We start from the raw sequence: 230686 nt of genomic DNA, 5'->3' as shown, positions 1-230686 counted from the left end.
GCTGATGATGACCTTGGCATTCGACTTGGCTATCCCCGTTACTTCTGGCGCATAACCTCGCAGATTCGGAGGTAACATGTTGTCATCGGACCGTAAACTGAGCCCGGTAAATCTGAAACTGTCAAAAAGGCTGGACTCCAAATACTCCTCACCCAGCGTCAATTTTGCACGCCATGCCGGAATAGCCCGGTAGATGTAGTAGCGGCTCCACTCCAGCGAACGCTGCATCCGTTGTTTCGAACCGGATTGGCTGGCCAGTCGCCCTTGCCAGTCAGCGCGCAACCGCCAAGCACCTGCGTTCCCTCCCAAAGTCCCATTGCCGCTGATGTCATACCCATTGCCAGCTTGCCGCTGATTCCACTGCGTTTGAGCATTGACGCTATAGTCCAGCAGGATCCCTGGAATCCCCTCATCCCAGCGCGACGGTGGATCCCAATAATCGGAAGTAAACTCCAAATAGGCTTGAGGAACGCTCAGATACAACGCCGATGATGCCAAATCACCACGTGCTTCCATCCCTTCCAGACTGTGCAAGTTAAGGCAACGTCCATCGCGTGACCAAGAAAGCTGAGGCAGAATGCTCTCCTTTAACCCCAGTTGCTGAACCAGCATAGGCGACAAGCAGGCCTTGCTGTCTTTGGGATCATTTTCCGGCGCGATAAACAACACAGATTGCTCAGCAAGTTCGTTCTTGTTCACATGCACCGTCATGGCATAGGTGCCTGGCATAATATAACCGCTACGAGAGAACTGACTTAAGTCGATATTTTCTCTATCGTTTAAATCCAGTACATCCGTATTAAACTGGATCTCTTCTACGGCATAAACCACCCCATTCGGCTGCCAGAAATATAAAAAAAAACACAACCTGGGCATGTAAAAATTCAATAACGTCCTTGTAGGCTTTCGCATAATTAAAAACCTTATCTATTACTTAACTTTCAGACGCGTTCTAAGATTCGTCATAAATAATCTAATCTGAACCGAATGGTGAAAAAATACCCACCCACCTTGAGCGGATGATGAACCGCAACAAGTGTCATAAAGTAATTGAGCATTTTATTTCCTGGAGCAAGAGTTTCCAGCGGCATCGCAACACCGGGGATAGCGACATTTCCATTATGATCCGTAATTCTTATCGCTACCCCCTTCCCTCTGCCTTCCCCCTGAAAGAGTCCGTTATCGTTATTACCATCAAACGTAAGTTGCACGTATTTCCTGGCGGAATCATGCGCACTCTGTGTTTCCAGAGTGCAATTAATTAACTCAATAGAAAAGGCTTTGGCATTCCCCTGCCCACGCCGATAAATATCTGAGACAGAGATATTTCCCATATCAATGGTTTGCTCGCGGCTTTTGGTAGAAATGGCGCATGCCGTTGCTACAATCTCACCTTTTATATTGACCTGCCCTCGTCCTTGCGATGATAGGGCCTCTGCATTTGCAGAAACAATCAATGCAAACACAAAAATTAAAGGGGTTATTATCTTTACTCTCCCCTTAGATAACATGGCCTTACCCTCATTGAGCGCTAAATCAGGCATGCGGTTTCCGCATGCCTATCTAGCACCAGCTACTTAATAATGTTTACTGGTAAGCCAAGGTAAAGTCAGTCACGGCGCTGAAATCACCAGGTGTAGCTGAAGAAGCACCATCGCCTTGTAAATAGGCGGAGAAACTCAAAGTATTTTTCCCCGATTGCAAGGTCTGAGCATTCGTTGCAGTTCCCAGCTTAATGACTTCACCAGTCCCATCAGTAATAGCAATACTTGCCCCCTTAGCCGTACCGGTAATGCTCAGACGACCATCCTGGTCTTTACCGCTTGCCCCTGTGAAAGTCAGGTTCACTGCGTTATTCTTCCCTGGACCAGAAGTGGTTAACTCGCAGTTCTCTAGGTTAATATAAAAAGGTTTCACCGTAGATTTACCACCATCCTTCAGCGAAACCTGAGAAACCTGCCCCAATTCAATGGTTTGGTCTGCTGAATCAGCAGCAATAGAGCATGGCGCATCAATAATAGATCCGGTGAAAGTAACCTTACCGGAACCCTGGTTCACAACAGCGGCATTAGCGATAAAAGAAGCACCCATAGCACCCATGATCATCGCCATCTTAAGCTTATTAATATTCATTATTTAATCTTCCATCACAATAAATTACCTCTTACCTTGAGAGGAAACTTCCCTATATAGAAGCATCCCTCTTCCCAAGACGAAAATTAATCAAAACCTTCGACGAGATAAAATATAACACCGTCAAAACACCACTACTCAATGAATAAATCTAAAGTTAATGAAATTAAAATAAATCCATTAAAAACAATGACATAAACTTAACAATTAAAGTTGGCAGATAATTTAAGATGTCTTAAAAAAACTAAACAAGATGAAACAGAGCATTCTAATCATTTTTACACTAATAAATAATGTAACAATCACGAATTACATCCGTTTTTTATTTGCCCCCCCACAGATAAAAGATGTCAACTCCAGATTATTTTTTAACTTTAGCTTTTTCATCGCAGAGTACTTCTGCGTATAGACTGTTTTAGCATTTCTACTCAAGATATAAGCTATGCTATTAAATGAGAACCCAGCAGAAAGAAGCTCGATAACATCAATCTCGCACTGAGTCAAAAGCTGCTTACCACAGGATTGACAAGTTGATGACAACGCATTGCTGTAGCCGCCCTCTTTATTCATTGACAGCTGGCTGAAGTATTTTTTTATTTTACCTACAGTTTCTGATGTAGAGTCCCGCTTTGAGAATTTCAATCCAGAATTGAAAACAGAACATGTTAACGACCCACGACCTCTCTTGACGTCTCTTACATCTCTAAATACCGGAAAAACCACACCACAGAATCCCTTACTGATTAATGGCAATGACATGGCACAGTCGCCATCCCCCTCCACTTCCTTAAACACAACATCAGCATAGTTCAGTTTGCTCTTATCAAAACTCACATTTCCAATGAAGCCGCCCTCAATAAATATTTTATCAATTAACAACTTTAACCCCTGTGCATAATACTTATCACTGCCAACAATAATAACATTGTAACTAAGCATATATTCCCTTATCAATCTAACAACTATAGATTAATCACACTACAGATTGATGATTAAGATAAATAATTAACTTAGCTAAAAAAAACTTATAAAAAAACCTGACATTAACGTCAGGTTTTTTTAGATTTTATACAATTGTAGCATCCACTTGGATGCTCAGCGTTCCTTACAAACAAAGTGAGGAATTGAGTTAGTGTAAAAAGTATATTTATTATGGTAATCCTTGACCACTCTAAAGCTAACCCAACCGTCAACCCTATCGAGGTAATCATAAAAATATTTTTTCGACAGCACATCAGGCACATTATCCGAAACATCGGGATGCACGGATTTAGTTTTTATAAAATAAGAGGTGCCATCATGCACAACATACTCTACTTCAGCATAGCGCTTAACGTTATAATTAACACCTGCGGAATTAATCTTACCGCTGTATGAAATAATCCCAACATTTTTATCCAAAAGAAATAACATGCCAAGCTCCAGGCGGTGACTCCCACTTGATGATGGATAAATAAAGCTCGCATGCGCATAGCAACCCAAGCCATTCTCACGCTTAGTCAGTTTTTTATAAAAAAAACATCCAGCAAGAGAACCAAGCAGCAATAAAAATATCACAGCTAAAAAAAACCTATTTTTCATAACGATGCCCCCCTTCACGATAAATATAGTAGGAAGAGCAATCCGTGTTTTCGCTCAAAATATCACCATTACAGCTAATCAGGGAAACTCTCGGCAACGTATTGAAATAACTGATGTATACCCTTTCACTCTGTGAACAGGTTTTACCTGCTTCGGCTAATGCGTCTGAAATCTTATCTCTCGACCACGCAATCTCTTTTTTATAGAGATAAATATCGCAGCCGTTAACTTTCATGGCGTGATGATAATCGTGGAACCGGCCGTTTTTGGTCGAGAAAAAATACGCCATTAAAACCGTTGCGATCAGCGCCACACTCAATGTCAGCAGTGCAATGAGCAACCAATTGATAATGCTGGGCCCTCTGGCATCTGCCGGAGCTTTTTCTGGATATTGCTGATTATCAACTTCAGCCGCTGGCTGTAAAATTATATCAGGCGCTTTTTCGATTACCCTACCAGGCTGGCCTAACCTTTCAATACAGGGAACCTGTTTACCTCCCGCTAATGCTGCAACATGCAGCCCCGCCGCCAAGCACATGCCACGACGAGGGATCGTCACTATCACGTCATCGTTCATACCAAGCTGTCTGAATGCACGGCGAATCATAGAAATATGCTGATACAGCGTATTCACATTAACCGGGATCCCATGCTGCTCCCATACTTGCTCAAACAACACTTGTTGAGATGTTGTATTAGGAGAGTTTAATGTAATGATAGCCAAGCAATCACGTGAAGGCGTAGTTAATGAAACTCGGTTACCTTCATTATTAGCCTCATACAAACAACAGGCGTTAAAGTCAAAAACGACTTTATTATTAAATATCTTGTTTTCTTCCATAAAACGCCTTTAAATACAGTAAAATCAAGAAAAAAGTATGTCAAATTAACCATTTTGGTCAAGCAATACATAGGAAAAATCCCAATGAATAATTCAACTCATTGATTTTGAAATATAAATTTAAACATTAAACATTCTTATGGTTTTGTTTTTGCCGTTTTTTTACCCAACTAAATTGCATTAAAAATAATGCTATAACTACAAAGGTGAGAAATGGAATTAAAATACCCCCATTAAGATAAAGATATTTTTATAAATTAATGACAGAGAGATTTTCAGCTGTTTTTTTATAAGTGTACAATACGTAAATTACGCAAAAATAGAACATCGTAGATATCTACTGATTGGCTAATTAAGTGGTTTGCACATTTCGCTCAACACTGCCGGTTTTTGGTTAACACCTCAGCGACAGTGCAGACGAAACAGGCGCGCCAGGTGTGCGCCCATCGGCGTCAGCGTGGTGTCCTTACGCTGAATCAGATAAAACGTCGCCTTTGGCAAGCTTTCTTCCAGCGCCAGCGGCACCAGATGCTTACCCAGTATTGGGTCAGAGATCACATCTACCGATAAAATACTGACGAAATCACTTTGCGCCACCAGGCTGGTGCAGGCCATAAATGTCTCACAGGTCACGCTGATTGACGGCGCCATTCCCAAATCCCCGAACAGATCGTGCAGCAGGCGATAGTAGCTGCCTTTGGGCGTCGGCATGGTCCAGTCGCAGTGCTGCAGCTGTTTCAGGGACGTCGCTCCTTCCATCGGATGCCCCTTGCGCACCACCACCTTGTACTCTTTTTCCATCAGCCGTTCGTACTGTAATTCATTGTCCAGGCTGCTGGGGTAATAAGTATTGACGGTAAAATCCAGCTCGCCCTGGCGCAGCTCCGGGATCATCGATACCAGCTGTCCTTCGACAATCCGTACTTTGACCTTCGGGTATTCACGATGAAACTGGGTGATAACCTGCGGCATGACGGTGCGCGCAATGCTGCCGCCTACGCCGATATTCACTGAACCACCCGCCAGCCCCAGCCGTTGCTGAATATCCTCCTGCGCCACCCGCAGCTCTTCGAGGATCAGGCTGGCATGCTGGAAAAAGTTATCGCCGCAGTCGGTCAGCACCACACCCTGGCTGCGGCGAATAAACAGCTTAGCCCCCAGCACCTGCTCCAACTCCTGAATCGACTTGGTTAACGCAGGCTGGGAAAGGCGTGAAGTGCGGCTGGCGGCGCGGATGCTGCCCTGGCGACTGACTTCTACAAACGCACGTAATTGGTGCAATTTTATTGAGGCTGGCATAGGCAAATGGCGATAACCGTTATTTATCAATAGCAAGATATTGGCATCTTATTTAGCCTGATTCCATTGTGTACATTCGAAAAAAACAGAATATATAACCAAATTCTTATTTCGCTTAATTAAGCGCATTTTCTGCGCCGATAAGCGCTATTCGCGGCAGTTAGTCACTAAATACGTCTTTTTTTCATTAAATAGCTTCACCGTCTGATTTGGTTCAGCGCACCACTGCTGCCCGGCATTTACCTGGGCGCGATAACTTATGAGATATCAAAATGAATAATCCGCTTTCGATGTTGGTGACCGATCTGTACCCGCAGCTGCAGGCCTGGCGGCGTGACTTTCACCGCTACGCCGAGTCCGGCTGGTTTGAGTTCCGCACCGCTACCCTGGTGGCGGAAGAGCTGGATCGACTGGGCTACCGCCTGCAACTGGGTCGTGAAGTGATTAACGCCGACGCCCGCATGGGGTTACCGTCGGCCGAGGCTCTGCAGGCTCAGGAGCAGCGCGCCCGCGAACAGGGTGCGCTGGAAAAATGGCTGCCACATTTTTCCGGCGGCTTCGCCGGTATTGTCGCCACGCTGGATACCGGCCGTCCCGGGCCGGTGATCGCCTATCGCGTTGACATGGACGCGCTAGATCTCAACGAAAAGCTGCAGCCGGATCACCTGCCGTTTCGCGAAGGTTTTGCCTCCTGCAACAGCGGCATGATGCATGCATGCGGTCACGATGGCCACACCACCATCGGCCTGGGACTGGCACACGTTTTCAAAAGCCTGGAACCTCAGCTCAACGGCACCATCAAACTGATTTTCCAACCGGCGGAGGAAGGCACCCGAGGCGCAAAATCCATGGTGGAAGCCGGCGTAGTGGACGACGTTGATTTCTTCACTGCGGTGCATATCGGCACCGGCGTGCCGGCCGGCGAACTGGTGTGCGGCAGCGACAGCTTTATGGCGACCAGCAAACTCGACGTCACCTACCGTGGCGTGGCCGCCCATGCGGGGGCCAAACCGGAAGATGGCCGCAATGCGCTGCTGGCGGCGGCACAGGCCACGCTGGGGCTGTACGCCATTCCACGCCACAGCGAAGGCAGCTCGCGCATCAACGTCGGTGTGCTGCAGGCAGGGACCGGTCGGAATGTGATCGCCGACCACGCATTCATGAAAGTAGAAACCCGCGGCGCCACCAATGCCATCAACGAATTTGTCTACCAGCAGGCGCTGAACGTGATTGAAGGCGCGGCAAAAATGCACGGCGTTGAGTGCGATATCGCGCTGATGGGCGCGGCACAGAGCAGCAAACCGACCCAACCGTGGGTGGACTACATTCACCGACAGGCGCAGGGCATTGCCGAACTGAGTTCGGTGGTCGACCGCCGCGAGCAGGCCGCCGGTTCAGAAGACGCAACCTACATGATGGAACGGGTGAAATCGCACGGCGGGCAGGCCTCGTACGTGATCTTCGGCACCGAGCTGAGCGCCGGGCACCACAATGAGAAGTTTGATTTTAACGAACAGGTCATGGCGGTGGCAGTGAAAACGCTGGCGTCGCTGGCGCTTAACCTGCCTACTTTTGGGAGCCAAGCATGAGCCATCCACAGCTGCTGAAGTTTATCCATCACTACATTGACCAACACCAGCCGCGTTTTAGCGCACTGAGCGACAGTATCTGGGATCACCCGGAAACACGCTTTACCGAAACCTATTCTGCCAATTTGCTGGCCGATGCGCTGGAGCAAGAAGGTTTTACGCTTGAACGCGGCGTCGGCGGCATTGAAACCGCATTTATCGCCAGCTATGGCAGCGGCCACCCGGTGATCGCCCTGCTGGGCGAGTACGACGCCCTTGCCGGATTAAGCCAACGGTCAGGCTGCGCCACGCCGCAACCGCTGGTCGAAAACGGGAACGGTCACGGCTGTGGTCACAACCTGTTGGGCACCGCCGCATTGGCGGGAGCCTTCGCGGTCAAAGCCTGGATGCAGCAACAGCACCTGACCGGCACCGTGCGTTTCTACGGCTGCCCTGGCGAAGAGGGCGGTTCCGGCAAAACCTTTATGGTACGCGAAGGGCTGTTCGATGACGTCGACGCCGCACTCACCTGGCACCCCGAAGGCTTCAGCGGCATGTTCAATACCAGCACCCTGGCCAATATTCAGGCGGCGTTTCAGTTCAAGGGGGTCGCCGCGCACGCCGCCAACTCACCCCACCTTGGCCGCAGCGCGCTGGATGCCGTGACACTGATGAACACCGGTGCCAACTTCCTGCGTGAGCACATCGTGCAGGAAGCGCGATTGCACTATGCGGTTACCAATACCGGCGGCAGCTCGCCCAATGTGGTGCAAGCCGACGCCGAAGTGCTGTATCTGATCCGCGCGCCGCAGCTCGATCAAGCGCAGGATATTTACCAGCGAGTGATCAACATTGCCAAGGGTGCGGCGCTAATGACCGATACCCAAATGACGGTACGTTTCGACAAGGCCTGTTCCAACTACGTGCCAAACCGCAGCATGGAGCAGGTGATGTATCGCCACGTCTGTGGCTTCGGTCTGCCGGAGTACAGCGAGGAGGAGCGCAGCTTCGCCACCGAGATCCGCCAAACGCTGAACAAGGACGACCTGCGTAATGCCAAGCTGAATATCGCCCGGACTGGCGGGGCGGCCGGGCGTGAATGGGTGCAAAACCTGGGCGACAAGGTGCTGATGGATGAAGTCGCGCCTTATGTGGCCTCGGAAGATCTGCTGTACGGTTCCACCGACGTCGGCGACGTCAGTTGGGTGACGCCGACCGCTCAGTGCTTCAGCCCGTGCTTTGCGCTCGGCACCCCGCTGCACACCTGGCAACTGGTGGCACAGGGCCGCACCTCTATTGCGCACAAGGGCATGTGCCTGGCGGGCAAGGTGATGGCGGCCACCGCCATCGATCTGTTGAGCGACAGCGCTCTGCTGGCGGAGTGCCGCCGCGAGTTCGAACGCCAACGAACAGAACAGCCGTACAGTTGCCCAATCCCGTCGGGGGTTAAACCTTCGCCGTTAAAATAAAGACAGAACGACACAGGCCCACCCACGGGCCTGTGAAAATAATTATAAATAAATCAAATAATAAAAAATAAACACAACAGGACAAACACAGAGGGTAAGACAATGAGTGAGGCCACAACGTCAGTCAATAAAAGCCCCGGTCGCATTTTTTACTGGGTAGAACGCATCGGGAATAAAATTCCCAATCCTTTTTTACTGTTCGTCTATTTAATCGTTGTTTTAATGCTGTCCACGGCGCTGTTCTCCTGGCTGGACCTAGCGGTGAAGAACCCGGCCACCGGCGAGCTGATCAAGGTGAATAACCTGATGAGCGTAGCGGGCATGCAGTGGATTTTCCCGAACATCATTCATAACTTCAGCAGCTTTGCGCCGCTGGGAGCCATTCTGGCACTGGTCATCGGCGCTGGGCTGGCAGAGAAAGTCGGGCTGTTGCAGGCGCTGATGTATAAAATGGCCTCACGCGTTAGCGCACGCTATGCCAGTTACATGGTGCTGTTTATCGCCTTCTTCAGCCACATTTCATCGGACGCCGCGCTGGTGGTGATGCCGCCGCTCGGCGCACTGATGTTCCTTGCCGTGGGCCGCCATCCCATTGCCGGGCTATTGGCCGCTATCGCCGGGGTCGCTTCCGGCTTTACCGCCAACCTGCTGATCGTCACCACCGACGTGCTGCTGTCCGGTATCAGTACCGAGGCCACCAAAGCGGTAGACGCCGCCGTTCACGTCAGCGTGATCGACAACTGGTACTTTATGGCCACCTCGGTGATCGTGCTGACCATCGCCGGCGCACTGCTGACCGATAAGTTTATTGAACCCAGGTTGCCGGAATGGCGCGGCAGCGCGGAAGATAAAATTGAAGCGCTAACCCCGTTGCAAAACCATGGGCTGATGATGAGCGGCATCGCCGCACTGGTGTTTATCGCGATTATCGCCGCGCTGGTGGTACCGGAAGCCGCCCCGCTGCGCGATCCCAAAACCGGTTCGGTGATCCCCTCGCCGTTCATCAAAGGCATTGTACCGATCATTATCCTGTTCTTTTTCACCGTCGGCATTACCTATGGCGTGGTGACCAAACAGATCCGACGCCCAGACGATATTCCCCACCACCTGATAGAGCCGATGAAGAGCATGGCCGGCTTTATCGTGATGGTGTTTCCGCTGTCGCAGTTCGTGGCGTTCTTTAACTGGAGCAACATGGGCAAGTTTATGGCCATCGGCCTGACCGACATGCTGGAAGCCGCCGGCATGAGCGGCGCACCGGCGTTCCTCGGCCTGATGTTCCTCTCTGCCTTCCTGTGCATGTTTATCGCCAGCGGTTCGGCCATCTGGTCGATTCTGGCACCGATTTTTGTGCCGATGTTTATGCTGCTCGGCTTCCACCCGGCGTTCGCGCAGATGATCTTCCGCATTGCCGACTCCTCGGTGCTGCCGCTGGCACCAATGTCGCCGTTCCTGCCGTTGTTCCTCGGTTTCCTGCAGCGTTACCGCAAAGACGCCCAGCTCGGCACCTATTACGTGCTGATCCTGCCGTATCCGCTGGTGTTCTTTGCCGTGTGGATTTTACTGTTGCTGGCGTGGTACGCACTCGGCCTGCCGATCGGGCCGGGGGTCTATCCGAAGATGGGGTAAAGATTACCGGCCTCTTGATATCGGGAGGCCGGAAGCATGCAACTATCAGAAACGATAGCCAATGCCGATATTGAAACCGTTGATAGAGCGATTTTTACCACCGGCATCCAGTTTGGAGCCTTCATAACCGATATCTACCGCCAAATTTTCCATTGGGTTAACCTGGAAACCAACGCCGTACATAAAGGAGGTTTTCTTCTGGTTACCGCTCTCTTCACCCATATATTCGTAAGTGTTGTATGCGTAATTGCTCCAGGATGACTTGTAATCCACCTTGTTATAATTCAAACCCAGCAGCCCGTAAACGCTGACAAATTGATTAAAACGGTATGCCGGACCAACGGACAGTGAGTAATATTTAACTTCGGCATGATTATTAACTTTGTCGCGATAGACATTGTAAGACTCGTCCTTGTCACCGCTCATATAGGTAAATGAGCTGATAACGCTGATTGGCGAATCCCACTCGTAACGGTACTTAACGTTCACGCCATTGATATTCTTGAAGTCCTGTACCTTGCTCTGCGCATAACCGGCAGTGATGGTACTTTGCCCAGCATGGGCAGCCATGCCGAAGCCCAGAGTGGAAAGAACCAAAGTGGAGATGATTAACTTTTTCATGCAATCTTCCTTAATCGTAAGTGGAACAACATTGGTAAAAAAATAACTATCCATGTCGTATTGGCGGCATAAATCATTAATTTTTCATTATCAAGAAAAATTGGTTGATAAAATTAGATTATAGCAAACCCTGTTTTATTATTAATTAGTTGAACGTGCAATTTGCTAACCACCTTTTAGAAAGAACAATCACGCTATCTTTAGTCGCTGGGAACTGTCTATTCGCTTTCAAACTACTCCCTACTCTACTTTATGGCAATAAAGGGGGGATTCACCCGGAACCCTGACCACATAAGACGGGAAATCGGTGATTTCTGTCGTCTGATAGGGCTGGACTTCTTGCGTTGCTGGAAGCCGATCCCGAAATCCTTTGGCTACAATCGCCTCACTCGAAGGGCTGACCGGCATTGAGACTTTCAGGCTTTCCGGATCGATATAAACCCGCTGACCATTCTCTTCCATAATCACTTTCTGCCGATAGCTCAGAGTAATTGTTGCCGTTGATGAGCCATGAGGAATGAACATCACGCGGACATCGGCGTGGCTTAGATTTTCCGCTCTACTTATGATATGCCCACGAATTTTTGTGGTCATAGGCAATAGATTTTTACCATTCCCGGCAAGTTCGGCCTCGCAGTTAACAATACTGCCAGGCGGATAGGCGGCATCGAGTGTCCGCATTTCTTCGCGTGTGACAGCACCAGCACTCAGGGGGCTAAGCACTGCAATACCGATGTTCATCGGTAGCAAAACAGTCTTGCAAAGTCGTTTCATTTTTTCTTTTTAATCTCTTCTATCTTAGCAAACACCCAAACCCCAATGCCTAATGGGACGCCAGCACCTGCTCCAGCTTTGCAAGCAAAAATAAACGTATCTAACCGATACTCAAAAACTCCATTACGAACGAAGAAAATTATTGGCGCGATAAAACTAGCTAAAATAGCTATTCCTATTATCAATAATGCACACGAAAAAAATAAATATAAAAACATTGAAAAACCTACATGTTTATTTTTCATTTTTTTTATCCTCAGCTTTCATCCCAGCTTCAATTCCTGCCCCTACAACTGTCCCAGCCACACCGCCACCCACAACCCCAGATGCTTCAGCAGTAATGGGGGATATACCTTTAGATATAATTTTTCGGTTATTTTTTCACCACTTTTACTTTGTCGAAGATCGGGCTTAACGTCTGATTGGCGTGCTCCACGTCGCGGCTCAGGTCGTTGACGTCCTGCGTTTGTTTGTCCTGATCGCGGATGATGATGGTGCCGTCGCTTACCGCCGCTGGTCTGACAGAATTTCATTTCAGCAGATCATGCATCTACCTGCTTACTGCTCAGATAGTTATTCTCGACAACCGCAAGAAGGTGGCCCTGTGGCTGAAGGATTTTCCGGGCCCGCTGAACGATATCGGCGATGCGCCGGTGTTCAAGCGCCGTGACGGATGGTGCTGGTAACGGCTGATAAAAGGATCCCGGCTCGGTAGTCGGGATTATTTCAAGTCCATAGCTCTCCACCATCAGGTGTTAGCCAAACGACCCCAACAGGTGCCTTAACTAAAAACCACATTCCATATTCATCTAAATCATCATCTTCATATGGGTAAGCAGGCCAGGCCTCTTCCAACATTTTTATTTGTTGCTCAACAGGAGCAGTCAAAAACACGCCATTCGTAGCTAGTTTAATTTTTTTATTATTCAATAAGTTACCTAAAACAACAAAAAATATTTTTTTCCTGAAAGAGTAGTTATCAGGCAACTCAGAACATTCAACACTGATATGTTGCCATATAGCCCCCAAAGACAATCCATAAGAACTTTCGGCAACAGATTTATATATCTCATTGATATTTTTAATCATTTAAATTTAATCTCCACCCTTCTTCCACCATTTATAGATGGAGTCATTAAATCTATGGTCCATTTAGCACCAGTTTGTTGTGCTGACGTTGAAAAGTCTCTCAATGTCAAAGTGCTACCAGCAGAAGGTCCTTCTGTGACTTTTAACGAATATACCGTACCTTTACCAGGAACCACCTTAGCTGATTGCATATTCTCTGACCTCGAAAGTTGCTTAAAGTAAGTCATAACATCAGCGTCAGTAGCTCCTTTAAATACAGGAGCACCTAAACTTAACGGTGGAGCTGCAACCATTGTTTTCCCATTAATATTTAACTGGAAGTCCTTCGGATGTACTGCCGGATTATTAAACTGAGTGGCAAGGCCATCAAATTTTTTTTCACTGCTTGCTGCTGTAATATCGCCCCAGATGGTTTTCCACTTAAATCAGAACTATTTTTCGCATTTTGCCCGATTCTTTCTAATGCTTCTTTTTCAGCTGATAATTTTCCAGCATTCATAGCTGTCGACTCAGCCTTACCCGCAACCTTAGCTGCAAACTTCTCCGTCAGTACCACTCCGCCCTTGGCCAGCCCAGCACCACCGGCAGCCAAAGATGCAATATCAGTCAGTAGTTTACCACCCTCGCCCCCTGCATTGAATGAGCCGCTGGCTCCCGCCTTTTGATACTCAGTAGTCAGCTTATCTATTCTGTCGATATAAGATTGTTTTACTGCGCCGCTAACATTACTTAATACACCATCACCGTCGAATAAGGCAGAGATTGAGTTCCATGTGTCCACTGGGCTTAAGCCCATTTTCACAATGCCTTCTACCGTTTCGTACAGTGAAGCAGGCACGCCCGCGACAATTCCCGCAGCAAAGCTGCCATCCTGGCCCGCATCTATTGCAGTCCATTTCGCCTGAGTACCCGCTTCGCATACCGCGAAAGGGTTTCAGGCTTAAAAATACTAACCCCGGCTAAAGCCGGGGGAATTAGATCAACTTATACTTTGCATTTGTTTATAAAAAAACTCGCCAAAATCATTTGCTAATGGCTTAAATGCGAGCTGATGATCATTCACTCCAGGAGACCATAGCTTAACAGGAGCTTCTGAGCCTGATTGAGCACAATCCAAGACCACATAATCCCCATCTCCCGTAGCACTGACAATTATATAATTATCTGGTAAATTAGAGTTATTTCGTTCTTGGATCGTTATCCAAACAGCATCAGGAACACTTGAGTTAAAAAAATCAGATTTAATTAGCCCATAAAACTCTTGACCCGCGATATCCCCACATCCTAAATTCTCTAAAAAGAATCGATATGTTATAGGAAAGCTTAAGCCAAGTACCTTCTCAGCAGATTTAATGAGCGCATCATCTTTAGGCCCATCAAAGTCTGCCTCGTCAATCTTACCATTAATAATATCAATGGCATTTTTCATATCGTTCAAGCTCATATCATCTACCTTTTAAAAGCCTGAGCACGTTCTTTCCAGTAATTAGAACGCCATTTGTCAAACTCAGTCCGATTAATGCCAGAAGGAATACTGTTATCATTGATATGGATAACCCCATGATTCTCTTTATGGAAAGCTTGAGTTACCTCCGCTATAGGGCCATCTTGACGTTGCAACATATGATGTAAATTCACAGAGTTTCCATTTGCATCAAGTGGTGCCAACCCTTTTTCCATCCTTTGAATATTGCTTCGCCCCCTGGCATCTACAGCATTAGGATCAAACAAATCATTCCGCTGATAGACCTTGTTACCATTAAATTGTATTGGTTCAGCAGACCAATACTTCCTTTCTTGGCCGAAGTACTTGGCGCTGCTTACTTCATCACTGGCCTTATTGAGTAACTTCGATGCGTCAGCAACATCACCTTTTGCCAGCGCTTTCTCTGCCGCCTTGATGAACTTACCGGCACCATCGCCCAGTACAGGAACCAACCCTACTGTCGCGGCCAGGTAATCCAGTGCGCTCTGCGCTTCCGCAAAGCTCTTGATATCCCCCACCACAGGTACAAAGTCTATACCAAAACCGGCGGCGCCTTTCAGCATTTCATCTCTGTTAGCGTGCAACTTGGCCGAACAAGCATCTGGACTCAACCCAGCACAGGTTTTCTGCTGGTAGGCCTCTACTGCCGCTTTAAGCTCATCCTGCGCTCTTTGGTATTTTTCTTCCTGCGTTATTCCAGAGAATTTATTCTCTACGATATCGCTAATCGCATTGTTCTCCACCACCGTCTTACCGGTCTGCGCACCCGCGATTGCATCAGCACTGCTATCACCAATCAAGCCACCAGCCAGGCCCGCTGCCAATGTCGCCAATGCCGAAACCGTCTGCTTCTCTGTTTCATTCAGTTCACTTACCGGCTTGCCGTAGGAATCGCTCGCTATCATGCCGATAAGTTCCCCCGTCGCAGCGCCACCCGCGCCAACCAAGGCATTGTTGCCCTGCGCTGCTGCCAACGCACCATTGACCGCTGCGTGCGCCAGGACTCGTGCTGCCGGATCTTCGATACTGTCGGCTATGACTTTAGTAATATAAGGTGCGGCACCATTAGCCAGTGCGCCCGTCAAATCACCACCAGACAATCCTTGAACGGCTGCCGTGGCCGCCTGCATCGCACGTTGAACCTTACCGCCCGTACCATAGCCCGACTCGCTGAACGCCTGGTTATACGCCGTCTGGTAAATCTGTTCGTTGATATCCTTATCGGTGATGACCTTGCCAGGTTTTTCTTTCGCCAGCTTAGCCGCAGCGGCCTGGCGATCGGCATCGGTAACGTTATTCATTTTCTCGTTGGCGGCTTTGGTTGCGGCGATCGCCCCCTCGGTCCGCGCAATATCCATCGCCTGATTGCCGATCTCGCCGATCAGCTGCGCCTGCTGTAGCCGTTTTTGCTCTTTCTCTTTGTCGAAGATCGGGCTCAACGTCTGGTTGGCGTGCTCCACGTCGCGGCTCAGGTCGTTGACGTCCTGCGTTTGTTTGTCCTGATCGCGGATGATGATGGTGCCGTCGCTTACCGCAGCAAAGGTGGTTGAGCTGTCGTGTCCGCTGTTGTTGGCCCCCACCAGCACGCCATTGGCCATGTTGCCGGCGAACTGGCTGCCAATGCTGCCGCCGGAGCTGATGCCTACGCTCTGGTGCTCCACGTCGAAATCGGCCTGATTGTGAATGTCCTTAAAGCCCAGCGTGCCGGTATCGAGCGTGTTTTTGTCGGCAGTGGCGGTGCTGCCGATCACCGCGCCGTTAAGCTGGGTATGTTCGCCCACCGTCAGGTCAAATCCGCCCTTGCCGGCGAAAATGCCCGTCTGCTCCTGCACGCTGTCGTAATTGCTGTGCATCTTGTCTTTGCTCAGGCTGATGCTGCCCGAACCGGTCATCGAACCGAAGGTGAAGCTGCCGCCAGCGCTGGCATTCTGCTGTTTGGAATCGTAACGATCGCTGTCCTGCTGGCTTTCCAGCAGCAGATTGCGGCCAACGTCGGCCTTGACCGATTCGCCGGTGACCTGTGCGCCGATCAGGTTGGTATCGCGCCCGCTGGTAATGTTGACCTGATTACCGGCGTTAACCGTGGTTTCGGTGTGGCTGGTGCCGTTGCCCTTCTCGTTACCCTTGCCCTTGTTGACGCTGGCGGAAACGCTCAGCCCAATACCGCCGGAGCCAACACCGATACCCACGCCCAGCGTGCCGCCCTGGCTCTCGTTTTTACCGTCCAGATACTGGGTGTTTTTGGCGGAAAGCAGGTTCACGTCACGGTTGGCGTTCAGGGTGACGTCCTTGCCCGCCTGCAACTGACTGCCCTGCACCAGGATGTCGCCGTCCTGGCCCTTCACGCCGTTGCCGCTGGCGGTAATGCTCAGGTTATTGCCCGCCGTCAGGCTGCTGCCCTGCGCGGTGCTCTGCCCGCTGTTTTGAGTAGAGGTGGAAGACTGGGTACCGTAGGAAATGCTGATCCCCACCATGTTGTTATTGGCCGGATCGGCGCCCTGCGCCTGCGCCAAACGCGCCGCCTGCACCGCCTGTACGCCGCTCAGCGCCGCCTTGGTACCCTGCAATGCCGCCAGGCGACTGTCGTCGGTGGATTTCGCCTGCTGCGAGGTTTCTACCGCAGTGTTCAGCGCACTGCCGACCGTGCCGGACAGTGCCAGTGTCAGACCGGATTTCTTCTGTTCAACCTTGTGAGTCTGGCTGTTCTGATCCTGCGCCTGCGTCACCGACACATTCTTGCCGCTCAGCGCCATGTCCTTGCCGGCCACCAGTTCGGACCCGGTCACCGCCAGGTTATTACCGGCCCCCAGAGTGACGTTGCCGTTTACGCTGCCGACGGTGCTGCCCTGATTGGTCAGCCCCTGCGCGGTATCCGTGGTTTTCAGGCTTTCGGTGCCGTAGCTGATGCCGATACCCCCGCTGCTCATCAGGCCGGATTTTTTCTCCTGCTTGAGGTGCAGTTCGCTGTTGCTTTCGGTCGCGCCGGTGATGCTAAGATCGTTCCCTGCCAGCAGTTTCACGTCCTGAGTCCCGGCCACGCTGCTGCCCTGAACGCGTAAATCATTGCCCGCCAATACATTAATACTGTCGCCGCTCAGGGTAGTGCCCTGTACGGTCTGGCGATCCAGAGTGTCGCGGGTGGTGGTCGTGGTTTTCGACATCAGGCCGTTACCGCCGGTCACCTTGTGTCGCTCGTCCAGATCGAGAGTGTTCTCGCCGCTGAGAATATTGATGTCATGGCCGGCATTGAGGTTCAGCGCATCGCCGGCCGAAACCGTTGCCGCATGGGCAGTGATATCGTTCCCGGCATTGAGGGTCACGGCCCCTTTGCCCACCACTTCGCTGCCGACCTGCTGGCTATTGCCCTGTTTCAGGCTGTTATCGCCATTCCAGATCAGGTTGTCGCGGCTGGCCGTGGTCACCGTATTCAGGGTGAGATCGCGCCCGGCACTCAGCAGGGTTTGGCCATTCTCACCGCTGTTAACCACCTGCGCCGCATCCAACTTGATGTCGCGACCGGCCTGCAGCATCAGCTTGCCGTCGGCTCCCTGCACGTACATGCCTGCCACGCTGTCGATGTTGGTGCGTTCGAAGCTGTTGGCACCGTTAACGCTCTGCGCCGTACGGGTAGTGCTGATGGCGTTGATATCACGCCCGGCGCTGGCCAGCAGCGAGTTGTTGCCCTGGATCACCCCGCCGATATTGTTAATGTCGGTACGGGCAGTCAGGCCAACGTCGGCCCCCTGAATCTGGCCCGCCACGTTGGTGATGTTGGCGGCGCTCAGTTTCACCACTTCACGCCCGGCGATATGGCCGCTGTTGAACAGGCCTTCGCCCAGATTGAGATTGACGTTACGCCCGGCAATCAGCGCACCGGAGCCGTCCAGATCGCCCGGTTGCATGCGGGCATACACCTGCGGTACCAGAACGTTTTGCTGGCTGCCGTCCGGCAAGGTGACTTTGGCGTTCACCAGCCAAACGATATCTTGGGTCAACAACCCCATCTGCTCAGCCGTCAGCGCCACGCCCACCTTCAGGTTATATTGCTGGCTGAAGGCCAGCCCCTGATCCATCAGCGCCTTAAACTGCTCTTCGTCGTTGTTGAAACCGTCCAGATAGCGCTGGCCGGTCAGGTTGATCACCTGTTCGCGGATCAGCCGCTGCTCGTAGTAACCGTCACCCAGGCGCTTCAACACGTTATCCGGATTATTGGTCACTTTACCCATCATGTAATCCGAGCCCAACCAGGCTTTCTGGTTGGTGAAGCGCGGATCGGTCTCCACCAGATACTGGCCGCCCGGCGCCGGATTGGTCTTGAACAGGCTGTTGTCCGGTAAACGGGTGTCTGGCCCGACAATGCGCACCACGCTGTCCGCCGCGTCGCCCTGCTGGTTATTGACCTTGTTGGCGACTTCGAACTGCTGGCCCGGCTGTAACGCTACGGCCTGGATCACCGGCAGAGCGCCGCTGCCAATAGTCTGCAGGCCGGCGGAAATATCACTGCCGCTGACCACCGCATTGACCCCACCGGCAGCGCCGATAGTGGTATTGGTGCCCTGCTGCGTCAGCGGGGCAATGGCGATTGGGTTACCTGCCACCTGCCCGTGGTCAATCAGCTGGCTCGGCTTCAGCGAAATGGTCTGAATGGTGGTCGGTGGCGTATAGGCCGTGGCATTGTGCCCCTGCTTATCTTTACCCTTCTTCTTGATGCGGTAGTAACTGGTCACTTCGCCGACGTCGGTGGTCAGGCGCTGGCCCGGCACCGCCACGTTATCCACGCTGCGGGCATTAATCGCCAGCGTGCCGCCCGCGATCACCTGGCTCTTGTCGTTCAGCAGATGCCCGGCGTTGATCGCCATATCGCCACCCGCGATGATTTTGGCCGGATCGCTTTCCTTGACCTGGGTTTCCTGCACCGTGCGGTTGTAGTCGTATTGCGTAAATCTGTCGTTGTTATGCCCAGTTTTCCCTGGGGTATTCAGGTTCAACAGCGAGTCTGATGAATTGCGGTCAACGAAAACGCCCGGTTCTCCGGCCGTCCAGCGTACCGGGTCGCCCGATTGCTGATACTCGGTGATTTTTCCGTTGGAAACGGTGACCAGTTCGGTAGTAAAGCGGTCGTTGACGTTGTTGATCTGTCCGGCCGAAATAGCCATGTTGCCCGCAGATTCAAGGGTCGAACTGTGATTGTTGAGGGTGCCGGCCTGGCCGGTGGCCAGGTGGTTGGCGTCAAGCTGGCCGCCAATCGCCATGTCCCCGCCGCTGTAGATCAACCCATGATCGTAGTTATTCAGCGTTTGGGTGCCGATATCCACCCGTTCGCGCCCGGCCAGCGTGGCAGCGGTGCCGTTTTCCGCCAGGTTGTTAAAGGTGACGGTTTGCACGCCAATAGCATCGCCATAAATACGACCGGTGCCAATGTTGGTCAGCGTATTGGCCTGGATCAACGTATGTTTGCCGTCAATCAGACCATAGTTGGTCAAGGTACCGTTGACCGTCAGCCAATCCTGCCCGGCGTTTATCTCGCCGCTGGCGGCATTGAACAGATTATTGGCGCGCAGATCGAGCTTGGCACCTGCCAGCAGTTTGCCGCTGTTGGTCACATCGCCCCGCGTGGTGAAGTTGAAATTACCGTTGGCAATCATCTCACCGCTGTTATTGATGCCCTGTGCGCTGACCAGGTTCATATCGCCCAGCGACAGCAATTGCCCGTCGCCGCCGACCGCTGCTGCGTTGATGTCCAGCAGCTTGCCCGCTTTAACGATACCGCCGGTGTTCAGCAGGTTAAGCGCCGCGCCCTGCAACTGCAGGTTTTCGCTGGCGGCCAGTTGGCCTGCGCTGTTATCCAACTGACCGCCGTTGGTGATAGTCAGCTGTTGGTTAGCCAGAATGCTGCCGCCACGGTTGCTCAACGAGCCGGTGTTCAACGCCACGGCTTGGCCTTCCAGCCCTTTATTTTCCGCCTTGGTGTCGTCGTTGATGAACTGCAGGGCATTGAGCGTCACGGTGGCGCCGCTGCGGATCAGCCCCAGGGCGTTGTCGATAACCCCCTGCGCGCTGTCCAGCAACAGGTTGCCGACCGCCTGAATTTGTCCGTTGCGGTTATCCAGACCGGCGCTGGCGAGTTGAACCGCCTGTTCGCCAATAACCCGCCCGCCGTTACTGTTGTCCAATTTCAGCGCCGCCAGGGCAAAGTCACCTTTGGCCCCCAGCGTTCCGCCCTGATTATTGACGTCGCCACTGCTGAGCTGCAGTTTACCCAGGCTGTGCAGGGTACCGTTCTGGTTATCCAGCAGCTGGTCGTGGGTATCGACATGCATATCCGCACCCGATTGCACCAATCCACCCTGGTTATTCAAGCCGCCTGCGCCGGTGGTATTCAGCACCAATGCCTGCTGTGCTACCAGTTTGCCGCCACCGTTCAGCAGCGCTTCGGCATCGAGCTGCAAGCCCTTGCCGGCAATCACCACGCCCTGGCCGTTATCGAACACGCCGGTAGTGAGGTTCATCGCCCCCTGGCTGGTGATGCCGCCCTTGTCGCCGCTGTTGGCGTTGGTCAGCCGCTCAACGGTCAGATCTAACCCCTCACCACTCTGGATCAGGCCACCGTCGTTGTTATTGAGGCTATTGCCGTGCAGCTCCAGCGCCGTCTGTGCCGCCAACTGGCCGCCCTGATTCTCCAGCAGGCCGAAGTTAATCTTCGCCACATCGGCGCTGACCAGCGTGCCCTGATTGTTCACCAAATGCGCGCTGTCCAGCTGCAGTTTTTTGCCTGCGCCAATCACCCCAAGATTGCTGTTATCCAGCAATTCTTTGGCATCCAGCGTCATATCCTGACCGGACTTGATCGCCCCGCCCTGGTTATTGATCACCCTGGCGGTGGCCGACAGCTGCTTCTCTGAAGCCAGCGTGCCGCGGCGATTATCCAGTTGCTCGCCATGCAGCTGCAGGTCACCCGCACTGGCGATAAAACCGGCCTGGTTATCCACGGCACCGCTGGCGATCGTCAGTTTGCCCAGGCTGCTGATACCGCCATTCTTGCCGCTGTCGCGATTGCTCAACGCCTGACCGTGGGTATCGATGCGCGCATCGCCGCCCGCCTGCAACAGTCCACCGTCGTTGGTCAGTGCCAGGCTGTCGATATTCAGCTTCTGCTTGCCGACCAGAGTGCCCTGGCTGTTATCAAGCTGGGCGGTGAACAGATCGGTCGTCCCGGCGCCCACCAGCATGCCCTGACTGTTGTCCAGCGCGCCGCTGTGGATCGTCAACGTCCCCTGGCTGAGGATGCCGCCGGTTTCACCGCTCAGGCGGTTGCTCAACGCCGCGCCCTGGGTGTCAATATTCATATTGCCGGCGGATTGCAGCAGGCCAGCGTCATTGTTCAACACACCGCTGCTCAGGCCCAGATCTCCGCTGGCGGCGATAACGCCCTGTTGGTTGTTCAGCGCCCCTTTGCCCAGCGCCAGCGAAAGCGCGCCGCCCACGACCTGCCCGGCCTGATTCTCCAGCCCGGTACCGGTCAGTTGCAGAGCCTGTTTGGCCTCAATACGGCCGCCGCGGTTATCCAGCGCCTGTCGCGCCGTAACCTCAGCATTGCCCGTCGCGGCGGAAACCAGCCCCTTGCGATTATCCAGCTTGTCCGCCCGCAGCTGAGTATGGCCGCTGGCCGCCAGTTGTCCCTGTCGGTTATCGATAGCGCCGCTGACCTGTGCCTTCAGGCTGCCGTCCTGCGCAGCAATCACTTTGCCGCTCTGGTTGTTCAACCGCGCGGCGTTAAGCGCGACGTTGCCATTTGCCGCCAGTTGGCCGCCCTGGTTATCAATCCCCTCGCGGGCATTAAGGCGCATCTCACCCTTGCCGCTCTGCACCAGTTGGCCGTTGCGGTTAGACAGACTGCCGGCATCCAACGCGATCTGCTGTGCCGAAGTGGTGCCGCCGTCCAATACGTAGTCGCCGCCCTGCATGCTGAGCTGGCCGTTGGACAGCAGCTTGCCACCATCGCCCTGCAAGCGACCGGTATTCACCGCCAGCGCACCTTTACCGGCATGGACGATTTGCCCGCCCTGGTTGTCGATCAGACCCGCTTCCAACGTCAAGTCATTGCCGTTGCTGGCAATACGGCCACCGGCGTTATCCAGTTTGCCCTGTGGGTTCAACCGGAGGTTGTCTTCGCCAAGCTGGGTGATCTCCCCCTTGCGGTTGGATAAGTCATGCGCATTAAGCGCCAGTTTATTCGCCGCCAGCTTGCCACCGTCATTATTGAACCGCTTGCCGCTGCTGGCGGTGAGCTGTTGCGCGGCTTCAACCTGCGCATTGGCCGTGGACAAATCGCCGGCCCCGGCTTCCAATGTGACCTGGGTAGCCGCGGTACGGCTGCCGCTGATGTCCACGCCCTGCCCATTGGCACGCAGGTTGCCTGCTGCCAGATTTTGGCCCTGCGCAGTCAGTTTTCCGCTGGTGGTTAGCGCCAGTTCGCCGCTGCCGCCAAGCCGACCATCCTGTTGCACACCGGCCGCCAGCGTACTGCCTTTGCCACTGTTCAGGCTGGCTGCCTGGATACGCACATTATTGCGGGCCGCAATAGAACCGCTGTTTTGTACCTCACCGTCGCTGCTGACATCGGCATGGCCTGCCGCGAACAGCGAACCGCTGTTGCTGACGCCGCCCTTCGAGGCCAGTTGCGTATCAGCGCCGCTGCTGATTTTACCGCTGTTTTCAATACGGCCATCGGCAGTGACTATCACGCTGCCGGCCTGCGCACCGATGTTACCGGCGTTACGTACTCCAACGCCGGTTTCGGTGCCGATCATGCGGATCTTACCGGCGTACATACCGCCCAGCTTAGCCACGTCCACCGCAAGTTGTGGACGGGTGGCCGGCTCGTCGCTTTGTTTGTCGATCTGTTGATGCGCAGCATCCACCTTGTTGCGACCGGTGGTGACTTTGAGATCGTTCGCCCACAGTCCGGCATTAATCTTCGTCGAACGTGCAATGATCTCGGTGTAATCCTGGCGCGAACTGTCCATACCGGCGCCTTCAACCACCACTTCACCGCGTTCGACGTTAAAGCCGGTCAGGTTACCGTTGTTCATCTGCGCCTGCCCGGTGGTCAGGGTGGCGCGGTTGGCGTTGATAAAGCCGCAACCGTTACAGGTAATGCCTGACGGGTTGGCGATCACCACCTGAGCACGCTGCCCGGCAACCTCGATATAACCGTTCAAACGGCTGGGATCGCGGGAGTTGACCTCGTTGAGGATCACCTTGGCTTCGCCTTTCGCCAGCCACGGGTTACCGTCGACCCAGCCGCCCTGCTGGGTTTGAGTCATTTTGTGGGAGTTGTTGAGGATCGCACCCTGTTTGTCGACGTCAAACTGGCTATAGGTATTGCGAGAAACCCCACCGGCGCTTGGCGTCTGGATATTGACCTGTGGCGTACCGTTAGCGCTGTTGACGATGGTCGGCTGCTGGCCGCCCGGCGCATTGCCGTCAGCAATAATCGCCGCCTGCACCGGTTGGATAGCCCCCAGCGCCATCAGCAGGCTAAAGCTGACGGCGTTCATCTTGCCTATGCACTGGCTCAGGGTATGCCCCAAACCAGACGAACGGGCTGACCCGGCACGGCCGGAGCGGGCGATATCCGCCACCACCATCAGCATGCCACGCGCTTTGTTGAAAACGATACGATACAGGTTCTTGTTCATGGCAATGTCCTTATTGGATTTCTGACGGCTCGACGGCTAACGGGTGGCTCGCCCACCATTGCTGCGCCTGTTGATGGCTAACCTGCGCGCCTTTAAAGTTCACCACGCGCTTTCCGCGCTGCTCTCCGCGGTGATACAGCGCCCGCATGCACAGGTGCGGGAAGATTTCCCGAGCGATCAGATTGCGCATTTCTCGCGTGTGCCCAAAGGGCGCTATCCAGTCGCAGAACCACAGACGATCGCCACTGTTCCAGTCACTTTCCAGCATATTCACCGCAGGCTGCGTCAAATACCGCGCCTCGGCCTCTTGATTCATCCAGGCCCAACTGAGGAAAAACACCGGCTGATTCTGGTGCGACGCCAGCACATATTGCTGTCGCTTGATGATCGGCAGCAGCAGGGTCGGCAGGGTGTGCAGCGGGGCGTCGCGGTGCATCGGTGAATGCATCCACAGCCATACCGCCGCGCCAAAGGCTTCTGCCTCACTGTCTTCGCCGCCGAGGATCAACGGCGCCCTGATATCGTATTCGCCTATGCGCATGGTCGTGCCCTCAGTAGTTCCAGCTCAGGTTAAAGCCCAGGGTGACCGGGCTGGTGCTGAACCCCTCGGGTTTGGAGAACGGCACGCCGGCGAACAGATCGTAACCGACCTTGAAGGCGTAGCCGCGCAGCCCCACCACGCCACCGGCCAGGTGCTGCCCAACCAGATAGTCGGAACCGTAACCGCCCACTTCGCCGTAGTCGGCGCCGAGGTACAACTCTTGCCCCTGCAACGGTGTGCGCCAGGCCAGATCGTTACGGACGAACCAGCCGTGATTGGCGTTCAGGGTGCGTTCGCCATCAAAGCCGCGCACCGTCCAACGGTTGCCGATAGCGAACTGATCCTGCGGCGTCAGCGGCGTATCGCTGATCTGACGCTGGTATTGCACGTTGTAGCGGAAATTCTGGCTGAACAGGCTAAATGGCACGTCGAGCTGGGCGTTAAGCTGCACAATTTTGCTGAGCGCCGTGGCCTCGCCAAAGGTCTCTTCCGGCGCAGGCAATGCGCCGAACCAACGGGTACCGCGCTGATAACTGACACCCGCGTCCAGCGTAGCTTGTTGAATGTAGTGGCGGTGCTGCAGCCCCAGGCGCCAGCCCGAGGTGCGTCGGCGCTGCACTTCCACTTCGGTATCGTTGATGTAGTTACTGGACTCGCGCGCCAGCACGTCATAGGTCAGCGTAGTTTTCTGGCTGCCGTTGCGGTGCAGCACCCGGCTGAGTTGGAAATCCAGATTCTTGCTTTTGCCGCTGTAGCGGTAATCCTGATTCTGACCGGCAATGGTCTGGTGGTAGTCATAGCTGTTGGCGGTAACCCCGGCCATCCAGTAACCGAACGGTACCGAATAGTGCCCGGTGATGTTCTTCGATCCCTTGCCGCCCTGGTTTTGCAGATCGGTAGAGCCGGAGATATAGAACAGATCGCTGAGCGAAAACGGGTTATCCAGCGACAGCGTTAAACCACCCTGATAGCGCCCGGTACTCTTGGTGCCGGAATCATCCAGCGAGGCACCAATACGCCACATGCGTTCCTGCTTCCAGCTCAGGGCGATGTCACTTTCGCCGGGCTGTTCGCCGGGGATGATTTCCATATTGGCCTGCACCGTCGGCAGGCGCTGCAGGTTCTCCAGCCCCTGTTCGATATCGCGCAGGTCCAGCAGGTTGCCCGCATGGGCCGGGAAGCTGCTGTAAGGCTGAATGTAATGGCCGCTGTCAGGCGTCAGTTTCACCTGCCGCACGTAACCCGGCACCACCACCAGCCGCAGCTTGCCGCTTTTCAGATCCTGCGTCGGCGCCAGCACGCGCGTAGTGATGTAGCCGTGATCCACCAGCCGGTTTTGCAGGGTACTCATCAACAGGTTAATGCCCTGCCCGCCCAGGCAGCGCCCCTGCGCCTGATTAGCGATGCGCTGTAACGGCAGCCAATGAGGGAGTTTGTCCTGGCCACTCAATTCGACCTGATCGATAGGGAAGCAGGGTTTTTCCTGCGGGAAAGCAATACGTCCAAAACTGGATGAAGGTGGCGACAAGCGCACATCCGGCGTCGGAGGGGTCAGCTGTTGCTCCAGCGCCTTTTGCCGCTGCTGCTGTATGATCAGCTGTTCGCTGTTTGATGTTGCCGCCAGCAACGGTTGGCTGAATATAAATAGCGGCAAGACAACGGAGCCAAATGGAATACAGCCCTTGCGCACAGCAAGGCCGAGCGAAGAGTAAGCGGAGTGGCGCATTACTTTTTCCCTGTCGAAAGACAAATAAAAGATAAGAATTGTAAATAAACGCAAACATTATGCGCACGAATAGCTCACGATCAACTTAATTTTGCTCGGTAATGGGCGCTGGGTAACAAAATGCTTAATAAGAAGGATCTGCAATGCTAATGCCAGCGCTGTTAAGCCAAGCCAAAAATAACAACTAACAAATTGTTTTTAATAACTATATTTATAGATCCATTTTAATCGGCATTCATATTCATGAATAATTGCATCTAAACAATGCAATTATTCATCACCGAGTCATTAACGCTAAACAGGTTACAACCTTTAAGAAATTTCCTATTTCAAATACGATTAACCACTTTATTAGCTCCCACCAGAAATCAAATTCGCGATTAATTGCCCTGCTATTTTTTAATTATATTTGTCAATGCGTTACTTATTCACAATCGATATAACTTATTCCGCCATCAAGTCATAGCCACCTCGCAGTCTGCTGCCTTTCGCCTGGTGCGACAGATTCTTTCGTTGCAATGCTAAACCGGTTCTTCTATTTTAGCTCGCCATCTGACACGGGTGAAAACAGAGGTTGAACATGGTTAATCGCGTATGGGTTCTGGGTGATGCAGTCGTCGACCTGGTGCCTGAAAACTCAAACAGTTACCTTAAGTGTCCCGGTGGTGCGCCTGCCAATGTGGCGGTTGGCATTGCCCGCCTGGGCGGCGACAGCGCCTTTATCGGCCGGGTTGGCCAAGACAGTTTCGGCACCTTCTTGCAACAGGTACTGAGCGAAGAACAGGTGGATATTGGCCATATGTTCCAGGACCCCGGTCACCACACCTCCACCGTGGTGGTGGACCTTGATTTGTCGGGCGAGCGCTCCTTCACTTTCATGGTCAATCCCAGTGCCGACCTGTTCCTGCAGCCTGAAGATCTGCCTGAATTCAACGCCGATGAATGGCTGCACGTCTGCTCTATTGCCCTGTCGCAGGAGCCCAGCCGCAGCACCACGTTTGCCGCCATGGAGAACATCAAGGCGGCCGGCGGCTGGGTCAGCTTTGACCCGAACATTCGTGAAGAGGTCTGGCGTCAACCGGATGCGCTGCGCACCTGTTTGCAAAAGGCCCTGCTGCTGGCAGACGTGGTGAAAATCTCGCTGGAAGAGCTGAGTTTTATCAGCAATATCGGTGAGTTGGAGAGTGCCATTGACTGGATGATGCAACGCTACCCGCTGCGTTTATTGCTGGTGACGCTGGGCGGCAACGGCGTATGCGTATACGACGGCAAGCAGATCCGGCATTTCCGTGCCCCCACAATCACCCCTGTCGATACTACCGGTGCAGGCGACGCTTTTGTTGCCGGCCTGCTGGCGGCGCTGGCGCAGATCGGCGCTTTGCCGCAGGAGGAACAATGGCCGGCGGTGATCGCTCAGGCTCAGGCCTGCGGCGCATTGGCGACTACCGCCAAAGGTGCGATGACCGCGCTGCCGCATGCCGACGAGCTCCGGGCCTTCCTTCGCCGCTGAGCCGCCCACAGTAAAACTGGCCCCGACAGACCCGAGATTAAGCAAACAATATCGGGGCCACATTCGCCCTTGCCAGTTCAGGCACAATTTGCGGAGTCGATCACAATAGCTGAATCGGGTTAGCAAACTTGATTGCCAGCCGCACAGCAACTCACTATCTTTCATCCTGAAAAACCGGTTTAGCAATTTAGCAAAAAATAATAACAACCTTCCCGGATGATAGAAAATCATGAAAAAACTTAGCTATCTGGCCATCACTACAGGGCTTCTCATCTCTACCTCTGCCGCAGCGGCAGGCGCCAACGACAGCATCGAAGCGCGCCTCAATGCGTTGGAACAGCGGCTGCAGCAGGCCGAACAACGGGCGAGCCAGGCAGAAACGCGCGCCACGGCGGCGGAGCGCAAGGCTCAGCAGTTGGAGCAGCGTACCGCCAACACCGAGCGGCAAACCGTACAAGTGGCGCAGCGTACCGCGACGCTGGAAACCCACGCCGCACCGGCCAGCAACCTGAAGCTCACCGGCTTAACCGATCTCAAGCTGTACGGCGACGTCGAATTCAACCTGGACGGCGCCAGCCGCAGCGGCCAGTTGACGTCGTTGAAAGGCAGCGACAACAAGGACTGGAAGCCCGGTAACAAAGAAAAGTGGGATATCAACGGTCGCATACTGGTCGGCGTGGACGGTTATCGCCGCAACCCGGATGGCAACTTTTCTGGTTTCAGCGTGCAACCGCTGGCAGACATGACCGGCAAAATGAACCTCGACGATGCCGCCTTCTTCTTCGGTAACGAAAAGAACTGGCAAACCAAGATTGGTCGCTTTGAAGCCTACGACATGTTCCCGCTCAATCAGGACACCTTCATCCAGTATTCCGGCAATACCGCCAACGATTTGTATGCTGATGGCTTCGGTTATATCTACATGATGAAAGAAGGCCGCGGTCGTAGCAGCAGCGGCGGTAACCTGATGCTGAGCAAGTACGCCGGCGACTTCTACTTCGAGCTGAATACGCTGGTCGAAGACGGTACCTCGCTGTTTCAGGACGACGCCTATCACGGCAACAGCCTGGATAACAAAAAGAATGTCGCCTACCTGCGGCCGGTGATCGCCTGGAAAAAAGATCGGCTCAGCGCGGCGGTGGCGATGGAAAGCAACGTGGTCAACAACGCCTATGGCTACCATGACAGTCAGGGACAATTCGTCGACCAATCCAAGCGCAACGGCTATGGCATGACCCTCAGTTGGAACAACACTGCCACTCATCCGGACAACGGCGTGGTCGCCAACCTGAGCACTGCCTATCTTGACGCCTCCGGCGAACAGGACTTTACCGCCGGGGTCAACGTGCTGTGGCGCCGCTTTGAAGTGGGTTATATCTATGCTCACAACAATATCAAAGAGTTCAACACTGCCGGAATGACGGCCGATATCAGCAACCCGCTCAGCGAGCCGGGCAAGTATGACATCCACACAATCCATACTTCGTATCAGATACCTAACATCATGAATATGAAGAATTTCAATTTGTACCTCGGCGCCTACGTTTCGATGCTGGAGGCCAATGCCGAGAACAAGATAGCCAACGCCAATAACGATCAGCGCTATGGCGTACGTGCCAGATTCAAGTACTTCTTCTGACGCGGATGAACTGATTTCCGCCGCGAAAAATCGCGGCGGCATTTTTATTTATGAAGGGAGTGAACATGGACATAACCGCAACCGCCAACGCGCTATTGCCGCTGCTCGGCGGTAAAGAAAATATCGCCAGTGCCGCCCACTGCGCCACGCGCCTGCGTCTGGTGCTGGTGGATGACAGCAAGGTAGACAAAGTGGCGATCGGCAAGCTGGACGGGGTGAAAGGCTGCTTTAGCAACGCCGGGCAGATCCAGGTGATTTTCGGTACCGGGCTGGTCAACAAGGTGCACGCGGAATTTATCAAAGCGGCCGGCGTCAGCGAATCCAGTAAATCGGAAGCCGCCGACATAGCCGCTAAAAAACTTAATCCGCTGCAACGCATCGCCCGCCTGCTGTCGAATATCTTCGTGCCGATCATTCCGGCCATCGTCGCCTCCGGCCTGCTGATGGGCCTGCTCGGCATGGTGAAAACCTACGGCTGGGCCGATGCCAACAGCGCCCTGTTCGTGATGCTGGACATGTTCAGTTCGGCGGCGTTCATCATTTTACCGATCCTGATCGGTTTCACCGCGGCGCGCGAGTTCGGCGGTAACCCCTATCTGGGTGCCACGCTCGGCGGCATTCTGACGCATCCGGCGCTGACCAACGCCTGGGGCGTGGCCGGTGGTTTCCATACCATGGATTTCTTCGGGCTGGAGATCGCCATGATCGGCTATCAGGGCACGGTATTCCCGGTGCTGCTGACGGTGTGGTTTATGAGCGTACTGGAAAAACAGCTGCGTAAGGTGATCCCCAACGCGCTGGATTTGATCCTAACGCCGTTCCTGACGGTGGTGATCTCCGGCTTCGTCGCCATGCTGTTTATCGGGCCCGCCGGGCGTGCGCTGGGTGACGGCATCTCCTTTGTCCTCAGCACGTTGATTACCCACGCCGGTTGGTTTGCCGGCTTGCTGTTCGGCGGTCTCTATTCCGCTATCGTGATCACCGGTATTCACCACAGCTTCCACGCCGTCGAAGCCGGACTGCTCGGTAACCCGAATATCGGCGTTAACTTCCTGCTGCCGATCTGGTCAATGGCCAACATCGCCCAGGGTGGCGCCTGTCTGGCGGTGTATTTCAAAACCCGTGACGCAAAAATCAAAGCCATTGCGGTACCTTCGGCCTTTTCCGCCATGCTTGGCATTACCGAAGCGGCGCTTTTCGGCATCAACCTGCGCTTTGTGAAACCGTTTTTGGCGGCTCTGGCGGGCGGTGCGCTCGGTGGAGCCTGGGTGGTGGCCAATCATGTCGGCATGAACGCCGTCGGGCTCACGGCCATTCCGGGAATGGCAATCGTGCAGGCCAGTTCGCTGGTGAGTTATATCATTGGTCTGGTGATCGCCTTTGGCAGCGCCTTTACCCTCTCGTTGTTGCTGAAATACAAAACGGACAGTGAATGATGGAAGAACTAAACCTGATGAAACAGGCCGTTCAGGCGATGATGAGCGGCATGCCCAAGGCGCTGCGCGATCCGCACCGACCGGCGTGGCACCTGGCCCCCAGCGTCGGGCTGCTCAACGATCCCAACGGCTTTATTCAGCATAACGGGGTTTACCACCTGTTCTATCAGTGGAACCCGCTGGGCTGCGATCACCGCAACAAATGCTGGGGTCACTGGCAGTCGACGGATCTGGTCCACTGGCAGCACCAACCGGTGGCGCTGGTGCCGGGAGCCTGCTACGACAGCCATGGCTGTTATTCCGGCTCGGCGGTAGTGGCAGACGGCAAAATCATGCTGGCCTACACCGGCAACGTAAAATATCCCGACGGCTCGCGCACCGCCTATCAATGCCTGGCGCAGGAAAATGCTCACGGCGGTTATGACAAGCTCGGGCCTGTATTGCCGCTGCCGCCGGGTTATAGCGGCCACGTGCGCGATCCGAAGGTCTGGCGCCATCAGGACAACTGGTACATGGTGCTCGGTGCCCGTGACCTGCAGGATCGCGGTAAGGTTTTACTGCTGCGCTCCGCCGAGCTGCGCAACTGGCAGTTGCTGGGTGAAATCGCCGGCTCACAGCTGAACGGCATCGGTGACTTCGGCTATATGTGGGAATGCCCGGATCTGTTTACGCTGGACGGTGCCGAGGTGCTTATCTGCTGTCCGCAAGGCCTGGCGGCGGAGGCCGAACGCTATCTCAATGTTTACCAGGCGGGGTATTTCACCGGCAGGCTGGACTATCGACAGGCCACTTTCGACCATCAGGATTTCCACGAACTGGATGCCGGGTTTGAATTCTACGCGCCGCAGACCACCCTGACCGAAGACGGTCGCCGGCTACTGGTTGGCTGGATGGGCGTGCCGGAGCAAGACGAGGATTGCCACCCGACCCTGCAGTATGGCTGGATCCATATTCTGACCTGCCCACGGGAGCTGTCGTTGCATAACGGCAGACTCTGCCAACGTCCGGCACGTGAACTGCAACAGCTGAGGGGCGAATACCGCCAATGGCAGGGCACCGCCGACGACGCGCCCTGCTGGCCTGTCGACAGCGCGGAACTGCTGCTGGCGCCAAACGGCGCGTTCAACGCCGACTTTGGCGGGGCGATGGCCCTGAATTGGGATGGCACCGTGCTGCGGCTGACGCGCAACAACCTGCGCAGCGGGCAGCCGGAACACCGTTACTGGCGCGGTGAGCTGACTCAGCTGCAGATACTGTTCGACCGTTCGAGCGTGGAGATTTTTATCAATCACGGCGAAGCGACCATGAGTTCGCGCTACTTCCCCGGCCCACAACCCTTGCTGTACCTGAGCGGTAAAGCGCAGCTGGCGCTCGAGCACTGGTCGCTGACGCCATGCATGCTAGAATGACGCATCCTTCGATGAATTCAGATGCCGTCAGTGAAAAAAAATAAACGCATAACCATCAGTGATATTGCCGCACTGGCCGGCGTGTCGAAATCGACCGCCAGCCTGGTGCTTAATGGCCGCAGCAAGGAGTATCGGGTGTCCGACGATACCCGCGATCGCATCCTGGCGCTGGCCGGCGAGCACCATTACCAGCCCAGCTTCCATGCCCGTTCGCTGCGTTCCTCCCGTAGCCATACCCTGGGGCTGGTGGTGCCGGAAATGACCAACTACGGTTTTGCGGTGATTTCACGCGAGCTGGAAACCCTGTGCCGCGAGGCCGGTTTGCAGTTGCTGATCGCCTGTACCGACGAAAACCCGGCGCAGGAAATGATGGCGGTGAACAGCCTGGTGCAGCGTCAGGTCGACGGCCTGATTGTCGCCTCCAGCCAGCTCAACGATGCGGAATACCAAAAGATTAACGCCAGCTTGCCGGTAGTGCAGATGGACCGCTTGATTACCGGCTCCGAACTGCCGCTGGTGATCACCGACTCGCTGACCTCGACCGCTACGCTGGTGGAGAACGTCGCGCGCCAGCATCCTGACGAGTTCTATTTCCTTGGCGGGCAACCGCGCATCTCGCCAACCCGCGATCGATTGGCCGGTTTTCAGCTCGGCCTTGAGCGCGCCGGCGTGGTGTGTAAACCGGAATGGATCATCAACGGCAATTATCACCCCAGCTCCGGCTACGAGATGTTCGCCCAGCTGTGCGCACAGTTGGGCCGTCCGCCAAAAGCGTTATTTACCGCCGCCTGTGGTCTGCTGGAAGGGGTGTTGCGCTACCTGAATCAGCACCAGTTGATGGAGAGCGACCTGCATTTGTGCAGTTTCGACGATCACTACCTGTTCGATGGCCTGACGCTGAAAATCGACACCGTGGCCCAAGACTGTCGTGCCCTGGCGCAACACAGCTTCGACATGGTCAGCGCGCTGATTGACGAGCGGCCCCTGGAACAGAACGCGCTTTACCTGCCGGGCAATATCCACTGGCGCCACGCCGGTTCCAAGGCGCTGCTCGGCCAGCCCTGACTTGAGGTTTTTCTTTTTCCGCTTAAGGAGCTCAGCATGAGCCGTGAGATTAACAAAGATACCCAGCTGTGCATGTCGCTGGCCGGTCGCCCAGGCAACTTCGGTACTCGCTTTCATAACTATCTGTATCAGGAACTGGATCTGAACTTTATCTACAAGGCGTTCACTACCCAGGATATCCAGGCGGCAGTGGGCGGCGTACGGGCTTTGGGCATCCGTGGTTGCGCGGTTTCCATGCCGTTCAAAGAGAGCTGCATCCCTTTCCTCGATGAGCTGGACGCTTCCGCAACGGCGATTGAATCGGTCAATACCATCGTCAATGACGCCGGTTTTTTGCGGGCCTATAACACGGATTATATCGCCATCGCCAAATTGCTGGCCCAGTACCAAATCCCGACAGAAACCGCCTTTGCCCTGCGCGGCAGCGGTGGTATGGCAAAAGCGGTGACCGCGGCACTGCGTGACGCCGGTTTTAAAAATGGCCATATCATCGCCCGTAACCCGCAGGCCGGACAGGCTCTGGCCAGTGCATACGGTTATCAGTGGCAGGCGCAAGTCGATGAGCTAAAAGTGGATATGGTGATCAACGTAACGCCAATCGGCATGGCCGGCGGTGCAGAAGCGGAGCAATTGGCTTTCGCGCCCGCGACTGTCGATGCGGCGAAAATCGTCTTCGACGTGGTGGCACTGCCTGCGGAAACCCCGCTGGTCCGTTACGGACGTGAGCACGGCAAACAGGTGATTACCGGGGCAGAAGTGATTGCGTTGCAGGCGCTGGAACAGTTTGTCCTCTACACCGGCGTACGTCCTACCGATGAGCAAATCGCCCGTGCTGCAGCGCACGCTCGCGGTTAAAAACGCTAAACAACGCCAGGGCCGCGGTTCGTTTGAGTGGCCTTGATGGCCTAGCGATGAGCCAGCAGACGCAAAATATTTCTCGCACCGTGAAGTACTCGCTCGATCCTGACATTACGTTGTATCGTTGTGAAAACGATTAGGTATTTGCCGTAGGCGCTGATCCTGACGTCCCGACCAAGCTCAGGTCGCTTTTGGTAGGTTTCCGGCGACTCGCCGATTCGCTGGCATTGGTTATACAGTTCAGAAATAAAACTCAGCGCCCGGGCCGGGTTATCCTGTGCAATATGATCGCCAATACTTTCAATGTCATATATCGCTGCCGGCGATATTGTTAGCCTCATCAGTCACTTCCGTTATCCACCATCCGTTGGTATTTAGCCCGCAAGCGCGCAAACGCCTCATCCGCCGGGACTCCCTCACCACTTTCAACTCCCTGTACAATGGCCACTTGCAACTCTTCAATTTTCATCGCGCGCTCATGTTCTTCAAGCAGACGCAGCCCTGCCCGTATCACTTCGCTGACGTTGCCGTAACGTCCGCTGTCAATTTGCTCATGAACGAACTTTTCAAAATGAGGGCTTAAAGCAATGCTAGTTGGCATGGCCGACTCCGGAAAGTAGTGTTAATTACTATCTATTAGTATTTTCATTTGTCGGCAATGCGTCAAGCCCCTGTACGAAATTCAGTCAATAAAAAAGGGCGCCTGAGCGCCCTTCTAATCCTGGGTGATGCCAGCCCGCTACTTGGCGGTGCCTTCCATCCCCACCAGCCCCACTTTCAGGTAGCCGGCTTTACGCAGCGTATCCATTACGCTCATCAGCGTTTCGTAGTCCACACTCTTATCCGCCTGGAAGAAGATGGTGGTCTCTTTGTTCGCCTGCGTCCGTTGATCCAGCACCGACGTCAGTTGATCTGCACTGACCGCCTGCTCACCAACGTAGAGCTGTTTGTCCGCTTTCACCGACAGGAACACCGGCTTTTCCGGACGCGGCTGAGGTTTGGCGGAGGACGCCGGGAGATCGACACGGATATCTACCGTTGCCAGCGGCGCGGCCACCATAAAGATGATCAACAGCACCAGCATGACGTCGATAAACGGCGTCACGTTGATTTCATGCAGTTCGCCGCTGTCGTCCAGATCTTCATTTAAGCGCATCGCCATAACTCACCCCACCCGCAGTTGGTGTGAATGCTGTGAGCGTTTGGCTTCCGCCGTGGCGGCCAGATCCAAATCACGGCCCAGCAGCAGCAGAACCTGCGCCGCTACGTCGCCAACCTGGGCGCGGTGACCACTGATCACACGGGCAAAGATGTTATAAATCACCACCGCCGGAATAGCGGCGACCAGGCCCAGTGCGGTAGCCAGCAGCGCTTCTGCGATGCCGGGCGCAACCACGGCCAGGTTGGTGGTTTGTGAGTGGGCGATGCCGATAAAGCTGTTCATGATGCCCCAAACGGTACCGAACAGACCGACAAACGGCGAAATGGCACCGATGGTCGCCAGGAAGCCATTGCCGCGTCCCATGTTACGGCTGTAGCCCGCTACGCGACGCTCCAGACGGAAACCGGTACGTTCCTTGATGCCGTTGTTGTCGTTGGACGCCGCCGACAGCTCCAGTTCGTTTTGCGCATCGTTCAGCAACACGGAGCTGATGCTCTCGTCCGAGAAGCTCTGCGCCAGTTCGGACGCTTCGTCCAGCGAGCGTACGTTGGCCAACGCCAGCTGTTCGCGGCGCAGACGGCGCTTGGCGCGGAACAGTTCGCTGCCCTTGGAGAACAGGATGGTCCAGGTGACGATAGACGCCAGCACCAGGCCGATCATCACGATTTTCACCACGATGTCCGCATGCTGGTACATACCCCAGACGGACAGGTCCATACCGCGGGTTTCCGGCGGCTGGATGGTCGGTTGCGGGTTGACCGGAGTGAGGGTTTCAGGCGCTGCCGCGGCAGGCGCGCTGGCAGCCGGAGCCACGCTTTCGGTAACGGCCGGATTAGTCGCCGGTGCCGCATGAGCACTGCCGGCCAGACCTGCCACCAATACCATTGAAGCTAACAGACCACGGCCGAACGCCTGGCCCCATTGCGCCCGGCCCTGACCGAACGATCCTTGATTTAAATTCTTGCCAGCCGTTTTCACGCTGTGCCTCCACCCGTTACCGATCAAAATTGAGGAATAATTCAGCGTGCGATCATATCAAACCAATCAGGGATTGATAGTAGTTCTCATTATTATTTACCAAATAATCGGGAAAATTACTCCTGCGGCGCACTTATGGCTCCCTGGCGAACCCATTCGCCGCCTGTTCGGGCCTATATGCACCCTTTATAGGGCTATTTCGTCACTTTTACCGTACAGGGATGCAACATAGATAGGGGATTTGTCGCATTTTACTGTTACATCCCGGACTCACCGATAAACTCGCTTGGTTATCGTCGTCAGGCAGAAGGATGGCATGCGAGAGCACGATTGAGCAGAAGATTATAGCCGTTTCTACATTTGGATGTTAAAACGTCTGGATGGCTATAAAGCGTCATGCTAACGTAAGGGCTATTGCAAATGGCCCGTGAAGATCAAGCAAAGGTGAGCCCGCTCCTATGACGTCTAAAAACATCGAAACTACCCTGATTGGCGCCGGGCGCAGCAAGCGCTATACCCAGGGCTCCGTCAACCCCGTCACCCAACGCGCTTCTTCATTGGTATTTGACTCCGTGGCGGCCAAAAAAGAGGCTACCGCCAAACGTGCTCATGGCGAGCTGTTTTACGGCCGACGCGGCACCCTGACCCACTTCGCGTTGCAGGATGCGATGGTCGAGCTGGAGGGCGGCGCAGGCTGCGTGCTCTATCCTTGCGGCGCGGCGGCGGTCTCCAACACCATTCTGTCCTTTGTCGGCGCGGGCGACCATCTGCTGATGACCGGCTCCGTCTATGAGCCGACGCAGGACTTTTGCACCCATATTCTGAGCCGCATGAATGTGGAAACCACCTATTTCGACCCGCTGATCGGCGCCGATATCGCCGGACTGATTCAACCCAATACCCGTGTGGTGTTCCTTGAATCACCCGGCTCGATCACTATGGAGATCCAGGATATCCCGGCGATGGTGCAGGCGATTCGCGCCGTGGCACCTGAAGTGGTAATCATGATCGATAACACCTGGGCGGCCGGCATTTTGTTCAAGGCGCTGGATTTTGATATCGACATTTCGATTCAGGCTGGTACCAAATATATTATCGGCCATTCCGATTACATGCTCGGCACCGCCGTGGCTAACGAGCGCTGTTGGGACCAACTGCGTGAATATTCTTATTTGATGGGCCAGATGGTAGACGCCGATACCGCTTATATGGCCAGCCGCGGTTTGCGCACCCTGGGCGTACGCCTGAAGCAGCACCAGCAGAGCAGCATCGAAGTCGCGCATTGGCTGGCCCAGAGACCAGAGGTGGCAGTGGTCAATCACCCGGCGCTGCCCGGTTGCAAGGGCCACGAGTTTTACCTGCGCGATTTTAACGGCTGCAACGGCCTGTTTTCTTTCGTGCTGAAACAGCGCCTGAGCGACGTGCAGTTAGCCGAGTTTCTGGATAACTTCAGCCACTTCAGCATGGCCTATTCATGGGGCGGCTTTGAATCCTTGATCCTGGCTAACCAACCGGAAGAACTGGAAGCCATTCGCCCAGCGGGTGGCATAGACTTCTCCGGCACTCTGGTACGCCTGCATATCGGCCTGGAAAATGTGCAGGATCTGATCGCCGATCTCGCCGCCGGGTTCGACCGAATTGCCAATACGCGCTAACAGAACGCCTGCTTGCATCGGCAACTTTATTCGCCTTGTTTAATGTGTGCTTAAGCTATTAGCGTTACACTAGGCGGGTAACTGTCAGATACGGCCAACACTGTGCCCTGGATACCCTGAAGCCAGGCGCAACCGGTATGCAACAGGATAAATAATGGATGTATTACGAGAGATTGTTCATGCGCTTTGGCAGCAGGACTTCATTGCCCTTGCCGATCCCAGCGTAATTTGGGTGGTTTATGCGGTGCTTTTCACCACTCTATTTTTAGAAAACGGACTACTGCCAGCTTCCTTCTTACCCGGCGACAGCCTGCTGCTGTTATCCGGCGCGCTGATCGCCAAAGGCGTGATGGCCTTTGTGCCGACGCTGATCATTTTGACCGTCGCCGCCAGCCTGGGCTGCTGGCTGAGCTACCTGCAGGGCCGTTGGTTGGGCCATACCAATCTGGTCAAAGGCTGGTTGCTGCAACTGCCCGCTCAGTATCACCAACGTGCACACAACCTGTTTAACCGCCATGGCCTGACGGCGCTGGTCATCGGCCGTTTTCTGGGTTTTGTTCGTACCCTGCTGCCCACCATGGCCGGGATTTCTGGCCTGAACAGCACCCGTTTTCAGTTCTTTAACTGGCTAAGCGCGGTGATTTGGGTAGGTGCAGTGGTCGGCCTCGGCTACGCCTTCAGCCAGATCCCTTTGGTTAAACGCTATGAGAGCCAGGTGATGACCGGGCTGATGATCCTGCCGTTGGTGCTGCTGCTGGTTGGCCTGGTGGGCGGCATGCTGGTTATCTGGCGTAAAAAACGCGCCGCCTCTTCCTGATACCCAGACGGGCGGCCATCGTCGCCCTTAAAGCGCTTTTTCAACCAACGCCAGTCTGGGAGGCAGCTTGCTCACCAGCGTATCCACCGCCAATCGAACTTTCAAAGGCAAATGTGGCGTTTGCGGCCAAACCGCGTGAACGTCGAATGACATGCCGGGCCGATTGCGCATCAGCCTGACCAATTCCCCTTTCAACAACGCTTCGCGCACCAGCCAGCAAGGTAACCAGGCGATGCCAAACCCCGCTACCGTGGCATCCGCAATAGCCTGCAGGTCATCCATCTGTAACCCTTTCTTCGGTATCACCTCCTGCTCTTTTCCGCAGGCATCCAGAAGCGTCCAGTTGCGAACCACGCCGGCGCGCATGTAGGTCACCGCATCATGTTGTGCCAACTGTTCGAGGGTTTTGGGTTCGCCGCTGCGCAACAGATATTCCGGAGCCGCGCACAATGTCATACGGTGGTCGCCAACGCGCCGTGCCACCAACCCACTGCTACTGACCAGCGTACCGTTGCGGATCGCCAGGTCAAAACCGTCCTCAATCAAATCCACCACGCGGTCGTTGAATGACAGCTCCAGCTCCAGCCCAGGATGCTCACGCGCCATACTGGTCAACAGCGGCGCAATGCACATGCGGCCAAACAGCACCGGCATCGACACCCTCAGCCTGCCGTTGACCTGCTGCTTCCCCGACTCCAGCAGCATTTCTGCGGTACGTATCTCTTCCAGTGCCCGCAGACAACGTTCGTAAAACAGCGCACCGTCGTCGGTCAGGCTCAGGCTGCGGGTCGTGCGATGAAACAAGCGAACGGCCAACCGTTGCTCCAGGCGGGCGATGGTTTTCCCCACCGCCGAACGCGAAAGGTGTAGCCGGCTGGCCGCCAGCGCAAAACTGCCTGCCTCCACCGCGGTGACAAATACCGAAATGCCGTTCAATCGATCGCTCATGATTTGTAGCCCTGAAAGAAACAATCAAAGGAAATCTTATCGCCACTGGCGAACTTCTATCAACGATATTATCAGCAGGTCTATTTATCGCTGACTTTGGAGTCAATCATGGCCGAAACAATGCAACGCTGGACAATGGACGCCCTGGGGCGCCAACACCTGCAACTGAACGAAAGCGTCATACCGCAACCGGGACCGCACCAGATCAGAGTGAAAGTGAATGCGGTATCGCTCAATTACCGCGACAAACTGGTCATTGAAACCGGCATGGGACTAGAACTGCCGCAGCCCTTCACGCCAGCCTCCGACATGGCCGGTGAAGTCGACGCCATTGGGCCCGACGTCACCCGTTTTCAGCCCGGCGAACGGGTGATTTCCACCTTTAGCCCCGGCTGGATCGATGGCCGGCAAAAACCCTATGGTAATGCGCGCATCCCACCCTACCGCACTCTGGGCGGCTTTTATCAGGGCATGCTGGCGGAATACGTGGTGCTGCACGAAGACTGGTTGGCGGCTGCGCCCACCTCGCTGGACGATGCGCAGGCCAGTACCCTGCCCTGTGCCGGACTGACCGCCTGGTTCGCGCTGGTGGAACAGGGCCAGCTGCACGCCGGAGAGTCGGTGCTGGTACAGGGCACGGGTGGCGTGGCGCTGTTCGGGCTGCAAATCGCCAAAATGCTGGGTGCCGAGGTCTATGTTACCTCCGGCAGCGACGAAAAACTGGCGCGAGCCAAAGCCTTGGGTGCCGATCATGGCATTAACCGTCTGACTGCGGACTGGGTAGAAAAGGTGTACCAGTTGACCCAGGATCGCGGCATCGACCACGTGATTGACACCGTGGGTGGCCCTAATCTCGGTAATTCGGTACGCGCCGTTGCGGTGCACGGGCGTATCTCGGTGATCGGGGCGCTGGAGGGCTTTGAAGTTTCGGCTCCCGCAGGGCCGCTGCTGATGAAATCGCCGGTCATTCAGGGTATTGGTGTCGGCCACCGCCGCGCACTGGAAGATCTGGTGCGTGCGGTGGACGTTAATGCCCTACAGCCGGTGATCGACCAGCGCTACCGCTTTGATCAATTGCCGCAGGCGCTCGATCACCTCGATCGCGGAGCATTCGGTAAAATTGTGCTGACGCGCTGAATCACTGCCCGGCGGCGAGATTAACCTTCCATCATTAAAGGAGGGTTTTCGCGCAGTCGGGCAACTTCGTCACTCGGCGTCACGCCAAAGAAACGTTTGAACTCGCGGCTGAACTGCGAAGCGCTTTCGTAGCCGACACGGATCGCCGCGGTACTGGCTTTCAAACCGTCGTGTACCATCAGCAAACGCGCCTTGTGCAAGCGATAGGATTTCACATATTGCAGCGGCGAGGTGTTGGTCACCGCCTTGAAGTTATGGTGAAACGCCGAGATGCTCATATTCACCTCCCCCGCCAACTGCTCAACGTTGAGGTTGTCCGCATATTGGTTCTCAATACGCCGCAGCGCCTTGGCGATTTGGCTGAAGTGGGTATGGCGATTAACCAATTCCTGCAATGAGGCGCCACAGGCTCCGCGCAGTACGTGGTAGAGAATTTCACGTACAATCTGCGGCCCCAGTACGCGTGCATCCAGCGGTTTGGCCATCACATCCAGCAGGCGTTCGGTAGCGCACAACAGTTCTTCCGACAGCTCGGCCAGGTTCACCCCGCTGCTTTCTCTGCGCGGCTTCACCAGGTAGTCGTCATCGCCGATGTCGATCAACAGGTCCTGCAGCATTTGGCTGTCGATATTCACCGACAGCCCCACCAGCGGCAATTCCGGGCTGGCGAAGGTTTCGCACTCAAACGGCAACGGCACCGTCATCAACAGATAATTGCGCGGGTCATACTGGAAAACCCGATTACCGCAGTAGCCGACCTTGTGCCCCTGGAAAATGATCACCACACCCGGCTCATACATCACCGGCTGGCGCGGGCAATGACGATCGACATAAAGAATTTTCACCAGCGGCACCGGCGAGGGCGTGTAACCGTTGCTCTCGGCAAAGCAGGCCGCCTGGCGCGCCATGCGGCCGCGCAGTTCATCGATTTCGCTCACGGAAACACCCTCTTACATTAAGAATAATTCGGCATAAATAATAGTTTAAAACTCTATTTTTCTACAACGCTTTGTAGGAATAGGCAAGACTCGGGCAGGAATGTGCATTGTGCTGCTGAGCCAAGTTACTGACAATACACCTCAGATATTTTGCGCCAGCGGCGCTTGCCACATGCAGAAGAGAAATTACCCATGCAAAACTTTATTCTTCATACCCCAACCAAAATCCTGTTCGGCCAAGACCAAATCGCCGGCCTGGCACAGCAGATCCCTGCCGACGCACGCATTCTGATCACCTACGGTGGCGGCAGCGTGAAGAAAAATGGCGTGCTGGATCAGGTTTATGCCGCACTGGCGGGCCGCAACGTGCAGGAGTTTTCCGGCATTGAGCCTAACCCAACCTACGAAACGCTGATGAAAGCGGTCGAAGTGGTGCGCGCAGAGAATATCGATTTCCTGCTGGCGGTCGGCGGCGGCTCCGTGGTTGATGGCACCAAGTTTATTGCCGCAGCGGCCCACTATCAGGCGGATGCCGATCCATGGCACATCCTGAAAACCGTGGGCAGTGAAATCAAAGGCGCGGTGCCAATGGGCTGCGTACTGACACTGCCGGCCACCGGCTCTGAGTCCAACAGCGGCGCAGTGATCACCCGCAAAAGCAGCGGCGACAAACAGCATTTCTTCTCGCCACACGTGCAACCGCTGTTCGCGGTGCTGGATCCGGTAGTAACCTACTCTCTGCCGCCGCGCCAAATCGCCAATGGCGTAGTCGATGCCTTTGTCCACACCATTGAGCAGTATTTGACCTATCCGGTCGACGCCAAGGTGCAAGATCGCTTTGCCGAAGGCCTGCTGCTGACGCTGCTGGAAGATGGCCCGCGCGCGCTGTCCGAGCCGGAAAACTATGCGGTGCGCGCCAACGTGATGTGGAGCGCAACCATGGCCTTGAACGGTCTGATCGGCGCCGGTGTGCCGCAGGATTGGGCAACCCATATGCTGGGCCACGAATTGACCGCCATGCACGGTTTGGATCATGCCCAGACGCTGGCGATTGTTCTGCCTGCGCTGCTGATCGAGAAAAAAGCGCAGAAACGCGAAAAACTGCTGCAGTACGCCGACCGCGTTTGGGGCCTGCGCGATGGCAGTGAAGACAGCCGTATCGACGGTGCCATCGCCGCCACTCGTGCCTTCTTCGAACAAATGGGCGTACCGACCCGCATGGCGGATTACCAGCTCGACGGCAGCTCTATCCCGGCGTTGCTTGATAAACTGCATCAGCACGGCATGACAGCACTTGGCGAGCATCAAGACATCACCCTCGAAGTCAGCCAACGCATTTATAACGCGGCGCGTTAATCGCAAACCGCCTATTTCCTGCTAGGCTTTAGTTTCAACTTCTCTCCTGCGCCCGACGCTTCATCGGGCGCAGTTCAATGCGCTATTCGCGCTGCCGATCCTCATCTGATTAACCCATGGGAGAAAACATGACCTGTAGCCGCCCTATCCCGACAGCGCTGGAATTTGGTTAGCAAACTCAGCACTCCCCCAATTTGCCAACTAGAATTTATTAATAGCCGTTTCCGGTGCATGCAGCACCGGGCAATCCGTTGACAAGGAGATACGCATGACAACGCAACAACCCATCATCAAACTCCACGATGGTAATCTGATGCCGCAGTTGGGTCTCGGCGTTTGGCAGGCGAGTATTTCAGAAACCACCCAGGCGGTGCTTAAAGCACTGGAGGTGGGCTATCGCTCGATCGATACCGCTGCAATCTACAAGAATGAGGAAGGGGTTGGCGCAGCACTGCAATCCACCTCAATACCACGCGATGAGCTGTTTATCACCACCAAACTGTGGAACGACGATCAGGGCGACCCGCAAGGCGCGCTGGAAACCAGCCTGGAAAAACTCAAGTTGGATTACGTCGATCTGTATCTGATCCACTGGCCAAGGCCGCAGCAGGACCAATATGTCGACGCCTGGCGAGGGCTGATCAAACTGCGCGAGCAGGGGTTGGTCAAAAGCATCGGGGTATGCAATTTCCACACCCCGCACCTGCAGCGCCTGCTGGACGAAACCAATGTCGCACCGGTGATTAACCAAATCGAGCTGCACCCGTTGCTGCAACAGCGTCAGCTACGCGCCTGGAACGCAACCCACCATATTGCGACCGAATCCTGGAGCCCACTGGCACAGGGTGGCGAAGGGGTATTCGACCAACCGGTGATCAAAAACCTGGCGGAAAAATACGAGAAAACCCCGGCGCAAATCGTGGTGCGTTGGCACCTGGACAGCGGGCTGATCGTGATCCCGAAATCGGTCACGCCAGCGCGCATTCGTGAAAACTTCGAAGTCTTCGACTTCAAACTGGATAAAGACGAACTGGCCGAAATTGCCAAACTGGATATCGGCAACCGCCTGGGGCCGGATCCGGACTCACTGTAATCTCCCTGCGCCCGGCTTCGGTCGGGCGCAGCATCATCCAAAATACGCTTATCGGCGATAGGCCTCCGCCAGATTTACCGACGCTCTCCGCTCCGCCTCCCTAAGCCAGGCAACCGCTTCTGCTCCGGTGATCTCTGCGCGCCCGAGCGCCGCCTGCTGAATACGCGCCAGCGTCTGAGCGGCACGTTGCCGGATGGCGGCCATATCCTGTCCCACCAGTTCGCCATGCCGCTTGCGGGTCTGGCCGTTGATGATCACCGTATCTACATCGGCGGCATGGGACTGCAACACACTACTCGCCCTTGGGAAAGAAGAAGGCACCATCGCCCGCTGATGTTTAAGCATAATCACATCGGCCTGTTTTCCCGGCGTCAGCGAACCAATACTTGTCTCCATTCCCAGCGCAGCCGCGCTGCCGTGGGTCGCCCAACGCAACGCATCCCCCACCGAGAGAGAAAGTTCAGAAACCACTTCCCCACGGATATGGTGCTGATGGTTATCCAGGCAGCGCTGGGTTTGCAGCCCCAGCCGCATCTGCGAAAACAGATCCCCAGACCCCACGCAGACAATGTCAGTGCTGATCGCCGGGGCTATCCCGTGATCCAGACAGGCTCTGATGGGAGGAAAGCCCATGCCCATTTGCATTTCAGTTTCGGGGGCGATGCTGACTTTAGCGCCGGTTTTAGCCAACAGCCGCCATTCGGGATCGGTCAGACCGGAACAGTGAATATGCAGGTGACCGGGCTGCAGCAATTGATGATCGTCAAGCTCCTGTAACCCTTTCAATAACCGGCTATTCGGTAGTGCGCCGGTATGAGAAGCAATCAGGATATCCTGCTGCTGCGCCATGCGGATCTCCGCCGCAGTCTGCGTAAAGGGCACGGTGCCAAAATCGCTGAGCAAGGTCCCCATACGCAACAAACCCTGATCGTCGCTAAAATAACGCTCGCGCAATTCAGCGGCAAAATTGACGCGTTCTTGATGGCTGGAAAAACCGGCGGGCTGAAAATCATAAACCTGAAATCCATAGGAATACACGCCACGGATACCGGATTGTTGCAGTGATTCGATCGCTGCGACGGCATGATCCGGGCTATTCACACAGTCACAGCAGTCGAGGATGGTTGTGACCCCGCTGTCTATGGCCTCGAGCGCCCCCACCAGGGTGGCAGTGGACAAATCCTCGGCGGTCACCAAGGCCCCCAGCCCATAAAACGTATTCGCCAGAAATTCCGGCAACGACATATCGCCGGAGATCCCCCGAAACAACGACATCCAGGTGTGGCGATGACTGTCGATCATACCCGGCAACACGATCGCACCACGCGCATCGATCACTTCGGCATCCAGATGACTAAACGCCTTTGCGTTTTCCGCCAGCGCTGCGATCCGGCCATTTTCAATCAGCAGCGCCCCCTGGGGCAGTTCCCCATACTCTGCATCCATGGTGATAATATGACCGCCAGTGATGACCTTACGATCGGCCTGCATGCTCATGTTTTACCTCCTGATTACCCACTGGAAAACAGGCGTGCACAATGTCGGTGGTTTAATCACGGCAGACAGGCCGAACGACATAAATACGGCTACGCACATTCTTATGAATCTGCTCATCATTAGGAGCGCTGTTGCTACGGCGGGATGTTGCCTAGCCAATAAATGACCGGATTTCCATCACCACTTTGTCCGGCGATTCCAGGGTGGGGAAATGACTCGCCCCCGCAATTTTTACCGGATTGAACCCGCGGTGGCGTTGGGCGAACTCGCGCTGCAACTGGTCATACTCTGCGCTATGCGGTTGTGAATAGAGGTGCATTACCGGACGCTCAGGGGTGAGCTGTTCCAGGCGTTGCAGGGGAGAGCCAAATTGCCCATAGGCCAACTCGATTTCCCGACAAGAACGGATCCACATCTCCTGATCGAATCCGGCCATTTCCTGTTGGACATGGTTGATCACATCCTGGTTATCCGTATGGGCTACCCATTCCGCAAACAGGGCATCTCGCGCCTGTTGCCAGCTTTCCGGCCGCTGGCTCTGCTGTAAATTCTGCAGCAGATCGGTAAAAGCTCCGGTCATCAACCAGTCCACCACGATGGTTTTCGGTACCCGCAACGGGCCCAGTTGCTGGCTTAAAGCGATGTTGGCCCAGCCGCCATGGGATGTAGAGAGCGGAATCAAGCGCTCAACATCCAGCCGGTCAAGAAACAGAACCAGATCGGCCGTGAGATCATCCATACCAAAATCGCCGTCATAACTCCGTGCGGCATTGTGCCCGCGCCAATCAATATTAAGTACGCGATAGTGTTGCGCCAGCAGCGGTATTAGGTGTTTAAAAAGCCGGTGATCCTGGCACCAACCGGAAAGCAACAGCAGGGTGGTGTCCCCGCTGCCGCTGTCCTGGTAGTCGAATGAATTGCTGCCCAGCGTTATCGTTTTCATGCTCATGCTTGTTCCCTCATCATGCAGAAAGTGGGATGCAGGGGTGAATGGCGATCCGGCCAGATTTGGCCGTTTCCCACAAGAACTGTAGTAGATGCTTATGCTCTGCCAGCCGGCGAGGAAAATTGTGTGGCGGTTCAAGCGGGAAATCGCTCATCTCCCCCCTCCTGTTTGTGATGGTACGGTAAGGCAATAATTTGACTATATGGCGTTTTTATAGGCGGTGAGTAATGAATAGTCACAACACGGGTATGCCGAAATGGAATAGCAAAAGGGGATTTTGAGAAGGGTATGATTGACAGACAGATCAGAAAAAGAGGGTAAGTACCCGCCCAGGCTAAAGTGTTGCCTATCAGCCTGGGACATACTGAGACTTACCCCTTTAGCGAGCTACAACCGTTCGCCGTTGGTGGCGATCACCCGCTGGTACCAGCCAAAGCTCTGCTTCTTCTTACGTGCCAGATTGTTGTCGTGATCGACATACACAAAGCCGTACTGTTTCTGATAGCCGTTGAGCCAGGAGAGCAGATCGATAAACGACCACGGGTAATAACCACGAACATCCGCGCCCTGCTCGATCGCCGCGCCAATCGCCTGGATATGATCGCGTAAATAATCAATACGTGGTTGATCGCGCACCTCACCTTCGACGATCGGATCCTTGGCTCCCAGCCCGTTCTCGGTAATGTAGATTGGGATATTGCCGTAGCGTTTGACGATACGGCCAATGGCATCGGTCAACCCCTGCGGATAGACCTCCCAATCCCAATCGGTGTAGACGCCGTGCGGATTGCGAACCTGTTTAAACAACCCCTTGAAGCCCAGCTCGCGCCCGCTGCCCTTCTGCCCGCTGGTGTTGATGGTATAACCGTCCACGTCATCGTTGTGCGCGACCATTTCACGCTTGTAGTAATTCAGGCCGATAAAATCGACGATATTCTCTTTCAGCAATGCCTCATCGCCCGGCGCGAAATGCGGCACGCCAAAGGCCTGCTGCGCCATCGCCAGCAGCTCTGACGGGTATTCGCCCTTCAGCACCGGATCGTACAGCCAGTGGGTGAAGATCCCTTCGGCTATTTCGCAGGCGCGGCGATCCTGCGGTGAATCGCTGATCGGATCGTTCGGTTGCAGCACGTTGACGAAGCCGATCTGGCCGTTGATCTTCATTTCACGGAAGCTTTTTACCGCTCGGGCGTTGGCCAGGAACACATGGTGACACGCCTGAATGCCCTTTTTCGGATCGGTCAGTTTGGGTGGGTGCGCCCCGGTGAAATAGCCCATGCCGATAAACACAATGGTTTCATTGAACGTGGACCAGAGTTCGACCCGGTCGCCAAACCGCGAGTAACACAGACGCGCATATTCATCAAAAGCATCGATGATCTCTCGTGATTCCCAACCACCAAATGCGTCCTGCAACGCCTGCGGCAGATCCCAGTGGTACAGGGTGATCATCGGTTTGATATTGTGCTTGAGCAGTTCGTCGATCAGATCGCTGTAGAATTGGATCCCGGCCTCGTTCACTTCTCCCCGGCCTTGTGGCAGCAGCCGTGGCCAGGAGATCGAGAATCGGTAGGTCTGCATACCCAGCTCGGCCATCAGCGCCACATCTTCACGGAAGCGATGATAGTGATCGACCGCCACGTCGCCGTTAGTCCCCTGATAGGTGGTGCCTGGCAGGTGAGAGAACAGGTCCCAGTTGGACAGGCCTTTGCCGTCGGCATCATAGCCGCCCTCGACCTGATAAGACGCGGTCGCGGCACCCCAGAGAAAGTCTTTCGGAAATACGCTCATTGGTTTTTCACCCCGTTTTGCTCCAGTAATCGGTAAATTCTCACCTGTTCCTCCACCAGATCGCGCGCCAGCATGGCATTCATGATGTGGTCCTGCGCGTGCACCATAATCAGGTTGACCGGCAACTTGCCCTCCCCCTCGTCAAAACCGATCAGCTCGGTCTGGGTGGCGTGGGCGCGCTTCGCCGCCAGTTGCGATTCCGCCAGCAGAATATCCACCTGGTCCCATTGGTACTTACGCGCCGCATACAGCGCCTGCATGGCGCAGCTGCGCGCCTCTCCGGCGTTGATGATCAGCTCCATTACCGCCGTTTCCATGTCCATCATTCGGTGACTCCTTGTGTCTGTTCAATCTGCTCCGCTTCGCTCACTTCCTGATCCAGCAGCTGTTGCTCATAGACTTTGAAGAATGGGTAGTAGATCAACGCCGAAACCGCCGCCAGCAGCAGCACCAACAGCGCGGCGCGGAAATCCCAACCGGTAGCCCAGGCGGCACCAATCGGCGCCGGAGCGGTCCAGGGCACCACCGAGATCACCCGCCCGATCAGATCCAGCTTCACCGCCGCGTAGGCGATGATCGAATTGACGATCGGCGCGGTAATAAACGGAATAAAGAAGGTAGGGTTCATCACGATCGGCGTGCCGAAGATCACCGGTTCGTTGATGTTGAAACAACTCGGCACCAGGCTCAGCTTGCCGATCGAACGCAGGTGCGCCGAACGGCTGCGCAGATAAAGCAGTACCAGCCCAAAGGTGGCGCCGGATCCGCCGATGACGATAAAGAAGGTCCAGAAGGCCTCCATAAAGATGTGCGGCATCGGTTGGTTGGCGGCCAGCGCGTCTTGGTTAATCCCCAGGTTGGTGAGCCAGAAGGCCTGCAGCATGCCGGAAACGATCACCGCGCCGTGGATACCCGCAAACCACAGCAAATGGCCGATCAGCACCGCCAGCAAGATCGCCGGCAGCGAATCCGCAGCGGAGATCAAAGGCTGGAACAGCGCCATGATCGCCTGCGGCAACAGCAGGTTGAACTGGTGCTGCACCAGCAGGCTCAGCGGATACAGGGTGATCACCACCGCCAGGATCGGGATCAGCAGATCGAACGACTGCTTGATCTTGGCCGGCACCTGCTCCGGCAGTGAGATGCCGATATTGTGCGCCTTGAGGAAGCGGATCAGTTCGGTGGTGTATATCGCCACCAAAATGGCGGTGAAGATCCCCACGCCGCCCAGTGCGGCGGTCGGCAGCATTTTTTCGCTTTGCGGCGCGGCCACCAGCAAGAAAGACATCAATGCCAGCATCGCCGCCATAAAGGGATCGAGCTTATAACTCTGCGCCAGGTTGTAGGCAATGGCGGCGGTGATATAGATGGACATAATGCCCATCGTCATATTAAACGGGGTGAGAATAGCGACCTGATGTTTTTCCGCCGCCCCCAGCCACCATTGGGCAATGCCCCAACTGCTGTCGGCGGAAAAGGGCGGATAGGCAAACACCAGCAAGAATGAGCCGACGATCATAAAGGGCATCGCGGAAATGAAACCGTCGCGGATCGCCATAATATGTCGCTGAGTCGATAATCTCCCGGCAATCGGGCTGATGCGGTTTTCGATAAAATTGAATGCGGCCTGGCTGATACTCATGGTCCAACCCTCGGGAGGTGCTGAGTCAATGGTCACAGGATGGGAAAACCGGCGGAAACGGCCTGATGCCGGCGGCCCGGTGGGATCAGTGTTGTGCGATCATCTGTAAGGCTTCGGCGAGAATTTTATCGCCGCGCATCATGCCGTAATCCATGCTGTTTATTACCGCTATCGGCTTATTTTCCCTGTCGGCAATCTTTTTAAAATCGGCGAACTTATATTTCACCTGCGGCCCAAGCAGGCAACATTGGTAATTCGCCAACGTGGATTCAAATTCCTCCAGGCCGACGGCGATAATATCAACCTCAATCCCCTGCTGTTCGGCAGACTTTTTCATTTTATTCACCACCATGCTGGTCGACATTCCTGCGGCGCAGCATAAGAATATTTTTTTCATCCGTTCTCCTGGAGGCATAGGTACAAATGATTCAGTTGAAGAATGAGTATGGTTTCAAAAACGAGAAAACCGCAACCGGTTTCAGTAACCGGTTGCAGAGTTTGAATGGGTTCTGTGAAGGAGATCCGAATTTTAATTTTCGGGCTTAAAACGCGGAATAACTGAGCAACATCGTCTGGCTAAACCGCTGCCCTTTAGCCAGGCGGCGCAGCCCGCCCAGGTCAGCCATGTTATGCCCGTTGGCCGCGTGGGACATGGGTTCCAGACAGAAAAAGTCGAATTGATAACCCGGATCGAACGCCGGATCCGAGACGAACAGGAAATAAACCGGACAGGCCGGCTGAGTGTTCATTCGTAACCGAGCTCCCTGCTCCGGCCACTGGATCTCCGCCTCGCCGTTCCAGCCGCTAAAGCCGTTGTTCACCCAATGACGCGGCAATGGCCCCGGCTGGTTGAAATCCATTTCTTCGCTCAGCGCCGCCTGCTCGCCCGCCAGCCAGTCTTCGGCCTCCCGCCAATAGGCCGCGGCGGAAGCCTGTACCCGGGTATGCGCGGTTAACGGAAAGTACGGATGCCAACCCAGCCCATAGGGCATCGGCTTTTCACCGGTGTGCTCTACCGCCAGTTCGATGCTGAGTTGGTGCTGATGCAGGGTAAAGTATTGTTCTACCTGATAACGATAAGGGCCATTCTCATGCTGATAGCGCAAGTGAAGGACTTCGTCGCCTTGCTCAACACATTGCCATTCCTGCAGCCAGCCGTCACCATGCAGATAATGCCGATCCCAGTCGGTATTGGCGCTGAGCCGGTAGTCTTGCTGCTCGAAGCTGAAGCGGTTTTGATTGACCCGATTGCCGAAGGGGACCAGAGGAAAACATCCCGATTGCAGCGCCGGCGTAGCGTCACTCACTACCGCAGGCCGCAGCAGAGGGAGCTCTCCCTCCGGTGTATAAGCGGTGAATTTCAGCACGCTGCCGCCCAACGAGGAAACCACCAGCGAGACGCAGCCGTTATCCAAACTAAACAGTGCCATAGTGCCCCCTGGCGTTAATCGGCGAAGTTAATCACCACCTTGCCACACTGCCCGGAAGCCATCAGCGCATAAGCATCGGCAGCCTGTTCAAGGGCAAAGCGGTGGGTAATCGCGTGATGCGGATGCATTTTCCAGTCGTGCAGGTCGGTACAACATTTTTCCATATGGTGCAGGCTGGTGACCCAGGAGCCGATAATTCGTCGTTGGTGATGCATCAGGTCTGCACTGACCTCAAATTCCACCTTGCCGGTTTCACCGATGTAGACAACCCTTCCCCAGTCCGAGGAGGCCTGCAGCGCCAGCAGCCGTCCTTTAGCGTTACCGGAACAGTCGAGGGTGACGTTGGCGCCGCCCGCGGTCAATTCGCGAATGCGCTCTGTCACCCCCTCGCCGGTCAGAAAACCGTGATCCATCAGCCCCAACCGCTTCGCGGTCGCCAGACGTTCCGGTATGACATCTACGCCAATCACCGTTTTCGCCCCCCGCCCCTTCGCCAGCATCATCGCCATCATGCCGACCGGGCCCAACCCTACGACCAGCACGTGATCGCTGCCGGACACCTCGCCGCGCACAATGCCTTCATAGGCCGTGCCGACGCCGCAGGAAATAAAAGCGCCGTCTTCGTAGCTGAGCGAATCCGGCAGATGGATCAGATCCTTTTCCTCCGCCAACAGATAGTCGGCGTGGCCGCCATCCCGTTGCCAGCCATAGGCTGCCTTGCCAACGCCGGTACAGGAAATCGGATAGCCCCGGCGACAGTTGCTGCAAAAGCCGCAGCCGGAAATGTGGTACACCAGCACGCGGTCACTCTCGCGGAAGTGCCGGCAACCGGCCCCCAACGCGACAATCTGCCCACAAGGTTCGTGACCGTTAATAAATCCCCGGTACAAGGGCTGATCCGGTGCGGCAGCCGTGCCACGGTGCTGATGATAAATATAATGAATATCGCTGCCGCAAATACCGGACGACTTCATTTTAATTAATACCTGGCCAATACCCGGTTGCGGAATATCCACCTCGCGCAGCTCTGCCGTGGAATTTCCGGGTAAATAAGCCGCCAACATTTTTCCCATAATATTTTCCTTCCAGATTTAATGCGTTATTTTTAGTGGTATACGAGGCTATTGCTTATTGTTCTTCTGCATCACGATAATATTGGCCAGCACCGCCAGTACGATAATCACCCCTCTGACCACCTGTTGGAAAAAGGAGTTAATTCCCAGTAAGACCAGACCGTTGCCAATCAGGGTGATCACCAGCACGCCGAGCAGAGTGCCGAGCATCGAACCGCGCCCGCCGGACAAGGCTGTCCCCCCGACCACCACGGCGGCAATCACGTCAAACTCCAGGCCACTGGCCGCACCGGCATTGCCGGAACCCAGGCGCGCCGCCAGCAGAATACCGGTGACGGCCGCCAACAGACCGGCCAGGGTAAACAGCAGGACACGAATGCGTTTGACGTTAATGCCGCACAGCTGGGCGGCGCTGGCGTTGCCGCCAATGGCGTACACCGAGCGGCCAAAGGCGGTTTTCTTGCTGATACACTGAAAAACCACGAACAGGATCAGCATAATCACCGCCGAAACCGGCAGCCCCAGTACCTGCCCACCCAGCCAGTCCAGCACGTCATTTTCGTCTATCGGCACCGGCAAGGCGTTGGTCATAAACAATCCCATCCCGCGCAGGGCGCTCCAAAGCCCCAATGTGGCGACAAAGCTGGGCACGTTAAACCAGCCTCGCAACACCCCGGCGACCGAGCCTAACGCCGCCCCCAGACACAAGGCCAGGATCAACGCGAACGGCAGCGGGATCGCGTACTGCATCAAATAAGCCAGGATCACCGAGATAAACGCCACCATCGGGCCTACGCTAACGTCGATTTCCCCGGAAATAATAATCAGCGTCATGGCCCAGGCGGCAATGCCGATGGTGGCGGCATCGCGTAAGATATTCATTTGGTTATTCAGCGAAATAAACCCGGTGGCATAAATAGAAAATACCAGGTAAAGCACGACAATAATTGCCAGCAGGCCCAGTTCATTGGCGTGCTTCGATAATTTTCGGGTTCGGGTTATTTTTACTTCCGGTACCAATGTGGACATTGTATTACCTCCGGTGCCTTCGAATGCGGGCAGAATTATTGGATCATCAGCACTTCAGACATCAGCTGTTCAACATCCACGGGCGAGATAAACTCCTTCACTATCGTGCCTTGCTGCAACAACAAGATCCGGTCGCAGACCTGGGGTAATTCCTCCACTTCGCTCGATACGAAAATGATACTTTTACCCTCTGCCGCCAGCTCACGCGCAATACGGTAAATTTGATTTTTCGCTTCGACATCCACGCCGCGCGTCGGCTCATCCAGCAACAGGATCCGGCTTCTGGCGTAAACCCAACGGCCGATCACCACCTTCTGCTGGTTACCGCCGGAAAGCGTCATGATCGGCGTGCCGGTTTCTGCGGTTTTCACCCGCATCCGGCTGACGATCGCCGAGGTTGCCTGTTTGATCTTCTGCCAATTCAGCACGCCAAAGCGGCTGACGGAACGGCTGTCTGTCATCACGGTATTTTCATCCACGCCCAGCAACGGCATGATGCCCTCCGCCTTTCGGTTTTCCGGCGTGTAGGCCATACCGCGCTGGAGCATCTGGGCGTAATTCGGGCAGATCAGCGTTTCACCGTCGAGGATCAGCTCGCCTTCGACGAACGGCGTCAGGCCAACGATGGCTTTCAGCAATTCACTGCGGCCTGCGCCCAACAACCCGGCAATGCCCAGTACTTCGCCCCGCCGCAGCTCGAAACTGACCTGATGCAACTTGGGCGGCAGCGATAATTGTTTAACTTCAAAAACCTTGTCCCCGCCCTTCGGGGCCGTGACGGTTTGCGTATGGTGGTCCTGATGGCCCAGCATCAGGTCGACAATTTGCTGAGTTGAGGTGTTGTCCAGCGCCACGTCACCCGCCACGCGGCCGTCGCGCATAATGGTGCAGGACGACGCCAGCCGGCGGATCTCATTCATTCGGTGGCTGACATAAACCACTGCAATCCCGGCGGCGGAAAGGCGCATCACTGCCGCCGCGACCAGATCGGCCTCGGCGTTGGCCAACGAACTGGTTGGCTCGTCGAGGATCACCACTTTGGGATCCCCCTGACAGGCCCGGGCGATCTCCACCAGCTGCTGCTGCGCCGGGCTGAGATCGCGAACCCATTGTTGAGGATCGATGTCCACCCCGAGCAGCGCCAACGCGTGCCGGGCCTGCGCCAACATGCCTGGTGCGTCAATCACGCCGGCGCGCTGCGGCCAGGCCCCCAAACACAGGTTTTCCGCCACGCTCATGTCCTGAACCAGGCTTAGCTCCTGATAGACGGCCCGCACGCCAAGCTCACCGGCCCGGCGCGTCAACAGCGCATCTGGCCCCTCCAGCAGTCGATCGCCGATAAACACTTGCCCGGCGTCCGGCCGCTCACTGCCGGTCAACATGCGGATCAAGGTGGACTTGCCCGCGCCGTTTTTCCCCAGCAGAGCGCGCACCTCGCCACGCCGCAGCGTGAAATTCACATCTTGCAGCGCCACCACCCCCGGGTAACGCTTATGCCCCGATTGAATGCGGGCCACGACCGGTTGCTGCGCCAATTCGTTTAAGGCTCTGTCACTCATGCAAGCCACCGACATTAAGAGCCTATCCCAGTAGGCGTCATTGTTGCAGGCAGTTTGGACAAGGACAGCGCGGAAGAACCGGAGCGTACACAGAGTACGTGAGGATTCTGAGCACTGCCCAGGGCCAAACGGACAAATAAAATAGCCTAATGGAATAGGCTCTAAGGTAAGCCGTCTTTGTGAGTCGTCAGCCAATCAGTAGCGCTCTGCGACGAGGCGTAGAGATCGATCGGCACCTGCACCACCTTTTGGCCGACCGGCCGCTGGTTGATGGCGTTCATCGCCTGAGTAAAGACCAACGCCCCCATTTTCTTGCCCGAGATATCCACCACCGCCTGCAGTACCTGACGGTTCACCAGTTCCTGTGCGATTTCAGTGGTCATGTCCGAGCCGAATACCACCGTTTGGCCGACCTTGTTCTGGTTGCGCACGGCTTTAACCGCCCCGAGCGTAGCGCCGCCGGATTCGCCGAAAATGGCATCGACTTTCCCGGAGGAAATCAGCAGTTTCTCGCCGACCGATATCGCCTTGTCCAGCACGGTGCCTTCCTGATTAGCGACGATTTTCATGCCCGGTACTTTCGCTTTTAACGCCTCTTCAAATCCTTTACGCCGTTGCACGCAAACTTCGAAGGCTTCGCAATTAATAACGGCGATCGCAGGCTCGGTTATTTTCTTTTCAATGAAGTAATCGGCGGCGGTATTACCCAGTTTTTTGCCAAACTCGTAGGGATCGCCGACCAAATAGGCATAAACATATTTATCTACGCCTTTCTCATTAATGCAGGTGTTGTAACAAATCACCGGAATGCTGGCTTCGTTGGCACGCTTGATGGCCCGCACGCTGCCATTCACCGAAACGGCGGAAAGCACGATGGCATTCACGTCGCGCGCAATCATGGTATCGATAAACGAACTTTCTTTAGAAACATCCCCCTGCGCATTGGTTTCTATGATTTCAATTTTCCCTTTGTCCTTGGCGGCGCCGTCTTGCACGCCCCAGCGGACCCCGGCGTAATACCCCTGGGTATCGAGATAAATAGCGCCGATGGCGGTTTTGTCGTTTTTAGCCTGTGCGCCTGCACTGAAAATAATCAGGCCCCCGGTAATGGCTAACAGCACGTGTTTTATTTTTTTTAGCAACATCGTTATTCTCCAGTTAATGTTCATTAACCTCTTGCTGCCTATTTTTATTATCCCGCCTGAAGGCTTTACCGCTGTTCGCCCTCAGGCGGAGCACAGACTCATTACACTAAATGATCAAACTGATTACTTACCGCCACAGGATCACGCATTAAACTAAACAGGGTTAAGTAAACTTTTTCTCCCTGGCGCGATCCGTACCTGCTGCACTGAGCTGTTCTTCCAGTGCTTCCAGAGTAATGCCTTTGGTTTCCGGCACTCTGGCGTAAATGAACCCCGCACCGGCCAGGCAAATGACGCCATACAACAGGAAACTGCCCGCTGCGCCTAATGCGGCATTCAGCAACGGGAAGCTATAGGTCAGAACAAAACAGGCCACCCACAGCGCAAAGGTGCCGGCGGCCATGGCCGCTCCGCGAATGCGATTGGGGAAGATTTCAGACAGCAGTACCCAGGTAACGGGGGCAAGCGTGACGGCATAGATAGCGATGGCGACCAACACCAGTAACAACACCGGCAGCCCCAGCAAACCATAGGCGTAAGCCGCCGCCATCAGCAGGTAGATCACCGTTAATCCACAGGCACCTATCAGCATCAGCCGGCGTCGGCCAATGCGATCCACCAGCGGTAAAGCCAGCAAGGTGAAGATCAGGTTGATCAACCCGGTGGCGACGATCGACTTCAACGTATCGTTAATATCGAACCCTGCCGACGCGAAGATCTCCTGCGCATAGTTAAAGATCACGTTGATACCGCACCACTGCTGAAATATCGCCAGCACAATGCCTATCACCAACACCGGCCGTACATCGCTGCGCAGCAGCGCACTGAGCGGCACCTTGCCGCTATCCTTGTCCAGCGTTTGACGGATCTCCTTTAGCGTTTGCTGCGCATAGCTTTCATTGCCGATGCGTCGCAAGACCTTCTGCGCCTGCTCGTGGCGGCCGACCTTCGCCAGCCAGCGCGGCGACTCCGGCACTGCCAGCATCAGCAGCAGGAAGGCCAGCGCCGGTACCAGTTCGGCGCCAAACATATAACGCCAGCCAACCTGTCCGTTCCAGCTGGCCAACAACTCCGCCTGACCGGCATTGGCGGCCACCGGATCGGCGATCAGCAGGTTGATCAACTGCGCTGCCAATACCCCGATCACAATGGTCAATTGGTTCACCGCAACGAAGCGACCCCGCTGTGCCGCCGGGCTGATTTCGGCGATATACACCGGCGACAGCGCCGAAGCCAGGCCAATGCCGACCCCGCCGACAATGCGGTAAATGATAAAGGCGTCAAAACTGGTGGCCACGGCGGTGCCCCAGGCCGAGATCACGAAGGTCAAGGCGGCAATCGCCAGCGGCAGCTTGCGGCCAAAACGATCCGACAGCAGGCCCGAGATCACCGCGCCGAAAATACAGCCCACCAGCGCCGAACTCATCGCCCAGCCTGACTGGGCGGGATCGGTGATGCCAAAATAGGCCTCGTAGAAAGGCTTGGCCCCGCCTATGACCACCCAGTCGTAGCCGAATAACAGGCCACCGCAAGCGGCGACCAGGCAGATAGTCCAGACATAGGGCATGTTCAGTTTATTCGTCACATTGGTCCCCTTTTGGGCATCAGTTGGCTAAAGTCTCGGCCAGCACGGTGAATAAACGCGCTTTGTCATGCGCAGGATTTATCGCCAGCAGCTCGCTTAACGTTTGCTGCGCTGCGGCTAACTGCCCTAACCCCAGCTGCGCCAAAGCCGTCACCAGCAGGCAGTGCTGTTGATGCGCCTGTTGCAGGTCATTGTCCAACGCCATCAAATCCGGCAGCGAAACGGCAAAGAAATCGGCGCCAGGCAACATCTCAGACTGCTGGCTTGCCCACTGCTGCATTTGGGTGAACTGCTGTTCGGCCTGTGCCGACTGCCCCAGTTGCTTGAGCGCCATGCCGCGATAGAACAAATAATCCACCGGTTGGTCGTTGTAGTAGCGGCTTTCAGCCAGTTCGCCGTGTCCCGCGCAGGCCTGTTGCCAGCAGGTGGCCGCTGCCTCGAGCTGGCCTTGCCGGGCAGCACAGATACCCAGCCAATAGTAGATATCGTTGTCGCTTTGCCCAGCCAGACGCCCTTCCCCCAGATTTTGCGGATAGTGCAACGCCGACTGCAGCAAATGCTGCGCCTGCTGCGGCGCTCCCTGTTGCAGTGCCTGGAATGCCAACCGTTGCAGATTGATCAGATACTGGCCGGTGACTTTGCCTTCACCACCTTCCCACGGGTGAAACTCACGCTGCTGCAGGATCCGTTGCGCGTCACTCAACCGATCGCACTGGTTGTAAAGGCTCAGCAATTCGGCGGTAAGGTCGTCACGCCGGGCCACTACCGGTAAATGTTGCTCCAACATCGCCAGCCGCTGAGCAGGTGCAGTACCGAGGCGTTTGTTCAGTTGATCCAGTTCAAACAGCAGCCGAGCGTCATCAGGTTGCAGAGCAAAGGCCTGCTGCAGATGCGCCAGCGCCACGTCATGCTGCTGGAGTTTATTGAAGGCGTAGATCCCCAGATTGCGCCAGGCGTCGGCAAACGTCGGCTCCCGCTCCACGCATTGCTGCCACAGCGCTACCGCCTGCGAGTAGTTGCGCTTGCTGTAATGGAAACAAGCCAACAGATACTGTGCAAAAACGCACTCCTGCAGTTGGCTTAGCATCTGCACTTCATTCAGGGTATTGGGGAAGCGCACCTGGTGGCCGAAGCCGTCGCGCGCCTGCGCCAACAACTGCCGATATTCCCGGTCACTTACCGCGCCTTTGCGCAGGCTGGCCAACATATAGCGCGGCAAGGTTTCCTGGCTGTCCAACAGCGTCAGTAACTCAATCGCCTGCTCTTTGGCTCCCCATTCACAGAGTTGACCGGCAATGTTTAGCGCATTGATCCCACGGCAACCGGTCACCGACCGCAGCCGTTGTAAATCGGCCTCGGCGTGAGTTTGCGCATAGCGCAGGTAATACAGGCTGTAATGCAGCGGACGGGCGACAAGCTGGTCATCGATATAGTCCAGGCTCTGTGCCCCTTTCCCCAGGCGTTGCAACAGCAGCGCTTTCAGGGCGATCAGCGGATAATGGCTGGCGTTAACACTCAGGCTGCTTTCACAAAACGCCAGCGCCTGCTGATACTCCCCGCGCCGCGCCGCGACCCGCGCCAGACCATAGAAACCGCCCGGTTTACCGTTACCACTCCAGATGGCGCGGTAGAAATCCTCGTAGGCCGCGTCGTCGTTACCCAATTGTTCCTGAGCGCAGGCACGAATCAGGCTGGCTAACCCGCACTGTGGGTTGCGGTTAAGGTTATGGGCTCGTGTCAGCGCGTCATCCGCGTAGGCAATCGCGCGTTGGAAATTGGCGCGGTTATATTCCAGCGTGGCCAGAGCCAAATTGCAGCGGTAATCAAGAGGATCCAGCGTCAGGCCCCGCTGGTAGTAATCGAACGCCGAACGGCTGGCATGGTGGTACTGCTCCAGATGCTGGCCGATAAACCAGGCTTCATCGGCGCTGACGATCTGTTCTGCCGCCAGTGGCGCTTTGGCGGGCTGCGGCAACTCGGTGCTTTCGCTCGCCTGATGCTGGCGATAGCTGAGTACGCTGCGGCCCTGGGCGTCCTGCAATTCAATCGTCAGGCGACCGGAGAAATCGCCGGTCATGGTCTCCAGCAGCGCCGCACCGGGGGTGAGATCAACGCGGCGGTCGAGCAGCAGCTGCTGATCGCTATCGCTGCGGATCACCAACCGGTGCTGCGCCAGCGGCGCGACCGCATACAATCCCCACACCAGTTGTCGCCCGTCGCTTTCCAGTTTTAGTGCGGCACGGGTGTTGGCGTTCTGCACCATGCCCAGGGTGTTGTAGGGCAGGAAATTCTGCACAAAGCATTTTTCTTCGTAGGCGTCGAGCCAGGTGAAATCCGGTTGGTTATCGGTGTAAACCCCGGTCATCAGCTCAATGTAAGGGCCGTTATTGTCGGTCAGATTGCGATCCCAGGCCTGGCCAAATTCGCCGTGGCCCCAGCTCCACTGTTTCTTGCCGGGCGACACATGGCGATCGGCGATGTGCAACAATCCGCCCTGCTCATCGTGGCTGTAAGCGCCTACAAAGTCATAGTCCGACTTATGCGCCATGTAAGACGTCGGTACCGGGATATTCTTGTAGCGCGAAATATCCACACCGGCCGAATAATCCACCTTGTAGTAGGTGCCGGTGGCAATAGGGAACGAAGAGACATCGCGCTTGCCATGGTCAAAAACGGCGGTCACATCCGGCGGGAATACGCTCTGGTGATCGTCTCCACCTTTCACCGCCGGGTTGGCCCACCACAGGAAATGGCGCGGCGTCGGGTTAGGGTTAAAAATCTTGGCGCTGATTTCAATCAGCGCGCGGTCAGGATACAGCGTGAAACCGGCCATCACCTGCAGCCCGCGCATCGGCTCCACCTCCCCCAGCCAGACGGTCTGCGCCCCGTTATCGTGCTGCTGGATCTGGCAGTCCACCGGCATATAGGTGGTCGGACGGTGGTGTTGCGGCCAGTTGAACTCGATCCCCCCTGAGATCCACGGCCCCAATAACCCCACCAGCGCCGGTTTCACTACCTCGTTGTGATAGACAAAATCGCGCTGCTGCACTTTGTCGTAAGCCCGATGAATACGCCCGCCCAGTTCCGGCAACAGCATCACGCGCAGGTAGTCGTTTTCCAGATATACCGCCTGATAGCGACGCAGAGATTTTTCACCGCTCAGGGTGTCAATAACGCCATAGGGATAAACCGCACCGGACGATCCCTGATAGACGCGGTTTTCCAGGAACATCGGGTGCGAATCCTGCTCGCCCGTACCGTAAGTGGGTAATTCAACCTGCTCTTGCCAAACCTTGACTGTCCCGTGCATGTTTTCCTCGCTAAAAATACTGAAGGTTGCTTTTCAGGCAGTCTAAATGACAGAATCGGCTACTTTACGCGCTACCATCACGCAATACAGTAAACGGGGTTTAATGAATGGCATTGCAAGGGTTGAATAACCAACGGGTGCGCAATTTTAATAAACGGGTGCTGTGCGCGTTGCTGTATCGGGAAAAGGTGGCCAGTAAATCGACGCTGGCGCGGCTTTCACAGCTGTCTATTCCTGCCGTCGGCAAAATTCTCGATGAGCTGCAGGAAGAACGCCGGGTTGAGCACGACCAGCAGAATTTGCACCGCCGCGGTTTGGGCGGCGGCAGTTACCGCATCGCTGCCTCTGAGCAACGGATCCTGTGCCTGAACGTGTCGCCCTATCTGATTGAAAGCATCGTGGTGGATGGCCTGATCACGCCGTGCAGCGTCTTCACGCCGCAACCAATCGTTGCCACCACGCCACAGGCGATGCTGCAGGAAATGGTGCAGATCTATCATCTGCACAGCCGACAACAGGGGATGCCGCTGAAAATAGCGCTGTCGATCCACGGCCAGGTAAACCCGCTCACCGGGGTGTCGCAGCGCATGCCACAGGCCCCCTGGGAAGGCCCGGTGGAGATAAAATACCTGCTGGAAGAGCGCCTGAAGACCGAGGTCCTGCTGGATAACGACTGCGTGATGCTGGGGCTGGCAGAAAAGTGGCAAAATAACGCTAACGCGCAGGACTTCTGCGTGATTAACGTCGATTACGGCATCGGCTCGTCGTTCGTGATCAACCAGCAGATTTACCGGGGCAGCCTGTTCGGCAGCGGCCAGATTGGCCACACCATCGTCGATCCCGATGGTGGCCTGTGCTCCTGCGGCCGTTACGGCTGTCTGGAAACCATTGCATCACTGTCGGCACTGAAGAAAAAAGCGCGCATTCAGCTAAAAGTCACCCCCAGAGCGCAACACGAAGGCGAAAGGCTTAAAACCCCCACCACCGCCGAGCTGATCGCCCGTTATCATCAAGGGGACCCCGCGTTGCAGGTGTTGGTGCAACGCGCCGCCCAAGCGATTGGCCTGAGCCTGTATAACTTTCTTAACATCTTAAATATTAACCGTATTTATCTTTATGGCCGTAGCTGTGGCTTCGGTCAGGCCTGGCTGGAGACCATCATCAGCCAGACCGGGTTCAACCCCTTCGATCGTCACGATCAGATCCAGACTCAGGCCACGCATATCGGCTTTGGCCAACTCACGCGCGCGCAGCAGGTGATGGGAATTGGCTATCTGTATGTCGAACAGGCACTGACGGAGATGCTATGATGCCGACTTTTATCCCAGCAAAAACAATACGGAGCACCATGAAACCCACCCTACGACACTGGTCGCGCGCAGGCGTGATATGCCTGATGCTGATCCTGGCCGGTTGTTCCAGCAAAAAACCGCGTACCAGTTATGATGCTCATGCCTTTGACGACGCGATTGAGGATGCTGCGGATAAATACGATGTCGATCAAAAACTGATCGCTGCGATGATCAAGGTCGAGTCCGGTTTTAACCCGGCGGCAATCAGCCGCTCCAATGCTATCGGGTTGATGCAGTTGAAAGCCGACACCGCCGGCTGTGACGCCTATCGCTACAAAGGGAAACGTGGCTGTCCGGACGACGACGATCTGCTGGATCCGGATACCAATATCGACCTCGGCGCAGCCTATCTGGCCGTGTTGCAAAAACAGCAGCTTAAAGGCATCGACGATCCTGTCACGCTGCGTTATGCCACCATCATCGCCTACGTCAACGGCACCGGTGCGCTGCTGCGGACCTTCTCCAGCAACCGCCAGCAAGCCATTTCGATGATTAACAATCTGTCGCCGGAAGCCTTTAACTGGCACGTGCGCAAGTATCATCCCGCCCCGCAGGCGCCGCGCCACTTGATGAAGGTAGAAGCGGCCTACGAGCAGCTCTGATTTTCAAAAGCAAAAAAGGAGAACCCTCGGGTTCTCCTTTTCATTTAAGCCAGTGCCGAGCCGTTATGGCTTGCCGTTACGAATCGGCTTGCGCGGCGACTTGTTGGACGGCGTACGCTGACGGGTGATGTCGGTGTGCTTGGTCAGCGCCGGGCGGGTATGACGCTGCAAGCGCTTGGCTTCGCGCTGTTCGTCAATGCTCGGTGCCGGCACCAGACACTCGCGACGACTGCCGATCAGGTGCTTCATGCCCATTTCTTCCAGAGCGGTGCGGATCATCGCCCAGTTGGCCGGATCGTGGTAACGCAACAGCGCCTTGTGCAGGCGACGCTGACGATCGCCTTTCGGTATCACCACATCTTCACTCTTATAACCCACTCTGCTCAACGGGTTCTTGCCGCTGTAATACATGGTGGTGGAGTTTGCCATCGGTGACGGATAGAAGTTCTGTACCTGATCGAGACGGAAACGGTTTTTCTTCAGCCACAGCGCCAGATTCACCATATCCTCATCGCGGGTGCCCGGATGCGAGGAGATGAAATACGGGATCAGATACTGCTCTTTGCCCGCCAGCTTGGAGTAATGGTCAAACAGCTGTTTAAACCGGTCGTAGCTGCCCATGCCCGGCTTCATCATTTTCGACAGCGGGCCTTCTTCGGTGTGTTCCGGCGCAATCTTCAGGTAGCCGCCAACGTGGTGGGTAGCCAGCTCTTTGATATAGCGCGGATCTTCCACCGCCAGATCGTAACGCACACCAGAGGCGATCAGGATCTTCTTGATGCCCTCCAGCGAGCGCGCACGGCGATACAGCTTGATGGTCGGTTCGTGGTTGGTGTCCATGTAGGTGCAGATTTCCGGGTACACGCACGAGGCGCGGCGGCAGGTCTGCTCAGCGCGCGGGTTGGTACAGCGCAGCATGTACATGTTGGCGGTCGGGCCGCCCAAATCGGAGATCACACCGGTAAAGCCCGGTACTTTGTCACGAATTTCTTCGATCTCGCGAATAATGGAGTCTTCCGAACGGCTCTGGATGATGCGCCCTTCGTGCTCGGTGATCGAACAGAATGAACAGCCGCCATAGCAACCGCGCATGATGTTGACCGAGAAGCGGATCATGTCATAGGCAGGAATGGTTTCCTTGCCGTAGGACGGGTGCGGAATACGCTGGTACGGCAGGGCAAACACGCTGTCCATTTCCGGCGTGGTCAGCGGGATCGCCGGTGGGTTAATCCACACGTAACGGTCGCCGTGCGACTGCATCAGCGCACGGGCACAGCCAGGGTTGGTTTCATGGTGCAGAATGCGCGAAGTGTGCGCATACAGGACCTTGTCGGCCTTCACCTTTTCAAATGACGGCAGCAACACGTAGGTTTTTTCCCACGGCTTGGGCTTGGCGGCGCGCACGGTGACCGGTTTGGCCTCCGGCTCCGGTTTACCGCCGTCAGCACACGGCAGATCGTCGCCGTAAGGGTTCGGGATAGGCTCAATGCGGCCCGGCTTGTCCAGACGGGTAGAATCCACCCCGGTCCAGCCCGGCAACGCCCCCTTGCGCATCACCGCGGTGTTGCGGATGTCGTGGATCTCGCTGATTTTCTCGCCCGCAGCCAGGCGGTGCGCCACTTCCACCAGCGGACGCTCGCCGTTGCCGTAAATCAGCATGTCAGCTTTGGAGTCCACCAACACCGAACGGCGTACGGTATCAGACCAGTAATCGTAGTGAGCGATACGACGCAGGCTGGCTTCGATGCCGCCCAGCACGATCGGCACGTCTTTATAGGCTTCTTTGCAGCGTTGACTGTAAACCAGCGTCGCGCGATCCGGACGTTTGCCGCCCACGTTGCCGGCGGTGTAGGCATCATCGTGACGCAGTTTGCGATCGGCGGTATAACGGTTGATCATCGAGTCCATGTTGCCGGCGGTGATGCCGAAGAACAGGTTCGGTTTGCCCAACCGCATGAAATCTTCTTTATTGCTCCAGTCCGGCTGCGCAATGATGCCGACGCGGAAGCCCTGCGCTTCCAACATGCGGCCGATGATCGCCATACCAAAACTCGGGTGGTCGACATAGGCGTCACCACTGATAATGATCACATCGCAGCTATCCCAGCCCAGTTGATCCATCTCTTCGCGCGACATCGGTAAAAATGGCGCGGTGCCATAACATTCGGCCCAATAAGGCTTATAGGAAAACAATTCACGATCGGGTTGGATCAGGCTGGTAGTGCTCATTCTGGTGCTCTTTCACAGGTTAATTAATCGCCGGGCGGCGATTATACGCACTAGTGACAAAAAGAGCATGGTTATTTCACGCCTTCGCCACAGCATCTCGGGCTTCCCTCTCGACTCCACGCGCCTGCGCGGTCATCATAGCGCATTCTGTTCGGCCCACCGGCCGACAGCGGAGGAGATCAATGAGTGAGTTTTTAGCAGTAAAACCGATTCTGGCCCTGGGCAGCGCGATCGTTGAGGTGACGCTGACGCAGGAGCAAAAAATAGGTGGCTGCGCGTTTAATGTTGCGCGGGCGCTCAAGCGCCTGCAGGTCCCGGTGCTCAACGGTATGCCGGTCGGCAATGGAATATGGGGCGCGGCGATTGAAGCCGAGATGGAAAGTTTAGGCCTGCAGGTGCTGCTGCGCCATGGCCAGATGGACAACGGCCGCCGTCTGACACAGATGCAACCCAGCGGCGAGTCGCTGTCGGTGATCGAGCCCGGCTGCGAAACCCAGTGGAATAAAGCCCAGTTGGGCACGCTGCCCCTGAGCGAAGACACGCTGATTTACATCAGCGGCGAGCAGTTGGCCGGAGAAAGCGGCGAGGCGGTACGTGAATGGTTAACACGCTTGCCGTTTGACCAGTGGCGGCTGATTGATCCCGGCCCGGGCATCGCTCAATTGGATGAAGATTTCTTTGCCATGCTCAGCGACAGCCACACCCTGCTGACGCTGAACCGAAATGAAGTGGTCACGCTCTGCGGCGCAGGCGATGCGCTCACTCTGGCCCAGCAGTTTGCCACCGCGCACAATATCACGCTGATCTGTCGGTTGGATTGCGATGGCGTCTGGATTTGCCGTGGCGACACCCCGCCGCTCCAAATAGCGGCCTATCCGGTGAACGTCGTCGACACTCTGGGTGCGGGCGACGCCCACTGCGCTGGCCTGCTGGCCGGGCTCTCCGCCGGTTGGCCATTGCCGCAAGCGGTCGATCTGGCTAACCGCGTGGCCGCCTGCGTGGTAGCAACCCAAGGTGCAAGCGACGTGCCAGACTGGCAACAGCTGCAACAGCGTTTCCCCGACGTTTGATGCCTAATGGGCGCGGTTTGCGCGCCCCTCTTCTTTTTCTAATGCGCTCGCTCTACCGGCCCGACATATTCTTCCGGCCGGTGCTGATAGTTGAAGGTCAGCGCAAAAATGATCCCCAGCACCAACGTATACAGCGCGAAGATCAACCAGATGCTCTGCCAATCTTTTACGCCGTCGTGGGTGAAGAAATCTACCACTTCGCCGCTGGCTATCGCCCCCAGATACGCGCCGATACCGTTGACCATGGTCATGAATAACCCCTGCGCACTGGCGCGGATGCGGCTATCGGCCTCTTTCTCAACGAAGATGGCCCCGGAGATATTAAAGAAATCAAAGGCACAGCCGTAAACGATCATCGACAGCAGCAACAGCACAAAGCCGAAACCAACCGGGGTGCCATAGGCCAGGAACAGGAAGCGCAGCGTCCAGGCCGCCATGCTGATCAGCATCACCTGTTTGATGCCGTATCGACGCAGGAAGAACGGAATGGTGAGGATAAAGAACACCTCGGAGATTTGTGACAACGACAACAGCACCGCCGGGTATCTGACGCTTATGCTGTCCTGATACAGCGGGTTGCTCGCGAAATCATGCAGGAAGGGATTGCCGAAGGTGTTGGTGATCTGCAGTGCCGCGCCCAACAGCATGGCAAACAGGAAAAACAGCGCCATACGCCGCTGGCGAAACAGCACCAACGCGTCCAGCCCCAGCACATTGAACCAGCTTTTCGATTTTTCGACGTTGCTGGTCGGGCAATTCGGCAGCGTCAGAGAATAGCAGGCCAGCAACAGTGACACGGCAGAAGCCAGATACAGCTGCATATTGCTCAGCTCAATTCGGCTAAAGCCGATTAGCCACATCGCCACAATAAAGCCCAGGGTGCCGTACACCCGCACCGGGGGGAAATCTTTCACCGTGTCGTAACCGTGCTTTTCCAGGCAGAAATAGGCAATGGCGTTGGAAAGCGAAATGGTCGGCATATACACCATGGCGTTGAACAACATGACCCAGAACATCACCATCGGCTGCTCAACCTGGGCGGCGCAATACAGCGCAAGCGCACCGAACAGATGACAGAGCGCGTACAGGTAATTGGCCCTGATCCAGCGGTCGGCAAGAATGCCCGCCAGCCCCGGCATAATCAGCGCCGCGACGCCTTTGGCGCTGTACACCATGCCCACCTGCAATCCGCTGAAATGCAGGGTATTAATCATGTAAGATCCCAGCGTAACCAGCCAGGCACCCCAAATAAAAAACTGCAGAAAAACCATTACCTTCAGTCGCGTTTTTATTGCCATCACCATCACCTTATTATTTTGATTAAAACGATGATTCACGCGGCCAGGCCCCTGCACCTCGCCGCGGGGGAATTTGCAGCGTTACAGCGTTTTGAAGAACTCACGGATCAGGCGCATAAAGTCTTCTGCCGCCAGGGCCGCGCAGCTCAGCGTTTGCTCGTGGGACAGTGGCGTATCGGACAGCCCTTCGGCGTAGTTGGTCATCGCCGAAACCACCAGTACTTTCAGTCCGCAATGGCGCGCCGAGAGCACTTCCGGCACGATGGACATACCGACCACGTCGCACCCCAGCGTTTGCATCATGCGAATTTCAGCCGGGGTTTCGAAGTTGGGCCCGGTGTAAGCGGCAAACACCCCTTCCGCCAGCGGAATACCCACGCGCTGGGCCACCTGCGTCAGTTGAGCACGCAAATCGCGATCGTAGGCATTGGCCAGGCTGAAAAAGCGCGGACCGAAACGCTCGTCGTTATCGCCAACCAACGGCGACTCGGGCATAAAGTTGATGTGATCGGTGAGGGCCACCAGGCTGCCCGGCGACACCGACTGGCGCAACGAACCGGCGGCGTTGGTCGCCAGCAGGAATTCGCAGCCCAACAGTTTGAAGGTGCGCACGGCAGTGGTCATCACCTGCATACCGCGCCCTTCGTAGTAATGACCGCGTCCTTTCATGCACACGACAGGAACACCTTCCAGCCAGCCGGCAACCAACTGGCCGGCATGCCCCACCACGCTGCTGACCGGGAAACCCGGCAGTTCGGCGTAGTCGATGGTCAGGGTGTCGGTCATCACCTCCGCCAACGCCCCCAAGCCGGAGCCCAGAATCAAAGCCGCTCGCGGTTGGAAGCCCGGCAGGCGGGCGCGGATAGTTTCAGCACAGGAAAAAGCATCTTCTTGATTAAACATAGTATTCTCATCTGTGGAAGGGTGAAATAATCCCCATAGTAGAGAGCGATGCGCACCGGCGACCAATACATTATTGGCGGCTGATTTATTCCATTCACCTATAAATTGCTCGCATCAGGAGGCCATCATCAACCTAAAGCAGCCACAGCAACTGCCGGATCCCAGCCGGATTAACTTCCGCCTGCTGCACTATTTTCGCGTGGTGGCGGAAGAGATGAACTTCACCCAGGCCGCACTGCGGCTGAACATCTCCCAACCCCCGCTCAGCAAACACATCAAAGAGCTGGAGAGCCAACTGGGCGTAGAGCTGTTCAAACGCACCACCCGCTCGATGGCGCTGACGCTGGCGGGCCGAACCTTGTTTCACAACGTCGAGATGCTATTGGATCAGGCGGGTAATGCACTCAATCAGGTGCAGCAATTGGGGCGTGGCGAAGCGGGCCATATGGTGATTGGCATGGTCGGCACATCGGTGTGGGGTGGGCTGATACCGGCGCTGAAGCGCTTTACAGAACAAACGGCCAACGTCACCTGGGCGTTGAACGAACTGACACCCGGCCAGCAAATAACGGCGCTGCAAAAACGTCATATTGATATCGGCGTGTGGCGAGAAGCCAGGGAACAGATATTACCGGGGCTGGCATGCCAACTGCTGGCACGGGAGAACATTGCGCTGGTGCTACCGCTCGATCACCCGCTGGCACAGGCGGAAAGCCTGCCGCTGGCGGCGCTGCGGCATGAAAAATTCATCGTGCTGCCGCCTCATGAGGCCAGTCTGGGGCTATATCTGCACAACCTGTGTTTGCAGCAGGGGTTCAAACCGGATATCGCCTATCAGGTCAACGAACCGCAAACCCTGATGGCGCTGGTGGCCGAAGGCTATGGCATCACGCTGTTGCCGGACAGCTACGGCCGCATTCCGTGGCCCGGCGTGCGTTTTTGCCCGCTGCAGCAGGCACCGTCAGCGGATTTGTACGCCATTTACCATGCCGACAGTGCGACGCCGGTGGTGCAGGCCTTTCTGACGATGTTGGGTACGGCAGCTTAGCGCCGTACCCAGCGGGTTTAGAGTGCAGGCTGCACCATAAACTGGCCTGCGCTGCCGCGATCTGCCATTTCCAGCGTCTGGCTGTAGTAGAGGAACGGGAAATGTTCTGAGGTGGACTGATTGAAGTAAACCAACAGCTCAACGTCCCCGTCGATCCACACCGTGTCTTTCCAACCGCGATCTTCTGCCATTGGCTGCGCACCGTTAACGCGCTTGACCAGGAACTGTACGCCCTGAATGTGGAACGCCTGCGGGGTATCCGCATGGATATTCCAGCGCTCCCAGCTCCCCTGCTGAGTTTGCACATCGATGCGGTTCATGTCCCAGATCGCCCCGTTGATCCCGGCCTGGCTGTCGCCCAAACGGAACTCGCGGGTGCGGCTGACGCTGCCGTCCAACAGTTGATCGGCCAACAAGCGCATCGGCAGGTTATCGGTCACCAACGGCAACAGCCCGGTCGGTTTCAGCGTCAGCACCTGGGTAGAGACCAGGATGCTCGAAGGTTCAAACAAGCCGCGCAGGCGATCCATAATGCCTGCCGCTTCGCCGGCGGTGATCGTCACCTCATCGCCTTTTGACATGTCGATCAACACTTCACGACGTTCGCCCGGTGCCAGCGAAAGCTGCTGTACCGCGACCGGCGCAGGCAAGAAGCCCTGATCGCTGGCGATCACGTTGAGCGGTCGGCCGTCACTCAGTTGCAGCATGTAGCGACGCGAGTTGGAAGCATTAAGCAGGCGCAGGCGCACCCAACCGCGGGAGACTTCGATATAAGGATTTTGTACGCCGTTAACCAACAGCGTATCGCCGACAAAGCCCCCCTGCGACGGCGGGTCGTATTCCGGCGTGCCAAAGTTATCAAGGCGCTTGTCCTGAATGATTAGCGGGAAGTCATCTACGCCATAGTGATTCGGCAAAGGCAGCGATTTGCTGACCTCGTCTTCGACCAGCCACAGCCCGGTCAAGCCATTGTAAACATGCGGCGCCATGCGGTTAGGGGTGCTGGCGTGATACCAGCAGGTGGCCGCATTCTGGCGGATCGGCAGCACCGGCGACCAGTCAACGTTGGGAGACATCATGCGCGGCGCGCCCCCCATCAACGTACCCGGCACTTGCAGGCCGCTGATGGTCATCGCCACCGGCTCCGGCAGGCGGTTGCTGTAAATCAGCTTTACGTCATCACCGTTGTAAACCCGCACCGTCGGCCCAAGGTACATGCCGTTGATGCCCCACACCGACGCCTTGCGGTTATCCATAAATGCCCAGTGGGCACGCTGTAAGGTTAAAAACAGCGGTTGCCCACGGCGGGATTCCAGCAACGGGGGGACAGGTAACGGGGTCTGCGTTCCGCTCGCCTCAGCCCTCAGCGGCACGGCTCCCGCGCACAGCGCCAAGCCCGATGCCTGAATAAACTGACGTCGACTGAGTGACATATTTTCTCCATGAAAAGCAATGACTAAACCGTGTGCAAAGACCGGGCCCCTGTTAATCAGATTAGCAGGAGCCCCGGCGTTAACGGCATTTGGCGCCGTTTAAAAGTTCATTCTTTGAAGCCGGTAGGAATATTATTTTCCGGCGGCATTGCGCTGGGCGACTTCCGCATCCAGCTCGGCGATTTTCGCCAGCATCAGCTCATGGCAATGGGCCGCCAGCTCACGCACATTTTCTCTACCGTAGCCGCTGATATCGACCGGCTCCAACATTTCGACAATCGCATGACCATTATTCCAACGGTTAAGATTAATTTTACCGCTGGTGGTGGAAACGCAGATGGGCACAATCGGCACCCCGGCGGCGATTGCCGCATGGAATGCGCCGGTTTTAAACGGCATCAGCCCGCGCCCGCGGCTGCGGGTGCCTTCAGGAAACATCCAGATCGAAATGTCGCGTTTTTTAAACTGTTCGGCGACCTGTGCAATGGTGCCGTGCGCTTTGGCGCGGTTATCACGGTCAATCAGCAGGTTACCGGTCAGCCAATACAGTGGACCAAAGAACGGCACCCACAGCAGGCTCTTTTTACCCACGGTCACGGTACGCGGCTGCACCGCTTTGGCGGCGGTCACCATATCGTAGTTATTCTGGTGGTTGGCGATATAAATGCAGTTGCCATTTTTGGCCGCATCGGCCGGTACGCGGACTTCCACCTTCAAACCGAATAACCCGGAAAGGCGGCCAAACAGGTGACCGAAGGTCGCCACATGGCGAGGATCGCGCGGGCTGAACAAACAGTAAATAGAACCGAAGATGCACACCAAAATACAATACAGAGTGGCAAGAATGGCACGCAAAATTAATAACATAACAACCTCATTAGCACACTGCCGACACAGCCTGAAACGCTGCGCAGGTCCCTTTTTCACTTCATACTTGAAGCTGCATCTGTGTTGGCTGCGTCCGCGCACCCCAGTCACTTAGTTTACTAAGCTCCCAGGGATTTACGGCCTTGCCGCCTTGATGCAACTCCAATTATTTTGGGTAAACTCATTCTTTGATTGCAGGGGCTGAAAACCTGCCCTGCATTTTTTTGCTATTTTCCCGCCAGCCGGCGATACGCACAATAATTTTATGCAGAGAAATGTTAACTATTTGAAAATAATTGCCGGTTGCGTGAAAAAAAGCGGGCGCAATATGCTGCGCCCGCTTGTTATTCCCTCAGGGTTACTCTTCGCTGTCGCCCGTCGGCGCTCGTGCAGGCGCGTCGATCTCTACGCGATCGATACGCTGCAGGCCACGTGGCAGTGAGGTGCCTTTACGGCCCCGCTCCGCACGGAACTTCTGCAAATCTTCCGGACGCAGCGTCAGCTTGCGTTTACCCACATGCAGCGTCACAGAGGTCTGCGGCGGCAACACGAACAGCCATGTCAGCTTGTCTTCACCGGAGGCGGCCTGCGCCGACGGGATAGAGACAATCTTGTTACCTTTGCCCTTCGACAGCTGAGGCAGATCGGCAACCGGGAACAGCAGCATGCGACCGGCTGCGGTGATCGACAGCAGCATATCGTCGTCACCGTGGATCTCCATCGGCGCCAGCGCTTTGGCGTTGTCCGGCAGAGTAATCATCGCCTTGCCGGCACGGTTGCGTGCCACCAAATCGTTGAAGGTACAAACGAAGCCGTAGCCGGCGTCGGAAGCCATCAGCAGTTTTTGGTCGTCCGCCGCCATCAGCACCTGCTCAATGGTGGCGCCCGGCGGAGGCGTCAGCTTACCGGTCAGCGGCTCGCCCTGCCCGCGTGCCGAAGGCAGCGTCAGCGGATCAAGCGCGTAGCTGCGTCCGGTGGAGTCGATAAACACCACCGGCTGGTTGGTTTTGCCGCGCGCCGCGCTGCGGAAGCTGTCGCCCGCCTTGTAGCTCAGGCCGCTTGGGTCGATATCGTGGCCCTTGGCGCTGCGCACCCAGCCCATTTCAGACAGCACAATGGTCACCGGCTCAGAAGGCACGAAGTCGTGTTCACTCATCGCCTTGGCTTCCGAACGCTCGGTAATCGGCGAGCGGCGATCGTCGCCGTAGGCCAATGCATCGGCCTGGATCTCTTTCTTGATCAGAGTGTTCAGCTTACGTTCGGAGGCCAGCAGCGCCTGCAGTTGATCGCGCTCTTTGGCCAGTTCGTCCTGCTCACCGCGGATCTTGAACTCTTCCAGCTTCGCCAAATGGCGAAGTTTCAGTTCGAGGATGGCCTCGGCCTGAGTGTCTGAAATACCAAAACGCGCCATCAGCACCGGCTTGGGTTCGTCCTCAGTACGGATGATGTTGATCACTTCATCGATATTGAGGAACGCCACCAGCAAACCTTCGAGGATGTGCAGGCGTTTCAGCACTTTTTCCAGGCGGTAGTTCAGACGACGGCGTACCGTATCGCGACGGAACGCCAGCCACTCGGTCAGGATTTCTACCAGCCCCTTGACCTGCGGGCGGTTGTCCAGACCGATCATGTTCATGTTGATGCGGTAGCTGCGTTCCAGATCGGTAGTCGCAAACAGGTGGTTCATCACCTGTTCCAAATCGATACGGTTGGAACGTGGCACGATCACCAGCCGCGTTGGGTTCTCGTGATCGGATTCATCACGCAGATCTTCAACCATCGGCAGCTTTTTGGCGCGCATCTGGCTGGCAATCTGCTCCAGCACCTTGGCGCCGGAAACCTGGTGCGGCAAGGCGGTAATCACCGCGCTGCCGTCTTCTTTCTTCCAAACGGCGCGCATACGCACTGAACCGCGGCCATTTTGATAGATTTTGCGAATTTCATCGCGCGGCGTGATGATCTCGGCTTCGGTCGGGAAGTCCGGCCCCTGCACGAACTCGAGCAGGTCTTCAAGCGAAGCACCCGGCCGCTCGAGCAGCTCCACCGCAGCGGCGGCCACTTCACGCACGTTGTGCGGAGGGATATCGGTCGCCATGCCCACGGCAATGCCGGTGGTGCCGTTCAGCAGAATGTTGGGCAGACGTGCCGGCAACATCTTCGGTTCTTGCATAGTGCCGTCAAAGTTCGGCACCCAGTCAACGGTGCCCTGACCCAGCTCGGCCAGCAACACTTCCGCATATTTGGACAGGCGCGATTCGGTATAACGCATCGCGGCGAAGGATTTCGGATCGTCCGGCGCACCCCAGTTCCCCTGGCCGTCTACCAGCGGATAGCGATAAGAGAATGGCTGCGCCATCAATACCATAGCTTCATAACAGGCGCTGTCGCCGTGCGGATGGTATTTACCCAGCACATCACCGACGGTACGGGCGGATTTTTTGAATTTGGCGCTGTTGCTCAGCCCCAGTTCCGACATGGCGTAGATGATGCGGCGTTGTACCGGCTTCAAACCGTCACCGATGTACGGCAACGCCCGATCCATGATGACGTACATGGAATAGTTCAGATAGGCGTTTTCAGTGAATGTGTGCAGCGGTAAACGCTCTACACCGTCATGAGTCAGATCACTCATTACTCAATTATCCTCAGACCGTGGCTTGGCAATCCCTGGACGACAAAGGGTTGATTCTGCCTGCGATAGTAACCCATCAGCAGGGTAGCTGTCACAGATGGCACAGCAATCATCCGGCGAAGCCGGTGTATCAGGCAGTTTTGTGCAAAATAGCGCTATGCGGTGGTGCATTTATTGACTCACAGTCAACACTGTTGTGCGCTGGATCGCATTTTTACTTGTATTGCTAACGATTACACTGCTTCTCAGCGAAATGTTTCCCGCCCCCGGCGCGGAGAACATCACACATTCTAATTCTGACAGGAGCCGTGAATAATGAGCAATATCCTGATTATCAATGCTAAAAAGCAGTTTGGCCATTCCAACGGCGAACTCAATCAAACCCTGAGCGAGGTGGCGGAAAGCTTCCTGCGCGATGTACCGCACCAGGTGCAGGTCACCGTCGTCGACGACGGTTACGACATCGAGGCCGAGGTGCAAAAATACCTGTGGGCCGACGTGGTGATTTATCAAATGCCGGGCTGGTGGATGGGCGAGCCGTGGATCCTGAAAAAATACATCGATGAAGTGTTCACCGCCGGGCACGGCAGCCTGTACGCCAGCGACGGTCGTACCCGCTCAGACGCCGGCAAGAAGTACGGCTCCGGCGGCCTGATCCAGGGCAAGAAATACATGCTGAGCCTGACCTGGAACGCCCCGCTGGAAGCCTTTACCGACCCGGACCAGTTCTTCCATGGCGTCGGCGTCGACGGCGTGTATCTGCATTTCCATAAGGCCAATCAGTTCCTGGGAATGGAAGCGCTGCCGACCTTTATCTGTAATGATGTGATTAAACAACCGGATATCGACAGCGACATCGCACGTTATCGCGCGCATCTGACCGAAATTTTTGCTTAACTGATAGGTTATTCCCGAGATAATTCAAGTTGCATCAAGGCGGCAACCAAACGCATCCGCGGGAGCGTACAAGTGGTACGTGACCGGGGTAAATACGGACAGCCAACAAAGAGGCTGCTTGAAGTATGATGGGAATACACGTCAACCAATGAGGTAATGATGATCACCGTAATTGCAGAAATCAAAACCAAGCCGGGCCACCGTGAAACGGTTCTGAAGGCGATTGAGAAACTGGTCCCGCTGGTACTGGCAGAAGATGGCTGTAGCGAATACACGCCGATGATCGACAGCCACACCCAGGCGCCATGGCAGAAGCTGTCGCCGGACTCGGTGTTTATGCTGGAGAAATGGGCCAGTCAGGCGCATCTGGAAAAGCATCTGGATATCGCTCACATGCACCGTCATCGTGACACCATCAAAGACAGCGTGCTGGGCGTGACCATTCACGTGCTGGGCAACGCCCTGTAAGACCGGTTGGGAACAGCCAGCCGTTTTCTACAGCGTCTGCGCATCAATATGCGCACTGACGTAGTCCAGAAAACAGGTAATACGCGCCGCCAACTGGGTATTGCGGTAATACACCGCATTAATCGGTTGGCGCACATCCAGCGTTTCCTGTTCCAGCAAGGGTATAAGTCGCCCCGCACGCTGATCGTCTCGCGTCATGAAATCCGCCAATTGCACTATCCCTTCCCCCCGTAACGCCAACTGACGCAGGGTTTCACCGCTGGAAGCCGAAATTGTCGGGGTAATGGCAAAATGCTGCGCCTGCTGATAGCGCAACGGCCACAGGTTGAGCGACTCCGGCTGGGTGAACCCGAGCAGGCAGTGCTCGCGCAGCGCTTCCACGCTGCCCGGCGTACCATAACGCGCGAGGTATTCCGGGCTGGCGAGAATACGCAAGCGGCTGGAGCCCAACAGACGTGCATGAATGGTCGAGTCCCGCAGCGCGCCAATGCGAATGGCAATGTCGGTGCGCTTTTCCAGCAGATCGATGATCAGGTTATCGGTATTCAGTTCCAGCTCAATCTGCGGATAGCTTTGCCGGAAACCGGCTACCAGCGGCACGATCACGTGTTCCATAAACGGAGCGGCAGCGTTGACCCGCAGTTTCCCGGCAGGGATCAACCTGCGCAGCGCCATTTGCTCTTCGGCATTTTCCACCGAGTGGATAATCTCACGCGCGTGGCTGAGAAAATTCTGGCCTTCTTCGGTCAGTTCCAGTCGACGCGTGGTGCGGCGCATCAGGGTCGTATCGAGTTTTTTTTCCAACCGGCTGAGTGCGCGGCTGATGCCGGAGGTGGTCTGACCGAGCTGTTCGGCTGCGGCAGTGATGGAGCCGCTGTCAACGACGGTGGTAAAGGCCAGTAACTCTTCGAGGGTGATTTTCATGCATGCCGCCCAGAGTGGTCGGGTGCCGCACGCAGCGCCCCTGCGGAAAGAAGGCCCGGCGGGGAAGCCGGGCCTGACAGTCAGACAGAAAGCTCGGCCATATCGCCTTTGTCCTGCAGCCAGTTACGGCGGTCTTCTGAACGCTTCTTGGCCAGCAGCATGTCCATCATCGCCAGCGTCTGATCCACATCGTCGTCACTCACCGTCAATTGCACCAGACGGCGGGTATTCGGATCGAGCGTGGTTTCACGCAGCTGCAATGGGTTCATCTCGCCCAGCCCTTTAAAGCGCTGAACGTTAGGCTTGCCCTTTTTGCGCTTCAACTGCTCCAGCACGCCGGCTTTCTCTTCTTCGTCCAGCGCGTAGTACACCTCTTTGCCCAGATCGATACGGTACAGAGGCGGCATCGCCACATACACGTGGCCGCCCTTCACCAGCGAACGGAAGTGACGCACGAACAGCGCGCACAGCAGCGTGGCGATATGCAAACCGTCGGAGTCCGCATCCGCCAGGATACAGATTTTACCGTAACGCAGTTGGCTAAGATCTTCGCTGTCCGGGTCAATGCCGATCGCCACGGAAATGTCGTGCACTTCCTGCGAGGCCAGCACTTCGTCCGAAGACACTTCCCAGGTGTTGAGGATTTTGCCTTTCAGCGGCATGATCGCCTGATATTCGCGATCGCGCGCCTGCTTGGCTGAACCGCCCGCCGAGTCCCCTTCTACCAGGAACAGTTCGGTCATGTTCAGATCCTGCGACGTACAGTCGGCCAGTTTGCCCGGCAATGCCGGCCCGCTGGTCAGCTTCTTGCGCACCACTTTTTTGGCGGCACGCAAACGCCGCTGGGCGCTGGAAATCGCCAACTCGGCCAATTGTTCCGCCGCCTGAACGTTCTGGTTCAGCCACAGGCTGAAGGCGTCTTTCACCACGCCGGAAACAAAGGCCGCGCACTGGCGCGAAGACAAACGTTCTTTGGTCTGGCCGGCGAACTGCGGATCCTGCATCTTGACCGACAGCACATAGGCGCAGCGGTCCCAGATATCTTCGGCGGACAGCTTAACGCCGCGCGGCAGAATATTGCGGAATTCGCAGAACTCACGCATCGCGTCCAGCAGGCCCTGACGCAGGCCGTTGACGTGGGTACCGCCCTGCATGGTCGGGATCAGGTTGACGTAGCTTTCGGTCAGCAGCTCACCGCCTTCCGGCAGCCACAGCAACGCCCAGTCCACCGCCTCGGTATCGCCGGAGAAGTTACCGACAAAGGCCGCTTCCGGCAGGGTGATCAAGCCGTTAACCGCTTCCATCAGGTAATCGGTCAGGCCGTCCTGATAGCACCAACGTTGCTCGGTGTTGTTCAGCTTGTCGATGAAGTAAATTTCAACGCCGGGGCACAGCACCGCTTTGGCCTTCAGCAGGTGGCTGAGGCGCGATACCGAGAAACGCGGGCTGTCGAAGAACTGCTCGTCAGGCCAGAAGTGGATGCTGGTGCCGGTATTGCGCTTGCCGCAGCTGCCGGTCACTGCCAATTCCTGCACCTTGTCGCCGTTTTCGAAGGCAATGCTGTAGACGTTACCGTCACGCTTGACGTTGACTTCCACCCGTTTCGACAGGGCGTTAACCACCGAGATCCCCACGCCGTGCAGACCGCCGGAGAACTGGTAGTTTTTATTGGAGAATTTACCGCCGGCGTGCAGACGACACATGATCAACTCAACCGCAGGTACGCCTTCTTCAGGGTGGATATCCACCGGCATGCCGCGGCCGTCGTCGATCACTTCCAGTGACTGATCGGCGTGCAAAATCACGTCGATGCGCTTGGCGTGACCGGCCAAAGCTTCATCGACACTGTTATCTATCACCTCTTGGCCGAGGTGATTGGGGCGCGTCGTGTCGGTATACATGCCGGGACGACGGCGCACTGGTTCTAGACCGCTGAGTACTTCAATGGCATCAGCGTTATAGCTGGATTGAGTCATCGTTGATTATTTTTTCGTGGTTAAAGGAAGGTGCCGGAACCGTCTGCTCAGACAGCGTTGAGCCCTAAAAAATCCACAATCTGGGGGAAGTAGTGCTCGAAACCGACGAAAGCGTGGTTTCCACCCGATTCCACCGTCTGACGGCACGCAGTGTAATAGGCCACCGCTTGCCCATAATCGAGAATTTCATCGCCCGTTTGTTGCAGCAACCAGATTAAATCCGGTGACTCCAAGGGATCGATCTGCATCGTTTTCAGATCGTAAACGTGTCGTGACTCTAACACATATTGCTGGCCGGTGTAGGGGTTCTCGTTTTCGCCAAGGTAGTCAATCAGCAGCTCAAACGGCTTCACGGCAGGGTTAACCACTACCGCTGGCAGTGAAAAACACTGCGAAAGCCAGGTCGCGTAGTAGCCACCCAGCGAGGAACCAACCAGGCCCATCGTCTGCCCGGCACGCTCCATCACCAGATTCTCGATCATTTCGGCGGCTTCAGCCGGAAAGACTGGCAGCTGTGGGACCAACATTTCGATATGCGGATGATGCTCGGCCAGCCACGCCTTGAAGGACGTCGCTTTGGCCGAGTACGGCGAACTGTTAAAACCGTGCAGATAGAGCAGCGTAGAAGGCATCAGTACCCATCCGAATCCATGTCGGGGCGGAAGTCGTCGTTTTCCAATCGGAAAACCTGCGTCTCGATACGGCCGTCCGGCAGCAAGTCAAGATAGCGCCAGCCGGGCGAAACATCGTCGATGGTAAAATTGGTGCAGTGCGGTTTGAACTGCACGCAGGTAGAGGGCGACGCCAGCAGACGACGCCCCTGCCACTCCAGATCCAGCTCCTGGTGAATATGCCCGCACAGCAGCGTGTTCACTTTCGGGTAGCGCAGCAGCACAGCACCCAGCATGTGTGGGTTGCGCAGGCTGTGCTGATCGAGCCAGGTGCAGCCGGAAGGCAGCGGATGATGGTGCAGCAGCATCAGGGTATAGCGCTCGGGATAGGCCTGCAGGCAGCGCTCCATCCACTCAAGCTGGTACTCGCTCAGTTCGCCGTGCGGCACGCCGAAAACCTGACTGTCCAGCAGCAACACCTGCCAGTGGTCGCCCACCAGCACCTGCTTTGACGGGGCGATACCAGCGGCGGCCAATGCGTCGACCATCGCCGGCTGAAAGTCATGGTTACCCGGCAACCAGACGCAAGGCGCCGGCAGACGGGCAATACCTTCGGCAAAATGCCGGTAGGCAGCCAATGAATGATCCTGGGCCAAATCACCGGTGGCGACGACCAAATCAAAATCACGCTGCTGCGCCAAAATGGCGTCCAACACCGCGTGATAGCTGCGATAGGTATTGATGCCGAGCAAAGTCTCATTTTCGCCGGCAAAAAGGTGGGTATCTGTTATTTGCAGAATCCTGACCCTGGCCCCACTTGCCACGGTCGGTTTAAACAGGCTTTCCAAATGGTGTCCTTTGTTATCTCAGTCTGTCTAACAAACCGGAACCGCCATCGCTCCATGCGCCAAACAGTAGCGCAACCAATCAGCAAGAAACTGGTTAATTTGATGCTTTTCGTCGCGTTGATGCAACTTTTTGTTGGGATAATCATAACGCGCTTTAAAGCGATAGATCTGCTGACTTGAACACACTTCCGCAACCATCGCGTCATGATACAGGCGCACCGTCATGGCAGGCAGGCTCCAGTAGCTGACCGCCGGGACGGTCTGCTCAATCTGCACCAGCGAGGTATAGCGTGTGGATTCAACAATAGTCAGACGATAACTGGCGCCACTCACCTGATAAGTCACCGTTTCGCCCACTTCATCGTTGCGCGGCAACAAGCGGCGCAATTGCGCGAAGTTGGTTTCGCACAATCTCATCATTTCGGGGAAATCAGGGGTATAGCGCTGTTTCATTAGTTGGCCCACTCTTTTCTCAACGATTCATGGTGCAACGCCAGCCACTGCAATGCAATCACTGATGCCGCGTTATCAATCGCGCCCTCTTCAACCCAGCGGTAAGCCTGTTCGCGGCTGACCACATGGACACGGATATCTTCATGCTCTTCTTCCAGTCCATGGATACCTTCCGCCGTGGTGGCATCCACCTCGCCGACCATGATCGACAAGCGCTCGCTGGTGCCGCCTGGGCTCGCCAGATAACTCAGCACCGGCTTGCAGCGCCCGACCGTCACGCCGGCTTCTTCCTGCGCTTCGCGGCGGCACACGTCTTCAACGCTTTCGCCGGTTTCGATCATACCCGCCACCATTTCCAGTAGCCAGGGCGAGCTACTGGTATCGACCGCAGCGATGCGCAGTTGTTCAATCAGCACCACTTCGTCACGCACCGGGTCATAAGGCAGCAGCACCGCCGCGTGCCCACGCTCGAAAATTTCGCGCTTAATCTCCGGGCTCATATCGCCGTTGAATAAACGGTGACGAAAGCGATATAAATTGAGTGAAAAAAAACCACGGTAAAGTGTCTCACGTGCAATAATTTCTACATCATTTTTATCGAGAGTAACGGGCGATGGCTGCGAGTGGCTCATAAGCGAATTCTCCTGCGTGAGTATGCCGATAAAATAAACAGTTTTGATGACAGAAACGGCGGGATAATCTTCCGCGGCTTTATGATAGATTGTGAGCCATGATATCAGGTGTGACGTACGCAGCCAGTTGAACTAAGGTAAACAGGCGGCCTGAAAGGTAAAAGTTACGCAAGATGGCACATTCCGCCACCTTATGCGTACAACAGACTCTGTTAGAATCGGCAACTATTTCGTCTATCGTCAGCGCTAACTACATAGCAATATTGCTGCACAACAAGGAATGCAAATGAAGAAACTGCTCCCCCTTCTTATCGGACTGAGCCTGGGCGGCTTCAGTGCAATGAGCCAGGCAGAGAACCTGCTGCAGGTCTACAAACAGGCCAGGGAAAGTAACCCGGATCTGCGCAAAACCGCCGCTGACCGTGACGCCGCATTCGAAAAAATCAACGAAGCGCGCAGCCCCTTACTGCCACAGTTGGGGTTAAGTGCGGGTTATACCCACACCAATGGCTACCGTGACAGTCGCGATAAGAACAGCGATGCCACAAGTGGTTCACTGGCGTTGACCCAGACCATCTTCGACATGTCGAAATGGCGCGCGCTGACGCTACAGGAAAAAACTGCCGGCATCTCCGACGTGACCTTCCAGACTTCGTCGCAACAGCTGATCCTCGATACCGCCACCGCCTATTTCAACGTGCTGAGCGCCATCGATTCACTGTCCTATACCCAAGCGCAGAAACAGGCGGTATATCGCACCCTGGATCAAACCACTCAGCGCTTTAACGTTGGTCTGGTAGCGATCACCGACGTGCAGAACGCCCGTTCCAACTACGATACGGTGCTGGCGGCGGAAGTCACTGCCCGTAACACGCTGGATAACGCGTTGGAAAAACTGCGCCAGGTCACCGGCACCTTCTACCCGGAACTGGCTTCGCTGAATACCGACCGTTTCAGCACCCAGCGCCCGGAAGCAGTGAATAATCTGCTGAAAGAGGCCGAAAGCCGCAACCTGAGCCTGTTATCCGCCCGTCTGAGCCAGGATCTGGCCCGCGAGCAGATCCGCTCTGCGCAAACCGGCTATATGCCAACGATTGACTTCAATGCGTCCACAGCAGTCAGTAACACCAAAAACAACGGCTCGCGTAATTCAACGCCAGACGCCGATATTGGTCAGAACAAAGTGGGCCTGAGCTTTAATATGCCGCTTTACAGCGGTGGCCAGACCAACTCGCAGGTGCAACAAGCACAGTACAACTTCGTCGGCGCCAGTGAGCAACTGGAAAGTGCGCACCGTAATGTGGTGCAGACTGTTCGTTCCTCGTTCAATAACGTGAACGCCTCGATCAGTAGCATCAACGCCTACAAACAGGCAGTGGTGTCGGCTCAGAGTTCACTGGATGCAATGGAAGCAGGTTATCAGGTCGGTACCCGCACCATCGTCGACGTGCTGGATGCCACCACCACGCTGTATAACGCCAAGCAACAGCTCTCCAGCGCGCGTTATACCTATCTGATCAACCAGTTGAACATCAAGTTCGCACTCGGTACCTTGAACGAGAACGACCTGATGCTGTTGAACGGTGCGTTGGGCAAACCAATCTCTACCTCGCAAGACGTGGTAGCGCCACCGACCACGGCGCAAGACGCTTATGCCGACGGTTATCAGGATAATGCGCCTGCACAGCAAAGCGCAGCGCCGGCACCGGTTGCCGCTACCCGGATCTCTGCGCCGGTGAGCACAACCACTCCGCCTGTACGCAACAGCGGTAATCCATTCCGCAACTGATTCGCGCACAGCATTGAAAACGGGGTATGGCATCTGCCAGCCCCGTTTTTTTTGTCTCGGCTTATAGATTTGGATCCTCAGCCCCAATAGCAGGAATTCACTTCTGGGCGTTTGGGCAGAAGAACTGGCTGAAAATCGAGAAAAGGCTCAAATAACCTGCATAAGTGCTTTCATGTATCCCATCGCATAGGCCATACCCGAGTGCCATGGCGCCTCACAGCTCATCTGCGGCGAATGATCGGGGATCAGTACACCGTTAAATTTGCACTCTTTCAGCACTCGCAACACCTTCGGCATGTCTATATCACCTTCATCGATAAAGGTTTCATGGTAGTACGGCACCTTGCCTTTCACATTGCGAAAGTGGATATAGGCAATGGCATCCTGTTGTGCGTACTGCTCCACCGCCTGGTAAACATCCCCCGCTGACATTTCGGCGATAGTGCCAAGGCAGAATTCCAGCGCATTCGCGTGGCTGGGTTGCAAATTCAGCAATTTTTGATACAAATGCGGTTGATTGACCAACCGCGGCTGACCGCGTACAAACTCGAGCGGTGGATCATCCGGATGCGCTGCCAGCCTGACGCCAGCCTCTTCCGCCACCGGGACAATCTGCGCCAGGAACCACTCAAGACGCTGCCAAAGCTGCTCTTTCGTCGTCACCTCTCTCAACCCTGTAGCGTTTTCATCCACCACCATATTCCACGCCATGCTGGCCGGTAGCGGGCTTTCTGTTTGCTCATTGGCTCCGTTTAGCCCAACGGTTTTTGCTCCGCCACGCGCTTTATTTTCCTCTATTCGACCGGCGACCCCGGCCAGGCTGAAGTTATAGCCAAAAACGGGAATACCGGCGGCACCCACATTGCGAATAATTTGTTTAACCGTTTCTATCTGCTGAGTTTTTTTGGGGCCATCAAACAGAATGTCGTCCCAATGACAGGGATCGAAGTTTTCGATGGCAAAAAATGTCAGGCCGAATTTCTCCATCCGGGCACGAATATCGAGCAGATCTTCCGTGCTCCAGATCTCCGCCTGTGCCGTTCCCCACCCTTGAGTATCGCCCACGGGCTGATTCGAACGAGAAAAACGATCGTTTCGATGAAAGTAATCCACCATGTGCACCACGACATGCGTCGCACCGCACTGGCGAGCAAAGGCAAAGTGCTCATCATCCAGCATATGCTTGTACAGACCGAAACCCAGTTTCATCACCTTATCTCCTGAAGAAAAAAAATTTTATTTATCACCGATTACGGATTCGTACCCTGCCCCTCAGGCAGAAGCTATCAACCTGTATGACAGGTTATGAGAAATAAAAATAACAGAAAAGCGGCAAATCACTGCGATGTGATCTTCATCGTCAATATGGCAACGGCAAACCGTCGAAAAGAAGAGGGGGTGATATCATCACGGCTATCGCTTTATCTCGTTTGGATGGGATCCGATGGAGAACACTTCACGCTGGCAACGCCTGATCGAAGGCGAACTGCCGCCGGCCCAGCGCCCTGCTCCGGCAATTTATGCTTCCTGGCTACGTTGTCGCAGCCTGATGCAGCCTGCGGTGTGGAAAGCCCCCCACTGCGCGCTGGGCGCGACTTTTGCGTCAATCTGCCAGCGTAAGAACGATCTGCTGACGCTCGGCCAGGCAGCGTTGGAGGACGCCTGCGAATACATGGAACAGCGCCGCTGCCTGTTGGCTATCCTCGACGAAAGCGGCTGCATGCTGTGGCTGTGCGGCGATGTCCTGACTCGCGAACGTCTGCAGCTGTTGGGGTTTACCCCCGGCGCCTACTGGGCGGAAGGTGATATCGGCACCAATGCACCGTCGCTGGCGGCGTCGGAGGGGCATCCGATACAGGTACGCGGCAGCGAGCACGTGCGTCAGGCGCTGCACGACTGGTCATTCTGCGCCACCCCGGTCTATGACAACAGCGGCCGTCAACGCGGGTCAATTGCGCTGGGCTGTCTGCTGGCCGACTGCGCCGCCGGCGATCTGTCCCTGACGCTGGCACTGGCACGCGAAATCGGCAATTCGCTGAATGCCGATGGCCTCCTTGCCGAGTCCAACCGCCACCTGAACCAGCTTTACGGCCTGCTCGACGGCGTGGATGACGGCGTTATGGCCTGGGACCACCGCGGCTACCTGCAGTACATCAACCAGCGTGCCGCCACCCTGTTGAAACTGGATGAGCAGCAAAGCCAGGGCAAACCGCTGACACAGCTGCTGACGCTGCCCGCGTTGCTCAACCGAGCTATCGCCCAGCGTCAGGCGCTGCAGCACGTTGAAGTCACCTTTGAGAGCCAGCGGCAGTTTATCGCAACGCTATTGACCCTGAAGCCGATCTTCGACGGCGAGCGCTGCAGCTTTATCGCCCTGCTGCACCCGCTGGAAAGGCTGCGCCAGTATGTCAGCAGCCAATTGGGGCGCGTCAGCCACAGCTTTGAACAGATGCCGTCCGCCTCGCTGGAGATGCGTCGCTTGATCCGCTATGGCCAACAGGCGGCGAAGGGGCAGCATCCCATTTTGCTGTGTGGCGAAGAAGGCGTCGGCAAGGAACAGCTCAGCCAGGCGATCCACAATGCCAGCGATCGCGCCGCCGGGCCCTATATTGCCCTCAACTGTCAGCTATTGCCGGAGGCCCAGGGGCTGCGCGAGCTGCTGGGCAGCGACGCCAACGAAGAGGAAGCGGGCCAGCTCAGCAAGTTTGAACTGGCCAACGGCGGGACGCTGTACCTGGAGCAGATTGAGTATTTGCCGATGGAAATGCAGTCGGCACTGTTACAGGTGCTGAAAACCGGCGTGGTAATGCGGCTCAACTCTAACCGGGTGATCCCCGTCGACGTGCGGGTGATCGCCAGCAGCGCCGCCGATCTGCCATTGCTGGTGCAGCAAAATCGCTTTCGCCGTCAGCTGTTTTACAGCCTGCAGGCGTTCGAGATCCAGATCCCGGCGTTACGCCAGCGCCTGAGCGATATTCCACTGTTGGTGAAGCATCATCTGCGTACGCTGGAACAGCATTTCCAGTGCCGCTTCCGGGTAGACGACGAGGTGATGACCCAACTTGGGCTCTATCTGTGGCCCGGCAACGATCTGGAGCTGAAAGGCGTGGTGGAGCGCACGGCGATGATGTGCCACGGCCACCACCTGCAACTGGCCGATCTGCCCGAGCACCTGCTCGGTCAACAACCCTTACTGGAAAGCGATCCGCAGCCGGGTATGCCGCTGTTAACATTGGCGGAAATGGAGCGCCAGGCGATCATTCGCGCGGCCAACGTCAGCCGCGGGCAGTTGAATGAAATGGCGCAGTTGCTGGGGATTGGCCGCACTACGCTGTGGCGGAAAATCAAACAGTATCAGATTGATATCCGCCAGTTTAAGCTGCGCGCCTGAGGCGGCCGTCAGTGGCTGAGCTGCAATACCCCGCGTGCCGCATCCAGCATCGCTTTTTGGCCGTTGCGGGTTTTGCTCATGCAGTCGTGCATGCCAATCACCATCGGGATCCCCATCGCCTTAGCGAGGATCGCGCTGTGCGACAGCGCATTGCCACCGCTCAGGCAGATGCCCAGCACCAGCCGGCGATCTAACATCACCACGTCAGACGGCATCAGTTCGTCCATCACCAGAATCGACGGTGTGGTCAGCGTGATTAACGGCAACGGCTGCTGCTGCAAATGGCTCAAGGTGCGGCGCAGCATGTCGCGCACATCCAGCTCACGCGCCCGCATATATTCGTCGTCCAGCGCGCGATACTCCTCGGCTATCGCTTCCATCTCCTGCTGCCAGGCCTGCTCGGCACTGCATTGCTGACGGGCAATGCGGGTATAGGCCGCCTGTTGCAGGTCCGGATCGTCCAGCAACATGCTGTGCGCGCCGAAAATCGCCGCCTGCGGCTTGCCAATCAACGAGCCGGTGCGCTCCGCCAGGCGGTTCAAATCGCTTAGCGTATGTTGCAGCGCTTCACGCAGCCGCTGCTGTTCGTTGAGTACGTCATCGGCGCCAATCTGGCGTTCGGTGATCGCCGGGCAGAAGCTGTACGCCTGCCAAACCGGGCCGCTGGTGACGCTTTCCGCCACCGGGATACCGTGCAGCGAAGGTAAGCTTTGCTCAGAGACCGTTTCGCCAAAGTGCTGCTCCGCCAATGCGCTAAAGGCCGCCAGCGCCTGGTCGGCCTGCGCACCGTCGGCAATCAGCCGGATGGTGTCGCCATGACGCACCTGCAACAATGCCAGTTGGTTAAGGCTGCGAGGATTGGCGCACTGCCCCTGCTTTTCCAGCACCAGTTCGGCATCGAACGGCGCCAGCGCTTCCGCCAGCCGGGCCGCCGGGCGGGCGTGCAGCCCATGTGGGTTCTGCACCGTCCAACTGACGCTTTTCCCCTGCGTCAGCGGTAATTCAACCTTTTTGACCACGGGCGCAGTACCCTCGCCCAGTTGCGCCTGCTTGGCCTGCAGCGCGCCTTGCGCCTCGGCCAGCACCTGCTCCAGCCCCGCGCCGGCATTTGCGGCAACCACGGCGGCCAGCGTCCCTTCAACCAACGGCGCCGAACACAGCCTGACTTTGGCGGCTAGCGCCGGATCCAGCAGATCGATGGCGGTTTCGGCGCTCAACAGCGCGCTGCCCAGGTCCATCAGCACCACAATGCCCGCGCCCTCAGCCACCGACTCTATCGCCTCCATCACCTTGATCGCATCGGTGCCTATCGGATGCTCCGCATCATCGACACCCGCTGCCAGCGCCAGTTTGCAGCCGTCGCCACGCATCATCTGCAATGCCAGTTCCTCAACGCCGCGAGCCAACTGCGCACTGTGTGAAACAACAACGATATTGATCATCTCGCCTCCTGCTATTGGCCGGCGACCTCTGCCAGCGTTTTCATCATCAGCATCACCGAAGTCGCGCCCGGGTCCTGATGACCGATGCTGCGCTCACCCAGATAGCTGGCTCGCCCTTTGCGCGCCTGCATGGTGATAGTGCTTTCGACCGCCTGCTCTACCCGCTCACTGGCGCGCTGCAGGGCTTCCGCGACGCCAAGCTGCTGCTCAACCGACTGACCAAGGCTGTCCACCACCGCCCACCAGGCATCGCACATGGTTTTATCACCCGGTTCCGCCTTGCCGCGCATTACTACGCCGTCAACGCCTTCCTGCATCAGTTGATGCAGCTCCGCCAGATCCAGGCTCTGCTTGGCATTCGCCGCCTGCGCCGCACGGATGAAGAAGGTGCCAAACAGCGGACCGCTGGCGCCGCCCACGCTGGACAGCAGCGTCATGCCGGTGTTTTTCAGGATAAAACCAATGTCTTTGTCCGCCACCGAAGGCAGTTTCTCCACCACCTTGTTGAAGCCGCGGTTCATATTAAGCCCGTGGTCGGCGTCGCCGATCTCGGTATCCAGCCGGGTCAAGAAATCGCGCTGCTGAGTAAACACTTCGCCGCAACGCATCAGCCAATCGACCACTTGTTGTTTGGTTAACGCCATAATTCCTCCTCAGCAACCCCAACGCAGCGCAGGCGTTTTCACCGGCGCATCCCACAGCGACAACAACTCGTCATCCACCTTCAGCAGCGTGATTGAAACCCCTTGCATGTCCAGCGACGTGCAGTAAGAACCGATCAGGCTGCGTTCGACGATCAGGCCTGCTTCGGCACAACGCTCCGCCAGACGGTGATAGACGCCATACAGCTCGGACAAAGGTGTCGCACCCAGGTTATTCACCAATGCAATCACGCGATCGCCGCGCGTCAGCGGCTGCTTGGTTTGCGCTTCATCACGCCATTCCCCCTGCTGACGATCCCAAACGCGGAGGGTGCGCTGGTAATGGCCATGGTCTATCAGGGTATGGAACATGTCGTCCACCGCCGCATTGAGGGTGGTAAACGGACGCCGTGCAATGCCCGGCTCGCCGTGAATGCCGACGCCAAACTCCATCTCGTTTTCCGCCAGCACGAACGAGGGCTTGCCGGCGGCCGGTACGGTACAGGCTCCCAATGCGATGCCGATCGAATGCCCGTGATTGTTGATGCTGTGGCCCAGCGTCACCAGGCTATCCAGATCGTCGCCGCGCGCCGCTGCCGCACCGAGCAATTTTTCCATCAGCACGGTATTGGCCACCCCGCGACGTCCGGCGGTGAACAGGCTGTCTTTGACCGCCACGTCATCGTCCACCAGCACCGTCGCCACCTGGACGCCGCTGTCATGCAGCAGCTCGGTGGCGGTTTCAAAGTTCAGCACGTCGCCGGTATAGTTTTTTATTAGCAACAACACCCCGGCACCACCGTCGATCGCCTGGCCGCACTCGTACATTTTGTCCGGCGTTGGCGAGGTGAAAATTTCGCCCGGGCAGGCACCGTCGAGCATGCCTTCGCCGACAAAGCCGCAGTGCATCGGCTCATGGCCGCTGCCGCCGCCGGACAGGATCGCCACTTTGCCCGCGACCGGCGCGTCGGCGCGAGTGACGAACACCGGCTCCTGATGCACCAACAGCTCCGGGTGCGCCTCTGCCAGCCCCAGCAGTTGCTCTTCCAGTACCGATTCCACCTTATTAATCAGTTTCTTCACGGTTATTTCCTCGTTTGGCCCACGGGACGCAGCCTGCTGCGCCCCTGCGGCATCAGCTTGAGTGTCGTTGCAGCCAGGCATTGCCCAGCCGATCTGCCGTCAGAATGGCCGCCTGAACGCTGGCCGGCGTGACCTTGAACGGCATGTTGTGGATAGTTTCGCCGGCAACGCAGCTGGCTTCGGCAACCGCCATGATTTTCTCTGCCGCATCGCCGCTAACCCCCATTTGCGCCAGCGTGATCGGCAAACCGAGCTGCTGACAGAAATCCAGCACCGTTTCGATCTGCTCCATGCTGCTGTTTTGCAGCACCAGCTGCGACAGCGTGCCAAAAGCCACTTTCTCGCCGTGGTACAGATGATGGCACTCTTCAAGCACGGTAAAGCCGTTGTGGATGGCATGCGCTCCCGCCAATCCGCTGCTTTCAAAGCCGATGCCGCTCAGGTAGGTATTGGCCTCGATAATGCGTTCGACCGCCTCCGTCACCACTCCGGCCTCGACCGCCAGCTTGGCTTTGACGCCCTCCGCCAACAGCGTCTCATAACACAAGCGCGCCAGACTGAGGGCTGCCAGCGTCGATTTGCCGCCCGCCATACTGGTGGCTTGCGCATCGAAACACGCCTGCGCCTCAAAATAAGTCGACAGCGCATCGCCCATGCCTGCCACCAGCAGCCGCACCGGGGCCTTGGCGATAATTGCACTGTCCATCACCACCATGTCGGGATTGCGTGGGTAAATCAGGTATTCGGCAAATTCGCCCTGTTCGGTATAAATCACTGATAACGCGCTGGTCGGCGCATCGGTAGAGGCGATGGTCGGGATCAGCACCACCGGCAGATGCTGGTAATACGCAATCGCTTTGGCGGTATCCAGCGTTTTGCCGCCGCCGATGCCAATCACTCCGCGACAACCGTGAGCCTTGAGCTCCCGGCCGAGCCGGTCGATTTCCTTATGGCAGCATTCGCCGTTGAACACGCAGGCATGGTGCTTCACCCCGTGCTGCTGCAGGCTGCCCATCAGGGTATCGCCCGCCAGCTTCATCACGAAGTCGTCGGCAATCACGAAATAATGGTCGGCAAGGTTTTTGGCGTATTCGCCCACGGTGGCCAATGCGTTGGCACCCTGAATGTACTTGCCTGGAGACTGGATGATTCTCAACATAACCGGATCCTTGTAGGGAAATTGGCGATGGTAACGTTCAGATATCAGGTGATGCTGCGTCGGTCTTGTGCCGCCGCGTTGTTATGGACTGACTATAGGGCTTGCCGCTTGCTTTGCGATCTCGGGATTTTTCGTTTCATTATGGAACATTACTTTCCCCTTCACGTTCCATAATGAAACCCTGACGCCGCTTTTTTAGTCAGTAAAGCGAGCTGGCGCACAGCCCAACGTATAACTGCGTAAAGAGTGGATTCTGTGGGCGTTTCAGCTTTAATTTTGACCATCTTTCCCCTATTCTTACGGCCACTACTGGGAAAGGGCGAAAACAGCCCGACTGATGGGATTACTAACGATGAAACGGACAAAAAACATCAACCAAGAGACGTTCCGCAAATCCTGGCGCAACTACCGTGTTGCCCCCGTGGCTTTGGCGATCAGCGCAGTCTTTATGCTGGCCGGCTGCGAGAAGAGCGATGAAACTGTCTCCATGTATCAGAATGCCGACGACTGTTCGCGCAACAACCCTTCCATGAGCGAGCAGTGCACCACCGCCTATAACAACGCCCTGAAAGAAGCCGAGAAAACGGCGCCGAAATACGCAACCCGCGAAGACTGCGTCGCCGAGTTCGGCGAAGCTCAATGTACTCAGGCACCTGCTCCGGCCCAGGCCGGCATGGCCGCAGAGTCGCAGAGCAGCGGCAGCTTCTGGATGCCGCTGATGGCCGGTTACATGATGGGCCGCATGATGGGCGGCTCCGGTTTTGCTCAGCAACCGCTGTTCACCTCGAAAAATGCAGCCAGCCCGGCAAACGGCAAGTTTGTTGACGCCAGTGGCAAGAGCTACGGCCCAGCCACCGCAGGCGGCCGCACCATGACGGTGCCGAAAACCGCGATGGCGCCAAAACCGGCAGTGACCAATACCGTCACCCGCGGTGGCTTCGGTGAATCCGTGGCCAAGCAAACCAGCATGCAGCGCAGCAGCGCAACGTCCAATTCCGGCTCACGCAGCATGGGCGGTTAATGCATGAAACGCGTTGCGATTACCGAGCGTCCGGACTGGCGCGAAAAAGCCACCGAATTTGGCTTCCGCTTCCACACCATGTACGGCGAACCCTACTGGTGTGAGGATGCCTATTACCAATTCACGCTGGCGCAGATTGAAGAAATTGAAAACGCTACCGCTGAATTGCACCAGATGTGCCTGCAGGTGGTAGAGAAAGTGGTCAGCAGCGACGCGCTGATGACCAAGTTCCGCATCCCGAAACACACCTGGGAATTTGTGCGCAGTTCATGGCGCACCAACCAGCCTTCGCTGTATTCGCGTCTCGATCTGGCCTACGACGGCGTTAACCCGCCCAAGCTGCTGGAGAACAACGCCGATACGCCAACTTCGCTGTATGAAGCAGCCTTTTTCCAATGGCTGTGGCTGGAAGATCAGATCAATGCGGGCAACCTTAGCCCGGAATCCGATCAGTACAACAGCCTGCAGGAAAAGCTGATCGAGCGTTTCGCCGATCTGAAAGCGCACCACGGTTTTGGCCTGCTGCATATGGCCTGTTGCCAGGACAGCGAAGAAGATCGCGGGACAGTGCAGTATCTGCAAGATTGCGCGCTGGAAGCCGGCGTGCCGACCGAATTCCTGTTTATGGAAGAGATTGGCCTGGGTGAAAAAGGCCAGTTTACCGACCTGCAGAACCAGGTCATCGGTAACCTGTTCAAGCTTTATCCGTGGGAGTTCATGCTGCGCGAGATGTTTTCCACCAAGCTGGAAGACGCCGGCGTACGCTGGCTGGAGCCGGCATGGAAAAGCATCATTTCCAACAAGGCACTGCTGCCGATGCTGTGGGAAATGTTCCCGGATCATCCAAATCTGCTGGCGGCCTACTTTGCAGAAGACGAGCACCCGCAGCTTGACCACTACGTCACCAAGCCGCTGTTCTCACGCGAAGGCGCCAATATCCAGATCGTGCAGAACGGCCAGCAGGTCGCGAGCGTCGATGGCCCTTACGGCGAAGAAGGCATGATCGTGCAGCAGTTCCACCCGCTGCCCCAGTTCGAAGGCAGCTATACGCTGATCGGCAGTTGGCTGGTGGACGATCAACCCTGCGGTATCGGCCTGCGCGAAGATCGTGAACTGATCACCCAGGATCTGTCGCGTTTCTATCCACATATCATTCTCGGCTAACGGCTCAGTTCTTGGGTAAAAAGCGCGATCTTATCGCGCTTTTTTTATGCATTTCGCCTGGTGATTAATCGATTAACCTTCTATACTCGAAGCGTCTGTTCTCCTCGGGCGGAGCAACCAGATATGAAACTGACGTCCATGATCCCACCGCAGGTCAACCTGGCGGACGGATGCTTTACCGCACCTGATGTTCAACGCAAATCCACGACGCTGGGCAGCCTGGCGGGGATCTTTGCCGATGCCGTGGCCTGGCAAAGCTTATCGGCGGAGCTTGCCGTCTATCAGGTTGAAATGCTGCCTTCCGTGCAGCAGGAAGGCGAGCTGTTTGTCGGCACAACTCATCTGCAACCTGGCCGGGTGGGCGACGAATTCTTTATGACCCGCGGGCATATTCACCAGCGGCCAGAACAGGCCGAGTTCTATTTTGGCCTACGGGGCCAAGGTTTGCTGTTGCTGCAACACCAGGACGGCGCTTGTACGCTGGAACAGGTTTCCCCCGGTAGCGTTCATCATATCCCCTCCTTTACTGCCCACCGTTTGATCAATACCGGCAATGACGTGCTCTCTGCGCTGGCGGTGTGGCCAACGGTCGCCGGCCACAACTACGATGCGTTGCAGCCTCAGGGTTTCAAGCTGCGGGTCTTTGCCGATGGCGATGGCTGGAAGGCGGAGGCGCAATATGAGTGACTCAATGCTGCGATTTGGGCTTGATGTCCGTATTAGCGACAGCCCGATGGGATTTGGCTATGGCAATGACGTGATTGGCCCCTTGCCGGAGATACGCACGCTGGAGCAAATCCGCCGTTCCCTGCGCGACCCTGACTGCCAGGGACCAGAGCAGGTTTATGCCATCGCGATGGACGTCGCGAAACAGCAACATTTGGCCGAATTGAAGAAACGCATGCTGTTGTTCGGCATTGTCACCTATGCCCAAGGGCAATTGGGCCAGGAGCCGATACGCAGCCAGGGACACGTACACCGTATCAGCGCGCACAGCGGTTGGTCACCACCGGAGCTGTATGAAATCTGGCAGGGAAAAGCGATCATTTACATGCAGGAACGGGTGGAATATGAACCGGGCCGCTGCTTCGCCGTCCACGCCGGACCCGGCGAGAAGGTGCTGGTGCCGCCGGGCTGGGCCCACGCCACGATTTCTGCCGATCCTCACCAGCCGCTGACCTTCGCGGCCTGGTGCGATCGTGAATATGGCTTCGAATACGATGCCGTGCGTGAATACAAAGGACTGGCGTGGTACCCGCTATTGCAGGGCGACAATATAATCTGGCAACAGAACCCGCGTTATCAATCCGGCCGGCTGCACGCCATCGGCCCACGCCAATACCATGAATTCGGTCTGAGTGATGCCCCGCTCTACTCGCAGTTTGAAACCGATCCGGCGCGCTTCCAGTTCATTTCCAAACCGGGCAGCGTAGCGGAAAAATGGCAACGGTTTGAGCCCTAAAGACTACTGTCTAATTCAATAATAGGAAATTTCTACCCTATGAGTTTCAAGCTGCAGCCTAGGCGCCTGGCTGCAGCTTGAAAGGCGACGGGTATCAGGAGAACAAGCCGCAGGCCACCCCCGCCGCTGCCAGGGCCAACAGCCCCAACATCGCTTTCACCGGTGACAATCCCCGCTTGGCCATCAGATACCAGGTCATCAGCACCACGATCAGCGGCATCAGGTTAGGGAAAATGCCGTCCAGCATTTGCTGCAGGTGAATATTCACCCCGTCTTTGGTGATGAACTCCAGACCGGTGCCCAGTTTGACGTAGCTCGCGGCTACGCCGCCCATAACGAACACTCCCAGCAGGGAAAGCGCTTCTCGCAGGCGTGAGGACTTGCTGCTGACCAGCATTTCCACCGAGCCGGAGCCCATATGGTAGCCCTTCATAAACAGCCAGTAAGACCCGGGAATGACGATCAGGCTGAACGCCATAATGTAGAATAACGGGCCAATCACGCTGCCGCCGGCAGCCAGCGCCATACCGATGCTCAACAAAATGGGCAGCAACATGCCCGGCACCATGGAGTCGCCGATACCGGCCACCGGCCCCATCAGGCCGACCTTGAGCGTATTGATGGTTTCACCGTCGATCGGCTCACCGTTGGCACGTTTTTCCTCCAGCCCTATCACCATGCCGTTAACAATCGCGCCCAACTGCGGCTCGGTGTTATAGAACGAAGTATGGCGGCGAATGGCCTCAATGCGCTGTTGTTTTTCCGGATACAGTTTTTTCAGCGCCGGCATCATGCTCAGGCAGAAACCGTAAGATTCCAGACGTTCAAAGCTCATCGACGACAGGTTGTACATCATCCAACTGCGCCAGCAACGACGCAGGTCCTGCTTATTCAATTTTGGTGTTGGCGTATCCATCAGAATTCATCCTCATCGTCAGCCTGAGGCGCGGCCTGTGCGGCAGCCGCCTGCGGCTCTGGCTTATAGTTGTAGTGAATCAATGCCAGCAGCGCGCCGACAATCACCAGCGCCACCATATTCAGCTTGAGGAAAACAATGCAGATGAACCCCACCAGGAAGTAAATCAGCATGCTGTAGCTTTTAATAATCTGCTTAAGAAGAATGGCGATACCGACCGCAGGCAGAATGCCGCCGACCACGTTCATGGTAGTCAGCACCAGCGTCGGCAAGCTGTCCATAAAGGCGTTGATATAGCGCGCCCCGAAAAAGACGGCGATAAACGTCGGTACAAAGCGCAGCAGGAAGTTGGTGACCTGCGGCCAGATGGCGCTGTTAAGGTAAATGCCCTGTTCGTCCCCGCGCTCCACCGCCAGATCCGCGCGGTGGTTCCAGTAGGAATTGAGTACCATCATGGCATTGAACAGCACGGTGCCCATGATGCCGATAGTCGCTGCCAGGGCGACGGCCACCTCGGGCCCCTTACCGGAAAGAATGCCCAGCGCAATCGCCGGGAATGCTACAAAATTGAGGTCGGCCGGCATCGATCCGCCCGGTGTAACCATGGCGATATAAACCGCCTGTACCGCCACACCAATGATGATGCCGGTCTGTACATCGCCGAGGATAGCCCCCACCAGCATGCCGGAGACCAGCGGACGGCTGAGAATATACCAGCCTCCGGTCAGTCCCAGCAGCCAGGGGCTGCTCAGCGCGCCGAGATAGCAAAGTATCCCGATAAGCGTCGCTTCAAACCACATAGTTCACTCCCGCCGTTCAGGCTTATTTGAGTTTCTTTTTTGCATCCAGCCAGCTGAAATGGCTGGCATCCGGGACTAAACGGAATTCGATGGCGTGGCCGTGTTCGGTCAGGAAATCAAAGGCTTCCGATTCTGGTACCGTCACGGATTGATTCGGGCCGATAGTCACCGTGTCTTTGCGGGCAGACATCGGGCCGACGTTGATTTTCTTGTTGCGATTGCTGAGGTCGATTCCTGCTTCCATCAGCCGTCGCAGCGTGACCGGCGATTTGCCAATCACGAAGTACTGCTTGTCGCTGGCAATCACCTTCGGCAATTTTTCTATCGCCTGCTGTACGGTGAACAGCCATACCTTGGTATCCTGCACTGCCCCTTTCATCACCGATGACAACAGCGGATCTGCCGCGACCTCATCATCAATCGCCACGATGCCGTCGCAGGGCAGCTCTTTCGCCCAGCGGGTCACCAGTTGACCGTGAATGACCCGGTCGTCGATACGTACGAATGAAATAGCCATACTCTCTCCTCAGAAATCGTCCATTTGCGCCGTCACCGCAGGACGGGCAAGCGCAATCGCCTCACCGCCCTGCGCCACCAGCTCCTGTGCCGCCAGTTGAACATCCTTTCCTTCCAGCAATTCGGCACTCATCAGCAACATCGGGAAATTCACGCCGGTCACCACCGCCATCGGCACTGGCGCATTGGGATCAAAGGCGTGACGACAAGCCACGTTGTACGGCGTACCGCACAGCATGTCGCACAGTATCAACACACCGTCAGCCCCTGCGCTCACCCGACGCAGTTCGTCGGCAAACTCCCGCTTAAAAGCCTCGATGCCGGCGCCTTCACTCAGACCGACATGGCTGGTCCCCGGCAACTCGCCGTAAACCATGCGCGCACTGCTCAGTAACGCCTCGGCCAGCGGCCCATGAGAAGTCACAATCACTCTCAACATAATGTTTATCCCCTTACCCAGGCTTTAATGGTGCCCAGGGTTTTACCCAGGCTGCGGCCATGTGGGCTGATGCGATACGCCCCGACCGCAGCCGGGACGATGAAGGTTTCCGCGTAATGCACCACAAAGGGAGCAAAATGGCCCTCAGGGCTTTCAACCACTGCCTCTTCCCCTTCCACCAGATTCAGCACGTTCACTCGCCCTTCGGTATGGTGTAACACCGGTTCACTGAACCAGTGACGGCGGGTTTCGATAAATTCGCGCTCGTGCAGGCCGGTTCGCTCTTCCTGCCAGCCTTGCCCTTCAGCAACCGGTTCAACGCGGTTGACCAGGTGCTCCGTTGCCCAGTCGGTGTCGCATTGCCAGTTGATCACCTGCTCACCGTGCTGCAAATGCACCGGACGCGGCAGGCCATCTAATCCCACACGGCCCCAGTCCCACAGTTTGAAGGTGAAAATGTACGGCGTAGCGCTGATCTCCAGCACCATGGTACCCGCACCTGAGCAATGCACCGTCCCAGCTGGGATCAGGAAGTGATCGTGTTTACGCGCCGGGAAGCGGTTCACAAAACGGCGATCGTCGAACGCCTTTTCGCCCCTTTGGGAGGCCGCCAGATCGGCCATCATCGCCTGCGGATCGGTACCGTTTTTCATCCCCAGATACACTTCGGCGCCTTGCTCTGCCGCCAGAATGTAATAGCTTTCATCCTGGGTGTAATGCATGCCGAAATGCTGTTGGATGTATTCCGTCAGCGGGTGCACCTGGAAGCTGAGGTTTTGCCCGCCGACGGTATCCAGCAGGTCAAAACGGATCGGGAATTCGGCGCCGAAACGGGCGTGTACGCGCTCGCCCAGCAGGGGCCTCGGGTATAACAGCACCAAATCCTGTGAGGGGATCTCGACCCGAACGTCACCAAAACGCATTAGCAGGCTGTTTTCCTCGGGCACGCAGTCAAAACACCACGCGTAGTTGGCTGCCGTCGGGTCGAGATCGAACTGTTGCTTCATCCATTGACCGCCCCAAATACCGGGGTCAAAAAAGGGCACGACGCGGAATGGACGTTGGGTGACCTGCTGCAATCCAGCGTGGAATGCCTCGCCACTCACGGCCTTGGGCTTACCTGCCTGGTTGGTGTCCAACACCAGGTCAGCACGCTGCAACAACGGGGTTTTATGGCGATCGAACACCCGCCATTCCACAAAAAAGGCCCGCTTGTAACGGCGCAACACGTCTTCGTCCACATTGGTTACGCCCCAGTTGCCCAGTTCACCACGGCGAAAACGCTGCTGGATTTCCCAGCGAGCCATGTCGGCATACACCAGCACATCGCCCTCGGCGATCAACGCCGCGCCCGGTCCATAAATCACTACCAGGCCACTGTCGACGCTCGCAATTTGATCGCGTAGCTGCTGCACGCGCTCATCATCAAAAAATTCAGGCAGTTGATGGCATGACAGCACGCCAAAAACGCGGTCATCGGTTAAGTTGCGTTCAATCATCGCGTGAATATGCGATTCATCATATTTGGCCAATTCGGCGTTGATACTGCTGGCGGGCTTCAGCGGATGGATAAGATTCTCGCTCAGTTCTGCCAAATTCACCCCAGGGTAGCAATCCACCACCAACAGGGTTTTGCGTAACCCGAGGGCGGCAACCTTGCGGCTGACTGCCTCGACCACCGCCGGCCAACCTTGCCAGGCGGCATGATCAAAGCCCTGAACCGCCACTTCCGGGTGTTTGTCATAGCTTGTTGCGTTGCGCTGTTGCTCTGTCATATCCTTCTGCCTATGCACTGAATAGATAGAAAAAGATTAATCGATTAACCCCATAACAAACAGGCTGATTAACGAGATTAACCTCATATAACGGATAATAACCTGCTAAAAAGCTTATAAATCGCGATCGTCGTCACACTCTATTTAACGAAATCACACAGAAAAAGGTTAATCGATATACCTTGATGTAAAAGCCAGTATCGACAGGAGATGAAATGAGCACCATAACCTTGGCGGATGTCGCCGCATACGCAAAAGTCTCCACCGCTACGGTTTCGATGGTATTGCGCAACCGTGGCCGCATATCGGATGAAACACGCAAGCGTGTGCTGAGCGCCATCGATCATCTGGGCTACGTTTACAATCAGACCGCGGCAAACCTGCGCAATCGCAGCAGCAATCAGGTCGGCCTGCTGCTACATGACATCACCAACCCTTTTTACGCCGAGATGACCGCCGGGTTGAGTCAGGAAATGGAACGCCATCAACTGATGCTGTTTCTGGCCAACAGCGAAGAATCGGCCGACAGGCAACAAAAATTTGTCGACTCGCTGCTGCAAAACAGCGCCAGCGGTATGGTGCTGTGTGCCGCCCGACAAACGCCGAGCCTGTTTTTTGAAACGCTGAAACGCCGCAAGATCCCGGCCATCATGGTGGTCAGGCCGGTGGCTGATGCGCACTTTGACTTTGTCGGCACAGATAACTTCCTTGGCACACAGTTGGCAACCCAGCATCTGTTGGATCTTGGCCATCGCAATATTGCTTTCATCGGAGGATCCATCAACTCCACCACCCGCGCGCAGCGGTTGGGGGGTTACACCAGCAAGCTGCTGGAACGGGGGATTGTGGTCAAGGGCGAATGGATCGTCGACAGCGAGGCCAGCCAAAGCTCCGGCGCCAAGGCTGCAGAGCAGTTGCTGATGGCCCATCCGGAAATCACGGCGGCGTTATGCTATCAGGACATTGTCGCGTTGGGTGTGATGCAGACATTACGCAAACTCGAGCGCCAGATTGGCCGTGATTTCGCGCTGATAGGGTTTGATGATATTACCGAAGCGTCGCTGGTGCAGCCGGGTTTGACCACCGTATCGGTGGCCTCCCGCGAGATCGGCCGCAAGGCGGGGGAACTGCTGTATAGCCGCATTCAAGGCAATGATGAACCGCCAAAACGCATCATCCTGCCGCCTTCGCTGGTGATCCGCCAATCCTGCGGCTTTGCCGATCAATCTACGCCAGCCTGAGGCCGGCGTAGAGCCTTTAGCCAACCTGCACCGACAGCATACTCAGTGCGCTCATCTCGATGCCCTCCACCGGAAGGGTTATCGCCTCTTTGCCGTCCCAACTGCCCAGTACGTATAACAGCGGCAGGTAGTGTTCCGGCGTCGGGTTAGACAGCGCTGCGCCTTCGTGCTGCATAAAATTGACCAGCGGGTGGTTATCTCCCTGATAATTCAGGTTATCACGCACAAACCGGTCAAACGAAGTGGCCCACGGATAAGGGGTGGCGTCCCCCTGCCATTTTACCATCCGCAGGTTATGCACCACGTTGCCGCTGGCGACGATCATCACCCCCTGGTCACGCAACACCGCCAGTTTACGGCCCAGTTCATAATGGTATTCCGCCGGTTTGGTGCCGTCGATGCTGAGCTGCACGATCGGAATATCCGCCTCGGGATACATTTTGATCAACACGCCCCAGGTGCCGTGGTCCAGGCCCCATTCGCTGTCGTCTGCCGTGACAGTAATCGGCGCCAACACTTGCTGGATCTGCGCCGCCAGCGCAGGGGATCCTGGCGCCGGATACCGGGTATCGAACAGCGCCTGCGGAAAACCGCCAAAGTCATGGATGGTTCTTGGTTTTTCCATCGCGGTCACCGCGGTGCCACGGGTGTACCAGTGAGCAGAAACGGCAATGATGGCCTTCGGGCGCGGCAGCGTTTCACCCAGATGACGCCAGGCCTGGGTATAGCGGTTTTCTTCCAGCGCGTTCATCGGGCTACCGTGGCCGAGAAAAAGTGCAGGCATACGAGAGCTGTTCATACAAGATCCTTGGTCAGTCGCAAACATGATGGGGACTAGACTACGCCGTTTGCCACGGCGACACAGCCGGATAACCGTGATGATGATCTTCAATAAATTTGAACGGTTAAAACGATAGAAACAATCAGCCAAATCCACTCGATTTATGCCTTTACTCTGTTAGTATCAGAAAATAAACGATAATTTCAGCATAAAAGGAGACAACCATGTCCGTACCGCTGCTCCTGACCTTGCTGGCCGGCGGCGCCACCTTTGTCGGCGCCCTGTTCGGCATTATTGGCCAGAAGCCTTCCAACCGAATGCTGGCTTTTGCTCTTGGATTTGCCGCCGGGATTATGCTGCTGATATCGCTGATGGAAATGCTGCCCGCGGCGCTGCACACCGTCGGCATGTCGCCGATGATGGGTTACGGCATGTTCATGCTTGGGCTACTGGGGTATTTCGCGCTGGACCGCATGCTGCCGCACCAGCACCCGCAGGATCTGATGCAGCAACCGCTGAAACCGCACAACCTGAAGCGCACCGCGGTGCTGTTGACGCTGGGCATCAGCCTGCACAACTTCCCGGAAGGCATCGCTACCTTCGTCACCGCCAGCGCCGACCTGGAACTGGGCATGGGCATTGCGTTGGCCGTGGCTATCCACAATATTCCTGAAGGTCTGGCGGTGGCTGGCCCGGTGTATGCCGCAACCGGCTCCAAGACCAAAGCCCTGCTGTGGTCCGGTATTTCCGGCATGGCGGAGATTCTCGGCGGCGTATTGGCGTTCCTGCTGCTTGGCCCGATGATTTCGCCGGTGGTAATGGCGTCGATTATGGCGGCGGTTGCCGGCATCATGGTGGCGCTGTCGGTTGATGAACTGATGCCGTTGGCGAAAGAAATCGATCCGCACAATAACCCGAGCTACGGCGTCCTGTGTGGAATGGCGGTGATGGGATTCAGCCTGACGCTGTTGCAAAGCGGCGGCATAGGTTAACGGTTTTCAGCCACAAAAAAAGCCGCATTACGCGGCTTTTTTCATCGTCAGAAGGTCAGATCGTTATCAGCTGGCTTTCTTTTCGTGAGCCTGGCGGTAAGCCACCAGATCTTCGATGGTCAATACGGTCATATCATGCTGTTTGGCAAACACGATCACTTCCGGCGCATGCGCCATGCTGCCATCGTCGTTAGTCAGTTCACACAGCACACCGGCAGGTTTGAAACCGGCCATAGAGACCAGATCGATAGTCGCTTCAGTGTGACCACGACGGCTCAGCACGCCACCTGGCTGCGCGCGCAGCGGGAAAACGTGCCCAGGACGATTCAGATCGCTTGGCTTGGCGTTATCGGCCACGGCCGCACGGATAGTGGTCAGGCGATCGGATGCAGACACGCCGGTGGTCACGCCCTGCGCCGCTTCGATAGTCACGGTGAAGGCCGTCTGGAACTGGCTGGAGTTGTTGGTCACCATCATCGGCAGTTCGAGCTGCTGACGACGTTCTTCGGTGAGACACAGACACACAATACCGCTGCCGTGGCGAATGGTCAGTGCCATCTGCTCAACGGTCATGGTTTCTGCGGCGAAGATCATATCACCTTCGTTTTCACGATTTTCATCATCAAGCACCATTACACCGCGGCCATTGCGCAATGCTTCAATAGCTCGCTCTACGCGTTCTACCGGCGTGCCGAAATCTGAAAGTAGGGTCTGATTCATGGTAAAAAACCTCATTAAAAAATTATGGATTACCAGAACCAGGGCGATCTTGAGGAGTAGCTAGCAATAGCTAAAAAAATAACGCAAGCGGGCGCAAACCCGGCAGATACCGTTACTCTCTCCCATCCGGACTATAACCGTCGGCCCCGGAATTACACCGGATCTGCTGACCTCTAACCAAGCTGCAAGAGACTGGCTGAGCGCTCGCGGGCTTTCACCGTAGAAGGTGATTTACCGCCGGTGGGGACTTGCACCCCGCCCTGAGAATAAGCTTCTCGACTATAACGCTAATGATTAATCAGGGCAATTGGCAAAAGCACAATTCGGCCAATCACAGGGAATGCGGTTATTAGTTTATCCGGCGGGCAACTCGCATTACACTAGACGACAGCTATTAAACTCTGAAAGGGATACGCCATGATTGACCCGAAAAAAATTGAACAGATCGCACGCCAGGTGCATGAATCCATGCCTAAAGGCGTACGTGAATTCGGGGAAGACGTTGAGAAAAAAATCCGTCAGGTGCTGCAGTCGCAGCTTACCCGTCTGGATTTGGTCAACCGCGAAGAGTTCGACGTTCAGACACAGGTGCTGCTGCGCACCCGTGAAAAGCTGGCGTTGCTGGAACAACGCATGAACGAGTTGGAAAGCAAGCTGAACGCAGCACCAGCCGCACAACAGCCAGACGCAGAATAGTTACCGCTAAGGGCGCGGCATCGCGCCCTTACTGCCGTTTTAACGCCGCCTTCGGCCTGCGCGGCAACACCAGCCAAATCAACGCGAACATCCCCAGCGCATACAGGCTTTTCCAGCCGATAATGACCATCAGCAGCAAACACAGCCCCAGCCCTACCGCCGCCATTAACCGCGAACGTCCGTGCAAAATTCGACAGCCCGCCAGCATACACAGCAGGTAGATCAGCACAAAGATGCCATTGGCATACACCAACAGCATATCCAACGGCAGTTTCAGCGTATAAATCAGCAGGGTAAACAGCAGGCAACAGCCCACCACCGCGCTCAATGCATTGACCGGTGCCTGTCCGGCGGACAGTTTAGCCAACGCGCTGGCTGGCCGATCCTGCGCCTGCGACCACACCAGCCGGGCGAAGCTTTGGGTATAGATATTCACGCTGGCAAAGCAAGCCAGATAACCTATGACGCAGGCTACCCACAACGCATGTTGCCCAAACAGTTGCACCACGATACCCGGCAACGACGCGGCCGCCGCCTGATGTTCACCGTACGCGTGAAAGTGCAACACCGCCACGGTACAACCCCAGTACACCGCCCCGGCGACCAGCAGGCCAAACAGCAGGGCACGCGGGAAATCGCGCTCAGGGTTGCGGAACTCGGTTGCCAGATGCGCAAAGGCTTCCAAACCGACAAAGCACCAGAACATCACCGCCAACGCGTGGAACAAATTAGGGGGAGATATTTCGTCGAGTGCTGGCCAGGGGATTTGAGCAGGAGAGATGCCGCCACGCCACCAAATTGCGGCGACCAGCGCCACCACCAGCATGGCGATCAGCGTTTGAATATTGGCGCTGGAACCGGCGCTGCGCGTACCCAGCAGCCAAATCACCATCAGAGTGGCTATTTGCACCAGCAGCAGGCCATTGGCGTTCCAGCCGAACGCGGCCTGCCAAAAACCGGCGGCTATCTGTAATGCCGCAGGCAGGCCCACCGGGATCACCGACAAAAACAGCCAGCCGGTCACTTTTGCCATACGCGGGCCAAAAGCCAGACCGACAAAATGCGCGGCACCACCGGCGCTGGGGAAATGCCGGCCCAGAGCAGCAAAAGCGATGGCAATCGGGAACACCAGCGCAATCAATACCGGCCAGGCCCAAAGGCTATCGCCCTGCGCCACCTGGGCCGCCAGCGCAGGAACGGCGAACACCCCCGTTCCCAGCAATGAAGTGGACAATAGCCCAACGCCCTGCGCCAAACTCAATTCCTGCTTCAGTCCACTCACTGCCACCGCCGTTTTATCCGCCATAGTTCAAGTTGCATCCGCGTCGGCTGCTTTTACTCACCCGATTACCGCCTTGATACCACTCGAATTATTTAGGCTAAAAAGAGTCTGTTAGCCCCGCCCGTCTTTGATTGCCTTGATAATATTGGTGGTCGACAGGCCGTCTTCAAAGTTCAGCACCTTGACGTCGCCGCCGTTGGCCCAAACCTCGGCGCTGCCGGCAATATCTTCAGGTTTGTAGTCGCCGCCTTTCACCAGCAGATCCGGCAGGATATCGGCGATCAGGCGTTGCGGCGTGTCTTCTTCGAATGCCACGACCCAATCCACCGCTTCCAAGGCACCCAATACGATCATGCGGTTTTCCAGCGCGTTGACCGGACGGGTCTCGCCTTTCAGGCGCTTGGTAGAAGCGTCGCTGTTGACCGCCACAATCAGGCGGTCGCCCAGTTTGCGGGCATTCGCCAGGTAGGAAACGTGACCGGCATGCAGAATGTCGAAGATACCGTTGGTCATCACCACTTTTTCACCGCGCTGACGTGCTTGCGCCACGGCGGTTTTCAGCTGGGCTTCGGTCATGACGCCAAAGCCGGTTTCGGCACGGCCACGCACCGCGTTTTCCAGCTCGATCGGGGAAACGGTAGAGGTCCCCAGTTTGCCCACCACCACGCCGGCGGCGGCATTGGCCAGGAAACAGGACTCTTCCAAGGTGTTACCGGCGGCCAACGCGGCAGCCAGCACGCCAATCACGGTATCGCCAGCACCGGTAACGTCAAACACTTCCTGCGCCTGGGTTGGCAGGTGCAGTGGCGGAACGCCCAATTGCAGCAACGTCATGCCGTGTTCGGAACGGGTGACCAGCAGCGCGGAGAGCTCAAAGTCCGCCACCAGCTTCATGCCGCGTTCGACCAGCTCGGCTTCGTCTTTGCAGTGCCCTACGACCGCTTCGAACTCAGACAGGTTTGGCGTCAGCAGCGTCGCGCCGCGATAGCGCTCAAAATCGGAACCCTTTGGATCGATCAGCACCGGCACCTTGGCGGCCCGCGCCAGTTGGATCATGCTCTGTACCTGGCTCAGCGCGCCTTTGGCGTAGTCAGACAACACCAGCGCACCAATTTGCGGCAGCGCCTGCTGGATGCGTTCCAGCATGGGTTGCGAATCGACGTTGGAGAACCCTTCTTCGAAGTCGAGACGGATCAGTTGCTGGTTGCGTGACAGCACGCGCAGCTTGGTGATGGTCGGATGCGTCGGTACCGAAACGAAATCACAGCGCACGTTCACTTCGTTCAGCTTGGCGCTCAGTGCACGCGCCGCGTCATCAATACCGGTCAAGCCCACCAGGCGTGAGTTGGCACCCAGCGAAGCGATATTCATCGCCACGTTTGCTGCACCGCCGGGACGCTCTTCAATGGTTTCAACCTTGACCACCGGCACCGGCGCTTCCGGTGAAATACGGCTGGTCGGCCCATACCAATAGCGATCCAACATGACGTCACCCACCACCAATACCCCGGCGCGGCGAAAATCAGGCAGTGTAACTTTCATCCGATAACTCCAAAAAAGTACAAAATTTTAGTGGCGCAGATATTACCACAGACGTCTGTAATAGCTGCAAAACGTATTGCGCAACCGGCCTGCCTAACCCAGCCACTTCGCCCAACTGGTGCGAACCTGTTCACGCTCGGCGGCAAATTGTCCCTTGGCGACCTTGCCGGAATGCTCCTGCAACGCCAGGTGGTGAATTTCATCGCGCATGGTGACGTAGGCCTGAGTGAGCGCCTGCGCCTCTTCTTCCGGCATGATGCCGTAATTGGCCATCAACTCGAAAATGCGTACGTTATCAGACCAACGCGTCAGACGGGGCTCGGTGCTTGCATAGCCTAAGACCAGATACTGGGCAATAAATTCGATATCGGTGATACCGCCCTCGTCGGCTTTGATATCAAAGAGTTCACGCTGCTTGTTGCCGAGGTGATTACGCATTTTCTCGCGCATCTCGCGTACCTCCAGCCGCAGCGTTTCGCCGTCGCGTGGTTTGCACAAGATCTCACGGCGGATCGCGTCAAACTGCTGATGCAGCGCCGGATCGCCATGGACGATACGCGCCCGCACCAGTGCCTGGTGCTCCCAGGTCCAGGCCTCGTTCTGCTGATAATCGGCAAAGGCTTCAACCGTGCTGACCAACATGCCTGCTGCGCCCGAAGGCCGCAGGCGAGCGTCCACCTCGTACAAAATGCCGGAGGAGGTGCGGGTACTAAACAGGTGCATGACGCGCTGCGCCAAACGCAGATAAAACTGACGGCCGTCGATGCAGCGATCGCCGTCGGTCATCACGTCCGGAGGACAATCCAGAATAAACACCAGATCAAGATCGGAGCTGTAGCCCAGCTCCCAACCGCCCAGTTTTCCGTAGCCAATCACGGCAAAACCGCGCCCTTCCCGCTCCTGCAAATGGGTCGGTTGACCATAGCGAGCAACCATGTCGTTCCACGCTTGCTGCACCACCGTATCGATAATGGCCTCGGCCAGATAGGTGAGGTGATCGCTTACTTTCATCACCGGCAGCGCCCCCGAGATATCCCCGGCGGCGATGCGTAACTGCTGCGCCTGTTTAAACTGACGCAATGCCTCAAGTTTCTGCTCTTCGTCATCTTCCGGTACCCGCAACAGGTACTGGCGCAGTTCGCTGCGGTAAGCGTCCGGGGCCACCGGCTGATACAGCGTCGCCGGATCCAGCAGTTCGTCCAGCAACAGCGGATAGCGCGACAGCTGGTTGGCGACCATCGGCGAAGCGGCGCACAGGCGAATCAGATGGCTGAGCGCAGCGTGGTATTCCACCAGCAGCTCAAGGTAGGTGGTACGCGTTACGATGCTCAACAGCAGCTGGGTCAACCGCAGCAGCGCCGTCGGCGCATCCTGACGCGGACACACTTCCGCCAGCAGACGCGGCATCAATTGATCAAGCACATCGCGACCGCGCGGGCCGATAGTGCGTTTGTCGACGTCGTGACGAAACTCGGCGATGGTACGCAACATCTGCCTGCGCGCTTCTTCATCCAGATGTGGCGTCAACGGCGCCAGTTCGTGTTCTTCCAGTGCATCCTGCCACAGGCTGTGGTAGTGCTGATAATCGGGATCTTCGCCCACATCGGGGCTATCGTCGCCAATCAGGTCGTTAAATACCGCTCTGACCGCCTGCATATGCTCGTCCAGCGCCGCGAGCAGCGTCGACCAGTCGTCGAACCCCATGCCCCAGGCCAAACGGGCCTGATCGAGCTCATCTTGTGGCAGCGTCTGCGTTTGTTGGTCGGCAATGGCCTGCAGCAGGTTTTCCAGCCGGCGCAGGAACAAGTAGCTGGCGCTCATCGCCTGTACCTGCTGCGGCTCCAGCAACCCCAGTTCCCCCACCGCCTGCAGCGTGGGCAGCAGCGATCGCCCCTGCAGCGCCGGCTCTCGCCCGCCGCGGATCAATTGGAATACCTGAGTGATAAATTCAATTTCGCGGATGCCGCCGGCACCCAGCTTGATGTTGTCTTTCAGCCCACGCCGCCGCACTTCGCGGGCAATCATGCCTTTCATATTGCGCAGCGACTGGATCACGCTGAAATCGATATAGCGACGAAAAACGAACGGCCGCAGGGTTTTGCGCAACTCTTCACTGTAGGCGTCTTCCGAGCCGCCCATCAGCCGCGCTTTCACCATCGCGTAACGTTCCCAGTCGCGCCCCTGCTCCTGGTAGTAGTCCTCCAGGGCGGCGAAGCTCATGACCAGCGGACCACTGTCGCCGAAGGGCCGCAGCCGCATATCCACACGATAAACAAAGCCGTCGATGGTTTGCTGATCCAGTGCCTTGATCAGCCGCTGCCCCAGACGGGTAAAGAACTGCGCGTTATCCAACTCGCGCCGTCCTCCCTGGGTCTGACCGTTTTCCGGGTAGGCAAAAATCAGGTCTATATCGGACGAGAAGTTCAGCTCGCCGCCGCCCAGTTTCCCCATGCCGAGGATCAGCAACGGCTGGGGTACGCCCTGGGCATTGCACGGGGTGCCCCACTCACGGCAGCAGGTTTGATACAGCCAGTCGCGAGCGCTGACGATCAGCGTTTCCGCCAGCCCGCTCAGCTGCAACAGCGTCTCTTGCGTGCTGCACAGATTCTGCGCTTGCGCCCAGGCGATCCTCACCAGCGTCTCGCGGCGGAACAGACGTAACGCGCGCATCAGTTGCGCTTCGTCGCGCACATCTTCCAGCGTGTCTTGCAACCAGGCGGCGTAATGTTGCCACTCGTCCGCGACCGGTGGCTGTTTGCGCAACGTCTCCAGCCATTGCGGCTGACTGAGCAACATGTCGCAGACAAAATCGCTCGACGCCAAAACCCGCTGTTCCTGGCTGCTGAGCACGCAGTCCGCGCCCTGAGTTTCCTGAAAACGCTGCACGATGCTCTGTGCCTGAACCTGTAACCTGCTCGAGAGTGGCAACATAGTGAAGGATCCGTTCTGCGGCCTGCGCCTCGCAGGCCAGCTTTATTAGCGGAGCGCGCCGTTTAACCAGAATGGCGCATGCGATAAGGCCTGCTTGCGGCTGGATTCGTACCAGCCTTGACGACGTTCGGCCAGCGCCTGCTGCAGCTCGCGCCAGCTTTCGATATAAGGACCGGTTTCGTCATCGGGATAAGCACCGGACAGCAGGATAAATGCCGACACCTGACGGGTCAGGCGCGGCAGCTGTTCCTCGTATTCATCCTCGTTCAACGTGCGCGTGAAGGCCTCTTTCAACTCGGCCGCGCTGCGCCCCAGCATAATGTCGCTGAAACGTTTGAATGAACCGTCGAGCTTGGTTTGCGCCTTGGCGTCGATAAAGGGTTTCCAGGCACCGGTCACCAACCATGATGTGAGCGCTAACTTACACTGCAGGTATTCTGCGCTGTAACACAACACCTGCGGCTGAGTGCTCTTATCAATCAACAGCGGCTCCAGTGCGGTCAGGCGGGCGCGCAGATCGGCGCTGGCTTTGCGTGGTACCAGACCACCGAAGATCACCAGTGCCTGACGGATCAGCGCAATCGCCTCCATAACCGAGCGACGGGCCTGGGTATCACCGCGCAGCCACAGCTCTTCGTGATACTGCCAGTGGCTCAGGCCCAGTTCGAAGCTGGCAACCATACCCTGTTCTACGCTGGATTTGGCCGCAGGCTTCAATACCGCCAGCGGGCGGCGCTCACGCGGAGCATTGCCCTGCGCCAGATGATAGCCGCGCGCCGCTTTGCTCAGGTTGCCCTGACGCAGGCCGCCGTGCATCGCCAATTCGTTGGCCAGCGCCAGCAGATCGTCGGTATTACCCGTTTTAAGCTCCAGCTCAATCTCGCACAGCGCTTCACTCAGCTCACCAGCGCTGACCTCGCCCTGGTCAAGCCCAACCTCAATCTCGCTCTTACCGTAAGTGACCACCCACTTCTCACGCACGAAGTCGGTGCGGAACAGGGGCTGCAACGCCTGCTGCAGAGCGTCGACATCACAGCCTTGCGGCCAGATATCCGCCGGGAACCGTTCCAACGCCAGCTCCGGCGTAGTGATCGCCACATTATATTCCGGGCGCTGATGCAAACCCGCCACCACCTTACCGGCGGTTTTGATGGTCATTTCATAACTGTCGTCGAAGCCGCGGATACGCAGCCCCATATCCTGACTGCGCAGGAAATTATCGGCGGTTTCGAAGTAGATATTGGTCAGTTTTTGCGGCGCGGAATGCTGATTAGGCCAGGCAGCCAACTGCTGCGGCAAAGCGGCAACCGCATCCGGGGTAGCAATAAATTTGAGTTCTATTTCAACGGTCATAAGTCTTTTACACCAATAAGTTACGCATTCGCGTCAGCCTTCACGGCGGCGGGCCTCGCCTGCCGCGCTCTGCCCGATGACGCACAGTTGCCGTTATCTTACCGCGATTCCCTGCACCTTAACCCTGCTAACTGCAGAAAAAACCTGTTACGTTATAAAACACTGCGCAACTCACAGAATCTGCCACAGTAAGATAGTTCTCATTCCGGTTTTTGCGTTGCGTCGTCAGACTGAACGCTCTACTATCGTTCCCATAAATTCACACAGAAACGATGAACTAATGCAGAAATTACGCCTAATTTGCCTTGCCGTGCTGAGCTTCAGCATCACTTGGGGCGCCCATGCCGAAGATAAACGCTATATCTCCGATGAATTGAATACTTACGTCCATAGCGGCCCGGGTAATCAGTACCGTATCGTCGGTACCCTGAACGCCGGTGAAGAAGTCACCCTGTTGAGCGTAAATGACAGCACCAACTATGGCCAGATCCGCGATGCGAAAGGCCGCACGACCTGGATCCCGCTCAATCAGCTGAGCCAGACGCCAAGCCTGCGCACCCAAGTGCCGGCGCTGGAGCAACAGGTAAAAACCCTGACCGACAAGCTGGCCAACATCGACAACAGCTGGAACCAGCGCACGGCAGAAATGCAGCAGAAAGTGGCCGGCAGCGACAGCACCATCAGCGGTCTGCAGCAGGAAAACCAGGATCTGAAAAATCAGCTGGTGGTCGCACAGAAAAAGGTTAACGCGGTTAATCTGCAGCTCGACGACAAACAGCGCACCATTATCCTGCAGTGGTTCATGTACGGCGGTGGCGTAGCCGGCGTAGGCCTGCTGCTTGGCTTGTTGTTGCCACACCTGATCCCGCGGCGCAAAAGCAACAACCGCTGGATGAACTGATTTCAGTCTCCTTCTGTTTGAGATCGGGCGCCTGCGGGGCGCCCTTTTTATTGGCTGCGGCACCGCCCGGCTAATTGAGGTAATCTGGTCAGCAGAGCCTTAAGATAAATTCAGGAGTTAACAGTGAAGACTTACCTGGTCGGCGGCGCCGTCCGCGACAGCCTGCTTGAGATACCGGTATTCGACCGCGACTGGGTGGTGGTGGGCGCCGCGCCGTCAGAGCTGATCGCGCTGGGATATCAACAGGTCGGTAAAGACTTCCCGGTGTTTCTTAATCCCAAGACCCATGAAGAATATGCGCTGGCGCGCACCGAGCGGAAATCCGGCCAGGGCTATACCGGTTTTACCTGTTACGCCGCGCCGGACGTGACGTTGGAACAGGATCTGCAGCGCCGGGATCTGACCATCAACGCCATCGCCCGCAGCGCCGACGGGGAGTTAATCGATCCTTTCAACGGCGTGGCCGACCTGCAAGCGCGGGTGTTACGCCATGTATCTGAAGCTTTTGGTGAAGATCCGTTGCGCGTGCTGCGCGTGGCGCGCTTTGCCGCCCGCTTCGCTCATCTGGGTTTTACCGTAGCCCCGGAAACCGCGGAGTTGATGCGTCAGATGGCGAACAGCGGCGAACTGGCGGCGCTGACCCCGGAACGGGTCTGGAAAGAAACCGAGAAGGCGCTGCAGAGCCAAAGCCCGCAGGTCTATTTCCAGGTGCTGCGCGACTGCGAGGCGCTCAGCGTACTGTTCCCGGAGATCGATGCTTTATTCGGCGTACCGGCCCCCGCTAAATGGCACCCGGAGATCGATACCGGCATTCACACGCTGATGACGCTGGCTATTGCCGCCCAACTCAGCCCCGAGGTCGACGTGCGCTTTTCGGCGCTGTGCCATGATTTGGGTAAAGGGCAGACACCAAAAGAGCTGTGGCCGCACCACCACGGCCACGGGCCTGCCGGTGTTGTGCTGGTAGAGGCCTTGTGTCAGCGGTTGCGTGTCCCCAACCCGGTACGCGACCTGGCCAAACTGGTGGCCGAGTATCACGACCTGATCCACACCGTTAACAAACTGCGCCCGGAAACCCTGTTGAAACTGTTTGATGCGGTCGATGTCTGGCGCAAGCCTCAGCGGTTGGAGCAGATGATCCTCACCAGCGAAGCCGATGCTCGCGGCCGTACCGGATTTGAAAACAATCCCTACCCGCAGGGTGACTATCTGCGCCAGGCGTTTCAGGTGGCGAATGCCGTCTCGGTAAAAGAAGTGGTGGCCAGCGGCCTGCAAGGGCTGGCGATCCGCGATGAGCTCAAACGCCGTCGTCAACAGGTGTTGGCCGACTGGAAACAAACCCAGGATATTCTGAAAGACCAGGCATAAAAAAACCCCGCAGCGCGGGGTTTTTAATTGGCATGCCGCTTACATGAAGACCATGTAAACCACGGCGGCAACGATAAAACGATAGATGGCGAACGGCACAAACGAAATGCGTTTGATCAGCGACAGGAAGGTTTTTATTGCGATCAGCGCTACGACGAAAGCGGTAGCAAAACCGACGGCGAACATCGGTAAATCGCCCATCGTCAGGAAGTGCAGGCTCTTGTACAAGTCCAGCCCGCTGGCACCGATCATCATCGGCACCGCCAGAATGAAGGAGAACTCGGAGGCCGCATAACGGTTCACGCCCACCAGCATACCGCCGGCAATGGTCGAACCTGAACGGGAAAAGCCCGGCCACAGCGCCAGACACTGGAAGCAACCAATCATAAACGCCTGGCGGTAGGTGATGTCATCCAGCCCTTCAGCGCTCGGTTTTTTCGGCTTCAGCCATTCCGCCGCCAGCAACAGGAAACCACCGACCACCAACGCATACATCACGTTTTTCGGTGCGAACAGCGATTTGATGAAATCATGGAGCAACAGTCCCAGCACTACTGCGGGGATCATCGCCAGCAGGATATGGCCCAGTTTCAACCGGCCCGCCGTTTTGCCTTCGTGCTCAACCGGCTTACCGCCGAAATGAATGCCGATCAGCCCGAACAGACGGCGCCAGAACATCACCACCACCGCCAGAATCGACCCCAACTGAATGATCACTTCAAAGGTTTTGGCCTTATCGCCGGTAAAACCCAGCCACTCGCCAACGATGATCATGTGCCCGGTAGAAGATACCGGCAAAAATTCAGTTAACCCTTCAACCACCCCAAGAACAAACGCAATAAACAGTGAATGCATGTCCGCCATGTGCTTCGCTCACCCCATAAATTTACGGCTATAAACATAAAAAAGCGGCAGTGCTCAATACATTGCCGCTAAAACAATTCTCAGGTTCAGACCAGGTTAACGGCCTTTAGTTGCACCTGTATGACAGAACATCACACCGGACGGGTACCACGCTCAATAATCACCCCAACCCGGCTGGCATGTGCAACAGCGCCCGGTTTGCTGACCTTAATACGGACCCAGGGGGAATTGAAGCGCTGGAGCAATATTTCAGATATTTCCTCTGCCACCCGCTCCACCAACGCAAAGCGATTTGGCTCCACGTGCTGGATGATGGCTTCACTGATATCGGCATAGCTCAGACAGTCGTTCACGTCGTCGCTGGCAGCTGCCTGGCGGTTGTCCCAGCCCATTTCGATATCGAACACCAGCTTCTGGCGAATGTTTTGTTCCCAGTCATAAACGCCAATGGTGGTGATTACGGTAAGTTCTTCTATAAATACGATATCCATCACGTCATTCTCTGTTTTTGGCCTTGCCGGATACCACTTCCAGCGGAATATGCGTATTATCCCTTTATGTTGCGAGTAAAACGACCCTTATTAAACGGAACCGCGTTATGAGTGCTACCGCGCTTGGCATGATTATCTTCGCGTATCTGTGTGGCTCAATTTCCAGTGCGATCCTGGTTTGTCGGATCGCCAGGCTGCCCGATCCGCGTGAACATGGCTCAGGGAATCCAGGGGCTACCAACGTCCTGCGCATCGGTGGTCGCCTGGCGGCGGCAGCGGTGCTGGTTTTCGATATTCTCAAAGGAATGCTGCCGGTCTGGCTGGCATACAAGCTTAATGTCCCGCCGCTGTACCTGGGGCTGACGGCAATTGCCGCCTGCGTTGGGCACATCTATCCGGTGTTCTTCCATTTCCGTGGCGGCAAGGGCGTGGCAACGGCATTTGGTGCAATAGCACCGATAGGCTGGGATCTGACCGGTCTGATGACCGGTACCTGGTTGCTGACCGTGTTGCTCAGCGGTTACTCTTCGCTGGGCGCGATTGTCAGCGCGCTGATTGCCCCCTTCTACGTTTGGTGGTTCAAACCGCAGTTCACCTTCCCGGTAGCCATGCTGTCATGCCTGATCCTGATGCGGCACCACGACAACATTCAGCGCCTTTGGCGTGGGCAGGAAGGAAAAATTTGGGGCAAATTCCGCAAGAAAAAGCCTGAAGCGGTTGAGCAGGAAACCAAAAAAGAAGAGTAATTCATAACGCCAGGGGCAGGTCAGCCTGCCCCGAATTAGCCCGGGTTCTGTTCCCCTCGTTGCCCGTTTTTTGAGTTATCACTCTATCGTCGTGAATATATTGCGTTTTCCCGCCAGGGTAACGCCTCTGCTTTAATAATGTCCCTCTTTCAAAATCGCATGAATTGCCAAATCCCCCCATCGCTAATGATTATCATTAGCGACAATTAAATATTGTCATTCCCTAAAGATGGATCATCAATAAAATGCCTATGAAGACTATTCGGCGCCTGATAATAAAACAGCCTAACCTTTTTATGCTGCTGGCAGGAATATGTACCAGTTCATTGGCTTATGCCGCAGGGGAAAACGAAAGTGTCATTACCGTTTACGGCGAGGGAAATACGGCAGAAGAAGCCATAGGATCCAATGGAACCTATGCCGCCAAACAAAGCGTTACGGCAACAAAAACCAGCACCCCATTAATCAAAACTCCTCAGTCTATTTCCGTTATTACGCAAGAAGAATTACAAACCAAACGCCCAGCCACCATTAAAAATGCGCTCAACTATACGCCGGGTGTAATGACAGGCAACAGCGGCAGTTCGAGCATATTTGATAGCGTCATGATCCGGGGATTCAATAACGTCAGCCAGAATATCTATTTGGACGGTTTGAAATTACAAGGGGATATGTATGCCGACAGCAAAGTGGATCCGTATTTTTTACAGCGGGTAGAAGTTTTGCGCGGTCCGGCCTCGGTGCTGTATGGCAAAAGTAACCCCGGCGGCGTTATTTCCAGCGTCAGCAAGCGTCCACAAAAGCAGCCATTGCATGAATTACAGCTGCAGGCCGGCAACCATCACGAATGGAAAACCCAATTCGATTTCAGCGACGCTCTTGATGATGAAGAAGCATTGGCTTACCGCTTAACCGGTAATTATTACGAAGCGCACAGCCAGCAAAAGGGCGAGCGCGAAAAACGCTATGCCATTGCGCCTTCTTTGCTTTGGCAGCCGTCGGATAAAACCTCGCTGTTGTTTCAGCTGTCTTTGCAAAACGAACCACGCACCGGTTATTACGGCTGGCTGCCGAGCGAAGGAACTTTGACTTCCGGCGAATTCGGCAAATTGTCTCCTTCGTTTAACGAGGGCGAGCCCAGCTATAACCGTTTCGAACGCCAGCAGCGCACGGTGGGCTATCAGCTTGATCATGCCTTCAACGATACCTGGTCCTTCCATCAGGCCGTCCGCTATCAGCATACCAAGGTCAACTGGCGCAGCATCTATGGCAACGGCCTGTGCAACCCAATGACCTGCATGGGAGTTGCACCCCAGCAATACGGCACCACCTTGTCCCGCGCAACCATGGTCAGCGACGAGAGATTGAATGGGTTAACCACGGATACCCGGCTGGAAGGGAGATTGAACGCCGGCAGTTGGCGCCACACCCTGTTGATGGGGATCGACTATTCGCAGCTGCGCAACGATCTGCAAAACAAGATGGGCTCTGCCGCGCCGCTCAATCTGGTGAACCCGCAGTATGGCAACCATGATGTGCTTTATTTTGGCGACACCCATACGATTAACAAAAACCACCAGTTAGGCACTTATCTGCAGGATCAGGCCGAATGGCAGAACTGGGTATTCACGCTGGGCGGCCGCTTTGACCACAGCGTCGTAAAAACCCATGAAAGCAGTAATATGACGGGCGCGGAATCCTCATCCAGCATCACGGATAATGAATTCACCTGGCGTGGCGGCGTTAACTATGTTTTCAATAACGGCATCGCACCTTACGTGAGCTATAGCGAGTCATTTGAACCCAATAGCGGCAACAGTTTATCAGGCCAGGCTTTCAAACCTTCCCGAGGGAAGCAATATGAAGCCGGGATTAAATTCATCCCTGATAACGCACCGGTTTCTGCCTCTATCGCCGCATTCCAACTGACCAAAGACAATAATTTACGCCGTGATGCCATTAACCCTTATTACAATGTGCAGGAAGGCAAAATCCGCTCTCGCGGGATTGAAATTGAAGGTAAGGCCGCACTCACCTATAACCTTAATTTAATCGCAAGCTATACCTATACTCATGCTGAGTTCCGCGATAACTCCGGTAATAATGGTCATACTCCAGCCATGGTGCCTAAACATATGGCTAATTTGTGGACCGATTACACCTTTAATCAAGGCTGGTTAAATGGGCTGAGCCTCGGCGGTGGCGCACGTTATGTGTCAAGCACCCCGGGTGACGATGGGAATAATTTCAAAGTCCCGAGCTATACGGTTTTTGATACCGCCATAAAATATCAACTGGATGATATCCCCGGACTGGAAAACGCAGAAATTGCTTTAAACGTAAATAATCTTTTTGATAAGCACTATGTTTCCTCTTGCTTTACCAACAATACCTGTTCATGGGGTGCAGAACGGCAAATCCTCACCACATTAACCTTGCATTGGTAATAGCAAATATTACAGCCCTATTCTTTCGAAATTATATTGAGCTACATGTCGTGCTTTAATTATGGCGTTTGATTTTCGCCACTCTATTTCTTGGCCAATCTTGGCCAAGAATCCTTATTTATATTCCTCAGGGGAGTTATTATGAGTAGTCATCAAACGGGGGCCGGTAAGCCTGGTCCGATCGGGCGACTGCTGCGGCCTATACGTGGGAGCCTTATTGTCGCCGGGGTACTGGCAGCTATCGGCACAATATTCACGCTGGTGCCGTTGGCAGGCATTGCCCATATTGCCGTCATTGTTTTGGGTCATCAGGAACAAACAGGAGCCGCTACTCCGTTTCTGGCGGCGGGTGGGATTGGCGACAGCGTCGTCGTCTGCCTGGTCAGCCTGTTTGTCGGCTTAATCATTGTCACCCTGGCCGAAGTGCTCGCACACCTGGCGGATAACCGCATTACCCATGGCCTGCGCATTACGGCGGCCCGGCGTCTGGCACAGGTGCCCTTGGGGTGGTTTAGCGACCGTGCCTCAGGCGAAGTGAAACAGGCGATGCAGGACGATATTGGCACTCTGCACGATCTCACCGCCCACTTTTTCACCACGCTGGGACGCACAATCGGCGCGATGCTGATCTCGGTTATCTACATGTTCGTCATGGACTGGCGGATGGCGATCGTCTCGATCATTCCTTTCTTCCTGTTCTTCTTCATTTTCGGCAGGGCTCAGAAAGCCGGAGCGCCCCATATGGGCGAGTTTGTTAAGGGATTAGGCCGTATCAATAATGCCGTAGCCGAATTCGTTAACGGCATCCCGGTGATCAAAACCTTCAGCGGCGGCGGCAAAGCGCACAGCAGCTACCGTAAAGCGATCGCCTCCTTTACCCAGATATTCACCCGTACCATGAGCCCGGTGATCAAGACCATCGCGCTGGCGAATGCCATCGTTGCTCCGGTGACCGTATTGGGGGTGGTGTTGGTTTTCGGTACCTTGTTTGTGGCAGTGGGCTGGCTTGAACCGCTTAACGTCTTGCCGTTCGCCCTGGTCGCACCGGGTATTTCCGCCCCGCTGCTGTTAATGGGCTTTATTACCCACGGCCTGCGTAATGCCACAGGGGCAGCGGAACGCATACAATCGCTGCTGGACACGCCGATCCTCACGCAGCCGGAAGTGCAGCCAATGCTGAAAGACGCGGAGATCCGTTTCGAACAAACCGGTTATTCCTACAATAGTGACAGTCACGTGCTGGCAGACATCAACCTCAGCCTGAAACCCGGCAGCGTAACCGCCATCGTCGGCCCATCAGGCGCGGGTAAATCCACCCTGGCACGCTTGCTGTTGCGCTTCTTCGATCCGACGCAGGGGCGCATCACGCTTGGCGGCGTCGATCTGCGCGAAATGAGCTCGACCCAGCTTTATCAACACATTGGTTTCGTGTTGCAGGAAGTGAAACTGATCCACGCCAGCCTGCGAGAAAACATTGCGTTGGGTCGCCCCAATGCCAGCATGCAAGAAATCGAAGCCGCCGCCAGGGCTGCCAATATTCACGATCATATCCTGAGCTTGCCACGGGGCTACGACTCGGTGGTCGGGGAGGATGCAAAACTCTCCGGGGGTGAACAGCAGCGCGTAAGCATTGCGCGCGCCGTACTGTTGAACCCACCGATTTTGGTACTGGATGAAGCCACCGCCGCCGCTGATGCGGAGAACGAATACCTTATTCAGGAAGCCCTTTCCAACTTTGCCAAAAATCGCACGTTACTGGTGATTGCCCATCGGTTAGATACCATCATGCACGCCGATCATATCGTTGTGCTTGAGGACGGCACGATCCGCGAACAAGGCAACCATGCCGAGTTGTTGGCCGGCCAAGGCCGCTATGCACGCCTCTGGGCTGCGGGGGGTTACGAAAACATGACGAAACAGGCGGATCAACCATGTTAAAAACATTTATGCAGTTGCTCGGCAACGATGCTCCCATATTCCGTCGTTATATCGGCATGGCCGCGCTTTACGGTGTGTGTTGCGGCCTGACGGTCACCACCTTGGTGCCTATTGTCGGCTATCTGCTGCAAGGTGAAGTCTACACGGCTGCCGGTTGGCTGATAGCGCTTTTCGCCGGCGTACTTTTGAGCTGGCTGTTGCGCAGGCGCGTCGATTTCGCCGGCATGAACGTAGGTTCATCGCTGTTACTGACCGCCCGTCAACGCATTGGCGACCATGTGGCTACCTTGCCTATCGGCTGGTTCACTCCTGATAATACGGCGCGACTCAGTCATGTGGTTTCTCAGGGGATGATGGATGTGGCGCAACTCCCGGCGCACCTTTTTACACCGATCGTCAGCGGTGTCGTCACGCCGCTGGTGCTGGTGATAGCGCTCTGCACCCTGCAGTGGCAAATGGGGCTACTGGCGCTGGCGGCCCTCCCCCTGATTGCCGGTATTTTCCTGCTCTCAGCGCGGCTCGGTACCCAGGCTGACGAAGCCTTCCATCAGGCATCCGCCCACACCAGCCAACGTATGGTGGAATTTGCTCAGGCACAGTCCGTACTGCGTGCCTTCAATGGCGAAGGCGGCGGGACCCGTTTCCTCGAACAGGCCATCGATCGGCAGTATCAGTCAGGCAAGCGGCTTATTTATATCTCCACGGCCTCTGTGGTGCTCAACTCCTGGGTAGTGCAACTGGTGTTTGCCACCCTCTTGGTCACCGGAGCCACGCTGCTGAGCCATTATCAGGGGAACCTGCCGGCTATCGGTAGCGCCGTGGGGACGGTGATCGCCCTGATGCTGGTTAGCCGCTTTATCGACCCGTTGCTGGACGTTGCCAGTTATGGCGAAGCCCTGCGAAACGCCCGCGGCCAGTTAAATGCCGTCAGCGAAATTTTAGCCATTACCCCCTTGCCCGAACCTCAACAGGCGCAACGGCCACATGACGGCTCGCTGGAGCTGCGCGATGTTTCGTTCAGCTATTCGCCAGAACAGGCTGCCGTACTGCGCGGGGTCAGCTTTAAGGTGGAACCCGGCACCATGACCGCACTGGTTGGCGCATCCGGCTCGGGTAAAACCAGCCTGGTCCGTTTGATTGCGCGTTTCTTTGACGTCACCGGCGGGGCTGTGATGATTGGCGGAGCCGACGTACGCCAGATCCCTAACGAACAATTGACGGATCAGATCAGCCAGATTTTCCAAAATACCTACCTGTTCCAAGGCAGCATTGGCGAAAACATCCGTCTGGGTAAGCCGACGGCCAGCGACGAGGAAGTGTTGATGGCCATCGAACAGGCCGGGGCGGCGGAAATCATCGAACGGCTGCCCCAGGGGCTGGATACCCCGGTAGGGGAAGGCGGCGCACGGCTTTCCGGCGGCGAGCGCCAGCGTATTTCTATCGCCCGCGCGCTGATTAAAGACGCCCCTGTTCTGCTGGTTGATGAAGCGACTGCGGCACTGGATCCCGAGAATCAAGCGATCATTGCCGACACCCTGGCACGGCTGCGCGGCAAGAAGACGTTGATTGTCATTGCGCACCAGCTGTCGACGGTAGCGATGGCCGATCAAATTCTGGTACTGCAAGACGGCGAAATTGCTGAACGCGGCACCCATGCCCAGCTTGAAGCCCTGGGGGGACACTACGCGCATTTCCTGACTCAGCGGCACAGAACCAAAGGTTGGCGTATTGCCTGACTGAAAACTGAAAAGGCTCCCACGAGGGAGCCTTTTGTTTGACTATGGAAATGTCCAGGCCAATTAAACGGCAGGCAGCTCAGCCAATGGCCAGCGCGGCCGTACCGAAACGCTCAGCTCCGGATTAGCGCCGCTTTTCAGCCGCACCATGCCTGCGTAAGCGATCATCGCACCGTTATCGGTGCAAAACTCCGGTCGGGCGTAAAACACTTCACCGCCGCGCTTATGCATCATTTCTGCCAGCTTGGTTCGCAGCGTACGGTTGGCGCTGACGCCACCGGCCATCACCAGGCGCTTAAAGCCGGTTTGTTCCAGCGCGCGCTTGCATTTGATCGCCAGCGTATCCACCACCGCATCTTCAAACGCCCGGGCTATGTCAGCACGCGTCTGATCGTCATTGCCGTTGGAGCGAATGGTATTGGCGGCAAAGGTCTTCAGCCCGGAGAAGCTGAAATCCAGCCCTGGCCGGTCGGTCATCGGGCGTGGGAAGGTGAAACGCCCCGCCGTGCCCTGTTGCGCCATCTTCGACAGCATCGGCCCGCCAGGGTAGTCCAGCCCAAGCAGCTTGGCGGTTTTGTCGAAAGCTTCACCGGCCGCATCGTCGACCGATTCGCCCAGCAGTTCATATTCGCCGATACCGGTCACGCTGATCAGCTGCGTATGCCCGCCAGACACCAGCAGCGCGACAAACGGAAACGCCGGCGGGTTATCTTCCAGCATCGGCGCCAGCAGGTGGCCTTCCATATGATGCACCGGCACCGCCGGCACATTCCAGGCAAACGCCAGTGCGCGGCCAATGGTGGCTCCGACCAGCAGCGCCCCCACCAGGCCCGGCCCGGCGGTGTAGGCAACGCCGTCGATATCCGCCGCGGTCAGGTTCGCTTCCTTCAATGCCGCCTGAATCAACGGCACGGTTTTGCGCACGTGATCGCGGGAGGCCAGCTCCGGCACCACGCCGCCGTAGTCGGCATGCAGCTTCACCTGGCTGTACAATTGGTTGGCTAATAAACCGGCCTGATCGTCATACACTGCAATTCCGGTTTCATCGCAGGAGGTTTCTATGCCCAGTACTCGCATTACATTTCCCATCATTCACGTGCGGCCGCCAGTTTAGCACAATCGGGCCTGTTTACCGCCAGCGTGGCGCACGCTTGTCACCATTATTGGGCTATGTTGATGATTACAGCCACAAATGCCGATTTGATTAAAAACGAGCATTTTTTTCTGATTAGTCTATAATCAGCGCCCGATGCAAAATTGCGCATGTTTTACCAGGGTGGCCGCAGGTTTCAATTTGCTGTGGTGCTTTACAAAGCAGCATCCGTTGAAGTAAAATTCCGCACCATTTTGAAATTGCTGGCGCTTGGCCAGCAGCAAACCGAATTTTATTGAGGTGAGAGGCACATGCCTGTAATTAAAGTACGTGAAAACGAGCCATTTGACGTTGCTCTGCGTCGTTTCAAACGCTCTTGCGAAAAAGCGGGCGTTCTGGCTGAAGTTCGTCGTCGTGAGTTCTATGAAAAACCGACTACCGAACGTAAGCGCGCTAAAGCTTCTGCTGTGAAACGTCACGCGAAGAAACTGGCTCGCGAAAACGCACGCCGCACTCGTCTGTATTAATTCTTCGGGGGCAACCCCGCCGCGTGAATTTCTGATTTTAAAAATCGCGCAGACCGAGTAGTTGCATACGAAGGCCGTGCTTTCCGAAAGGAATGCGCGGCTTGTTCTCGTTTATAGGCTAGTAAAGTAAGGGCTTATGGCTGGACGAATTCCGCGCGTATTTATCAATGACTTGCTGGCTCGCACCGACATCGTCGATCTGATCGATGCCCGGGTAAAGCTCAAGAAGCAGGGCAAGAACTATCACGCGTGCTGTCCGTTCCACCACGAAAAAACGCCTTCATTTACGGTTAATGGCGAAAAGCAGTTTTACCACTGCTTTGGTTGTGGTGCGCACGGTAACGCCGTCGACTTTCTGATGAATTACGACAGGCTCGAGTTTGTCGAAACCATCGAAGAGCTGGCCACCATGCACGGACTGGAAGTGCCTTACGAGGCGGGTTCCGGACCGACGCAAATCGAACGCCATCAGCGTCAAAGCCTGTATCAACTGATGGAACAGCTCAGCGCGTTCTATCAACAGTCACTGCATCAGTCCTCCGGCACGCCGGCGCGCAATTATCTGCAACAGCGCGGACTGAGTGACGACGTTATCCGTCATTTCGCCATCGGTTTTGCACCTGCCGGTTGGGATAACGCATTAAAGCGTTTTGGTCGTGACGCCGAGTCACGCCTGGCATTGAACGATGCAGGCATGCTGGTGACTAACGATCAAGGACGCTCGTACGATCGTTTCCGTGAGCGCGTAATGTTCCCTATCCGCGACAAACGCGGGCGAGTGATCGCCTTTGGCGGACGCGTATTGGGTGACGGCATGCCGAAATACCTGAACTCACCGGAAACCGAAGTTTTCCACAAAGGTCGTCAGCTGTACGGCCTGTATGAAGCGCAACAGAGCCACCCTACCCCGCAGCGATTGCTGGTAGTGGAAGGCTATATGGACGTGGTGGCGCTGGCGCAGTACGGCATCGATTATGCCGTCGCCTCGCTTGGCACCTCGACAACGGCCGAACATATTCAGCTGCTGTTCCGCGCCACCGACAACGTTGTCTGTTGCTATGACGGTGACAGAGCCGGTCGCGAAGCGGCATGGCGCGCACTGGAAACCGCGTTGCCCTATCTCAATGACGGGCGTCAACTGCGGTTTATGTTTTTGCCCGACGGCGAAGACCCGGACACATTGGTACGCAAAGAAGGCAAAGAGGCCTTCGAACAGCGAATGGAGCAGGCGCAGCCGCTTTCCACTTTCCTGTTCGAAACCCTGATGCCGCAGGTAGACCTGAGCAGCCCGGACGGCCGCGCCAAGCTGAGCACGCTGGCACTGCCGCTGATTACTCAGGTGCCGGGCGAAACGTTGCGCTTGTACCTGCGCCAACAGCTCGGCAGCAAGCTGGGTTTGCTGGACGACAGCCAGTTGGACAAGCTGATGCCCAAGCAAGCCGAAAATGCGAATACTTATCAGGCGCCCCAGCTAAAACGCACAACCATGCGTATACTGATAGGGTTACTGGTACAAAATCCGCAACTGGCTACACTTATCCCTTCGCTTGAGGGATTGGAGCAGACCAAACAGGCGGGTTTGCCGCTGTTTGTCGAGCTGGTGCAGACCTGTCTGGCTCAGCCAGGGCTGACAACCGGCCAACTGTTGGAGCAGTATCGCGACAACAAATTGAGCCAACAGCTTGAAACCTTGGCAACATGGAACCATATGATCGTTGAGGATATGGTTGAACAGACTTTTTTGGATACTTTAGCCAGCCTGTACGACTCGGTACTGGAACAGCGGCTGGAGACATTGATCGCACAGGCCAGAACCCATGGCCTCAGCCCGGAAGAACGTGAAGAAGTCCGTTCTTTGAATCAGGTGCTGGCGAAGAAAAACTGAATACCAAACGGCTTAAGTGCCGATAAATGCGAGGGCAGAGCCCTGCAATATGCCGCCACAGTGGGCCGCGGCAACAACAAAAACGCCCCAAATGCTATTGTTGGCGGTTTCGCCGACCGACACCAACCCAAATACTCTGAAGTGTGGATACCGTCTTATGGAGCAAAACCCGCAGTCACAGCTAAAGCTACTTGTCACCCGTGGTAAGGAGCAAGGCTATCTGACCTATGCTGAGGTCAATGACCATCTGCCGGAAGATATCGTCGACTCCGACCAGATCGAAGACATCATCCAGATGATTAACGACATGGGCATCCAGGTTCTGGAAGAAGCACCGGACGCCGACGACCTATTGCTTGCTGAAAACTCAAACAGCACGGACGAAGATGCGGAAGAAGCTGCCGCTCAGGTGTTGTCCAGCGTTGAGTCTGAAATCGGCCGTACCACCGACCCGGTGCGCATGTACATGCGCGAAATGGGGACCGTTGAACTGCTGACGCGCGAAGGCGAAATCGACATCGCCAAGCGCATTGAAGACGGCATCAACCAGGTGCAGTGCTCGGTTGCCGAGTACCCGGAAGCCATTACCTATTTGCTGGAACAGTACGATCGCGTCGAAGCGGGCGAAGCTCGCCTGTCCGATCTGATCACCGGCTTCGTCGATCCTAATGCGGAAGAGGACATCGCCCCTACCGCTACCCACGTGGGTTCTGAGCTGTCTACCGAAGAGCAGAACGACGACGACGAAGAAGAAGATGAAGACGAAGAAGAAGACGACAACAGCATCGATCCTGAGCTGGCCCGTCAGAAATTCGCCGACCTGCGCGATCAGTACGAAGCGACTCGTGTCGTCATCAAAAAGAACGGCCGCAGCCACGCCAGCGCAGCAGAAGAAATTCTGAAGCTGTCTGAAGTGTTCAAGCAGTTCCGCCTGGTGCCAAAACAGTTCGACTTCCTGGTCAACAGCATGCGTACCATGATGGACCGCGTTCGTACTCAAGAACGTATCATCATGAAGCTGTGCGTTGAACAGTGCAAAATGCCGAAGAAAAACTTCGTCACTCTGTTCGCCGGCAACGAAACCAGCACCACCTGGTTCGAAGCGGCGCTGGCAATGGCCAAGCCATGGTCAGAGAAGCTGAAAGACGTCGCCGAAGACGTGCAGCGCAGCCTGCAGAAACTGCGTCAGATCGAAGAAGAGACCGGCTTGACCATCGAGCAGGTGAAGGACATCAACCGCCGCATGTCTATCGGTGAAGCGAAAGCCCGCCGTGCGAAGAAAGAGATGGTTGAAGCGAACTTGCGTCTGGTTATTTCTATCGCCAAGAAATACACCAACCGCGGCCTGCAGTTCCTGGATCTGATCCAGGAAGGCAACATCGGTCTGATGAAAGCGGTAGACAAGTTTGAATACCGTCGTGGTTATAAGTTCTCGACTTACGCCACCTGGTGGATCCGTCAGGCTATCACCCGTTCTATCGCCGACCAGGCGCGTACCATCCGTATTCCGGTACATATGATTGAGACCATCAACAAGCTCAACCGTATTTCGCGCCAGATGCTGCAAGAGATGGGCCGCGAACCGACGCCGGAAGAGCTGGCTGAACGCATGCTGATGCCGGAAGACAAAATCCGCAAAGTGCTGAAGATCGCCAAAGAGCCGATCTCCATGGAAACGCCGATCGGTGATGATGAAGATTCACATCTGGGCGATTTCATCGAGGATACCACCCTCGAGCTGCCGCTGGATTCTGCCACCTCGGAAAGCCTGCGCTCCGCAACGCACGACGTATTGGCCGGCCTGACTGCCCGTGAAGCGAAAGTGCTGCGTATGCGTTTCGGCATCGATATGAACACTGACCATACGCTGGAAGAAGTGGGCAAACAGTTCGACGTTACCCGTGAGCGTATTCGTCAGATCGAAGCCAAAGCACTGCGTAAACTGCGCCACCCAAGCCGTTCCGAAGTGCTGCGCAGCTTCCTGGACGACTAAGGTTCAGCTGTTGACAAAAAACCCCGGCTCGCCGGGGTTTTTTATTGCCTAAAACATGCTGTTGCCGCTGGCGGTTTTCTCCGGCACCGATTGGGTCACGTCCCAGTGCTCCACGATTTTGCCTGCGTCATCAAGCCGGAAAATATCGATAATCGCGGCCGTCTTGCCCTTTTCTCGTCCGCTGGTCTCTACGTGCAAAATCACATAGTTGCCGTCGACAAATGCCTGTTTGATTTCGCTGTGAGAATCGGGGTAACGCGCTTTGAGCAGCTCGACAAACTTGCGGAACCCTTCCACCCCATCCTGCGCATTGGGATTGTGCTGTTTGTACTCGTCACCCAGAAAGGGCCGTGCCGCGGCAAAATCCTTGTTATTTAGCCCCTGCTGATAAAACTCCAGCACGTTATTTTTGTTCTTCAGTTCCTGCACGCTGTTGCCCGCATGGGCAACGCCGCTTGCCAACAGCAGAGCGACCAATCCCGCTTTAATCATCGCTTTCATCCTGCAACTCCCTCTCAGATTATTTCAATGCCAGAAACAGCTCGCGATAACTCTCTGTAAGCTGCTCCAGCGTGGCACGATTCAATCCGCTGGGGTTCGGCAATACCCAAACCTCAGTTTTGCCGATCGTCATCTCCTGACGGCCCCAGGCCGCATTTTTTACCCCAAAGGCGCTGCTGAACGCCTGCTTGCCCAAAACAGCCAATGCGCGCGGCTGATAGCGCAAGATTTTTTCTTTTAGCGCCTCGCCGCCGCTGAGCAATTCGTCACGCGTCACTTCGCTGGCGGCGACCGTTGGCCGTGCCACCAGCGCGGTGATGCCGCAGCCGGTATCCTGCAGCTGTTGCCACTGTTCGGGCGCCAGTTGACGTTCGGTAAAGCCAGCCTGATGCACCACCTTCCAGAAGCGGTTGCTGCCGTTGGCAAAAGGGTAGCCTTGGTGGGCGGAGGAGAGGCCGGGGTTGATGCCGCAAAACACCACCCGCAGGTTTGGCGCCAGGAGTTCCATAGGGTTCGGGAGTCCATTAAAGGGGATTTACAGCGGTTATCGCAAAATCCGCCAGTAATTACAACAGGCTAGAACTGCGCATAAAAGCAACATACGGATGGTTAACTGTAGACCTGCGTCGAAGGATTGCCGTATAATCTCGCCGCTTGGCCCCTTAGCTCAGTTGGTTAGAGCACGCGACTCATAATCGCTTGGTCACTGGTTCAAGTCCAGTAGGGGCCACCAAATTTTAGCTTTAAAATCATATAATTAAGCCACTCACGCGAGTGGCTTTTTTATTTCCCTGATTGTCGATGGCGATAAAGTGGCGATGGATTTGTACCGCCACTTTTTTTAGACATAAAAAAACCCGCACTTCGCGGGTTATTCTTCTATGACTGATTACATCCACATAACCTGTTGTTGCCCTGTAATACTGACGCCAATAGGATGTGGTGGCACTGCCGTTACCTGCCCGGGAGTCATAATCGCGCTGTCATAACTCTCCATCGTTTTAAACGTGTGTCCGCAGTTGATATTTTGGCACTGGTGGTAACGTTCTTTTGTATGCTGACTCAGGTAACGACTGGTACGGGCATGTGCCGCCGTTTTGCATAACGGGCAATGAAACATGATTAATTCCTCGTCACTAACTCTGTTGTCGCCGATAATACCTCTCACGATCTGAAACAAAATAAACTTTAAGTGAATTTACAATTCACTTTATGAAACTTCATAAGTCACATCAGAAAGCAAAACCTCAAACTCTAGCGCCGTAGTAAAGCCGCCATTGCTCAGGCTGTGCGTAACTTTACTCACTATCCAGTCTTGCGCATCGATCACCGCTTTAAACCCGCTGACGCGTACTGGCGTTTCCGGGGTGATGTTGGCACGCCCCATGGCGAGCGACAGTGAGAACTCAGCCGCGCCGCGCTGCAGCTTTTCCCATTTAGCTTGCGCGGCCCGCATGGCGGCGGCCTTGTTCGCGTAGACTTTGGGGATCACAAACACGTTATCCTCGGCCCCCACCAGATATTCCCCTTTCTTTTCCTCAACGGGTTTCCCCGTTTTTTTACTGGCGGCCGGCTTGGCGTTGGGATGCTGCAGCGCCCGTAAATGCTGTTCTTTCGGTTTACGCTGCAGCTTCACTTTCTGCGGCTTTGGCTGCTTGGTATTGAGCCAGCTCGCCGTCACCCCGGTGTAAGCATCCCGATCGGCAATACTGAAGCTATGCCGATCGCCATCCTGTCGGGTGAGAGTAAACACCGGCAGTGGCTTGCCATTCACGGTGGTGCCGTTGCCCGGCCGCATAAACAGCAGGTTGCCGTTCTTCACCACGGCCACCGCGCCATTAAGCGAGGCTAACCGGGTAAGAAAGGCCGCGTCAGTTTCCTGCGTCTGGTCGATGTGACTCACTTTAATAGTGCTCAATCCGGCGGCCAGCGTGGCTTTAAGCGCATTTCGCGCCGCCACCTTCTGCACGATATGGCTCAGCGTGGTGTCATGGTAGGACTCATCCCGACGGGTATTGAGCGACCCGCGAAAATCCGCACTTCTGGCGCGAATGGTCAATGTGTCCGGTGACCCGTGGTGCTCGACCTCATCCACGGTAAACAGCCCTTTCGGCGTCAGCGCTGCCCCCTTCCAGCCGAGCGACAACGCAAGCACCGCATTACGCTGCGGCATCACCATCAGGCCGTCGCTGTCGTCCAGCTCAATATCAAGCTGGTCAGCCTCAAAACCCCGGTTATCCGTCAGTGATAGAGAAATAAGCCGCTTACGAATGTTTTGCGTGATGTCTTTTTCCTGCAGCGACAAAGAGAAGTCCGGGGCAATCAATGCCCCGGCAGGCATGGCAACGTTGGTGATCATGATAATAGCCCGCCCATAGCCGCCCCTGCTTTGCCGTAAAGCTCTCTGGCCTGCTGGCTCAAATCGCCAAACATAACAGACAAAGATTCATCAACTCGCTTTAAATTGAGGGTAAATTCTGTGCGGCGTGGGCTGCCATCGGCAAAAAAATCCGAATGGCTTTCCGATATCGACTCAATCACAAACATTCCGTAAATCGTCCCGCTGCCCTCAATCAGCGGCCATGCCCGCCCCTGTTCAGCCATCAGTTGCAGCGTCAACAGCGACCACCTGCCGCCGGTAATTTCCGGCAGTAGCACGCCGGACAAGGTAATTTTTTCATCATCCAGCCCCAAGAACTGCGACGCCGGGCGCTGGCCCACGCGGGCATTGCTCGGCCAGCGATAATCCGCTGTGCGGTTCAGCGACTGATACGGCAACGTTTGCAGCATGAAAACAAAGAATCCTAACGTCAGCATCATAATAATTTGCGCCTAATTGGTCATAGAACTGCGGGCACGTGCGCGTCGCTCACGTTCTTGGCGTGCCTGCGCTTCATTCAGTAGTTGCAACGTGTCTTCCCGGCTCATCCCTGCGGGGATCACAACGTCATACTTGTTATGCGTCACACTGTTATCGGTATAGGCCGATGATGCCCCTCGCATTACCGGCGCATAGCGCTGGGGTGCCAGTGGGGCAACAGGGGGCGCACGGCCTGCGTTGACTTCGGTAGCAGGCAACATCACCGGGGGTGCCAGGGCGATGACGGCAGGTGAGATATTCACCACAGAAGCAGGCAGTATGTCCGGCCGACCCACGGCCGGAACTGCCTTAATCACCGGCGATGCGCCGGTATTTACTAGCCCGCCGCTGAGTGAATACCCCCGGCCACCGGCCCCCGTTGCGTAAGGGTTGTTTTTTACCGCCTCTTTGTCTAACTCTGCGGTTTCATCCTTCATAAACCCGAGTTTTTTCGCTAACCAACCGACTTTCCCGCCCAGCTTGTCGAGCACCTGCATAGGCCAGTTCAGCGCGTTTCCGATGGCTTCCCCAAATTTTTTACCCACTTCGGCCGCATTCTGTAGTTCGGCCTGCGTCGATTTCACCGGTGCCAACAAATCCATAAACCAGTTATAAACCGCTTTAATCTTCTCGCTAAACCAGTCAAACACGGGTTTCATCGGTTCAAAGGCGGCGGTAATCGGAGCCAGAGCCGCTTTAAACCCTTCGGCTACGCCACCGATAAAGGCGCTGATAGGCTCCCAATATTTGCGGATCAGCAAAGCACCGGCAGAAACGACAGCAATCAGGGCTAATACAGGCCATGAAATGGCGGTAAATGCGGCAGCAATACCTGCGCCTACCGTGGTGAATACCGTCCCCAGCAACCCAGCCCCGGCAATCAACATATTGACCCCGGCCATCACCGGCCATGCGATAAGGCCCAGCGCAGCAAGTCCGCCAATCAGTGCAGTTACGCCTGCGGTGACCTTTGATAACGTGCCGACCAACGCCGGGTTGGCTTTAGCCCATGCACCGACCTTTGTCAGCCATTCAGTGGCGGAGACGGCCAGCTTACGCAGCGCCGAGTTTTGGCCGTCGAACACCTCAATGCGCACATCTTCCCATGCGGAAAACAGGTTTTTCAGGTCGCCGTCGAGGTTGTCCACCTTCACTCGGGCAATCTGGGCCGTAGCCCCTTTTGACTGGGTGACGGTGTTGTGTTTTTCGCTCAGCTTGCCATTACCGGCGGCGTCAATCAGCTTGATAGCGCCTTTCATCGCTTCTTCGCCGAAAATGACTTTCAGGTATTCGGCCTGCTGTGCGGTGCCGAGCTTGTTGGTTTTAAACGAGCCGTTAATTTTCTTGAGGATGTTCGCGATCGGCAGCATGTTCCCTTTGCCGTCCTTGGTTTTTACGCCCAATTCTGACAACGCATCAGCCGCCTGCCCTACTGGCGCCTGTAACCGCGTAAACATCGCACTGGCCGCCGTACCGGCCATAGACCCCTTGATGCCGTTATCGGCCAACACGCCCAGCAAGGCGGTGGTGTCCTCGATACTGGCCCCGGCCGCCTCCGCAATCGGGGCGACGTACTTCATCGCCTCGCCAAAATCCATCAGGTTGCTGTTGGAGCTGGTGAAACCTTTGGTCATCACGTCCGCGACGCGCTGGATCTCGTCTATCGGCATGTTAAACGCCGATTGCATGTTGGTGATGATGTCGGCCGCGTCGGCGATGTCCAGATCGGAAGCCAGCGCCAGATTTACCGTGGATTCGGTCGATTTCAGAATGGCATCACCGTTAAAGCCGGATTTCGCTAACACCGATTGTGTGCGAGCGACGTCCGTCGGGGAAAATGCCGTGGTGGCCCCGATATCCCGCGCCTGTTGGCGGATCGCCGTCAGTTGCTTGTCATCTTTCGCCAGCCCTAACGTGGCCTGCGTGTCTGACATCTGCTTGTCGAACTGCACACCCGGCGCAATAAATGCGGTTTCTGCGACCAGTCCAGCGGTAGCTACACCCAATCCGGCAGCACTGGTATTGCGAACCGTGGCCGTTGCGGCTTTCCCTGCCTGATAGCGGGCGCTAACGCGGTTTACCTGCTGCTGTTTTTTGCTTAACCGTTCCAGTTCTGCCCGCTGGCGGTTGAGTGCGCCCGTGGCTTCACCGGCACTGGCTTTTAACCGGCGTTGCTCGGCGCTCAGGATCTTGGTAGCGATACCGTCAGCATTGAGCGCGTCACGCTGGCGCTGCACGGACTGGCGCAGCCCATTGTATTTCGTTTGTAACTCAGTCGCGGCACGCTTGGAGGCTGCCAGTAATCGCGCTTGCTGCGCTGTGGGCTTTTCCGTCGCCTTGAATTGAACGGCCAGCGCGGCCGCTTCCGCTTTGGCCTTTTTCAGCGCCTGCCCGGTGACAGCGAGCTGCCCCTGTTGCTTACGAAAGCCATCAATCCGGGCGGCCTGTGCGTCCAGTGCTTTAAGGGTTTGCTGCGTGGTTTTGATATCACCGGCAAGCGTTTTGCTTGCCTGTTGGATACTCTTTAGCGGGCTGGTGGCTTGGTCTACGGCTTTCAGCAAGACCTGAAGCTGCAGGCTTTTACTCATCGTGATTCACTCCGCTGCGTTGCAATGCTTTATGACGCCAGTTCAACAGCTCCGTGAGCGTCATACCGGTCATTTCTGATGGCGGCCAGTGGAATATCACTGCGATATCCGCCATCAGGTCATCAACGCCCAGCCGGGCATCAATCGCTACTCCGCCGACTTCGGCGACAAAAAACCGACCACCTGCCCGGCCAGCGCCACCAAGTCTGGCAATTCCAGGCGGGCGCATTCTTCTTTGGTCAGGCTCGGGTACGTGACACGCGGCAGGATCACCAGCAGCGCATCAACATCCGCATTCGCTACCGCTGCCAGACCGACACCGCGTAATGCGCCCGCGGTGGGTTTGATTACCTGCACCTCGGCGATAGTGGTTTCACCGCGCTTAATCGGGGTGTCGAGGGTGATGACGTTTTCTTTTGCTTCGTTCATGATGGTTATTCTCTCTTGGATTCGTGGAACGGCCAGCCCGACGGGCTGGCACAAAAATTACAGCCCGATGGCCTTACGATGTTCTGCCAAACGGTCAACGCCGTTGACCTTTTCGACCATGTTCACGGTGTCGACTTCGATCAGCTCTTTGCCGTCAACGGTCAGCTTGAAATAGGTGCATTCAGTGGCCACCTTGGTTTCGGTGTCCTCACCTTGTTTGTATTCGCCAGAGTCGATTTCCTTATGGCGGCCACGCATGACCACTTCCACGGCGGACACCTCGCCGGTGTCATCACGCTGGAAGGAACCGGCAAAACGCAGCGGCACGGCATCGACTGCGCCCCACTGCTTAAGCACCAGTTCATCAATGCCGCCCATGCTCCATTCCAGCGCCAGCGCGTCATCGTCCAACCCCATATCGACCGGGGCCGCACCATTCATACCGCCGCCCCGGTATTTCTCCAGCTTGCGAGTGAGCTTCGGCAGCGTCAGCGAGGATACGATCCCCATGTAGTTGAAGCCGTCGTTAAACAGGTTCAGGTATTTCAGTTTTTTAGGCAGAGCCATAACTCATCCTTTCCTTAGCGGTTCACGGACGCGGCGAACGTCGCCAGATAGCGGTCAGTGATACGCTGACGCAAGGTTAAATCTTCCAGCGGTGGCACCGGCGTATAGTCGTAATCAATAAACAGCTTGCCCGCTTTCAGGGTTTCTTTGTCGTTGGCGCTGGCGTCATACCAGCAATCGCCGTCGATAATCAGCCCGGCGGATTTCAGTTCGCGGAATTTGGCTTTGATGCCATCAATCATGTCGCGGATAAGCGTCGGCGTGACTGGCCGGTCAATCGCCCACATGTGCGCTTCGGCCATGGTGTCAGCCAACACCTGCGCGGTGCGGGTGTAGTTTTCGAACTGGAACAGCGGATCGTCAGAACAGGTGCGCGAACCCCAGAATTTAAAGCCGTCTTTGCGGATCAATGTGGTGACGCACGCTTGGTTTAACAGGTCGGCATCCGTACCCGGCGCTTGTAAGTCCCAGAACACGCTGGCGGTGATGCCGGTAACACCATTCACACCGACGTTAGACAGGGTTTTGTGCCAACCGGTTTCCGTGTCGATTTTGGCACGCAGGCCCAGCGCACGGGCGGCGGAATAGGCAATATCGCTTTTGTTGGTGGTGGTGTTCCAGCTCACAAAATCCGGCCAGACCAGCATCAGCTCGCGCTGGCTGAAATTGGCGCGGTACTTAATCGCATCCTGTACCGTTTTGCAGCCGTAGGCGCTGACATAACCAAATGCACGCAGTTTCTGGCAGATACCCGCCAGTGCCGTCGCCACTTCCAAATTGTCATGGCCCGGCACGCCGAGGATGCGCGGTTTCACACCTAACTCCGCCTGCGCAGACAACAGCGCTTTCATACCGGTGTAACGGCCCTCCGCGTTAGCGCCGCCGATAATGTTTGAGGTGGTTTCCTTAACGTCTTTTCCTTCGGCTACGCGCACAACCACCGTGACCGGTTTTGACTGATCAGCGATAGCCAGCAACGCCGCTGCCAGCGTGCCTTTTTTACCGGCCTTGCCGGAGGCGGCCAGCACGTCGGTGATCAGCACCGGCGTGTTGAGCGGGAAAGTGGCCGCGTCGGCATCCTCCGCCGTGCACACCATGCCGACGATAGCCGTCGAAACAGTAGAAATAACGCGGGTGCCGTCGTTGATTTCGAGAACACGCACGCCGTGATGATAGTCACCCATAAATAGCTCGCTCCGTAATGAGTAGGTGCAGGCATGATGCCGCCCAGCAGCGCAGGCCGCACGTGATGGGTGATGGAAGACAGGCCAGACAACAGGCGATACCTGCCGGAGCGATTTTGAAGAAATGACGATCGTTTTCGCCGATCAATAATGGCGCATTGATCTACGCAATCAATTGGACGGAATTTAGCCAGACGGGGTATGGTCAATGAACAAGACGCGGCAACATCAGGGAAAGCCGCAAAGCACAAAGCCCGCATATCATAATGATGCGGGCTTTTTTATTAGGCGTCGGGGACTGTCGGCCAGTCAATGTCCTGCGTATCCTCAGGCCGAATACGGTTGGCAAGCACCCGGCAGGTTTTCCATGCGACCAACTGCGCCTTCTCCTTCTCGGTCGCCATCCCTAATTCAACCGCATCTTGCAAAGGAGCAATTGCATTGCTGGCTTGTACTATCAGCAAACTCTTTTTACGTGACGCTTCGCTCACCTGTTCCTGTTGGCTCAACGGTGGAACGTCAATCCAGCACGGCAAGCCATCGCAATCCGCCCCCCGTATTTTCCCCGAAGGGGATTGCCCGCGGTATTTTTCCCAATGTTCTAAAGACACCGGTTTAACATCATCAGGCCAGTTGTTATTTGTTTCGTAGGCTTCCTGATCTTCCAACACATAGAAAATATTGGTTTTCGCACTGTATCCGTAATTCATCATTAAACCCCAACCGCCCACCAAAATGCGATGCGTTCATTTCCATTCATACCAGAGTCAAATCCTCCCGGCCCCACGTTTAGCGCTTCCATGTTTGCAGATGAGTCCCCCCAATGACCCGCCAGTGTTAATTGAACCCCGAAACAGTCCTGTGTAAATCCGCGTGGAAAATTAACGCGGTTTAGATAGTTATCGCCGCGATTGATAACACCACCCTGATGGATATACCCGGTTAATTCGTCCTTATACCACCAGGCATTTCTATTGCCGGAAATGTGACTACGATTGTTAAATGAATTCCAGTCAACACGGCCATTAACCTGCTCAATCACCGCATCCCATAGCCATTTATTACCCCAGCGACTCCCCATAATATTACCGTCAGCAGCATGAACAGCAGGCCCAACATTCAATGTCGGACTGGGGCCGTTAAGATACACATCACCGCCAGCGCGAAAATCAAACCAGCCATCACCAGCGGTGCCGTTTCCCACATGAAACGAAAGTGCATGGTGCTTCCCAATGGTTTCATGATGATAAATTTCAGCTCTCAGATCGCCCGCACCACGCAATAACAGCCCGTTGGTTTGGTGATGACGTTCGCCGCCGCCTTCATAGGATGTGACACCACCTTTAAAAATAAACCCCTGTCCGCTGACGCCGAGGTTGTTCCCAACATTCAGATCGTTATTTGTGCTGACAATATGGCCAAAGTTAACATTCCCGTTTTTCACATCTACAGCAAATGGGCGCAGGCCGTTAAACGTCCCGTACTGATTTTTTGCATTCGTCAGCATTAAATACATGCTGTTGCCATCATTACGCCAGAACGTCCCGTAATCCCCGCTGACAATGCGATAATTATCAGCGGTAAGCGACTGAATCTCAGCCGTGGTTTTTACTGTGCCGGTCAGTTGCCCGCCGGACTTCATTAAATAACGTCCGTCTGCCTCTGATTTATTCCAGGCATTAACATCACCCGCCAACAGATTGACGTCGCCTGATAGTGGTTTACCGTTGACCTTGTACGATCGCAAGGCGTATTTCTGCGCGGCTTGCGTATCCGTTAACGCCCCTACATCCGCTGCCGTCGGTTTATTCTGCGTATGGTAGAGTTTTACAAAGTCTGAGTATTTTTTAGCATCTGCCGAACGCAGCCAAAAATTATTCGTCGCTTTTTCTGATAATAATTGGATGCCTCGATGTTCAGTCACACTCAAATTGACTAACGTTGCATAAGGCTGCGCGGGATAACTACTGGTGTTTTTATCGTCAAACTCCAACGTTGATAAACTGATCCCCTGCTTCCAGAGTGCGGGGACGTCGGTCGCTGCTCGCAGTGGTTGAGTAGGTAACACCGTTGCGCCATCAATGACAAGCGTCCCGGCCATCGTGTCACCTGTTCGTTTCACAAAACGCCCGTCAGCCTCGGTTTTATTCCACGCGTTAACATCAGCCGCCAACAGATTGACATCACCGGACAACGGTTTGCCGTTAACCTTGATAGAGCGCTGGACAAACTTTTGCACCGCCTGCGCATCAGTAAGCGCCCCCACATCCGCCGCCGTTGGTTTGTAATCCGTGGTGTAAATGCGTGACCAGCGCACCCCGTTTTCCGGCCGGTTGGAGTAACCGATAAAACCATGACCAACACCTGACACCGCAATATAACCCGCTGACGGTGCGGCATCGCAAGGCAGGCTAATGACCCCGGCAGCAATGTTACCGGTAATCGGTGGTTTATTCACAGAGGCAACATTAACACGGTAAATTTGCGCGATATTCGAATAGGCATCATCAAATTGTCTTCCGCCCATCCCCAGCCCAAACGCACCGACGGCCATCACTTGCCCGCCCTCAACACCGACGTTTTTCGTCGCAGCACTGCCTAACGCAAGATTGCCACGGGCGGCGGATTTGTCGGTCAGGTCTGACAGATTGGCGCTCTTTTTGGCACTGGCATCGTTAACGGCCTTAACGGCCTTCGGCGTGGCGGCTTTAGTTTCGTCTGCGCTGTTTGTCGCACTGCTCAGTTGCACCAACCCTTTAGCGATGGTGCTGGCGTCCGGATGGTTACGGGTTTTCTCATGCTCCTTTATGGCGTCATTAACAAAATCTTTAGTAGCCAGTACGGTATCGCCCCCGGCAATCACGCTAATAGCGGCGGTGCTGCTGACAATCAGGATCATGCGCAACGTCTGCGTGCGACCGCTGCCCTCTTCCAGTTTCGGCTTGTAGCTTTCGGCCACATTACTGACCGCAATCAACGTGCCGAAATCGTCATACAGCCCCATTTCACGCAGCCAGAACCCGCCGACGTTCGCCGGGATAATAAACTCCGCAACAATATGATTTTTTATCGACTTATCAATGGTCAACCCGTTGAGGGTAGCGCGATATTTCTCATTGATGAGCTTGGTCTGTGCCGGGTTCGGTGTGGGTAAGGTGCCGTTACCGTCCCCGACGGCCATACGGGTGATTTTTAACTGGGTACCGCCTGCCGACGCGGCGGCAATTTTGGCCGCCCCGGCGGTGGTAATAATCGCTTTATACTTGCTCATGACTTCCTCTTATCCGGGGTAAACGGTGATGACATCGCCGTCCACGACGGCCGCACCGACGTAAATCAGGCCGGGGATGTCCTGCAGAATATTGAGGCCGATCAGATGGCGGCTCAGGGGTTTTGCATCGGCGATCAGCCGTTCCATTTCTAAATACATTTCTTCCGTGATGCCGGTTTCCAACACGCCAATATCCAGCCGAAAGGTGCCGGGCGGATCTGCGCCTTCAGTGTGAAACCATTCAACAACGTTAATCAGGTAGCCGAGCGGCTCGACCACACGCCGCACGGCCCCAATGGTGCCTTTGTGGCGATGGATGAAAAACGCCGCTGCGACGACACCGCGCTTTACATCCTCCGGCCATGCCTCATCCCATCTATCGACGGAAAATGCCCACGCCAGATAGGGCAACAAGTGCACCGGGCAGCGTGCCGGGTTCCACAGTTCGCGCAGCGGTACCGGTAAACGCTCCAGCTCGGCACAGGCCGTGGCGGCGGCCACTTCCAGCGGGGATGACCCGACCGGCATTAATCGGTTATTCATCGGCTCGCCCTGGATTGATGGTGAAGCCGGTGCAATAGCCTGCCTGCGTCTTATCCAACACGATATCGGCCGCCGGTTTGATGATGTCTACATGCTCGACACCCTCAACGGTCAACGCAGCGTTCATACTGGATCGGCGAATACTGCGCCCTAATCGGCGCACACCCTCCACGTAATTACGCAACCTTTCATTGGCCGCCGTGAGGATCGGCGCAACCTCCGGGCCGGGATGGAGGTATAACGTGGCCTCGATGGCATAGCGGGTAATTTTGGCGGATTGCACCGTCACCCGATCAGCGACCGGGCGCACATCCTCATCGTTCAGCGCCACGCTGACGACTTGCAACAGCTCAGGGCTGGCGGTGCCGTCGCCGTCACGTGATAACACCGTCACGGTCACGCAGGACGGTGATGGGCTGATAGCGGTCACATCGGCTACCCGACCATCGGCAGAGCGTGCATGAAAGCGATAAGAACCTGCCGAACCGGCGGTGCTCATACCCTCAAAGGCATCCTGCAGGCGTAACCGATAATCGTCGTCCGATTCCATGACTGCCGGTGTCGGCGGGATAGTGGTTTCATCCGCCGGGATGATCACCAAACGCGGGGTGCTAAAATTCCCGCCAAACTGGTCAAGGTCGGCCCCCGTGGAATAAGCCAGCATCACCGCCTTGGCGGCATCGTTGATGCGCTGGCGTAAAATCACCTCACGATAGGCATTTTCCTGCAGCAGCTTAACGATCGGCTCTGACTCCAGCGCCAGTGTGCGGCTGATGGCCGCCCGTTCAGCCTCGGGATAAAGTGAAATCAGCGTAGCCTTACGTTCTGCCAACAGGGTTTCATAGTCCAACACCTCGACCACTGTCGGGGCGGGAAGCAGGCTTAAGTTAATCGTTGCCATGGTTCAACTCACAGGAATAGACAACGACAACGCGCCGGGGGTATCGGTGCGGGTGCCGGTGATGTCGATCACCATCTTGCCGTCGTAGGTGGTGTTAAAGGTGATGCCGGTCAGCTTTACGCGGGGTTCCCAAGCCAGAATCGCGCTGTAACAGGCGGCCATAATTTGCAGGCGCAGCGTGTCATTCTGCGGCTGGTCGAGCAGCTCCGACAGCAAAGAGCCATAGGCCCGGCGCATAGGGCGTGAACCTTGCGGCGTTAACAGAATGTCAGCCACGGACTGCCGAATATGGTCGATGTCCGTCAGCATGCGGCCGGTGTTGCGGTTCATGCCGATATATTTGGCGTTGTTCATGACAGCAGCAGTCCAACGGCCAGAAACCAGCTCCAGCCGGATACCCCATTCAGCGCAAGTAAGACGGCGCCAGATAAGGCAATTGGCGCGCCCAAACGGGAAAAAAGAGCGGCAAAAATAACGGGTAATGTTTTCATTCTGGTGTCCTCAAGATGGGTCATCTGTTTTGCCGCCGCCGTTCTGGACGCCGCCATGGGTATGCTTATCAGCAACAACGCCGTTGGATGAGAATGAGCCGCCGGTGTGTGTAATGTTGCCGGTCATCGTGCCGCCTTTTTTCACTTCCAGCGTGCCGGTGGTCAGCTTGTTAGTGCAGATCACCTCCGGGGCATCGAGGGTGATTTTTTTTGCGGCTTTGACCATCACCACCTTGGTGCTGGCGGTGATCGACTCTGACGCCTGTACGTCAGCAGTTTTAATGCCGGTCACACTCAGCGCCCCGGTGGCCGGTTCATACTCCAGCACCGCGTCATCAGGGAAATGGATATGTAGCGCATCCGCTGACACCGACGGGGCCGGGAAGTCGTCGGAGTAAATACCGCACAGTACAAAGGCGGTATCGAGTTCCCCCCCCAACGCAAAGACAAGAACCTGCTCTCCAACTGACGGGGCCGACCATATGCGGGTGCGTCCGGCGCGGAAAGAGATCCAGTTGAGCCAGTCGGTAAGATTGCCGCCGGTATCGACACGGCAATGACCGCTGTCTGGGTCGACGGCGTTCACGGTGCCAATGCGGATCAGGTTGCGCAGCAGACGCAGAATGTCGGATTGATTGTTCATGCGGAAAGGATGCCGCCCGGCAAGGGCGGCGGCAACGTGAGACAGTTGGACGATCAGAGGCACAACAGAGGGTTAGCGGGCGAGGTGTTCTATAACTGCCGTTTCAATCATTTTGACGTCTGCCGTGCTGAATCCCAGCAGCGGGCGCGCTTCATATTTCACAGGATCACTGTGCGGCGTTGGCCGGTCACGTAGGCCATAATGGTGCACGTTAGCCATGCGCTTAACACGCCCGACAAACTCCACCACGGCATCGTCACCGCTGCCCTTAGCTTTCATGTAACGCGCGGTGCGCAGTTTTGAGAACATCGCCCGATCGCGCAGGCGCTTTGTATTGCGCAATGGTGTTTTACGCGGGGCATACGGCGTGCCGTCCGGTGCCTGCTGGCGCTTGATGTTTTGCTGTTGGCTGGCGCGCAAACGCTTGGACACGGCGACGGCCAACGACTTGCGGGACTGCGGCGACAACGCAGTAATCAGCCCAGCCAGCCGTGCATCAAAGGGGCTAAGCTCGTTCATTCCATTCACTCACTAATTCACCGTGAACAAAGAGCTGCAGCGGGCGCGTGACGTTTTCCGGTAACGGGGATTCCGGCAGGTGCTTAACGTGCAATGCGCCGCCGTCTTGCTCGTTGACCACTACACGCTCAGTTAACTGCAACGACACGCTGAAATCATACGAACCGTCGTTATTAAAATCCGTTTCAAACGTGAAACCAGTGCGGCGCTTTTCCTCCGTCGCCATGATGTCGGGCTGGTTTTCACGTAGCCACGCCTGCATGGGTACCACGATTAAATCCAGATCGCCGGTGTAGTCCAAAAACAGCAGGTTCAGCGTATAGCGGTACTCATGCGACAGTGAAGTGGCGAGCGTAGACACCACGCAGCCGCGCTCTACTCGTACCCGCAAATTGTCGGGATTGCGCTGTAGCCATGGCAGGCAGCTTGTTATCTCAGCGCGGAGCTGTTGCGGTTTTAACATGGTGTTTCTCCTGACAGGTTTTGATGGCGTCGACCTGCACCGCGCAGGCCGCCAAGGCGTTTTCAAGCTGGCGAATGTCGGCGCTCAGATCGCCGTTATTCTTCGGGTGGCTGGCCGGTATTTGGCACGGGTTCACCGTCGGACAGCCAATGTAGATAATCTGCGGTGCCGGTGAAGCCGGGGCGCTGGTGCAACCTTGCAACATCAGCAGGCAAAGGAGTGTTGAACCAATCGCGTAAAATTTGGTTTTCATTGAGTAATCTCTGTATTTTTTGTTCGCGGATCAGCGCCAGACGGTGCACGTCGTTGAGGTCATTTCTCAGGCTTTTCTCTTCCTGCGCCAGTTGGCCGGCAGCTGCCTGCAACGTGGTGATCGCTGCGCGGGTGTCGGTCAGCGCCGTCGATATCCTGCCGTTTTCCAACTTGGCAACATCCAGCCGATCACCCAGGGCGATAACCTGCCATTTCAACCAACCGGCGACGGCCAGCGCTAACACCAGTAACAACGCGGCGGTGCGATTCATTGGTCAACCCCTGTCAGGCAGTAGGCCATTTCTGACGCCCTGCGGCGCTCCAGCCCTCTGTTTTTAACCCCGTTGACATACACCCAGCGTGATAACTGCTCGCAGGCACTGCGCCAGTGTAGTTGTTTGATGAAACCGGCCAGTGTGGAGCCACACGCCGCCGTCACGCCGACGTTAAAGGCAAAGGACACTACCGCGTCATAAACCGGTTGCGGCATCGTGACAGGCATACAGCGACCTATAGCACGCTCAACCCGGTAAACGTCGGCAACCAAATTGACGGCGGCTTGGCGTTCGCTAATGACCTTCCCCGGCACCACCCCGGCGGTGTGACCGATGCCGCTCGTCCACACGTTCGCGCTGCACTGGTAAGGGGAAAGCCGACAGCCTTCAAAATCAGCCAGCAGACGCAACCCGGCCTCGGAGGTGTGCAAAGCGCTGTATTGCGGCAGCAAAGCAGCCAGCGCCAGCACGGCAGCCACGGTGCAACGTTTAGCGATTGAGTTCATCGTAAACCCTCCGGCTAACACCTAATTTATTCAGTAACTGATAGCTTTTGCGGCGGTAGTACCAGTTAACAAAAAAGGTACCGACGCCGACGGCGGCACCGACCATAAAGGCAATATCCTGCGGCGAATACTTGCCGATCCACGCAAGAAAAATCGCCACCGCGTAGGCTAAAAATGAGGTAATTCGCTCCATTGTCAGTCCCATAAATTGACGGTTTCACGCTGCGGCGCGGCGGTCACGTCCGGCAGCTCTACCGGCTGGCCGTGGGACAAAATCGCCCCGGCATCGGCCAGCCCTTCATTAAGTGAGTAAACCTGTTCAACCACACCCTGTGTGCGTCCGTAATAGCGCCAGCAAATCGCGTCAACGGTGTCGCCCTGCAGGGCATAGATTTTCATCAGAGCAACCCGATGATGCAGTGAGAACGCCCGGCCACGTTGCTGATCGCGCTGCGGGCATTGCGCCACAGTTCGCCGATGGAGGCTTCAATCACATCGGCCTTACGGCCACCGGTTGCCGTGGTGTCTAAACTGCGGTATTGCTCCGAGAGCGTCGCCATGGTCATCGCACTAACGGCGTTGCGGTATTCACTCACCCGGATGCTTTCGCCGTCGAGCTGGTCGCCCGGCACATCCTCCAGTCGCTGATAGCCGTCGGCCATCTGGTCACGGCGGTAAATGAACAGTTCGGCGTTGACTTCCGCCATCGCGCTTTTAATTGCCAGCCGTAGCCGTGGGGCGGTGATCGTGCCTTCAATGCGCATCACGTCACGCACGTCTGCCGGGCTGATATCCGGGAAGAAAAAGACGTTTTTAATGATCGGCTCATCCTCCGGGCGCGGTGCTGGCGCGTCCGGACGGGGTTTTATAATGACGGTGCTCATAAGACCTCAATAATAGGGGGCGGTGGACGACGGCGTTGACGAGGTGAAACCTGTCGCAGCCATCGTGCCGCCCGGCGCGGGGCGCGTTCTGTTAGCGGCTGGCGGCGGTGCGTATTGCCCGCTCCAGCCGTTCAATGTCCTTTTTGACGCCGCAGCCGTTATGCAACTGCAACGCCCGTTTCAGGTGATTTAACGCCAGTTCAGCCCTGCCCGTTTCGCGCAAGACGTACCCGGTGATTTTGTGCAGCTTGGCGCGCACTTGGTCGGGCATGTCCTCTGCGTCGGTGAGTTCCATGGTCTGCGTGAGGTGGTCAATATTAACCGCCTCCCCGGCCTCGTGGGCGCGAGTGGCAGACTCGGCGACGTCTTCTGCGATGAGGTACGGCGTGGAGCGGGAAAAATTGCCCGGCGGTGCCAGTTTGTAGCGCAACGCATAGCGGGCAATCTCCAGCGCGCCGGGGATATCCCCGGCATCCAGTCGCCAGATCATGACCGTCATCAGAATGGCATCCTGCGCTCCCTTACCTTCGGCCAGCACGCCAGCAACCCATGGGGCATAGTCCGGCAGCAGTTGGCGCTTGAGTTCGGCCTTGCGCTCTTGCGAGCGCACCTGTTTGAGCTTTCGCTTATCTTCAGAGAGTTTAAGCATCATCAGTTCGTAGCCGTTGGCATGACGCAGCGGGTCATTTTTCCGCTGCGCAGCCTCAACCGCTGACTGACGCACAAGGTGACGACGGGCAGGGCTGGTCATGGTTACTTACCGCCTTTCGCCGCTTTGTCGTCTGCGGGCGCAACATCGGGGCCTTTCACCTCGGCATCGGAGCCTACCTCCGCCGGGGCGGACACCGCTTTCACCGCCTCAACGATGGCACCGGCCAGCGCTTTAATGTCCTCGCCGGAGGATGGCAACACCGCTTTGGTTTGTGGATCGGTTGGCTTGCTGGGCAACAGCGCAATGTTTTCCACCAGTGCGCCGCAGGCGTAATCCTCCACCACGTAATCCTCGTTAATGGATTCGTAATTTTCGATGCGGTCACGCTTCGAGTTTTCCACCATATGGCGGCGTTGTGTATCTTCCTGCCAGTAAATCGACAGGTTATCCATACGGGTGATCAACAGCGCATCAGCCGGGAAATAAGGTACGCGTACCGCTGGCAGGTTGCCGATACGTTTTTGGCTGATAATCAGATCGGCGGCCATCGCTTCACTGTTCGGCTGCTCCTGATTAACCAGCGGGAAGTATTTATCCGCCAGCAACTGACGGCCGCAGATCACCACCAGTTCCGGGTCTTCCTGATACCACGGCGCAATCAGGTTGTTGGTAGCGTCCATCACCAGCGCATCGAGGTTGGCGTAATCGCCCCCGGCCCCCACGCGGATTTTTTCTGATACCACATTGCCATCCTCACCGGTGATGTTGCTCATCACGCGGGTCGGGGCGTTGTCGCGGTATTTCTGCAGCCAGCCCGGCGCAATATCCTGCAGCAACGGGAACTTGATGCGGTTAGAGGTTTTCGCGCGGTGGGTACCGTTGAAGCCAATCATGATGCGGTCTAGCGCCTGACGCTTCACAATCGCATCGCGTAAGCGGGTCTGGAAGTCCTGATAACGCGCCCACAGGTCAAGGGTGTTGTAGCGGATGTGGAAATCGTAGTTCACCTGCTGACAGAAATAGCCCTCCGTATCCAGCGTGGCAAAGTCGGCGGTTTCGCGCTCATCACCGCCAGCGGTGTCGGTGGTGCTGGCAATCGTGCCGGTGACATCCAGTCCGATTTTTTCCCCTTTCATATCCCGCACCGGCAAGATATTGATGCGGGACAGGAACGTGGAGGAATCCTGTACGCGGGTCATGATGGTCTGCGTGACAGACGGCTCTACGCTGAATTTTTTATCCAGATCGCCGGTGTCGACACCGTTCAGCTCGGCAACGCGGGACAGAAAGGCATTAAATTTAAAGCGAGTTTGCTTGCGCATTTTTATTCCTGTTTTTATTTAGTTTTATCGGGTGTGACTGTCTTAGCAGTCGGTCAGCACGTCCTGCGCACCGTTGCCGCCAGTGGCGTCCGGGCGGGTCGGCTGGCTAAAACTTTCAGAGGTGGAAAGCTGCGTTTTCAGCTCATTGAAAGCGCTGTTGCCGCTTTCCACCTGCTGTTTGAGGCCGGTAATCACTTCATTGAGGGCGTCAGTGGTCTGAGTAAAACGCGCTTCTGCTTCCTGCAACTTCTCGGCCACGGTCATCACTGCGCCTTCCATTTCACTGAATCGCACGTCATCACCAGCCTGCTTGCGGGTAAACATCGCCTTAATGCGGGAAGAGAATGAGGATTCCGGGTCAGCGGCTGGCTCAAAATCAAAATGGACTTCCAGCGGTGCGGAAAACTCGACGTCATCGTGGCGGCGGCTGAATTCCAGCATTTCAGTTCCGAGGCTCGCCGGGTCATCGGTGACCGCCAGCCCGACCAGATAGGCTTTGCCGGTCTTGGCAAAATCGCGGCGAATTTCCATAGAGGTGAAAACTTTTTGGCCTGCGCCGACCATTGACACCAGATCGGCGGTCGGGGCCAGACTGGCATACAGCGCCCACTTGCCGTGCAACAGGGGTTCATCCGGCTCGTCGATTTTCTCGGCTTTCAGCTCAACCACACCGCCGTAACGGCGGAAATAGCTATCCGGCAAAATCCCCTTGATGTGTTCCATGTTGATGCGTGCGCCGAACACCTTCGGGCTGTAGGTCGCGGCCATCTGTTGAATATCCGTCGCGCCGATCTCGCGGCCATCAACGGTGTCGCCTTCAACGCCGATGCGGAAAAACTTAGAAACTTTCTTTGCCATGTAAACGGCTCCAGTTGTGGTGGTTGGGTTCGGGGCTAGTTTCAGGGGAATGGCGTCACGTCTCAACGCGTTGCAGTTGGAAGATCTGAGGCACAACAAGGGCTTAATGCGAGTCACTCGGCGCTTCCGTAGCCTTGGCAGCATGAATACGACACCGACGACAACCATCATTAGCGATCCGCGCCGCCAAGCAGCCCTGCTCTACTGGCAGGGCTTCTCTGTGCGCCAAATTGCGGAAACGCTGAATGCCAAGGCACCGACCGTGCAGAGCTGGAAGCTGCGCGATAAATGGGACGCTATCGCGCCCATTTCCCGCGTGGAACAGAGCATGGAAGCGCGGTTAATTCAGCTCATCATGAAAACGCAAAAGGAGGGGATCGACTTTAAAGAAATTGACCTGCTCGGCCGCCAGATTGAACGGCTGGCGCGGGTCAATCGCTATTCAATGAGCGGCAACGAGGCGGATTTAAACCCGAACGTCGCCAACCGCAATAAAGGCGAACGTAAGCCCGTCGAGCGTAACCTGTTCAGTGAATCGGCCATTGCCAAGCTCAACGATATTTTTCTGGGGGATTGCTTCGAATATCAGCGCGGCTGGCACCGTGCCGGGATGCAACACCGCATCCGCAATATCCTGAAATCGCGCCAGATTGGCGCAACCTTCTACTTTGCCCGTGAAGCGTTAATGGATGCGCTAACTACCGGCCGCAATCAAATCTTCTTATCGGCCAGCAAGGCGCAGGCGCATGTCTTCCGCAACTACATCATTGATTTTGCCCGACAGGTTGATGTTGACCTTAAAGGCGATCCCATGGTGTTACCGAACGGTGCACGCCTGATATTTCTCGGCACCAACGTGCGCACCGCGCAGAGCTACACCGGCAATCTCTACTTGGATGAATATTTTTGGATACCGAAATTCCAGGAGCTGCGCAAAGTCGCCAGCGGGATGTCACTGCACAAGAAATGGCGCACAACCTACTTTTCCACGCCATCCAGTCTGGCGCATTCGGCTTACCCGTTCTGGTCAGGTGAGCTGTTCAACAAAGGTCGCCGCAGTAAGAACGACCACATTCAGCTCGACCTCAGTCACAGCCATCTGGCAAAAGGTGTGCTGTGCGGGGATGGGCAGTGGCGGCAAATTGTCACGGTAGAAGATGCGCTGACCGGCGGCTGTAACCTGTTTGACCTTAATCAGCTGTCCCTTGAGTACGCGCCAAGTGAGTATCAAAACTTGCTGATGTGTGAATTCGTGGACGATACAGCGTCGGTGTTCCCGTTCGCCGAGCTGCAAGGCTGCATGGTCGACACGCTGGAAGAGTGGGAGGACGTCAACCCCTACGCAGTGCGGCCGTTTGGCTATCGTCCAGTGTGGATTGGTTACGATCCGTCAGAAGCCAACGGCGGCGACAGCGCCGGGTGTGCAGTCATCGCGCCGCCTATGGTGGCCGGTGGCAAATTCCGCGTGCTTGAGCGCCACCAATGGCAGGGCATGAACTTTGCCGATCAGGCCCAGAAAATCGCAGACCTCACCGAAAAATATTGCGTGGAATACATCGGTATCGATGCGACCACCGTCGGGCAAGGGGTTTTCCAACTGGTGCGCGAATTCTTCCCGGCAGCGCGAGAAATCAAATACACCCCAGAAATCAAGACCGCCATGGTGCTGAAAGCCAAAGACACCATTGGGCGCGGCTGTCTGGAATACGACACCAGCCACACCGATATCACCGCCGCCTTTATGGCAATCCGCAAGACCATGACCGCCAGCGGCGCACGCTCCACCTATACCGCCAGCCGCAGTGAAGAAGCCAGCCACGCCGATGTCGCGTGGGCAATCATGCACGCCCTGTTAAACGAACCGCTCACCGCAGGCAGCGGCCACAGCAGCCCCAACATTTTGGAGTTTTATTCATGAGTAAGCGTAAAGGCCGCAAGACACTGACCACCCCAGCCCAACCGACAACGCAGCAACAAGGCTTTGAAGCCTTCTCGTTTGGCGAACCGTCCGCTGTGCTGGATAAGCGGGAAATTCTGGATTACATCGAGTGCACGGGCAACGGCAAATGGTATGAGCCGCCGATCAGCTTTGACGGACTGGCACGCAGCCTACGGGCCGCTGTTCATCACAGCTCGCCAATGTATGTTAAGCGCAACATTTTGGCGTCAACGTTCATCCCGCACCGGCTGTTAAGTCAGCAGGAATTTAGCCGATACGCGCTGGATTACTTGGTGTTTGGCAATGGTTTTTTAGAGGAACGGCAAAACCAGCTAGGTAAACCGCTGCAGTTGAAATGTGCGCCAGCTAAGTACACGCGCCGAGGGGTTGAGCATGGCGTTTATTGGTTTGTGCAAGACTGGAAAGAGGCACACCGCTTCAAGCCTGACAGCGTTTTTCATCTGATTGAGCCAGATATCAATCAAGAACTGTACGGCCTGCCGGAATACCTCAGCGCGTTGAACTCGGCCTGGCTTAATGAATCGGCTACGTTGTTCCGCCGCCGATATTTTGAGAACGGCTGTCATGCTGGTTACATCCTGTATATGACAGATGCAGCGCAAAGTACAACTGACGTTGACAGAATGCGCAAAGCTATGCAGAGCACCAAAGGTTTAAACAACTTCCGCAACTTGTTCATGTACGCGCCAAACGGAAAACCCGACGGCATTAAAATTGTGCCGCTGTCCGAAGTCGCCACCAAAGACGACTTTTTTAATATCAAAAAAGTCAGCCGGGATGATCTGTTAAGCGCCCATCGGGTGCCGCCTCAAATGATGGGAATTATCCCTGATAACTCCGGCGGGTTCGGGGATGTGAAAAAAGCCGCGCAGGTATTTGTACGCAACGAGTTAACCCCGCTGCAAGAGCGAATGAAAGAGGTCAATGAGTGGATCGGGGAAGAGGTGATCCGCTTCTCGCCTTATGAGTTGCCAACAGAATAAACAAAAGCCGCCAGTGATTGGCGGTTTTTTTACTGGTATCTTCTTTTTATGTGATTGGCTACATGCTCAATTTCTGGATAAACATTACCAGCCGTTATACCTAAGGATTCCAACTCTGAGATTATTTTTTCCTTTACCTCGGCCTTTATTATTATCTTTCCACTATCTGGTGCATGTATGTAATGGTTAGGAATAGATGCTGGCATCCTTTTCTCATAATTCATGCCAAATAAAAGAAAAGCTCCATCCTGTCTAACAATTCTAGGATTATCCATTTCAGGCTTGACACAAACGACCTTATTCAAATCTTTTCCAAAAATGCCAGATGGCATAAAACACCCATCTCTACTTACTGCATCAAGCAATAACCTTTCGGATTCTTTACTTCTTTCACTCGAGGCTCTAATTGCATCCCGGTAATATGACGAAAAAGACTCATTACTCTCATTATCCGAATCCGAGCCTGTTTGAGATCCACCTATAACCATATCCCTGAGATAATCTTCTTCTTCCTGTGTGGATGGTAAATTAAACAAATATTCAACCTTACTCAAATTTGAAAGTAAAGATACATCCTTGTCATCAAAGTACTTGATGTCCTGATCACTTATTTTGAAAACAATGACTTCTCCATCTTTTTCTTTTTCCTTACCCCCGACACAAGAAAAATACAAGGCAACCAGAGCATTTGTTGTGATATCAAGCAATCTTGTAGGCAACGCATAATGTTGCATTTTAACAAGTTTTTGGAAAGTAGTTTTACTATTTTTAAATTCATAGGGACATTTTATTATAATTTCCCTAAATAGCTTATGCTCCCGTTTAATCCAGCGACTCTCTTTTCTGTAAATTCCGGGCAATAGATCGTAACCAAAATCAGAATGACCTCTAAAGTAATATGAATATCCTCTTTCTCTTTTTATTTCAGATATCTTGGTAACAAAATCGACAATACTAGATACTCTATTATCCTTTTCACAAACTCTATCCGAATCTATGCTATCAATATCATTCTTCATCTTATTTATATTATTTTTTAGATTAAGAAATGATAACTTAGCTTCAGAATAACTTTCGAAAGGCATACTTTTTACAACATTCACGTATTTTGTTTTAATCAATATATATGGCTTTCTAAAGCTATCGAATTCGTATTGCTCTTCGTATTCGTCATTACTTAAAGCTTCAACAAGAATTTCAAAACTCGTAATGGCTGCGTGTTTGTTTGTATAATTTTCACTTCTGAAAATTATTTCACCACGTCTATTTTTAACGGAGTAGTTAAACAGCCCATCTTTTGTTTTTTTTAATTCACAATGAATATTATTCGCCACTTTACCTCCAGTTAATAAGCCGACTTACATCGGCCTATTAAAGTTAAGAATGTTTTTCGATAACCAAATCAACGCCTTCATTCAGCAACTCATTGATTGACTGCCCGGTAGCCTGTGCCGCTATCGCTAACGCCTGATGACGTTCCGGCGACAAGCGCGTGGTCACTTTTCCGCTGTACGATTTGTAAGGCACAATGCCATCTTTTTCACACTCATCCAAAAAGACCGCCAGCGAAATAGAACCTTCTTTTTTCAGCTCTTCAACACTGTAGGCGTAGAAGTCAGCGCCGCCATTTAGTCCGACAAACTCACCCCGGAACATTTCAATTTCAGGGTCAAAGGTGATGACGGCCACGTGGCCGTCGATTTTAAGTGTATTGTTCATCATGGTTTAATTCCTAAGCTATCCAACCAGATCCGTATGGAGTTAACCGCTCCCTTGTCAGTGGTAGGTCTGGGGTGTGGCCGGTGAAAGATTCGTTTCTCACCTTTCAACAGCACCGCGATCCTAGAACCTTCCCTTTCGTGAATCTCCGCCCCTAATGCGGTAAAAAGCGCCTCAATATCAGACCACTTTATAGAACCGTTGACAGGCCGGGCAAACACATCTGACAGCGTTTTTTGGTGTCGTTTGTTCATGGGGTTTATAGTATCATTTTGTGACACCATTACAAGGGTGAGTTAGTGTCATTTTTTGGTGTCATGGTTTGATATTGAAATGTGTGCCGCTACAAACACCTGAGAGCGCCGCTAGCGCGCTGCGTTCTAAAACTGCGTGAATGCTTGAATGATTCGATAAATCGCCGTGATGGCCCGCTGGCGGACAATTTGAAATGGTCTAAACACCGCTTGCGCGCAATGCTATCCCCGCCTCGCCTGCCCGCTTCATGTGTCGCTTTTAATGCACTTGCATGATCCGACACGATCCGCGCCAGTGCTGGCACTGCGGGGGTAAAACTCACACCGGATCATCATGCGAATTCATGCATCTAATGCATGCATAGGGTATTTAGCTCAGACTTGAGCTGGCTGCGTTCTCTGCCAGCACACAATTAAATCCAACTGTCCGCTCTGAGCGAAGAGCGGACTTATTTTCTGAAATTTTGATGCGGCAATGAGACCAAAAAGTGTTTTTTTTACCTAAAAACCTTGTATATTATTGGTGAGAATCTTTCTGTAATTAAGTCAACGTATTCTTTAATGAGTAAGTATAAGGTAGATAATATTATGCAAGACATACCAGTTATCAAGTTACGCGACGAAAGAAGTTCATGCTGGTCAATTATGGCGACAGTTTCAGCTAAAGACTATTTAGAGTTGGTTGAGGCTTCTTATGCTAATGATGGAGGTTTAGATGGGCAGCGTCCAGCAATTAAGTCGAAAACGGGCCTAAAAATAAGAAGTAGATTAGTTAGAGATATCAAAGATGGAGCTGTTATTCCTCCGGTCGTAATAGGTGTGGTGTGCCCTAAAAGTGATTATGACATGTTGAGTGAAGTGGAAAACTCCAATGAATTAATTAGTGATATAAAAAATAAAAGACTAGAGGTTAGCATAATTGATGGTATGCAAAGGACGACTGCACTCAAAGAAGCCAATGCACAAGATAGTCTGGTAAGAGTTGAAATATGGATTTCAGAGAAAGTTGACACATTAATTTATAGGATGCTTGTATTAAATACGGGACAAGTTCCTTGGGATCTAAAAAGACAATTGGATGTATTGTACAAACAACTTATATCAAAAGTAAACGATAGCGTAGGGAACATTAGAATAATTACTGTTGGTGACAACTCCAGACGAACTCAGGCTGGAACATACAAAAGCTCTCGAGTCGTCGAGCTATTTTTGGCTTTTACATCTCGTTCTATAGATGTAGATATTAAAGATAAAATGGCCGAGGAGTTTTCAAAAATTGATATAACTGATGCAGCTTCCGACGCAGAATATTTCCCACTTTTCTTGGATGCCATAAGATTATTAGTTGACCTAGATGAAAGATTTGACAAAGTAACAAGGACAGATACTGATGCAGAAGAAGAACCAAGAATAAAATCTGGAAGAGATATATTTACATCAGCACCAGGCTCAATAGGTTTTATTGTAGCGGTGGCAGAATATACTCTAGGGTACTCCGGATTTGATTACAATCTAAGCGAAGCTAAAGTTAAAATGGATGATTTAAAGAATAGGCTTAGTCATCTTATTAGATTCATGGATAATTTGAATGATATACAACTTAACGAATTTGTAGATCTCCAGACACTCAATGAGGTGCTTTCGACAAGAGGCCGCACAAGTCGAATTGGGGAGTTAGAAAGGAATTACTATCTAAAAGCCTTTACAAACTTATTCAGACATGTAGAAGCTGTTATAGAAAATAATAGCATGTACCCATGTTGGCGAGTGGTTTGAGATGACAAAAAATCCAATGAATTTTATGGAAAACCAGTTTACACGATGGTTTAACTCACACTCAGGGAGGGACACAGTCGAAAGAGTTATGGTTGTCCCCTGTAGTCCTGATGATGGTGATATTTATCACGAACTCGTTGATGAAGGCATTAACTTTTTCCGCAATTGCGAATGGGGAGGTAAACTACACAAGGATGACTATTATATTACTCAGTTGAAATCTGATGGTAAAGAATTTTTTATTTATTGGAGCAAGGGGTTTGAATATAAAAACCACACTGATGAAGACATAGGATTAATAGAAGATAAGTGTCACTTTTTATCTAACCTTGTATTTTATACCCAATTTAATATACAGCCGAATGCGCAGCTAAGTTTATTAGAGGAAAATGGTTATATATTCGAAGAGGAATTAATAAAAACCCTCCCTGATTTACTTACACTTAGTATTGATGAAGAATACGGCAGCGAGAAATTAGAAGTTAAAATAATTAGGGTTTTGCTATATGTGGAACTACTTGATAAAAAGCATGAAGCCATATATGAAAACATTATAGAGCTGGCCTTGTCATTGCCAGAGGAGGATCATGATTGGCTTTACTTCGAGTTAATAAGGGCTATTCGCTCTAAAAAACAAGATAGTATGTTTTTATGTCTTTATAAAATGCTTGAGTTCTTCTTTCCTTTGAAAAACGTGTTCAATTTATCTAACCGCATTGCTTTTTCCGGTTCACCTTTACAGTTGTTGGAACATTGCAGGAACGAGCTCAATTGGAATGTCAACCATAACTATGGATTGAGAGGCGCAAAAGATTATGCGAGTCATGCTTTTTGTTCCCATCTCGGCCTTGATGTATCGATAATTGATGAAATGCCCGAGAGTAGCAACAAAAAAAACAAAATTGACCAGTTAAAATCTGATGGGCTGGAAAAATTATCAACTTTACGACATACATTAACTCATCAAAATTTTAGAGATTTCGAGGTTAACGAAGATGAAGTTTCAAAGCATATATTTTCTATTATTGTTTTTTTAACTGAATCCTTCAGGGAATATGGTCATCGAATCAATAGTTAACCTCTTAAATGGATGGTGTTACTCATAATACCATCCTTATATTCAAAACATTTAAAATCAGATGAAAATAATTTAAAAATATAACGCTCATTCCTTATTCCTACAGTCTTGTGACTCAATCTTTGAGGTAATCGTGATGTTATGTATCAGACTTCCTTTCTTGGCACAGAGCTACCCCGTTAGGTTAAGCTCTGTGCTGTGACAATGCCAGTTCAAGTTCTGAGCTAGTACAATTTTTAGCACAGATAAAGGTATGTGTTGTGCTGATAGCGCCCCTCTTCAATCAACTTGAAAACATGGCCAGACCTATTTTTTATGTAGTAGTTCGCCTCCGCCGGGGTAACGTGCGTTCCTTGCTTTGTCGCCGCGTGTATAAAATCTACCGTCTTAATCCTGCGGCCCTTATCGGTAGTTTTCAGCGCTTCTATGAACGCCCCAGCCATGTGTAAATCTCGTTTCATACATCACCTACTGGATCAAGAAATAGTCGCGAGTTGTTTAATCACCGCTGCTTTTTCCGGGGCGATGTTAGTTTTCATCTCACCGGCCAATTCTGAAATCCATATCAATGCAATGTCTTTATCTTTAGCTTGGCTCTCATAACAAACCCCCAAGCGGGCAATGAGTTCAATACGTTCCAAAACAACCAATTCTTCCACTACTGGTAAATGCACCCTGTTCCTCCGATGCTTAATCACTGTATGCATATACAGTATCAACCATAAGTTTTGCTTCCGCAACCAATTATTAAAAACCAGCCCAATCATTAACCGGCTCATACTGCATTGAAAGATCACCAAATTTGACTTTAGCACCGCGTGCTAGCGCTTCTAGTTCCCAACGCTGGGCGACAATGTCGTGCAATGCCAAATCAGCCTGAATTCCGCCCAACCGATCACGCTCTGCCGGGGTCAATCTTGCTGACGGGGCCACATCTGGCACCTGATAAGGGTCAAAACTGCGTTGTGATTTCTTTATCTGTGATGGAATAGCCCGTATACGACTCATAACAGACCGTGTAACGGTCATATCATTCCAGTCAATCGGTGTCTCTGGCGGGTGTTCCAACACCGTCACGACCTCTACAGGCTCACTATCCTGCGTATTGGTAGCGCCTTTGCTATCGACCAACCCACAGTTATTGACAGGACTCCGAGGCGCGCCAGAGGCGCTTTTTAAGGTCAAGCCCTCAAGGTCAACGGCTTTGGCGACAATGCGCCATTGGGTGGTGCGGGTCTCATGAATGCGTGAGCTACCCAGGTGCGGGGCGAAAATGCCGATCACCCGCTGCACTTCTTCATCGTAAGCATTGAGCTCTTCAGCGACACGACGAGCAACACGCACAGTTTGTTCCTTACGGGGGACATTAGCCCCACCCTGCGCCAGGATATAAGCGGCAAAATCTCCGGCATCCGCAGCAGCGCGAACAGCCTCAACGCTGGCGTCAAAGTCATCTGCCAGGCTGATTGAGCGGATGCGGCGGCATTCACGGTAAGCGCCCATGGAAGGCAAGCCGATGGAGTGGAATTGAGGAATGCGCCAGGTTGACGCCCAGGCGGTAACAGCAGCGGCGGTCTCGGTCAACAGCTCACCGGTTTCATGATCGCGTTCACCGTCCAGGGCATAGCCATCGATATTTTTTGCGATGTACTTCGCAATATAGCCTGCCGCACCGCCCTTATTCAGGTGCTTGCAGTCAAAACGGTTCTTCGCTGCGCCACGTTCGTTGCCATCTTCATCCATGGCATAACGGCGCATGATATCGATCACCCGTTGGCGCTGTTCTTTGGTGGTGAACAGCATCATGTGCCAGTGCGGGGTTGCATCGTGATGGGGCTCAACGACTCGCACGCCATAAACCTGCAGGTCATTATCTTTAAAGGCGGTGCGGATCTTGCTCCACAGCTTGACCAGGTAACGCTGGCCGTCTTTGGGTGTGTAAGCTTCGGCATCCCAATTGTGGTTAAACTGCACCTTGGGATTGGTTTTACCGAGAGTGCGCGTCGGATGGTATTTGGATGGCGTGGTAATGGTGATGAACAGCCCTTTATGCCCGTACTCGGCAGCAGCTTTTTCGACACCAGCAATCATCGCCATTAACTCCATCCGACGGATCTCCGGGTTGGAGATACTCGCCATCACCTTGTCGATAAGGCTGATACGTTCGCCGGTGTCGGCGTTCTCCAGTTCCCGGCTGTTCAGGTAATCAAGATTGGACTGGCGGCGGGCTTTCACTTCGCGGATCGCCTGCTTACTGGCATAAGCGGAAACACCCCGGTTCACATTACCCACCGCAATCAGCAAGGCTTCACGCCAGCGAGTGCGCTGCGCTTTCAGTTGGCGTTCCCACCACTCGGCATTCACCAACCGTGACAGACTGGCAATAGCTGACCGGGCATCCAGTTTGCCCTTGCGGTATTTGCGCCAGTACATCGGGGTGATGTTGAAGGCGCGGGCCATCGGCGCGGTATGACCATAAAAACAGGCTTGAGTGCTATCTTCAAACAGCCCTGTATTGTCTCCGCCGTTGCTTTTAATGAATTCTTCAACTCGGCTTTCATAGATAGACAACAGTTGACCGGCCACGCGATCCGCAAGGCGTTTCAGCTCTTTGTCATCCATACCCGGTAAGCCAGCATAATTATCAACTTCAGCCATCCAGCGCGGTGAAGCCGCTAAGTTCATCCCATTCTTGGCGTTTACCGCCTCAATTCGGGGCCATATGCGGCGCTCAAACTGGAACACAAGCCATTTATTGGCGTCATGCAGCCCTTTTGATTTCAGCAAGTAATCATGGCGTGACAGGAAAATGGCGCTAAGAAAGCGCGGTAGGGAATGGATATTGCGCAAAACAGCTTGCCCCTGAGCGTGCTCCTCACGGGTAAGCGGTCTTACTGGCCCGGCAATCGCCGGGCGCGGTAGGTTCCAGGAATAAGCCCACGGATTGCCTTCAGTCATAAGGTTGCACTTCAGGTCTGCGGGCGTATTCCGCATCACTTAAATCAGTAGCCCAAAAAAAGCCCACTGCAAACAGCAGCAGGCTGAAAACGATGATGAAACCTGTCATGCCTGCACCGCATAATGGCGGCGCTTGGCTTCACGCAAGTGCTGACAGGCTACGCAGGTTTCTACGCCCAACAGGGCAATGCGACGGGCTTCAGGGATCGGTGCGTCGCAGTCTTCACATTTAAAAGCCGAAGGCATAACCGAGGACTTACGAGCATTGGCGATCTGTGCGTCCAGGATCAGCGCTTGACGCTCTTGTGCGATATCCATGAGGTAAGCCATCAATGCAGCTCCTGCGGTTTGTGTTCGATGGCCTCAGCCTCTTGGCGCAGTAACTCCACGGCCTCGATAGCGTTCAAGCCGTTTTGTGCAATATGCGACGCCAGACGAACCAGCCGAGCGGCGGCCACTTCCGCCTGATTTTTACGTTCATCAAGGCGAGCGGTATTGAGCAGCACGATCACCCTGTCGTGATCCGACTCATCGCCTTTATCAATACCGATAATCTGTTTATTCATTGGGTTAATTCCTTAATTCAAGCAAAGCGATGCCCGGCGGGTTTACGCCAGAATTTCGCCAGGGGGGTTAATTACTGTTTAATTCGCAATCATCATCACTGATGAAACGCGGTAAAGTTTTTGATAAATCAATCAGGTCATTCAGTGCCCAGATGATTTTCTGGCGCTCGGTGTAGCTCATTTCGGCAAACGTCATTTGTACATGGCGGGCTTTCAGCTCGGCATGGAAGCAGATTGTCTTGCGGATATGCGGTGGCGATTTATCAAAAGCCTCTTGCGCCACGTTTTTCCTGTTGGCAAACAGTTCCCGCTTGATCTGGGAAATACGCTTAATGCCGATAGCTTTTTGGTTATCCGTTGCCAGTAACATATCAACCCCAATTAACGGCAGAGCAAACGGCGCAGCAGTTGCGCAGGTTTTACAGTAGATAGACCGCGCAGCAATGCTGCCTGATCGTGACGTGGTCGCCAGCGTTTACCACCCGGCAGTTCAATAAAGCCGTTTTCAAAATGGCGCGATGGGCTTTGCTGTTTCAGCAGTGGAGCGATTGAGATAGGCACAGTGATCACCTCAACTTAAACCAGCAACTGCACTCAACCCGCCGAGCACGTCAACGGTGGAGGCAAGCGCCGGGGTGGATTGGATACGGTTTTGAACGGTCAGGCCGATTAGCGACAAATGGCGGATCGCCGTGTTTACGCTTTCAAGCAACGCACTTTTGCGGACTGGGGTTTTATGGTCGCTTTGAACAGCAGCGGCAGCAATATTGCCGACGGCAGCGATCGCCTGTAGTGCATACGTTGGGATGTTCCCAGCGCTGGCCTCATTAACTGGCACGGACGGCATGCAGTTAATCTGCGCCAAGAGGGCATCAAGCAAGCTTGAATCTTCAGTAATGTCGGTAATCGTGAGTAATTCCACACAAGTGAGCTGATGAGGCTGGCCCGGACTCAGCTTATTGCGCAGCGTCTGCGCATTCATGCCGATCTGTTTAGCGAGCGTCGTCACATTGTGGCGTGCTGGAAACTGGCGACAGGCTTCATCGAAGTGCGGGTGTTTAGAAACGGCATAATCAAACATACTTTGCCCTCAAAAACTCACTTAAAGTGAATTACGCACCAATGACGAGTTGAAAACGTGAATGCCCCAACGCTTTACGCAATTGATCCTCTTTCCAGCGCGCGTAATAGATACGAATCGGGCCACCTGCTTTTGTGCAGCCTTTACGGATGGTACGGGGTTCAATTGGTAACTGCGGGTTATCTCCGGTAGTCCAGCGATAAACGGTACGAAGAGAGACCCCCTCTAACACTGAAAATTGTTCAGTAGTTACGATCGGTGCGGGTACTTTGAAGATTGCGATTTCAGAAGCCATGTTGCATCATTCCCTATTTGCCATCTTTTGCCATTGCTAGCCATCAATTTGCCAATATCGGCCAGCAGAAAAACACTAAAGAGCAATGTAATAAACTTTATAGCATTGGTCAATACACGGATTAACAAATGAATATTAAAGACACTCACTTGGAGCCTATCGAAATCCTTGATCGGATATGCGATGTCTACGGCTTCACCCAGAAGATACAACTCGCAAATTACCTCGATATTTCAGCAAGTTCCCTTCAGAACCGCTACACGCGGGGCACGATTTCTTATGACTACGCAGCCATTTGTTCGTTAGATACAGGAGCAAGTCTGAAATGGTTACTAACTGGTGAAGGGAAAAAATTTGAACACGAGACATCGAAGAAAACACAAATAGAGTATGAAGAATTCACTTTAAGTGAAGGTAAGTTACATGAAGAGGAGTTTTTGAGTATAGATCCTCACCTTTTCCGCAAACAACTCGTTGATGGTATTGCTGTTCGCACAGATGGAAGGTTGCATTTTGTCGACAAGGCCGCCTCTCTAGCTGATGGAAGTTGGTTAGTTGATATAGAAGGGGCAATAAGCATCCGCGAATTAACCGTTTTACCAGGGAAAAGGCTGCATGTTGCTGGCGGTAAAGTGCCTTTTGAGTGTGGGATTGATGAGATAAAAACGATTGGACGAGTAGTAGGTGTATACAGCGAGGTTAATTGATGACTGTCCGTAAAAAACCCGCTGGCGGCTGGATTTGCGAACTTTATCCAAACGGGGCAAAAGGCAAGCGCATCAGGAAGAAATTCGCCACTAAAGGTGAGGCTTTGGCCTTTGAACAATACACCGTGCAAAATCCGTGGCAGGAAGAAAAAGAAGACAGACGCACGCTCAAAGAGTTGGTTGACGCTTGGTATAGTGCCCACGGCATCACCTTAAAAGATGGCCTCAAACGTCAATTAGCAATGCACCACGCTTTCGACTGCATGGGTGAACCGCTTGCAAGAGATTTTGATGCACAGATGTTCTCCCGATACAGGGAAAAAAGGCTTAAAGGTGAGTATGCGCGTTCGAATCGTGTGAAAGTAGTTTCTCCACGCACACTTAATCTTGAGTTGGCCTACTTTCGGGCGGTTTTCAATGAGCTAAATCGCCTTGGAGAATGGAAAGGTGAGAACCCTTTAAAAAATATGCGTCCCTTCCGTACAGAAGAAATGGAAATGGCTTGGCTCACTCGAGACCAGATCGGGATACTGCTTGCAGAGTGCAAACGCCATGACCATCCGGATTTAGAAACAGTGGTCAAGATATGCCTAGCGACTGGAGCGCGATGGTCTGAGGCCGAGAGCCTGAAAAAAAGCCAGCTCGCGAAATACAAAATCACCTACACCAACACAAAGGGCAGAAAAAACCGCACTGTTCCCATCAGCAGAGCGCTTTATGACTCTCTGCCTGATGATAAAAAAGCTCGGTTATTTAGTGATTGTTATGGAGCGTTCCGATCAGCACTAGAAAGAACAAATATCGAATTACCAGCGGGGCAACTTACCCATGTTTTGCGACATACCTTTGCCAGTCACTTTATGATGAATGGCGGTAACATACTCGTGCTTCAGCGTGTCTTAGGTCATACAGACATTAAAATGACTATGCGCTATGCCCATTTTGCACCTGAACACTTAGAGGATGCAGTGAAATATAATCCTTTAAGCACAAGGTTGGTGGGGCTCTTATCCACTTAAACAGCCCACGTAGCAGGAATTTTTTTTGTAAAAGGATAGTAAGAAAACCAGCCGTTATAGGTTCTTTTACACCAATAACCGAGTTGACAACCCGGGGTTTGACAACATGGAAAACGTTGTTTCTCAATGCGCGATTAATAAACACACGCATCAGATGATCAAGATAAGAACTTAAGTAAATGCCATCATTTGTAATGGACCTTTGCTCAGTATCCTCTTGCCGTACCACCTGTAAACCAGCTTGAACAAACGCGTCTTTTAGATCAGTAGGTACAATGTCTGAAAGCGAAAGGTCAGTAAGAGCTGACTCAATCGCACTAAGCATTTTTTCCTCTGAAATGTCAAGATCGTTTATGTCCAGCTTCAACGGAAATTCCTTTTACAATACTACCCTACTTCTGGATAACGCTGCTCCATTAGCCAAAAGCACTCCGGAGGAAATGGCGCTTCCTCCAAATGATAAGAGGTGTTAAATCAGTTCTGATTTACCGTTAATGTTAAGGTTATTATTCATACAACCACCATAAAAACAAAAAGTTACGTAATTTAAAAACACAATTAATTCATTGATATTAAGGCGTTAAGAACCTCCTTGAGTGCATGCCAGTCAGCGGTGCCAACCAATGACCAGAAGTGCGGATGTAAATCGTTTGAAAACTTGTACAGCGCGTACATCGCAGGAACATAATGAGAGAACCGGCGCAACACACTTTCCTTTACATTTCCGCAACAACATGCATTCTTTTTACTTACAGATCGGTGAGTTTTAAGCTTCTTTTTCATATCCATTCTCCAAACAGGATATGAAGGAAGCCGCCTTTACACCTTCTAACAGACCGGGGTAGTAAGTCGATCAAAGAAGATATGGGGTCGAAAAATGGAGGGTTCAACCCCATGAAAAATATAAAGTTACTGTAATTAAAAGTGGCGATAAAATGGCGGTAGAAATGGCGGATAGTGGCAAATTGATGGTTAACAGTGGCAACCTATGTCAATGATAATTAATATAATTCATTGATTTTCGGTTATTTCGATAGGAACTCATAATCGCTTGGTCACTGGTTCAAGTCCAGTAGGGGCCACCAAATCTCGCTGTTTTCACAGCCAAAAAAGCCACCTTCCTAAAGGTGGCTTTTTTATTTCCATCCGCCCGCGTGATCAGCTTCCACCGCTCTGCCGTTGATGCGCTAGCTGTTCGGCACGCAGCAGGATTTCCTGCAGATCGTCCTCGTCGATATCAAACAATTCGCCCTGCATCAGCGCCTCGTGCAGATCGGCGCGGGTGATAGACACCGCATCAATTGGCAGATTAGCCGGCTTCGCCTCGGTCGGCGCCAAAGGGTGCGGGTAGCGTCGCCCGGCCAGGTTATTGAAGACGATCGCCAGCAGCGCCAATAGCACCGAGTTCAACAGCACCGGGTACAGCACAAAGCTATAGCCCAGTTGATGAATACCCGGGCCACCGAGAATGGCGGTCAGCGCCACCGCGCCACCGGGCGGGTGCAGGCAACGCAGCTTAAACATCAAGCCAATCGCCAGTGCGGCCGCCACCCCGCAAGCCAGCCCCGGGTCGGCAATCAGCAAACTGGTGCTGACCCCCACTGCCGCCGCCGACATATTGCCGCCCACGATCGACCAGGGCTGCGCCAACGGGCTATTCGGCACGCCAAACAGCAATACGGCCGATGCGCCCATCGGGGCGATAAACCACAGGTTCACCTCGCCCAAAACAAAATGGCTGATCCAGCCGGCAATCATCAGCCCCAGCCCGGCACCGACGCTGGAAAGCAAAATCTCTTTTTTGCCCACCGCCAATGGGTGCGGCCACAAACGTGCGCACCCTACTTTCACTCTTTCCAACAACGGCATTTTCATGTTACTTCGTGCTGCCAAATTCAACTTAATGGCAACAAATATATCACAACGCCAGGCGTCGCCGCTCGCCGCGCTTTTCACTACGAAAATAACTTTCGGCTAACAGATTGATCTTTAGCCACTCCTCGTCAATTATCAAAGTTCGCCTCCCTTTGCCTTGAGGAAAACCCAATGTCTCAGCCGATTGCCGAACTCTATACCGACGCCGAATTTTTCAGCCCTTATGCCATGTCGGCGTTTATCACCCTGACGGAAAAAGGTATTCCCTTCACCGTGAAGCCGGTCGATTTGTCGCAGGGGAAAAACCATGAGCCGGCCTACGCGGCCCTGTCATTGACACGCCGGGTGCCAACGCTGGTGGTCGGTGAATTTCAGCTTTCGGAGTCCTCGGCGATTGATGAGTACCTGGATGAGATCCATCCTGCCCATCCGGTGTACCCACGCGATGTAAAACACCGTGCCAAAGCCCGCGAAGTTCAGGCATGGCTGCGCAGCGATCTGCTACAGCTACGCGCCGAGCGGCCGACCGAGGCAGTGTTCATTAACGGTAAGTTTCCTCCACTGTCCAACGCCGCGCAGGGTGCCGCCAACAAGTTGATTGCCGCCGTCGAAAAGCTGCTGAGTCACGGCCAGGATAATCTGTTCAGGGAATGGTGCATTGCCGACACCGATTTGGCTTTGATGCTGAATCGGCTGGTGATACATGGCGATCCGGTACCGGAAAATATTCGCCACTACGCTCACAAACAGTGGCAACGTCCTTCCGTGCAGGCCTGGTTGGCGCTGCCAGAGAAAATGCGCGGGTGATAAAAAATCGGCGGCCACGACGCCGCCGTTCTCAACTGAGAAATAACATCACTTCTTGAGGGAAGGCAAATCACCATCCCGCGGGCAGATAGCCTAACAGCGACGCGATGGCATACACCGCACTGGCCAGATACAGCAACACGATGCTGATCTGCAACAGCGGGTGGGTGATCCAGTTACACTGCCAACGCGGTGTCTGGTCGCCATGCTTGCGCGCCCCACGCAGGATCAGCATTGGCATAATCGACAAAATCACCCCGCTGAAAACCCCGGCGAAATAGAGCGCGTTAACGAATGACACCAACCCGCTGTAGGCCAGCGCGAACGGCGGCAGCACCACCAGCATCAGCACGCCGAAACGGCGCAGTGGCTGTTCGTCGTTGCCCAGCCTGAACTGGTCGAAAATATTGGTCAGGAAGCTGCCGCCAAGGCCCCAGTAAGAGGTCAGCATCGCGCACAGGGCAAAAATATTGGCGGAGAAGAAGGCCCACTGCCCTAACGCCTGGCCCCATGAAATGGTCGCCACGTCAGAAATGTTATTCAGCCCGCTGAGCGCAATCACCGACATCGGCACCGCCGCCAGCAGCACAAAGGTCACGGCCATTCCGACCATAATCGCCTTGGGCAGTTGTTCCGGCTTGTCCGAAAAGCCGCGCGCCATTTCCGGCACGATATACTGCGCAGAGAAACAGAACACCACCACGTTGAATACCGGCACCATAAAGCGCCAGTCACCGTCCAGCAGGTTGCGCATCTGGGTGGTGTCTTTGAGCAGCGTGGCCGCCACCAGCGCACTCAGCATGACCACCATGCCGATGCTGATAAACTTCTCCCCGCGGCCAATCGCCTTTAATCCCAGGTACAAGACCCCCGCAGCGGGTACGAAAAACAGCAGGCTGCCTATTGCCGGGGAAATGCCAAACAGGGACTGCAACAGTTTGCCGCTGCCGCTCATGTAGGCGGTCAACGCCCCAATGCTGTTAACGCAAACCGAAGCAAACATCAGCCAGGCACCGATACCGCCGACATAACGTTTCGCCAGTCCGCTCAATTGCAGATGGGCACGGGTACGCAGGGTAGATTCAGCAACGTACAGCATGGTGATAGTGGTCAGACTGCCCACCAGCACCAGCCAAAACAACAGCGGCAGAAAACCGGCCTTGCTGGAGGCGTAGGCGATGGACAACACGCCGGCGCCAATGTTGGTGCCGACAATCATCGCCACCCCTTCGAGGAAACTCAGTGATTTGGCGGGTGCAGGCGTTCGCACCCCGGCGGCAAGCGCCGGAGAAATAGAGATGTTTTCAGAAGACATGCAGCATCCTTTGGCTCCCGGCGGCGCTGGCCACCGGGGTTGGTTAATTTCCCAGGGGTTAACAGCTCACATCGATACACAGGTATTTCAGCTCCAGATATTCTTCAATCCCGTAACGCGATCCTTCACGTCCGAGCCCTGACTGCTTCACGCCGCCAAAAGGTGCCACTTCATTGGAAATCAGACCGGTATTGATGCCGACCATGCCGTATTCCAACGCCTCCGGCACTCGCCATTGACGCGAGGCGTTCTGCGTGAACAGATAGGCGGCCAAACCGAACTCGGTATCGTTGGCCATGGCAATAGCTTCCGCCTCGTCATGGAAACGGAACAGCGGCGCCACCGGGCCAAAGGTTTCCTCTTTGGCGAAGCGCATTTTCTGCGTCACGCCGGTCACTAACGTAGGCTGGAAGAAGGTACGACCCAGCTCATGCGGCTGACCGCCGATAGCGATTTGCGCGCCCTTGATCAATGCATCGTCGATATGGCTCTGCACTTTTTCCACCGCATCCTGGTCAATCAACGGGCCCTGAGTGGTGCCCGCCTGACTGCCGTCACCGACCTTCAGTTGCTCGACCGCCGCCACCAGCTTATCCACCAGCCGGTCATAGATGCCGTCCTGCACGTAGATACGGTTGGCGCAGACGCAGGTCTGGCCGCTATTGCGGAATTTGGAGGCCATAATACCCGCCACGGCCGCGTCCAGATTGGCGTCGTCGAAAACGATCACCGGCGCATTGCCACCCAGCTCCAGCGACAGCTTTTTGATGGTTGGCGCGCACTGCGCCATCAGAATGCGGCCGACCTCGGTCGAACCGGTAAAGCTCAACTTGCGTACCACCGGGCTGTCACACAATACTTTGCCCACCTGAGCGGCATCGCCGGTCACGATCTGCAGCACCCCCGCCGGAATGCCGGCGTCCTGCGCCAGCTTGCCCAACGCCAGCGCGGTCAGCGGCGTTTGTTCGGCCGGTTTAACGATAATTGCGCAACCTGCTGCCAGCGCCGGCGCCACCTTGCGGGTGATCATCGCCGCCGGGAAGTTCCACGGAGTGATCGCCGCACAAACGCCAATGGGCTGTTTTACCACCACCAGACGTTGTGAAGCCTGCGGCGCTTGCAGTACCGCGCCGTCCACTCGCTTGGCTTCTTCAGCAAACCAGGTGATAAACGAGGCGGCATAAGCCACTTCACCGCGCGCTTCCGCCAGCGATTTGCCCTGCTCCGCGGTCATCAACTGGGCCAGATCTTCCTGCGCCGCCAGCACCTTGTCGGCCCAGGTCAGCATCAAAGCGGAACGCTGTTTGGCGGTCAGTTGTTTCCAACCTTGCTGCGCAACCTGCGCAGCGTTAATCGCCTGTTGAGTTTCTTCGCCGCTGACTAACGGAATACTGGCCAGCTCAACGCCGGTCGCCGGATTGATGACCGCTTCACGTTTACCGCTCAGCGCATCGCACCACTCGCCGTTAATCAGGCACTGGCTGCGCAGCAGCTCGGGGTTATTCAATTTCATACCGGTCACTCCTTATTGAGCCAGCGCGCGGGAAAGAATGCCCAGCGCCTTGGTGAACTGGTCTTCAGGAATGGTCAGTGGGTACAGGAAGCGGATCACGTTGCCGTTAACACCGCAGCTCAGCAGCAGCAGGCCTTCTTCCAGCGCTTTCTGCTGCACCTGGCGGGTGATCTCGGCCGAGGGTTTGCCGGTTTTGGGATCGTTGAACTCCACCGCCACCATCGAACCCTGCGCACGAATATCCGCAATCGCCGGGCTGGTCTGGCGGGCCTGCTGCAGCACCTCCACCAGATGCTGGCCCAGGCGTTGAGAACGTTGGCATAGCTGCTCTTCTTCAATCACATCCAGCACCGCCAGCGCTGCCGCCACCGCCAGCGGGTTACCGGCATAGGTGCCACCCAGCCCGCCCGGTGCCGGGGCATCCATCACCTCTGCACGACCGGCTACGGCCGACAACGGCATGCCGCCCGCCAGGCTTTTCGCCATGGTGATCAGATCGGGTTTGACGTTGTAATGATCCATGGCAAACAGCTTGCCGGTACGGGCAAAACCGGTTTGCACTTCGTCGGCAATCAGCAAAATGCCGTGTTCGTCGCACAAGGTGCGCAACGCCTGCATAAACTCGGCCGGTGCGACGTTGAAACCACCTTCACCTTGCACCGGCTCCAGCACGATGGCCGCAACCTGCTTGGGATCGATATCCGCTTTAAAGATACGCTCCAGGCTGTTCATCGCATCTTCGGTGGTCACGCCATACAGCGCATTCGGATACTGGCCGTGGAACACCGATCCCGGGAATGGCCCGAAGCCCAGTTTATAAGGCGCCACTTTGCCGGTCAGCGCCATGGTCATGTAGGTGCGGCCGTGGAAGCCGCCGCCGAAGGTGATCAGACCCGGACGGCCAGTGTGGGCGCGGGCAATTTTGACGGCGTTCTCTACCGCTTCCGCCCCCGTGGTGAAGAACGCGGTTTTACATGGTCCTTCGATCGGCGCACACTGGTTGATGCGTTCGGCCAGCGAAACGTAGCTTTCGTAAGGGACAATCTGGTAAGCGGTATGGGTGAAGGCCTTCAGCTGCTTCTCAATGGCAGCGATCACCTTCGGGTGACGGTGTCCGGTATTCAACACGGCGATACCGGAGGCAAAATCGATAACTTCATTCCCTTCGACATCCCACAGCGTGGCGTTCTCGGCGCGTTCGGCGTAAAAGCCGCACATCACGCCGACCCCACGTGGGGTGGCATCCTGACGACGTTGATTCAATTCTGCGTTTTTCATGTTGTTCTCTCCAGTCGGTAGTCGGTGCCAGCTAAACGGTTTGTTCACATTCGTGAAACAATGACGTTTATTTACACAGGATGTGGCCCTATAATCGAGAGCCAGTTACGATTAATTGAGGGATCCAATTGCGCTCACTGAGTGGTGACCTGCTGTTGCAACGTCTTGGCGAACAGCCGGATGATAAGCTGCATAAGCGGCTTTATAATGCGATCCGCACCAGCATTTTGGACGGTAGCCTGCCGCCCTCCAGCCGCCTGCCCGCCTCACGGGATTTAGCCCAGGAGCTCAGCCTTTCTCGTAACACTGTATTAACCGTTTATGAACAACTCTTGGCGGAAGGATATGTCTTGGCGCGCGCCGGAAGCGGTACATTCGTCGCCGAAACCGTCCCGGACAGCTGTTTATCCACCGTCAGCACGCCAGCAGGCAGTGACGGGGAACAGCGACGGATTGAACTGTCAGCGCGCGGTGCCACTCTGCTGCACCACGCCAGCGCCAGCCCCAAACAGTGGGGCGCCTTTATCCCCGGCGTGCCTGACGTCAATGCTTTCCCACACCAGTTATTCAGCAAGATCCAGGCGCGTATCAGTCGTCGTCCGGCCCCGCAGAAGTTGACCTACAGCAACCAGGGCGGCAGTCCGGAGCTGCAGCATGCGCTGGTGGACTATCTGCGCGTAGCGCGCTCGGTACGCTGTTCGCCAGAGCAAATTCTGATTACCGAAGGCATCCATCAGGCGATAGATCTGGTGACACGCCTGCTGTGTAATCCGGGCGATGACGCATGGATTGAAGAACCGGGCTATTGGGGGATCCGCAATATCCTGCGGATGAACGACGTGAATATCTGCCCGTTGGCGGTGGATGAAGCCGGTATGGTGCCACCGGAACAGCCTACCGAGGCGCCGCGGCTGATTTTCGTCACGCCGTCGCACCAGTACCCATTGGGATCGGTGATGAGCCTGGCGCGTCGGCAACGGTTATTGGCCTTGGCGCGCAACGCCGGCAGTTGGATTGTTGAAGATGACTACGACAGCGAGTTTCGCTTTTCCGGTCAGCCGATCCCGGCGTTGCAGGGCTTGGAAGCCGACGCGCCGGTGATCTATATCGGCACCTTCAGCAAAACGCTGTATCCGGCGCTGCGACTGGGTTATGTGGTGTTGCCGAAACCGCTGATGGCGGCGCTGAAAACTGCCCACGCGGAACTGTATCGAGGCGGCCATTTGCTGATCCAGACCGCGCTGGCGCAGTTTATTCAGGAAGGCCACTACAGCGCACATATCCGCCGCATGCGCCTGCTGTATGCCCGGCGGCGCGCCTTCCTAACCGGTCTTATCGAGCAGCATCTGGGTAAGCAGGCCCTGAGTGAATTCAATAACAATGCCGGGCTGCACCTGATCCTCAACCTGCCGGACCAGGCGGACGATGTGGCGATTGCCGCCGCAGCCAATACGCGTGGCGTACTGGTACGGCCGCTGTCGCGTTACTACATGTTGCCCAACCATCGCCGCGGCCTGCTGATGGGCTTTGCCTGCGTACCGGAAGAGCAGATGGCCGCCGCTTTTACCCTGCTGTTGGAGTGCATCCCCCCTCGGCCCTAAGGCACTAATGAGCCTCATAAGCTCTGTAGGTGCCATTCCCCCGCCTGCCACTGCAAACGATGGGTCAATTTCAGCGCCTGCAGGAAGTTTTCATCATGAGAAACCACCAGCATCGCGCCGGGGAAGCTGGCCAGCGAAGCCTCGATTGCCAGTGACGACGCCAGATCCAAATGGTTAGTGGGCTCATCCAGCAACAACAACTGCGCCGGCTCTCGACGCCACAGCATGCAGGCCAGCGCCGCCTTCAGTCGTTCGCCGCCGCTCAGCACCGCCATCGGCAACAGCACGCGTTCGGCGTTTAGCTGCAACTGCGCCAATTGACTGCGTACCGTACCCTCATTGAGCGGTGAGTCCTGCAGCCCCAGATGTTCAACCACAGACAGCGAAAGATCGAGCTGTGAAAGGGTTTGATCGAGATAAGCCGTCGACAGTGGGCAGTGACAACTCCCCGCTTTGGCCGCCAACTGCCCCAGGATCACCTTCAGCAACGTGGATTTTCCGCAGCCGTTCGGGCCGGTCAGCGCCACGCGCATCGGGCCATCAATGCGAAAATTCAGCGGCGGCATGGTGATAAAAGGCAGTTCCAACTGTTCGAGTACCAACACCTGCTTGCCCGCTACCACGGCGCTGCCCGGCAGGGTGAGCATCACCGGGCAGTCGTCTTCCACCCGCTGATAGGCATCGCGCACGGCGGCATCGAGGGCATCCTTCTGGTCCTGATGCTGCTTGCGCAGCGTGCCGAGGCTTTCTTTGGCCGCCGCTTTGTAGGCCACACGCTCAAAAGACGCGATATTGAGCGTATCGACGGTTTTCAGCGTTTGCGCAGAGCGCCGTTGGCTGATGTCGTGTTCTTTCTGCTGCCGGGCCCGGGTGCGCCGCCGTTCCTGGCGCGCGTGTTCCAGCCCGGCTCGTGCGGCCTGCTGCTCCAAATCACGCTGGCGGCGATAGTCGCCGTAGTTGCCGCCGTAGCTGTGCAATGCGCCCGGCGTCAGTTCGACAATGCGCTGCATACGCGCCAACAGCTGCCGATCGTGGCTGGCCACCAGTAAGCCCCCACGCCACTGTTCCACCTGTTGATACAGCCAGTCGCGGCCCCGGCCGTCGAGGTGGTTGGTCGGTTCGTCGAGCAACAAAAAATCCGCGTTGCTCAGTATCGCCCCACACAGCGCGGCACGCATTCGTTCACCGCCGCTCAAATCGCTCACGGGGCGTTGCGCATCGAACGCCGGTAACCCGGCGGCGACAAAGGCAGCCTGCAGACGATCGCACAGATCCCACTGACCTTCCAAAAGATCGAGATCGTTCGCCAGCGGTTGCCCCTGCTCAAGGCGGGCCAATGCGGCAAATATCTCACCGTAGCCCAGCAGTTGGGCCAGCGTAGTCTGTGGGGAGAGCTCCGGCTGTTGCGCGACGTAAGCCAGCGATGCATGGGATTCAACATGCCCGCCACCGGGATGATCCAGTCCGGCGATCAAACGCAGCAAGCGCGTTTTGCCGACGCCATTGCGCCCAACCAGGCCGCAGCGTTGCTGATCGAAAGTCAAATCCAAGGGACCGAACAGCGTTTCGCCGTCAGCGAACTGGCAGATCAGGTGATGTAAAACAAAATGAGGGGATTGCGCAAAATGAGCCATAAGCACTCCTGAATGAAATCAAAACATCCCCACAAGGCACCGGTGTGCGCAACGTGGGACAAGATATCAGCAGGCGTGTGTGTTCATTTTCGGTGATGGCTCCGTAGAGAGAGGAAATTTATGACGAACGAATGCTAACCCATTTGTTGTTCACCATGCAAACAGAGGCACAGATTCATGACATCTATCACATTCAGCGCAACGCAGATTCCCAACGACAGAGACAACGGCTAGATTTATCTCATCCGACCACTTGAGGTCGCACATAATAATAACTACAGATCATACCCAATAGCTTTCACGCGGCAGCGAGGCAGCAAGTTCGCGAGTCTCCAGGAGCTTACTCAGGTAGGTGACTGGGGTGAGCGAAAGCAGCCAACAACGCTGCAGCTTGAAAGATGAAGGGGATGAATGATGGAGACTGCAATGAGCAATTACCCACACCTGCTGGCGCCGCTGGATCTCGGCTTCACCACCCTGAAAAATCGGGTGCTGATGGGATCGATGCACACCGGCCTGGAAGAACTGCCGAATGGCCCCGAGCGCATGGCCGCTTTCTATGCCGAGCGCGCTGCAGCCGGCGTGGCGTTGATCGTCACCGGCGGCATCGCCCCCAATGAAAAAGGTGTGGTGTATCGCGGCGGCTCAACCCTGAGCCACCCGGAGCAGGTCGACCATCACCGCATCGTCACCGACGCCGTCCACAAGGCCGGCGGTAAAATTGCGCTGCAGATCCTGCATGCCGGTCGCTACAGCTACCAGCCGCAGCCGGTAGCCCCCTCCGCGCTACAGGCGCCGATCAATCCCTTTACCCCTACCGCACTGAGCGAAGCGGACATTCTGCAAACTATCGCAGACTTCGCGCAGTGCGCGGCTTTAGCTCAACAGGCGGGTTATGACGGCGTCGAAGTGATGGGTTCCGAAGGCTATCTGATCAACCAGTTCCTGGTCGCACGCACCAACCAGCGTGATGATCAATGGGGCGGCAGCTTCAGCAACCGCATGCGTTTTGCCGTGGAGATCGTCCGGGCGGTACGCCAGGCGGTCGGCCACGAATTTATCCTGATTTATCGCCTTTCGATGCTCGATCTGGTTGAGGATGGCTCCAGTTGGCAGGAAATCGAACAGTTGGCGCTGGCCATTGAGCAAGCCGGGGCCACTATTATCAACACCGGCATTGGCTGGCATGAGGCGCGTATCCCCACCATCGCCACCATGGTGCCGCGAGCAGGATTCAGTTGGGTGACCCGCAAGCTAATGGGTAAGGTGCGCATTCCGCTGATCACGACCAACCGCATCAACGACCCGGCGGTAGCGGAGCAGGTCTTGGCCGACGGCTGCGCCGACATGGTATCAATGGCCCGCCCGTTCCTGGCCGACGCCGCTTTTGTGCAGAAAGCCGCCGAAGGGCGTGCCGATGAAATCAATACCTGCATTGGTTGTAACCAGGCTTGCCTCGACCAGATTTTTGAAGGCAAACTCACCTCCTGCCTGGTGAACCCTCGAGCCTGTCGCGAAACCGAGATGCCGCTGGTGGCAACGGAGAAGCCGAAAAAGCTGGCGGTGATCGGAGCCGGGCCGGCCGGATTGGCCTTTGCCACTACCGCAGCCAGCCGCGGCCACCGGGTGACGCTGTTCGATGCTGCCGATCAGATTGGCGGCCAGTTCAATATCGCCAAGCAGATCCCCGGTAAAGAGGAGTTCCATGAAACGCTGCGTTATTTCCGTCGCCAATTGATGCTGCAAGAGGTCGATGTGAAGCTCGGCACCTGGGTGACGGCGGCCGATCTGGCGGAGTTCGACGAAGTGATCCTTGCCTGCGGTATTGTGCCGCGTACCCCGGCAATCCCCGGCATCGACAACGCCAAAGTGTTGACCTATCTGGATGTGCTACGCGATAAAAAGCCGGTCGGCCAGCGCGTGGCGATTATCGGTGCCGGCGGCATCGGCTTCGATACCGCCGAATACCTCAGCCAACACGGGGTGTCGAGCAGTCTGGATCCGGCGGAATTTAACCGTGAATGGGGTATCGATGACCAGCTTAGCCAACGCGGCGGGCTGGCGGTGCAGGGGCCAGTGGTTGCCCGCCCTGCTCGGCAGATCTACCTGCTGCAACGCAAAACCAGCAAAGTGGGCGAAGGCCTGGGGAAAACCACCGGTTGGATCCACCGCACCAGCCTGGCGATGCGCGGTGTAAAAATGCTCAACAGCGTGAACTACCAACGCATTGATGATGAAGGCCTGCATATTTCACGCGCCGAACAGGAAAGCTGCCTACCGGTGGATACGGTGATTATCTGCGCCGGACAAGAACCCAGACGCGAACTGCAGCAACCGCTGCTTGAGATGGGAAAAACCGTGCATTTGATTGGGGGTGCGGACGTCGCCGCCGAGCTGGATGCCCGCCGCGCTATCGATCAGGGCACGCGGCTGGCAATGGCACTTTAATTCGCTAATCATGGAGGGGCGCATTCACCGCGCCCCTCGGTCAATCAGTAACGTGCGCCGGATTTCACCGCTCTGAGGATCACAAATTTCTTGTTGGATGCCACAACGGTGCAGTTGCCAAACAGGCGCTTCAGCTTATGGTGGTAATCCAGATGACGGTTGCCGACGATGCGCAACTCGCCACCGACCTGCAGGCAACGCTTGGCGTCGCAGAACATCTGCCAAGCGGTGTGATCGGTGATCGCATGCTGTTGGTGGAACGGTGGGTTGCACAGTACCGCCTGCACGCTTTCACGCTCAATCCCCGCCAGTGAGTTGTTCACCTCAAACTGACAACGATCCAGATCCTGCGGCAGGTTGTGCTCTACGTTCAACTCGCTGGAGGCCACCGCCATATAAGACTCATCGACAAACGTCACCTGAGCCTGCGGATTCTGCGCCAGTGCCGTCAGGCCAATCACGCCATTACCACAGCCGAGATCGACAATATGCCCTTCCAGATCCTTCGGCAGATGTTCCAGGAACAGGCGCGCGCCGATGTCCAGATTGCTGCGCGAGAACACGTTGGCATGGTTGTGGATAAGCCAATCCGTGCCGTCCAGCGTCCAGTTGGTGGTTTCCGGGGCCGCCGGTGGCACAATGTCCGTCACTTCGCAGTGGATAAGACGCGCTTTCTTCCATGCCAGGCTGGTGCGCGTTGGGCCAAGCACCTTTTCAAACAGCTGCATGGTCGAGGTGTGAACGTCACGCGCCTTGGCTCCGGCGATAATGACCGTATCCGGCGCCACCACGTTGCGCAACGAGCGCAGTTGCTGTTCCAGCAGTGCCAGCGCTTTAGGAATGCGGATCAGCACCACTGCCGGTGATGCAGGCAGTTCGGCCAGGCTGTCCAGCAGCGTCACCTGCTCCGGATCCAGTTCATTGAGTTTCAGGTTATGGCGAGTTGCCAACTGACTCATGTAGGAATCGCTGATGCTGTAAGGCTGATGAGCGTGCAAGGCGCAGGCCAGCGTGCCGAAGTTGTCGTTGAAAATCAGCACCGGACGATCGCCAATGTTTATATTTTCAAGCTGTTGCAGCAGATATTCGTCCGCCGCTTCCCACGCCTGCAGTTGGGTGGATTCTTCCTGTTGGGGATAACGTTCCAGCTCAAGTTGCTGTGTTCCCAGATCGAGTTGGCTCATTGCCCCTCCTGACTGATAAAATTTGGGCTGTTTATCCCCTAAAAACGTCCGGCAGTAAAATGTTTTTTCGGATAAATTGCCCTTTGCGGGCTTTGCACGAAAAAACATCATACAATGACCCGCTCAATTGAGGCCAAAACGGGAAGATGATGTCCGAACTGACCTACCTGCAGGGCTACCCTGAACATCTGCAAAGCCAGGTGCAGCAGTTGATCGACCAACGACGCCTGGGGGATGTGCTGTTGCAGCGCTATCCGCAAGTGCATGACTGCACTACCGACAAGTCGCTTTATCAGTTTACCGTCGATCTGAAAAACCAGTATTTGCGCAACGCTCAACCGCTGAGCAAGGTGGCTTACGACGGTAAAATTCAGGTGATGAAACACGCGCTGGGCATGCACACCGCCATTTCCCGCGTGCAGGGTGGCAAACTGAAGGCCAAGGCGGAAATCCGCGTGGCGACGGTCTTCAAGCTGGCGCCTGAGCCGTTTTTGCGCATGATCGTGGTACATGAGTTGGCGCATCTGAAAGAGAAAGACCACAACAAGGCCTTCTACAGCCTGTGCTGCCATATGGAACCCAATTACCATCAGTTGGAATTCGACACCCGACTGTATCTGACCCACCTCTCCGTGTTTGGCGATCTGTATGCATAGCGAGATTCGCCTTCTGTAAATGCCGTGATAATCTGATTCTTTCTACCCTGTGCGACGTGTGAAGCGCATAGGGTACAGCGCCTGGGAACCGGAGATATCTATGATTCGCTTTGCCGTTGTGGGCACCAACTGGATTACGGAACGCTTTATCGACGCCGCGCACGAAAGCGGCAAGCTGAAATTGACCGCCGTCTATTCGCGCAGGCTGGAAAAAGCGCAGGAATTTGGCGCCAACTACCACGTCAGCCTGTTTTTCGATTCCCTTGAAGCATTGGCCCAATCTGATGCCATCGATGCGGTTTACATCGCCAGCCCCAACGCCCTTCACTGCCAACAATCGCTGCTGTTCCTCAGCCATAAAAAGCATGTGATTTGCGAAAAGCCGCTGGTGTCCAACCTGCGTGAAGCCGAAAAGCTGGTGGCCTGCGCGCGTGAAAATCAGGTGGTGCTGTTCGAAGCTTTCAAAAGCGCTCATCTGCCGAATTTCCTGGCCCTGCAACAGGCGTTGCCGCAAATCGGCAGGTTGCGCAAAGCCTTCCTCAACTACTGCCAATACTCGTCACGCTACCCGCGTTATCTGGCCGGCGAGAATCCGAACACCTTCAATCCGCAGTTTTCCAACGGTTCAATCATGGACATTGGCTATTACTGCCTGGCCAGCGCCGTAGCCCTGTTCGGCGAACCGAAATCGGTGATTGCCAGCGCGGCGCTGCTGGATACCGGTGTGGATGCCCACGGTACCGCTTGCCTCAACTACGGCGATTTCGACGTCACCCTCTCCCACTCCAAAGTCAGCAACTCGGACATTCCCAGTGAGATACAGGGCGAAGAAGGAACGCTGGTGATTGAGAAAATTTCTGAGTGTCAGGGCGTGGTGCTGACCCCACGCGGCGGCCATCGTCAGGATCTGACCCGTCCTCAGCACATCAATACCATGCTGTATGAGGCACAGGTGTTCGCCGATCTGGTGGAAAAACGGCAGGTGGAACACCCGGGGCTGGAGAATTCACTGATTATCGCCCGCCTGCTGACCGAAATTCGCCGCCAGACCGGCGTGGTCTTCCCTGCCGACGGAGAGTGACATGAAACCCTTATTACTGATGCAAACCGGCGATGCCCCAGAGGTTATCCGCCGGGAAAAGGCCAACTTCGACGGCATGTTCTTGCAACAGGGGAACATTGATGCCGATCGCGTGCAGATCGTGCACCTTCCCGCAGGCGAGCAGCCGCTGCCGCCGCAAAATTATGCCGGCGTGGTGATCACCGGTTCACCGGCGATGGTGACCGAACGGCTGCCGTGGAGCGAGCAAGCCGCCGAGTGGCTGCGCCAGGCGATGCAGATCCAGCTGCCGATCTTCGGTGCCTGCTACGGGCACCAGCTGTTGGCCTATGCGCTTGGCGGTGAAGTCGGTTATCACCCGCAGGGTATGGAAGTCGGCACATTGGACGTCGAATTGCTGCCCGCCGCCGCCAACGACCGGCGAATGGCGATGTTACCGCCGCGCTTCAAAGCCAATCTGATCCACTCGCAGAGCGTGTTGACGCCCCCCGCCGGCGCAGTGCCGCTGGCCCGGTCGCAACAGGATGCCTATCAGATCCTCAGTTATGGCGATCGCGTGCTGACGACCCAGTTCCATCCGGAATTTAACGGCGCGGTGATGCATCAGTATCTGAGCTGGCTCGGTGAACTGTATCCTGAGCAGCAGGCAGCGTATCAGCTTAAGCAACAGCAGGTTAGCGATACGCCGTTCAGTCGGCTGCTGCTGCAGGGATTTGTCGTCAGCCTCGGCGCGCAAAAAGCCCTGGCCGGGTAACTTAATAAACGTTGACCGCTGACATATTTTGCATTACTTTCTGCCGTGCAAAGGGGAGTAACTTCATTGCCGGTCAATCGTCATTACGATGCGCAAGCATCCGGTTACCGGGCAACATGATGTAACGGGCACGATCAGTGCACCTTCATCAACGTTGTAAGTGAGACCTTGCCGGAAGGCGAGGTTTGCTTGCAGCGTTCATAAGAGCGGCTAGCGTCTTCCGACGTTGGCCGTTTTTGTTTTTGAAGGATACCTCTGATGATGAATACCGTTGGCACACCTTGGTTATGGGGCAGCTTTGCCGCCATCATAGTTGTGATGCTCGCAATCGACTTACTGCTGCAAGGCCGCAAAGGCGCACACACCATGACGCTCAAGCAGGCCGCCAGTTGGTCGCTGGTGTGGGTCAGCCTCTCTTTGCTGTTCAACCTGGGCTTCTGGTACTACCTGAACCAAACCGCCGGGCGCGCCGTCGCCGACACCCAGGCGTTGGCCTTCCTCACCGGTTATCTGATCGAAAAAGCGTTGGCGGTCGATAACGTCTTCGTCTGGCTGATGCTGTTCAGCTACTTTGCCGTTCCGGCCAACCTGCAGCGTCGTGTGCTGATCTTTGGCGTACTGGGCGCGATCGTGCTGCGTACTATCATGATCTTCGCCGGCAGCTGGCTGGTGACCCAGTTCCAGTGGTTGCTGTATCTGTTCGGTGCGTTTCTGCTGTTTACCGGTATCAAGATGGCGCTGGCAAAAGAAGATGACTCGGCGATTGGTGACAAGCCGCTGGTGAAATGGCTGCGCAGCCACCTGCGTATGACCGACAACCTGGAAGGTGAACGTTTCTTCGTGCGCCGCAACGGCCTGCTGTTCGCTACGCCGCTGGTGCTGGTGCTAATCCTGGTGGAACTGAGTGACGTGATCTTTGCGGTCGATAGCATCCCGGCGATTTTCGCCGTGACCACGGATCCGTTTATCGTTCTGACCTCTAACCTGTTCGCCATCATGGGCCTGCGCGCCATGTACTTTTTGCTGGCTAACGTGGCTGAGCGTTTCTCGATGCTGAAATACGGCCTGTCGATTATCCTGATATTTATCGGCGTCAAGATGTTGATTATCGACTTCTTCCATATCCCGATCGGCGTTTCGCTCGGCGTGGTGGCCGGTATCCTGACGTTAACGTTGGTGATCAACGCCTGGGTTAACCGTCGTAACGACCGTCTGGCCAATCATAAAGCACCATAATCTGTTAGCCGGGGCGGCTTGCCGCCCCGCGATTGTTTGGCAATTCCCCCCAAACGCCAAATGTTATTGCGATCACACAAATGTAATCAGTATGTTATAAAGAGTTGATCCGCGCTCAGAATTTCACCCTCTCCCCTTTCCAATACCCAGGCTTTACTGAATACTGATTCGGCAAACACACTTGGTTACAGATCCCTATAAAGTTGTCCGGTGGCGTTCCCACCGAGGTGACAAAGTCTGTACGCAACATCATCGGGAAAAAGCATTATGCAAAACTTACTACACAGGATCGTACAGGGCAGTCTGGTTAAACAAATCATGATCGGCCTGGTGGCCGGGATTATCGTGGCGTTAATCTCACCGGCAGCAGCTTCTGCGGTGGGCCTGCTTGGCGCCCTGTTCGTCGGGGCACTAAAAGCGGTAGCGCCGGTATTGGTGCTGGTGTTGGTCATGGCCTCAATCGCCAACCACAAGCACGGGCAAAAAACCAATATCCGCCCGATCCTGTTCCTCTACCTGCTGGGGACCTTCGCCGCGGCGCTGGTGGCGGTGGTGGTCAGCTTTATGTTCCCGTCCAACCTGGCGCTGGTAACCGGCAATGCGGATATCAACCCGCCGGGCGGCATTATTGAGGTGCTGAAAGGCCTGCTGATGAGCGTGGTCGCCAACCCGTTCCATGCGCTGATTAATGCCAACTATATCGGCATTCTGGCCTGGGCCGTGGGTCTGGGGCTGGCGCTGCGCCACGCCTCTGAAACCACCAAATCGCTGATTAACGATATGTCACATGCGGTCACCCTGGTGGTACGCGCGGTGATCCGCTGCGCTCCACTCGGTATTTTCGGTCTGGTGGCCTCGACGCTGGCGGATACCGGTTTCGGTGCGCTTTGGGGCTATGCGCAACTGCTGGTGGTGCTGATCGGCTGTATGCTGTTGGTGGCGCTGGTGCTGAACCCGCTGATCGTTTACTGGAAAATCCGTCGCAACCCTTACCCGCTGGTGTTTGCCTGCCTGCGCGAAAGCGGCGTGACCGCCTTCTTCACCCGCAGCTCAGCCGCCAACATCCCGGTGAATATGGAGCTGTGCAAAAAGCTGAATCTGAACGAAGACACCTATTCGGTTTCCATCCCGCTGGGTGCCACCATCAACATGGCTGGCGCCGCCATCACCATTACCGTGCTGACGCTGGCGGCGGTGCATACTCTGGGGATCCCGGTTGATGTGCCCACGGCGTTGCTGCTCAGCGTCGTCGCGGCTATCTGTGCCTGCGGCGCTTCCGGCGTGGCAGGCGGTTCACTGCTGCTGATCCCATTAGCCTGCAACATGTTCGGCATTCCGAACGACGTGGCAATGCAGGTGGTGGCAGTCGGCTTTATCATCGGCGTACTGCAAGACTCCGCCGAAACCGCGCTGAACTCCTCGACCGACGTGCTGTTCACCGCAGCTGCCTGTCAGGCGGAAGATCAGCGTTTAGCGGATGAAGACCCGCTGAAAGTGCGTTAATCCCCAAAATGTTCCAGAAGGCGCTCGTGATCGGGCGCCTTTTTTACGACTGTCGCCTTACAATGTCACTCCGCTCTTAAAAATCGCCAACTCACGGAAATCATTGGTTTCGTTGCGTGCTGGCTGACCATTGGCAATCGCCACGATCAGATCGACAAACTGCTCCAGCAGACTTTCCATCGGGGTGCCGTGGATCAACCGGCCGGCATCGAAGTCGATCCAGTGCGGCTTCTTCGCCGCCAGTTCGCTGTTGGTCGCCAGCTTCACCGTCGGTACGAAACCGCCATAGGGCGTACCGCGCCCGGTGCTGAACAACACCATATGGCAACCGGCGCCGGCCAGCGCGCTGGTCGCTACCGCGTCATTGCCTGGCGCACTCAGCAGGTTTAAACCGGGTTGCCGCAGCCGTTCGCCATATTTGAGCACGTCCACCACCTGGCTGTGCCCGGCTTTCTGCGTGCAGCCGAGCGATTTCTCCTCCAGCGTGGTGATCCCACCGGCTTTGTTGCCCGGCGAAGGGTTTTCATAAATCGGCTGGTTATGGGCAATAAAATACTGTTTGAAATCGTTGACCATGCTGACGGTCTTGTCGAACGTCGCACGATCGCGGCAGCGGCTCATCAGGATCCGTTCGGCGCCAAACATCTCCGGCACTTCAGTCAGTACCGTCGTGCCGCCGTTGGCAATCAGATAGTCGGAAAAACGCCCCAACAGCGGATTGGCGGTGATGCCGGACAGCCCGTCAGACCCGCCGCACTCCAGCCCGAATTTCAATTCACTCAGCTTGCCCGGTTGACGGCGATCATCGCGCATCACCTGGTACAGCGCATGTAGCTGTTCCAACCCAGCCTCTACCTCATCGTCCTGTTGCTGACAGACCATAAAGCGCACCCGCTGATCATCAACCGCACCCAGGGTACTGCGGAAAACATCCACCTGATTATTCTCGCACCCCAGGCCAATCACCAACACCGCGCCAGCATTGGGATGGCGCACCATGTTTTGCAGCATGGTGCGGGTGTTCTCATGATCTTGCCCCAGTTGGGAGCAGCCAAACGGATGACTGAACAGGTGCACGCCGTCGATCCCCTGCGCATCCTGGGTTTCCTTGAGGAAACGCTGCTGGATCTGTCGGGCAATGCCGTTGACACAGCCAACGGTCGGTATGATCCACAGCTCGTTGCGGATCCCTACTTCCCCACTGCTACGGCGATAAAGCTGCACTTCCCGATCCGCAGCCTGCGGCGGTAATACGGGAAATTGCGGCTGGTACTGATAGCTGTCCAGGTCACTCAAGTTAGTTTTGGCATTTTGCGAGTGAATATGTACACCGGAAGCAATCGTCTCCAGTGCATGGCCGATCGGCAGGCCATATTTGATGATTGCCTCACCGGCGGCAATCGGCCGTAGCGCAAACTTATGCCCGCGCGCTACCGGCTGCGCAAGCCGAATTGCCGTGCCGTCCAGCATCAACGTTTCATCGGCCGCCAGATCGCGCAGTGCCACCGCGACATTATCCAGCGAATGAATTTTTACCATGCTTTGCATAAACCCACCTCGGGCAGCGGCTACGCCAGTTCAATGGCGAAATAGTTCTTGGCATTGTCGAAGCAGATGTTTTTCACCATCTCGCCCAGCAGCGCGATATCTGCTGGCGCCTCGCCGTCTGCCACCCAACGCCCCATCATCTGGCAAAGGATGCGGCGGAAATATTCATGGCGGGTATAAGACAGGAAGCTACGACTGTCAGTCAGCATACCGACAAAGCGGCTCAACAAGCCGAGCTGCGCCAATTGCGTCATCTGACGTTGCATACCGTCTTTCTGATCGTTGAACCACCAGCCGGAACCGAACTGCATCTTGCCCGGCATACCCTCTCCCTGGAAGTTACCGACCATGGTGGCGATCACTTCATTGTCACGCGGGTTGAGGCAGTACAGGATGGTCTTCGGCAGGCCCCCCTGACGCGCCTGGGCATCCAGCAGGCGTGAAAGTGGCTCCGCCAGCGGTCGGTCATTTATCGAATCAAAGCCGATATCAGGGCCGACGCTGGCCAGCATGCGGCTGTTATTATTGCGCAGCGCGCCGATGTGATATTGCTGTACCCATTCACGGCGTTGATATTCTGCCGCCAGGAACAGCAGCACCGCACTTTTGAATTGGGCACTCTGCTCTGGCGCAGGTAGCTTGCCGCTCAGGCGCGCCGTTAAAATCGCATCCAGTGCAGCTTCATCCGCCTCTCCATAAACCACCACGTCCAACGCATGGTCAGCCACCTTGCAGCCATGGGCGGCAAAATGATCCATGCGCTTTTTCAACGCGTCACACAGCGCGCTGAATCGACCGATATGAATATCGGCTGCCGCTTCCAGCTTTTGCAGATAGTCATTGAAGCCCGGCGCATCGATATTAAACGCCTTGTCCGGTCGCCAGCTTGGCAACACCTTGATATCGAAACTGCTGTCGGCGGCAATGGCTTTATGGTGGCGCAGATCGTCGACAGGATCGTCAGTGGTGCCAACCATCTTCACATTCATCTGCTGCATGATGCCGCGCGCCCTGAAATCGTCCTGCGCCAACAGGGCATTGCCGCGCTGCCAGATATCGTCCGCCGTCATCGGGGAAAGCAGCGTGTCGGTGATACCGAACGGACGACGCAGCTCCAGGTGGGTCCAGTGATAAAGCGGGTTACCCAGGGTGTGCGGTACGGTGGCAGCCCAGGCATCGAATTTTTCACGATCGCCGGCATCGCCGGTACACAGCCGTTCTGCCACCCCGTTGGTGCGCATCGCCCGCCATTTGTAGTGGTCACCCTTAAGCCAGATTTCGTATAAATTTTTGAAACGGGTGTTCTCGGCGATCTGTTCCGGCGGCAGATGACAGTGATAGTCAAAGATCGGTTGCTCCGCCGCATAGTCATGATACAAACGCCGGGCGAATTCGCTGCCCAGCAAGAAATCTTCGTTTAAAAACGTCGCCATAGCTGGCTCCTCACCTTGCTTGCCGTTCGACACAGTGTTCAATGCGACAAAGTTATCACACCAATTTTATTGGGCGTCCAGCAAAATATCGCCTTCAGCCAGGCTGCCATGACCCAGAAAAGGCCGTTTACCGGCATTTTTGCGGTCAGATAGCGCCTAAACAGCCCAATCATGCGGCAAACAGTATTGCCGAATTGAAAAATGGCTTTTGTGATATCACTCAACTTTTAAATCTGTATGACAAGTTATTGTCTCGCCACCCAGTCGTGCTTGCGGCGGGAATACGCCGGTCATGAACAGGCCGGCGCAAATCAACGATAAAGGGATAACCCCTTAAAACGCTGACGCCGACAGGGCGCCGCCAATTCAAGACTGGGAGATATTTCGGATGCGTAAAATTAAAGGGTTACGCTGGTACATGATCGGGCTGGTAACCATCGGCACCGTGCTGGGTTACCTGACGCGTAACGCCATCGCCGTCGCGGCGCCCACGCTGGAAGACACCTTACACATCACCACGCAGCAGTATTCTTACATCGTCGCGGCCTATTCTGCCTGCTACACCCTGATGCAACCAGTGGCGGGATATGTGCTGGACGTCTTGGGTACCAAGGTCGGATACGCCATGTTCGCCATCCTGTGGGCGCTGTTTTGCATGGGCACGGCTCTGGCCAACAGTTGGGGCGGGCTGGCATTGGCGCGCGGGGCCGTGGGCATGGCGGAGGCGGCAATGATCCCCGCCGGGCTGAAGGCCAGCAGCGAGTGGTTCCCGGCCAAAGAGCGTTCCATCGCCGTGGGTTACTTCAACGTCGGCTCGTCGATAGGCGGCATGCTGGCGCCGCCGCTGGTGGTCTGGGCAATCGTCGCGCACAGTTGGGAAATGGCGTTCATCATCACCGGCGTGCTGAGCCTGATCTGGGCTGTCTGCTGGCTGATTTTCTATAAGCACCCGAAAGACCAGAAGAAGCTCAGCGACGAAGAGCGCGAGTACATTCTGGGTGGGCAGGAAGCACAGCACCAAACCGGCAACGCCAAGAAAATGTCCGCCTGGCAGATTGTTCGCAACCGCCAGTTCTGGGGCATCGCACTGCCGCGCTTTCTGGCAGAGCCGGCCTGGGGCACCTTCAATGCCTGGATCCCGTTATTCATGTTCAAAGCCTACGGCTTCAACCTGAAAGAGATCGCCATGTTCGCCTGGATGCCGATGCTGTTCGCCGATCTGGGCTGTATCGTCGGCGGTTACCTGCCACCGTTTTTCCAGAAACACTTTAAAGTGAACCTGATTGTTTCACGTAAGCTGGTGGTTACCCTGGGTGCCGTGCTGATGATTGGGCCTGGCATGATAGGCCTGTTTACCAGCCCCTATGCGGCTATCGCACTGCTGTGCGTCGGTGGCTTTGCCCATCAGGCGCTGTCTGGTGCACTGATTACCCTGTCTTCTGACGTCTTCGGTCGCAACGAGGTGGCCACCGCCAACGGCCTGACCGGCATGGCGGCCTGGACCGCCAGCACCCTGTTTGCCCTGGTAGTCGGCGCCCTGGCGGACACACTGGGCTTCAGCCCACTGTTTGCCGCACTGTCGGTATTCGATATTCTCGGCGCCATCGTTATCTGGACCGTCCTGCAAAATCGCCCCGCTACGCAATCCGAAGAGGCAGTATTGGCCCCCTCCCCGGCGCGCCATTAACCCCGCAGCCCGGCCATCGCGCCGGGCGCTCCCCGGAGCCTACTGGCAGCTCTGCCGGATAAGTGGTATAACAAATCCATGGCCATGCGCCCCTCCCTATCCAAAGAGCATTCACTATGGAATTCACTGAAACCAGACGCCTGTATCAGCAACTGGCCGCCGAGCTTAAACAGCGTATCGAAAGCGGCCGATACCCGGTGGGCGATAAGCTGCCGGCCGAGCGCTACATTGCCGAAGAGATGAACGTCAGCCGTACCGTGGTGCGCGAAGCGATCATCATGCTGGAAGTGGAAGGCTACGTCGACGTACGCAAAGGTTCCGGGATCCACGTGATGTCCAACCAGCAAAAGCATCTGGTGGTGCCGGGCGACAGCATTGAATTTGCCACCGCCGGGCCGTTCGAGCTGCTGCAGGCACGCCAACTGATTGAGAGCAACATCGCCGAATTCGCCGCGACCCAGGTTACCAAGCAGGACATCGTCCAACTGATGGAGATTCAGGAACAGGCGCGCAAGGAAGATCGCTTCCGCGACTCGCAGTGGGATCTGAAATTCCACGTGCAGGTGGCGCTGGCCACTCAGAACACCGCCATGGCCACCATCGTGGAAAAAATGTGGGTTCAGCGGGTGAATAACCCGTACTGGATCAAGCTGCATGAGCATATCGACGATCGCTCCATCGCCAGCTGGTGCGACGACCACGATCAGATCCTCAAGGCATTGATACGTAAAGATCCTTACGCCGCCAAGTTGGCCATGTGGCAGCACCTGGAAAACACCAAACAGATGCTGTTCAACGCCACCAGCGACGATTTTGAATATAATGCCGACCGCTACCTGTTCGCCGATAACCCGGTGGTGCATCTGGATGGCGTAGCCGCCGAAAATAAATAGCCCAGGCGGTCAAAAATCGTCGGGTTATGTCAGGTATTGTAAAATCCGCTGAATCGATGCCTGAACGGCGATTTGCCGTGTAGTATTTCACCGCTGGCAACGTAGATTTCCCTGTTGCCAATCGTGCTATTTTGGTAAAGTTGAGCCACTTTTTTACCCTCTGCTACGGGGCGGGACGCGAATACATGCGCTGGTTGTTTGCCATGCTTATTGCTCTTTTTTGCTGGACCGGTTCGGTCTCCGGCCAAAAGCTATGCGCGGCACCTTCCAAAGCAACCCCTACGTCGCTGAGCAGTTTACCCTCGCTCTCCGATCCGCTGCTTTCCCCTTACGACCAGGTTTATCGGTCACCGGCAGAGCTGCAGCGAAAAAAGCCGGGTAAATTGCCGTTGTTATTGCCGCGGTTGCATTCCTTCTCCGGCTCGCTGTCGACCTGCGCCCAATTACCGCCGGTCTATACCCTGGCCGCAGAGCTGGGCCACCGCACCAAACTCCCGCGCCAGAACTCACCTGCGCTCAACCGGCTTGCCCAGGTCAACTGGACGCTGCACACCCCGCAGCAGCAAAACAGGCTAGGCGGCTGGAAAGAAAGTAATATGCTTTACCGTGGCACGCTGACTTACCACTCATGACCGGTGTCGCACCGACTAGAATCTACTAAAAAGCAACGCCGTTTCATCATTATCAGCAGCCAGCATCGCCCACGCGCTTTCGGCCCACACTCGATCAGCCGCTGAGATAAAAATAAACAATGACGTTTTAGGAACACCGGATGGACATCATTAAAGAACTGTTACATGCCTTATGGCAGCAGGATTTTGAGACGCTGGCGAACCCTTCGCTGGTCTGGACCCTCTACGTGCTGCTGTTTATGATCCTGTTTTTGGAAAACGGTCTGCTGCCGGCAGCCTTTCTGCCAGGGGATAGCCTGTTGATCCTGGTCGGCGTCCTGATCGCCAAAGGCACCATGAATTTCCCGCTCACCATCCTGATCCTGACCGTCGCCGCCAGCCTGGGGTGCTGGGTCAGCTACATACAGGGCAAGTGGCTCGGCAATACCCGAACGGTACAGGGCTGGCTGTCGCATCTGCCGGCTCACTATCATCAACGGGCTCACCAGTTGTTCCACCGCCACGGGCTTTCCGCCCTGCTGGTCGGTCGTTTCCTGGCGTTTGTCCGCACCCTGCTGCCGACCATTGCCGGACTGTCTGGCCTGAGCAATGCCCGCTTCCAGTTCTTTAACTGGATGAGCGGCCTGCTGTGGGTCGTGATCCTCACCTCGCTGGGCTTTGCGCTGGGCAAAACCCCGGTCTTCCGTAAGTATGAAGACCAGCTGATGTTCTGCCTGATGCTGTTGCCGTTGGTGCTGCTGGTCGTCGGGCTGGTCGGCTCGCTGATCGTCTTGTGGCGCAAAAAACGCGCCGATAGCCAGGACCAGGGGAAAGGGGCGTGATGATCAAGCGCCCGCGCTGGCAGTACGTGTTGCTGATTGCGCTCGCCTTGCTGGCGCTTGCCACGCTGTTGGTGCCCTGCATGGTGCGCACCGAGAGCGAGCTACGCATTCGCGCAGGGCAGCAAGGCCTTTCGCTGCCTGACGGTTTTTATGTCTATCAGCGGCTGGATCAGCGCGGTATTCGCATCAAGAGCATTACTCCGGAAGGCGACGGCCTGGTGATCCGCCTGGACTCGCCGGAACAGCAGTTGCTGGCGCGCGAGGCCTTGCAAACCATTCTGCCGCCGGGGTACATCATTGCCCTGAGCGAATCCCCAGTGCCCACTCACTGGGTGCGCGAATTTGCGCGCTCCCCCCTTAATCTGGGATAATACCCTTTCATATGAAGGGGTTTCCTTTCATATCACCGCCCTGTTCAATTAATCATCACTCAACACTGAACCGTGGCGGATTCTTTGGGGTCTTCACGATTTATGGCTATGCTCAAGGTTAGCGTCAGTCAGCTACGTAAGACTCCTGTCGCACTGCCTCTGTCGGCAGTCAGGAAAGCGGATACGTGACAACGCATCCCAATAACAAGGAATTGATAGCATGAAATTACGCCAATCTATGTTACTGGCTCTCCCATTCTTCGTCTTCCCGGCCCTGTCATTTGCGGCTGAGGGCGGCTGTGCCGCCAAAGCACAAGAGATTCAAAAACAGATCGATTACGCCACCCAGCACGGCAATACTCACCGCGTCGCCGGGTTGCAAAAGGCGCTGAGCGAAGTGCAGACAAATTGCACCGAAGCTGGCCTGCAGGCCGATCGCCAGAAAAAAATCGATGAGAAACAAAGCAAGGTAGCCGAACGTCAGCAGGAGCTGAAAGAAGCCCAGCAGACCGGCAATCTGGACAAAGTGGCCAAGAAACAGAAAAAGCTGGCTGAAGCTCAAGCCGAGCTTAAGCAAGCCCAAGCGGAATAATTTTTTTACACTAGCGGATTTATCGCTGAGAGCCGCACCAAGCGGGATTTTTACCGTATTTGAAATGGATGCTTAGTGATATCAACTACTCATCCCCCCTTTGCTCCGGCGAAAAAATCCGCTATGTTAAAAGTCTGTCTCAGTTAACGTTAAGGAATTATCACATGGCACATGATTCAAATGCAGAAAACTTACGCGCTGAACTTAAATCCTTAGCCGATACGCTGGAAGAAGTGTTGAACTCTTCCACCGATAAGCCAAAAGCCGAACTGGAAAAGCTGCGCTCCAAAGCTGAAGGCGCGCTGAAGGATACCCGTGCTCGCCTGAGCGATGCCGGGGACAAACTGGCTTCTCAAACCAAACAGATCGCCGGCCAGGCGGACGAATATGTTCGTGATAATCCGTGGACCGGTATCGGTATCGGCGCCGCTGTCGGTGTGGTACTGGGCGTTCTGTTAGCGCGCCGCTAATTATGGCTGAACAACAACCGCAAGTTCGTGCACAGGGCCCCGCCAAGGGGGTCCTGGACGTCGGCCAGCGCATCATCACTATTTTGGTCGGTATGGTGGAAACCCGTGTCCGTCTGGCAGTGGTCGAGTTGGAAGAGGAGAAAGCCAACCTCATTCAGTTGCTGATCATGGCCGGCATGACGCTGTTGTTCACCGCATTTGGCCTGATGAGCCTGTTAATCCTGATTTTCTGGGCCATCGATCCTATCTACCGCCTGATGGCGTTAGGGGCCACTACCGGGGTGCTGCTGTTCCTGGCCGTGTTCGGTGCCATTTGGACACTGGTCAAGGCTCGACGCTCCACGTTGTTGGGCGCCACGCGCAAACAGTTGGAGATCGACCGTTCCGAGCTGGAGGACGAAAAATGAATCGTCGCCGCTATCTGGAATGGAGAAAAGAGAAGCTCATCCGCAAGATCCAGCAGCAAAGGCTGGATCTTGCGGAAAACAAAACCCTGTGGTTGGAAAAGACCGAGCGTATCGACCGCGGCTGGCAAACGGTTTTCGGCTTGCGTAAATACCTGGTGGTCGGCTCCAGCGTGATGGCCATCTACGGTATACGCCATCCAAGCAAGCTGATTCGCTGGTCTCGTCGTGCTTTTGGTGTCTTTGGCACTATCCGTTTGATCCAGAAAACCTTTTCCAACAAATAACCTTTCGCAGTTCCTTCAATTCTTCCGTTGTTAAGCCCGCCTTTTCGCAGAAAATTCCCGTTTCTGTCGGTGAAGGCTGGGCAACATTCTGATTCCCCTCTCTTTGTTAGCAGGCTAAAGATTCAGTTTTTTTGAAAAAATACGACAGTTTTACTTGCTAACAAAGCGTAGGCTTCCCGATTAACATTCACTCCATCGACACGAGACGGGCCGCACGGGGCTAAATACCCGGCATACCGCCCACCGACATGAAAACGCCAAGACTGGCAAACAAAAATCACTTTGGAGTAAATGATGAAAAAATTAGAAGATACAGGTTTGCTGGTTGCGCGTATTTTGATGACAATCCTGTTTATCGTGGCAGGCTACGGCAAAATGGGCGATGCCTATGCCGGAACCCAACAGTACATGCAATCGATGGGCGTGCCTGGCTTCTTGCTGCCTCTGACCATCCTGCTGGAATTTGGCGGCGGTCTGGCGATCATGTTCGGTTTCCTGACTCGTACCGTAGCGCTGTTCACCGCCGGTTTTACTGTGCTGACCGCGTTATTGTTCCATACTAACTTTGCGGAAGGCGTAAACCAGCTGATGTTCATGAAGAACCTGGCCATCGCCGGCGGCTTCCTGGTACTGGCTGTTGCTGGCCCGGGCGGTTTCAGTATCGACCGCTTGCTGAACAAGAAGTGGTAAGTTTTTAATAGTGACACGGGGCCCGGTAAGCGGGCCCTTCTGCTTTTTCACTCGGACACGAAGGAGATTCCCATGGGACAACTCGTCGATGGCGTTTGGCAAGACATCTGGTATGACACCTCATCTACCGGAGGCCGTTTCAAACGCTCAACCTCTCAGTTCCGCAACTGGGTGACCGCCGACGGCCAGCCGGGCGAACACGGCGTCGCAGGTTTTAAAGCGGAGAAAGATCGTTATCACCTGTACGTTTCTCTTGCCTGCCCTTGGGCGCACCGCACTCTGCTGATGCGCAAATTGAAAGGGCTGGAGCAGATCATTCCTGTTTCGGTGGTACATCCGCTGATGCTGGAAAACGGCTGGACCTTCGGCACCGATTTCCCTGAAGCGACCGGCGATGATCTCTATCACTCAGATTTCCTCTACCAGCTTTACCTGCGCGCCGACCCGCACTACACCGGTCGTGTGACTGTTCCGGTGCTGTGGGACAAGCAGCAGCAAACCATCGTCAGCAATGAATCTGCCGATATCATTCGCATGTTCAACAGCGCGTTCGATGGCGTTGGCGCACGCGCTGGCGATTATTATCCTGCAGAGCTACGCGGGGAAATTGATGAGCTGAACGGCTGGATTTACGACCTGGTGAACAACGGGGTGTATAAGGCCGGCTTTGCCACCAGCCAGGAGGCCTATGACGAAGCAGTACACGGGGTATTCGACGCCCTGGCACGGCTGGAGCAAATTCTGGGACAACAGCGTTATCTGACGGGCGATCGCCTGACTGAGGCTGACCTGCGCCTGTGGACCACGTTGATACGCTTCGATCCGGTGTATGTTACCCACTTTAAGTGCGACAAACACCGCATCAGCGATTACCTCAACCTGTACGGCTTCCTGCGTGATATCTACCAGATGCCAGGCATTGCCGAAACGGTCAGTTTGCCGCACATCCGCAATCACTATTATCGCAGCCACGCCACCATCAATCCGCACGGCATCATTTCGATTGGGCCGGCGCAGGATCTCGACGAACCACACGGTCGCGACACGCGTTTCGGTTAACGGCAAGCTCCCCTTTACCTGCGGCAAGGGGGAGCGCTTACTGACGCTCCAACTGGGTGAACAGCCTTGGGATCTCGCGCAGGAACCAGGCTTTCGCCTCGCCCATGCTGTCGCGCCGCCAGGCCATGATAATGTCAACTTCACGGCTGTATTCCGGCCCCACCACCCGCAAGCGCCCTTCTTCGATATCTTTCTCGACCATCGGGTAAGGCATGGTCGCCACGCCCAGACCGGCCAACAGAGCCAGACGTTTATCTTCAATGGTGCTCACCGTCAGGCGCTGCTGCTTATCCAGCAATTGTACGGTCAATACCGGACGCTCCCTGGCGGTATCCGCTACCGCAATACCACGGTATTTCACCCGCGTGGCCTCAGCCAGCGGCTCTGGCTCCAGATGGATCGGATGGTCCGGCGCGGCCACATACATGCTCGTCACTTTGTACAGTTTGCGCGTGTTGATTTCAGACGAGGCGCGAAAATGCATGTCCGGGGCGATAACGATATCGGCGCGCCCCTGCTCCAGCCGCTCCCAGGCTCCGGCCAGCACCTCAGTGAAGATAGACACCTGGGTATTGGCTTTCAGCGCCAGCTTATCAACCAGCGGAAACAGCTTGCTTGGCGGCGACAAGGCCTCGCTGACGATAGTCAGATGGGTTTCCCAGCCGCGCGCCAGGGCCTCGGCGTCGGTGGTCAACTTATCCGCCGCCTCCAGCAGCACCCGTCCACGATCCAGCAGCATGCGGCCGACGTTGGTGAATTTGGTGCGGTGGCCGGAGCGGTCGAACAGCACCACGTCCAATTCTTCTTCCAATTTTTGCATGGTGTAGCTGAGCGCCGAAGGCACACGCCCCAGCTCATCGGCTGCCGCAGCAAAGCTGCCACGTCGGTCGATCGCATCCATAACCCTTAACGCTTCAAGCGTTAACGCCCGATCTCTGGCCATCGAATCTCTCTGTCAGGAAATTTGAATATGCCGACCAGATTAACTGGCTAACAATCCGGCGTCCAGATGCTTACCATCTAGATAATGAATTTAGAGAGCCAATTGCCATGATTACATGCAGAACAGCAAAACAATGCGGGCAAGCTGACTTTGGTTGGCTGCAGGCTCGCTACACCTTTTCTTTTGGACATTACTTCGATCCCAAGCTGATGGGTTACGCCTCGCTGCGGGTGCTCAATCAGGAAGTCCTGGCGCCGGGCGCAGCCTTGCAGCCGCGTACTTATCCGAGCGTGGACATTCTGAATTTGATCCTGCAAGGCCAGGCCGAATACCGCGACAGCGACGGTAACACGATGAGCGCCAAGGCCGGTGAGGCTTTGCTGCTGGCCACCCAGCCAGGGATGAGTTACAGCGAACAAAACGCCAGCAGCGATACGCCGCTAACCCGTCTGCAGCTGTGGTTGGATGCCTGTCCAGACACCAATAACGAACGTGTGCAGCGCCTGACGCTGCCAGCGAAGGGTGTGACGCTACTGGCATCGCCGGACGGCGCTCAGGGTAGCCTGCAACTGCGACAACAGGTGTGGATCCATCACCTGGATTTACAGGAAGGTGAGCAGCAGACGCTGGCATTGAATGGGCCCCGTGCTTACTTGCAGTCGATCCACGGTACCATTGAAGCCCAGGGCAACCATCAGGACAGCCAGAACCTGACGTGCGGTGACGGCGCATTTATCCATGATGAAAACCGCCTGACGATACGCGCCGCCACGCCGCTGCGTGCGCTGCTGATCGACTTGCCGGTGTGAGTCACATCCTGAAAGGAAAAAACCCCGCGTAACTTGCGTCACGCGGGGTTTTCTTTATAGAGGGAGCTGACCGGTAAGCCGGGTTCTGTCGTGGACAGTCATTCCTCTAGGCCAGCAATCGCTCACTGGCTCAAGCAGCCTACCCGGGTTCAGTACGGGCCGTACCATGTGAACCCCTATTTGGCCTTGCTCCGGGTGGAGTTTACCGTGCCACGAACTGTTGCCAGTCGCGCGGTGCGCTCTTACCGCACCCTTTCACCCTTACCTGATCCCGCTTGCGCGGGCCATCGGCGGTTTGCTCTCTGTTGCACTAGTCGTAGGCTTGCGCCTCCCAGGCGTTACCTGGCACCCTGCCCTATGGAGCCCGGACTTTCCTCCCCTCCACCTGTCTCCCCCGAAAGGGACGGCAGTGAAGCGGCGACTGTCTGGTCAACTCCGGCGCGGATAGTAGCGTTGCGCTCACTGCAGGTCAACCGCTTTACTGTTCTTGTTGCTCCAATGCGTGTTTATACAACGCATTTTTCTTCACGCCGTGGATCTCCGCCGCCAGCGCCGCCGCCTTTTTCAACGGCAATTCTTTTTGCAACAGCGCCAGCGTCCGCAACGCCTCCAGCGGCAGTGCATCTTCCTGTACTTTGTGGCCTTCAACGATCAGCACCATCTCACCGCGACGACGCACTTCATCCTCCTGCACCCAGGCCAGCAATTCGCCGACCGGCGCACCGGTAATGGATTCCCAGGTCTTGGTCAGTTCGCGCGCCAGCACCACGTAACGGTGCGGCCCCCACACGGTCACCATGTCCTGCAAACTTTCCAGCAGACGGTGGGTTGATTCGTAGAAAATCAGCGTGCGCGGTTCCTCTGCCAGCGCCATCAGCGTATCCTTACGCCCCTTGGTTTTCGCCGGCAGGAACCCTTCGTAACAGAAGCGGTCTGAAGCCAGACCGGCAGCACACAGCGCGGTGGTTGCCGCACAGGCGCCCGGCAAGGGTACGACGCGGATACCGGCTTCACGGCAGCGGCGTACCAGGTGATAGCCGGGATCGTTAATCAAAGGCGTACCTGCGTCGGAAACCAGCGCAATGCTCTGGCCTTCCTGCAATTTCGCCAGCAGTTGATCGGCCTTTTGCTGTTCGTTATGGTCGTGCAGCGCAAACAACCGCGCGCTAATCGCAAAGTGTTGCAACAGCAACCCGGTGTGGCGCGTGTCCTCCGCCGCAATCAGATCAACGCTTTTCAGTACCTCTAACGCACGGTGGGTAATGTCCCCTAAATTGCCGATTGGGGTGGGCACCACATACAGCGTTGATGCAGAAATGACTGATTGTTGGTGTTGATTCATTGTTTCATCCGGATTGCCGATTTAATATTAAGCATCTTGAAAAAAACATCACTGGATACAGTATGCTTTCCTCAACATTCGTTCGTACCAAAGCAGGGCGTTCAAAGCCTGTCCGACTTACCGCAGTTATCGCGGCAGCCCTTTTCCTTGCAGGTTGCCCGAGTCAGGCCCCGCAGACGCCGCCCGCTAATATACAGGACGAAGCGAGCGCCAGTTCCGATTACTATCTGCAGCAGCTACAGCAAAGCAGCAATGATAACAAGGCTGACTGGCAATTACTTGCTATTCGCGCGTTACTGCGCGAAGGGAAACTGCCGCAGGCCAGTGAACAACTGAACCAGCTGCCGAAAAACCTCAGCAGCGTTCAACTGGTGGAGCGCCAGTTACTGAGCGCCGAGCTGCAGGTGGCGAACAAAAGCTACGTCGCTGCCCGCACCACCCTGAGCCATCTGGATACCGGCTCGTTGTCGGCCAACCAACTGGTGCGCTTCTACCAGGCGCAGATCGCTGCCAATCAGGGTAAACCTTCCCTGCCGCTGATCCGCGCTTACATCGCACAAGAACCGCTGGTGACCGGCAAAGCGCACCAAACCAATCTGGACCAGACCTGGCTAGCCCTGCTGCAGCTGACACCGCAGGACATGAACAGTCTGGTGATCAACGCCAATGAGAATGTACTGCAGGGCTGGTTGGATCTGCTGCGCGTTTATCAGGACAACAAACAGGATCCCGATCTGCTGAAGGCCGGTATTAAAGATTGGCAGAATCGCTACCCGCAGAATCCGGCGGCGAAAACACTGCCCACTCAGTTAAACCAGGTACTGAACTTTACCCAGGCTTCCACTTCAAAAATAGCACTGCTGCTGCCGTTGAACGGCCAGGCAAAAGTGTTCGCCGACGCGATCCAAAAAGGGTTTGAAGCGGCGAAAAACGGCGTGACGCCTTCCGCTCCGGTACAACAACAGCAGCCTACCAGCGAACCGGTACAGGCTCCTGCTTCAACGGATCCCAATGCCAACGGCGCAGTAAGCACCTCGGCGCCGTCAGCAGATGCTGCCCCGGTTACTGCCGCTCAGCCTTCTGCTCCGTCTACCGCGCCAATTACGCCGCCGCAGGCCGCTAACGCGCAAATTAAGGTGTATGATACCTCCAGTCAGCCACTGGCCGCGCTGCTGACGCAGGCCCAGCAGGATGGTGCCACCCTGGTGGTCGGCCCGCTGCTGAAAGAAAACGTCGATCAACTGGCCGGCAGCACCACCACCCTGAACGTGCTGGCGCTTAACCAGCCGGAAACGCCGAAGGACAATCCGAACATTTGTTACTTCGCGCTTTCACCGGAAGATGAAGCCCGCGATGCTGCCCGCCACATTTGGGAACAGCAGAAACGGCAACCGCTGTTGCTGATCCCGCGCGGTGCTTTCGGCGATCGCGTTGCCAAAGCCTTTAATCAGGAGTGGCAAAAACTGGGCGGCCAAACGGTGCTGCAGCAAAATATCGGCTCCGCCGGTGAACTGCGTCAAATGGTGAACAGCGGCGGCATTCGCATGTCGGGTACGCCAATCTCCACCGCGCCGGCACCGCAGGCCGTTACCATTGCCGGGCTGACCATCCCTGCGCCACCGAGCGATACGCCAGCAGCCAGCGGCGGCAGCGTAGATTCGGTCTATATCGTCGCGACCCAGTCCCAGCTGACCTTGATCAAACCGATGATCGACATGGCCACCAACTCGCGCAGCAAGCCGGCGATGTACGCCAGTTCACGCAGCTACCAGGCCGGTGCCGGTCCGGACTTCCGTCTGGAAATGGAAGGCCTGCAGTTCAGCGATATCCCGTTGCTGGCCGGTGCCAACCCGCAGCTGTTGCAGCAGGCAAGCAGCCAGTTCCGCAACGACTACTCGCTGGTGCGTCTGTACGCCATGGGGATGGATGCCTGGACATTGTCCAACCACTTTGCTGAAATGCGCCAGTTGCCCGGCTTCCAGGTCTCCGGCACCACTGGCATGCTGACCGCCTCACCGGGTTGCGTCATCAACAGAAAACTGCCTTGGCTGCAATACCGCCAGGGCATGGTCGTTCCGGTCTCTTGAGTCAACGCGCCACAGGGGCGGGCTATGAATTACAGGCCCGCCACTATCTGGAACGCGCCGGGCTCACTTTCTTCGCCGCCAATGTTACGCTGCGCGGCGGTGAGCTCGACCTGATCATGCGCGATGGCCAAACCTGGGTGTTCGTTGAAGTACGCTACCGGCGCAGCGATGCGTTTGGCGGTGCAGCCGCCAGCGTTACCTATCGCAAGCAACAGCGGTTGCTGCATGCCGCCGCTGTTTGGCTGGCGGGGCGCGGAGCCAGTTTTGACACATCGTCTTGCCGTTTTGATGTTTTGGCCATTACCGGTAGCCAGTTAGAATGGATACCCAATGCCTTCAATGCGGATTAAACGCGGTTTACCGGTGCAGACCGGCCCTTTGACTTAGTGGATTAATACAACGTGCTGGATAGAATTAAAGCCTGTTTTACCGAAAGCATCCAAACCCAGATTGCGGCGGCGGAAGCTTTGCCCGACGCCATCTCGCGTGCAGCAATGACGCTGGTTCAATCCTTACTTAACGGTAATAAAATTCTGTGCTGCGGTAACGGCACCTCGGCAGCCAATGCTCAGCATTTCGCCGCCAGCATGATCAACCGCTTTGAAACCGAGCGCCCAAGCCTGCCGGCCATTGCCCTGAATGCCGATAACGTGGTGCTGACCGCGATCACCAACGATCGCCTGCACGATGAAGTCTATGCCAAACAGGTTCGTGCGCTCGGACACGCCGGCGACGTACTGCTGGCAATTTCCACCCGCGGCAATAGCCGTGATATTGTGAAAGCGGTCGAAGCCGCCGTGACGCGTGACATGACGATTGTCGCACTTACCGGTTACGACGGTGGGGAACTGGCCGGCTTGCTCGGTCAGCAGGATGTCGAGATCCGCATCCCTTCCCACCGCAGTGCACGCATTCAGGAAATGCATATGCTGACTGTAAATTGCCTATGCGACCTGATAGATAATACGTTGTTTCCCCACCAGGACGATTAAGGAACTGAGATGAAGCTAAAAGCCACATTTGCAGTGCTGTCCAGCGCCCTGCTGTTACAAGGTTGTATTGCAGGCGTTGTTGTTGGCAGCGCCGCCGTCGCCACTAAAACGGCCACCGACCCACGCAGCGTGGGGACTCAGGTAGACGATGGGACGCTGGAAGCCCGGGTTGAAAATGCCCTGAGCAAAGATCAGCAGCTGAAAAAAGAGGCTCGGGTGGTCGCAACCGCCTATCAGGGTAAAGTCCTGCTGACTGGCCAATCGCCAAGCACCGATCTGGCGGCTCGTGCCAAGCAAATCGCCATGGGTGTTGAAGGCACCACCGAAGTGTATAACGAGATCCGTCAGGGAACGCCGGTTAGCCTGAGCACCGCCTCCTCCGATACCTGGATCACCACCAAGGTCCGTTCACAGCTGCTCACCAGCGATACGGTGAAGTCATCCAACGTGAAAGTGACCACTGAAAATGGCGAAGTGTTCTTGCTGGGCCTGGTCACCCAACAGGAAGGCCAGTCTGCGGCGCAGATCGCCAGCCAGGTGAGCGGCGTGAAACACGTCACCACCGCCTTCACCTTCGTTAAATGATCCTTCAGGCAAGGGGCCTTCCCCTTGCCGCTTTTCTGCACGCTCCCCGCTGTTGTACCCTGGTTTAATGAGTCGCGTTTAAAGTCATCTCTCACTTCATTACGGATAAAATTCAAATGGACAGAATTTTAATCGGTTTTCTCACTGCCGTTTCTTTATTCACCGCCGGAGTTTCCGCCGCCAATCCGCCACAGGAAGCGCCCCACGCCGAGCACGCCCCAGCCCCGATGGCCGATCAAACCGTTGCTACCGAAGGCGCGATCACGGTCAACCAGGTAAAAATCAATTATCAGGCGCAAACCGGGGTGCTGGAATTGAGTAAAGACGACCCAGAAGATCCCGTGACCGGCATGTTCTATGTCGCGTATTTCAAAAAGAATGAGAATAAGAACGAGAACAGGCCGATTACCTTTATCTACAACGGCGGGCCGGGCTCCGCCTCGCTTTGGCTGCATATGGGGGCACTCGGGCCTAAACGGGTTATCGCTACTCAGCCAGAGAAAACACAGCTGGCGCCTTACCAACTAACCGATAACCAATACAGCCTGCTCAACGTCAGCGATCTGGTGTTTATCGATGCCCCCGGAACGGGTTACAGCCGCTTTTCCAGCAGTGCCGCCAGCCAACCGGAGAGAGCGCAGCAAAAATTACAGAGTGCCAGCAACGTTTATGGCGTCAACGGCGATGCTCAGGCTTTTTCTCAGTTTATCGTTCAGTTTCTAACGCATTACCAACGCTGGAACTCACCTAAATATTTATTGGGTGAAAGCTACGGCACTACCCGCTCGGTGGTATTGGCCGAGACGCTAAAAAATCAGAATATCGATCTTAACGGCATTATTCTGATGTCGCAGTTTCTGAACTATGACAATAATGTCGACGATCCCAATCAAAACCCCGGCGTCGATCAGCCTTACTACCTGGCACTACCCACCTACGCGGCCAGCGCGTGGTACCACCAGCGGCTGCCGGGCAAACACCAGAGCCTGCAAACCTTGTTAGACCAGGCCGAGAAGTTTGCACTGGGGACTTATGCCCAGGCATTGCTGCAAGGTGCCAATCTGCCTGAAAAAGATCGTCAAACGCTCGCCGAGCAACTTTACCAATTTACCGGCATTTCGGCCGATTATTGGCTCAAGGCCAATCTGCGCCTGAGTGGGCCGGTTTTCGCCAAACAACTGTTGAGCGGCCAGGACGAGACCATTGGCAGAATCGATACCCGCTATCGTGGGCCGTCGCTGGATAATATCGCCGAAACGTCCAATTACGATCCCAACATCAGTGCAATTACCTCCGCCTACGTCGCGCAATTCCACGATTATCTTGGCAAGACGCTGCATTTTAGCGCCGACCAAAACTATCGCGCATTTTCCGATGAGATCTACGACTGGAACATGTCCAGCAACAGCCGGGACAGATCGTTTAACGTGTTGCCGAGCCTGTCGCGGGTGATGAAAATGAATCCGGCAATGAGAGTGATGGTGATAGGCGGGGTTTACGATCTGGCCACGCCTTATTTCGTCGCCAAATATGAGATGAGCCATCTGCCCGTGTCGCCCAAGCTACGCGACAATATCCGTTTCTATTGGTATGACACCGGGCATATGCCGTACGTGGATGAACCGTCGCTCAAAAAGATGCATGCAGACCTGAGTGCGTTTATCAGTCAAAAACCCTGATACAAAATTCACTGCTAAAGAGACGGCTCCCCTGCCTGACGGTAGGGGAGCATCAGGTTAATCGAGCTTATTCTCTTTCAGGAAACCTTCCCCACCCAACTGGCGCATCTGGCGCATGATCCACTGCTGTCGCTGTATGACATAGCCGGAAGGCGCATTGGCCTTGAAGCGATGTGGATTGGGCAACACCGCCGCCAGCAGTGCGGCCTCCGATGCAGTCAGACGCTTGGCCGGTTTATTGAAGTAGCGCCGTGACGCTTCCTCTACGCCGAATACGCCGTCGCCGAACTCCACGATATTCAGGTATACCGTCAGGATCCGACGCTTGGTCCACACCAGTTCGATGCCGGAGGTCAAACCGGCCTCTAACCCTTTGCGCAACCAACTGCGGCCGTCCCACAGGAACAGGTTCTTCGCGGTTTGCTGCGACAGCGTAGAAGCGCCACGAATGCGCGTGGGCCGACGTTCATTGTGGCTGAACGCCTTTTCTATCGCCGCCACGTCAAAACCCCAGTGATCCGGGAACTTCTGATCTTCCGCCGCCATCACCGCCAATGCCATCTGCGGGGAAATCTCGTCCATCGACACCCAGTCGGAGTGCGCCACATAGCCAAAATCGCCCCTCAGCCAGGCACCGATCTGCCGCTCGACCATCACCGCAGAAAAAGGCACCGGTAAAAAAGCAAATACCAGGATACCCAGCAGCCAGGCACCAACCACTGCGATCAATCCGCGTTTCAGCCAAAACCATGGCCGGGATAGCATCGATTTGCCCACAGATTTTCTCATTCAGCCAAATCCAGCACCCGTGAAACCAGCTTATCAATCCCGCGGGCGGCCTCACCGATCGATTTCGCCAACATATAGGCTGGCGTGGTCACCACTTTGTTCTCAATATCCACCACGATATCGTCAACCGGGCAAATGACCGGCTCACCGCCCATGGCATCAATCACTTCACCGAGGTCAGGATCGTTGCCAATGGTCAGCCGCACTTGTTGATCCAGCAACTTTGGCAGCAGCGCCGGCGCGATGCACATAAAACCAATTGGTTTATTTGCCTTATGCATTTGTTGCGTTAGCTTCGCTAAATCTTTATCAATCCAGCATTCCGCCCCTTCGCTGGCAAAACTGCTGAGGTTCTTCGCAGCGCCAAACCCGCCGGGGACAATCAGGGCGTCCAGTTGGTCGGCATCGGCCTGTGAAAGCGGCTGGATCTTGCCTCTGGCAATGCGTGCAGACTCCAGCAAAACATTGCGCGCCTCTGGCATTTCATCGCCAGATAAGTGATTAATAACATGAAGTTGAGGTTTATCAGGCGCAAAGCACACCGCCTGTGCGCCTGCCCGGTCCAACGCCAGCAGCGTCAGGACGGCCTCATGGATCTCCGTACCGTCATAAACCCCGCAGCCACTCAGCACTACACCCACGTTTTTCATCACCCTTCCTCCTGTTGATACTGTCAACTGGTTAGTGCTCGGAGTAGTCAAACACTAATCTACATCACACATTTTAATGAATCTTCTAACAAGAGCGCTTACATTTGCTATGTTGTTGGCTGTATGATGTTTAGGAATTCTCTGCAACCTGCTCGACCAGAACACTAAATCCAATACGCAGGTTCACAATTTCCCTGGTGTTGGCGCAATATTCGCGCACCCCGGCCTAGGTCGGGGTCATTTTTTTTCAGCTTCCGCTACCCACGCCCGCAGTACCTGCACGTCGTTACGCCATTCCTGCTTCAGCTCATCCACCCAGTCCTGCACGTTATCCCACCACGCTGGCAACGTCGGGGTTTGAATTTGCTGTGCCAGTTGTTGCAGATGGCGCAGACCCACCGAACCCGCTGCACCTTTAATTTTGTGCCCTTCTTCCGTGATGCCTTTCTGATCACGCGCGGTCATATTGGAATCCAACACCGCCAGATAGCCCGGCATCATTTGCTCAAACATCTCCAGGCTCTGATGGATCAACTGCGGCCCCACCAGGTCCATGTACTGTTCCAGCATGGTGGTATCCAGTAAAGACTCATTAATCTGCATCGTCTTTTGCTCCATTTTCTTTGTGGTGTGAGAGGGTTGATGATCCCAGTAATGTTTAATCACCTTGGTCAGCGCCGGCACCGACAGCGGCTTGCTCAGCACGTCGTCCATCCCCGCGTCGAGATACTCTTTTTTGTCTTTCAGCACGTTGGCAGTCAATGCAACCAGCGGCGGCAGCGCCTGCCCGGCATAGCGCTCTCGCAGCACCCGGGCGATATCCAGCCCGGTCATGTCCGGCAACTGGATATCCAGCAACACCAAATCGAACTCGTCCGGATCAAACATCGCCAGCGCATCCTTGCCGTTCATCGCCACTTCGACGCTGTTGCCCAACTTCTCCAGCACCGAACGCGCCACAATCACGTTCAGCTCGATATCTTCGACCAGCAGGATATGCAGCGCCGGTAATGGCAGGGCCTCTTCCGCCTGCGTTTCACTTTCCGCTTCCTTCACCGCCGGCGCCTGGATGGTCAAAGTGAAGCAAGAACCGTGCCCTTGCACGCTGTTGACAGTGATATCGCCGCCCATGCTCTGCGCCAGGCGCTTGGAAACCGCCAGCCCAATGCCGGTGCCGGTCGCCGGACGGCCGCCGTGCTGGTCCTTGACCTGATAATACATGGCGAAGATTTTGTCCTGCTCATCCTTCGGAATCCCCATGCCGGAGTCTTCCACCTCAAACACCAACCGATCCTGCTCTTCGCGGCGTACGCGGACCACGATTTGCCCCTGCGGCGTGAACTTCACCGCATTGCCGATTAGGTTCCATAGGATCTGACGCAGGCGGGTACCGTCGGTGATGATTTGCTGCGGCAGCGGTTGCTGCGGCTCCATCACAAACTGCAGGCCTTTCGGCTGAGCCAACAGGCCGGAGAGGTTTTCCAGGTCCGCCAGGAAGCCGGTGAAATCTACCGGTTGATTGTCGAGCTGCACTTTGCGCCGCTCAAGCTTGTCCATCTCGATAATGTCGTTGAAGATATTGCCCAGGGTAATGGCGCTGACATGGATGGTTTTGAGGTATTTCAACTGTTCGTCGTTTAACTCGGTATCGAGCAGAATGCGGCTCAGCCCGACAATGCCGTTAAGCGGCGTACGAAGCTCGTGGCTGATCGTGGAGATGAAGGTGGTCTTATCCCTGCTGGCATTCTCCAGCGCGTCCTGATAGCGCTTACGCTCGGTTATATCGCGGCCGAAGCCCATCAGCCCATGCCGTTTGCCAACGCGATCGTAAAACGGCACTTTGCGCAGCTCAAAACAGGCCTTGCGCCCATCCGGATAAACCAGCCACTGTTCGTAGGTCAGCGAAACGTTGTGGCGGAACACTTTCTCATCCGTTTCTATCACCTTTTCGGCGATTTCCTGGCCGTAAACGTCATACGGCGTCAGGCCAATCAGCTGTTTTTCGCTTTTGCCGGTCAGTAACTCCATCGCCCGGTTACAGCCGGAGAATTCTTTGTCTTCGTTGCGGTAATACACCAGATCCGGCGAGGCATCGAGGAAAGAACGCAACAGCGCCGACTGCTGGCCCAGTTCGATTTGCGCCAGTTCGCGCTGTTCCATCTCTTCCGTCAGCTTGTCCATCACCTGCTGGCGTTCTTCTTCCGCCTTGATACGATCGGCAATTTCCTGATTCAGTTGGCTGATGTTGTCCTTAAGCTGCTGGTTCAGCTCCAGATCGCGATGGCGCATCTCTTCCAGCTTATCCACCAGCCGCGCCAGGCGCTGGCGTGATTCTTCAAGCTGTTCGACCACCACCGACAGAAAGTAGACTGCCCAGGGCGTAATCAACAGGCCGAAGAAGATTGAGCGCACCACGTCGATGCTTTCCACTTCGCCGCGCAGCAGCATGGTCACCGCCATCTGCACCACCATCGCCAGCACCACCAGCGCCGACGCCAGCAGCAGCGAAAAGCGTACCAGCCCCAGTTTTACCATTAAATCAACGTAGTACTGGGCTAACACCCGGATTTGCTTCATAGCCGCTCCCATCAGACAGAATCGTCTAAATCATACCGTAAAACACCGAGGAGATAAGGAAGCAAACGTCGAAGTGTGGGAAAGATTGCAAATCAAAACAGCGATCAAGGGCGATATTGCTGCTTTTCATCCAATCGGCTGCCCTGCCCGCCATGGCGTTGTAAATAGCCGCCGACCGCCTGCATGCCGTTCCAGCGGTTTTCGCACCATAACGGTGCCAACAGCGTCGGCCGACGCGCGCTGGCGGAAATACGGTGATATACCACCTCCTTCGGCGTGTGGCGGATCATCTCCCCGGCGCTGGCGGCGTATGCCTCAAGCGACAGTTCAGGCAACCGACCCACCTGCCAGGCCCGCGCCAGCGTGCTGCCGGTCACGATGTGCAGCGGATGCAGCTTGATGCCATCCACGCCGCTGTCCACCACCCGTTGTAACGTGGTCAGATGTTCGGCGGCGCTTTCCCCCGGCAGCCCAACAATCAGATGGCTACACACCTTCAGCCCGCGTTCGCGCGCCAGCCGGGCGGTGTGCTGATAACAGGAGAAATTGTGGCCGCGGTTAATGCGCTTTAGCGTTTTATCGTGCGCCGTCTGCAGCCCGAGTTCCAGCCACACCTCGTAGCCTTTTTCGCGGTAACTCGCCAGCAGATCCAGGGCGGCAGGTGGCACGCAGTCCGGCCGGGTTCCAACACAAATGCCGACCATATCCGCCTGTCCCAGCGCCTGGCGGTACATCTCCGCCAGCAGATTCACTTCTGCATAAGTACTGGTATAGGCCTGAAAATAGGCCAGGTAGCGTTTTGCGCGATTCACCCTGCCGGCCTGCAGCGCCAACTGTTCGGCGATGCTTTGATGCTGCATCTGTTCATCGGCAAAAGAAGCGACATTGCAGAAGGTACAGCCACCACGCCCCAACGTGCCGTCGCGATTCGGGCAACTGAACCCGCCGTGCAGGGTGAGTTTATGGATCTTTTCGCCGTATCGCCGCTGAAGGTCGGCACCAAACATATTGACTAATTGCGGCAACTGCATAATCTTGGGGGTCTCTGTGCTCAAAGCCCGTGATGCTAATAAAAAACGGCTTTTCCCGCGATGACAGAGATCAACGCTTTCTCCGCAAGGCTTCACCAAGCATAACTATTCATTATAAATGCAAATAAAATCATCTTGGCCGAGATGAATTTTTCTTATTTCCACGCAACCGTTAACGCCAGTATGACAAAGCGATGAAAAATAGTTGTAAAAAACAAAAAAGAATAATTTATTAGAATAAAACTCTGACATTCCCACCCGCACTAGCATGGTGCAGAGATTCAGGCGTTGCACTATAGTGAGACAGCTCACATTTCTTCGGGGGACGACACTCCTCCATGCAAGCTTAAAAAACGCCAAAAAACAATTAATATCAAATAATTAAATACAGTTATTTCATTAAAAAACCCCCTTAGGCCTATATTTGACCTGCGTATTCTTTCTCGCTAAGTTGGAAGTCCGCTGGAAGCTTTCTGGACGGGCAAACGTCTCGTCATATTTATGCAGTAATTTAAGACTCCCTCTTAAAACAAGTCATTTACCACTTGTGAGCACCATCACGAGAGGCCATTGACGGAGGGCGGAAAAGCAGATCGGCGATATTCAGCTTGCTGATTGGACTTCTGCCTGACGTTGAGAAGCCCGCTCGTGAGTCGGTTGTGAGAGTCACGCAGAGCCTGGGGAGGTTCACTGATATGTTGTACGATAAATCCCAAGAGCGGGACAACTGTGGTTTCGGCCTGATCGCCCACATAGAAGGCGAACCTAGCCATAAGGTCGTGCGTACCGCGATTCACGCACTGGCCCGCATGCAGCACCGTGGCGCAATCCTTGCTGACGGCAAGACTGGCGACGGTTGCGGCCTGTTATTACAAAAGCCCGACCGCTTTTTCCGCATGGTGGCGGAAGAGCGCAGCTGGCGCTTAGCCAAGAACTACGCCGTTGGCATGATGTTCCTCAGCCAGAACGAAGAGGAAGCCCGTGCCAGCCGCCGCATTGTAGAAGAAGAGCTGCAGAACGAAACGCTGTCGGTTGTTGGCTGGCGTGAAGTGCCGACCAACCCGGACGTTTTGGGTGAAATTGCCCTCTCCTCCCTGCCGCGTATTGAACAGATTTTCGTTAACGCCCCGGCCGGTTGGCGCCCACGCGATATGGAACGCCGCCTGTTTATCGCGCGCCGCCGTATCGAGAAGCGCGTCCAGGACGACAGCTTCTATGTATGCAGCTTCTCGAATCTGGTGACGATCTATAAAGGCCTGTGCATGCCTGCGGATCTGCCCCGTTTCTATCTTGATTTGGCGGACCTGCGTCTGGAATCGGCCATCTGCCTGTTCCATCAGCGTTTTTCCACCAACACCGTGCCACGCTGGCCGCTGGCGCAGCCGTTCCGCTACCTGGCGCACAACGGCGAAATCAACACCATCACCGGCAACCGCCAATGGGCGCGCGCCCGTACTTATAAATTCCAGACGCCGCTGATCCCGGATCTGCAAACGGCAGCGCCTTTCGTTAACGAAACCGGTTCAGACTCCAGCTCGCTGGATAACATGCTGGAGCTGTTGCTGGCAGGCGGTATGGACCTGATCCGCGCCATGCGCCTGCTGGTTCCGCCAGCCTGGCAGAACAACCCGGATATGGACACCGATCTGCGTGCCTTCTTCGACTTCAACTCGATGCACATGGAGCCGTGGGACGGCCCTGCCGGTATCGTGATGTCCGACGGCCGCTACGCCGCCTGTAACCTGGACCGTAACGGTCTGCGTCCGGCACGCTACGTCATCACCAAAGACAAGCTGATTACCTGTGCCTCTGAAGTCGGCATCTGGGATTACCAGCCGGATGAAGTGGTCGAGAAAGGCCGCGTGGGCCCTGGCGAGCTGATGGTGATCGATACCCGTAGCGGCAAGATCCTGCACTCTGCCGAAACCGACGACGATCTGAAAAGCCGCCACCCGTATAAAGAGTGGATGGAAAAGAACGTCAAGCGGCTGGTGCCGTTCGAAGACCTGCCGGCCGATCAGGTCGGCAGTCGTGAGCTTGACGATTCGCAGCTCGAGACTTACCAGAAACAGTTCGGCTACAGCAGCGAAGAACTGGATCAGGTGATCCGCGTACTGGGCGAGATTGGCCAGGAAGCTACCGGCTCAATGGGTGACGATACCCCGTTTGCCGTGCTGTCCAGCCGCCCACGCATCATCTATGACTATTTCCGTCAGCAGTTCGCGCAGGTGACCAACCCGCCTATCGATCCGCTGCGCGAAGCGCACGTCATGTCGCTGGCCACCAGCATCGGCCGCGAAATGAACGTGTTTTGCGAGGCCGAAGGCCAGGCGCACCGTTTAAGCTTTAAATCGCCGATCCTGCTGTATTCCGACTTCAAACAGCTCACTACGCTGGAAGGCGAATACTATCGGGCCGACACGCTCGATCTGACCTTTGATCCGGCGGAGCAGGATCTGGAGCAGACCATCCGTTCGCTGTGCGACGAAGCGGAACGTAAAGTCCGCGACGGCGCCGTGCTGCTGGTGCTGTCAGACCGCGCCATCACCCCCCAACGCCTGCCGGTGCCTGCGCCAATGGCCGTTGGTGCGATCCAGACCCGTCTGGTCGAGAAAAGCCTGCGCTGCGACGCCAACATCATTGTTGAAACCGCCAGTGCCCGTGACCCGCACCATTTTGCCGTGCTGTTAGGCTTTGGCGCGACGGCGGTCTACCCCTACCTGGCTTACGAAACGCTGGCCAAATTGGTAGATACCCAGGCAATCGACAAGAAATACCGTGAAGTGATGCTGAACTACCGTAACGGCATCAATAAAGGCTTGTACAAGATCATGTCCAAAATGGGCATCTCTACTATCGCCTCTTACCGCTGCGCTAAACTGTTCGAAGCCGTCGGCCTGCACCGCGATCTGTCCGATTTGTGTTTCCAGGGCGTGGTCAGCCGCATCGGCGGCGCCAGCTTCAGCGACATCCAACAGGATCTGCAGAACCTGTCCAAGCGTGCGTGGTTGAAACGTAAACCGCTGGAACAGGGCGGCCTGCTGAAGTTTGTCCACGACGGCGAGTACCATGCGTACAACCCTGACGTGGTGAGCACGTTGCAAACGGCAGTGCACAGCGGCAAATACAGCGACTATCAGGCTTACGCCAAGCTGGTGAACGAGCGCCCGGTGGCCATGCTGCGCGACCTGTTGGCCATCACGCCGAAGGGCACGCCAATTCCGGTTGATCAGGTTGAACCTGCTGAATCGCTGTTCAAACGTTTCGATACCGCAGCGATGTCCATCGGTGCCCTGAGCCCGGAAGCGCACGAGTCGTTGGCGATCGCCATGAACAGCCTCGGCGGTTTCTCCAACTCCGGCGAAGGCGGTGAAGATCCGGCCCGTTACGGCACCAACAAAGTGTCGCGCATCAAGCAGGTGGCATCCGGCCGTTTCGGCGTGACGCCGGCTTACCTGGTGAATGCCGATGTGATCCAAATTAAAGTGGCGCAAGGAGCCAAGCCGGGTGAAGGCGGCCAGTTGCCGGGGGATAAGGTTACCCCTTATATCGCCAAGCTGCGTTATTCGGTACCGGGCGTGACGCTGATTTCGCCACCACCGCACCACGACATCTACTCGATTGAAGATCTGGCACAGCTGATTTTCGACCTGAAACAGGTCAACCCGAAGGCCATGATCTCGGTGAAACTGGTTTCCGAACCGGGCGTGGGCACCATCGCCACCGGCGTGGCGAAAGCCTATGCCGATCTGATCACCATCGCCGGCTACGACGGCGGCACCGGCGCCAGCCCGCTGTCTTCAGTGAAATACGCCGGCTGTCCGTGGGAATTGGGCCTGGTGGAAACCCAGCAAGCGTTGGTGGCCAACGGCCTGCGCCATAAAATCCGCCTGCAGGTGGATGGTGGCCTGAAAACCGGTGTGGATATCGTGAAAGCGGCAATTTTGGGTGCGGAAAGCTTCGGCTTCGGCACCGGTCCAATGGTGGCGCTGGGTTGTAAGTACTTGCGTATCTGTCACCTGAACAACTGCGCTACCGGCGTGGCAACTCAGGATGAAAAACTGCGCCGCGATCATTACCACGGCCTGCCGGAACGCGTGACCAACTACTTCCAGTTTATCGCGCGCGAAACCCGCGAGATCATGGCGCAGTTAGGGGTTAGCCAACTGGTGGATCTGATTGGTCGTACCGATTTCCTGACCGAACTGGACGGTATCTCCGCCAAGCAGAACAAGCTGGATCTGTCGCCGTTGCTGAAAACCGCCACGCCGCATCCGGGCAAGGCGCTGCATTGCACCGAAAGCAGCAACCCGCCGTTCGACCAAGGGTTGATGAACAAGGATCTGCTGGCACAGGCGGAACCGCATATTGAAGCGAAAAGCAGCAAAGCCTTCTACTTCGATATCCGCAACACCGACCGTTCAGTGGGCGCTACCCTGTCCGGAGCCATCGCTACCGTGCACGGTGACCAGGGCATGGCGGCCGATCCGATCAAGGCCTACTTCTCCGGTACCGCCGGCCAGAGCTTCGGCGTATGGAATGCGGGCGGCGTAGAACTGACCCTGACCGGCGACGCCAACGACTACGTTGGCAAAGGCATGGCCGGGGGCCGTATCGCCGTGCGTCCACCGATTGGCTCCGCGTTCCGCAGTCATGAAGCCAGCATTATCGGCAACACCTGCCTGTACGGCGCTACCGGCGGCAAGCTGTTCGCTGCGGGCCGTGCGGGTGAACGCTTCGCCGTACGTAACTCCGGTGCCATCACCGTGGTAGAAGGCATCGGCGACAACGGTTGTGAATACATGACCGGCGGCATCGTCTGCGTGCTGGGTAAAACCGGCATCAACTTTGGTGCGGGCATGACCGGCGGCTTCGCCTACGTGCTGGATGAAGACGGCGAGTTCCGTAAACGTGTGAACCCAGAACTGGTGGAAGTGTTGGATGTCGACCAACTGGCAATTCATGAAGAGCACCTGCGCGGATTGATTACCGAGCACGTGCAGGCGACCGGTTCTTCGCGTGCGGAAGAGGTCCTGGCCAACTGGCCGGAATGGGCACCGAAGTTTGCTCTGGTCAAGCCGAAGTCCAGTGATGTCAAAGCATTGTTGGGTCACCGTAGTCGTTCCGCAGCCGAGCTGCGGGTTCAGGCGCAGTAAGAGGTCATTAAATGAGTCAGAATGTTTATCAATTTATCGACCTGCAGCGCGTTGATCCGCCAAAGAAACCGCTGAAGATCCGTAAAATTGAGTTTGTAGAGATTTACGAGCCGTTTTCGGAAACTCAGGCGAAAGCGCAGGCGGACCGCTGCCTGTCTTGCGGTAACCCTTATTGCGAATGGAAATGCCCGGTTCACAACTACATCCCGAACTGGCTGAAGCTGGCGAATGAAGGTCGCATCATGGAGGCGGCGGATCTGGCGCACCAGACCAACAGCCTGCCGGAAGTCTGCGGCCGCGTTTGCCCACAGGATCGCCTGTGTGAAGGCTCTTGTACTCTCAACGATGAGTTCGGTGCGGTGACCATCGGTAACATCGAGCGCTATATCAGCGACAAAGCGATCGAAATGGGCTGGAAGCCGGACATGTCCCATGTGCTGCCTACCGGCAAACGGGTGGCGGTGATCGGTGCCGGTCCTGCCGGTCTGGCCTGTGCCGATGTGCTGACCCGCAACGGCGTGAAAGCGGTGGTTTACGATCGTCATCCCGAGATCGGTGGCCTGCTGACCTTCGGTATTCCGGCCTTCAAGCTGGAAAAAGAAGTGATGGTGAAGCGCCGTGGCATCTTCAGTGAGATGGGCATTGAATTCCAACTCAACACTGAAGTGGGCAAAGACATCTCCATGGAAACGCTGCTGAGTGAGTTTGACGCGGTGTTCCTTGGCGTCGGTACTTATCAGTCGATGCGTGGTGGTCTGGAGAATGAAGACGCGCCGGGAGTCTACGACGCATTGCCGTTCCTGATCGCCAACACCAAACAGCTGATGGGTTATCAAGCCGAGCAGCATGAACCGTATGTCAGCATGGAAGGCAAGCGCGTGGTGGTACTGGGCGGCGGTGATACCGCGATGGACTGCGTACGCACCTCTATCCGTCAGGGCGCCACCGAGGTTATCTGCGCCTACCGTCGTGATGAAGCCAACATGCCAGGCTCCAAGCGCGAAGTGAAAAACGCGCGTGAGGAAGGGGTTGATTTCAAATTTAACCTGCAGCCGCTGAGCATCGAACTGAACAGCGCCGGCCGCGTCGCCGGTGTGAAAATGGTTCGTACCCAGCTGGGCGCGCCAGACGCCAATGGTCGTCAGGTTGCAGAACAGGTGCCAGGCTCCGAGCACGTTATCGATGCCGATGCCGTGGTCATGGCGTTTGGTTTCCGTCCGCACCAGATGGACTGGCTGGCTGCCCACGACGTCGAGCTCGACAAGCAAGGTCGTATCGTGGCACCGGAAAGCACCGATAACGCCTTCCAGACCAGCAACCCGAAAATCTTCGCCGGTGGCGATGCGGTACGCGGTTCTGACCTGGTGGTGACGGCGATTGCCGAAGGGCGTAAAGCCGCCGATGGCATCATGAGCTATCTGGAAGTGTAATTTTTCGCTGACTTCCCCCCAAGGGCCCGCAGCCAAAACTGCCGGGCCTTTGTTTTTTCACCGCAGCCCACACGCTTTGTAACACCCCCTTTTGCCCAACGCGCTATAGTATTGAGTTAGCATCACTCAGGGGCGCTGCTGCGTCTGATATCTTGATAAGGATAGCTAACCATGAAATTCTCCTTTGCCTTACTGACTGGCGCACTGCTGGTTGTCAGCTTCAATTCACTGGCCATGTCGCTCGACTCTCAGGAAGTGGGTTATAACATTGAGGCACGCGGTGCGGCGTCGGTGGTCGCACAACTGGCTAAAGCAGGCCAGCTTGCCGCGGTAGAAAAAAACATCAAACTGGGCGACGATAACTGGATCGCGCTGGCCCCTAAACTGGCCAATGGCGGTAACGCCTCATTTACCGCAGGCGTGAAGTCAGCCCTGTCTTCCGCGTTGGTCTATAACCCCGCGGCGGTGCTGCATGCCCTCGACAAAGGCAATAACTTACCGATCAACGATATCTGTACCGCGCCGCCGGAAGTGCAAGGTGATACCGCTATCACCACGTTCAAGCAGCGCGCCACCCATGCACTCACCACCGTCCGTATCGGCGATCTCAGTGCACCGCGTGACGCCTGTATCGCCTCATTGAAAAGCTAAGCCAAGCTGGATCGCAGGCAATAAAAAAGGTCGCCGAAGCGACCTTTGGTGTTCACTACCGCGAGGTTATTTCACCACGCGCAGTGCCGGGCGGCCACCACGTGGCGGCGGAGGCGGTTCATCGTCCGAATCGTTATCTTCACTCAGATCCGGCCGATCGCCATCAATCACCGACATCAGGCTTTCCGATGGGATCGTCTCATTGTCCAGGCCTTCAAACGCGCCTTCCGCTTCATAAGCGGCTTCCGGTTCGAACATGGTGCCTGCACCGTTCTCACGCGCATAGATCGCCAGCACGGCTGCCATTGGCACAGAAACCTGACGCGGCACACCGCCGAAACGTGCGTTGAAATGCACTTCGTCGTTGCCCAGTTCCAGATTGCCCACCGCACGCGGCGCAATGTTCAGAACAATCTGTCCATCGCGGGCGAATTCCATCGGCACTTGCACATCAGGACGCGTCACATCTACCACCAGATGCGGTGTTAGCTGATTGTCCAGCAACCAGTCATAGAACGCCCGCAGCAAGTACGGACGGCGTGGTGTCATCTGAGACATATCCATGACGCTTAGCCCCGAGTCTGCAGGCGCATTTCGCGCTCGGCTTCGGTCAGGGAGGCCAGGAAGGCATCGCGTTCGAACACGCGGGTCATGTAGCCTTTCAGCTCTTTGGAGCCAGCACCGCTCAGCTCAATGCCTAACTGCGGCAAACGCCACAGCAGCGGCGCCAGGTAGCAATCCACCAGGCTGAACTCTTCGCTCATGAAATACGGCGTCTGACCAAAGATAGGGGCAATCGCCAGCAGCTCTTCGCGCAGTTGACGGCGAGCTGATTCAGCTTCCTGACCGTTGCTCTGCTCGATTTTGTACATCAGCGAATACCAGTTTTTCTCGATACGCAGCATCATCAGGCGGCTCTCGCCGCGCGCGACCGGATAAACCGGCATCAACGGCGGGTGCGGGAAGCGCTCATCAAGGTATTCCATGATGATACGGGATTCATACAGGGTCAGTTCGCGATCGACCAGCGTAGGCACCGTCTGGTACGGGTTGAGGTCAATCAGATCCTGCGGCAGGTTATCCAACTCAACCTGCTCAATCTCGACGCTGACACCTTTCTCCGCCAGTACGATACGTACTTGATGGCTAAAAATGTCGGTCGGGCCAGAGAACAGCGTCATTACCGAACGTTTGTTGGCAGCGACAGCCATGAAAACCTCCAAGTTATCTAGAAAATACTGCGAATAGCCCACTGACAGGCTGCTATCCTGAATGATCTTGACCGCAGGCCAGCAACTCGCAGCTAAACCTTAGGTCATAAAAACCGGCCTCGGAGGTAAACTGATAACTGCTGCATGGCGAACAGGCGCAAAAGTGGATGATAGTTTACCAGATTTTGCTTGTTTTGTGGGGGCTGTGCGGCGAATTCGTATTGAATTGTCTGATATACCAAAGATTTTAGTAGCAGCAACGTGATTTTCAGGCATAAAAAAACCCGGTGAAGCACCGGGTTTTTTGCGTAAATTCCACTGCCGAAGCAGTAAAAAATTAACGCTTGGAGAACTGCGGACGGCGACGTGCTTTACGCAGACCGACTTTCTTACGTTCAACCTGACGGGCGTCACGAGTGACGAAGCCAGCTTTACGCAATTCTGCACGCAGAGTCTCGTCGTACTCCATCAGTGCACGGGTGATACCGTGACGGATAGCACCAGCTTGACCAGAGATACCACCACCTTTAACGGTGATGTACAGGTCAAATTTACCAACCATGTCAGTCAGTTCCAGCGGTTGACGAACTACCATGCGGGCAGTTTCGCGACCGAAGTACTGTTCCAGGCTGCGCTGGTTAATTACGATGTTACCACTGCCCGGCTTGATGAAAACGCGAGCGGCGGAGCTTTTGCGGCGACCAGTGCCGTAGTATTGATTTTCAGCCATTGCCTATAATCCCGATTAGATGTCAAGAACTTGCGGTTGCTGTGCCGCATGAGTGTGCTCGTTGCCCGCGTAAACTTTCAGTTTACGGAACATTGCACGACCCAACGGACCCTTTGGCAGCATGCCTTTAACCGCGATTTCAATCACGCGCTCAGGACGGCGGGCAATCATCTCTTCAAAGGTCGCTTGCTTGATACCACCGATGTGGCCGGTGTGGTGGTAATACACCTTGTCTGTACGCTTGTTGCCGGTTACAGCAACTTTTTCTGCGTTCAGAACGATGATGTAGTCACCGGTATCAACGTGCGGGGTGTATTCCGCTTTATGCTTGCCGCGCAGACGACGAGCCAGTTCAGTAGCGAGACGGCCTAAAGTTTTACCATCTGCATCAACAACGTACCAGTCGCGTTGAACGCTCTCTGGTTTAGCTGTAAAAGTTTTCATTAGAAAGCTTACCCAATAATTAGTTACACGTTGGTGAACACCCAAACGCTCGAAAACAGTTGAGGCTCACACGACCATACAAGTCCAGCAAACCTACCCCTTCGAATAGCCATTGCCGGCACTATAAAGTTTTTGGGAAAAAAAACTTTGTTGTAACGTGGGGTCGCAAGATTATAGAGAAGTCGCTCACAAAGATCGAACGCTTTTTGAATGGAAACGCAATTAATCGCCAGCAGCGGAAAATCGGGGACACCGGCGGTGGCGCCCCCGGGCAATCAAGGCAGATGCGGCAACTTCAGATACTCTTCACTCTGCATCTCCTGCAGACGTGACAGGCAACGCTGGTACTCGAACTTCAACCGCTCGCCCTGGTAAATCTCGAACATCGAGGCTTCGGCAGCGATCACCAACTTGACGTGGCGCTCGTAAAATTCATCCACCAACGCCAGGAAGCGGCGTGCGGTATTTTCCTTCAACGGCCCCATCACGCGCACATTATACAGGATAACGCTGTGGTAGAGGCGCGATAAGGCGATGTAATCGAGCTGGCTGCGTGCTTCCTCGCACAAGGTATGAAAATCAACGGCCAGCACGCCGTCTACCGCGTGGATAACCTGCAGCGGCCGGTGATTGATCTGCAATACCGGTGCCGCCTCGCCTTTCTTGCCGGCCAGTTTCACGAACATCTGATCCATGGTCTGCCGGGTTTGTTCATCCAGCGGCGTCAGATACAGGTGCGCCTGAGTCAGGGTGCGCAGACGATAATCAATGCCGGCGTCAACGTTCATCACATCGCAATACTCGTTAATCAGGTCGATCGCCGGCAGAAAGCGCGCGCGCTGCAGACCGTTGCGATACAGATCGTCCGGCGGAATATTGGAGGTGGCGACCAGCGTAATGCCACGGGCAAACAGCGCCTGCAACAGCGTCGCCAGCAGCATGGCATCGGTGATGTCGGAAACAAAGAACTCGTCGAAACACAGCACGTCGGTTTGCGCCTTGAAACCATCAGCGATGATTTCCAGCGGATTTTCCTGCCCCTGCAATTCGGTCAGCTCTTCGTGCACCCGCAGCATGAAGCGGTGGAAATGCAGCCGTAGCTTGCGGTCACCCGGTAGGCTGTGGAAAAACATATCCATCAGCCAGGTTTTGCCACGCCCGACCCCGCCCCACATATATAAGCCCTGCACCGGCCGCTGTTTTGCCGTTTCGCTGCTTTTGCCCAGCAAACGGCTCAGCTTGCCGCGCAGACCGCCGGCAGGTGCACTGACGGCCGGTATTTGCTGCAAGGCCTGATAGATATGATCCAGTTGAGTGACGGCCTGGCGTTGAACCTCATCGGCCTGGTATTCCCCCGCAGCAAGCAGCCGCTGGTAGCGTGATAACGGTGATTGTGCCTGCATCTGTTCGATGTTCCCTAAGAACGCTTAGAAATTATTTAGCCCATTTTCGCGACATATTACGGCTGGTTAGCCCTCATATCGCCACAAATGCCCACTCTGAGCGGCGCTGAAAACCCTGTAAAAATCAGGTCAAAGCTCATCAGGATTCCACTCGGACAAGGTTAACGGTTATAGTGGATATTATTAAGTGAAAAATCCCTGCGGAACAACGAAGTCAAAATAGGAGTCATCATGACCTGGGAGTATGCGCTGATTGGTTTGGTGGTCGGTATCGTCATTGGTGCGGTAGCGATGCGTTTTGGTAACCGTAAATTACGTCAACAACAAGTTTTGCAGAACGAGTTGGATAAGAGCAAAACCGAGCTGGAAGAGTATCGTCAGGAGTTGGTCGGTCATTTTGCCCGCAGCGCCGAGCTGCTGGACAACATGGCACGCGATTATCGCCAGCTGTATCAGCATATGGCGAAAAGCTCCAACAACCTGCTGCCGGATCTGCCGATGCAGGAAAATCCGTTCCGCTATCGCCTGACCGAAGCCGAAGCGGATAACGACCAGGCGCCGGTAGAAATGCCGCGCGACTATTCGGAAGGCGCATCAGGCCTGCTGCGTGGCGAACGTCCACGTCGCGACTAAACGCCGTTCTTCGCCCGTGGGCCAGTCCCACGGGTTTTTGATCCTCCTCATACTTCTTGCCCCACGCTGAACTATCCTTAACGCAGACGTTTGAGTGAACTTTTCACGCAAATTCACGGTCTTACCCTTCACTATGGTATTGCTGCTGCTTTATCATCACTATTCCACCGGCAGGTATTGAGAGAGCTATTATCAATGAAGAAAAAGTCGTTAATTCTTAGTGCATTGGCAATGAGTATTGGCCTCACACTGACCTCCGTACCGGCTGCCACCGCCGCGATGCCCGTCGCCGTTCAAGGGCAACCGCTGCCAAGCCTGGCACCGATGCTGGAGAAGGTCTTGCCCGCAGTGGTCAGCGTGCATGTTGAAGGAACCCAGGTACAGCGCCAGCAAGTTCCGGAGGAGTTCAGACGCTTCTTTGGCCCTGGCGGCCCTGGGCAACAGCAAAGCTCACGCCCGTTTGAAGGCTTGGGTTCCGGCGTCATCATCGACGCCGCCAAGGGCTATGTGCTGACCAACAACCACGTGATCAACAACGCCGATAAAATCAGCGTACAGTTGAACGATGGCCGTGAAGTGGACGCCAAGCTGGTAGGCCGTGACGAACAGTCCGATATCGCCCTGCTGCAGCTCAACGACGTGAAAAAACTGACCGCTATAAAAATGGCGGACTCCGATAAACTGCGGGTCGGCGATTTCGCCGTGGCCGTCGGCAACCCGTTTGGCCTGGGCCAGACCGCCACTTCCGGCATTATTTCCGCGTTGGGCCGCAGCGGCCTGAACCTGGAAGGGTTGGAAAACTTTATTCAGACCGATGCATCCATCAACCGCGGTAACTCCGGTGGCGCGCTGGTTAACCTTAACGGTGAGCTGATCGGTATCAACACCGCCATTTTGGCGCCAAGCGGCGGCAACGTGGGGATCGGTTTTGCCATTCCGAGCAACATGGCGCAGAACCTCAGCCAGCAGTTGATCGAGTTTGGCGAAGTGAAACGCGGGCTACTGGGCATTAAAGGCAGTGAAATGACCGCCGATATGGCCAAGGCCTTTAATACCGACGCACAACGCGGGGCGTTCGTCAGCGAAGTGCTGCCGAAATCCGCCGCTGCCAAGGCGGGCATCAAGGCCGGCGATATCCTGGTTTCGGTGGACGGCAAGCCTGTCAGCAGTTTCGCCGAGCTGCGCGCCAAGGTCGGCACCACTGCACCGGGCAAAACCATCAAGGTTGGCCTGCTGCGCGACGGCAAACCGCAGGAAGTTTCCGTTACGCTGGATAACAGCGAAAGCGCCTCAACCAATGCCGAAACGCTCTCCCCAGCTCTGCAGGGGGTTTCACTCAGCAACGGGGCGATCCCAAGCGGTGAAAAAGGCGTGAAGATCGATAAAGTGGATAAAGGCTCTGCGGCGGCACAAATCGGGCTGCAGAAAGACGATGTGATCATCGGCGTCAACCGCCAGCGAATTGAGAACATCACGGCGTTGCGCAAGGTGCTTGAAGCCAAACCACCGGTCATGGCGCTGAACATCGTGCGTGGCAGCGAAACCATTTATCTGCTGTTGCGCTGATCGTATATTTGTTTAAAAACCGGGCGCGGTGACATACTGCACTCGGTATTCTCATGTTATCCTCCCGGTATCTTTCACCTCACGTACTAAAACTCCATGTTTGCTAAGCTTTTGCGCTCTGTCGTTATTGGTCTAATCGTTGCTGGCCTACTGCTGGTTGCGTTGCCTGTGCTACGTTCTTCCAATGCCTTGTTCGCAGACAAACATGACAATACCCGTGATGAAACGCCCGTCAGTTACAATAAGGCGGTGCGTCGTGCCGCGCCTGCCGTAGTCAATATCTACAACCGCAACATGAACGGCACCGCCAACGTGCTGTCGCTGGGTTCTGGCGTGATCATGAATGAACGCGGCTATATCCTGACCAATCGACACGTGATCAAGGATGCGCAACAAATTACCGTGGTCGTCCAGGACGGCCGCCGCTATGAGGCGCTGTTGGTCGGCTCCGACAGCCTGACCGATCTGGCAGTGCTGAAAATAGATCAGGGCAACCTGCCGGTGATCCCAATTAATAACGCGCGCACCGCGCACGTAGGTGACGTCGTGCTGGCGATTGGCAACCCTTACAACCTCGGCCAGACCGTGACTCAGGGGATCCTCAGCGCCACCGGCCGTATCAGTATGAGCACCACCGGGCGTCAGACCTTCCTGCAGACCGATGCCTCGATTAACCGCGGCAACTCCGGCGGCGCGTTGGTCAACTCCCTGGGCGAATTAATCGGTATCAATACCCTGACCTACGACAAAATCACCGACGGTGAAACGCCGGAAGGCCTGGGTTTCGCCATTCCCATCGAGCTGGCCACCAAGATTATGGACAAACTGATCCGCGACGGTCGCGTCATTCGGGGTTATTTCGGCATTCAGGGCAAAGAGATTATTCCGTTGCGCTCGTCCAATTCCGGCATCGATCGCCTGCAGGGCATTATCGTGACTGAAATTACTCAGGGCGGGCCGGCAGGCAACGCCGGTTTCCATATTAACGACGTGATCATTAACGTGGACAACAAGCCTGCGGTATCGGTGCTGGAAACCATGGACCAGGTAGCAGAAATCCGACCGGGTACAGAAATTCCAGTGGTGGTCCTGCGCGAAGGCAAACGCATCACGCTGAAGATGACGGTGGGCGAATTCCCGGAAGATAACAATTAAAAAGGCCCGGCAATGCCGAGCCCTCAATACTGCATTGACTACGCCGGCGCCAGGCCCCGGCGTCAGACAAATTACTCGCCTTTCACACGCTCGATATTAGCACCCAGCGCGCGCAGCTTGTCTTCGATACGCTCATAACCGCGGTCGATGTGATAGATACGATCGACGACGGTCACGCCATCGGCGATGCAACCGGCCAATACCAGGCTGGCAGAAGCACGCAGATCGGTCGCCATCACCTGAGCCCCTGACAGTTGCTCAACGCCGTGGCAAATCACGGTGTTGCTCTCGATCTCAGCGTGTGCACCCATACGGATCAGCTCAGGCACATGCATGAAGCGGTTTTCAAAGATGGTTTCGGTGATCACACCGGTGCCTTCCGCAACCAGGTTCAGCAGGCTGAACTGAGCCTGCATATCGGTCGGGAACCCCGGGTGTGGCGCAGTACGCACGGTCACCGCTTTAGGGCGTTTGCCATGCATATCCAGACTGATCCAGTCTTCACCCACTTCGATATCCGCACCGGCTTCGCGCAGCTTGGCCAACACGGCATCCAGCGTATCAGGACGGGTATCACGGCACATCACCTTGCCACCGGAAACGGCTGCAGCGATCAGGAAGGTACCGGTCTCGATGCGATCCGGCAGAACGCGATAAACACCGCCACCCAGACGATCAACCCCTTCGATAGTGATGCGGTCACTGCCGGCACCGGTGATTTTTGCGCCGAGCGTGTTGAGGAAGTTGGCCGTATCGACAATTTCCGGTTCACGCGCAGCATTCTCAATCACGGTGGTACCGGTCGCCAGGGTGGCAGCACTCATGATGGTCACGGTAGCGCCAACGCTGACCTTGTCCATAACGATGTGTGCGCCCTTCAGGCGGCCATCGACGGAAGCTTTAACATAGCCTTCTTCCAGTTTGATCTCTGCACCGAGCTGTTCCAGACCGGTAATATGCAGATCGACCGGACGCGCACCGATGGCGCAGCCGCCCGGCAGGGAAACCTGACCACGGCCGAAACGGGCAACCAACGGCCCCAACGCCCAGATAGAGGCGCGCATGGTTTTCACCAGATCGTAGGGTGCACAGAATTCGTTCACGCCGCTGGCGTCAACGAATACGGAACCGTTGCGTTCAATCTTGGTGCCTAATTGGCTGAGTAGCTTAATGGTGGTGTCGATGTCCTTCAGCTTCGGGACATTCTGCAACTCGACCGGCTCTTCCGCTAACAATGCGGCGAACAGGATCGGCAGGGCGGCGTTTTTAGCCCCGGAAATAGCCACTTCACCGCTGAGGCGGGTCCGGCCCTGCACACGAAATTTATCCATTTGACTACTCTCTGTTATCTAAACTGACGCTGCCCGCCCCGCTGGGCAAACAGCCTTAAAATCCGTTGAGTTTGCGATCTCGCTGCCACTCTTCAGGGGTGTACGCCTTAATCGACAAGGCGTGAATACGGTTGTCCGCAATGTATTCCATCAACGGCGCATAGACCGCCTGTTGTTTCTTGACGCGGCTCATGGCGGCAAACAGCTCACCGACCACGATCACCTGAAAATGGCTGCCGTCGCCGGTAACATGTGCTTCTTCCAGTGCCAATGCGCGCATCAGCACATCTTTAATCTCGCTATTTTCCATAGTATCCAGTTCTGTATCAAAAGGATCATAATCAGCCTGATATCTTAGTGGAATACGACGTTTTCTTAAACTAAAGAAAAAGCCCCTGTACAACAGGGGCTTTCTGGGGAGAAAACGTCTTCATCCAGTCGAAAATCGGGCTAACCAGCGGTATCGACAGGCATTATTGCTTGCAGATTGTACAGTGCGATCAGCGTTTTCAAGCGATCGCCGGCGCCAGAAATTTTTAATTCAACGCCATGCTGGCGTTGCTGTTCGCGCAGATGCACCAGCAGTGCCAACCCGGACGAGTCCACCCGCTGCAGTTGCGTAACGTCGATAGCGGTTTTATCCGCCAGCAACGTTTCCCGCTGTTCCCACAGCGGCAACAGGGTTTCCCGATCCAACGCACCGCGCAGGATCAGGGTCTGTTGCTGCGATTCAAAGCTGAGTGCAGCTGACATCAGTTTTTCTGATCCAGAGTAATCGGCTGAGCCGCCGCCGCCTGCAGCTGCTTGGTCAGGCCGTCGATCCCCTGGGTACGCAGCGTAGAAGCCCACTCGTTCTGCTTGGTGGTGATCATGCTGACGCCTTCGGCGATCATGTCATAAGCCTGCCAGTGGCCGGTTTTGGTGTTTTTGCGCCACTGGAAGTCCAGACGCACCGGCGGACGACCGCCGTTGTCGATGATGGTCACGCGGATCGCCACAATGCTGGCGTCGCCCAGCGGCTTCTCTGGCTCAATCTGATAAGTCTGGCCGTGGTACATCGCCAGCGCCTGGCCGTAAGCCTGTTCCAGGTAGGCCTGGAATGCGGTGAAGTAGGCTTCACGCTGCGCCGGCGTCGCTTCTTTGTAAAAACGGCCCAGCACCAGCGCACCGGCGTATTTGACCTGCACAAACGGCATCAGCTCCTGATGCACCACGGAACGCAGGTAGTTAGGGTCCTGCTTGATCTTCGGCTGTTCGGTTTTCAGACGGGTGAAGGTCTTCTCAGCCGCGTCTTGCATCAGGCTGTAAGGATTGGTCTGATCGACCGCATTCGCCAGCGGTGCGACCACCAGCAGGGCAACCATAAGTAAACGTTTAAACATGCAGGTTTCCTCTCTTAATGAATAGGGGCAGCGGCTTGTGGAGCTGCACCGGCAGCCGGCTGAGCAGCCGCGTCTCCCGTTTTGGCAGCATCATCCTGACCGCCGCTCTTATACAGGAACTGGCCGATCAGATCTTCCAGAACCATGGCTGATTTGGTGTCCTGAATCGTGCCGCCATCTTTCAAGATGGCCGTGCCCATATCCGGATCTTCAAAACCGACGTTCAGCGCCAGATATTGCTCCCCCAACAGGCCGGAGGTACGGATCGCCAGTGAGCTGGTGTCCGGGATCTGGTCGTATTTTTCCTGGATATCCAGGGCTACGCGCGGCGTATAGGTTTTAGGATCGAGCGTAATATCAGCCACTCGGCCAATCATCACACCGCCGATTTTCACCGGGGAACGCGCTTTCAAACCACCGATATTATCGAAGGTCGCGTAGATGCGGTATGTTGGCTCGTTACCGATCGACTTAATGTTCGCCACTTGCAGGCACAAAAACACGATGGCGCACAGCGCAATCAGCATAAATGCCCCAACCCAGATTTCACTCTTCTTCGTTTGCATCGAATCAATTCCCAAACATCAGTGCTGTCAGCACGAAATCCAATCCCAACACCGCCAGTGACGAATGTACCACGGTACGGGTCGTTGCCCGGCTTATCCCTTCAGAGGTGGGTACGGCATCATACCCGTTGAAGATGGCAATCCAGGTCACGGTGATGGCAAATACCACGCTCTTGATCAGGCAGTTGAGCAAGTCTTTTTTCCACTCAACGGCGCCCTGCATGGCCGACCAGAAGAAGCCACTGTCAATGCCCTTCCAGTCTACGCCCACCACCGAGCCGCCCCAGATACCGATAGCGACAAAAATCATCGTCAGCAAGGGCATGCTGATCAAACCGGCCCAGAAGCGCGGCGCAACGATACGCCGCAGCGGATCGACGGCCATCATTTCCAGGCTGGAAATTTGTTCCGTTGCCTTCATCAGGCCAATTTCGGCCGTCAATGCAGAGCCGGCACGCCCGGCAAACAGCAACGCGGTGACCACCGGGCCCAGTTCACGCAGCAGCGATAACGCCACCATCATGCCCAGGCTGGCTTCTGCGCTGTAAGTGGTGAGTACCAGATAACCCTGCAACCCCAGCACCATACCGATAAACAACCCGGAAACCACGATGATCAGCAGCGACTGCACGCCCACGCTGTGCAACTGCTTGAGCAACAGTGGCCACTGCCTGCGCGGCTCAGGCCGCCCGACCAGCGCGTTGAACAGCATCAACCCAGCACGCCCAAAGCTGGCGCTGGTGTTGATGCCACGGCGTCCTAACGACGCTAACGCCTGAAATAACATCAGCTTATTTACTCCCTAAACCTAACAGCTCGGCCTGATAATCACCGGCCGGATAACGGAAGGGTACCGGCCCATCGGCAATACCATCCAGGAACTGGCGCACGCGTGCATCAGGATTGTTCTGTAATTGCTGCGCCGTGCCTTCGGCTATCACCCGATGATCGGCCACAATGTAAGCGTAGTCGGCGATGCTCAGCACTTCCGGCACGTCGTGCGAAACCACGATGCAGGTAATGCCCAGTGCATGATTCAGCTCATCGATCAGCTTCACCAGCACGCCCATGGTGATGGGATCCTGGCCGACGAAAGGTTCGTCGAACATGATCATCTCCGGATCGAGCGCAATCGCTCGCGCCAGTGCGGCACGGCGCGCCATACCGCCGGACAATTCATTGGGCATCAGATCGGCTGCGCCACGCAGTCCAACCGCTTCCAGCTTCATCATCACCGTGCTGCGCAGAATGGGCTCCGGCAAACGGCTATGTTCGCGCAGCGGGTACGCCACGTTTTCGAACACCGTCAGATCGGTGAACAGCGCACCAGACTGAAACAGCATGCTCATTTTCTTGCGCGCTTCATACAGTTGATGGCGAGACAACGCGGGAATGTTATCGCCATCAAACCAGATTTCACCGCTGTCCGGTGCCAGTTGACCGCCAATCAAACGCAGCAGCGTCGTTTTGCCAATGCCGGACGGCCCCATGATCGCCGTGACCTTGCCACGGGGAACCGTCAGGTTGATATCTTCGAATATCAGTCGATCGCCGCGCGTGAACGTCATGTCGCGAACTTCGACCAGATTCTCTGCCTTCTGGTGCATGTTAATTGATCCTTCACGGGTCATTTTTGCCAAATCTACCCACGATGTTAAAGCAACGGGCGCAATGCGTCTCATCTTTACAAAAACTTACCGCCATTTCGCTACCAATGGTGCCATAGGTTTTACTTTTACGCGCCACCCGGTCAAAATTGGCGCCATAACGAAAAAAAACGAAAGTGTTCATATATTAGCCGGGAAAACCCGTTGCTGCGGCTTTAACCTGCGCAACGGAGGGCAAAGCAAGATAGCCGAATTACGGCTTTTAACCAACGAACCGGGATGATACCCAACAAAGGACCCTGCATGTTTCTCGCGATAGCTTTATTAATCGTTGGTTTATTTTTACTGGTATATGGTGCAGACCGCTTAGTTTACGGTGCTGCGGTAATTTCCCGTTCACTCGGCGTGCCACCGCTGATTATCGGTATGACCATCGTCGGCATAGGCACTTCACTGCCGGAGCTGTTCGTGTCGACCACTGCGGCACTGAACGGGCAAATAGATATGGCCGTGGGGAACGTACTAGGTTCCAACATCACGAATATTTTACTGATCCTCGGCGTTGCCGCGCTGATACACCCGCTGGCGGCGCGATCCGAAGTTTTGCGGCGCGAACTGCCGCTGATGTTGGCGGTCACAGTATTGTGCGGTTTCGTGCTGATGGACGGCACGCTGAGCCGGCTGGATGGCGTGCTGCTGTTGGCTGCCGCCGCGGTATTTATTCTGTTGATGTTGAAAATTGCCCGGTTGGCGCAGCGCGAAGGCAGCGACAGCCTGACCGTGGAGCAAATCGCCGAACTGCCGCAGGACAGCAGCAACACCGTCGCGATACTGTGGCTGGTGCTGGCATTTATCATTCTGCCGCTGTCTTCCAAAATGGTGGTCGATAACGCCACGGTCATCGCGCACTATTTCGGTATGAGTGAGTTGGTAGTCGGCCTGACCGTCATCGCCATCGGCACCAGCCTGCCGGAGTTGGCGACGTCCATCGCCGGGGCACTCAAGGGCGAAGATGATATGGCAATTGGCAATATCATCGGCTCCAACATTTTCAACACGGTGATAGTACTGGGCGTGCCCGCCCTGCTGTCTCCGGGGACCGTCGATGGCGCCGCCTTCCATCGCGATTACTGGGTCATGCTGGCGGTCAGCATTGTGCTCAGCGCCCTGTGCATCGGGCGCAAACATCGCATCGGCCATCTGGCCGGCGCTCTGTTATTATGTGGTTTTATTGCGTACCTTGCGGTGCTGTTTTTTAACCCTTTCAATTCATTTAGCTATAGCCTCTAGCTTTCAAGTTGCAGCCAGACGGCAAACTCACTCATCCCCAGGTGCTTATTCAGGTAAGTCACCGGGATGAGTGGTAACGGCGCTGTAACTTGAGAGATGACGGGTATGACCGATGGGAATGAGCATGTCGAACATTCAGTTGCAACCGGGCTTTGATTTTCAGCAGGCAGGCAAAGAAGTGCTGCAGATTGAGCGTGACGGGCTGGCCCAGCTCGATCAATACATCAATGCAGACTTTACCCGCGCCTGCGAGTTGATCGCCGAATGCAGCGGCAAAGTGGTGGTGATGGGCATGGGTAAATCCGGGCACATCGGCTGCAAGATTGCCGCCACCTTCGCCAGCACCGGAACGCCGTCGTTCTTTGTTCACCCGGCCGAGGCCAGCCATGGCGATCTCGGCATGGTCACCGCACAGGATATTGTGCTCGCCATTTCCAATTCGGGTGAGTCCAACGAAATACAGGCGCTGATCCCGGTCTTGAAGCGTCAACGCATCCCGCTGATCTGCATGACCAACAACCCGGAAAGTTCGATGGGCAAAGCGGCGGATATTCACCTGTGTATCAAGGTGCCACAGGAAGCTTGCCCACTCGGCCTGGCGCCGACCACCAGCACCACCGCTACGCTGGTGATGGGGGATGCGTTGGCCGTCGCACTGTTAAAGGCGCGCGGTTTCACGCCGGAAGATTTTGCGTTATCGCACCCGGGGGGCGCTCTGGGTCGCCGCCTGTTGCTGCGCGTATGCGACATCATGCACAGCGGCGATGAAATTCCTCACGTCAGCGCCGATGCATCGCTGCGCGACGCGCTACTGGAAATTACCCGCAAAAATCTGGGCATGACGGTTATCTGCGATGATTTGATGAAAATCGCCGGTATCTTCACCGACGGTGACCTGCGCCGGATTTTCGATATGGGCATCAATCTCAACGAAGCGCGGATCGTCGATGTCATGACGCTCGGCGGCGTGCGGGTACGCCCGAACCTGCTGGCGGTCGACGCGCTGAACCTGATGCAGCAGCGCCATATCACCGCGTTGCTGGTTGCCGATGGCGACCAATTGCTGGGTGTGGTACATATGCATGACATGCTGCGCGCCGGCGTCGTTTAACTATGGAAGAGAACTCAATGAGTCTGGTTGAAACCTGCTACGGGCCTGTAGAGCAAGATGTCATGGCGCGAGCCGGCAAAATCCGCCTGCTGATTTGTGATGTCGATGGCGTGCTGTCAGACGGCCTGATTTTCATGGGCAACAATGGCGAAGAATTAAAAGCGTTCAACGTACGCGACGGTTACGGCATCCGCTGCCTGAAAACCTCGGATATCGAAGTGGCGATCATTACCGGTCGCTCCGCCAAACTATTGGAAGACCGGGCTAAAACGCTCGGCATCACGCACCTTTATCAGGGGCAATCCGATAAGCTTTTGGCCTTCCGCGAACTGTTGGATACACTGTCGCTGACGGCGGATCAGGTCGCCTATATCGGCGATGACCTGATCGACTGGCCGGTGATGGCGCAGGTTGGCCTGGCGGTCGCGGTGGCAGATGCGCACCCGCTGCTGACGCCACGGGCCCATTATGTTACCCGCATTGCCGGCGGCCGCGGTGCGGTACGTGAGCTGTGCGACATTATTCTTTTGGCTCAAAACAAGCTGGAAGACGCCAAAGGGCTATCGATATGAGTAAAACCAAACTTTGGATCACCGTGCTGCTGGCGGTGATCGCACTGGCGCTGATTGGCTGGAACATGACGGATTTCAGTGATGATACTGCTCCGGGACCGGTGAACAGCCAGGACCCGACTTATCAGAGCCAGCATACGGTCACCATAGTGTACAATCCGACCGGCAAGCTGAGTTACAAGCTGGTGGCGGAAGACGTGAAGTACTATACCGCCGATGAATTAAGCTGGTTCACCCAGCCGGTGATGACGCTGTTTGATGAAAACGCGGTGGCCACCTGGTCAGTTCGCGCCGACCGCGCCAAACTGACTAAAGACCGGATGCTGTATCTTTACGGCCACGTCGAGGTGAACAGCCTGACCACCACGTCGCAGCTGGAAAAAATTAAAACAGACAATGCTCAGGTGAACCTGGTGACCCAGGATGTGTCTTCGGATGACGAAGTGACGCTCTACGGGACGAACTTCACCTCTAACGGCATGAAAATGCGTGGGAACCTGCGGGCCAAGACCGCTGAGCTGATTGATAAGGTTAAGACCAACTATGAAATTCAAAACCAACAAACCAAGCCGTAATCTGTTAATCGGCAGCTTGATTTTGGCCGCCAGCGCCCCCGCATGGGCGCTGAAGTCCGACTCCAATCAGCCGGTGAGCATCGACTCGCTGAAACAGTCTCTGGACATGCAGAGCAACGTCAGCACCTTTACTGATAACGTGGTGATCAAGCAAGGCACCATCGATATCAAAGCGGACAAAGTCGTGGTCACCCGCCCAGGCGGCGATCAGAACAAAACCTATATTGAAGCTTTCGGCAACCCGGTAACCTTCTATCAGATGCAAGACAGCGGCAAGCCGGTGAAAGGCCACGCTCAGAAGGTACGTTACGATGTGGCGTCTCAGTTGGTGACCCTGACCGGGAACGCCTACCTGGAACAGCTCGACAGCAACGTCAAGGGCGATCGCATCACCTACCTGGTGCAACAGCAGCAAATGCAGGCGTTTAGCGATAAAGGCAAGCGCGTGACTACGGTTCTGGTACCGTCGCAGTTGCAAGACAAAAACGGGCAAAACAAGAGTAACTAATCACTTATGGCTACACTCATCGCAGAAAACCTGGCGAAAGCCTACAAGGGCCGCAAAGTCGTTGAAGACGTCAGCCTGAAAGTGAAATCCGGCGAGATCGTCGGCCTGCTGGGGCCAAACGGCGCCGGCAAGACCACCACGTTCTACATGGTGGTCGGTATCGTTCAGCGTGACGCCGGACGTATCGTGATTGACGAAGAAGACATCAGCCTGCTGCCGCTGCACGCCCGTGCGCGTCGTGGCATCGGCTATCTGCCGCAGGAAGCCTCGATCTTCCGCCGCCTGAGCGTTTACGACAACCTGATGGCGGTGCTGGAGATCCGTGACGATCTCAGCAGCGAACAGCGGGCGGACCGTGCGGTGGAGCTGATGGAAGAGTTCCATATCTCCCATCTGCGCGACAACCTGGGCCAGGCGCTGTCCGGTGGCGAACGTCGCCGCGTGGAGATCGCCCGTGCGCTGGCGGCTAACCCGAAATTCATCCTGCTGGATGAACCCTTCGCCGGGGTTGACCCGATTTCCGTTATCGACATTAAAAAAATTATCGAGCACTTGCGTGACAGCGGCCTGGGCGTGCTGATCACCGACCATAACGTGCGCGAAACGCTGGACGTGTGTGAACGCGCCTATATCGTCAGCCAGGGCAAACTGATTGCTCACGGCACGCCGGATGCTATTCTGGCCGATGAGCAGGTAAAACGCGTTTATCTGGGCGAAGAATTCCGCCTCTGAGTACCGGCGCGTCCTGATGGGCGACTGTTAACGGAAGTAGACTGAAGAATATGAAGCAAGGTTTGCAACTCAGGTTTAGCCAACAACTGGCAATGACCCCCCAGCTCCAGCAGGCCATACGACTGCTGCAGTTGTCCACGCTTGAGCTCCAGCAGGAGATACAGCTGGCGTTAGAGAGCAATCCACTGCTTGAACAGACCGATCTGCACGAAGAAATCGACGCGAAAGAGACGACCGAAACCGAAGGTTTGGATACCCGGGAGGCGCTGGAACAAAAGGACATGCCCGAAGAGCTGCCGCTGGACGCCACCTGGGACGAGATCTATACCGCCGGAACTCCGTCAGGAACTCGCACCGATTACAGTGACGACGAACTGCCGGTGTATCAGGGTGAAACCACCCAAACCCTGCAGGATTACCTGATGTGGCAGGTGGATCTGACGCCGTTTTCCGATACCGATGCTGCCATTGCCACCTCGATCGTCGACGCCGTCGATGACACCGGCTATCTCACCGTGCCGCTGGAAGACATTCTGGAGAGCATGGGTGACGAGAATGTGACAATGGACGAAGTCGAGGCGGTATTGAAACGCGTACAGCGGTTTGATCCGGTTGGCGTAGCGGCGCGCGACCTGCGCGATTGCCTGCTGGTTCAGCTATCCCAATACGCCCAAGACACGCCTTACCTGGCGGAAGCGCGCCTGATCATCAGCGAACATCTGGACTTGCTGGCTAACCACGACTTTCGCAGCCTGATGCGAACAACGCGCTCAAAAGAAGATACACTGAAAGAAGCGATGTTGCTGATCCAGTCACTCGATCCGCGTCCAGGCCAGTCGATCAACACCGGCGAATCTGAGTACGTGATCCCGGACGTGCTGGTACGCAAAGTGCAGGATGTGTGGACGGTCGAGCTCAACAGCGACAGCATCCCAAGGCTGAAGATCAATCAGCAGTATGCTGCGCTGGGCAATAGCGCGCGTAACGACAGCGACGGTCAGTACATCCGCAGCAATTTGCAGGAAGCGAAATGGCTGATCAAGAGCCTGGAAAGCCGCAACGACACCCTGCTGAAAGTTTCGCGCTGCATCGTCGAGCAGCAGCAGGCGTTCTTTGAGCAAGGCGCGGAATTTATGAAGCCCATGGTGCTGGCGGATATCGCTCAGGCCGTGGAGATGCATGAATCGACAATCTCACGCGTGACCACGCAGAAGTTTTTGCACAGTCCGCGCGGCATTTTCGAATTGAAATATTTCTTCTCAAGCCACGTGAATACCGACAGCGGGGGCGAAGCTTCCTCTACGGCGATCCGGGCGGTGGTGAAGAAATTGATTGCGGCGGAAAACCCCGCCAAACCGCTCAGCGACAGCAAGCTGGCTACCCTGCTCTCCGATCAGGGGATCATCGTGGCGCGGCGTACCGTCGCCAAGTACCGAGAGTCTTTGTCCATCCCGCCGTCCAACCAGCGTAAACAGTTGGTTTGACCTCTATTGAGAAGGAAGACACTATGCAGCTCAACATTACCGGACACCACATCGAAATCACCGAACCTTTGCGTGAGTTCGTGAACACCAAGTTCGCCAAACTCGAACAGTATTTTGACCGCATAAATCAGGTGTATGTCGTGCTTAGTGTGGAAAAAGTGCAGCAGATTGCGGAAGCGACGGTGCACGTGAATGGAGGCGAGTTGCACGCCACCTCGGAAGACGAGAACATGTATGCGGCAATTGATACCCTGATCGACAAACTGGCGCGTCAATTGAACAAACATAAAGACAAACTGAAACAACACTGACATTCTGGGCCGTTTCCGTCAGCGGGTACGGCTCAAACGTAGCCTCGGCCATCGGCGCGTTACCTGTTTGGGTACGCGCCGATAAGCCATCAGGGTTAAACAAGGCGAAAAATCACCTCACAAGCCTGCTTGCTGGTGTGGTTTTAAGTGAAGATGAGATGAACAACGAAACAATGCAGTTAAGCTCGGTATTAAATATCGAGTGCACCAGAAGCTCCGTACATTGCACCAGCAAGAAACGGGCTTTGGAAATTATCAGCGAACTGGCCGCCAAACAGCTCAATCTGCCACCCCAGGTGGTATTTGACGCGGTTCTCACCCGCGAGCGCATGGGCAGCACCGGTATCGGCAACGGTATCGCCATCCCCCATGGCAAACTGGAAGAGGACACACTGCGGGCCGTTGGCGTGTTTATTCGTCTCGACCAACCTATCGCCTTCGACGCCATTGATAACCAGCCGGTCGATCTGCTGTTCGCCCTGCTGGTGCCGGCCGACCAATGTAAAACCCATCTGCATACCCTGTCTCTGGTCGCCAAGCGTCTGGCCGACAAAACAGTATGCCGCCGCCTGCGCGCGGCGCAAAGTGACGAAGAGCTTTACCAAATCATCACCGAGTAACGCCCGGCTGGCGTGACTTCCAGCCCGGATAACGATACTGTTTA

Annotated in this window: 219 protein-coding genes, 1 tRNA gene, 1 other RNA gene, 2 pseudogenes and 1 riboswitch (1 of these 224 only partly in view); of the genes and pseudogenes, 88 read left to right on the top strand and 135 right to left on the bottom strand. The window is 55.5% G+C overall.

The features are described 5' to 3' along the window. From M2407_RS14730 to M2407_RS14700, 7 genes are all read right to left on the bottom strand, one after another. Positions 1-912, bottom strand: partial view of an outer membrane usher protein gene (locus M2407_RS14730; protein ID WP_165366280.1) — the beginning only. 1650 nt of this gene lie to the left of the window's left edge; 912 of the gene's 2562 nt are visible here — the first part of the coding sequence; its start codon is at positions 910-912; the stop codon falls past the left edge of the window. Between the two features lie 50 nt (positions 913-962). Then, a complete protein-coding gene (locus M2407_RS14725) occupies positions 963-1544 on the bottom strand; it encodes a fimbrial protein (RefSeq protein WP_128865441.1) in 582 nt (193 codons plus the stop codon). 43 nt (positions 1545-1587) lie between these two features. Next, on the bottom strand, positions 1588-2133 hold the full coding sequence (locus M2407_RS14720; RefSeq protein WP_130016522.1) for a fimbrial protein: 546 nt from the start codon (positions 2131-2133) through the stop codon (positions 1588-1590). A 309-nt stretch (positions 2134-2442) separates the two neighbouring features. After that, a complete protein-coding gene (locus M2407_RS14715; RefSeq protein ID WP_128865443.1) occupies positions 2443-3072 on the bottom strand; it encodes a helix-turn-helix transcriptional regulator in 630 nt (209 codons plus the stop codon). 156 nt (positions 3073-3228) lie between these two features. Beyond that, positions 3229-3714, bottom strand: a complete 486-nt coding sequence (locus M2407_RS14710) for a hypothetical protein (RefSeq protein WP_259218508.1) — start codon at positions 3712-3714, stop codon at positions 3229-3231. Further along, positions 3704-4555 carry a winged helix-turn-helix domain-containing protein gene (locus M2407_RS14705; RefSeq protein WP_130016524.1) on the bottom strand — a complete coding sequence of 284 codons (852 nt, stop codon included), beginning with the start codon at positions 4553-4555 and terminating at the stop codon, positions 3704-3706. Before M2407_RS14705 ends, M2407_RS14710 begins: the two co-directional genes overlap by 11 nt. Positions 4556-4957: 402 nt before the next feature. Next, positions 4958-5854: a LysR family transcriptional regulator gene (locus M2407_RS14700; RefSeq protein ID WP_041414962.1), complete on the bottom strand. Its 897-nt coding sequence runs from the start codon at positions 5852-5854 to the stop codon at positions 4958-4960. 272 nt (positions 5855-6126) lie between these two features. Here M2407_RS14700 and M2407_RS14695 point away from each other — a divergent pair, with 272 nt between their 5' ends. From M2407_RS14695 to abgT, 3 genes are all read left to right on the top strand, one after another. Further along, a complete protein-coding gene (locus tag M2407_RS14695) occupies positions 6127-7443 on the top strand; it encodes a M20 family metallo-hydrolase (protein ID WP_020828628.1) in 1317 nt (438 codons plus the stop codon). Beyond that, complete coding sequence (locus M2407_RS14690; RefSeq protein ID WP_130016525.1) at positions 7440-8891, top strand: M20 family metallopeptidase; 1452 nt, start codon at positions 7440-7442, stop codon at positions 8889-8891. Before M2407_RS14695 ends, M2407_RS14690 begins: the two co-directional genes overlap by 4 nt. 102 nt (positions 8892-8993) lie before the next feature. Beyond that, complete coding sequence (gene abgT, locus M2407_RS14685) at positions 8994-10520, top strand: p-aminobenzoyl-glutamate transporter (protein ID WP_130016526.1); 1527 nt, start codon at positions 8994-8996, stop codon at positions 10518-10520. Between the two features lie 45 nt (positions 10521-10565). Here the strand turns inward: abgT and M2407_RS14680 are convergent, their stop codons facing one another. The 4 genes and pseudogenes from M2407_RS14680 to M2407_RS26325 form a co-directional block, all read right to left on the bottom strand. Next, positions 10566-11141, bottom strand: coding sequence for an Ail/Lom family outer membrane beta-barrel protein (locus tag M2407_RS14680; protein WP_020828635.1), 576 nt, complete (start codon positions 11139-11141; stop codon positions 10566-10568). Between the two features lie 240 nt (positions 11142-11381). After that, positions 11382-11915, bottom strand: a complete 534-nt coding sequence (locus tag M2407_RS14675; RefSeq protein WP_046372628.1) for a hypothetical protein — start codon at positions 11913-11915, stop codon at positions 11382-11384. Further along, a complete protein-coding gene (locus M2407_RS14670) occupies positions 11912-12160 on the bottom strand; it encodes a hypothetical protein (protein WP_046372627.1) in 249 nt (82 codons plus the stop codon). The genes M2407_RS14675 and M2407_RS14670 overlap by 4 nt, the downstream gene beginning before the upstream one ends. Before the next feature lie 131 nt (positions 12161-12291). Beyond that, positions 12292-12444, bottom strand: a pseudogene (locus M2407_RS26325) (filamentous hemagglutinin); the annotation flags it as partial. On the opposite strand from M2407_RS26325, the gene M2407_RS14665 reads away from it, so the two are divergent. Next, entirely contained in the window at positions 12401-12601 is a 201-nt protein-coding gene (locus M2407_RS14665) for a hypothetical protein (protein WP_020828631.1), read from the top strand. The pseudogene M2407_RS26325 and the gene M2407_RS14665 overlap by 44 nt on opposite strands. Positions 12602-12641: 40 nt before the next feature. Here the strand turns inward: M2407_RS14665 and M2407_RS14660 are convergent, their stop codons facing one another. The 7 genes from M2407_RS14660 to M2407_RS14630 form a co-directional block, all read right to left on the bottom strand. Next, complete coding sequence (locus tag M2407_RS14660) at positions 12642-13004, bottom strand: DUF596 domain-containing protein (protein ID WP_128865731.1); 363 nt, start codon at positions 13002-13004, stop codon at positions 12642-12644. After that, complete coding sequence (locus M2407_RS14655; RefSeq protein ID WP_128865732.1) at positions 13001-13297, bottom strand: hypothetical protein; 297 nt, start codon at positions 13295-13297, stop codon at positions 13001-13003. Before M2407_RS14655 ends, M2407_RS14660 begins: the two co-directional genes overlap by 4 nt. Before the next feature lie 17 nt (positions 13298-13314). Continuing rightward, positions 13315-13842 carry a hypothetical protein gene (locus tag M2407_RS14650; protein ID WP_125470335.1) on the bottom strand — a complete coding sequence of 176 codons (528 nt, stop codon included), beginning with the start codon at positions 13840-13842 and terminating at the stop codon, positions 13315-13317. 141 nt (positions 13843-13983) lie between these two features. Next, on the bottom strand, positions 13984-14448 hold the full coding sequence (locus M2407_RS14645; protein WP_020828634.1) for an SMI1/KNR4 family protein: 465 nt from the start codon (positions 14446-14448) through the stop codon (positions 13984-13986). 5 nt (positions 14449-14453) lie between these two features. Next, the gene (locus M2407_RS14640) at positions 14454-24191 is read right to left on the bottom strand and encodes a hemagglutinin repeat-containing protein (protein WP_259218504.1); all 9738 of its coding nucleotides are present in this window, start codon (positions 24189-24191) and stop codon (positions 14454-14456) included. Between the two features lie 10 nt (positions 24192-24201). Further along, the gene (locus M2407_RS14635; RefSeq protein ID WP_020828639.1) at positions 24202-24732 is read right to left on the bottom strand and encodes a toxin-activating lysine-acyltransferase; all 531 of its coding nucleotides are present in this window, start codon (positions 24730-24732) and stop codon (positions 24202-24204) included. A 10-nt stretch (positions 24733-24742) separates the two neighbouring features. Then, the gene (locus M2407_RS14630; protein ID WP_046372625.1) at positions 24743-26458 is read right to left on the bottom strand and encodes a ShlB/FhaC/HecB family hemolysin secretion/activation protein; all 1716 of its coding nucleotides are present in this window, start codon (positions 26456-26458) and stop codon (positions 24743-24745) included. Positions 26459-27038: 580 nt separating this feature from the next. Here M2407_RS14630 and M2407_RS14625 point away from each other — a divergent pair. The 6 genes from M2407_RS14625 (at position 27039) to M2407_RS14600 (ending at position 34372) form a co-directional block, all read left to right on the top strand. Beyond that, complete coding sequence (locus tag M2407_RS14625) at positions 27039-27968, top strand: aminoimidazole riboside kinase (RefSeq protein WP_259218499.1); 930 nt, start codon at positions 27039-27041, stop codon at positions 27966-27968. A 229-nt stretch (positions 27969-28197) separates the two neighbouring features. Further along, positions 28198-29607 (top strand): carbohydrate porin, encoded by a 1410-nt coding sequence (locus M2407_RS14620; RefSeq protein ID WP_020828642.1) that lies wholly within the window; start codon positions 28198-28200, stop codon positions 29605-29607. A 65-nt stretch (positions 29608-29672) separates the two neighbouring features. Then, entirely contained in the window at positions 29673-31043 is a 1371-nt protein-coding gene (locus M2407_RS14615; RefSeq protein ID WP_020828643.1) for a sucrose-specific PTS transporter subunit IIBC, read from the top strand. After that, on the top strand, positions 31043-32452 hold the full coding sequence (locus M2407_RS14610; RefSeq protein WP_259218600.1) for a sucrose-6-phosphate hydrolase: 1410 nt from the start codon (positions 31043-31045) through the stop codon (positions 32450-32452). Before M2407_RS14615 ends, M2407_RS14610 begins: the two co-directional genes overlap by 1 nt. Before the next feature lie 21 nt (positions 32453-32473). After that, on the top strand, positions 32474-33517 hold the full coding sequence (locus tag M2407_RS14605; protein WP_122080237.1) for a LacI family DNA-binding transcriptional regulator: 1044 nt from the start codon (positions 32474-32476) through the stop codon (positions 33515-33517). Positions 33518-33553: 36 nt separating this feature from the next. Further along, entirely contained in the window at positions 33554-34372 is an 819-nt protein-coding gene (locus M2407_RS14600; RefSeq protein ID WP_020828646.1) for a shikimate 5-dehydrogenase, read from the top strand. Between the two features lie 50 nt (positions 34373-34422). Here M2407_RS14600 and M2407_RS14595 read toward each other — a convergent pair whose 3' ends face one another. From M2407_RS14595 to exbB, 4 genes are all read right to left on the bottom strand, one after another. Beyond that, on the bottom strand, positions 34423-34716 hold the full coding sequence (locus M2407_RS14595) for a type II toxin-antitoxin system RelE/ParE family toxin (RefSeq protein ID WP_259218495.1): 294 nt from the start codon (positions 34714-34716) through the stop codon (positions 34423-34425). After that, positions 34716-34976 carry a type II toxin-antitoxin system ParD family antitoxin gene (locus tag M2407_RS14590; protein WP_046372621.1) on the bottom strand — a complete coding sequence of 87 codons (261 nt, stop codon included), beginning with the start codon at positions 34974-34976 and terminating at the stop codon, positions 34716-34718. Before M2407_RS14590 ends, M2407_RS14595 begins: the two co-directional genes overlap by 1 nt. Positions 34977-35114: 138 nt before the next feature. After that, positions 35115-35537, bottom strand: a complete 423-nt coding sequence (exbD, locus tag M2407_RS14585) for a TonB system transport protein ExbD (protein ID WP_020828649.1) — start codon at positions 35535-35537, stop codon at positions 35115-35117. 3 nt (positions 35538-35540) lie between these two features. Further along, positions 35541-36515: a tol-pal system-associated acyl-CoA thioesterase gene (exbB, locus tag M2407_RS14580; protein ID WP_020828650.1), complete on the bottom strand. Its 975-nt coding sequence runs from the start codon at positions 36513-36515 to the stop codon at positions 35541-35543. A 458-nt stretch (positions 36516-36973) separates the two neighbouring features. Between exbB and metC the strand changes: the two genes are divergently transcribed. After that, positions 36974-38170: a cystathionine beta-lyase gene (gene metC / locus M2407_RS14575; protein WP_116691733.1), complete on the top strand. Its 1197-nt coding sequence runs from the start codon at positions 36974-36976 to the stop codon at positions 38168-38170. A 154-nt stretch (positions 38171-38324) separates the two neighbouring features. Then, positions 38325-38987: a DedA family protein gene (locus M2407_RS14570; RefSeq protein WP_046372619.1), complete on the top strand. Its 663-nt coding sequence runs from the start codon at positions 38325-38327 to the stop codon at positions 38985-38987. Positions 38988-39014: 27 nt separating this feature from the next. Here M2407_RS14570 and M2407_RS14565 read toward each other — a convergent pair whose 3' ends face one another. Then, positions 39015-39935, bottom strand: coding sequence for a LysR family transcriptional regulator (locus tag M2407_RS14565; protein ID WP_116691732.1), 921 nt, complete (start codon positions 39933-39935; stop codon positions 39015-39017). 108 nt (positions 39936-40043) lie between these two features. Here M2407_RS14565 and M2407_RS14560 point away from each other — a divergent pair, with 108 nt between their 5' ends. Continuing rightward, on the top strand, positions 40044-41072 hold the full coding sequence (locus tag M2407_RS14560) for an NAD(P)-dependent alcohol dehydrogenase (RefSeq protein ID WP_020828654.1): 1029 nt from the start codon (positions 40044-40046) through the stop codon (positions 41070-41072). A 20-nt stretch (positions 41073-41092) separates the two neighbouring features. On the opposite strand, the gene M2407_RS14555 is transcribed toward M2407_RS14560, so the two are convergent. Beyond that, on the bottom strand, positions 41093-41980 hold the full coding sequence (locus M2407_RS14555) for an AraC family transcriptional regulator (RefSeq protein WP_218167687.1): 888 nt from the start codon (positions 41978-41980) through the stop codon (positions 41093-41095). A gap of 222 nt (positions 41981-42202) precedes the next feature. On the opposite strand from M2407_RS14555, the gene yqhD reads away from it, so the two are divergent. Both yqhD and dkgA read left to right on the top strand, forming a co-directional pair. Then, positions 42203-43366 carry an alcohol dehydrogenase gene (gene yqhD, locus M2407_RS14550; RefSeq protein WP_020828656.1) on the top strand — a complete coding sequence of 388 codons (1164 nt, stop codon included), beginning with the start codon at positions 42203-42205 and terminating at the stop codon, positions 43364-43366. A gap of 268 nt (positions 43367-43634) precedes the next feature. Beyond that, positions 43635-44459, top strand: coding sequence for a 2,5-didehydrogluconate reductase DkgA (dkgA, locus tag M2407_RS14545; RefSeq protein ID WP_128864565.1), 825 nt, complete (start codon positions 43635-43637; stop codon positions 44457-44459). A gap of 48 nt (positions 44460-44507) precedes the next feature. Here dkgA and M2407_RS14540 read toward each other — a convergent pair whose 3' ends face one another. From M2407_RS14540 to M2407_RS14480, 13 genes are all read right to left on the bottom strand, one after another. Continuing rightward, positions 44508-45956: an amidohydrolase family protein gene (locus M2407_RS14540; RefSeq protein WP_259218489.1), complete on the bottom strand. Its 1449-nt coding sequence runs from the start codon at positions 45954-45956 to the stop codon at positions 44508-44510. A gap of 151 nt (positions 45957-46107) precedes the next feature. Then, positions 46108-46905: an alpha/beta fold hydrolase gene (locus M2407_RS14535; protein WP_122080245.1), complete on the bottom strand. Its 798-nt coding sequence runs from the start codon at positions 46903-46905 to the stop codon at positions 46108-46110. 384 nt (positions 46906-47289) lie between these two features. After that, positions 47290-48693, bottom strand: coding sequence for a GH1 family beta-glucosidase (locus tag M2407_RS14530; RefSeq protein ID WP_259218487.1), 1404 nt, complete (start codon positions 48691-48693; stop codon positions 47290-47292). Next, positions 48690-49019: a PTS lactose/cellobiose transporter subunit IIA gene (locus M2407_RS14525; protein ID WP_259218486.1), complete on the bottom strand. Its 330-nt coding sequence runs from the start codon at positions 49017-49019 to the stop codon at positions 48690-48692. The genes M2407_RS14530 and M2407_RS14525 overlap by 4 nt, the downstream gene beginning before the upstream one ends. Beyond that, complete coding sequence (locus tag M2407_RS14520) at positions 49016-50335, bottom strand: PTS sugar transporter subunit IIC (RefSeq protein ID WP_020828662.1); 1320 nt, start codon at positions 50333-50335, stop codon at positions 49016-49018. Before M2407_RS14520 ends, M2407_RS14525 begins: the two co-directional genes overlap by 4 nt. Before the next feature lie 85 nt (positions 50336-50420). Beyond that, positions 50421-50732, bottom strand: coding sequence for a PTS sugar transporter subunit IIB (locus M2407_RS14515; protein ID WP_020828663.1), 312 nt, complete (start codon positions 50730-50732; stop codon positions 50421-50423). 145 nt (positions 50733-50877) lie between these two features. Next, a complete protein-coding gene (locus tag M2407_RS14510) occupies positions 50878-51765 on the bottom strand; it encodes an aldose 1-epimerase (protein WP_122080251.1) in 888 nt (295 codons plus the stop codon). Between the two features lie 14 nt (positions 51766-51779). Then, positions 51780-52838, bottom strand: coding sequence for a zinc-binding dehydrogenase (locus M2407_RS14505; RefSeq protein ID WP_122080252.1), 1059 nt, complete (start codon positions 52836-52838; stop codon positions 51780-51782). Between the two features lie 48 nt (positions 52839-52886). After that, positions 52887-53867 carry an ABC transporter permease gene (locus M2407_RS14500; protein WP_142816345.1) on the bottom strand — a complete coding sequence of 327 codons (981 nt, stop codon included), beginning with the start codon at positions 53865-53867 and terminating at the stop codon, positions 52887-52889. Positions 53868-53902: 35 nt separating this feature from the next. Beyond that, a complete protein-coding gene (locus M2407_RS14495) occupies positions 53903-55441 on the bottom strand; it encodes a sugar ABC transporter ATP-binding protein (protein ID WP_259218484.1) in 1539 nt (512 codons plus the stop codon). A gap of 146 nt (positions 55442-55587) precedes the next feature. Next, entirely contained in the window at positions 55588-56571 is a 984-nt protein-coding gene (locus tag M2407_RS14490; RefSeq protein ID WP_115060513.1) for a substrate-binding domain-containing protein, read from the bottom strand. A gap of 163 nt (positions 56572-56734) precedes the next feature. Continuing rightward, positions 56735-58156, bottom strand: a complete 1422-nt coding sequence (locus tag M2407_RS14485) for a sugar porter family MFS transporter (protein ID WP_020828670.1) — start codon at positions 58154-58156, stop codon at positions 56735-56737. 19 nt (positions 58157-58175) lie between these two features. Then, positions 58176-61466: a DUF5107 domain-containing protein gene (locus M2407_RS14480; protein WP_259218483.1), complete on the bottom strand. Its 3291-nt coding sequence runs from the start codon at positions 61464-61466 to the stop codon at positions 58176-58178. A gap of 107 nt (positions 61467-61573) precedes the next feature. On the opposite strand from M2407_RS14480, the gene M2407_RS14475 reads away from it, so the two are divergent. Further along, a complete protein-coding gene (locus M2407_RS14475) occupies positions 61574-62776 on the top strand; it encodes an ROK family protein (protein WP_259218482.1) in 1203 nt (400 codons plus the stop codon). A 38-nt stretch (positions 62777-62814) separates the two neighbouring features. After that, positions 62815-63420 carry a transglycosylase SLT domain-containing protein gene (locus M2407_RS14470; protein ID WP_041414972.1) on the top strand — a complete coding sequence of 202 codons (606 nt, stop codon included), beginning with the start codon at positions 62815-62817 and terminating at the stop codon, positions 63418-63420. Positions 63421-63483: 63 nt separating this feature from the next. Here the strand turns inward: M2407_RS14470 and M2407_RS14465 are convergent, their stop codons facing one another. Then, positions 63484-65649 carry a YgiQ family radical SAM protein gene (locus M2407_RS14465; RefSeq protein ID WP_048759807.1) on the bottom strand — a complete coding sequence of 722 codons (2166 nt, stop codon included), beginning with the start codon at positions 65647-65649 and terminating at the stop codon, positions 63484-63486. Between the two features lie 182 nt (positions 65650-65831). Between M2407_RS14465 and M2407_RS14460 the strand changes: the two genes are divergently transcribed. Next, positions 65832-66719, top strand: a complete 888-nt coding sequence (locus M2407_RS14460; protein ID WP_130016538.1) for a PfkB family carbohydrate kinase — start codon at positions 65832-65834, stop codon at positions 66717-66719. Between the two features lie 38 nt (positions 66720-66757). On the opposite strand, the gene M2407_RS14455 is transcribed toward M2407_RS14460, so the two are convergent. Both M2407_RS14455 and xapA read right to left on the bottom strand, forming a co-directional pair. After that, positions 66758-68017 (bottom strand): nucleoside permease, encoded by a 1260-nt coding sequence (locus M2407_RS14455; RefSeq protein WP_259218481.1) that lies wholly within the window; start codon positions 68015-68017, stop codon positions 66758-66760. Between the two features lie 81 nt (positions 68018-68098). Next, complete coding sequence (gene xapA / locus M2407_RS14450) at positions 68099-68920, bottom strand: xanthosine phosphorylase (protein ID WP_128864555.1); 822 nt, start codon at positions 68918-68920, stop codon at positions 68099-68101. Positions 68921-69071: 151 nt separating this feature from the next. On the opposite strand from xapA, the gene M2407_RS14445 reads away from it, so the two are divergent. Next, positions 69072-69968, top strand: coding sequence for a LysR family transcriptional regulator (locus tag M2407_RS14445; RefSeq protein WP_130016553.1), 897 nt, complete (start codon positions 69072-69074; stop codon positions 69966-69968). Positions 69969-69985: 17 nt separating this feature from the next. Here the strand turns inward: M2407_RS14445 and ftsP are convergent, their stop codons facing one another. The 3 genes from ftsP to parC form a co-directional block, all read right to left on the bottom strand. Continuing rightward, complete coding sequence (gene ftsP / locus M2407_RS14440; RefSeq protein WP_020828679.1) at positions 69986-71401, bottom strand: cell division protein FtsP; 1416 nt, start codon at positions 71399-71401, stop codon at positions 69986-69988. Between the two features lie 132 nt (positions 71402-71533). Beyond that, positions 71534-72268, bottom strand: a complete 735-nt coding sequence (locus tag M2407_RS14435; protein ID WP_020828680.1) for a 1-acylglycerol-3-phosphate O-acyltransferase — start codon at positions 72266-72268, stop codon at positions 71534-71536. A gap of 358 nt (positions 72269-72626) precedes the next feature. Then, a complete protein-coding gene (gene parC, locus M2407_RS14430) occupies positions 72627-74900 on the bottom strand; it encodes a DNA topoisomerase IV subunit A (protein ID WP_020828681.1) in 2274 nt (757 codons plus the stop codon). A gap of 315 nt (positions 74901-75215) precedes the next feature. On the opposite strand from parC, the gene M2407_RS14425 reads away from it, so the two are divergent. Both M2407_RS14425 and M2407_RS14420 read left to right on the top strand, forming a co-directional pair. Beyond that, positions 75216-75797: an NAD(P)H-dependent oxidoreductase gene (locus tag M2407_RS14425; RefSeq protein ID WP_259218479.1), complete on the top strand. Its 582-nt coding sequence runs from the start codon at positions 75216-75218 to the stop codon at positions 75795-75797. 159 nt (positions 75798-75956) lie between these two features. After that, positions 75957-76265 (top strand): putative quinol monooxygenase, encoded by a 309-nt coding sequence (locus M2407_RS14420; RefSeq protein WP_020828683.1) that lies wholly within the window; start codon positions 75957-75959, stop codon positions 76263-76265. A gap of 27 nt (positions 76266-76292) precedes the next feature. Here M2407_RS14420 and M2407_RS14415 read toward each other — a convergent pair whose 3' ends face one another. The 6 genes from M2407_RS14415 to nudF form a co-directional block, all read right to left on the bottom strand. Continuing rightward, a complete protein-coding gene (locus M2407_RS14415) occupies positions 76293-77189 on the bottom strand; it encodes a LysR substrate-binding domain-containing protein (protein ID WP_046372605.1) in 897 nt (298 codons plus the stop codon). A gap of 80 nt (positions 77190-77269) precedes the next feature. Further along, on the bottom strand, positions 77270-79165 hold the full coding sequence (gene parE, locus M2407_RS14410) for a DNA topoisomerase IV subunit B (protein ID WP_020828685.1): 1896 nt from the start codon (positions 79163-79165) through the stop codon (positions 77270-77272). Positions 79166-79212: 47 nt separating this feature from the next. Beyond that, complete coding sequence (gene yqiA / locus M2407_RS14405) at positions 79213-79797, bottom strand: esterase YqiA (protein WP_020828686.1); 585 nt, start codon at positions 79795-79797, stop codon at positions 79213-79215. Further along, positions 79797-80624 carry a 3',5'-cyclic-AMP phosphodiesterase gene (gene cpdA / locus M2407_RS14400; protein WP_020828687.1) on the bottom strand — a complete coding sequence of 276 codons (828 nt, stop codon included), beginning with the start codon at positions 80622-80624 and terminating at the stop codon, positions 79797-79799. Before cpdA ends, yqiA begins: the two co-directional genes overlap by 1 nt. 27 nt (positions 80625-80651) lie before the next feature. Further along, positions 80652-81077, bottom strand: a complete 426-nt coding sequence (locus tag M2407_RS14395; RefSeq protein ID WP_020828688.1) for a DUF1249 family protein — start codon at positions 81075-81077, stop codon at positions 80652-80654. Then, positions 81077-81709, bottom strand: a complete 633-nt coding sequence (gene nudF / locus M2407_RS14390) for an ADP-ribose diphosphatase (RefSeq protein ID WP_020828689.1) — start codon at positions 81707-81709, stop codon at positions 81077-81079. Before nudF ends, M2407_RS14395 begins: the two co-directional genes overlap by 1 nt. A gap of 286 nt (positions 81710-81995) precedes the next feature. Between nudF and tolC the strand changes: the two genes are divergently transcribed. Next, positions 81996-83498, top strand: coding sequence for an outer membrane channel protein TolC (gene tolC / locus M2407_RS14385; RefSeq protein ID WP_259218476.1), 1503 nt, complete (start codon positions 81996-81998; stop codon positions 83496-83498). Between the two features lie 147 nt (positions 83499-83645). Here the strand turns inward: tolC and M2407_RS14380 are convergent, their stop codons facing one another. Next, the gene (locus tag M2407_RS14380; RefSeq protein WP_259218599.1) at positions 83646-84707 is read right to left on the bottom strand and encodes a mannonate dehydratase; all 1062 of its coding nucleotides are present in this window, start codon (positions 84705-84707) and stop codon (positions 83646-83648) included. 235 nt (positions 84708-84942) lie between these two features. Here M2407_RS14380 and dhaR point away from each other — a divergent pair, with 235 nt between their 5' ends. Further along, complete coding sequence (dhaR, locus tag M2407_RS14375; RefSeq protein WP_046372601.1) at positions 84943-86889, top strand: dihydroxyacetone kinase operon transcriptional regulator DhaR; 1947 nt, start codon at positions 84943-84945, stop codon at positions 86887-86889. Between the two features lie 8 nt (positions 86890-86897). Here the strand turns inward: dhaR and dhaM are convergent, their stop codons facing one another. Genes dhaM through M2407_RS14355 form a run of 4 tightly spaced genes read right to left on the bottom strand, consistent with a single transcriptional unit; the run spans position 86898 to position 91214 of the window. Then, a complete protein-coding gene (gene dhaM / locus M2407_RS14370; RefSeq protein ID WP_122080260.1) occupies positions 86898-88331 on the bottom strand; it encodes a dihydroxyacetone kinase phosphoryl donor subunit DhaM in 1434 nt (477 codons plus the stop codon). A gap of 11 nt (positions 88332-88342) precedes the next feature. After that, positions 88343-88975 (bottom strand): dihydroxyacetone kinase subunit DhaL, encoded by a 633-nt coding sequence (gene dhaL, locus M2407_RS14365; protein WP_259218475.1) that lies wholly within the window; start codon positions 88973-88975, stop codon positions 88343-88345. Positions 88976-88984: 9 nt separating this feature from the next. Beyond that, a complete protein-coding gene (gene dhaK, locus M2407_RS14360) occupies positions 88985-90055 on the bottom strand; it encodes a dihydroxyacetone kinase subunit DhaK (RefSeq protein WP_041415710.1) in 1071 nt (356 codons plus the stop codon). Positions 90056-90107: 52 nt separating this feature from the next. After that, positions 90108-91214, bottom strand: coding sequence for a glycerol dehydrogenase (locus tag M2407_RS14355; RefSeq protein WP_259218474.1), 1107 nt, complete (start codon positions 91212-91214; stop codon positions 90108-90110). Between the two features lie 352 nt (positions 91215-91566). Here M2407_RS14355 and M2407_RS14350 point away from each other — a divergent pair, with 352 nt between their 5' ends. The 4 genes from M2407_RS14350 (at position 91567) to M2407_RS14335 (ending at position 94861) form a co-directional block, all read left to right on the top strand. Beyond that, positions 91567-92235, top strand: a complete 669-nt coding sequence (locus M2407_RS14350; RefSeq protein WP_020828697.1) for a DUF1190 family protein — start codon at positions 91567-91569, stop codon at positions 92233-92235. A 3-nt stretch (positions 92236-92238) separates the two neighbouring features. Continuing rightward, complete coding sequence (locus M2407_RS14345; protein ID WP_020828698.1) at positions 92239-93399, top strand: glutathionylspermidine synthase family protein; 1161 nt, start codon at positions 92239-92241, stop codon at positions 93397-93399. 123 nt (positions 93400-93522) lie between these two features. Further along, positions 93523-94086, top strand: a complete 564-nt coding sequence (locus M2407_RS14340) for a glucose-6-phosphate isomerase family protein (RefSeq protein ID WP_217331592.1) — start codon at positions 93523-93525, stop codon at positions 94084-94086. After that, the gene (locus M2407_RS14335) at positions 94079-94861 is read left to right on the top strand and encodes a glucose-6-phosphate isomerase family protein (RefSeq protein WP_046372596.1); all 783 of its coding nucleotides are present in this window, start codon (positions 94079-94081) and stop codon (positions 94859-94861) included. Before M2407_RS14340 ends, M2407_RS14335 begins: the two co-directional genes overlap by 8 nt. Positions 94862-94955: 94 nt before the next feature. Here the strand turns inward: M2407_RS14335 and M2407_RS14330 are convergent, their stop codons facing one another. Genes M2407_RS14330 through M2407_RS14310 form a run of 5 tightly spaced genes read right to left on the bottom strand, consistent with a single transcriptional unit; the run spans position 94956 to position 99307 of the window. Continuing rightward, positions 94956-95777, bottom strand: coding sequence for a PTS system mannose/fructose/sorbose family transporter subunit IID (locus M2407_RS14330; protein WP_020828701.1), 822 nt, complete (start codon positions 95775-95777; stop codon positions 94956-94958). Next, positions 95777-96577 carry a PTS sugar transporter subunit IIC gene (locus M2407_RS14325; protein ID WP_020828702.1) on the bottom strand — a complete coding sequence of 267 codons (801 nt, stop codon included), beginning with the start codon at positions 96575-96577 and terminating at the stop codon, positions 95777-95779. Before M2407_RS14325 ends, M2407_RS14330 begins: the two co-directional genes overlap by 1 nt. Positions 96578-96599: 22 nt before the next feature. Then, positions 96600-97094 (bottom strand): PTS sugar transporter subunit IIB, encoded by a 495-nt coding sequence (locus M2407_RS14320; RefSeq protein ID WP_128864544.1) that lies wholly within the window; start codon positions 97092-97094, stop codon positions 96600-96602. A 9-nt stretch (positions 97095-97103) separates the two neighbouring features. Beyond that, a complete protein-coding gene (locus M2407_RS14315) occupies positions 97104-97532 on the bottom strand; it encodes a PTS sugar transporter subunit IIA (RefSeq protein WP_201895991.1) in 429 nt (142 codons plus the stop codon). Positions 97533-97537: 5 nt separating this feature from the next. Next, complete coding sequence (locus tag M2407_RS14310) at positions 97538-99307, bottom strand: class I mannose-6-phosphate isomerase (protein WP_201895990.1); 1770 nt, start codon at positions 99305-99307, stop codon at positions 97538-97540. Between the two features lie 215 nt (positions 99308-99522). Here M2407_RS14310 and M2407_RS14305 point away from each other — a divergent pair, with 215 nt between their 5' ends. Continuing rightward, positions 99523-100548: a LacI family DNA-binding transcriptional regulator gene (locus M2407_RS14305; RefSeq protein WP_044553550.1), complete on the top strand. Its 1026-nt coding sequence runs from the start codon at positions 99523-99525 to the stop codon at positions 100546-100548. Between the two features lie 16 nt (positions 100549-100564). Here the strand turns inward: M2407_RS14305 and ygiD are convergent, their stop codons facing one another. Then, positions 100565-101347, bottom strand: coding sequence for a 4,5-DOPA dioxygenase extradiol (ygiD, locus tag M2407_RS14300; protein WP_174574801.1), 783 nt, complete (start codon positions 101345-101347; stop codon positions 100565-100567). A gap of 206 nt (positions 101348-101553) precedes the next feature. Between ygiD and zupT the strand changes: the two genes are divergently transcribed. Beyond that, positions 101554-102321: a zinc transporter ZupT gene (zupT, locus tag M2407_RS14295; protein ID WP_020828708.1), complete on the top strand. Its 768-nt coding sequence runs from the start codon at positions 101554-101556 to the stop codon at positions 102319-102321. A gap of 66 nt (positions 102322-102387) precedes the next feature. On the opposite strand, the gene ribB is transcribed toward zupT, so the two are convergent. Beyond that, positions 102388-103041 carry a 3,4-dihydroxy-2-butanone-4-phosphate synthase gene (gene ribB / locus M2407_RS14290; protein WP_020828709.1) on the bottom strand — a complete coding sequence of 218 codons (654 nt, stop codon included), beginning with the start codon at positions 103039-103041 and terminating at the stop codon, positions 102388-102390. A 110-nt stretch (positions 103042-103151) separates the two neighbouring features. Continuing rightward, positions 103152-103313, bottom strand: a riboswitch (FMN riboswitch). Between the two features lie 145 nt (positions 103314-103458). Between ribB and ubiK the strand changes: the two genes are divergently transcribed. Continuing rightward, positions 103459-103737 (top strand): ubiquinone biosynthesis accessory factor UbiK, encoded by a 279-nt coding sequence (ubiK, locus tag M2407_RS14285; protein WP_006328184.1) that lies wholly within the window; start codon positions 103459-103461, stop codon positions 103735-103737. 28 nt (positions 103738-103765) lie between these two features. On the opposite strand, the gene yjeH is transcribed toward ubiK, so the two are convergent. From yjeH to M2407_RS14265, 4 genes are all read right to left on the bottom strand, one after another. Continuing rightward, positions 103766-105019: an L-methionine/branched-chain amino acid transporter gene (yjeH, locus tag M2407_RS14280; protein WP_128864572.1), complete on the bottom strand. Its 1254-nt coding sequence runs from the start codon at positions 105017-105019 to the stop codon at positions 103766-103768. A 111-nt stretch (positions 105020-105130) separates the two neighbouring features. Beyond that, entirely contained in the window at positions 105131-106561 is a 1431-nt protein-coding gene (gene hldE, locus M2407_RS14275) for a bifunctional D-glycero-beta-D-manno-heptose-7-phosphate kinase/D-glycero-beta-D-manno-heptose 1-phosphate adenylyltransferase HldE (protein WP_020828712.1), read from the bottom strand. A 93-nt stretch (positions 106562-106654) separates the two neighbouring features. Continuing rightward, on the bottom strand, positions 106655-109492 hold the full coding sequence (gene glnE / locus M2407_RS14270) for a bifunctional [glutamate--ammonia ligase]-adenylyl-L-tyrosine phosphorylase/[glutamate--ammonia-ligase] adenylyltransferase (protein WP_129941649.1): 2838 nt from the start codon (positions 109490-109492) through the stop codon (positions 106655-106657). Positions 109493-109537: 45 nt separating this feature from the next. Next, on the bottom strand, positions 109538-110845 hold the full coding sequence (locus M2407_RS14265) for an inorganic triphosphatase (RefSeq protein ID WP_259218468.1): 1308 nt from the start codon (positions 110843-110845) through the stop codon (positions 109538-109540). A 280-nt stretch (positions 110846-111125) separates the two neighbouring features. On the opposite strand from M2407_RS14265, the gene M2407_RS14260 reads away from it, so the two are divergent. Continuing rightward, positions 111126-111746, top strand: a complete 621-nt coding sequence (locus M2407_RS14260) for a TIGR04211 family SH3 domain-containing protein (protein WP_020828715.1) — start codon at positions 111126-111128, stop codon at positions 111744-111746. Between the two features lie 123 nt (positions 111747-111869). Beyond that, on the top strand, positions 111870-113114 hold the full coding sequence (locus tag M2407_RS14255) for a multifunctional CCA addition/repair protein (protein WP_259218467.1): 1245 nt from the start codon (positions 111870-111872) through the stop codon (positions 113112-113114). 39 nt (positions 113115-113153) lie between these two features. Here the strand turns inward: M2407_RS14255 and bacA are convergent, their stop codons facing one another. Then, a complete protein-coding gene (gene bacA / locus M2407_RS14250) occupies positions 113154-113978 on the bottom strand; it encodes an undecaprenyl-diphosphate phosphatase (RefSeq protein ID WP_004948342.1) in 825 nt (274 codons plus the stop codon). Between the two features lie 131 nt (positions 113979-114109). Then, positions 114110-114469 (bottom strand): bifunctional dihydroneopterin aldolase/7,8-dihydroneopterin epimerase, encoded by a 360-nt coding sequence (gene folB, locus M2407_RS14245; protein ID WP_006320572.1) that lies wholly within the window; start codon positions 114467-114469, stop codon positions 114110-114112. Between the two features lie 107 nt (positions 114470-114576). On the opposite strand from folB, the gene plsY reads away from it, so the two are divergent. The 4 genes from plsY (at position 114577) to M2407_RS14225 (ending at position 121336) form a co-directional block, all read left to right on the top strand. Beyond that, complete coding sequence (gene plsY, locus M2407_RS14240; protein WP_046372586.1) at positions 114577-115215, top strand: glycerol-3-phosphate 1-O-acyltransferase PlsY; 639 nt, start codon at positions 114577-114579, stop codon at positions 115213-115215. A gap of 251 nt (positions 115216-115466) precedes the next feature. Continuing rightward, on the top strand, positions 115467-117662 hold the full coding sequence (gene fhuA, locus M2407_RS14235) for a ferrichrome porin FhuA (protein ID WP_259218466.1): 2196 nt from the start codon (positions 115467-115469) through the stop codon (positions 117660-117662). A gap of 141 nt (positions 117663-117803) precedes the next feature. Beyond that, positions 117804-119600: an ABC transporter ATP-binding protein gene (locus M2407_RS14230; RefSeq protein ID WP_259218465.1), complete on the top strand. Its 1797-nt coding sequence runs from the start codon at positions 117804-117806 to the stop codon at positions 119598-119600. Next, positions 119594-121336, top strand: a complete 1743-nt coding sequence (locus M2407_RS14225; RefSeq protein ID WP_259218464.1) for an ABC transporter ATP-binding protein — start codon at positions 119594-119596, stop codon at positions 121334-121336. The genes M2407_RS14230 and M2407_RS14225 overlap by 7 nt, the downstream gene beginning before the upstream one ends. A gap of 63 nt (positions 121337-121399) precedes the next feature. Here the strand turns inward: M2407_RS14225 and tsaD are convergent, their stop codons facing one another. Further along, positions 121400-122413, bottom strand: coding sequence for a tRNA (adenosine(37)-N6)-threonylcarbamoyltransferase complex transferase subunit TsaD (tsaD, locus tag M2407_RS14220; RefSeq protein WP_020828723.1), 1014 nt, complete (start codon positions 122411-122413; stop codon positions 121400-121402). Between the two features lie 327 nt (positions 122414-122740). Between tsaD and rpsU the strand changes: the two genes are divergently transcribed. The 3 genes from rpsU (at position 122741) to rpoD (ending at position 126834) form a co-directional block, all read left to right on the top strand. Next, entirely contained in the window at positions 122741-122956 is a 216-nt protein-coding gene (gene rpsU, locus M2407_RS14215) for a 30S ribosomal protein S21 (RefSeq protein ID WP_001144069.1), read from the top strand. 136 nt (positions 122957-123092) lie between these two features. Further along, positions 123093-124841, top strand: coding sequence for a DNA primase (gene dnaG / locus M2407_RS14210; protein ID WP_046372583.1), 1749 nt, complete (start codon positions 123093-123095; stop codon positions 124839-124841). Positions 124842-124998: 157 nt separating this feature from the next. Further along, the gene (gene rpoD / locus M2407_RS14205; RefSeq protein ID WP_020831770.1) at positions 124999-126834 is read left to right on the top strand and encodes an RNA polymerase sigma factor RpoD; all 1836 of its coding nucleotides are present in this window, start codon (positions 124999-125001) and stop codon (positions 126832-126834) included. Positions 126835-126882: 48 nt separating this feature from the next. Here rpoD and M2407_RS14200 read toward each other — a convergent pair whose 3' ends face one another. Both M2407_RS14200 and mug read right to left on the bottom strand, forming a co-directional pair. Continuing rightward, positions 126883-127326, bottom strand: a complete 444-nt coding sequence (locus M2407_RS14200) for an ester cyclase (protein ID WP_391581048.1) — start codon at positions 127324-127326, stop codon at positions 126883-126885. A gap of 28 nt (positions 127327-127354) precedes the next feature. Then, a complete protein-coding gene (mug, locus tag M2407_RS14195) occupies positions 127355-127843 on the bottom strand; it encodes a G/U mismatch-specific DNA glycosylase (protein ID WP_115060541.1) in 489 nt (162 codons plus the stop codon). A 148-nt stretch (positions 127844-127991) separates the two neighbouring features. On the opposite strand from mug, the gene M2407_RS14190 reads away from it, so the two are divergent. Then, positions 127992-128068 (top strand) — tRNA-Ile (locus M2407_RS14190). 156 nt (positions 128069-128224) lie between these two features. Here the strand turns inward: M2407_RS14190 and M2407_RS14185 are convergent. The 10 genes from M2407_RS14185 to M2407_RS26320 all read right to left on the bottom strand — a co-directional run bounded on the left by M2407_RS14185 (position 128225) and on the right by M2407_RS26320 (position 137334). Then, positions 128225-128455, bottom strand: coding sequence for a DNA-binding transcriptional regulator (locus M2407_RS14185; RefSeq protein ID WP_176984448.1), 231 nt, complete (start codon positions 128453-128455; stop codon positions 128225-128227). Positions 128456-128545: 90 nt separating this feature from the next. Then, a complete protein-coding gene (locus M2407_RS14180) occupies positions 128546-129694 on the bottom strand; it encodes a phage late control D family protein (RefSeq protein WP_259218463.1) in 1149 nt (382 codons plus the stop codon). Beyond that, positions 129691-130155 (bottom strand): phage tail protein, encoded by a 465-nt coding sequence (locus M2407_RS14175; protein WP_259218462.1) that lies wholly within the window; start codon positions 130153-130155, stop codon positions 129691-129693. Before M2407_RS14175 ends, M2407_RS14180 begins: the two co-directional genes overlap by 4 nt. A gap of 12 nt (positions 130156-130167) precedes the next feature. Beyond that, positions 130168-132783, bottom strand: coding sequence for a phage tail tape measure protein (locus M2407_RS14170; RefSeq protein WP_259218461.1), 2616 nt, complete (start codon positions 132781-132783; stop codon positions 130168-130170). Continuing rightward, positions 132776-132898 carry a GpE family phage tail protein gene (locus M2407_RS14165; protein WP_037432597.1) on the bottom strand — a complete coding sequence of 41 codons (123 nt, stop codon included), beginning with the start codon at positions 132896-132898 and terminating at the stop codon, positions 132776-132778. The genes M2407_RS14170 and M2407_RS14165 overlap by 8 nt, the downstream gene beginning before the upstream one ends. Positions 132899-132930: 32 nt before the next feature. Beyond that, positions 132931-133212, bottom strand: coding sequence for a phage tail assembly protein (locus M2407_RS14160; protein ID WP_128864097.1), 282 nt, complete (start codon positions 133210-133212; stop codon positions 132931-132933). Positions 133213-133269: 57 nt separating this feature from the next. Continuing rightward, the gene (locus tag M2407_RS14155; RefSeq protein WP_259218459.1) at positions 133270-133779 is read right to left on the bottom strand and encodes a phage major tail tube protein; all 510 of its coding nucleotides are present in this window, start codon (positions 133777-133779) and stop codon (positions 133270-133272) included. Positions 133780-133793: 14 nt separating this feature from the next. Beyond that, positions 133794-134963: a phage tail sheath protein gene (locus tag M2407_RS14150; protein ID WP_259218458.1), complete on the bottom strand. Its 1170-nt coding sequence runs from the start codon at positions 134961-134963 to the stop codon at positions 133794-133796. Between the two features lie 284 nt (positions 134964-135247). Next, on the bottom strand, positions 135248-135673 hold the full coding sequence (locus tag M2407_RS14145) for a tail fiber assembly protein (protein ID WP_259218457.1): 426 nt from the start codon (positions 135671-135673) through the stop codon (positions 135248-135250). 2 nt (positions 135674-135675) lie between these two features. Beyond that, complete coding sequence (locus tag M2407_RS26320) at positions 135676-137334, bottom strand: hypothetical protein (RefSeq protein WP_409049653.1); 1659 nt, start codon at positions 137332-137334, stop codon at positions 135676-135678. 43 nt (positions 137335-137377) lie between these two features. Here M2407_RS26320 and M2407_RS26315 point away from each other — a divergent pair, with 43 nt between their 5' ends. Next, on the top strand, positions 137378-137443 hold the full coding sequence (locus M2407_RS26315) for a PTPA-CTERM sorting domain-containing protein (RefSeq protein ID WP_409049652.1): 66 nt from the start codon (positions 137378-137380) through the stop codon (positions 137441-137443). A 188-nt stretch (positions 137444-137631) separates the two neighbouring features. On the opposite strand, the pseudogene M2407_RS26310 reads toward M2407_RS26315, so the two are convergent. The 17 genes and pseudogenes from M2407_RS26310 to M2407_RS14060 all read right to left on the bottom strand — a co-directional run. Next, positions 137632-138234 (bottom strand): annotated as a pseudogene (locus M2407_RS26310) (phage tail protein); the annotation flags it as partial. Between the two features lie 9 nt (positions 138235-138243). After that, on the bottom strand, positions 138244-138777 hold the full coding sequence (locus M2407_RS14135) for a phage tail protein I (RefSeq protein WP_129942344.1): 534 nt from the start codon (positions 138775-138777) through the stop codon (positions 138244-138246). Next, positions 138770-139678 (bottom strand): baseplate assembly protein, encoded by a 909-nt coding sequence (locus M2407_RS14130; protein WP_129942346.1) that lies wholly within the window; start codon positions 139676-139678, stop codon positions 138770-138772. The genes M2407_RS14135 and M2407_RS14130 overlap by 8 nt, the downstream gene beginning before the upstream one ends. Positions 139679-139681: 3 nt before the next feature. Further along, on the bottom strand, positions 139682-140032 hold the full coding sequence (locus M2407_RS14125) for a GPW/gp25 family protein (RefSeq protein WP_259218453.1): 351 nt from the start codon (positions 140030-140032) through the stop codon (positions 139682-139684). Further along, positions 140029-140169 (bottom strand): hypothetical protein, encoded by a 141-nt coding sequence (locus M2407_RS14120; RefSeq protein WP_165366503.1) that lies wholly within the window; start codon positions 140167-140169, stop codon positions 140029-140031. Before M2407_RS14120 ends, M2407_RS14125 begins: the two co-directional genes overlap by 4 nt. A 10-nt stretch (positions 140170-140179) precedes the next feature. Then, a complete protein-coding gene (locus M2407_RS14115) occupies positions 140180-140812 on the bottom strand; it encodes a phage baseplate assembly protein V (RefSeq protein WP_129942350.1) in 633 nt (210 codons plus the stop codon). A 72-nt stretch (positions 140813-140884) separates the two neighbouring features. Continuing rightward, the gene (locus tag M2407_RS14110) at positions 140885-141331 is read right to left on the bottom strand and encodes a phage virion morphogenesis protein (protein WP_129942352.1); all 447 of its coding nucleotides are present in this window, start codon (positions 141329-141331) and stop codon (positions 140885-140887) included. After that, the gene (locus M2407_RS14105) at positions 141318-141794 is read right to left on the bottom strand and encodes a phage tail protein (RefSeq protein ID WP_259218452.1); all 477 of its coding nucleotides are present in this window, start codon (positions 141792-141794) and stop codon (positions 141318-141320) included. The genes M2407_RS14110 and M2407_RS14105 overlap by 14 nt, the downstream gene beginning before the upstream one ends. Beyond that, positions 141766-141999, bottom strand: a complete 234-nt coding sequence (gene lysC, locus M2407_RS14100; protein WP_242501620.1) for an Rz1-like lysis system protein LysC — start codon at positions 141997-141999, stop codon at positions 141766-141768. Before lysC ends, M2407_RS14105 begins: the two co-directional genes overlap by 29 nt. After that, on the bottom strand, positions 141890-142318 hold the full coding sequence (lysB, locus tag M2407_RS14095; protein ID WP_129942356.1) for an Rz-like lysis system protein LysB: 429 nt from the start codon (positions 142316-142318) through the stop codon (positions 141890-141892). Before lysB ends, lysC begins: the two co-directional genes overlap by 110 nt. Next, positions 142315-142827 (bottom strand): lysozyme, encoded by a 513-nt coding sequence (locus M2407_RS14090; RefSeq protein ID WP_259218450.1) that lies wholly within the window; start codon positions 142825-142827, stop codon positions 142315-142317. Before M2407_RS14090 ends, lysB begins: the two co-directional genes overlap by 4 nt. Continuing rightward, positions 142811-143020 carry an HP1 family phage holin gene (locus M2407_RS14085; protein WP_128864084.1) on the bottom strand — a complete coding sequence of 70 codons (210 nt, stop codon included), beginning with the start codon at positions 143018-143020 and terminating at the stop codon, positions 142811-142813. Before M2407_RS14085 ends, M2407_RS14090 begins: the two co-directional genes overlap by 17 nt. Positions 143021-143022: 2 nt before the next feature. Then, complete coding sequence (locus M2407_RS14080) at positions 143023-143226, bottom strand: tail protein X (RefSeq protein WP_128864083.1); 204 nt, start codon at positions 143224-143226, stop codon at positions 143023-143025. Next, positions 143226-143711 carry a head completion/stabilization protein gene (locus M2407_RS14075; protein ID WP_259218449.1) on the bottom strand — a complete coding sequence of 162 codons (486 nt, stop codon included), beginning with the start codon at positions 143709-143711 and terminating at the stop codon, positions 143226-143228. Before M2407_RS14075 ends, M2407_RS14080 begins: the two co-directional genes overlap by 1 nt. 91 nt (positions 143712-143802) lie before the next feature. Then, a complete protein-coding gene (locus tag M2407_RS14070) occupies positions 143803-144462 on the bottom strand; it encodes a terminase endonuclease subunit (protein ID WP_259218448.1) in 660 nt (219 codons plus the stop codon). A 2-nt stretch (positions 144463-144464) separates the two neighbouring features. Next, a complete protein-coding gene (locus tag M2407_RS14065; RefSeq protein WP_259218447.1) occupies positions 144465-145685 on the bottom strand; it encodes a phage major capsid protein, P2 family in 1221 nt (406 codons plus the stop codon). A gap of 42 nt (positions 145686-145727) precedes the next feature. Then, entirely contained in the window at positions 145728-146543 is an 816-nt protein-coding gene (locus tag M2407_RS14060; protein WP_259218446.1) for a GPO family capsid scaffolding protein, read from the bottom strand. Between the two features lie 142 nt (positions 146544-146685). Here M2407_RS14060 and M2407_RS14055 point away from each other — a divergent pair, with 142 nt between their 5' ends. Both M2407_RS14055 and M2407_RS14050 read left to right on the top strand, forming a co-directional pair. Continuing rightward, positions 146686-148461 carry a terminase ATPase subunit family protein gene (locus M2407_RS14055; RefSeq protein ID WP_259218598.1) on the top strand — a complete coding sequence of 592 codons (1776 nt, stop codon included), beginning with the start codon at positions 146686-146688 and terminating at the stop codon, positions 148459-148461. Continuing rightward, positions 148458-149486, top strand: a complete 1029-nt coding sequence (locus M2407_RS14050) for a phage portal protein (RefSeq protein ID WP_259218445.1) — start codon at positions 148458-148460, stop codon at positions 149484-149486. Before M2407_RS14055 ends, M2407_RS14050 begins: the two co-directional genes overlap by 4 nt. Before the next feature lie 29 nt (positions 149487-149515). Here M2407_RS14050 and M2407_RS14045 read toward each other — a convergent pair whose 3' ends face one another. The 3 genes from M2407_RS14045 to M2407_RS14035 are packed head-to-tail and all read right to left on the bottom strand — an operon-like array spanning position 149516 to position 151459. Beyond that, on the bottom strand, positions 149516-150820 hold the full coding sequence (locus M2407_RS14045) for an FRG domain-containing protein (RefSeq protein WP_259218444.1): 1305 nt from the start codon (positions 150818-150820) through the stop codon (positions 149516-149518). A gap of 43 nt (positions 150821-150863) precedes the next feature. Continuing rightward, entirely contained in the window at positions 150864-151208 is a 345-nt protein-coding gene (locus M2407_RS14040; protein WP_259218443.1) for a type II toxin-antitoxin system HicB family antitoxin, read from the bottom strand. Then, positions 151205-151459 carry a type II toxin-antitoxin system HicA family toxin gene (locus M2407_RS14035; protein ID WP_176984467.1) on the bottom strand — a complete coding sequence of 85 codons (255 nt, stop codon included), beginning with the start codon at positions 151457-151459 and terminating at the stop codon, positions 151205-151207. Before M2407_RS14035 ends, M2407_RS14040 begins: the two co-directional genes overlap by 4 nt. Positions 151460-152020: 561 nt before the next feature. Between M2407_RS14035 and M2407_RS14030 the strand changes: the two genes are divergently transcribed. Together M2407_RS14030 and M2407_RS14025 are read left to right on the top strand one after the other, a co-directional pair. Beyond that, positions 152021-153235, top strand: a complete 1215-nt coding sequence (locus M2407_RS14030; protein ID WP_259218441.1) for a hypothetical protein — start codon at positions 152021-152023, stop codon at positions 153233-153235. Positions 153236-153260: 25 nt separating this feature from the next. Beyond that, positions 153261-154313: a hypothetical protein gene (locus M2407_RS14025; protein WP_259218440.1), complete on the top strand. Its 1053-nt coding sequence runs from the start codon at positions 153261-153263 to the stop codon at positions 154311-154313. A gap of 476 nt (positions 154314-154789) precedes the next feature. Here the strand turns inward: M2407_RS14025 and M2407_RS14020 are convergent, their stop codons facing one another. From M2407_RS14020 to M2407_RS13985, 8 genes are all read right to left on the bottom strand, one after another. Beyond that, positions 154790-154987 carry a hypothetical protein gene (locus tag M2407_RS14020; RefSeq protein ID WP_259218439.1) on the bottom strand — a complete coding sequence of 66 codons (198 nt, stop codon included), beginning with the start codon at positions 154985-154987 and terminating at the stop codon, positions 154790-154792. Positions 154988-155060: 73 nt separating this feature from the next. Next, positions 155061-157271 carry a replication endonuclease gene (locus M2407_RS14015; protein ID WP_259218438.1) on the bottom strand — a complete coding sequence of 737 codons (2211 nt, stop codon included), beginning with the start codon at positions 157269-157271 and terminating at the stop codon, positions 155061-155063. Between the two features lie 105 nt (positions 157272-157376). Continuing rightward, positions 157377-157601: a TraR/DksA C4-type zinc finger protein gene (locus M2407_RS14010; protein WP_259218437.1), complete on the bottom strand. Its 225-nt coding sequence runs from the start codon at positions 157599-157601 to the stop codon at positions 157377-157379. Further along, positions 157601-157837, bottom strand: a complete 237-nt coding sequence (locus tag M2407_RS14005) for a DUF2732 domain-containing protein (RefSeq protein WP_259218436.1) — start codon at positions 157835-157837, stop codon at positions 157601-157603. The genes M2407_RS14010 and M2407_RS14005 overlap by 1 nt, the downstream gene beginning before the upstream one ends. Before the next feature lie 67 nt (positions 157838-157904). Beyond that, entirely contained in the window at positions 157905-158207 is a 303-nt protein-coding gene (locus M2407_RS14000) for a hypothetical protein (RefSeq protein ID WP_259218435.1), read from the bottom strand. 11 nt (positions 158208-158218) lie between these two features. Then, entirely contained in the window at positions 158219-158398 is a 180-nt protein-coding gene (locus M2407_RS13995) for a phage filamentation protein Fil family protein (RefSeq protein WP_259218433.1), read from the bottom strand. 10 nt (positions 158399-158408) lie between these two features. Next, positions 158409-158918, bottom strand: a complete 510-nt coding sequence (locus tag M2407_RS13990) for a phage regulatory CII family protein (protein WP_259218431.1) — start codon at positions 158916-158918, stop codon at positions 158409-158411. Positions 158919-158949: 31 nt separating this feature from the next. Further along, on the bottom strand, positions 158950-159213 hold the full coding sequence (locus M2407_RS13985; protein ID WP_129942390.1) for a hypothetical protein: 264 nt from the start codon (positions 159211-159213) through the stop codon (positions 158950-158952). A 128-nt stretch (positions 159214-159341) separates the two neighbouring features. Between M2407_RS13985 and M2407_RS13980 the strand changes: the two genes are divergently transcribed. Then, positions 159342-159920: a phage repressor protein CI gene (locus tag M2407_RS13980; RefSeq protein ID WP_259218430.1), complete on the top strand. Its 579-nt coding sequence runs from the start codon at positions 159342-159344 to the stop codon at positions 159918-159920. Then, positions 159920-160939: a tyrosine-type recombinase/integrase gene (locus M2407_RS13975; protein WP_259218429.1), complete on the top strand. Its 1020-nt coding sequence runs from the start codon at positions 159920-159922 to the stop codon at positions 160937-160939. Before M2407_RS13980 ends, M2407_RS13975 begins: the two co-directional genes overlap by 1 nt. A 1158-nt stretch (positions 160940-162097) precedes the next feature. Here the strand turns inward: M2407_RS13975 and M2407_RS13970 are convergent. Beyond that, positions 162098-162814, bottom strand: coding sequence for an HPP family protein (locus M2407_RS13970; protein ID WP_128864537.1), 717 nt, complete (start codon positions 162812-162814; stop codon positions 162098-162100). A gap of 171 nt (positions 162815-162985) precedes the next feature. On the opposite strand from M2407_RS13970, the gene yfcF reads away from it, so the two are divergent. Beyond that, positions 162986-163621, top strand: coding sequence for a glutathione transferase (gene yfcF, locus M2407_RS13965; protein WP_020831776.1), 636 nt, complete (start codon positions 162986-162988; stop codon positions 163619-163621). A 70-nt stretch (positions 163622-163691) separates the two neighbouring features. Here yfcF and M2407_RS13960 read toward each other — a convergent pair whose 3' ends face one another. Genes M2407_RS13960 through M2407_RS13950 form a run of 3 tightly spaced genes read right to left on the bottom strand, consistent with a single transcriptional unit; the run spans position 163692 to position 167727 of the window. Continuing rightward, positions 163692-164936: an amino acid permease gene (locus M2407_RS13960; protein ID WP_046372578.1), complete on the bottom strand. Its 1245-nt coding sequence runs from the start codon at positions 164934-164936 to the stop codon at positions 163692-163694. A 58-nt stretch (positions 164937-164994) separates the two neighbouring features. Then, positions 164995-166449 (bottom strand): NAD-dependent succinate-semialdehyde dehydrogenase, encoded by a 1455-nt coding sequence (locus M2407_RS13955; protein ID WP_259218428.1) that lies wholly within the window; start codon positions 166447-166449, stop codon positions 164995-164997. Between the two features lie 12 nt (positions 166450-166461). After that, positions 166462-167727 (bottom strand): 4-aminobutyrate--2-oxoglutarate transaminase, encoded by a 1266-nt coding sequence (locus M2407_RS13950; RefSeq protein ID WP_122080273.1) that lies wholly within the window; start codon positions 167725-167727, stop codon positions 166462-166464. A gap of 128 nt (positions 167728-167855) precedes the next feature. Here M2407_RS13950 and M2407_RS13945 point away from each other — a divergent pair, with 128 nt between their 5' ends. Further along, a complete protein-coding gene (locus M2407_RS13945) occupies positions 167856-169328 on the top strand; it encodes a PLP-dependent aminotransferase family protein (RefSeq protein WP_259218427.1) in 1473 nt (490 codons plus the stop codon). A gap of 14 nt (positions 169329-169342) precedes the next feature. Here the strand turns inward: M2407_RS13945 and M2407_RS13940 are convergent, their stop codons facing one another. Then, positions 169343-170962, bottom strand: coding sequence for an ABC-F family ATP-binding cassette domain-containing protein (locus tag M2407_RS13940; protein WP_259218426.1), 1620 nt, complete (start codon positions 170960-170962; stop codon positions 169343-169345). Between the two features lie 426 nt (positions 170963-171388). Between M2407_RS13940 and M2407_RS13935 the strand changes: the two genes are divergently transcribed. After that, entirely contained in the window at positions 171389-173410 is a 2022-nt protein-coding gene (locus tag M2407_RS13935; RefSeq protein WP_128864534.1) for an FAD-dependent oxidoreductase, read from the top strand. Between the two features lie 44 nt (positions 173411-173454). On the opposite strand, the gene rlmG is transcribed toward M2407_RS13935, so the two are convergent. Further along, positions 173455-174594 carry a 23S rRNA (guanine(1835)-N(2))-methyltransferase RlmG gene (gene rlmG, locus M2407_RS13930; RefSeq protein WP_115060554.1) on the bottom strand — a complete coding sequence of 380 codons (1140 nt, stop codon included), beginning with the start codon at positions 174592-174594 and terminating at the stop codon, positions 173455-173457. A 149-nt stretch (positions 174595-174743) separates the two neighbouring features. Here rlmG and M2407_RS13925 point away from each other — a divergent pair, with 149 nt between their 5' ends. From M2407_RS13925 to sstT, 5 genes are all read left to right on the top strand, one after another. After that, on the top strand, positions 174744-175250 hold the full coding sequence (locus M2407_RS13925) for a M48 family metallopeptidase (protein WP_122080277.1): 507 nt from the start codon (positions 174744-174746) through the stop codon (positions 175248-175250). 100 nt (positions 175251-175350) lie between these two features. Then, the gene (locus M2407_RS13920) at positions 175351-176331 is read left to right on the top strand and encodes a Gfo/Idh/MocA family protein (RefSeq protein WP_128864533.1); all 981 of its coding nucleotides are present in this window, start codon (positions 175351-175353) and stop codon (positions 176329-176331) included. A gap of 1 nt (position 176332) precedes the next feature. Next, the gene (locus M2407_RS13915) at positions 176333-177064 is read left to right on the top strand and encodes a glutamine amidotransferase (protein WP_020831790.1); all 732 of its coding nucleotides are present in this window, start codon (positions 176333-176335) and stop codon (positions 177062-177064) included. Between the two features lie 258 nt (positions 177065-177322). After that, a complete protein-coding gene (locus tag M2407_RS13910; RefSeq protein WP_128864532.1) occupies positions 177323-178300 on the top strand; it encodes a TerC family protein in 978 nt (325 codons plus the stop codon). Between the two features lie 267 nt (positions 178301-178567). Continuing rightward, complete coding sequence (gene sstT, locus M2407_RS13905) at positions 178568-179803, top strand: serine/threonine transporter SstT (RefSeq protein ID WP_020831792.1); 1236 nt, start codon at positions 178568-178570, stop codon at positions 179801-179803. Between the two features lie 57 nt (positions 179804-179860). Here the strand turns inward: sstT and M2407_RS13900 are convergent, their stop codons facing one another. Together M2407_RS13900 and uxaC are read right to left on the bottom strand one after the other, a co-directional pair. Beyond that, the gene (locus M2407_RS13900) at positions 179861-181351 is read right to left on the bottom strand and encodes a UxaA family hydrolase (protein WP_046372568.1); all 1491 of its coding nucleotides are present in this window, start codon (positions 181349-181351) and stop codon (positions 179861-179863) included. A gap of 20 nt (positions 181352-181371) precedes the next feature. Next, positions 181372-182784 carry a glucuronate isomerase gene (gene uxaC / locus M2407_RS13895; RefSeq protein WP_198640233.1) on the bottom strand — a complete coding sequence of 471 codons (1413 nt, stop codon included), beginning with the start codon at positions 182782-182784 and terminating at the stop codon, positions 181372-181374. Positions 182785-183172: 388 nt separating this feature from the next. Between uxaC and M2407_RS13890 the strand changes: the two genes are divergently transcribed. The 11 genes from M2407_RS13890 to M2407_RS13840 all read left to right on the top strand — a co-directional run bounded on the left by M2407_RS13890 (position 183173) and on the right by M2407_RS13840 (position 190690). Beyond that, the gene (locus M2407_RS13890; protein WP_046372567.1) at positions 183173-184471 is read left to right on the top strand and encodes an MFS transporter; all 1299 of its coding nucleotides are present in this window, start codon (positions 183173-183175) and stop codon (positions 184469-184471) included. Positions 184472-184587: 116 nt separating this feature from the next. Continuing rightward, on the top strand, positions 184588-185364 hold the full coding sequence (gene exuR, locus M2407_RS13885) for a transcriptional regulator ExuR (RefSeq protein ID WP_020831798.1): 777 nt from the start codon (positions 184588-184590) through the stop codon (positions 185362-185364). A gap of 185 nt (positions 185365-185549) precedes the next feature. Continuing rightward, positions 185550-185996, top strand: coding sequence for a hypothetical protein (locus tag M2407_RS13880; protein WP_020831799.1), 447 nt, complete (start codon positions 185550-185552; stop codon positions 185994-185996). 140 nt (positions 185997-186136) lie between these two features. Beyond that, positions 186137-186817, top strand: a complete 681-nt coding sequence (locus tag M2407_RS13875; protein ID WP_020831800.1) for a DedA family protein — start codon at positions 186137-186139, stop codon at positions 186815-186817. Continuing rightward, positions 186817-187188 (top strand): EnvZ/OmpR regulon moderator MzrA, encoded by a 372-nt coding sequence (mzrA, locus tag M2407_RS13870; protein ID WP_020831802.1) that lies wholly within the window; start codon positions 186817-186819, stop codon positions 187186-187188. Before M2407_RS13875 ends, mzrA begins: the two co-directional genes overlap by 1 nt. Before the next feature lie 220 nt (positions 187189-187408). After that, on the top strand, positions 187409-187780 hold the full coding sequence (locus M2407_RS13865) for a DUF1090 domain-containing protein (protein ID WP_115060592.1): 372 nt from the start codon (positions 187409-187411) through the stop codon (positions 187778-187780). Between the two features lie 164 nt (positions 187781-187944). After that, positions 187945-188250: a YqjD family protein gene (locus M2407_RS13860; RefSeq protein ID WP_020831805.1), complete on the top strand. Its 306-nt coding sequence runs from the start codon at positions 187945-187947 to the stop codon at positions 188248-188250. 2 nt (positions 188251-188252) lie between these two features. After that, complete coding sequence (locus M2407_RS13855; RefSeq protein ID WP_044553624.1) at positions 188253-188657, top strand: phage holin family protein; 405 nt, start codon at positions 188253-188255, stop codon at positions 188655-188657. After that, positions 188654-188941 carry a YqjK-like family protein gene (locus tag M2407_RS13850; RefSeq protein ID WP_020831807.1) on the top strand — a complete coding sequence of 96 codons (288 nt, stop codon included), beginning with the start codon at positions 188654-188656 and terminating at the stop codon, positions 188939-188941. The genes M2407_RS13855 and M2407_RS13850 overlap by 4 nt, the downstream gene beginning before the upstream one ends. Before the next feature lie 294 nt (positions 188942-189235). Further along, positions 189236-189631 carry a DoxX family protein gene (locus tag M2407_RS13845; protein ID WP_020831809.1) on the top strand — a complete coding sequence of 132 codons (396 nt, stop codon included), beginning with the start codon at positions 189236-189238 and terminating at the stop codon, positions 189629-189631. Between the two features lie 72 nt (positions 189632-189703). Then, positions 189704-190690: a glutathione S-transferase family protein gene (locus M2407_RS13840; protein ID WP_129984011.1), complete on the top strand. Its 987-nt coding sequence runs from the start codon at positions 189704-189706 to the stop codon at positions 190688-190690. 37 nt (positions 190691-190727) lie between these two features. Here M2407_RS13840 and M2407_RS13835 read toward each other — a convergent pair whose 3' ends face one another. Beyond that, entirely contained in the window at positions 190728-191633 is a 906-nt protein-coding gene (locus M2407_RS13835; protein WP_041414994.1) for a LysR family transcriptional regulator, read from the bottom strand. 107 nt (positions 191634-191740) lie between these two features. On the opposite strand from M2407_RS13835, the gene M2407_RS13830 reads away from it, so the two are divergent. Further along, positions 191741-192442 (top strand): pirin family protein, encoded by a 702-nt coding sequence (locus M2407_RS13830; protein ID WP_046372563.1) that lies wholly within the window; start codon positions 191741-191743, stop codon positions 192440-192442. A gap of 58 nt (positions 192443-192500) precedes the next feature. On the opposite strand, the gene rnpB is transcribed toward M2407_RS13830, so the two are convergent. Together rnpB and rsmI are read right to left on the bottom strand one after the other, a co-directional pair. Beyond that, positions 192501-192879: RNase P RNA component class A (gene rnpB, locus M2407_RS13825), an RNA gene on the bottom strand. Positions 192880-192920: 41 nt separating this feature from the next. Continuing rightward, on the bottom strand, positions 192921-193784 hold the full coding sequence (rsmI, locus tag M2407_RS13820; RefSeq protein WP_020831815.1) for a 16S rRNA (cytidine(1402)-2'-O)-methyltransferase: 864 nt from the start codon (positions 193782-193784) through the stop codon (positions 192921-192923). Between the two features lie 62 nt (positions 193785-193846). On the opposite strand from rsmI, the gene M2407_RS13815 reads away from it, so the two are divergent. The 5 genes from M2407_RS13815 (at position 193847) to M2407_RS13795 (ending at position 199127) form a co-directional block, all read left to right on the top strand. Beyond that, positions 193847-195871, top strand: a complete 2025-nt coding sequence (locus tag M2407_RS13815) for a penicillin-binding protein activator (protein ID WP_128864530.1) — start codon at positions 193847-193849, stop codon at positions 195869-195871. Next, positions 195868-196221 (top strand): YraN family protein, encoded by a 354-nt coding sequence (locus M2407_RS13810; RefSeq protein WP_020831818.1) that lies wholly within the window; start codon positions 195868-195870, stop codon positions 196219-196221. Before M2407_RS13815 ends, M2407_RS13810 begins: the two co-directional genes overlap by 4 nt. Positions 196222-196272: 51 nt before the next feature. Further along, on the top strand, positions 196273-196863 hold the full coding sequence (gene diaA / locus M2407_RS13805; RefSeq protein ID WP_020831820.1) for a DnaA initiator-associating protein DiaA: 591 nt from the start codon (positions 196273-196275) through the stop codon (positions 196861-196863). Positions 196864-196872: 9 nt separating this feature from the next. After that, positions 196873-197448 carry a division/outer membrane stress-associated lipid-binding lipoprotein gene (gene dolP, locus M2407_RS13800; RefSeq protein WP_020831822.1) on the top strand — a complete coding sequence of 192 codons (576 nt, stop codon included), beginning with the start codon at positions 196873-196875 and terminating at the stop codon, positions 197446-197448. Between the two features lie 116 nt (positions 197449-197564). Further along, the gene (locus tag M2407_RS13795; RefSeq protein ID WP_128864529.1) at positions 197565-199127 is read left to right on the top strand and encodes a S10 family peptidase; all 1563 of its coding nucleotides are present in this window, start codon (positions 197565-197567) and stop codon (positions 199125-199127) included. A 57-nt stretch (positions 199128-199184) separates the two neighbouring features. On the opposite strand, the gene mtgA is transcribed toward M2407_RS13795, so the two are convergent. The 4 genes from mtgA to M2407_RS13775 form a co-directional block, all read right to left on the bottom strand. Further along, the gene (gene mtgA / locus M2407_RS13790; protein ID WP_020831828.1) at positions 199185-199916 is read right to left on the bottom strand and encodes a monofunctional biosynthetic peptidoglycan transglycosylase; all 732 of its coding nucleotides are present in this window, start codon (positions 199914-199916) and stop codon (positions 199185-199187) included. Continuing rightward, on the bottom strand, positions 199913-200566 hold the full coding sequence (gene elbB, locus M2407_RS13785; protein WP_020831829.1) for an isoprenoid biosynthesis glyoxalase ElbB: 654 nt from the start codon (positions 200564-200566) through the stop codon (positions 199913-199915). Before elbB ends, mtgA begins: the two co-directional genes overlap by 4 nt. A gap of 237 nt (positions 200567-200803) precedes the next feature. Further along, positions 200804-203143, bottom strand: coding sequence for an aerobic respiration two-component sensor histidine kinase ArcB (arcB, locus tag M2407_RS13780; protein ID WP_046372558.1), 2340 nt, complete (start codon positions 203141-203143; stop codon positions 200804-200806). A 104-nt stretch (positions 203144-203247) separates the two neighbouring features. Then, positions 203248-204174, bottom strand: coding sequence for a TIGR01212 family radical SAM protein (locus M2407_RS13775; RefSeq protein WP_128864571.1), 927 nt, complete (start codon positions 204172-204174; stop codon positions 203248-203250). Positions 204175-204869: 695 nt separating this feature from the next. Between M2407_RS13775 and gltB the strand changes: the two genes are divergently transcribed. The 3 genes from gltB (at position 204870) to M2407_RS13760 (ending at position 211411) form a co-directional block, all read left to right on the top strand. Beyond that, positions 204870-209330, top strand: coding sequence for a glutamate synthase large subunit (gltB, locus tag M2407_RS13770; RefSeq protein ID WP_176984406.1), 4461 nt, complete (start codon positions 204870-204872; stop codon positions 209328-209330). A gap of 11 nt (positions 209331-209341) precedes the next feature. Next, the gene (locus tag M2407_RS13765) at positions 209342-210760 is read left to right on the top strand and encodes a glutamate synthase small subunit (protein WP_122080293.1); all 1419 of its coding nucleotides are present in this window, start codon (positions 209342-209344) and stop codon (positions 210758-210760) included. 171 nt (positions 210761-210931) lie between these two features. Further along, entirely contained in the window at positions 210932-211411 is a 480-nt protein-coding gene (locus M2407_RS13760; RefSeq protein WP_020831834.1) for a hypothetical protein, read from the top strand. A 66-nt stretch (positions 211412-211477) separates the two neighbouring features. Here the strand turns inward: M2407_RS13760 and sspB are convergent, their stop codons facing one another. The 5 genes from sspB to zapE all read right to left on the bottom strand — a co-directional run bounded on the left by sspB (position 211478) and on the right by zapE (position 215199). Next, a complete protein-coding gene (sspB, locus tag M2407_RS13755; protein WP_046372555.1) occupies positions 211478-211975 on the bottom strand; it encodes a ClpXP protease specificity-enhancing factor in 498 nt (165 codons plus the stop codon). 5 nt (positions 211976-211980) lie between these two features. After that, positions 211981-212622, bottom strand: coding sequence for a stringent starvation protein SspA (sspA, locus tag M2407_RS13750; RefSeq protein ID WP_012147043.1), 642 nt, complete (start codon positions 212620-212622; stop codon positions 211981-211983). Between the two features lie 337 nt (positions 212623-212959). Further along, positions 212960-213352: a 30S ribosomal protein S9 gene (rpsI, locus tag M2407_RS13745; RefSeq protein WP_020831838.1), complete on the bottom strand. Its 393-nt coding sequence runs from the start codon at positions 213350-213352 to the stop codon at positions 212960-212962. Positions 213353-213367: 15 nt separating this feature from the next. Next, positions 213368-213796, bottom strand: a complete 429-nt coding sequence (rplM, locus tag M2407_RS13740) for a 50S ribosomal protein L13 (RefSeq protein WP_020831840.1) — start codon at positions 213794-213796, stop codon at positions 213368-213370. Positions 213797-214071: 275 nt separating this feature from the next. Further along, positions 214072-215199 (bottom strand): cell division protein ZapE, encoded by a 1128-nt coding sequence (gene zapE / locus M2407_RS13735; RefSeq protein WP_020831842.1) that lies wholly within the window; start codon positions 215197-215199, stop codon positions 214072-214074. A gap of 231 nt (positions 215200-215430) precedes the next feature. Here zapE and zapG point away from each other — a divergent pair, with 231 nt between their 5' ends. The 3 genes from zapG (at position 215431) to degS (ending at position 218553) form a co-directional block, all read left to right on the top strand. Further along, complete coding sequence (zapG, locus tag M2407_RS13730; RefSeq protein WP_020831844.1) at positions 215431-215832, top strand: Z-ring associated protein ZapG; 402 nt, start codon at positions 215431-215433, stop codon at positions 215830-215832. Positions 215833-216027: 195 nt separating this feature from the next. After that, positions 216028-217398, top strand: coding sequence for a serine endoprotease DegQ (gene degQ, locus M2407_RS13725; RefSeq protein WP_048759885.1), 1371 nt, complete (start codon positions 216028-216030; stop codon positions 217396-217398). Between the two features lie 96 nt (positions 217399-217494). Continuing rightward, entirely contained in the window at positions 217495-218553 is a 1059-nt protein-coding gene (gene degS, locus M2407_RS13720; RefSeq protein WP_020831847.1) for an outer membrane-stress sensor serine endopeptidase DegS, read from the top strand. Between the two features lie 71 nt (positions 218554-218624). Here the strand turns inward: degS and murA are convergent, their stop codons facing one another. The 7 genes from murA to mlaF form a co-directional block, all read right to left on the bottom strand. After that, the gene (gene murA, locus M2407_RS13715; protein WP_130017013.1) at positions 218625-219884 is read right to left on the bottom strand and encodes a UDP-N-acetylglucosamine 1-carboxyvinyltransferase; all 1260 of its coding nucleotides are present in this window, start codon (positions 219882-219884) and stop codon (positions 218625-218627) included. Positions 219885-219939: 55 nt separating this feature from the next. Then, positions 219940-220194 carry a BolA family iron metabolism protein IbaG gene (gene ibaG, locus M2407_RS13710; RefSeq protein ID WP_020831850.1) on the bottom strand — a complete coding sequence of 85 codons (255 nt, stop codon included), beginning with the start codon at positions 220192-220194 and terminating at the stop codon, positions 219940-219942. A gap of 140 nt (positions 220195-220334) precedes the next feature. Further along, positions 220335-220637 (bottom strand): lipid asymmetry maintenance protein MlaB, encoded by a 303-nt coding sequence (mlaB, locus tag M2407_RS13705; protein ID WP_044553664.1) that lies wholly within the window; start codon positions 220635-220637, stop codon positions 220335-220337. Continuing rightward, positions 220637-221266, bottom strand: coding sequence for a phospholipid-binding protein MlaC (mlaC, locus tag M2407_RS13700; RefSeq protein ID WP_044553666.1), 630 nt, complete (start codon positions 221264-221266; stop codon positions 220637-220639). The genes mlaB and mlaC overlap by 1 nt, the downstream gene beginning before the upstream one ends. A 14-nt stretch (positions 221267-221280) precedes the next feature. Continuing rightward, entirely contained in the window at positions 221281-221832 is a 552-nt protein-coding gene (gene mlaD / locus M2407_RS13695) for an outer membrane lipid asymmetry maintenance protein MlaD (RefSeq protein WP_130017014.1), read from the bottom strand. A 4-nt stretch (positions 221833-221836) separates the two neighbouring features. Next, positions 221837-222619, bottom strand: a complete 783-nt coding sequence (gene mlaE / locus M2407_RS13690) for a lipid asymmetry maintenance ABC transporter permease subunit MlaE (RefSeq protein WP_046372552.1) — start codon at positions 222617-222619, stop codon at positions 221837-221839. Positions 222620-222623: 4 nt separating this feature from the next. Then, a complete protein-coding gene (mlaF, locus tag M2407_RS13685; protein WP_020831858.1) occupies positions 222624-223439 on the bottom strand; it encodes a phospholipid ABC transporter ATP-binding protein MlaF in 816 nt (271 codons plus the stop codon). On the opposite strand from mlaF, the gene M2407_RS13680 reads away from it, so the two are divergent. From M2407_RS13680 to ptsN, 10 genes are all read left to right on the top strand, one after another. Continuing rightward, on the top strand, positions 223438-223722 hold the full coding sequence (locus M2407_RS13680) for a hypothetical protein (RefSeq protein WP_153263146.1): 285 nt from the start codon (positions 223438-223440) through the stop codon (positions 223720-223722). The two genes, mlaF and M2407_RS13680, sit on opposite strands and share 2 nt — an antisense overlap. Before the next feature lie 20 nt (positions 223723-223742). Beyond that, positions 223743-224729, top strand: a complete 987-nt coding sequence (locus M2407_RS13675; protein WP_122080297.1) for a calcium/sodium antiporter — start codon at positions 223743-223745, stop codon at positions 224727-224729. A gap of 124 nt (positions 224730-224853) precedes the next feature. Further along, positions 224854-225840: an arabinose-5-phosphate isomerase KdsD gene (kdsD, locus tag M2407_RS13670; protein WP_044553673.1), complete on the top strand. Its 987-nt coding sequence runs from the start codon at positions 224854-224856 to the stop codon at positions 225838-225840. A gap of 17 nt (positions 225841-225857) precedes the next feature. Then, complete coding sequence (gene kdsC / locus M2407_RS13665) at positions 225858-226412, top strand: 3-deoxy-manno-octulosonate-8-phosphatase KdsC (RefSeq protein WP_122080298.1); 555 nt, start codon at positions 225858-225860, stop codon at positions 226410-226412. Continuing rightward, entirely contained in the window at positions 226409-226987 is a 579-nt protein-coding gene (gene lptC, locus M2407_RS13660) for an LPS export ABC transporter periplasmic protein LptC (RefSeq protein WP_115060611.1), read from the top strand. Before kdsC ends, lptC begins: the two co-directional genes overlap by 4 nt. Beyond that, entirely contained in the window at positions 226956-227495 is a 540-nt protein-coding gene (lptA, locus tag M2407_RS13655; protein WP_020831865.1) for a lipopolysaccharide ABC transporter substrate-binding protein LptA, read from the top strand. Before lptC ends, lptA begins: the two co-directional genes overlap by 32 nt. A gap of 6 nt (positions 227496-227501) precedes the next feature. Further along, positions 227502-228227, top strand: coding sequence for an LPS export ABC transporter ATP-binding protein (gene lptB, locus M2407_RS13650; protein WP_020831867.1), 726 nt, complete (start codon positions 227502-227504; stop codon positions 228225-228227). 50 nt (positions 228228-228277) lie between these two features. Beyond that, positions 228278-229711 carry an RNA polymerase factor sigma-54 gene (gene rpoN / locus M2407_RS13645; RefSeq protein ID WP_020831868.1) on the top strand — a complete coding sequence of 478 codons (1434 nt, stop codon included), beginning with the start codon at positions 228278-228280 and terminating at the stop codon, positions 229709-229711. Between the two features lie 23 nt (positions 229712-229734). After that, a complete protein-coding gene (gene hpf / locus M2407_RS13640) occupies positions 229735-230022 on the top strand; it encodes a ribosome hibernation promoting factor (RefSeq protein ID WP_004948547.1) in 288 nt (95 codons plus the stop codon). A 158-nt stretch (positions 230023-230180) separates the two neighbouring features. After that, positions 230181-230642: a PTS IIA-like nitrogen regulatory protein PtsN gene (gene ptsN / locus M2407_RS13635; RefSeq protein WP_115060613.1), complete on the top strand. Its 462-nt coding sequence runs from the start codon at positions 230181-230183 to the stop codon at positions 230640-230642. Positions 230643-230686: the final 44 nt, after the last annotated feature.

Source organism: Serratia sp. BIGb0234 (assembly GCF_024809915.1).
Classification (GTDB): domain Bacteria; phylum Pseudomonadota; class Gammaproteobacteria; order Enterobacterales; family Enterobacteriaceae; genus Serratia; species Serratia liquefaciens.
This window is presented reverse-complemented; position numbering and strand designations above follow the sequence as displayed.

Coding starts and splice junctions, on each gene's coding strand:
- M2407_RS14025 (WP_259218440.1), top strand. CDS start 153,261: ATGGAAAACCAGTTTACACGATGGTTTAACTCACACTCAGGGAGGGAC.
- M2407_RS14495 (WP_259218484.1), bottom strand. CDS start 55,441: ATGTCGGTGGCTTGCATGAGTGACAGAGCCTTAAACGAATTGGCGCAG.
- M2407_RS13760 (WP_020831834.1), top strand. CDS start 210,932: ATGAAATTCTCCTTTGCCTTACTGACTGGCGCACTGCTGGTTGTCAGC.
- M2407_RS14065 (WP_259218447.1), bottom strand. CDS start 145,685: ATGCGCAAGCAAACTCGCTTTAAATTTAATGCCTTTCTGTCCCGCGTT.
- M2407_RS14500 (WP_142816345.1), bottom strand. CDS start 53,867: ATGTCCACATTGGTACCGGAAGTAAAAATAACCCGAACCCGAAAATTA.
- lysC (WP_242501620.1), bottom strand. CDS start 141,999: ATGTTGCAAGGTTGCACCAGCGCCCCGGCTTCACCGGCACCGCAGATT.
- dhaR (WP_046372601.1), top strand. CDS start 84,943: ATGGAGAACACTTCACGCTGGCAACGCCTGATCGAAGGCGAACTGCCG.
- hpf (WP_004948547.1), top strand. CDS start 229,735: ATGCAGCTCAACATTACCGGACACCACATCGAAATCACCGAACCTTTG.
- M2407_RS14260 (WP_020828715.1), top strand. CDS start 111,126: ATGCAGAAATTACGCCTAATTTGCCTTGCCGTGCTGAGCTTCAGCATC.
- M2407_RS14035 (WP_176984467.1), bottom strand. CDS start 151,459: ATGAACAAACGACACCAAAAAACGCTGTCAGATGTGTTTGCCCGGCCT.
- mtgA (WP_020831828.1), bottom strand. CDS start 199,916: ATGAGAAAATCTGTGGGCAAATCGATGCTATCCCGGCCATGGTTTTGG.
- M2407_RS13985 (WP_129942390.1), bottom strand. CDS start 159,213: ATGGCTTCTGAAATCGCAATCTTCAAAGTACCCGCACCGATCGTAACT.
- M2407_RS14350 (WP_020828697.1), top strand. CDS start 91,567: ATGAAACGGACAAAAAACATCAACCAAGAGACGTTCCGCAAATCCTGG.
- M2407_RS14565 (WP_116691732.1), bottom strand. CDS start 39,935: ATGAGCGATCGATTGAACGGCATTTCGGTATTTGTCACCGCGGTGGAG.
- M2407_RS14435 (WP_020828680.1), bottom strand. CDS start 72,268: ATGTTATTAATTTTGCGTGCCATTCTTGCCACTCTGTATTGTATTTTG.
- yqiA (WP_020828686.1), bottom strand. CDS start 79,797: ATGCCTTCTACGCTGCTCTATCTGCACGGTTTTAACAGTTCGCCGTAC.
- M2407_RS14265 (WP_259218468.1), bottom strand. CDS start 110,845: ATGACCGTTGAAATAGAACTCAAATTTATTGCTACCCCGGATGCGGTT.
- M2407_RS14540 (WP_259218489.1), bottom strand. CDS start 45,956: ATGAGCATGCAGGCCGATCGTAAGGTCATCACTGGCGGTCATATTATC.
- M2407_RS14415 (WP_046372605.1), bottom strand. CDS start 77,189: ATGAAAATCACCCTCGAAGAGTTACTGGCCTTTACCACCGTCGTTGAC.
- M2407_RS14010 (WP_259218437.1), bottom strand. CDS start 157,601: ATGGCTTACCTCATGGATATCGCACAAGAGCGTCAAGCGCTGATCCTG.
- mlaC (WP_044553666.1), bottom strand. CDS start 221,266: ATGTTTAAACGTTTACTTATGGTTGCCCTGCTGGTGGTCGCACCGCTG.
- mzrA (WP_020831802.1), top strand. CDS start 186,817: ATGATCAAGCGCCCGCGCTGGCAGTACGTGTTGCTGATTGCGCTCGCC.
- M2407_RS13950 (WP_122080273.1), bottom strand. CDS start 167,727: ATGAAAAACGCAGAATTGAATCAACGTCGTCAGGATGCCACCCCACGT.
- metC (WP_116691733.1), top strand. CDS start 36,974: ATGACGTCTAAAAACATCGAAACTACCCTGATTGGCGCCGGGCGCAGC.
- M2407_RS14560 (WP_020828654.1), top strand. CDS start 40,044: ATGGCCGAAACAATGCAACGCTGGACAATGGACGCCCTGGGGCGCCAA.
- M2407_RS14505 (WP_122080252.1), bottom strand. CDS start 52,838: ATGGGAAAAATGTTGGCGGCTTATTTACCCGGAAATTCCACGGCAGAG.
- M2407_RS14625 (WP_259218499.1), top strand. CDS start 27,039: ATGGTTAATCGCGTATGGGTTCTGGGTGATGCAGTCGTCGACCTGGTG.
- M2407_RS14525 (WP_259218486.1), bottom strand. CDS start 49,019: ATGATGGACATGGAAACGGCGGTAATGGAGCTGATCATCAACGCCGGA.
- parE (WP_020828685.1), bottom strand. CDS start 79,165: ATGACTCAATCCAGCTATAACGCTGATGCCATTGAAGTACTCAGCGGT.
- dkgA (WP_128864565.1), top strand. CDS start 43,635: ATGACAACGCAACAACCCATCATCAAACTCCACGATGGTAATCTGATG.
- M2407_RS13865 (WP_115060592.1), top strand. CDS start 187,409: ATGAAATTACGCCAATCTATGTTACTGGCTCTCCCATTCTTCGTCTTC.
- M2407_RS14080 (WP_128864083.1), bottom strand. CDS start 143,226: ATGAAAATCTATGCCCTGCAGGGCGACACCGTTGACGCGATTTGCTGG.
- M2407_RS14570 (WP_046372619.1), top strand. CDS start 38,325: ATGGATGTATTACGAGAGATTGTTCATGCGCTTTGGCAGCAGGACTTC.
- M2407_RS14635 (WP_020828639.1), bottom strand. CDS start 24,732: ATGCGCATAGGCGAATACGATATCAGGGCGCCGTTGATCCTCGGCGGC.
- M2407_RS14600 (WP_020828646.1), top strand. CDS start 33,554: ATGAGCCGTGAGATTAACAAAGATACCCAGCTGTGCATGTCGCTGGCC.
- M2407_RS14420 (WP_020828683.1), top strand. CDS start 75,957: ATGATCACCGTAATTGCAGAAATCAAAACCAAGCCGGGCCACCGTGAA.
- M2407_RS14535 (WP_122080245.1), bottom strand. CDS start 46,905: ATGAGCATGAAAACGATAACGCTGGGCAGCAATTCATTCGACTACCAG.
- M2407_RS13855 (WP_044553624.1), top strand. CDS start 188,253: ATGGCTGAACAACAACCGCAAGTTCGTGCACAGGGCCCCGCCAAGGGG.
- rpsI (WP_020831838.1), bottom strand. CDS start 213,352: ATGGCTGAAAATCAATACTACGGCACTGGTCGCCGCAAAAGCTCCGCC.
- M2407_RS14060 (WP_259218446.1), bottom strand. CDS start 146,543: ATGGCAAAGAAAGTTTCTAAGTTTTTCCGCATCGGCGTTGAAGGCGAC.
- dnaG (WP_046372583.1), top strand. CDS start 123,093: ATGGCTGGACGAATTCCGCGCGTATTTATCAATGACTTGCTGGCTCGC.
- yfcF (WP_020831776.1), top strand. CDS start 162,986: ATGTCTCAGCCGATTGCCGAACTCTATACCGACGCCGAATTTTTCAGC.
- zupT (WP_020828708.1), top strand. CDS start 101,554: ATGTCCGTACCGCTGCTCCTGACCTTGCTGGCCGGCGGCGCCACCTTT.
- M2407_RS14165 (WP_037432597.1), bottom strand. CDS start 132,898: ATGGCGGATATCGCAGTGATATTCCACTGGCCGCCATCAGAAATGACC.
- zapG (WP_020831844.1), top strand. CDS start 215,431: ATGACCTGGGAGTATGCGCTGATTGGTTTGGTGGTCGGTATCGTCATT.
- M2407_RS14135 (WP_129942344.1), bottom strand. CDS start 138,777: ATGAATAACCGATTAATGCCGGTCGGGTCATCCCCGCTGGAAGTGGCC.
- M2407_RS14455 (WP_259218481.1), bottom strand. CDS start 68,017: ATGGCAATAAAAACGCGACTGAAGGTAATGGTTTTTCTGCAGTTTTTT.
- zapE (WP_020831842.1), bottom strand. CDS start 215,199: ATGCAGGCACAATCACCGTTATCACGCTACCAGCGGCTGCTTGCTGCG.
- glnE (WP_129941649.1), bottom strand. CDS start 109,492: ATGTTGCCACTCTCGAGCAGGTTACAGGTTCAGGCACAGAGCATCGTG.
- M2407_RS14115 (WP_129942350.1), bottom strand. CDS start 140,812: ATGAACAATCAATCCGACATTCTGCGTCTGCTGCGCAACCTGATCCGC.
- M2407_RS14640 (WP_259218504.1), bottom strand. CDS start 24,191: ATGAACAAGAACCTGTATCGTATCGTTTTCAACAAAGCGCGTGGCATG.
- M2407_RS13970 (WP_128864537.1), bottom strand. CDS start 162,814: ATGAAAATGCCGTTGTTGGAAAGAGTGAAAGTAGGGTGCGCACGTTTG.
- M2407_RS14090 (WP_259218450.1), bottom strand. CDS start 142,827: ATGAACTCAATCGCTAAACGTTGCACCGTGGCTGCCGTGCTGGCGCTG.
- M2407_RS14715 (WP_128865443.1), bottom strand. CDS start 3,072: ATGCTTAGTTACAATGTTATTATTGTTGGCAGTGATAAGTATTATGCA.
- M2407_RS14110 (WP_129942352.1), bottom strand. CDS start 141,331: ATGAACGAGCTTAGCCCCTTTGATGCACGGCTGGCTGGGCTGATTACT.
- M2407_RS13960 (WP_046372578.1), bottom strand. CDS start 164,936: ATGTCTTCTGAAAACATCTCTATTTCTCCGGCGCTTGCCGCCGGGGTG.
- rpsU (WP_001144069.1), top strand. CDS start 122,741: ATGCCTGTAATTAAAGTACGTGAAAACGAGCCATTTGACGTTGCTCTG.
- degQ (WP_048759885.1), top strand. CDS start 216,028: ATGAAGAAAAAGTCGTTAATTCTTAGTGCATTGGCAATGAGTATTGGC.
- M2407_RS14425 (WP_259218479.1), top strand. CDS start 75,216: ATGAGCAATATCCTGATTATCAATGCTAAAAAGCAGTTTGGCCATTCC.
- ftsP (WP_020828679.1), bottom strand. CDS start 71,401: ATGTCACTCAGTCGACGTCAGTTTATTCAGGCATCGGGCTTGGCGCTG.
- M2407_RS14335 (WP_046372596.1), top strand. CDS start 94,079: ATGAGTGACTCAATGCTGCGATTTGGGCTTGATGTCCGTATTAGCGAC.
- M2407_RS14330 (WP_020828701.1), bottom strand. CDS start 95,777: ATGGATACGCCAACACCAAAATTGAATAAGCAGGACCTGCGTCGTTGC.
- tolC (WP_259218476.1), top strand. CDS start 81,996: ATGAAGAAACTGCTCCCCCTTCTTATCGGACTGAGCCTGGGCGGCTTC.
- M2407_RS14460 (WP_130016538.1), top strand. CDS start 65,832: ATGAGTGAGTTTTTAGCAGTAAAACCGATTCTGGCCCTGGGCAGCGCG.
- rplM (WP_020831840.1), bottom strand. CDS start 213,796: ATGAAAACTTTTACAGCTAAACCAGAGAGCGTTCAACGCGACTGGTAC.
- folB (WP_006320572.1), bottom strand. CDS start 114,469: ATGGATATCGTATTTATAGAAGAACTTACCGTAATCACCACCATTGGC.
- yqhD (WP_020828656.1), top strand. CDS start 42,203: ATGCAAAACTTTATTCTTCATACCCCAACCAAAATCCTGTTCGGCCAA.
- M2407_RS13675 (WP_122080297.1), top strand. CDS start 223,743: ATGTTTCTCGCGATAGCTTTATTAATCGTTGGTTTATTTTTACTGGTA.
- lptA (WP_020831865.1), top strand. CDS start 226,956: ATGAAATTCAAAACCAACAAACCAAGCCGTAATCTGTTAATCGGCAGC.
- M2407_RS14145 (WP_259218457.1), bottom strand. CDS start 135,673: ATGAATTACGGATACAGTGCGAAAACCAATATTTTCTATGTGTTGGAA.
- tsaD (WP_020828723.1), bottom strand. CDS start 122,413: ATGCGAGTACTGGGCATAGAAACCTCCTGCGATGAAACCGGAATTGCA.
- M2407_RS14355 (WP_259218474.1), bottom strand. CDS start 91,214: ATGTTGAGAATCATCCAGTCTCCAGGCAAGTACATTCAGGGTGCCAAC.
- M2407_RS14055 (WP_259218598.1), top strand. CDS start 146,686: ATGAATACGACACCGACGACAACCATCATTAGCGATCCGCGCCGCCAA.
- M2407_RS14320 (WP_128864544.1), bottom strand. CDS start 97,094: ATGGCTATTTCATTCGTACGTATCGACGACCGGGTCATTCACGGTCAA.
- uxaC (WP_198640233.1), bottom strand. CDS start 182,784: ATGGCGACGTTTTTAAACGAAGATTTCTTGCTGGGCAGCGAATTCGCC.
- hldE (WP_020828712.1), bottom strand. CDS start 106,561: ATGAAAGTTACACTGCCTGATTTTCGCCGCGCCGGGGTATTGGTGGTG.
- sspB (WP_046372555.1), bottom strand. CDS start 211,975: ATGGATATGTCTCAGATGACACCACGCCGTCCGTACTTGCTGCGGGCG.
- M2407_RS14520 (WP_020828662.1), bottom strand. CDS start 50,335: ATGAGTATCAGCCAGGCCGCATTCAATTTTATCGAAAACCGCATCAGC.
- ubiK (WP_006328184.1), top strand. CDS start 103,459: ATGATTGACCCGAAAAAAATTGAACAGATCGCACGCCAGGTGCATGAA.
- nudF (WP_020828689.1), bottom strand. CDS start 81,709: ATGAGCCACTCGCAGCCATCGCCCGTTACTCTCGATAAAAATGATGTA.
- M2407_RS14120 (WP_165366503.1), bottom strand. CDS start 140,169: ATGAAAACATTACCCGTTATTTTTGCCGCTCTTTTTTCCCGTTTGGGC.
- M2407_RS13940 (WP_259218426.1), bottom strand. CDS start 170,962: ATGGCTCATTTTGCGCAATCCCCTCATTTTGTTTTACATCACCTGATC.
- M2407_RS14645 (WP_020828634.1), bottom strand. CDS start 14,448: ATGAGCTTGAACGATATGAAAAATGCCATTGATATTATTAATGGTAAG.
- M2407_RS14175 (WP_259218462.1), bottom strand. CDS start 130,155: ATGATGCTGACGTTAGGATTCTTTGTTTTCATGCTGCAAACGTTGCCG.
- rpoN (WP_020831868.1), top strand. CDS start 228,278: ATGAAGCAAGGTTTGCAACTCAGGTTTAGCCAACAACTGGCAATGACC.
- M2407_RS14305 (WP_044553550.1), top strand. CDS start 99,523: ATGAGCACCATAACCTTGGCGGATGTCGCCGCATACGCAAAAGTCTCC.
- mlaE (WP_046372552.1), bottom strand. CDS start 222,619: ATGTTATTTCAGGCGTTAGCGTCGTTAGGACGCCGTGGCATCAACACC.
- M2407_RS14690 (WP_130016525.1), top strand. CDS start 7,440: ATGAGCCATCCACAGCTGCTGAAGTTTATCCATCACTACATTGACCAA.
- M2407_RS13890 (WP_046372567.1), top strand. CDS start 183,173: ATGCGTAAAATTAAAGGGTTACGCTGGTACATGATCGGGCTGGTAACC.
- M2407_RS13860 (WP_020831805.1), top strand. CDS start 187,945: ATGGCACATGATTCAAATGCAGAAAACTTACGCGCTGAACTTAAATCC.
- M2407_RS14075 (WP_259218449.1), bottom strand. CDS start 143,711: ATGAGCACCGTCATTATAAAACCCCGTCCGGACGCGCCAGCACCGCGC.
- ygiD (WP_174574801.1), bottom strand. CDS start 101,347: ATGAACAGCTCTCGTATGCCTGCACTTTTTCTCGGCCACGGTAGCCCG.
- M2407_RS13835 (WP_041414994.1), bottom strand. CDS start 191,633: ATGGCCAGAGATCGGGCGTTAACGCTTGAAGCGTTAAGGGTTATGGAT.
- M2407_RS14490 (WP_115060513.1), bottom strand. CDS start 56,571: ATGTTGCTAAAAAAAATAAAACACGTGCTGTTAGCCATTACCGGGGGC.
- M2407_RS14615 (WP_020828643.1), top strand. CDS start 29,673: ATGGACATAACCGCAACCGCCAACGCGCTATTGCCGCTGCTCGGCGGT.
- M2407_RS13910 (WP_128864532.1), top strand. CDS start 177,323: ATGATGAATACCGTTGGCACACCTTGGTTATGGGGCAGCTTTGCCGCC.
- M2407_RS14150 (WP_259218458.1), bottom strand. CDS start 134,963: ATGGGTGACTATCATCACGGCGTGCGTGTTCTCGAAATCAACGACGGC.
- M2407_RS14225 (WP_259218464.1), top strand. CDS start 119,594: ATGTTAAAAACATTTATGCAGTTGCTCGGCAACGATGCTCCCATATTC.
- M2407_RS14040 (WP_259218443.1), bottom strand. CDS start 151,208: ATGATGAACAATACACTTAAAATCGACGGCCACGTGGCCGTCATCACC.
- M2407_RS14050 (WP_259218445.1), top strand. CDS start 148,458: ATGAGTAAGCGTAAAGGCCGCAAGACACTGACCACCCCAGCCCAACCG.
- mlaF (WP_020831858.1), bottom strand. CDS start 223,439: ATGCACCAGAAGGCAGAGAATCTGGTCGAAGTTCGCGACATGACGTTC.
- M2407_RS13990 (WP_259218431.1), bottom strand. CDS start 158,918: ATGTTTGATTATGCCGTTTCTAAACACCCGCACTTCGATGAAGCCTGT.
- ibaG (WP_020831850.1), bottom strand. CDS start 220,194: ATGGAAAATAGCGAGATTAAAGATGTGCTGATGCGCGCATTGGCACTG.
- M2407_RS14610 (WP_259218600.1), top strand. CDS start 31,043: ATGGAAGAACTAAACCTGATGAAACAGGCCGTTCAGGCGATGATGAGC.
- M2407_RS14200 (WP_391581048.1), bottom strand. CDS start 127,326: ATGATTAAAGCGGGATTGGTCGCTCTGCTGTTGGCAAGCGGCGTTGCC.
- rsmI (WP_020831815.1), bottom strand. CDS start 193,784: ATGAATCAACACCAACAATCAGTCATTTCTGCATCAACGCTGTATGTG.
- abgT (WP_130016526.1), top strand. CDS start 8,994: ATGAGTGAGGCCACAACGTCAGTCAATAAAAGCCCCGGTCGCATTTTT.
- M2407_RS13975 (WP_259218429.1), top strand. CDS start 159,920: ATGACTGTCCGTAAAAAACCCGCTGGCGGCTGGATTTGCGAACTTTAT.
- M2407_RS13925 (WP_122080277.1), top strand. CDS start 174,744: ATGTCCGAACTGACCTACCTGCAGGGCTACCCTGAACATCTGCAAAGC.
- M2407_RS14675 (WP_046372628.1), bottom strand. CDS start 11,915: ATGAAACGACTTTGCAAGACTGTTTTGCTACCGATGAACATCGGTATT.
- ribB (WP_020828709.1), bottom strand. CDS start 103,041: ATGAATCAGACCCTACTTTCAGATTTCGGCACGCCGGTAGAACGCGTA.
- murA (WP_130017013.1), bottom strand. CDS start 219,884: ATGGATAAATTTCGTGTGCAGGGCCGGACCCGCCTCAGCGGTGAAGTG.
- M2407_RS13680 (WP_153263146.1), top strand. CDS start 223,438: ATGTTAATTGATCCTTCACGGGTCATTTTTGCCAAATCTACCCACGAT.
- M2407_RS13830 (WP_046372563.1), top strand. CDS start 191,741: ATGATTACATGCAGAACAGCAAAACAATGCGGGCAAGCTGACTTTGGT.
- parC (WP_020828681.1), bottom strand. CDS start 74,900: ATGAGTGATCTGACTCATGACGGTGTAGAGCGTTTACCGCTGCACACA.
- M2407_RS14595 (WP_259218495.1), bottom strand. CDS start 34,716: ATGAGGCTAACAATATCGCCGGCAGCGATATATGACATTGAAAGTATT.
- M2407_RS14720 (WP_130016522.1), bottom strand. CDS start 2,133: ATGAATATTAATAAGCTTAAGATGGCGATGATCATGGGTGCTATGGGT.
- M2407_RS13935 (WP_128864534.1), top strand. CDS start 171,389: ATGAGCAATTACCCACACCTGCTGGCGCCGCTGGATCTCGGCTTCACC.
- M2407_RS14005 (WP_259218436.1), bottom strand. CDS start 157,837: ATGAATAAACAGATTATCGGTATTGATAAAGGCGATGAGTCGGATCAC.
- M2407_RS14230 (WP_259218465.1), top strand. CDS start 117,804: ATGAGTAGTCATCAAACGGGGGCCGGTAAGCCTGGTCCGATCGGGCGA.
- M2407_RS13815 (WP_128864530.1), top strand. CDS start 193,847: ATGCTTTCCTCAACATTCGTTCGTACCAAAGCAGGGCGTTCAAAGCCT.
- dhaL (WP_259218475.1), bottom strand. CDS start 88,975: ATGGCGTTAACCAAACAACAAGTGGTCGATTGGCTGATGCGTTGCGGC.
- mug (WP_115060541.1), bottom strand. CDS start 127,843: ATGGAACTCCTGGCGCCAAACCTGCGGGTGGTGTTTTGCGGCATCAAC.
- M2407_RS13765 (WP_122080293.1), top strand. CDS start 209,342: ATGAGTCAGAATGTTTATCAATTTATCGACCTGCAGCGCGTTGATCCG.
- M2407_RS14310 (WP_201895990.1), bottom strand. CDS start 99,307: ATGACAGAGCAACAGCGCAACGCAACAAGCTATGACAAACACCCGGAA.
- M2407_RS14470 (WP_041414972.1), top strand. CDS start 62,815: ATGAAACCCACCCTACGACACTGGTCGCGCGCAGGCGTGATATGCCTG.
- M2407_RS13955 (WP_259218428.1), bottom strand. CDS start 166,449: ATGAAATTGAATAACCCCGAGCTGCTGCGCAGCCAGTGCCTGATTAAC.
- M2407_RS14680 (WP_020828635.1), bottom strand. CDS start 11,141: ATGAAAAAGTTAATCATCTCCACTTTGGTTCTTTCCACTCTGGGCTTC.
- rpoD (WP_020831770.1), top strand. CDS start 124,999: ATGGAGCAAAACCCGCAGTCACAGCTAAAGCTACTTGTCACCCGTGGT.
- M2407_RS14000 (WP_259218435.1), bottom strand. CDS start 158,207: ATGTTACTGGCAACGGATAACCAAAAAGCTATCGGCATTAAGCGTATT.
- M2407_RS14345 (WP_020828698.1), top strand. CDS start 92,239: ATGAAACGCGTTGCGATTACCGAGCGTCCGGACTGGCGCGAAAAAGCC.
- M2407_RS13840 (WP_129984011.1), top strand. CDS start 189,704: ATGGGACAACTCGTCGATGGCGTTTGGCAAGACATCTGGTATGACACC.
- M2407_RS14030 (WP_259218441.1), top strand. CDS start 152,021: ATGAGTAAGTATAAGGTAGATAATATTATGCAAGACATACCAGTTATC.
- M2407_RS14155 (WP_259218459.1), bottom strand. CDS start 133,779: ATGGCTCTGCCTAAAAAACTGAAATACCTGAACCTGTTTAACGACGGC.
- M2407_RS14085 (WP_128864084.1), bottom strand. CDS start 143,020: ATGGAGCGAATTACCTCATTTTTAGCCTACGCGGTGGCGATTTTTCTT.
- M2407_RS14705 (WP_130016524.1), bottom strand. CDS start 4,555: ATGGAAGAAAACAAGATATTTAATAATAAAGTCGTTTTTGACTTTAAC.
- lysB (WP_129942356.1), bottom strand. CDS start 142,318: ATGAATCGCACCGCCGCGTTGTTACTGGTGTTAGCGCTGGCCGTCGCC.
- M2407_RS14380 (WP_259218599.1), bottom strand. CDS start 84,707: ATGAAACTGGGTTTCGGTCTGTACAAGCATATGCTGGATGATGAGCAC.
- mlaB (WP_044553664.1), bottom strand. CDS start 220,637: ATGTCAGCTGCACTCAGCTTTGAATCGCAGCAACAGACCCTGATCCTG.
- xapA (WP_128864555.1), bottom strand. CDS start 68,920: ATGTTTAATCAAGAAGATGCTTTTTCCTGTGCTGAAACTATCCGCGCC.
- M2407_RS14660 (WP_128865731.1), bottom strand. CDS start 13,004: ATGATTAAAAATATCAATGAGATATATAAATCTGTTGCCGAAAGTTCT.
- M2407_RS14620 (WP_020828642.1), top strand. CDS start 28,198: ATGAAAAAACTTAGCTATCTGGCCATCACTACAGGGCTTCTCATCTCT.
- M2407_RS13775 (WP_128864571.1), bottom strand. CDS start 204,174: ATGCAGTTGCCGCAATTAGTCAATATGTTTGGTGCCGACCTTCAGCGG.
- M2407_RS14315 (WP_201895991.1), bottom strand. CDS start 97,532: ATGTTGAGAGTGATTGTGACTTCTCATGGGCCGCTGGCCGAGGCGTTA.
- M2407_RS14465 (WP_048759807.1), bottom strand. CDS start 65,649: ATGAGCACTACCAGCCTGATCCAACCCGATCGTGAATTGTTTTCCTAT.
- M2407_RS14515 (WP_020828663.1), bottom strand. CDS start 50,732: ATGAAAAAAATATTCTTATGCTGCGCCGCAGGAATGTCGACCAGCATG.
- lptB (WP_020831867.1), top strand. CDS start 227,502: ATGGCTACACTCATCGCAGAAAACCTGGCGAAAGCCTACAAGGGCCGC.
- M2407_RS14725 (WP_128865441.1), bottom strand. CDS start 1,544: ATGCCTGATTTAGCGCTCAATGAGGGTAAGGCCATGTTATCTAAGGGG.
- M2407_RS13880 (WP_020831799.1), top strand. CDS start 185,550: ATGCGCTGGTTGTTTGCCATGCTTATTGCTCTTTTTTGCTGGACCGGT.
- lptC (WP_115060611.1), top strand. CDS start 226,409: ATGAGTAAAACCAAACTTTGGATCACCGTGCTGCTGGCGGTGATCGCA.
- M2407_RS14185 (WP_176984448.1), bottom strand. CDS start 128,455: ATGTTTCATTGCCCGTTATGCAAAACGGCGGCACATGCCCGTACCAGT.
- plsY (WP_046372586.1), top strand. CDS start 114,577: ATGAGTGCTACCGCGCTTGGCATGATTATCTTCGCGTATCTGTGTGGC.
- dolP (WP_020831822.1), top strand. CDS start 196,873: ATGAAGCTAAAAGCCACATTTGCAGTGCTGTCCAGCGCCCTGCTGTTA.
- M2407_RS14015 (WP_259218438.1), bottom strand. CDS start 157,271: ATGACTGAAGGCAATCCGTGGGCTTATTCCTGGAACCTACCGCGCCCG.
- M2407_RS14475 (WP_259218482.1), top strand. CDS start 61,574: ATGGCATTGCAAGGGTTGAATAACCAACGGGTGCGCAATTTTAATAAA.
- fhuA (WP_259218466.1), top strand. CDS start 115,467: ATGAAGACTATTCGGCGCCTGATAATAAAACAGCCTAACCTTTTTATG.
- M2407_RS14605 (WP_122080237.1), top strand. CDS start 32,474: ATGCCGTCAGTGAAAAAAAATAAACGCATAACCATCAGTGATATTGCC.
- mlaD (WP_130017014.1), bottom strand. CDS start 221,832: ATGCAAACGAAGAAGAGTGAAATCTGGGTTGGGGCATTTATGCTGATT.
- sstT (WP_020831792.1), top strand. CDS start 178,568: ATGCAAAACTTACTACACAGGATCGTACAGGGCAGTCTGGTTAAACAA.
- M2407_RS14395 (WP_020828688.1), bottom strand. CDS start 81,077: ATGAAACAGCGCTATACCCCTGATTTCCCCGAAATGATGAGATTGTGC.
- M2407_RS14665 (WP_020828631.1), top strand. CDS start 12,401: ATGATGATGGTGCCGTCGCTTACCGCCGCTGGTCTGACAGAATTTCAT.
- M2407_RS13920 (WP_128864533.1), top strand. CDS start 175,351: ATGATTCGCTTTGCCGTTGTGGGCACCAACTGGATTACGGAACGCTTT.
- M2407_RS13980 (WP_259218430.1), top strand. CDS start 159,342: ATGAATATTAAAGACACTCACTTGGAGCCTATCGAAATCCTTGATCGG.
- M2407_RS14710 (WP_259218508.1), bottom strand. CDS start 3,714: ATGAAAAATAGGTTTTTTTTAGCTGTGATATTTTTATTGCTGCTTGGT.
- arcB (WP_046372558.1), bottom strand. CDS start 203,143: ATGAAGCAAATCCGGGTGTTAGCCCAGTACTACGTTGATTTAATGGTA.
- M2407_RS14325 (WP_020828702.1), bottom strand. CDS start 96,577: ATGTGGTTTGAAGCGACGCTTATCGGGATACTTTGCTATCTCGGCGCG.
- M2407_RS14695 (WP_020828628.1), top strand. CDS start 6,127: ATGAATAATCCGCTTTCGATGTTGGTGACCGATCTGTACCCGCAGCTG.
- kdsC (WP_122080298.1), top strand. CDS start 225,858: ATGAGTCTGGTTGAAACCTGCTACGGGCCTGTAGAGCAAGATGTCATG.
- M2407_RS13845 (WP_020831809.1), top strand. CDS start 189,236: ATGAAAAAATTAGAAGATACAGGTTTGCTGGTTGCGCGTATTTTGATG.
- M2407_RS14170 (WP_259218461.1), bottom strand. CDS start 132,783: ATGAGTAAAAGCCTGCAGCTTCAGGTCTTGCTGAAAGCCGTAGACCAA.
- M2407_RS13915 (WP_020831790.1), top strand. CDS start 176,333: ATGAAACCCTTATTACTGATGCAAACCGGCGATGCCCCAGAGGTTATC.
- exuR (WP_020831798.1), top strand. CDS start 184,588: ATGGAATTCACTGAAACCAGACGCCTGTATCAGCAACTGGCCGCCGAG.
- M2407_RS14670 (WP_046372627.1), bottom strand. CDS start 12,160: ATGAAAAATAAACATGTAGGTTTTTCAATGTTTTTATATTTATTTTTT.
- ptsN (WP_115060613.1), top strand. CDS start 230,181: ATGAACAACGAAACAATGCAGTTAAGCTCGGTATTAAATATCGAGTGC.
- M2407_RS14700 (WP_041414962.1), bottom strand. CDS start 5,854: ATGCCAGCCTCAATAAAATTGCACCAATTACGTGCGTTTGTAGAAGTC.
- M2407_RS14340 (WP_217331592.1), top strand. CDS start 93,523: ATGAAACTGACGTCCATGATCCCACCGCAGGTCAACCTGGCGGACGGA.
- M2407_RS14125 (WP_259218453.1), bottom strand. CDS start 140,032: ATGAACAACGCCAAATATATCGGCATGAACCGCAACACCGGCCGCATG.
- sspA (WP_012147043.1), bottom strand. CDS start 212,622: ATGGCTGTCGCTGCCAACAAACGTTCGGTAATGACGCTGTTCTCTGGC.
- M2407_RS14070 (WP_259218448.1), bottom strand. CDS start 144,462: ATGACCAGCCCTGCCCGTCGTCACCTTGTGCGTCAGTCAGCGGTTGAG.
- elbB (WP_020831829.1), bottom strand. CDS start 200,566: ATGAAAAACGTGGGTGTAGTGCTGAGTGGCTGCGGGGTTTATGACGGT.
- kdsD (WP_044553673.1), top strand. CDS start 224,854: ATGTCGAACATTCAGTTGCAACCGGGCTTTGATTTTCAGCAGGCAGGC.
- M2407_RS14630 (WP_046372625.1), bottom strand. CDS start 26,458: ATGCGCCACTCCGCTTACTCTTCGCTCGGCCTTGCTGTGCGCAAGGGC.
- M2407_RS13850 (WP_020831807.1), top strand. CDS start 188,654: ATGAATCGTCGCCGCTATCTGGAATGGAGAAAAGAGAAGCTCATCCGC.
- rlmG (WP_115060554.1), bottom strand. CDS start 174,594: ATGAGCCAACTCGATCTGGGAACACAGCAACTTGAGCTGGAACGTTAT.
- M2407_RS14160 (WP_128864097.1), bottom strand. CDS start 133,212: ATGAACGAAGCAAAAGAAAACGTCATCACCCTCGACACCCCGATTAAG.
- M2407_RS14555 (WP_218167687.1), bottom strand. CDS start 41,980: ATGGCGCGCCAGGCGGCCTGCTTTGCCGAGAGCAACGGTTACACGCCC.
- M2407_RS14510 (WP_122080251.1), bottom strand. CDS start 51,765: ATGGCACTGTTTAGTTTGGATAACGGCTGCGTCTCGCTGGTGGTTTCC.
- M2407_RS14180 (WP_259218463.1), bottom strand. CDS start 129,694: ATGATCACCAACGTTGCCATGCCTGCCGGGGCATTGATTGCCCCGGAC.
- M2407_RS14105 (WP_259218452.1), bottom strand. CDS start 141,794: ATGTTAAAACCGCAACAGCTCCGCGCTGAGATAACAAGCTGCCTGCCA.
- degS (WP_020831847.1), top strand. CDS start 217,495: ATGTTTGCTAAGCTTTTGCGCTCTGTCGTTATTGGTCTAATCGTTGCT.
- M2407_RS14130 (WP_129942346.1), bottom strand. CDS start 139,678: ATGGCAACGATTAACTTAAGCCTGCTTCCCGCCCCGACAGTGGTCGAG.
- M2407_RS14480 (WP_259218483.1), bottom strand. CDS start 61,466: ATGCACGGGACAGTCAAGGTTTGGCAAGAGCAGGTTGAATTACCCACT.
- M2407_RS14655 (WP_128865732.1), bottom strand. CDS start 13,297: ATGGTTGCAGCTCCACCGTTAAGTTTAGGTGCTCCTGTATTTAAAGGA.
- M2407_RS14530 (WP_259218487.1), bottom strand. CDS start 48,693: ATGAGCGTATTTCCGAAAGACTTTCTCTGGGGTGCCGCGACCGCGTCT.
- M2407_RS13875 (WP_020831800.1), top strand. CDS start 186,137: ATGGACATCATTAAAGAACTGTTACATGCCTTATGGCAGCAGGATTTT.
- gltB (WP_176984406.1), top strand. CDS start 204,870: ATGTTGTACGATAAATCCCAAGAGCGGGACAACTGTGGTTTCGGCCTG.
- M2407_RS13900 (WP_046372568.1), bottom strand. CDS start 181,351: ATGCAAAGCATGGTAAAAATTCATTCGCTGGATAATGTCGCGGTGGCA.
- bacA (WP_004948342.1), bottom strand. CDS start 113,978: ATGGCGGACATGCATTCACTGTTTATTGCGTTTGTTCTTGGGGTGGTT.
- M2407_RS13795 (WP_128864529.1), top strand. CDS start 197,565: ATGGACAGAATTTTAATCGGTTTTCTCACTGCCGTTTCTTTATTCACC.
- dhaM (WP_122080260.1), bottom strand. CDS start 88,331: ATGATCAATATCGTTGTTGTTTCACACAGTGCGCAGTTGGCTCGCGGC.
- M2407_RS14590 (WP_046372621.1), bottom strand. CDS start 34,976: ATGCCAACTAGCATTGCTTTAAGCCCTCATTTTGAAAAGTTCGTTCAT.
- exbD (WP_020828649.1), bottom strand. CDS start 35,537: ATGGCGATGCGCTTAAATGAAGATCTGGACGACAGCGGCGAACTGCAT.